We start from the raw sequence: 230,686 nt of genomic DNA on the forward strand, positions 1-230,686 counted from the left end.
ACCGTAAAGTTTTTCTGCAGCGTCTACCATTTTTCCAAGTTCGGCAAATTCGTATGCTGATTTTTTCAGCATTGATGGTTCTGCATAAACTCCCGTTCTTTTGTCAATTGCTTGAAATTCAATATCTCCAACCGCGATTGCCATTAAATAAGAAGGAATTGCTTTGTCTTGTTTGAAAGTATAAACTCCAGTATCATTTTTCTTCTGCGGATTTACGGCGCTCATAACAGCTAATAAATCTTTAGGAACGGTAACTTTCGCATTGTAAGTAAAGCGAATTCCAGGTGAATCTTGACAAGGAATCCAGGTTCTTGACCAAACGCTTTCTCCTTGAGAGAATAAAAAAGGTTTCTTTTTGTCTGCTGTCTGTTCTGGTTTCAACCATTGTAAAGCTACTGCATCTTTTGTTGTATTGTAATAGATGTTTACTTTGGTTGTGTTAGGTTCAATGGTAATATGAATTGGTTTTCCGTGAAATTCGGTGTCTTTTCCTAACTCAAATTTCGTTTCTTTTTCGTCATCGCCTAAAGTTACTTTTGTAATCTCTAACGTGTTTTCGTCGAAAATAATTTCGTTTCCTTTGCTAATGTTATCAATAGTCCAAGATGCTTTTCCTGAAATAGTTTGCGTATCAAAATCGACTTTGATATCTAAATCAAGATGTTTTACAACGGCAAGTTCTGGTTTAGAATAACTATGTTCGTCTTTAACAACATCTGTTTTTTCTGTTTGTTCTTTTTTCTGGCAAGCGATTGCTGTCAGAAATAAAGTGACAAGAATTAGTTTCTTCATTTTATGAGGTTTTGAATTTGAGGATGAAAATTAAATAAAAAATCCCATTTTGAATAAACAAAATGGGATTTAATTATAAAATTAACAACTAATTACGCCAACATTGTAACTGGGCTTTCGATGTATTGTTTTAAAGTTTGTAAGAACTGAGCTCCAGTTGCACCGTCAATAGTTCTATGGTCACAAGCTAATGATAACATCATTGTGTTTCCAACTACGATTTGACCGTTTTTAACTACTGGTTTCTCAACAATTGCCCCTACAGAAAGAATCGCAGAGTTTGGCTGGTTGATAATTGAATTAAATTCAGTAATACCAAACATTCCAAGGTTAGAAACTGTAAATGTGCTTCCTTCCATTTCTTGTGGTCCTAATTTTTTGTTTTTAGCTCTTCCAGCAAGATCTCTTACGCTTCCGCCAATTTGAGATAAACTCATAGCGTCTGTAAATTTCAATACAGGAACTACTAATCCGTCTTCAACAGCTACAGCAACACCAATATTTACGTGGTGATTGATGATGATAGCATCTTCTTTCCACTGAGAGTTGATTTTTGGGTGTTTTTTCAATGCTAAAGCACAAGCTTTGATTACCATATCGTTGAAAGATACTTTTGTATCTGGAACGCTGTTGATAGCAGCTCTTGCTTGCATTGCTTCATCCATGCTTACTTCGATTACTAAGTTGTAGTGAGGAGCAGTGAATAATGATTCAGCAAGACGTTTAGCAATGATTTTACGCATTTGAGAGTTTTTGATCTCTTCTGTGAAAACTTCTCCAGCAGGAACAAATACTTTTGGTGCAGCAGCTTTAGTTTCTTCTGCTTTTGCAGCTGGTGCAGAAGCATTAGAAGCAGGAGCAGCTTGCGTAGATGGAGTAAAGTTTTCGATATCGCTTTTTACGATACGTCCGTTTTCTCCAGAACCTTTAACTTGAGATAATTGGATTCCTTTGTCAGAAGCAATTTTCTTAGCTAATGGAGAAGCTAAAACTCTTCCGTTTGAATTATCAGCTAAGGCTTCTGGTGCTTTTTCAGCAACAGGAGCGGTTTTAGTTTCTTCAGCAGCAGGAGCACTTGCAGTTGTTGCACCTCCAGCAGTAAAATTATCAGCAACTCCAGAAATATCAGTTCCTGCAGGTCCAATAATCGCTAATAAGCTGTCAACAGGGGCAGTGCTTCCTTCTTGAATTCCGATGTATAATAAAGTTCCAGCATTGAAAGACTCAAACTCCATAGTAGCTTTGTCTGTTTCAATTTCTGCTAAGATATCTCCCTCAGCAACGTTGTCACCTACTTTTTTCAACCAAGAAGCTACCGTTCCTTCTGTCATTGTATCACTCAAACGAGGCATAGTTACTACTATAACACCTTTTGGTAATTCAGTTGCAGCTTTTGCAGGAGCAGCAGTTTCTGTTTTTGCCTCAGCAGCAGGAGCGTCCGCTTTCGGAGCTTCAGCAGCAGGAGCATCACCACCAGCAAGAAGAGCAGAAATATCTTCTCCTTCTTTACCAATGATGGCTAATAATGAATCAACAGGAGCAGTTTCTCCTTCTTGAATTCCGATATGTAAAAGAGTTCCTTCGTTAAAAGACTCGAACTCCATTGTTGCTTTGTCTGTTTCAATTTCTGCTAAGATATCTCCTTCGCTTACTTTATCGCCTACTTTTTTTAACCAAGACGCTACCGTTCCTTCCGTCATAGTATCGCTCAAACGAGGCATAGTTACTTTAATTGCCATAATTCTTATAATTTATGAGGTGTAAATGGATAGTCTTCTTGTGCGTATACTACATCGTATAATTGTTGTAAGTCTGGGTATGGAGATTCTTCAGCAAATTTCTGACACTCTTCTACCAAGTCTTTAACTCTTTGATCAATTACTTCGATTTCTTCTTCTGTAGCATATTTTTGATCCATAATTACATCAAGAACTTGTGTAATCGGGTCAATTTTTTTGTACTCTTCAACCTCTTCTTTAGAACGGTATAATTGTGCATCAGACATAGAGTGTCCTCTGTAACGGTACGTTTTCATTTCAAGGAAAGTTGGTCCATCTCCGCGACGAGCTCTTTCGATAGCTTCGTGCATTGCTTCAGCAACTTTTACTGGATTCATTCCGTCAACAGGTCCGCAAGGCATTTCGTAACCTAAACCTAATTTCCAGATGTCAGTGTGGTTTGCAGTTCTTTCTACAGAAGTTCCCATTGCATAACCATTGTTTTCAACGATAAATACAACTGGAAGTTTCCATAACATAGCCATGTTGAAAGCTTCGTGTAAAGAACCTTGTCTAGCAGCTCCATCACCAAAGTAAGTCATGGTAACACCGCCAGTATTAAAATATTTATCTGCAAAAGCAATACCAGCTCCTACAGGAATTTGAGCACCAACGATACCGTGACCTCCGTAAAAACCATGCTCTTTAGAGAAAATGTGCATAGAACCTCCCATACCTTTAGAAGTTCCTGTTGCTTTTCCTAAAAGCTCTGCCATTACGTTTCTAGGATCAACTCCCATACCAATTGGCTGAACGTGGTTTCTGTAAGCAGTAATCATTTTGTCTTTAGTCAAGTCCATAGCGTGAAGTGCTCCCGCTAATACAGCTTCTTGACCATTATATAGGTGTAGAAAACCTCTAACTTTTTGTTGAATGTATAATGCTGCAAGTTTGTCTTCAAACTTTCTCCAAAGCAGCATGTCTTCATACCACTTTAAATATACCTCTTTTGTAACTTCTTTCATCTGAATTCTTTCTTTTGCTAAAGTTGTTTGTGTTATCGATTATTGTGCCTGTAACGCAAAATAGTTTCCTCCCACAAATTTGCGCCCGAAAGCTCGGGATGCAAAAATAAGACATTACATTTAAGAACTAAAATTTAAACGCTACTTTTTGCTTTTTTTACAAGAACTTTTTATCAAACATCAAAGGAAGCAGATTTTTTAGAGATGCCGATTTGTAAACTTCGCCGATTTCTCCCATAAAATAAATTTCAATAGGACTTTCCTGTTTGATTTCGTATTCTGCAATAGATTGGCGACAAGAACCACAAGGTGGAATGGGAGCTTGAGTTGGGTTGTTGTCTGAAGCTGCTGTAATGGCCATTCTTACGATTTTTGCCTCTGGATAGGCACTTCCTGCATAAAAGATCGCTGTTCGTTCTGCACAAAGTCCAGAAGGATAAGCGGCGTTTTCCTGATTAGAGCCTGTTATTATTTTTCCGTTATCTAAAAGTAAAGCCGCGCCGACTCTAAACTTTGAATATGGTGCGTATGCTTTTTTTCTAATCTCAACAGCTTGATCCATTAGATCTTGAATGTCCTTAGGAAGCTCTTTTAAATTGTCAAATATTGTAAATGATGTTGTTACGTTTATTTCTTTCATTTGGATATATGGGAAAAAAAATCCAAATTCCTAAAATGCCGGAATTTGGATTGTATGTTTTTATTTTTGTTTTCTGTATTTAATAAGTGTCGTATTTGTCTCCAAAGTTAAACGTTAAAGAGAAACGAAGTGTGTTTTCTAACGGATTTTTAACTTTAGATGCCGAGAATAAGTACGAAACGTCAATTTTCATGATGCTGTATTTAAATCCTGCTCCTAAAGAAAAGAATTGTTTTGCTCCTTTTTCAGGACTTTCATGATAATAACCTAAACGCATTGCAAAAGCATCTTGATAAGTATATTCTCCAGCGACACTATAAGTGATTTCTTTCATCTCTTCGCTGAAACCTCCTGGAGCATCTCCAAAAGATTTGAACATTCCAGAAACCCATCCGATTTTTTTGTAATCATTATAGGCAATGTTGTTTGCTTCACTTTGCGAAATATCTCCGTCGTCGTCGTAGTCGCCATCTCCATTTGAATCAAAAGGAGTTCCAGCGCCTGGAGGTGTCGGAACCATTAGTTTAGTAAGTTCGGCACTTACGGCTACTTTATTGTAGTCATCCAAAATAAAATCAAAACCAGCTCCGATTCTTAAATTTGCAGGCAGAAAGTTGGAGCTTAAATCATCATTGTCATAATGTATTTTTGGTCCCATATTCTGTAAATTGATTCCGGCTCTCCATCTTCCGTTGAAACTATTGTATGCAATTTCTTCAGATTGATAAAATGCAGCTACATCTACAGCAAAAGAACTTGCGGCTTTAGCATCTACATTTTCTGAAGCTACTTTTAAGTTAGAGTTAATAAATCTTGCTCCAACCGCCATAGAGAATTCTTCACTTAATTTTAGTGAATAACATCCGTCTAAGGCAAATTCGTTTGGAGTTACTTCTCTTACTGGTTCTGTAGGATCTCCAGTTTGTCTAAGTTCGATTCCTCCAAAACCAAAATAGCGAAAGCTTGCGGCAAAAGCACTTTTGAAATTAATCTTATTGTAATACGTTAGTTGTCCCAATGAGATATCATTGGCTAAATCTGTTAAATAAGGAGTGTAACTTATAGAAAGCCCTTGAGCTTCTTCTGCAAAAGCATATTTTGCAGGATTCCATTGTTGCGAATAAGCATCAGTAGAAGTAGCGACTCCTTGATCACCGAGACCGGCTGCTCTGGCATCTGCTGCGACTAATAAAAAAGGAACTCCAGTGGTTATTGGCTTGGATCCTTGTGCTTTGGAATTATAAAATACAAAAAAACAAATTAGTAAGAGTGATATTTTTTTCATTTATGGGACTGGTAAGTTTAGATGCAAATATATATAATATTATAGAATGACAAGCTTTTCGTACTTTTCTGCTTTTTTATTTGTTAAATTCGATTTGACAGTTAGTTTGTAAATATACACTCCTTTTCCGATTTTGTCACCAAAATCGTCTTTTCCGTCCCAAATTATTTCTCTAGATAAAAAACCTTCGGTTGTAACTGTTTGATTTTTAGTCCAAACCACTTTTCCTGTAATAGTCATAACTTGAACTTGTACGTCTAGAGGTTCGTATGGTTTGTTATGCGAAAACCAAAATTGAGTATAAGTTGAAAACGGATTAGGGTAATTAAGAACGTGTGATAATGTTAATGAATCGTCTCCGACTACTGTAAACTGAATTTCACTGGTCACAGGATTGTTGTAAACATCCCAGGCAGTGAAACTTATTGTGTGCAGTCCAGGGGACAAATTTCTAAAAGGGAAACGTAGATTTCCGTTAGTATAATCGTCCAGCTTGGTCTGATAATAATCATTTAATATGTACGGATTACTTACATCTCCGTCTAAAACAGCGATAATGTCATGCCCGATACCGCTTGCTGTATTGATTCCGTTTTCGTCTTCTAGAAAAGCCAAAAGAAAAGGAGATTCATTTGTAATTCCTCCAGAAACGAAAGTTTCGTCATTCATATATAACTTAACTTTCGGACTTATATTGTCCTGAGGTGCATTTTCGTTAATTCCTCCTATTTTTATAGTGTTATTGTAGCCGTTTTGGTTTTCTAAAGTTTGATTTTTCTTAGAAAAAAAACTAATTCTTCCGTTATCGACTGGAATTCTGATGTCTCTCGGAACAACAAAACTAAATTCAAACTGACCATTTGTTACCGATGCATTTCCTCTAAAAATAGTTTCTCCTAAAGTCTTAAACTGCATCGACGGACTGTAGCCATCATTATTCAAAGTTGACGTTGTAAGCATTTTGTCGAAAATTGCAGTAGCTAATTCTCCGTTGTAATTACTTAATATATTGTTGTTTTCATCGGTAATTTCGCCAGAGATTTTAATTTTGGACAATGATTTAAAGTCTGGAAGAGTTTGGTTGATTGGTATATCATTAACTTTAGTAAGGTTGATTCTTGGTTTTGGAATTGCCAGCATCAGCGCGGGATCTCCAATATAAAAAATAACATTGCTCGAAGAACTCGGGTTTTCATTTTTAGAAATTCTAAGTGTTTCTGCAATAGTATTGTATTGGTTTGAACCATACGATAATAAGTTTTTGCTAAGATTATCGTTGAAGTTTTCGGCATTAAACTGACCAATTGAACGTATAGTAGTCAGCATTGAAATAGCACCTCCTTTAGGATTCCAATACGTATATTCTCCAGCGGTTGGTCTCGTTGGGTCGTCAAAACGAGAAAACTCGCAGGTAATGGTAATGAATAAAGGATATTTGTACTGATTGTTTAAATTTTGGCCATCAGATTTTTCCCAAATTCTTTCACTTGCTAATCCATCTTCGCCGCCGTGTCCTAAATAATTAAAGACTAAAGCGCCTTTTTCAAAAGCATCAAAAAAGTCTGTTCTGGCTTTTGGATAGCGGGATCCTCCAGCAGAAGCTTCTTGTGTGTAAGAATCTAAAAGGATTTTATCAATATTAAAGAAAGGTTTTTCGGTTGCGATAAGATCGGCAAGACTGTTTTGACGCGATTGTAATGAAGCGTCTGAGCTTTGATCGGAATCATCGCTTATTAATACAAAATTATTTCGCCAGTTTCCGTATGACTTAACATCGTGGTATTCTAAAACTTTGTTAACCATTTCAGCTGCCTGAGCATTGTCAGAAACAAGCATTCGTCCGACAGCGATATCAATTCCTCCAAAAAAAGAAACAATATTTCCTTCATCAGCATCCATTAAACCATAAAAATCATCAGAAGCAAATGAAGATTCTCCGGTTGTGTTACTGTTTAAAGAATGATAAATAGGAACAATATTGGTATTGTTTGAAATGCGGTCTTTATAATCATAAGATGCATCTCCAAATAAATTAACGTATTTAATTCTTTTTTCTGGCGATGAAGCATTCTCATATATATAACGTATGCAATTTCGAATAGCGGCTATATCTTGTTTTCCTGAAGAAAATTCTTGATAGATGTTTTCAAGACTAATTACTTTGACGTTTAAATTGGAATAATTTCTATGAAAAGCGGCTAATTTTTCTGCTTGAGAAACTAAAGATTTTGGACTTATAATAACGTAGTCTAAATCCTGAAAGCTGTTTTGATTGTTTTTTAATAAAGTTCCTTTTAGGTTTTGATTGACAATTTTTGGCTGATTATCTTTTAAAGGAGTGTAATAATCTGATGGATCAAGTGCAATGTATTTACGAACTTCACCAAGTGCTGCTTTAAAATTTAAAGTGTTTTGATTTGTGTTTTCTATTTTGGTTACATTATATAGGTCTGTGATATCCCAAATTTGAGAAATATTAGATGCGTTTCCGATAGTATAATTGGCGATTCCAATGCTTGAAGCTGCAGCGTCGTATTGAAATTTAAATTGTTTGCCTGTTCCGAGAAGTTTTCTTTTGGCTATAACATTGATGTAATCAAGATAACCTTTTGAGCCTGGAACACCATTATTATTATAGGTAAGTTTAATTTTTGTATTCTCTGTTCCTGTGAATGTGGTATTTGACGAGAGTTTTCCGTTGTAATATTTAGTTTCAGAACTGGTTTGGATGGCATTAAAATTAATTATTCCAATATTTTGTCCATTTGCAGCAATGTTGAATGAGGTAGGAGTGTAGGCAGCAGCTGCAGCGTTTATTTCTATTTTAACTGGAACAGTGGTTTCGATGTTTGCAAAATTAAAAGAGAATTCTTGTTCTTGATTAATATCAAAAGATTCTCCAAGCCATTGTCTTCCTAAATGGGCAATATTCGTTTGGTCAATTTCGTGATATTGATAGTCATCAAACGTGTTGAGTTCAATTGTTGTATTTCCTGTGGGTTGATTCAGGTTAGAAATTCGTTTTCCGTCACTGCCAGAAGCGGTAATATAATAGTAGGATTTTGTGTCGTAAAGATTGATGTTGGTTTGGCTTTCTGAGTTCCAATTTTCAATTCCTTCGGCATAAAAAAGAATATAATCTTCATTGTTAAATGTTCCGTCGCTTTCGCCTGTAATTTGAATAGCGTTTTCAGTTAAATCGTCAGGATAGTAGCTGTTATTGGCTAGTGGAAGCATTCTGCCACCATTTCCGTAGATTTTTATTCTTCGAGGATCAACTTTAGAAGGGTCAAAACCAAGACTTTGTAAAAATGATCTAGAAAGTCTGTAAATCCCTGATTTTTCTACATAAAAGCGATACCAATCACCGGATGCAAGAACCGAATTGGATATTACGGCGGTTTTTTGAAAACTTGTTGAATTGCTGCTTCTTGCTGTTGAGTTATTTAAGGTATAGTTAAAAGATTTAATCCTTTTATAGCTGTTTCCTTCTTTAATAATAGGAGAAAGCAGTAGAAAAAGTTGCTGCTGGCCACGTGATGAAGCCGATTTTAACGTTTCATTTGGTTTTTCAGGAATGTTTTTTTGTGATAAATCTCCAAGGTCTGCTGTCGATATTGATTCATAAATTATGTTAGAAATTTGCACCGAACTCCCCCCAGCGGCGGCGGTTTCACCTAAGTTAAGCATTAGTGATATGCTTTTTTTTGTAAAATCGAATCGAAAAGCATTTCCGGAAAAGTACGGAATGATCGTTTTGTACTCGCCGAAACTCATCTCTTTTTTGTCTTTCCAATCTATTGTAAAGCTCCCATTTATCTGGGAAAATGAGATAATTGGAAGTAAAAAAAGATATAGAAATAGGGCTTGTTTCATAGGTCCAAAAAAACGGGTTTAATTTAAAAATAATTTAGAAAGTAAAAATATAGTATTTCATGTTATAGTAATAATAAAAAGTATATTTTTGCGTTCGTAACTATAGGTTATTTTCTGGTAAAAAAACAGTGAAATAAAATTATGAGAACAGATGTTGCTAATTAAATGTTAATTATTATATTGCAGCACCTAAATTTATCACCTAAGAATGAGTATGAAAGTAAACAAAATTGTAGTCTTGCAATTAATGATGTCAATGGTATTGATGTTGGGCACGGCTAGTTGTAGCAAAAAATCGAGTTCGAGCCATGCTTCGAGAGCAACTGGTTGGGATGTAGATAGTCAGAATGGAACTGCTGCTAGAAATGCAGGTAAAAAACAACAGGCAGGACCTGGTTTGGTTTTTGTTGAAGGAGGTACGTTTACAATGGGTAAAGTACAGGATGATGTTATGCACGATTGGAATAACACACCAACTCAACAACACGTTCAATCATTCTACATGGATGAAACCGAAGTTACAAATGGTATGTACTTAGAATACCTAGAGTGGTTAAAGAAAGTTTTCCCGCCGACAGAAGAAAATTACAAAAACATTTACGAAGGAGCATCACCTGATACTCTTGTATGGAGAAATCGTTTAGGTTACAATGAAACGATGACTAATAACTATTTAAGACACCCTTCTTATGCTAACTACCCAGTAGTTGGTGTTAACTGGATTCAAGCAGTTGAATTTAGTAAATGGAGAACAGACCGTGTAAATGAAGCTGTTTTAGAGAAAAGCGGTTATCTTAAAAAAGGAGCTAAAACTAATGATGTAAGTGCTGAAAGTTTATTCAATACTGAAGCTTACCTTGCATCTCCATCTACTACATACGGTGGAAACGAAGAATTAGTATTAAAGAAAAATCCTAACGGAAGAAAACCAAGAGCTGGTAAAGATGGTGTAGTTCCAGAAGCTAAAAACGTGTATGCACAACGTTCTTCAGGAGTTATTTTGCCAGAATACAGACTTCCTACTGAAGCAGAATGGGAGTATGCAGCAGCAGCTGATGTTGGACAAAGAGAATATAATATCTACAAAGGACAAAAGAAATATCCTTGGTCTGGAGATTACACACGTTCTAACAAACGTAAAAACAGAGGTGATCAATTGGCTAACTTTAAACAAGGAAACGGTGATTACGGTGGAATTGCAGGTTGGTCTGATGACGGAGCTGATATTACAAATGCAGTAAAAAGTTATGCTCCAAATGATTTCGGTTTATATGATATGGCCGGAAACGTTGCAGAATGGGTAGCTGACGTTTACAGACCTATTATCGATAATGAAGCAAATGATTTCAACTACTTTAGAGGTAATCAATACGCTAAAAACAAAATTGGTAAAGATGGTAAACTTGAAATCGTTTCGACTTCTAACATTAAATATGATACTTTAAGCAACGGTAAAGTTGTAGCAAGAAACCTTCCAGGAGAAATTGCTCAAGTTCCAGTTGATGAGCAAGAAACTTATTTAAGACAAAATTTCAGTACAAGCGACAATATCAACTACAGAGATGGTGATAAACAATCTTCTAGATATTTTGACTTTGGAGATTCTGAGTCAGGACCAAAAGCTGATCAAGCAATGTACAACTCTCCTAAACATAATGTAACAGTTGACAGTTTAGGAAAAATGATTAGAAAGTATGACAGCTCTAGTAAACGTACTACTTTGATCGATGATAAAGTAAGAGTTTACAAAGGTGGTTCTTGGAGAGATAGAGCTTACTGGTTAGATCCAGCTCAAAGAAGATATTTCCCACAAGATATGGCTACTGATTATTTAGGATTTAGATGTGCTATGTCTAGAGTAGGTGCTAAAACTGAAAGAAGAAAATCACCAAGAAACTAAGATTTAGAAAATCCATTATATAAAAAATTCCAAATTCCAACGCTGCATATTCAGTCTGGAATTTGGAATTTTTTTATTGTTTTTTTTCTACTTTTATGATCTATTAAAATAAAATTAAATGAATATTCAAGACATTCATAACTTGTTTTTAAAATGCGGATCACTTTCAATTGATACTAGAAAAATTGAAAAGGATTCGATGTTTTTTGCTATAAAAGGCGAAAATTTCGATGCGAATACTTTTGCTCAAGAGGCACTGAATTTAGGTGCTTTATATGTTGTTATAGACAATGAAGACTACTTTATTGATGATAGAACTATTTTGGTTCAAAACAGCTTAGAAACGCTTCAGGAATTGGCTAAGTTTCATCGTTCTTATTTGGGACTGCCAATTGTGGCTTTAACAGGGAGTAATGGTAAAACGACGACGAAAGAGCTTATTAATGCAGTTTTGTCAAAAAAGTTTAGAACCAAAGCGACAATCGGAAATTTAAACAATCATATTGGCGTACCATTGACATTGCTGTCTTTTACTAAAGAAACTGAAATTGGTATCGTCGAAATGGGAGCAAATCACCAGAAAGAGATTGAGTTTTTATGTGAAATTGCACAACCAGATTTTGGTTATATTACTAATTTCGGAAAAGCACACTTAGAAGGTTTTGGAGGTGTAGAAGGTGTAATTAAGGGCAAAAGCGAAATGTATCAATATTTGAGATCAAAAGATAAAACAGCTTTTGTAAATCTGGAAGATCCGATACAAATCGAAAAATCGGACGGAATAAAAACATTCACTTTCGGTGTAAAGCGTGATAATGCTGATTTGGATATTAATGCTATTCAAGCAAATCCTTTTGTAGAAATCGACTTTAAAGACTTCTCTGTAAAATCGCATTTGATTGGTCTTTATAATGCTAATAATATAAATGCAGCGACAGCGATTGGTCGTTATTTTGAAGTTAAAGATCAAGACATAAAAGAAGCATTAGAAAACTATATTCCGGCAAATAACAGATCACAGTTGATCACTAAAGGATCTAATGAAATTATTTTAGATGCATACAATGCAAATCCGAGTAGTATGGCGGTTGCTATCGCTAATTTTGTACAGCTGGATAAAGAAAACAAAATTATGATTTTGGGAGATATGTTCGAATTAGGAGACGAAAGTGCCGAAGAACATAAAATTATAGTTGATTCGGTTTTGAATGAAAATAATGTTCAAACTTATTTTATCGGAAAAGCATTTTATCAAAATAAAATTTCAAATGACCGTATTCTATTTTTTGAAACCTTTGATTCATTTAAAGATTTCCTTCAGACTATAAAATTCGAAAACAATACTATTTTAATTAAAGGTTCCAGAGGCATGGCTTTAGAACGAACCTTAGAATTTATTTAAAACAATAAAAAGCCATTCGCTCTAACGAATGGCTTTCTATTTATACGCTCATTAAAAAACCGATCAGGTTTTCTTTTTTGTTGAGTCCTAATTTTTTCCGTAATCGATAACGAGCCAATTCAACTCCTCCTGTAGAAATATTCATAATTTCGGCGATTTCTTTGGTTGACATATTCATCAACAAATAAGTAGACAAATCAAGTTCTCGCGGTGAAATTGTTGGGTATTTTTCTTTTAAACGCTTTAGAAATTCAAAGTGAACATTCTTGATATGTTTTTCCAAATCTTTCCAGCTTTTATCGGTATTTACTTCTTTTACAATGCTTTTATTTAGTTTACTGACTTGAAATTTGGTAGAATCATCCAAAGCTTCAACGTCAATTTCTTTTAATTTGTGTATAATTCCGTTTAGGACCTTATTTTTCTTTACAACCTGAAGTGAATTGTTTACTAATTCTTTGTCTTTTGCTAAGATTTTAATTTGAAGTTTGTCGTTTTTAAGCTTTTCAATTTCTTTTTCCAGGTCATATTGCTCTTGTCTGATTTTTGATTCTTTTTCAAGGTAAAGTCTTCTTTGTTCGATTGTTTCGTAATATTTATTTTTTCGAATTTTCATCTGGATTCGATTCGAAATGATATAAATGGCGATAACAATTAAAACAAAATAAAGCATAAACGCTAAAAAATGACGATACCAAGGCGGAGAAATGGTAAAAGTAACGGTGTACGGTTCTGATTGAATTCCGTAACTGTTTCGCACTTTAACATTCATTTTATAGTCACCTTCGCGTAAATTGGTGTATTCTTTTATCGAGATAGTGGACCAATTGCTCCATTTGTCATCAAAAGGTTCTAATTGGTATGAAAATTCTACATTTTCCAGATTTTCATACGTTGGAGATGAAAATGTAAAACGTACGTGATTTGAGCTGTATGGAATACGAATATTGCCGCTCTTTTTTTGATTGTTTCCTAAAGTAATTGTGTCTTTTGGAAAAGAAAAAGTTCTAATGAAAGCTTTAGGTTTGGTTACAAAGTTTTTAAGGATTTCAGAATCGTAATGCGCAAGTCCGTCTGTTAAACCAATAAAAATGTTTTTTGAGTCTATTGTGTTTACAGAAAGATAATTGCTTACCAGATTTCCGGTTAAGTTCGAGAAAGGAGCGACAACATTTGTGTATTTATTGTTTTGCTTCATTAAAACGCCTAGAGATTCATTAAATGCATACCATAAATTGGATTGAGAATCTTCTTGTAAAGCATTAATTGTCGGAATGTTTTTGAATAATGAACTAAGTGCTTTGTCTTCATAAAATAAATCTTGTTCTTCTGAATATTTGTAAAAATGATTGTGAGTTTGAAAATAAATTTTTCCATCTATTTTTTGAAGACTTCCAATGTTATTGTATGTATTTGTCAGTCGATCTATTTTTTTAATTGACGAAAACCTTTTTAGATCTTCACTGAGCGTCATTCGATAGATCGATTCGTCTTTTTTAAGCCATAAATACAAGTTGTCAAGCTCAAAGCTGTTAGAAGATTTGTCGAAGCCCGCCACTTGATTTTTAAAAGTCAAGCCGCTTGATGTTTTTTCGAAAATAGCAAAGCCATCGTAGTTGGAGCCTATAAAAAATCCAGGATGATTAGGGATTTGCTTAAATCCAAAATAACCTTTGGTTTCTATGATTTTGGTTACTTTTCCGCCATTAATAACAAGAGCTCCTCTGTTATTGGCACAGATTAATTCATTGTCAATTACTTGAACATTCCAAGACTGGGCTGTAGTTCCTTCAACGAGTTTAAAAACATCTTCTTTAAAACTATTGTTCCAAGCGTGGTAAAAAACACCCTGATTGGTTGCTACATACAGATTTCCACCATAAACAACCGATGCATATACGGTGCTGATATCATAACTAAATCCAAAATAAGTAAAAGGCGAACTTTCATTAACAAACGCGATTCCGTTATCCAGACCAAGCCATAAATTGTTTTTGTTATCAATAAAAGATGTTAGTACGGTATTGTTCTGTAATCCTTTTTTTCGATTAATATGCTGAATTATTTTTCCGTTAAAATCGCAGATAATAATTCCGTCCAAAACAGAATTCAGCACTATAAATTTATTATTGATTATAGTGCCTCCCAGCGAATTGTTTTTACGTAAAAAATTGTTCGCTTCGGTATTCCAAGGTTTAACAGTATTGTTTTCGTAAACAAATAAACCTTTTTCAAGAGTAATAATAAGGGTTTTGTTAGGTGCTAGAGCATACATTCCCCAGACTTCTGTATTATTTAAAGTTGTAGTGTTAGGAAGCGCGTATAGTTTTCCGTTTTTATATTCGAGAATGCCCTTTTCAATATCTTGCAAATAGAGCTTTTGATTAACAACGAAAGAGAATTGAAATCGTTTAGGTGCTTTTATAATCGATAATTTCCCATTTTTATAAATATAGGTTCTAGCAAAAGACTGAAAAATGATTTCATTATTGAGTGAATGTATTTTCCAGATAAAGTCAATGATTTTGATTTTGTTTTTATCAACCAGCTTTGCTAATGAGGTATAAGTTAGTTTTCCTTTATTATCTGGTTGAAAATAGCCAAACTCATTGTACCCGCCTACATAAATTTTTCCTGAATCATCAATTTTTAAACATCTTACCGATGTTCTGTTTGGAAGTGCATATTTGCGCCAAGAAGAACCGTCAAACTGTAATAAACCATTATTGTTTGCAAAATAAAGATTCCCGTTGTTATCCTGCCCAATATTCCAGTTTTGAGTACCTCCTTTATAATCATTTCGTCTGTAATTTCTGATATCAGGAAGTCCGATGTCTTTTACCTGTCCAAAAAATGTAATTGTGAATAATGTAAAAAAAGTAATATAAAAATATGATTTTGTCAATTTCATAAAATTAATAGGTTAATTTATTTTTTGTGGTCTAATTTGTTTGTTTTTAAGGTTTTAAGCTCGTAAATTCATTACTACCACGTTGTAGTTTGGTCTTTTTTTTATAAAAATAAGCATAATAAAAGAAGTGTAGTGTTTATTTTTACAATTAACATTTCGATAACATCGTTAAATTTTTTTATAAATAATTAAAAATCAATTTTTTATAAATTATTTGATGTGTTTTTGTAATGTCAAAAAAATTAACTTGATGTGTTTTTGTAGGGAAATTTAATTGCCAATAGTAAAATATTAACATTATTATTGCATCAAATTACTAATTAATTAACCAAAATTTTTAGAAAAATGAAATTAACAAAATTACTTGTTTTTTGTATTTCATCTTTGTTATTCTCGGTTATAGCAGTGGCTCAGGATGTCACAGTAAACGGGACTATAAATGATGAAAGTGGAATGCCTGTTCCAGGTGCAACAATTTTATTAAAAGGTACTACAAAGTCGACAGCGTCTGATTTTGATGGGAAATTTCAAATCTCTGTGCCTTCTAACGGAACTTTAACAGTTACTTTTATCGGTTATACTACAGTAAACGAAGCTGTAAATGGGAGAACAAAAATTGCAATTCAATTAAAACCTGAATCACAATCATTAAATGAGGTTGTAGTTGTAGGATATGGTACTCAAAAGAAATCAGTAGTTACTGGAGCAATCTCTAGTGTAAAAGCAGCTGATCTTGAAAAAGTACCTAACGGACGTGTAGAGCAGACTTTACAAGGTAGAGTAGCAGGGGTTTCTGTTGCAGCTACTTCTGGACAGCCAGGTTCAGCTTCAAAAGTTCGTATTAGAGGTATAACTACTTTTAGAGAAGGTGGTAATGATCCATTATGGGTTGTTGATGGTATTGCTGTAGATGCTGGTGCGATTGGTTTTATCAACCAAAGTGATATTGAGTCTGTAGAGGTTCTTAAAGATGCTGCTTCTGCTGCAATCTACGGTACTCGTGCTGCAACTGGGGTTATCTTGGTTACAACTAAAAAAGGTAAATCTGGAAAAATCTCTGTAAACTATACTGGTTTTGCAGGTGTTTCTGGACCAGCTAAGAAATTAAACTTGTTGAACTCTCAAGAGTATGCAACAGTAATGAATGAAAAATCGCTTAATGATGGCGGAGCAATAAAATATACTCCTTCAGAAATTAGTGCAATGGGTAAAGGTACTAACTGGCAGGATGCAATCTTCAATGATTCGGCTCTAAGATATACTCACGAATTAAGCATTAGCGGCGGTGGTGAAAAATCTACTTTTTATGCTTCTTTTGGAGTACAAGATCAAGAAGGGATTGTTACAACAGATATTTCTAATTATACAAAGAAAAATTTCCGTTTAAACTCTACACACAAAATTTCTAATTATTTTACGTTTGGACAGACTTTTGGTTACACTCACCAAAAATCTAGAAGTTTAGGAAATACAAACAGTGAGTTCGGTGGACCTTTAAGTTCTGCAATTAACTTAGATCCGCTTACTCCATTGGTTGTTACTGATCCAGCAGTTGCTAGCACAGGTTTTTATACAAACGCGAATGTGGTTAGAGATGCAAATGGAAATCCTTACGGAATTTCTTCTTTAGTACAACAAGAAATGACAAACCCTCTAGCTTACATTCAAACAAGATTAGGAGGTTACAACTGGTCAGATGATTTCGTTGGTAATGCTTATTTAGAGGCTAACATTACAAGCCATTTAAAATTCAGAACAACACTTGGAGGTAAAATAGCTTACTGGGGAAGTGAACAATTCACACCAGTTTTCTACTTAAACCCAAACATGAAAGCGGACAAAAATAACTTCAACCAAAACAACGAGAAATCATTTGCTTGGACTCTTGAAAATATCTTGACCTACAGCAATAGATTCGGAAATCATAATGTAAATGTTTTAGCAGGTCAAGGTGCTTACGTTGAAAATATTGGAACTGTTGTTAATACAACAATGTTTGGTCTTCCAATAACAAGTTATAAAGATGCTTCTTGGAACTTTAATATTCCACAAACTGACAGATCAACAAATACAGAAGATAAAGTGGAGCACAAATTAGCTTCATTATTCTTACGTGCTAACTACGATTACATGGAGAAATATCTTTTCACAGGAATTATTCGTCGTGATGGATCAACTCGTTTTGGAGAAAATAAAAAATGGGGAGTTTTCCCTTCATTCTCTTTAGGATGGGTAATTTCTAAAGAAGGGTTCTGGAAAGAAAACGAGGCAGTTAACAGTTTAAAAATACGTGGAGGTTACGGAGTTGTTGGAAATGACAATATCGATGACTTTAAATACAGAGGTTTAGTTGTTGGAGGATATAACTATTCTACAGGAAATACTGGAGATATCACAACTGGTTACGGTAACTCTACTTTGCCTAACGCAGATTTAGGATGGGAAGAAACTTCTCAAACTACAGTTGGTTTAGATGCAAAACTTTTCAATGATTTTAATCTTACTCTTGATTACTACAAGAAAAGAACTACAGGGATTTTAAGAAATGTTGTTATTCCTGGTTATGTTGGAGTTGTTGATGCACCTTCTGCAAACGTTGCAGATATGAATAACAGTGGTTTCGAGATTGAATTAGGATACAAGAAAAGACTTGGAGATTTCAATTTAGGTGTTAATGCAAATATGGCTTACTTGAAAAATGAAATCACTTATGTAGGTTCTTCTACTAACTACATTGTTGGAGATGCTACTTTCCAATCTATGGGACCTGTTACAAGAACAGAAGTTGGGCATTCATTCAATGAGTTTTACGGTTTCAAAACTGCTGGAATTTTCCAAAATGCAGCTGAAGTTGCAGCTTACAAAAACGCAGCAGGAAATTTAATCCAGCCAAATGCTAGACCTGGAGATTTCCGTTGGGTAGATACAGATGGTGACGGTTCTATTACGGATGCTGATAAAAGATACTTAGGAACAAATATTCCTAAATATACTTTTGGTCTTACACTTAACTTAGATTACAAAAACTTTGATTTCATGGCTTTTGCTCAAGGAGCTGCAGGAAGTAAAATTTTCCAAGGTTTAAGAAGATTAGATGTATTGAATGCAAATTACCAGACAAGCGCTTTAGATCGTTGGCATGGAGAAGGAACATCAAATGATTATCCTAGATTGACAAACAATGATCCGAACAAGAACTATACAAACATGTCTGATTTTTATCTTGAAAGCGGCAACTATGCACGTTTAAAAATTGTTCAAATTGGATATACATTACCAGCGAGCTTATCATCTAAAATTGGTTCAGATAAAATTCGTTTTTACTTAACAGGAGAAAACTTAGTCACTTTTACCAAATATTCAGGTTACGATCCTGAAATTGGAGGTCAGGTTTTTGGTGTAGACAAAGGAGTTTATCCACAAGCTAGATCTTTCTTGTTAGGAGCTAACGTTCAATTTTAATAAATTAAAGAATTATGAAAACTACAAAATTTAAATATATATATGCAGCTGTTTCAATGGCTATTATGGGATCTTGTTCTGAAGATTTCGTAACCATTAATCCAGAAGGAAAATTTGACTCGAGTATCTACTTTTCTAACGAACAACAGTGTTACGCCGCTTTGATAGGAACTTATGATCCATTAAGAAAAAATACTGGAGGATTTGAAAATTTAGTAGCAATGCTAAATGCAGGTTCTGATGACTTTTATGCTGGAGGAGGTAGTTCAACAGATGGAAACGGAATTCAGAATTTCTCAACGCACTCACTTACTTCAATCAGTATTCCAGGAAGTTTCTGGAACGATCACTATCAAGGAGTTGCAAGAGCAAACATGCTGATCTCAAAACTTCCTGCAGCATCTATGAGTGATGCAGTAAGAACAAGATTTGCTGCTGAAGCTAAAACATTACGTGCATTTTACTACTTCAATTTAGTAAGATTGTTCAAAAATATTCCTTTGGTATTAGAGCCTTTAACAACTCAGACTATTTATACTCCTGAGCAGGTAACACCAGATGTGATTTATGCACAAATTGAAAAAGATTTATTAGAGGCTATTCCTAGTCTTCCAAATACTGTTGTAGCTGCAACTGAAGCAGGAAGATTTAATAAAGGTGCTGCGCAGGCATTACTTGGAAAAGTTTATTTGTTTGAAGGTAAAAATCCTCAGGCAGCTGCAATCTTGGCAGAAGTTAATGGTACGCCGGGAGCAACTAACCAATACGGAAATAAATTGCTTACAAAATTCAGCGATTTATGGGTAACTTCTAACAAATTCAATGCAGAGTCTATTATCGAAGTATCTCACAGTAGTGCTGGTAATACAGACTGGAATTTCTGGGGACAAGGTAGAGACGAAGGTAACTCTTTAAACCAAATGGTTGGACCAAGAGGATATTCAAGACCAACAGGTTCTGATGCTGCAGATCTTCCTTCAGGATGGGCTTTCAATCCTATTACTCAAGGTTTATACGATGTAATGAAAACTGACCCAAGATTTGAAGCTACTATTTATGATTTAAAAGCTTTAAAAGCGGCTGGTAAAGCAAACTATATTCCTGCTTATCAAGATACAGGTTATTTCTTGAATAAATACCTTCCAAGACAGTCAGATGTTCGTACAGGTGGAGGTAACCAAGAGTTGAACTACAAACAAAACTCTTATGTTATCAGATTGGCAGATACCTACTTAATGGAAGCAGAAGCTTTAGGATCTGGTGCAAGAGCGCAAGCTTTACTAGATGCAGTTAGAGCTAGAGTTGGATTGACTCCTGTTCCTGTAACATTAGCAGCTATTAAACTTGAAAGAAGAATGGAGTTAGCTGGAGAAGGACATAGATTCTTTGATTTAGTAAGATGGGGAGATGCTGCAACAGCATTAGCAGACAGAGGTTTCAATGCTGGTACAGATGAGATTTTCCCAATTCCATACACTGAGTTGAATGGTACTAAATTGAAACAAAATCCTAATTATCAATAAGAAAATTAACGAATCGAATCGATAAGTTAATTCGAAAATAAAGAGTTAAGTTAAGTTTAAGTTTGGTTGTAAATAGCCCATAATCATTATGAGTATGGGCTATTTTTTAAATCCTTAAGCGAGACATTTTAATATTGTCCGAACAAACTTCAATTTTAAATTATAATAATGGGAAACGAATGAAAAAAAATACTTTAAAAGTTCTTTGTCTTTTGTTTTCTGCAGTAGCATTTGCTCAGCAGCCAAAAGCAAAAGAATTTACAACCAATGGTAAAAAAATTACTGTATATACCACTGCAGAAAACTCTAATCTGAGATTAACAACGACAGATCATTTGACGTTTTCTGAATCAAAACAACCTTTAGAAACTGAAACTTCTGTTTTTGTACAGCCATCAAAAAAGTTTCAGACTTTTATGGGAATTGGAGGCGCAATTACAGATGCGAGTGCCGAAATATTTGCTAAACTTTCAAAAGAAAAACAAACAGAATTTTTAAATGCTTACTACGATCAACAAAAAGGTATTGGCTATTCTTTGCTAAGAACAACGATTCAGAGTTCTGATTTTAGCAGTGGAAGCTATTCTTATATCGAAGAAGGAGATAAAGATTTAAAAACGTTTTCTATTGATCATGACAGGCAATATCGTATTCCGCTGTTAAAAAGAGCGATCCAGACTGCAGGAGGAAAATTAACTACTTATGTAGCGCCGTGGTCGCCAAATGCTTTTATGAAAAGCAATAAAAGTGTTTTAAAAGGAGGAACATTACTTCCAGAATATTACCAAACTTGGGCGAATTTCTACGTAAAATTTATTAAAGCTTACGAAAAAGAAGGAATTCCGATTTGGGGAACTTCAACCCAAAATGAACCAATGGCAGTACAAACTTGGGAATCTTGTATTTATACTGCTGAAGCCGAAAGAGATTTTATTAAAAACTTTCTAGGACCAACGCTTAAAAAGGAAAACTTAGGAAACAAAAAAATCATTGTCTGGGATCATAACCGAGATTTAATGAATTACAGAGCCAATGTTATTTACTCTGATCCAGAAGCTTCTAAATATGTTTGGGGAATGGGTTTTCATTGGTACGAAACCTGGTCTGGCGGCGCAGCGATGTTTGATAATGTTGGAAAAGTAAACGAAGCATATCCGAACAAAAAACTATTGTTTACAGAAGGATGTGTAGAAAAATTTGATGCTTCGAAGTATCAATATTGGCCAAACGGAGAACGTTACGGTATTAATATGATCAATGATTTTAATAACGGAACTGTCGGCTGGACAGATTGGAATATTCTTCTGGATCAAAACGGCGGTCCTAATCATGTGGGGAATTTTTGTTTTGCACCAATTCACGCAGATACAACAACAGGAGAATTAATCTACACGCCATCTTATTATTACATCGGGCATTTTTCAAAATTCATTCGTTTAAATGCAGTTAGAGTGAGTACAGCCGTAAGCAGAAGTGCATTATTAAGTACTTCTTTCTTAAATACAGATGGTAAAATGGCAACAATTGTCATGAATCAGTCAGCAAATGAGCTTACTTATAACTTGATCATTGGTGCAGAAAAAACAGTAGTAAAGATTCCAGCACACGCGATACAAACGCTTGTTTATTAATATTTTGTAGGTAAAGTAAAGACGAAGACCAATTTGAAATTCATTTTAGTTTTCGCTTTACTTTAAATTTTAAATGATTTTTAAAGTAATATGAAAGCCACAAATAAAATTTTAGCAGCTTTAGTAATAGTAGCGCAATTTAGTTGTTATTCGCAAAAGAATGCAGAAAAAGGAGTTTCTTCATCTAAAAACAAATCAAAAATTCAAGTCTATACGACTGCCGAAAATACTAATTTGAAATTGTCATTATCGAATGATTTTATTTCAAATACAACTACACAACAAACAAAATCAACAGTTTCAATCTCTTTGAATACTGAAAAAACAGATCAAACTTTTTTAGGAATCGGTGGTGCAATTACAGATGCAAGTGCCGAAGTTTTTGCGAAACTTTCTCCAAAAAAGCAACAAGAATTCCTGACGGCATATTACGATAAAAATAAAGGGATTGGTTATTCTTTGGCCAGAACCAATATTCACAGCTGCGATTTTAGCAGTGACAGCTACACTTATATTCAAGAAGACGATAAAGATTTAAAAACTTTCAATATAGATCACGACAGAAAATATCGTATTCCATTACTAAAAAAAGCAATAGAAACAGCCGGCGGGAAACTAACTTTATTTGTCAGTCCTTGGAGTCCCCCAGCTTTTATGAAAGACAATAAGGATATTTTGCACGGCGGCGTTTTATTGCCTGAGTTTGCGCAATCTTGGGCAAACTATTATGCAAAATTTATTAAAGCTTATGAGAAAGAAGGAATTCCGATTTGGGGTTTAACGATTCAGAATGAGCCAATGGCAAAACAACGCTGGGAATCTTGTATTTATACACCAGAAGCCGAAAGAGATTTTCTTAAAAATTTTCTAGGGCCAACTTTAGAAAAAGAAGGACTTAGTTCAAAAAATGTCATAATCTGGGACCACAATCGCGGTGACATGTTAACGACAAGAGCCAATCTGGTATTTTCAGATCCTCAGGTTTCAAAATATGCATGGGGAATCGGATTTCATTGGTACGAAACATGGAATGGCGGGACACCAAAATTTGAATCGGTAGGAGAAGTACATAAAGCATTTCCAAATAAAAATTTACTTTTTACAGAAGGATGTATCGAAAAATTTGACGCTAAAAATTTCCAGTTCTGGGGAAATGCAGAACGATACGGTCTTAACATGATCAACGATTTTAATAATGGAACCGTTGGATGGACAGATTGGAACGTTTTATTAGATCAAAATGGAGGACCTAACCACGTTGGAAATTTCTGTTTTGCACCCATTCATGCCGATACAACCAAAGACGAGTTAATCTATACACCAATGTATTATTATATTGGGCACTTATCAAAGTTTATTCGTCCTAACGCAAAAAGAATCATTCAAACCATAAATGATAAAAAACTAATAAGCACTTCTTTTAAAAACACTGACGGCAAAGTAGTAACCATTGTCATGAACCAATCAGATGAAGAAGTTGTTTACACGCTTATAAACAACGATTTGCAAAACACCATAACCATTCCGAAGCATGCGATGCAGACGATTGTCTATTAACTAAAAAACCAAAAAAACTAGTAGAATGAAATTTAATTTTAAAAACAACATAAAAATATTGTTCTTCGGAGCTGCAATATTTGTACAGTTCAAATGTTCCTCTTCAAATGATACAGTAGATCCAGGACCTGTGACGCCACCAGTTGTCATTACAAATGATATCGATTTTTGGATGACAAGAGGAGACCAAAGCGTTTTGTTGGCCAAACAAGGAGGTATTCTAGGATTTAACAACACCGTAAATACTTATGCTAATATTGAGGTAGATGTAGCTCAAAAATACCAGACAATAGACGGTTTTGGATATACTTTGACCAACGGAAGTGTTGATGTGATCAATCAATTAAATGCTTCAAAAAAAGCAGCTTTGTTGCAGGAATTGTTTGGTTCTGGCGAAAATTCTATTGGTGTAAGTTATTTAAGAATTAGTATTGGAGCATCAGATTTGAGTGCAGATACCTATACTTATAATGACCTTGCAACGGGTGAAACAGATTTAAACCTGACTAAATTTAGTTTGGAAAAAGACAAAAATCTAATTGCACTTTTAAAAGAAGTTGTGGCAATTAATCCAAAGATTCCAATTTTGGCGACACCTTGGTCAGCACCGCTTTGGATGAAAGACAAAAACAGCTTTATTGGAGGAAAACTAAACACACAGTATTATGATGCTTACGCTAAATATTTTGTAAAATATATTCAGCAAATGAAAGCAGAAGGAATTACGATTGATGCTGTAACGCCTCAAAACGAACCTTTGCATGATGGTAATGAACCGAGTATGTATATGTCGGCTTTGGAACAGACCAACTTTATCAAAAATAATTTAGGCCCAGCTTTTAAAACGGCCAATATCACAACAAAAATTATTTCGTACGATCATAATTGTGATAAACCAGAATACCCGAAAGCAATCTTGGCAGATGCAGCAGCTTTTCCTTTTGTAGACGGTTCGGCTTTTCACTTGTATGCCGGAGATATTAGCGCCTTATCAGATGTTTATAATGCCTATCCAACAAAAAATATCTATTTCACAGAGCAATGGACTTCTTCAACAGGAGAATTTGGAGGTGATTTAAAATGGCATCTTAAAAATGTAATTGTAGGTTCAATGCGAAATTATAGTAAAAATGCTTTAGAATGGAATTTAGCGAATAACGCTTCATTTGGGCCTCATACTTCTGCCGGATGCAATAGCTGTAAAGGCGCATTAACTATTACTTCAAACGACACTTATCAACGAAATGTAGCGTATTACATCATCGCTCACGCTTCAAAATTTGTTCCGGCGGGTTCTGTTAGAATCGGAAGTAACATTAGCGGGAATTTACAAAACGTAGCTTTTTTAACACCTTCTGGTTCAAAAGTATTGATTGTGGAAAATGATGGATCTGCAGCACAAACCTTCAATATAAAATATAACGGAAAATGGGCGGCAGTTTCTTTAGAAGGCGGTGCAGTTGGAACTTTTATATGGAAATAAATCGAGGATTGAATAAACTAATTTTCGTATGAAAAAAATACTCATAACATTACAACTCTTGATTTCGATAGTCTCTTTCGGACAGGGCTTTTTGCATAGAGACGGCCAGAAAATTGTGAACGGACAAGGAAATAATATCATTTTAAGAGGTTTAGGTCTTGGCGGATGGATGGTGCAGGAAGGATATATGTTACAGACGCAGCCTTTTGCGAGTCCGCAATATCAAATCAAACAAAAAATTCAAGAGGTTATTGGCGAGCAGGGAACAAAAGAATTTTATGCAGCTTATAAGGCAAACGGAATCACAAAACGCGATATAGATTCGCTCGCAAAATGGGGTTTCAATTCTATACGGCTTCCAATGCATTATAATCTGTATACGCCGCCGATTGAAGAAGAAAAAAATGGCGAAATTACTTGGATCGAAGAAGGTTTTACCATGACCGACAATCTTTTGAAGTGGTGTGCTGACAATAAAATCTATCTAATTCTTGATTTGCACGCAGCGCCGGGCGGACAAGGAAATGATGCCGCAATTTCGGATTACGATACTACAAAACCAGCGCTTTGGCAAAGTGAAGCCAATCAGAAAAAAATGATTGCTTTATGGAAAAAACTGGCTTCACGTTACAGAGACAATCAATGGATTGGAGCTTATGATATTATTAATGAACCAAATTGGAATTTTACAGGATCTAATAAAAATGGATGTGACGAAAACTCCAACGGACCTTTAAGAGATTTAATGGTTGCAGTTACAAAAGCAATTCGCGAAGTAGATCCGAATCACTTAGTAATTATTGAAGGAAACTGCTGGGGAAATAATTACAACGGAGTTTTTCCGCTTTGGGATGAAAATATGGCGTTGAGTTTTCATAAATATTGGAACTATACGACCAAAGAATCAATCCAAAAAATGCTTGATTATAGAACGCAATACAATGTTCCGATCTGGATGGGAGAAAGCGGCGAAAACTCCAATGTATGGTTCAAAGATGCTTTGACTTTAGTAGAAACCAACAATATTGGATGGGCTTTCTGGCCAATGAAAAAAATCGAAAATATTGCAGGAGTAACTTCTGTAACAAAAAATCCTGAATATGATGTTCTGGTAAAATATTGGAAAAACGGTGGTTTAAAACCAAGCGCAGAGTTTGCCAAAAAAGCTTTAATGAGAATGGCAGACAATTACAAAATGGAAAACGTAACCGTAAAACCAGATGTAATTGATGCAATGTTTAGACAAGTGCAAACGAATGATACAAAAGCGTATAAAAAGAATCAAATTCCAGGAAAAATTGCTGCAACACATTATGATTTAGGAACCAACGGATTTGCTTATTCCGATAAAGATTTCATAAACTACAGAGTTGAAACTGGAAATTTTGATGAATGGAATAAAGGAAATACAATGCGAAATGATGGTGTAGATATTCTGCCTTGCAAAGACAAAGGTTCAAACGGCTATCAAGTTTCGTTTATCGAAGACGGCGAATGGCTTCAATTTACAACTCAGGTTAAGAAACAAGGTAAATACAATGTTGAGATTCGTTATGCTGGAAAAGAGGGAAAACTTCATTTAGAAACAGCAGATTCAAAATCAAACACTATTTCACTGCCAGCAACGGAAGGAAATGAAAATTGGAAAATAGTTGTTTTATCAGACCTAGCATTAAAAGAAGGTGAAAATAAAATAAAAGTAGTTTTTGACCAAGGCGGTTTCAACCTAAACTATTTGGATTTTTCGGAAGCAAAAAGCTCAAAAAAATAGAAAACAGCATTCAAAAACAAGATGGATAAATTTGGTGTGATAGTATTGATTTTGCTTTTTGTTTTTTCTGTTTTGCAACGTTTCCGATTATTATAAAAAAGAAGAATTAAACTCGTTGAGTGCAATTCTTCTTAACACATAGAGACATAGTTTTTTGAGTTTAAAAAAGGCGTTTCACTTTTATTGAATTCACATAGCTATGTGAGAGAAACTAGTTTCTTTCAATTATTCTTTTTACTAAAGAAGAATCTATGTTTGTATGTGTTGAAATTTTTGCATTTTGAATTATAGACAACAGGTTAATTAACATAAGTTTTAAATAAGTTTTTTTCTTTGAGGCTTTGGAAACACTAGTTTTACGGATTAAATTTTTTTAAAGATGAAAAAGATAAATTCAACTATTTTAGTAGTAATGCTCCTTTTGGTGAGCAGTTCATTTTATGGTCAAAACCTGAAAATTATGACCTACAATATTCGTTTAGATGTTGCATCAGACGGAGAAAATGCATGGCCAAACCGAAAAGACTATTTTACTTCTCAAATACAATTTTACAGTCCGGATATTTTTGGAGTTCAAGAAGCAACGCCAGGGCAAGTTACATACATTGCTTCGGCTTTATCGAATTATAACAAGTTTGGAGTTGGACGAGAAGAAGGAGGTTTGGGTGAAGCTTGTACTATTTATTATAAAAAAGATCGTTTCAAAGTATTAGAATCTAATACATTTTGGCTGTCAGAAACACCAAATAAAGTTTCAAGAGGCTGGGACGCGGCGTGTAACAGAGTCTGTACATACGGACTTTTTAAAGATTTAAAAACGAAGAAATCATTTTACGTTTTTAACATTCATCTTGATCACATGGGCGAAGTGGCAAGAGTAAAAGGAGTAGAGTTGGTTCTTTCAAAAATAAAAGAATTGAATACTAAAAATTATCCCGCTTTTTTAATGGGTGATTTTAATTCAGAGCCTGAAACGAAACAGATTGTAGAGATTAAAAAAGTAATGGATGATACCAAAGACGTTTCGAAGGAAAAACCTTTTGGGCCATCGGGAACGTTTAATGATTTTAAACATAACGAACCTGTAACCTTATTGCTGGATTATATTTTTATTTCAAAAAATAGTGAATTCAAAATTCAAAAACATGCGGTATTAAGTGATTCTAAAGATTTAAAATATCCATCGGATCATTTGCCCGTCTTAATAGAGATAGATTAAAATGAAAAACATCAACAAAAAACTTCAAATTTTACTGTTATTGCCTCTTATTGCAATGCAGATAAAATGCGGATCTACACAAAGTGCTGCAGTAAATTCTGGAAAAGCTTCATCTTGGATTACAACAACAGATGAAACTTCAAAACTCAAAAAACAAGACGATTTAGTTTTCAATTCAGAAACAAATTCGAACCAGACAATTGAGATCGATCCTTCTCAAAAATTCCAAACCGTAGAAGGTTTTGGATTTTCATTGACAGGAGGAAGCGCTCAAGCAATCTTAAAGCTGGATAAAGCTAAAAAAGAGGCTTTGCTTCAGGAATTATTTTCAAGAAAAGAAAATGCCATCGGATTGAGTTATCTAAGAATTAGTATTGGAGCATCAGATTTGAATGAAAAAGTTTTTTCGTATGATGATATGCCAGAAGGCCAAACCGATTTAAAACTAGAACATTTTAATTTAGGACCAGATTTAAATGATGTGATTCCGGTTTTAAAAGAAATTTTAGCCATAAATCCGAATATTAAAATAATGGGTTCTCCGTGGTCGCCTCCCGTTTGGATGAAGGACAACGGAAGCTCGAAAGGGGGTAGTTTACAGCCAAAATACTATCAAGTTTATGCCGAATATTTTGTGAAATATATTCAGGCAATGAAATCGCATGGGATTGTGATTGATGCCATTACACCGCAAAACGAACCATTACATCCAGGAAACAATCCGAGTTTGTTGATGCTCGCAGAACAGCAGGCAGATTTTATCGGCAACCATTTAGGGCCAGCTTTTAAAGCGGCTAATATTAAGACCAAAATTGTAGTTTACGATCACAACTGCAACAAGCCAGAATATCCTTTAACGATTTTGAAAGATGCAAAAGCCAATCCGTTTGTGGCGGGTTCCGCTTTTCATTTGTATGAAGGAGATATCAGTGCGATGTCTACCGTTCACGATGCTTTTCCAAATAAGGATTTGTATTTTACAGAACAATATACGGGATCAGGAAGTAGTTTTGAGAAAGACTTGAAATGGAGTGTAAAAAATGTAGTAATTGGTTCTATGAGAAACTGGAGCAAAATTGCGCTTTCGTGGGGATTGGCGAATGACGAATTCTATAAGCCATTCACACCAGGAGGATGTACGACTTGTAAAGGAGCTTTGATGATTGACCAAAATCAAAATATAAAAAGAGAAGTAGGATATTATATTATTGCGCATGCTTCTAAATTTGTTCCAGAAGGATCAGTTAGAATCGGAAGTAATATTGTAGGAAATATACACAATGTTTCTTTTAAAACTCCGTTAGGACAAATTGTTCTGATTGTAGAAAATGATGGAGCTTCAGCAGAAACATTCAATATAAAATACAATCAAAAACAAATTTCAACTTCATTAAATGCAGGTGCAGTAGCCACTTACGTTTGGTAAACAAAACTAATTTCATGAAAAAAGTAACCACTTTTGCCCTGTTGATGATGACAATTTTTGCGTCGGCACAGCAGGAAACAATAGATCAGAAAGTAAATGCTCTATTGAAAAAAATGACTATTGAAGAAAAAATTGGTCAGTTAAATCAGTACACGGGAGATAATCAGGCAACAGGCCCGATTACCATTAATCCAAACAAACAAAACGAAATTAAACAAGGTTTAATTGGTTCGATGTTAAATATCATCGGAACAAAATATACCAGACAATATCAAGAATTGGCTATGCAGTCAAGACTTAAGATTCCGTTGTTATTTGGTCAAGATGTTATTCATGGTTACAAAACTACTTTTCCGCTTCCGTTAGCAGAAGCAGCAAGCTGGGATTTAGAAGCTATCGAATTAGCAGCACGAGTTGCGGCTACAGAAGCGTCTGCAAGCGGTATTCACTGGACGTTTGCACCAATGGTTGACATCGGACGTGATCCGCGCTGGGGACGTGTTATGGAAGGTGCAGGAGAAGATACTTACTTAGGTTCTAAAATTGCTTATGCAAGAGTAAAAGGATTTCAAGGGAATAAATTGGGAGATTTAAACTCAGTTATGGCATGCGTAAAACACTTTGCAGCGTATGGCGCAGGAGTGGGAGGAAGAGATTATAACTCAGTTGATATGAGCGAAAGAATGCTTTGGGAAACGTATTTACCTCCGTTTAAAGCAGCTCTGGATGCAGGAGCAGCAACATTCATGAATTCATTCAATGATATTAACGGAATTCCAGCAACTGGAAATGCACATTTACAAAGAGATATTCTAAAAGGAAAATGGAACTTTCAAGGTTTTGTAGTTTCTGACTGGGGATCAATCGGCGAAATGGTGGCACACGGTTACTCAAAAGATCTAAAAGAAGCAGCTTATTCAGCCATTACAGCAGGAAGCGATATGGATATGGAAAGTAATGCTTACCGTTACAATCTTGCTCAATTGGTAAAAGAAGGCAGAGTTTCTGTTGATTTGATTGATGATGCTGTAAAACGTATTTTAAGAAAGAAATTCGAATTAGGATTATTTGATGATCCTTACAGATATTCTGATGGAAAACGCGAAGAAAAAGCATTAAATAATCCAGAACATAGAAAAGCGGCGCGTGAAGTTGCAGAGAAAAGTATTGTTTTATTAAAGAATGAAAACCAGACTTTACCAATTTCTAAAAGCGTAAAAACCATTGCATTCATTGGACCAATGGTTAAAGAATACAAAGAAAATATGGGATTTTGGTCTGTAGAACTTCCAGAAGTAGATTACAATAAATGGATCGTTTCGCAATGGGACGGTATGCAGAATAAAGTGGGTAAAAACACTAAATTATTGTATGCAAAAGGATGCGAAATAGAAGGAACTAACAAAGATGGTTTTGCAGAAGCAGTAGCAACGGCAAAACAAGCTGATGTTGTAGTTTTAAGTATTGGTGAAAGACGTGACATGAGCGGTGAAGCAAAAAGCCGAAGCGATCTGCATTTGCCAGGAGTTCAAGAAGATTTGGTAAAAGCAATTCAGGCAACGGGAAAACCAGTTGTAGTTTTAATAAATGCAGGAAGACCTCTAGTTTTTAACTGGACAGCAGACAATGTTCCAGCAATTGTTTACACTTGGTGGCTGGGTACAGAAGCCGGAAACGCAATTGCAAATGTATTATTTGGAGATTACAACCCGTCTGGAAAACTGCCGATGACTTTCCCTAGAGAAGTTGGTCAGGTGCCGATTTATTACAATCATTTTAGTACAGGAAGACCAGCAAAAGATGAAAATTCTACGAACTACGTATCTGCTTATATCGATTTGAAAAACTCTCCAAAGTATGCATTTGGTTACGGATTAAGTTATACAACATTTGATTATTCTGGTTTGAAATTATCTTCTGCCAAAATCAAAAAAACGGAAAATATTAAAGTTTCTTTCCAGCTTAAAAACAGCGGGAAAGTTGCTGGAGAAGAAGTAGTACAATTGTACTTAAAAGACAAATTCGGATCTGTGGTTCGTCCTGTTTTGGAATTAAAAGATTTCCAAAAAGTAAAATTAAACGCAGGAGAATCTAAAACAATTGAATTTACTATTGATAAAGAAAAGCTTTCTTTTTATAACAACAAATTAGAATGGACAACAGAGCCAGGAGATTTTGAAGTTATGATTGGAGCTTCGTCTGCAGATATTAAATTAAGATCTGATTTTGAATTGGTAGACTAAAAATAAAAAAGGGGCTTTAAAGCCCCTTTTTTTATCTCTTATTTAAGACGTTTTTTAAAACTGTATTTCAGCATATTTAATAAACCCTGTTCAATAATATCAATTCCAATTCCGAAGTTACTATCAGCAATTTCATGATGTGCATTTCTAAAATCTTCAAAATCACTTTGAGGAATTTCTAAATTCACCAATGGTTTGAAATCAATGTAAATTGATGCGCCATTTTTCGCTACTTTTTTACGGCTAGTAAAATCAAAATAAGGATTCTTAATCGTACTTTCCTGAATTGTATATTTTTCCTGAGTATCAATTTTTTGATCTGTCGTTAAATTGATTTCGTATTTTTCATTGTCGAAATTATGCCAAAACGGAATATCATTGTGTATAAAATCCCTTGCACCGTTTTTAACCATATTTCGATCAAAATACATTAAGAAACGATTTTTATCGGCATCCGTAAAATAAGCATTATCAATCGTGCTTTTGTATTGAATTGTAATTTCGTTCAGCCTTTTGTCATCGCTAATCACTTCAATCGAAGCGTCTTTAAAAATGGTTCTTATATCAGTTCCATTTCGATCATTTGAATAATTTAAAGTATAAAACAAGAAGTTATTCCAGCTGTCAATGATTTCTCTTTTATTCGTATTCTTAAAATATTTACGCATATAATTGGCGCGATTTCCTTTATACGAAGTAACCAATTTTAGTTGACCAATATTATTTAGAACATCAAAATCTACTTTTTCGCTAATACCATAATAAGCAAATCGGTGAGACTCTTTAATCTCTAAAACCTGATCTGGTTTTACCTCCAAATAATGCATAAAATAAATGAAACCGCGATTTTCAATCAATCCAAATTCATCTCTTGCAGTTGCATCAATAAAATACGTTTCTCCTTTATAATTGATTTTTACAATAACATGATTAAAAGTCAACAAAGAAGGAAGATAATGTTTAATGTAATAATCCGAATTAAAATTGACCAAAACTACAGAAGAATCAACTTTGATGTAATCTAAAACCACTTTCAATAAAACCGATTTTGCCTTGCAGTCGCCCTGTTTGTTTTCGTAAGTAACAGAAGGTTCCTGCGGTTTATGGCCGTTCATTTCGTCAGCATTAAAAATATAATAAACATGGTTTTGAACGTAATCAATAGCAAACTGTAATTTTTCATCTTGATCTGCGATCGCATCTAGTTTTTCGACCAGTTTTGGAGCAAATTCAGAAAGTGAAGATTTAGCATAAATCTCTTCATAAAGAGGTGAAATATAATTCGAAAGATCCTTCCAATTTCGGTCTGTTGCAAAATCAATAAAAGGAGCAATTTCTCTATTTGCATCTACAAAGTTGATGTAGTTTTCTTTTTCGATAATAAAACGTTCGCCACTTTTTAAATAACCGATTTCTGGCTCTAGAACATTTCCCTGTTCATCTCTAAAAAAGGCTTTTTTATATGCAATTACATCTTTTCTGTTGTTTATGAAAGTAAACTTATAACTTCCGTAAGCCCAATAACTGCTTGGTGTAACATAGATATGTTTTAAGAACTCTTTACGTAAAAAATCACGATCAGAGAATACTTTCACTCTAGAATCTTCAATAATCAAAACATCATACAGACGCAGATCTTTTATTGTAATATTTACTTTTTTATTGCTGCTTAAAATACCGCCTTCACTCTGATTTTCGCTGTCAAGAACTTTGATTTTTGTGTCTTGAATTTTATCAACCAAAACACCTTCTCTCACAACACTTATTCTATGTATAATATAAGTTTCGTTTTCTTCAACCACCACATCTTTTACAGATGCACTTTCAAGATTTGCAGGTTCGTTTAGAGTATAAGCAACGCAGGCATATTCACTATTTTCAGTATCAGAGGTATAATAAATTTTATCTAGAAAGTAGCAAAAATCGCGTCCTTCGTCAACTTGATTGTTAGAGAAATCGGTTTCTTTTATATAATCAATAAGTTGGTCATCAGTAATTTGCGGCGCCCAGTTTTCTGGTTTCTTAATTTTGTAATTTTCTGCTTCAATAGTATTTTCCATGCTTATAAAATATATTAGGTGTGTAATCGTAATTGTAGCAAAAATATGTATTTATTGTACAATTTTGTCAGTTATATTTTAAAAAATTAAGAATAAAAAAACCTCACTGAAAAAGTGAGGTAAATAGAAAAAATATAAATTATTAGTACAAATTTATTTTAGCACAGTATTTATAAAATCCATAGCGCCAATTCCTTTATATGACGCGTATAATGCTTTGTCAAAAGCTTCGCGTTTGGCTTTCTTGTCTTTTACTTCTGTTTCAGTAATCATTTCGTTAAAAATCCTTTCCTGTTCTTCGCTATATTTCAACGAAGCTTCAAGTAAATAAGTCTTAGAAACAAATCCGAAAGAAGTCCAGATTTTGGTTCTTATTTTTTGATTAATATTTTTTAATGAATTGGAAATCATACTCCTGCATTTAGCTTTCAACATCAGTTTTTTAAGAAAAACAAAACGATTTGTGGTATTTTTCTTTGTTTAAAGATCAAAATCTAACAAAATCAATCCTTAATGTGTTATAATGACGCAATGTAATTATTTTTTTTAAATTTGGGATTAAATTTTAGTTAAAATTGTGATTTGTACACTTATGTTTTTGTTGATTCAGATGTGTATAAGAATAGATATTTCTAAAAATGCATTAAATTGCAAGATAATTCATCAACGAAATTAAAACGAATGCTAAAAGATATAATTGATAATAATGAAAATTACCAGCCAGGACTATCTATAGACTGCGTAATCTTTGGTTTTCATGACAATCAGCTAAAAGTTTTATTGATTAAAGTCGATCGAAGCAAAAATTGGTCGCTTCCCGGCGGCTTTATACCTGTTGATCAGGATATTGATACAGCTGCGATTACCGTTTTAAATAGCAGAACTGGAGTAGAAGGCGTTTTTTTGAGACAATTTGCCACTTTCGGAAAAGTAAAACGAAACGAACAGCATTTTGATAAAAAGATTTTAGAATATCTAAAAATAGAAGAAGAAAAAGGCAAATGGCTCCTGCGTCGTTTTGTAACTATTGGTTATTATGCTTTGGTAGATTTTTCGAAAATTATCCCAAATCCTGTTAATACAAATGAGAAAGTAGAATGGATTGATCATAAAGAAGTTCCCGAACTTATTTTAGACCATAAAGAAATTCTGGACAAAGCTTTGGATACGCTGAGAATGGAATTGAATTTAATGCCGATTGGATTCAATCTGCTTCCCGAAAAATTTACCATTCCAGAACTTCAAAAATTATATGAAACCATTTTGGATAAAAAACTGGACAGAAGAAATTTTCTAAGAAAAATAACCAATATCGGAATCTTGACAAAACTCGACGAAAAGAAAAGCAATGTAGCACACAAAGCACCAAATCTTTATTCGTTTGATAAAGAAAAATACGATGAAGTTCTAAAAAACGGACTAAATCAAGGCTGGTAAAATAGCGTTTCCTAACAGGTTTTTAAAACCTGTTAGGTATAAATAAATAGATTATGGTTTCAATTGATGAATTTAGAAAACTTGCATTATCATTTCCAGATGCGACGGAAGAGCCTCATTTTGAGAAAACCTCTTTTAGAATCAATAAGAAGATTTTTGCCACTTTTGACGAAAAGAATAATCATGCCGTTTTAAAATTAAACGAAATAGATCAATCTGTTTTTTGTGCGTCAAGCGAAAAGATATTCTATCCGATTCCAAATAAATGGGGAACACAAGGCTGGACAATTGTTGAACTTTTAAGAGTAAGGCCAGAAATGTTTGAAGATGCTTTTAATACGTTCGTATGAAAATGTCGCGTCAAAAAAGAAATAACAAATTTACCTCACGATTGTTCTAAAAGTCAGATTAACTCTTGGTTTCTGAGTCGTTTTTGTTGGTGGTAATCGATGCAACCAATGCGTCTGCGTTTCATCTTTCATGACTAATAAACTGCCATGCTCTAAAATTAAAGAAACCGTTTCTTTAGATTCTTTATGTTTGAAAGCAAATTTGCGTTCGGCACCAAAACTTACCGAACCGATTGCTCCGTTTTTCTTTAGATCTTTTTCGGCATCACTGTGCCACGCCATTCCTTCTTCGCCGGAATGATATAAATTCAGCAGACAAGAATTGAAAGTTTCGCCTGTTTTTTCTTCAATGATCTTCTTTAATTCTAAAAGTTGAGGTGTCCAAGGCAGTGCTTTTTTTGTGGTGTTTGAATACGTATATTCAAATTCCTGATCGCCGTACCAAGCCACTTTTCGTTTGGTTAAAATTAATTTCCCGAAGATTACGGCTTCATCGTTTTTCCATTCGATTGTGTTGAGTAAAACATCGCGGTAGAAATCGGCTTCTGTTCTCGAAAACAATTTTCCGTAATAATTCACCGTTCCGTCTTTTGGAAGCAGATTAGTTGTTTCGTCAGTTTGAGGATTAAATAAGTCCATTTTTCCATTTTTGATATTCCGATTTCATACAATGCCCGCAAGGTCTGAAACCATTTTCTCTCGCTTCATTTTCAGATAAAAAGAAAACCCGATTTTCTCGTTTCATTCTTTTTCCCGAAGAACATTTTAAAGTTCCGTAAATTTTTAATTTTTGGTTGCCACCGAAACAAATTTCGCCTTTTTTAATTTTACGAAGCAATTCAGAATCGGTTATTTTTTGATGACTAATCATAAAAATATATGTTTTGTATTGTAGAGACGCACCGCAGTGCGTCTACGCAAAGATTGTCCCCGATATTTTATTCGCCACGAATTACGCGAATGAACACGAATTAATTTTGAAATAATCTGAAAAAAAAATCTGTTTAAATCTGCGCAATCTGCGAGAAAAAAATCTTTGTCGATTTACTTTACGCAGACGCACAGCAGTGCGTCTCTACAGATATTGATTGTGTTAATGTTTTATGATAAAGCGTCGTGAAAAATAATCCCCAACGTATATCTTTCTCCAGAGTGCACTTCACTCACACCATGTTTCATATTCACACGATAATAACCTTTTGAACCTTTTACAGGTCTGAAATTGGTTGTAAAAACCAAAATATCACCTTTTTTAGGTTTCAAAACAATAGCTTTGGATTGTGCTCTCGGCGTTTGTTGCGTTAGAACAAATTCGCCTCCAGTAAAATCTTTATCGGGTTCGTTTAGGAAAAGCACAATTTGAATCGGAAAATAAACATCGCCATACAAATCCTGATGCAAAGTATTGAAGCCGCTTTTGCCATATTTTAAAATCAAAACCGTTGCTTTTAATTGATCGTTTTCATGACATTGTTTTAAAAGTTCTTCATGCGTTTTAGGAAAAACGCTATTGATATTTAAAGCCTTCATCCAAGCATTGGCAATTGGTGCCAGTTTTGGATAAATCGAAGTTCTAATATCTTGAATTAAATCTGGAAGCGGATAATTGAAATATTTGTATTCGCCCAAACCAAAACGATAACGTTCCATAACAACAGTTTTTCGATATAAATTGGGATTATCGTAATCAAATTTTAAATCTTCACATTGTTCGTTGTTCAATACATCCGGAATAATGGCAAATCCATTTTCGTGCATAGATTCGGTGATGCGATCCCAGTTTTGAGATGCAATTTTTGATTGTATATTTTGCATAAAATGAAAAATTATTTTTTTATTGTAGAGGCGCACTGCAGTGCGTCTACACAAAGATTGGCTTTTTTTTGCCACAGATTAAAGGATCACAATGATTAAAAAATCTGTTTAAATCTGTTAAATCTGCGAGAAAATGTTTTGTGGATTTTGAAACGTTAGACGCACTGCAGTGCATCTCTACGAATATACTTTGCGTTAAATTTTTGCATTATAGATTTATCTGCGCGCCTTCCCAGCCAATAATAGCTGTTTTTCGGGTATTGCCCCACATATAACCACCGAATATTCCTGAAGATTGGATAACGCGGTGACAAGGAATCAGAAACGCAACCGGATTACTGCCAATCGCAGTTCCAACAGCTCGAGATGCATTTGGTTTTTGAATTTGATGCGCAATAGAACCGTAAGTAGAAAGTTGTCCCATTGGAATTTTAAGAAGCGTTTCCCAGACTTTCAACTGGAAATCGGTTCCTTTTAGATGAAGTTTGATTTCATGTAATTTATTCCAATCATTTTGGAAAATAAAAAGGGCATTTTGCTGAGCTAAATCCAGTTTCTTAGCAAATTGAGCATTTGGGAATTTATCTTTCAGTGCAATAAATCCAGTGGCTTCATCTTCGGCGAAAGCCATAAAACAAACACCTTTTTGAGTTGAAGCAACAATTATATTTCCAAACGGACTTTCGGCAAAACTGTAATTTATTTCCAGATTCTTTCCACCGTTTTTATATTCTGCGGGTGTCATTCCTTCAATATTAACAAACAAATCATGAAGTCGACTTGTTCCTGAAAGTCCGGTTTCAAAAGCGGTTTCAGAGACAGAAGCCTGATTTTCTTTAAGTAACTTTTTGGCGTGTTCAATACTTGTATATTGCAAAAATTTCTTCGGACTCGTGCCTGCCCATTCGCTGAAAAGTCGCTGAAAGTGAAACGGACTCAAATGTACTTTTTCTGCTACTTCGTCAAGATTAGGCTGGTCTTTAAAATTAGCTTTGATATAATCTATAGCTTCGGCGATACGATTATAATTGATGGTTTCCTGTGTGTTCATCTTCATTCAATTTTATAATACAAATATCGATTGGTTTTTGCGGGTATAAAATCTGAAACTTGCGGAAATAGTTTTTTGTTAGTTTTGTTTCAGGTTTCAGGTTTCAAGTTTTTGCTAACCTGAAACCTGAAACCTGAAACCTGAAACTTCAAACTTTTTTAATGCGCTACAGTCTTAGAAAAAACATTAATTACAATAACGCCAATAACAATTAATGCCAAACCAATAATAGCGGGTAAATCTGGAATTTCTTTAAAGAAAATAGCACCGATAATCGTAATTAAAACAATACCGACGCCAGACCAAATCGCATAAGCAAAACCAACTGGAATGGTTCTAATGGCAAAACTAAGACAATAAAAGGCTCCGCAATAACCGATAATAGTAATTATACTAGGGAGAAGTTTGGTAAATTCTTCCGATTTTTTTAATGCTGAAGTTGCAATGATTTCGAAAATTATGGCTAAGAATAAAAACAGAAAATTCTTCATGGCTTACTTTTTTTCAAAGGTAAAATTTAAAGTGAAAAAGAATTATTTAAGATTATCTGTTTTAAGAGAAACACTTATCAATTTATAACCATTTTCAGTTCTTAAAAACTCAAAATGATCTTGTCCATTCTCCGTTTTGTTTTTTGGATTTATTACGATATCCATTGTAGGATACATCCAATCTTTAGATTCGTGGCAATTATTGAAATAAATCTCATATTCTTCCGATTCATAAATAAACTGGTTTAATCCGTCAGAAGAAATAAAATAATCTGTTTTTGGCGAATTTAACTGCTGTAATCTTAACTTTATGAGATTGTAATTGTGATGAACAAACATCGTTTTAGATTCACTTATCCAGCCTTTTGGCTCTTTCCAATACGTTATTTTATCAAAAGAATGTTTCTCTAGACTAGTTTTAGTCAAATTAGTCAAAAAAGTATTTTTTAGCCAATGTTTGAATTCTTTATCATAATTGATGAACGAATAATACATTCCGTCAACTCCCAGAAAATTATCTCTTGTTTCGTCTTTATTTGGTTCTTTCGTTTTTTCTAAAGAATAAAAATTCAATTCATTTGAATAAGTGAAATTTTCGATTAAGATTTTATTGTTAATGTCTATGAGGAATTCTTTTCCACCTTTCCAGAAAAAATGTTCTCCGTCTTGTTGTTTTTCGGCATCTTTCAAAGCAATAATTAATCCGTTTCTCACTTTGGTTAAACCGCTGTAATGTGCTGGAATTACAATTTTTCCTTCGGCATTAAAGATTCCCATTTTATCAGTTTTGCGATCTGTAAATCTGATAAAACCTTCGTTTTCACAATCCGGACCATTGTCAAAAACAAATAAGCTGTCTCGTCCGACAATCTTTCCCTGCTTGGTTAAATAATAGTTTTTCCATTTACCGTTTTCTTCTTCGCTAACGGCAATTATATTTTCGAATTTACGTGCAATGGTAAAACCGTTGAATTTTGGCTGTATTTTAATGATGCCATTTTTGTCTTTAAAACCTACAAGCGTTGTGTCTTTATTTGGGAATGAAGTCCAAACATCATTGCTTTGGGCAAAGACAGGATAATTTAGAATAACTACTATAAGAACGAAAAGAAGTTTTTTCATAAAAACGTGTTTTTATCTTAGATGAATCTCTAATTCAATGCTTTTTGCTTCGTCAAAACAATCGGAGCAAAGCATTTTAAAATCGGCTAGAGCTTGAAATTGATCAGTCCATTCCTCGCCATTATCGAGAAGATATTGTTCGCAGGAATTACACCAGGCAATCTGTGGAAGATCTTCTTCGGCTTCTGAATAGAAAAACCCAACCGGATTTTTAGCGTCAATTGCTTCGGCGATATGAATACAAGCAAAAGACATTTCTTTGGAACCATGTATATCGCATAAAATTTTCTCAATCATTATTTTTCAATTTGTAAAAAGATAAGCCGCTACTTAAATTAACTTCTATTTTAGTTTCTTATTGTAGAAAAAAAACTTATCCGTTTTTTTCCTTCTCTTTTTTTGCCTTTTCCTCTTCCTTTATTCTTTTTTCTTCTTCGTGTTTTTTAGCGAGTTCTTCTTTTTTGATTTTATTATCTTCTATTTTCTTTTGTAAATCCTGAATTTTAGAAGAACTTTTTTCAATGTTTTTTTTTGATTCGCTTATTTTCTCTTCCGATTTTGCTATCTTCTTTTTTGATCTTTCGATATCTTTTTGGGCTTCTGGTTTATTTTCTGAGTTGCTTTCTAAAGAGGCTAGCTTTTCTTTTTCAGTTTTTAAATCAGCTTCTTTTTCTGCGACTTTTGTTTCGTGTTTTTTTAACCTTCTTTCTTCATTAGCAAGTTTATCTTCAGTTGTCTGAATATTGTTCATCACTTGCCTTAAATCGCGTTGCTGTTGTTGTTGCTGCAAGAACATTTGATTTTGTTGTCTAAACATTGCATTTGAAGCCTGCATTTGTCTTTGCATGCTGCCTTGAGCATTAGTAAAAAGTGGAAGACATACGATTAATATTAAAATTAGGCGTGTTCTCATAAATTGATATTTGGGGTTTATTAAGTTTCAAATTGGGGTTTAATATATAAAAAAAGAAACCCTTACTAGAACCAAAGTTATGGTTTTTATAAGGGCTATTATTTTTGAAAAGTTTTATTTTTTCTTTTCCTGCTTTTCCTTTTCTTTTTTAGCTTTTTCTTCTTCCTTTAATTTTTTCTCTTCTTCTTGTTTTTTCTGTAATTCTTCTTTTTCGCTTTTGTATTTTTCTACATCTTTTTTTAAGTCCTCAACCTTTTTTGAACTAGATTCTATTTTAGTTTTGCTTTTATCTAATTTCTCTTGAGACTTGTTTACTTTTTGTTCAGATTTTTCGATTTCTTTTTGACGGTCAGCATTATTTTCTGAATTATTTTTAAGATTAGCTAATTGATCTTGATTTGTTTTTAAGTCGGATTCTAGTTTCTCTGATTTCTTTTCTAATTTTTGTTTATTTTTTTCTTCCCTAGCTAGTTTATGTTCCGCTGCTTCAATTTTAGAAACATGGTTCTTCATCATGTTTTTCATTTGCCATTGCTGATTTGCTGCAGATCGTTCGCTTGCCCATTTTTGATTTTGCATATTCATCTGATTATGCATGCTTCTAGCTTGCGATTGCATATTACTATATTGTGCAGAGACAAAAATTGGAAGTAGTAATAATAGTAATAGAATAAAACGTGTTTTCATGATTTGGATTTGTTTTGGTGTACCAAATGTATATTTATATTTAAGAAAATACACCATAAACAGCGTGATTAATTTTATATCAAAAACAAAACCCGACAGGTTTTTTAAAACTTGTCGGGTTTGAATATGTAATAAAATCTAAGATCTAAAATCTTAAATCTAAAATTATTTAGTATCTGTAGTACTCTGGTTTGAATGGACCTTGAACTTCAACACCAATGTAAGCAGCTTGATCGTCACGTAAAGTTTCCAATTCAACTCCTAATTTAGCTAAGTGTAAAGCAGCAACTTTTTCATCTAAATGTTTTGGTAACATGTAAACTTCGTTTTTGTAAGCTGCAGCGTTTTTCCATAATTCGATTTGAGCTAAAGTCTGGTTTGTAAATGAGTTACTCATTACAAAACTTGGGTGACCTGTAGCACAACCAAGGTTTACTAAACGACCTTCTGCTAAGATAATGATATCTTTTCCAGCGATAGTATATTTGTCAACCTGAGGTTTGATTTCGATTTTAGAAGCACCGTGGTTTTTGTTTAACCAAGCCATATCGATTTCGTTATCAAAGTGTCCGATGTTACAAACAACAGTTTTGTCTTTCATTTTTTCGAAATGACTTCCAACAACGATATCTTTATTTCCTGTAGTAGTAATGATGATGTCAGCATTAGCAATTACAGTATCTAATTTTTTAACTTCGTAACCGTCCATAGCAGCTTGTAAAGCACAAATTGGATCAATTTCAGTAACTGTTACAATAGAACCAGCACCTCTAAAAGAAGCTGCAGTTCCTTTTCCTACGTCTCCGTATCCACATACAATAACTCTTTTTCCAGCCAACATTAGGTCAGTTGCACGACGAATAGCGTCTACAGCAGATTCTTTACATCCGTATTTGTTATCAAATTTAGATTTAGTAACAGAATCGTTAATGTTGATTGCAGGCATTGGAAGAGTTCCTGCTTTTACTCTTTCGTAAAGTCTGTGAACACCAGTTGTAGTTTCTTCAGAAAGACCTTTAATTCCAGGAACTAATTCTGGGTAACGATCGATAACCATGTTTGTTAAATCTCCACCGTCATCAAGGATCATGTTTAATGGTTTTCTGTCTTCACCAAAGAATAAAGTCTGCTCAATACACCAGTCAAATTCTTCTTCGTTAAGACCTTTCCAAGCATAAACAGAGATTCCAGCAGCAGCAATTGCAGCAGCAGCCTGATCCTGAGTTGAGAAAATGTTACAAGAAGACCAAGTAACTTCTGCACCAAGAGCAATTAAAGTTTCGATCAAAACAGCCGTTTGAATAGTCATGTGAAGACATCCAGCAATACGAGCACCTTTAAGAGGCTGCTCATCTTTATATTCAGCACGAAGTGCCATTAAACCTGGCATTTCAGCCTCAGCCAATTCAATTTCTTTTCTTCCCCAAGCCGCTAGAGAAATATCTTTTACTTTGAAAGCCACATAAGGCGTAGTTGTAGTACTCATTTATATTATATTTGTATATGTATAATTTTTTGCAAATTTACATAATAGCTTTTTATTTTTACTACTTTCTGTAAGATTTGTGAAATCTTTAATTTCTTAATCTCTAGAAAGTTAGTTTAAGAATGTTTTTTAACTATATAAGTGATATAAGTTCATTTAAAAAAGATTCTTAAATGTATCTTTGCTTTAAATTACTTACAGACATTTTGCCATATAAGTGATGTAAGTTATTAAAAAAAAGAATTCTTAAATTTTCTAAATACATATTTTAAATACAAAGCTATATTTCCTTATATAACTTACATGATTTAAAAAAAGACACAACAAACAGTTCAAAATGCCTCTATTTCAAACCATACAATTCAACGAAAACACCAAGATTTTAATTTGGAAGATTACTGAATCTTTTGACGAATTGTACAGTCAGGTGACTTTAAAAGAAAAAACACAGCGAAGATTGGACGGAATGAAATCGGAACTCCATCAGCGTGCTTTTCTAAGCGTTCGTATGCTGATTCAGGAAATGGGTTTTACCGATAAAGATTTGCATTACGATGAATTCGGAAAACCGTATTTTGACTGTCATAACTATATTTCGATTACGCATTCATACAATTATGCGGCTATAATTATAAGCGAAGAAACTGTTGGAATTGACATGGAATTACAACGTGACAAAATCATTAGAATTGCTGATAAATTTACGGATTATGAATGCAGTTATTTAGAACCAGATTTTAATGAAGAATATATTAAAAAACTAACCGTAATCTGGGGTGCAAAAGAAGCTATTTTTAAAATCAGAAACGAAAAAGGAATCAGTTTTAAAGACCATATTCGAGTTGAGGACTTTTCTTTAAACGAAAAACAGACTTCAGCGAGTCTGTATTTTGATGATTTAGTAAAAGACTTTGATGTACATTATCTCGAAATAGAGAATTTTACTTTGGTTTATGCTTTTGAAAAGTGAAATTCTAAATTGTAAAAATTCCAATTTAAACCTCGCTTTCTTTTTGTCTGTGCTGAAACATACTCATAAACAAAAAAGTACTCATTTTTCTGGCGCGTCTTTTTAAAGTATCGGCATTTTCGCCTTCAAAATATTCATCAATTGTTTGAAACCAATGGTTTAACCAAATACCGAATTCATTTGCAGTGATTTTTTCGTCAAAATGAGCGTCAATCTCATTATGCACAGCGTGCGGATTTCCTTTGTATTTTCGGATGCCAAATAAATTCGTTTCCCAAAAATCAGTTAGTTTTTCTAGATGCGCGTCCCAATCCGTAATCATTTCATTAAAATAAAAGCCGATTTCTTCATCGGCTCTTATTTTATCATAGAAATGATGGACTAAAAAATTTACATCAGCTCTATTTTCTATTTGTTTTTTCACAGTAATAATGTGTTTATCAAAATAAATGCTACACTTAAAATTGAGCTTAGAAGCAATAGGTTAAAAACCACTTTATGTTTCATTTGTGCTAAAATTGAAGTGTTTACAAAGATACAAGCTAAAACAATAACAGCAAGTTGTACCATTTGAAGAATAGAAGTTCCGTTTGATAAAACGTACATTGCTGCAGCGCCTCCTAAACAGCTTTGTCCAATTACAGCCATTGCTGCAGAACCCATATAATTTCTATTGAAAATGTCGAATGTTGTTTGATATAGTGTCATGATATTCAGATTTTTATAAGACAAAGATACCCCCACATTCCATGTTCGTTTTATGATTAAAATCATAAAACGAGAATTATTTTATCTGTATACTTTTCGATTAATAATCTTCAATTCACCTTTTTTTTCCAGTGCCTTAATCGCCCTTATAACAGTTTCTACACGTAAACCGGTTAAATCTCCAATTTGCTGTCTCGTAAAATTAATTAGAAAACCGTTTGAGTCTTTTTGAAAATTAAAATAGGCAATTCCGTGATCGATTAATTTTAAAACTCTATGTTCGGGTTCGTGTGTTGATATTTCGGCTGCCATAACCGATTTATAATACAATCGCTGTGCAAGATTTTCGATTATTTTAATGCTGATTTTGGGGTTTTCTTCTAAAAGCTTCATAAAGTTTTCTTTTAGAAGAATAAAAATCTTTGCGTTTTCTACAGCAATAGCATTTGCAGGATATTTTTGATTTAGAAATAAAGGCGGTTCACCAAAAGATTGTTCATTATAAAAAATCCCTTGAATAAATTCACGTCCATCATCATTATAATTACTCATTTTCACTTCGCCCGAAATGATTTGATAATAGTTTAATGGTAAATTTCCTTCTTCAAAAATAATATCATTTTTATCGAACGATTTTTTTACGGCGCCATATTTTTCTAATAATTCGACTGCAATCATAATGTATTGTTTAGGTTATCAATAGCCATTAGACAAATATAATTCATTACAAATAGTTCTTCTGCATAAAAAAACTTTTACTTTTACAGCCATTATGCAAGAACAAATACCTACGATTTTACAACAAATTTTAGAGGCTAAAAGTAAAGGCCAAAAATTGTTGGCAGTATTATTAGACCCCGATAAAATTGTACTAGAAAATTTAGATCATTTAATTGATAAAATTAATCAGTCGCCTGCTACTCATATTTTTGTTGGAGGAAGTATTGTTCAGAATACTATTTTAGAAGAATTAATTAGTGCATTAAAACAAAAAACAAATCTTCCTGTTGTTTTATTTCCTGGAGATCCTTCTCAGATTTCACCTCAAGCCGATGGTATTTTATTCTTATCGTTATTGTCTGGTCGAAATCCAGATTATCTTATAGAATATCAGGTTCAGTCGGCACCAATTCTTAAAAAAACAAATTTAGAAGTTATTTCGACAGGTTATATTTTGATTGAAAGCGGAAACGAAACTGCGGTTGCACGCGTAAGTAAAACAAAGCCTTTAAGTCGTGAAAATCTTGATTTGGTCTTAGCAACTGCTCTGGCAGGAGAAATGCTGGGCAATAGATTAATATATCTGGAAGCGGGAAGCGGAGCCCATAAACCTGTTCCTTTAAAAATGATTGAAACGATTTCTCAAAATGTTGAAATTCCTGTAATTGTTGGTGGAGGAATTGTAGATTTGCACGGAATTCAGAATGCATATAAAGCGGGTGCAGATTTGGTTGTCATAGGAACAGCCTTTGAAAATAACAGTCGCTTTTTTGAGTTATAATTAAAAACCAAAACCTTCCAAATGATAGATTTTTTTCTTGACTATTATAAAGATATACCCTTATGGCATATTGCCTTAGAGTTTATAACTTTTGTCTTCGGTATTTTAAGTGTTTGGTTTGCAAAAAAAGAAAATATCTGGGTGTATCCTACCGGATTAATAGCTACGGGAATATCGGTTTATCTGCTTTATATAGCGGGTTATATGGGTGATATGATCATTAATTTTTATTTTTCAATAATGAGTATTTACGGCTGGTATGTATGGGCAAAAGGAGGAACTGCCGAAGATAATCTGCCTATAACCCGCACTACTTTTAATGAAAAAATAATCGGAATCTTACTATTTATTGTAACCGTTTTTGTAGTTTTCGGCATTTATAAATATTTCGGACGAAAAATTGAACCAGATAATTATGTTGATATGATTTCGTCGGGAATATTCTTCGCAGGAATGTGGTACATGGCCAGAAAAAAAATAGAAAACTGGACACTTTGGATTATTGGTGATATTATTGTTGTGCCTCTTTATGCTTATCGCAATTTAGGGATGTTGTCACTTCAATACGTAATTTTTACAATTTTGGCTATTTCAGCTTATATAGAATGGAGAAAAATCTTAGACAGCAAAAAACAAATATCATAAAAATTGCTTTGTTTGGGCCTGAAAGTACAGGTAAAACAACTTTAGCAAAACAGCTTGCTGCCTATTTTGAGACCGAATGGGTTCCAGAATTTGCACGCGATTACCTGCAGGAAAAGTGGGAAGAAAATCAGCATATTTGTGATGCCGATGATATGATGCCAATTGCGTATGGGCAAACAGCATTAGAAAACGAAAAGCTTGCCACAGCAAAAAAATATTTGTTTTGTGATACCAATTTGATGGTTACAAAGGTTTTCTCAGAAATGTATTATGGCTTTTGCGATCCGTTGCTTCACGAAGCGGCTTTAAAGCACGAATACGATTTATTCTTTTTGACTGATATTGATGTTCCTTGGGAAAAAGACGATATTAGAGATACTCCAAACGGACGTGAGACTGTTTTTTCTGCTTTCAAACAAACTTTGATCGATACTAAAAAACCTTTCGTTACTTTATCTGGAGATAAAGAATGTCGATTAGCGAAAGCTGTTGATATTATTAAAAATTTGACTTTAGCAAAAGAAAAAGGTTTTTCATCAAATGATTTTGTAGAGATTTATAATCATGGAACCGATTTTGAAAATGTTTTTAAACAATTAGAGATTTTTAAAGACGGAATTCCAAAAAGCAATTTAATAAGTCCAGCAACAATCGGTAATGGGATATTAAGTCTTTCGGAAGCACAGTTTCAGGAAAAAGCTTCTTTTTATGATGCTGAAAAATCTAGATTTAAACTTAAAAAATTTGTTCCTGCCTCTGGTGCAGCGAGTAGAATGTTTAAATTTCTAACGGCTTTTCTAAATGATTTTGATATTAATAAAGAGACAATAAATGCTTATATCAATAGGCATAAAGACAGCGAACTTCCAATTTTTATTGTGGCAATGGAGAAGTTCCCTTTCTTTAAAGAAGTTGACAAAAAGCTTAGAGAACTATATCCAGATTTTGAATCTTTAGACAGAGATCATAAGAATTACTATTTTATAAAACTCTTATTGTCTACAGATTATTTTGATTTTGCAAATAAACCAAAGGCTGTTCTGCCATTTCACGAATATAAAACACACATTGCGATTCCGATAGAAGAACACTTGAATGAATGTGTTCACTATGCAACTTCCGGCGAGATTTCTAATCTGCATTTTACAGTTTCAGCTGCGCATCAGAGTTGGTTTGAAAATGCAACTGCTGCATTGAAAAATAACATTGAGAAGTTATCAAAAACAAAAATCAATGTTTCCTATTCTTACCAAAGTAAAAGAACAGATTCGATAAATGTTGATCTAAAAAACAAATTAGTTAGAGATAAAAACGACAAATTAGTTTTTAGACCAGGCGGGCATGGAGCTTTAATTGAGAATTTGAATGAATTAGATGCCGATGTTATTTTTATAAAAAACATTGATAATGTGATTCAAAATCATATTGATGAAATTACATTGTATAAAAAAGCATTAGCTGGTATTTTAATTAAAGTTCAAGAAAAAGTTTTTAATTACTTAAGAGCAATCGAAAAAAACGAATTTAAGCAAGAAGAGATTGCAGAAATTGCTTTGTTTTTAAAAGAAAAATTAAATTCTGATTTGTCGAGTGATTTTGATAAATTCACTTTTGAGAATCAGATTGAGAAAATAAAAGAACTATTAGATCGACCAATTCGCGTTTGCGGGATGGTAAAAAATGAAGGAGAACCTGGCGGAGGACCGTTTTGGGTAATGAATGATAAAGGAGTTACTTCGCTTCAGATTGTAGAAAGTTCTCAGGTTGATTTATCAAATAAAAAGCAACAGGAAATTTTAGCTGAAGCAACGCATTTTAATCCTGTAGATTTGGTTTGCGGTATTAAAAATTATAAAGGCGAAAGATTCGACTTACAACGATTTGTAGACGAAAAAGCGGGTTTTATTGTCGAAAAAAGTGTAGATGGAAAAATAGTAAAAAGTTACGAATTGCCAGGTTTATGGAATGGATCGATGGCAAATTGGCTTACCCTTTTTGTAGCGGTTCCGTTAATTACTTTTAATCCTGTAAAAACGGTTAACGATTTATTGAAACCTGCACATCAACCGCAATAATTATGGATGCAGCAAAAATCATATCCGAATTAAATTTTAAAGCAGTTAGAAGCAGTGGTTCTGGCGGACAAAATGTAAATAAAGTTTCTTCAAAAGTAGTTTTGTCTTTTGATTTGAATGCTTCGGAAGCTTTATTTGATGATGAAAAAGTGCTTCTTCAAAATAATTTGGCCCCGCGCTTAACTTCTGAAAATATCCTGATTTTAAATTGTGATGAAGATAGAAGTCAGCTTAAAAATAAAGACATTGTTATAAAACGGTTTTTAGAAATTATCAAAAAAGGACTGTATGTACCTAAAGTTCGAAAAGCAACCAAAGTTCCGAAAGCAGTAATTAAGAAGAGAATCAAAGACAAAAAGAATGTTTCTGATTTAAAACAATCTCGTAAGAAGCCTGACTTAGAATAAATCCCAATTTTTTAAATTCCAAATTCCAAAAAAAAGCATTTTAGAACTGCTTTTGGAATTTGGAATTTCTTTTTGGAGTTTTAATTATTTTAACATTACATTTGCACTGTCTCAAAGGGGTGCTCCAAATAACGAGCTGAGATCATACCCAAAGAACCTGAGCGAGTAATGTTGCTAAGGGAAAAACGACAATTTGTTAGCGTGCACACTATATTTTGTCGAGAAACACATTTATTAATTTAACAAAAGAATAATTCCCCCTTTTATTCGTATTTATTTACGAATGAAAAAGTTTTTTTTAGGCGCTAAGGTGCTAAGGTACAAAGGTTCAAAGGTTAAGAATCTTATTGGAACCAAATCAATTTTCTTTACTCTATTTTCCACTTTATTTACTCTATTTTCTTTTGCGCAAAAGCAAGATTCAACCAAAGTAAATTCTCTTGATGAGGTTTTAGTTTCTGCGGTTCGTGTTACTTCCAAAACACCAGTGAGTTTTAGTAATATGGACAAGAAAGAAATTAAATACAGAAATCTAGGTCAGGACATTCCGGTTTTAATGAATTATCTTCCGTCGGTTGTAACAACTTCAGATGCAGGAAATGGTTTTGGTTATACAGGAATACGCGTCCGAGGAAGCGATGCAACACGTGTAAACGTAACCATAAACGGAATTCCATACAATGATGCCGAAAGTCAAGGTACTTTTTGGGTTAATATGCCCGACTTTGCTTCGTCTGTAGAGAGTCTTCAATTACAGCGCGGTGTTGGAACTTCGACAAATGGAGCTGGAGCTTTTGGAGCGAGTTTAAACATGCTGACAGATAGTTATGCCAATAAAGCTACAGGAGAGATTTCGAGCTCTGCTGGATCATTTAATAGTTTAAAAAATACCGTAAAATTCAGTACAGGTTTATTAAATGATCATTTCGAAATTGCGGGACGTTTGTCTGCAATGAAATCGGATGGTTACGTAGATCGTGCAAGTTCGGATTTAAAATCGTATTTCCTTCAAGGGACTTATGTCGGAAAAACAACTTTGATTAAAGCTTTAGTTTTTGGCGGAAATCAGCAAACGTACCAATCTTGGAACGGAATTGATGCTGTAACATTAAACGAAAACCGCAGATATAATTCAGCAGGGAAGTTTACGGATGAAAACGGAAATGTTCGTTTTTATGATAACGAAACCGATAATTACAAACAAGACCATTATCAACTGCATTGGAGCGAATCTCTTTCGGATAAATGGAGTACCAATTTTGCACTTCATTATACAAAAGGAAAAGGTTATTACGAAAATTACAAAGAAGATGCCGACATGGCTGAGTACAATCTGAATGCGGTTGGTGCAATTACAACAACTGATTTAGTGCGTCAGAAATGGTTGGATAATGATTTCTACGGAACCACGTTTTCTGCGAAATATAAAACAGAAAAACTAGATGTAATTTTAGGCGGCGGATGGAACAAATACGAAGGTGATCATTACGGAAAAGTGATTTGGGCAAGATACGCTTCACAGTCAGAATTAGGAGATAATTATTACGATGATTTTTCAACAAAGACAGATGGAAACATTTTCGCGAAAGCCAATTATCAATTCACAGAAAAATTAAGTTTCTATGGTGATTTGCAATACAGAAGAGTTACTTATAAGGCCAATAGTGCTGATACTGGTTTGGTAGACGATGACTTTAATTTCTTTAACCCAAAGGCAGGTTTGAATTTTGAAATCAATCAAAACAATACTTTATACTTTTCGTATGCCCGCGCCAATCGTGAGCCAAACAGAACAGATTATGAAGGCGGTAATGTAAAACCAGAAAAGCTTAATGATTTTGAATTAGGATGGAGATTCAATTCGGAGAATTTTCAATTGAACTCTAATTTCTATTATATGGGATACAAAGATCAATTGATCCTAACAGGAACATTAGATGATGTTGGAAATCCAATTCGTTCGAATACTGAAAAAAGTTATCGTTTAGGTTTTGAGTTTGATGCGACAGTTGCACTTTCAGAAAAGTTTATCTTTAGACCCAATTTTACTTTGAGCAGTAATAAAAATGTTGATTTAGCAGTAGCAGGCCAAAATTACGGAACAACCGATATTGCTTATTCACCACAAGTTGTAGCAGGAAATATTTTTGTTTACAAACCTGTTCAAGGACTATATCTTTCGTTATTGCAGAAATATGTTGGAGAACAATACATGAATAATATCGAGCTTCCGTCAGCAAAACTGGCAGATTATTTTGTAAATGATTTTAATGCTTCTTACGAAATTAAACCAAATACTATTTTTAAATCGATTACGATTACAGCTTTAGTAAATAACATTTTCGATAAAAAATATGTTTCAAATGGAGCGATGTGGGACATTTATCCGTATTACTATCCGCAGGCAGGAACCAATTTCCTGATTGGACTTAATTTGAAATTCTAATAAATTAAAAAGCCTGAAATCTAAATTTTCAGGCTTTTTAATTTTAATTATATACATGAACCACAGTTCCCGAAACTTCGACACGATATTGTTTCATCGGATATTCTTTATCACCCAATCCTGTGTATAAATTGTACTTGCTTTTGTCGCAGGAACACACAGCATAAATTCCGTCAATTGTCATAGCGGTACAAGAATTAAAAGCTTGATTTGGGCAGGCTGCATCAAAAGCAGTATAAGTTCCTTCACCAGTTTTCATCACTATAATTCCTTTAGCGCCATAATTGGCCACAAAAACCGGATTGCTTACATATCTGAGGTTATTGTACGTCGGAAGATTATAGTCTAAATAAGCACTTATGCTGTAATTAGGAATATTAGGATTGTTATTACTCCTGTTATTGTCACTGCAGGAAAGTAAAACCGCAGTAAAAATGATAAAGAACCAGATTTTTTTCATTATTTGAATAAAGATTAGTGAAACAAAAATAATTTATTTAGATTTGAATTTTACATATGATTAACATATAATTATGTACTATTAAAAATTATAGTATATTTGTGGTAAGAAAATCCCGTCGCGATGGGATTTTTTGTATTTATATAAACGATGAAGTTATGAGTAAAGTATCTTATTATACAGCAGAAGGATTAAAAAAATTAAAAGATGAATTGGAGCATTTAAAAAGTGTTATGCGTCCAAAGGCATCTCAAGATATTGCAGACGCGAGAGATAAAGGAGATTTGTCTGAAAATGCAGAATATGATGCAGCAAAAGAAGCACAGGGTTTATTAGAAATGAGAATTGCTAAACTTGAAGAAGTTTATGCAAACGCTAGATTAATTGACGAATCTCAATTGGATGTTTCTAAAGTTTTGGTTTTATCGAATGTAAAAATCAAAAACCAAAGCAACGGAATGGAGATGAAATATACATTGGTTGCAGAAAGTGAAGCCGATCTTAAAACAGGAAAAATCTCTGTTACTTCGCCAATTGGTAAAGGTTTACTAGGGAAATCGGTTGGAGAAGTTGCTGAAATTACAGTTCCAAATGGTGTTTTGAAATTTGAAATTCTTGAAATTTCAAGAGACTAATTTTATTTAAGATTTAAAGATGAGCAGTATATTTACCAAAATAGTAAACGGAGAAATTCCTTGCTACAAAATTGCTGAAGACGAAAATTATTTAGCCTTTTTAGATGTAAATCCAAATGCTAAAGGACACACACTTTGTATTCCGAAACAAGAAATCGACAAGATTTTTGATATGGAAGAAGAGTTGTATTTAGGTTTAATGAAATTTGCGAAAAAAGTAGCAGTGGCTTTAGAAAAAACCGTTCCTTGCAAAAGAGTCGGAATAGCGGTTGTAGGTTTAGAAGTACCTCATGCACACGTACACTTGATTCCGTTAAACGAAATGGATGAAATGCGTTTCATTGATAAAGTTTCATTGACAAAAGAAGAATTCGAAGCTTTAGCAAAAGATATTCAAGGAAATCTTTAACAGAAAAAACAATATTCAAAAAATGCGATAATTAACGTTATCGCATTTTTTTATTTAATGAAATCTGAAAAGTAGTTCCTTTTCCAATTTCAGATTGTAAAACCTTTATTTTACCGCTGTGGTATTCTTCCACAATTCTTTTAGTTAAAGAAAGCCCAAGTCCCCAGCCGCGTTTTTTGGTCGTAAAACCAGGTTCAAAAATGGTTTTAAATTGCTTTTTAGGAATTCCGGTTCCAGAATCTTTTACATTAATTTTGACATGCTGTGCGTCCTGTTCAATTTTTAGATCTAAAGTTCCTTTTCCTTTCATGGCATCAATGGCATTTTTTACCAAATTTTCGATAGTCCAACTGTGCAATGTTGGGTTTATCATACCGAAAATAGGTTCTTGAGGTGCTTTATATGAAAAAATAACCTGAGCAGAAAAGCGCGATTGAAGATATTCGTAAGTTGCTTTTGTCTCTTGTACAATGTCACGAAGTTCTAAAACAGGGACCGATCCAATTTTAGAAAAACGATCTGTAATAGTCTGCAAGCGCTCAATGTCTTTTTCTATTTCAATTGTGATGGATTGATCTATTTCTTCTGTTTTCAGAATCTCAACCCATCCAATCAATGAAGACAAAGGCGTTCCGATCTGGTGCGCGGTTTCTTTTGCCATTCCGGCCCAAAGTTTATTTTGGGTCGCCATTTTGGTGCTTTTGTAGAAATTATAAATCAGAGCAATGCACAAAAACACGATCAAAAGTAAGGCAATAGGATAATATTTAAGTTTATTAAGCAATGCCGAATTTCCGTAATACAAAGTTTGATATTTACCTTGAGCATATTCAAAAGTGATAGGCTCGTTTTCACTTCTTAAAATCTTTAAGAAACGATCCCTTTTATTCTTGTTATTAAGAATTTCATCTGGAATATTTTTTGAACTCACTACTTTATCATATAATATTACCAAAGCAGGAATTGAAGTGTTGTTATTGATAATCTGGAGAGGCAGTTCTACATCAGTATTTTCGTCGGCGTTTACAATATTAATTTGAGCATTAACAAAAAGATTCATTTTTAAACGTTCTTCATTTTTAAAGATTTGGAAGAAAGTGTAAGTATTCCAAAGAATTAGAGAAATGATTATAAAGCAGACAGAAATAATAATCCAACGAATTGTATTTGTTCTTTCAGAAAAAGACATATCAAGTTTTTTGAGGTATAAATATAACGAAATATACACATTTTATATTTTGTAGAAGACTAAAGATTTTTGGTTTTTATGTGCCAAAGTATTTTTTCGAATTAAACCATTTCTCTACTTTTGCAGGTACTAAATCAGCTTCGGTTTAAATCAAAAAATATGATAAGCATTAACCCAAAAGAGATTACAACCGCCAAATTGCAAGGCTATCTTCAGAGTTCGATTGGCCCTAGACCAATTGCTTTTGCTAGTACAATCAGCGAAAAAGGGATTCCGAATTTATCGCCTTTTAGTTTCTTTAATGTATTTAGTGCCAATCCGCCGATTTTAGTTTTTTCACCTTCTCGTCGTGTTCGTGACAACACTATAAAACATACTTTGATTAATGCAGAAGCAACAAAAGAAGTTGTCATTAATGTGGTAAATTACGATTTAGTACAACAGACTTCATTAGCAAGCACAGAATACGGAGACGGAGTAAACGAATTTATAAAAGCTGGATTAACACAGATTCCGTCAGATTTAGTAAAACCCTATCGAGTAAAAGAATCTCCGGTACAATTTGAGTGCAAAGTAACTCAGATAATTCCGTTAGGAGAAGAAGGCGGAGCAGGAAATTTGATTTTATGTGAAGTGGTAAAAATTCACATTCACGATTCAATTTTAGATGAAAATGGAGCAATAGACCAGCACAAAATTGACTTAGTTTCGAGATTGGGAAATAATTGGTATTCAAGATCAAACCAAGGCCTTTTTGAAGTTGCAAAACCCTTGACAACATTAGGAGTAGGAGTAGATGCGATTCCAAATTTTGTAAAAGAAAGTCCTGTTTTTGACGGAAATGATTTAGGCAAATTAGGAAACATTGAAGCCTTGCCTACAAAAGAAGAAGTTAGTATATTTGTGAAAGAAAATTTCGCAGTCAAAGGAGTTTTGAGCTCAGACGACCAGCAAAAAGTACACTTAGAAGCAAAAAAGTATTTGGATAAAAATGATGTAGAATCGGCTTGGAAAGTGCTTTTGGCGAAAAAATAAGAAATAGAAACAATAATAAATAAAGAAAGAAGATGGAAGTTACAGGAAAAGTAAAAGTGGTAAACCCAGAGCAGCAAGTTAGCGCCTCATTCAAAAAAAGAGAATTAGTTGTTACAACTGAGGAGCAATATCCACAACATATTTTAATCGAATTTACACAAGATAAATGCGATTTGTTGAGTAGCTATAAACAAGGAGAGGCAGTAAAAGTTTCTATCAATTTAAGAGGAAGAGAATGGGTTAATCCACAAGGAGAAACTCGTTATTTTAATAGTATTCAAGGTTGGAGAATCGAAAGATTAGCGGCTGAAGGAGCTTCACAAGCAGCGCCAATGCCAACAGCAGAAACATTTGCTCCAGCAACAAATGTTAACGATGACGAACCAGACGATTTGCCTTTCTAATTAGGTAAATTTCCAAATTTTAAAAATTCCAAATTCCAAATCATTCACCTGAGTTTGGGATTTGGAATTTTGTTTTTGAGTTAGTTTTGTCATAAATGGACAAATTACAGAAAATTGGAATTTGGACTCGAGCGTTCGCGAACAGGCTAAGCAATTTAAAATTTGATTATTTAAAAAATGTATTTCTTATTTGATAATTTATATTTTCCTCCGGTTTCAGAAGCCGATCAAGAAGGAATTCTGGCAGTTGGAGGAGATTTGAGTCCGGAGCGATTAAAACTGGCTTATGAGCGAGGTATTTTTCCTTGGTTTAATGAAGGAGAACCGATACTTTGGTGGGCGCCAGATCCTAGAATGGTTTTGTTTCTAGACGAGCTGGTTGTTTCTAAAAGTATGCGTAATGTATTGAATAGAAAGCTGTTTACCGTTACCTTTAATGAAAGTTTTAAAGAGGTGATTTTAAATTGCCAGAACATTCAGCGCGACGGTCAGGATGGAACTTGGATTTCGGATGATATTGTGGCTTCGTATTGTGAACTTAACCGACAGGGTTTTGCAAAATCTGTTGAGGTTTGGCAGGATGATGTTTTGGTTGGCGGTTTATACGGAATAGATTTAGGACATGTTTTTTGTGGCGAAAGTATGTTTTCGAAAGTTTCAAATGCTTCTAAAGTTGCTTTTATTGCTTTGGTCGAACATTTAAGAAAAGAAAATTATAAACTTTTAGATTGTCAGGTTTATAATCCGCATTTGGATAGTTTAGGATGCCGTGAAATTGATCGAGAGGATTTTATGTCTATTTTAAAAAATAAATAAAATGAGTGCAGTTTACTGTGTAAAAGAAATTTACATTTATCCGATAAAAAGTCTTGCCGGTATTAGCTTAAACCGTGCAAAAGCTGAAGAAATGGGGTTTGAAAATGACAGGAGATGGATGTTGATCGATGTTGATAATGTGCACGTTACGCAAAGAGAATATCCAATAATGAGTCAGTTTTATCCCGAAATTTCTAACGGAAAAATTACTATTTCTTTTGAAAACGATAAGCATGAATTTTCTATTGATGAACACCTGAATGTTTCGATCGAATCTGCTGTTTGGGAAGACAAAAGTGAAGTTTTCGAAGTAAATCAAAACACGTCAAAATGGTTTAGCGATAAATTAGGTTTTGAATGCAAACTGGTTAAAATCAATAAGATTGGAGCTAGAAAACACGAAAGTTCCAAAACAAAAGAAACTTACAACGTAAGTTTTGCCGACGCTTATCCGTATTTGCTTATTGGAACAGAAAGCCTTGATTTTTTAAATGAAAAATTAGAGGAAAAAATCACCATTAAAAGATTTCGTCCAAATATTGTGGTTAGCACAAAAAGCGCTCATGAAGAAGATGATTTTAAGAGTTTTAAAATTGGAGAAGTTCAATTTGAAAATATAAAACCCTGCGGAAGATGTATTATGGTAAACAATGATCCGCAAAAAGGAATTATAAAAAAAGAACCTTTGAAAACATTAAGCAAATACAGAAATGTAAATAATTCTGTATTATTCGGAACTAATATCGTGAGTCTGAATTCGGGAATTATCAGTGTTGGCGATGAGGTTGTTTTCTAGAAATTAAGCTTTGTAAAATTCCAGTTTAAAGTATTAAAAAGTACTAATTCATTATTTAAAGTTGGCAATTCTAAAATCAATTTCAAAGTTTCATGCGCCATCATATTGCCAATAATTCCAGGAAGTGTTCCTAAAACACCATTTAAATTACAATTTGGAACATCTTTTGGATCAGGCATTTTTGGAAACAAATCGCGAAGATTTTTACTTCCGTTATGATTGAAAACTGCAACTTGCCCTTCAAATTTTAAAATACTTCCATAAACCAAAGGCTTTTCTAATTCCACGCACGTATCATTGACCAAATATCGAGTCGAAAAATTATCAGAACCATCAACAATAACATCATATTGCTCAATGATTTTTGATGCATTTTCAGCAGTTAATTTTTCATTAATCGAAATAGCTTCAATCAACGGATTCAATTTAGAAACAACATCTTTTGCCACAACAGCTTTGTATTGACCAATTTCAATTTCAGTATACAAAATTTGTCGGTGAAGATTATGAATTTCAATCGTATCAAAATCCATAATCCCGATAAAACCAACGCCAGCCGTCGCAATGTACTGTAAAATTGGACAACCTAAACCGCCCGCACCAATGACTAAAACCCGTGCTTTTTTTAATTTTTCCTGACCGTCATCACCAATTTCAGGAAGAATGGTTTGTCTGTTATAGCGGAGGAATTCTTGTATGATACTCATTTTTAAATTTTAGATTTCTGATTTTAGATTTTAGATTCTCTAAAAATTGATTTTTGATATTGTAATTGAATTGGAATTTGGGATTTTATTTTTTTTGGAATTTAAACAAATGCTTTCGTCCAATCTTTCCAAACCGGTTCATAGCCTGCATTTTTGATGATTTTTGAAATTTCTTCGGCAGAACGTTCATCGCTGATTTCGAATTGCTCCAAAGACTGCGGATCAACTACATAACCACCCGGATTTGTTTTAGATCCTGCACTCATACTCGTAACACCAATTGGAATGATATTGTTTCTGAATTTTTCGTTTTCGCGAGTTGAAATGGAGATTTCCAGATCTTCATTCCATAAACGATAAGCACAAATTAATTGCGTCAAATCTTTATCATCCATAATAAAATTCGGTTCGATAATTCCTTCAGCAGGACGTAAACGCGGAAAAGAAACAGAATATTTAGTCTGCCAATATTTCTTCTGAAGATAATCCAAATGCAAAGCGTTAAAGAAACTGTCTGTTCTCCAATCTTCCAAACCTAGAAGAACGCCCAAACCAATTTTGTGAATTCCTGCCGTTCCAATTCTGTCGGGAGTTTCCAGTCTATAATCAAAGTTTGATTTCTTGCCTTTGGTATGATACTTTTTGTAAACTTCCTGATGATACGTTTCCTGATAAACCAAAACCGAATATACTCCCGCGTCATGCAAACGTTCATAATCTTCTGTCGAAAGCGGCTGTACTTCAACAGAAATAATAGAGAAATCTTCTTTGATTAAATTGATTGCATTCAAAAAATAATTAATGTTTACAGTGTAATTTGCTTCGCCTGTAACTAATAAAACATGATCAAAGCCTGTTTCTTTTAATGCTTCGACTTCGAGTTTTATTTCGTCATCAGAAAGGGTTTTTCGTTTTATTTTATTGTCTAGACTAAATCCGCAATAAGTGCAAATGTTCTGGCATTCATTGCTCAAATAAAGCGGTGCATACATTTGAATGGTTTTTCCAAAACGTTTCTTGGTGATTTCGTGGCATTTTTGTGCCATTTGCTCTAAATAATTTTGGGCAATAGGAGAGATCAAGATCAAAAAATCATCGAGATTTCGTTTGGTTTTAGTCAAAGACTGCTCAACCTCTTTTGAAGTTGTTTTGTATATTCTGGATTGGATTTCATCCCAATTATATTGCTCGAAAATGGATTTGAATGTTGTCATAATGCTTAACCGCAAAGAGCGCAAAGTTTTACGCAAGGTTCGCAAAGCTTTGCGTTCTTAGCGCTTGTCTTTGCGAACTTTGCGGTTGAAAAAAATTATTCATAAAGAAAAGAAGTCAAAGGACTAGAAGCCGAAGCATAATTTTGCTGATTACCAATACGAGCTTCAAAAGCCTTTCTTCCTGCAATAATCGCTTCCTTAAAAGCCTCCGCCATTAATTTTGGATTTCCAGCTACAGCAATAGCGGTGTTTACCAAAACAGCATCGGCACCAATTTCCATAGCTTTTGCCGCATCAGAAGGCGCACCGATTCCTGCATCTACAATAACAGGAACCGTGCTTTGCTCGATAATAATCTCTAAGAAATCAATCGTTTTTAAACCTTTATTACTTCCAATTGGCGAACCCAAAGGCATTACAGCCGAAGTTCCAGCACTTTCTAAATGTTTGCACAAAACAGGATCGGCGTGAATATACGGCAGAACGATAAAACCCAATTTCGCTAGTTCTTCTGTCGCTTTTAAAGTTTCAATCGGATCCGGCATTAAATATTTGGGATCAGGATGAATTTCCAATTTTACCCAGTTGGTTTCTAAGGCTTCGCGGGCCAATTGTGCGGCAAAAACAGCTTCTTTGGCATTTCTCGCTCCCGAAGTATTAGGCAATAAATTAATATTCGGATGTTTTAAATGTGATAAAATAGCATCCGTATCCGTTTCAAGATCAATGCGTTTTAGGGCAACAGTAACCAATTCGCTTTCTGAAGCTAAAATCGCTTGTTCCATTTCTTCATTCGAGCCAAATTTTCCAGTTCCCAGAAACAAACGGGATTTAAAGCTTTTATCTCCTATATTAAACAATGACGTTTGCATATAATTTTTCGTTTAATTGTTGAATTAATTTTTCTTTCTCATCACTTTCGGTGATAATTCCAGAAACGGCAATTCCATGAATTCCAGTCTCCATTAACGGACTTACATCGCGTAATGTGATACCTCCAATGGCATAAACAGGAATTTCTATTTTAGCCTTTTTCAGCTTTTGAAGAATGTCAAAATAACCAGACAAGCCCAAAATCGGACTTAATTTTTCTTTTGTAGCAGTAAATCTGAAAGGACCTAAACCGATATAATCACAGCCGTTTTTGACGTGGTTTTGAATGTTTTCAAAAGTATTGGCCGTTCCGCCAATAACCTTAGAAGTTCCTAAAAATGCTCTTGCTTCATCAATTGTGGTATCGGTTAAACCTAAATGAACTCCGTCTGCATTAATTTCTTTAGTAAGATGTAAATCGTCGTTTACAATAAAAAGGGCATGATATTGTTCGCATAAAGGTTTTACAGCTTCCGCTAAAGAAAAGGCATCTTTCGGTTTTTGATTTTTAAATCGCATTTGTAGCCAATTACAGCCTGCATCGAGTGCCTGATGAATATTGTACAATTGTTTTTCGATAGTTTCACCCTGCGAGATATATTGAAGTTTGCTATACATAGTGATATCCGATTAAAGTTGGTGTTGAACTCAAGTAATTTTCGATATAGATTTTAGCGTTTTTACAAGCTTCTTTTAGAGTTTGATGTGAAGCTAAATTAGAAGTAATGGCCGATGAAAGCACACAGCCAGAACCGTGTTTTTCATAGCATTTTTTATTTGATGGGTGAAAATCTAAAATTTCATTTTTTAGAAACAATTGATCCATTCCAACCGCTTTTTCATTATGACCGCCTTTCAGAAAAACATTCGTTGGGAATTGATTTTCCTTTAAAATAAAGTCAGGAAAAAGGATTTCCATTTCGGGGTAATTGGGTGTAATTAAATCAATTTTTGAGAGTATCTTGTTTAAATCAGAACGATTTTCGATTTTTAGAAAATCAAATTTTGTTGTTGATTTTAAAACGGGATCCCAAACAATTTGAGTGGATTGTGAATGTAATTTTATGGTCGAAATAATTCGGCTTAAATCATGCAAAGAAGACACAATTCCTATTTTTACAGCACTGATTTTATAGTTTAAAAACAACGTTTCTATAGATCGAATTACAAAACTCAAATCGGTCCACTGAATCTCATAAAATTTATTTTCAGTTTGAATAGTATTCGTCGTAGAAATAGCAAAACCAGTGACTTTGTGCTGTTCAAAAGTCTTGATGTCAGCCAAAATTCCAGCTCCTCCCGAAGGATCTAAACCTGCGATTGTGAGTACGAAAGGGCGATTTTTTGACATAATTTAAATTGTTTTAATGGATTTTCATTCTTCCAAATACTTCCTAAAAGCGCGACATTATCAAAGCCATTTTCCAAGGCTCTTTGAATGTTTTTCGAATCAATGCCGCCCAAAGCGATCATTTTTGTTTTATGATTTGTTCGTGATTTTATTGCTGTAAAAAGATCTTTTTCAGGAAAATAATTTTCTTTAGAAATACTTTTAAAAACTGGACTCAGAAAAGCATAATCAAAATTTTCTAGTGAATTAAAATCGTCAATTGAATGTGTTGATGTTGATATAGACCTACAAGGTTTTGGAAACCTTGCAGGAGAGGATTGAGGATCTGTCCTTTCTTTTTCAGAAAAATGAAATCGTTCAATACCAAAATCTTCGGCTAATTGATGATGATTATGCAAAACCAAATTAGCCCGAAATTCTAGTTTTATGTGATGAATAAACTGCGCCATTTCTAATTCTGAAAAATCTGGTTTTCTGATATGAAGCAAAGACAATCCTTCTTCCAATAAAGAATGAAGAATGTCTATTTCATCTTCAACAGAAAAAGGATTTGTAATTACAACCATATCTATATTCTTTATTCTTTTTTCTTTCCTCTTAAATATAAATCTCTTTCCCCTGTTCAATGAATTCCTCTGATTTCTCCTGCATTCCTTTTTCTGCAGCGGCGACATCTCGAATCTCTTGAGATATTTTCATAGAGCAAAATTTAGGTCCGCACATCGAACAGAAATGCGCTACTTTTGCACCATCAGCAGGAAGTGTTTCATCATGGAATTCTCTTGCCGTATCTGGATCTAAAGCCAAATTAAACTGATCTTCCCAGCGGAACTCAAAACGGGCTTTACTCAAAGCATTATCACGATATTGTGCTCCTGGATGTCCTTTTGCTAAGTCGGCAGCATGAGCAGAAATTTTATACGTAATCACGCCGTCTTTTACGTCTTTTTTATTTGGGAGACCTAAATGTTCTTTCGGTGTCACGTAGCACAACATGGCGCATCCGTACCAGCCAATCATTGCTGCACCAATTGCCGAAGTAATATGATCGTAACCTGGGGCAATATCTGTTGTAAGAGGGCCTAAAGTATAAAATGGAGCTTCGTGACAATGTTCTAATTGTTTGTCCATGTTTTCTTTAATCATGTGCATCGGAACGTGTCCTGGACCTTCAATGAAAACCTGAACATCGTGTTTCCAAGCAATTTTTGTCAATTCGCCCAGAGTTTCTAATTCGGCAAATTGCGCGGCATCATTCGCATCTGCAATCGAACCTGGACGTAAGCCGTCTCCAAGCGAAAAAGCAACGTCGTATTGTTTCATGATTTCGCAGATTTCTTCAAAATGTGTATATAAGAAGTTTTCTTTATGATGAAATAAACACCATTTTGCCATGATCGATCCGCCTCGAGAAACAATTCCAGTAACACGATTCGCTGTTAAATGAATGTAACGAAGTAAAACTCCAGCATGAATCGTGAAATACGAAACTCCTTGTTCTGCCTGTTCAATTAACGTATCTCGGAAAATTTCCCAAGTTAAATCTTCAGCAATTCCTTTTACTTTCTCTAATGCTTGATAGATAGGAACAGTCCCAATTGGAACAGGAGAGTTGCGGATTATCCATTCTCTGGTTTCGTGAATGTTTTTTCCTGTAGAAAGATCCATAATTGTGTCGGCACCCCAGCGACAAGCCCAAACGGCTTTTTCAACTTCTTCTTCGATGCTTGAAGTCACAGCGCTGTTTCCTATATTGGCATTTATTTTTACAAGGAAATTACGCCCCACAATCATCGGTTCACTTTCGGGATGGTTAATGTTATTTGGAATAATTGCCCTTCCACAAGCGACTTCAGAACGAACAAATTCTGGAGTGATTTTACTTTTTGGAGTATTGGCGCCAAAACTGTGTCCGCTGTGCTGGCATTGCATGGCTTTAGTCTGCTCGTTTAAAAGTTCGATACGCTGGTTTTCACGAATCGCAATGTATTCCATTTCTGGAGTTATAATACCTTGTTTGGCGTAATACAATTGTGTTACGTTGGCACCTTTTTTAGCACGTTTTGGCTGATGCAGATATTCAAAACGAAGATGATTTAGGCTTTCATCATTTAATCGGCTTAAGCCATAATCAGAAGTTATTTCATCTAGGACTTCTACATCATTTCGGTCTAGAATCCAACTTTCGCGTAAGCGAGGTAATCCTTTTCGAATATCTATTTCAATATTCGGATCTGTGTATGGTCCAGAAGTATCATAAACAGTTACAGGTGGATTTTTCTCAATGCCGCCATTTGAAAGTTTGGTATCACTCAATGCAATTTCGCGCATGGCTACTTTTATCGGATGAATTTCTCCGTCGATATATACTTTTTTAGAATTCGGAAACGGGGTTCTGGATATTTGTTCTTCTTTCATTTTTGTTGATTTTGTTTCAAGTTTGAAGTTTCAAGTTGATTCTGATTGTGTTTATTCACAATGTTTTTCTGTAGAGACGCACTGCAGTGCGTCTACGGACAGTATGAAAATTGGAATTTGGTCCCGATAGATATCGGGATTATATTGGAATTTTAAATTGCAATTTATCCTCCCTGTGTAGCAGAAATAATCAAAATATCGTCAGTTTCGTGTAGGAGATATTCGTTCCATTTGGTTTTTGGAACAACGGTATTATTTATCGCAACGGCGATTCCGTTTTGTTTGTGCGGAATTTCGAGATCGAGCAATGACTGAACGCTGAGCGATTCAACATTGAATTGTTTGATTTGTTGATTGATTTTTAGTTCCATTCCTTGTAAGTTTAGTGTATAGTTACACGTTAGGAATGGCTGCAAAATACACGCAGGCGCGCGCATAGAAGTCATCTTACTTTTCCCTACGCTAGTATGAACTAGATCAGGTTCAGAGGGTAAAATCTCAGCCTGCATGATGCAGACACCCCTAAAGTGTGAAGCAAATATATAAATTTTGTTTTAAAGTTTCAAGTTTTAGGTTTCAAGTTCCTAAACGGAGCCAAAACTTGAAACCTGAAACAAGCATTTTAAGTTGTTCTTGTCCAGCAGTCTTCCGTATGGTCGTTGACCATTCCGGTTGCCTGCATGTGGGCATAGATTACGGTTGAACCGACAAATTTGAAACCTCTCTTCTTCAAATCTTTACTGATTTCGTCTGAAAGTGGTGTAGTTGCGGGAGCATCTTTTGATGTTTTTAGGTTGTTTATGATTGGTTTCCCATCGGTATATTTCCAAATATAATCGGAGAATGAACCAAATTCTTCCTGAACCTTCATGAAAGCCTGGGCATTTGAAACGGCGGCTTTAATTTTTAATTTATTACGGATGATTCCTGTATTCTGCATTAGCTCTTCGATCTCGTCTTCAGAATAGTTTGCTACTTTTTTATAGTCAAAATGATCGAATGCAGCTCGAAAGTTCTCTCTTTTATTTAAAATCGTAATCCAGCTTAAGCCTGCCTGAAAAGTTTCTAATATCAAAAATTCGAATAAAGTACGATCATCATACACAGGAAAGCCCCATTCTTCGTCATGGTATTTTTTGTATAAATCGCTAGAAGTACACCAGCCGCATCTAATTTTATTGTCTGTTTCCATTATTTTCCAATTTTCCAGTGATATCCTTTAACATTCGGTATATAGGCTTTTGATCCAATAATTATTAAATCGTTATAGATTTTCTTATTGTATTTTATTCCAATTGCTTTTCCTGTCGTGTACATTTTATTGGCCTCAAATTTTACTTTCATTTTGGCATCTGTAAATTTTGCGTCCGAAATTCTTTCGACAAGCCAAGTCGATTTCCATTTTATATCAATTTCGTCGTCAGCAGTTTTTGTGATGCTTTTTATTAGTTTAATTCCTTCAGCAGGAATATTATGGTTTTCTATAAGTTCTTTTTGTGTTAAAGTTTCTCCCGTTTTGCATTCAGCAAGAAATTTTTTGAAATAAGTAATTCCTAAAAATTTATCATTCGCAATTTCCTGTTCTACAATACTATCTTTGGACGTTTCTACATTTTCAGAAACAGTTGCTGGAATAATATTCTCTATTATTGAAGTTTTGTAATCTTTGACAGTCTCGATAGTTTTTTCTGAAATCGTTTCTATTTTGTTCGAAATTCCGTTAGTTACTTCTTCGATATGTTTTTTTGCGTTTTTCGAACAACTTGCCATAATGCAGATCATAATTGCCGTCAAACATGTTTTGTAATTACTCATTATTTCTGGTCTGTTTCGTTCTTCTCAAGATTGTCATCTTCTAAGTAATTCTTTATCAAATGATGCCCAGCATAAATTAAAGGGGTTAATACAATAGCAAGAGTTAATTTGACAACATAACCGGTTAATCCAGAAGTTATGTAGGTTTTAAAATCAATTTTTCCAGGAAGCCAGAAAGCAATTCCTAATACAATAAACGAATCAAATAATTGCGAAATCACGGTAGATCCAGTTGCTCTAAGCCATATTTTTTTCTCGCCCGTTCTTCTTTTAAAAAACCAAAATATCCATACATCAATAAGTTGTGAGATCATGAAAGCAATTAAACTACCAAAAATAATCCACATACTTTGTCCAAAAACGGCTTGAAATTGCTCATCGTTTACAGGGCTGATGCCTTTTGCGGCGGGAATTACAATAGCCATAAATAATAATAAAAAAGCATATGCAATTAAACAGGCTGTTATAAAAGAAAGTTTTTTAACGCCTTTTTCTCCGAAATATTCATTGATTAAATCGGTAGTCAAAAAAACAACAGGCCAAGGCAGGATTCCGATACTCATTACAAATGGTCCTATTTGAATCAATTTTCCGCCTATAAGTTCTGCAACTACAGCATTGGTGATAAAAATTCCGGAAAGGACAACAAAAACAATTTCTTTTCTAGTTTTAAACATATTTGATTTGGTAATTTATCTTTCAAATTTAAACTTTTTATACCGAATTGTAAACGCTTCTTTCAGATCGGTTAAATTGATTTTGAAGTTAAAAGTTAAAAATTTCGTCCTTGGGTTTGATTTAGCTATTTTTGAAACAATAATATGTTTTTTAATTAAATTTATAGTAATGAAAAAAATACTAACATTTTTTCTCATGGGTACATCCTTTTTTGCAGCCAACGCGCAAACAAATCAGAGTAATCCTTTGCTTAAGCCATGGTCAGGCCCTTATGGAGGTGTTCCTGCTTTTAATGAGTATAAGGTTGCAGATTTTAAACCAGCAATTGACTTTGCAATTCAAGAAAAATTGAATGAAGTAGAGGCAATCGCTAACAATCCAAAAGCACCGACTTTTGATAATACTATTGCTGCTTTAGAGCGTTCTGGTGAAACTATGGATAGAATTTCTACTGTTTACGGAATTTATAGATCCAATCTAAGCAGTCCAGAATTTAATGTGGTTGATAGAGAAATGTCTCCAAAATTTTCTGAATTCAGCGATAAAATCAATCAGAATAAAAAATTGTTTACTCGAATTGAGACACTTTATAATTCTAAAGAAAGTAAAAAATTAACGAGTGAACAACAACGTTTAATTTGGTTATACTATACAAATTTTGTTCGTCAAGGAGCGAAATTAAATGATGCTGACAAAGCAAAAGTTGCGGCTATAAACAAACAGCTTGCGACATTGTTTACAACTTTCAGCCAGAATTTATTAGCAGAAGAACACAATCAATATGTGGAATTAAAAACAGAAAGTGATTTTGAAGGTCTGCCTTTAGAAGTGAAAAATGCGGCTATAGCAGAAGCAAAAGAAAGAAAACTAAATGTTTTAGGCTGTATTGCTAATACACGTTCGTCTATTGAACCTTTTTTAACGTTCTCAATTAGAAGAGATTTAAGAGAAAAAGCATTTGATATTTTCGTGAGAAGAGGAGATAACGGAAATGCGAACGACAACAATTCGACTTTAGTTACTATTTTAGAGTTAAGAACTCAAAAAGCAAAATTACTTGGTTTTCCAACATTTGCACATTGGAGTTTGTCTAACAAAATGGCCAAAGACCCACAAAAAACTTTAGATTTAATGCTTTCTGTTTGGGAACCTGCTGTAGGAAAGGTAAATCAAGATGTGGCTGAAATGCAGAAAATAGTAGATGCAGAAGGAGGAAAGTTTAAAATCGCACCTTGGGATTATCGTTTTTATGCAGAAAAAGTTAGAAAAGCAAAATATGATTTAGATCAAAATGAGGTTAAACCTTATTTGCAATTAGAAAAGTTACGTGAAGGAATGTTTTGGGTTGCGGGTGAGTTATTCAATCTTCAGTTCAAACAAATTACAAATGTTCCGGTTTATCATGCAGATGTTCGTGTTTGGGAGGTAAGTAATAAAGTGACTGGAAAAGTAGTTGGATTGTGGTATTTTGATCCTTATGCACGCGCAGGCAAACGTTCTGGAGCTTGGATGAATGCTTATCGTAATCAAGAAAGAATGGATAAAGAGGTGTTGACAATTGTGTCTAACAACTGTAATTTTATTAAAGGAGCAACAGATGAGCCGATTTTAATTTCTTGGGAAGATGCAAGCACTTTGTTTCATGAATTCGGACATGCATTACACGGTCTATGTTCAAATGTAACTTATCCAAGTCTTGCAGGAACTTCTGTTGCTAGAGACTACGTTGAATTCCCATCACAATTGTTAGAGCACTGGCTTGGTACTCCAGAAGTATTAAACAAGTTTGCTTTACATTACAAAACGGGAGAGCCGCTTCCAAAAGCTATGGTAGATAGAATTGAAAGAGCAGCTAATTTTGGCGAAGGATTCTCAACTGTAGAAACAATTTCAAGTTCTTTAGTAGATATGAAACTGCATTTAGAAACGACTAAAATTGATCCTAAGAAATTTGAGAAAGAAACTTTAGATGCGCTTCATATGCCTTCTGAAATTGTTATGAGACATAGAATTCCACAGTTTGGACATATTTTTTCAAGCGATGGTTATGCAGCAGGATATTATAGCTATTTGTGGGCAGATGTTATCAATGCAGATGCTTGGGAAGCTTTCTTAGAAGGAAAAGGACCTTATGATAAAGCAGTAGCAAAAAGACTTTATGATAACGTATTTAGCGTAGGGAATACTATTGATCAAGAAAAAGCATATGAAAACTTTAGAGGAAGAGCTCCGAAGTCTGATGCTTTAATGAGAGCAAGAAATTTTCCTATTACGTCTAAAAAGTAATTAGATAATTAGAATTAGAAAAGCCCGAATAGTCAATATTCGGGCTTTTGTTTTATTGGAATATAATTAAGAATTCTTAAGTTATATCAATTAAAAAATCCCCGAATAACTAAATATTCGGGGATTTTTAATATTGAAAAAATAATATATTAACCTAAAGAAACTCTTTTGAAACCAGTGATTTCAACATTGAATCCTTTAACATAATCACCAACTTTTTTACTGTCATCTTTGATGAAGTTTTGATCAAGTAAAGCTTTTTCTTGATCTAAAGTAGTGTTGTCAGAAATGAAACGTTGAACTTTTCCTGGAAGAATTTTGTCCCAGATTTGCTCTGGTTTACCTTCAGCTTTTAATTCAGCTTTAGCATCTTCTTCAGCTTGTTTGATAACTTCAGGAGTTAATTGAGAGAAAGAGATGTATTTAGGAACATTTTTTAAAGTTTTTCCTAAACGTGCAGCTTCTTCATTTTCTTTTTCAATTACAGCAATACGAGCAGCAAGTTCAGATTCAACGAAAGCAGGATCAAAATCTTTGTAAGATAATGTGTCAGCTCCCATAGAAGCAACTTGCATAGAAACGTCTTTTGTTAAAGTTTCAGCATTAGCGATTGGAGAAGAAATAGCTGTTAAAGCAGCAATTTTGTTAACGTGAACATAAGATCCAACGAAAGCACCTTCTAAAATTTCGAAACCACCGATTTCGATTTTCTCACCGATAACTCCAGTTTGCTCGATTAATTTCTCAGCAACTGTAATTCCGTTGAAATCAGAAGCTAAAAATTCTTCTTTAGTAGAGAAGTTGATCGCTTTTTCAACTAAATCTTTAGCTAAAGTTACGAAAGCTTCATTTTTACCTACGAAGTCAGTTTCACAGTTTAAAGTGATGATAGCTCCTTTAGTGTTGTCTGCATTGATAAAAGAAACAGCAGCTCCTTCAGAAGACTCACGGTCAGAACGGTTAGCAGCAACTTTTTGTCCTTTTTCTCTAAGGATTTGTATAGCTTTATCGAAATCTCCTTCAGCTTCAACTAAAGCTTTTTTACAGTCCATCATTCCGGCACCTGTAGATTGTCTTAATTTATTTACGTCTGCAGCAGTAATTGTTGCCATAATATTTTGAATTTTAATGTTAAAAGTAAAAATTCCATCTTCTAAATCCCAAACTCCAATTTTATTAAATTATCAACATAACGTTTTTAATTTTTTATTTGGAATTTGGAATTTAAAATTTGGAATTTAAAATTTGATTTATTCTTCAGTTGCAGGAGCAGCTTCAGCTTCAACAGCAGGAGCTTCATCAGCAGCTTCAACTTCTTTTTCAGCACCTCTGTCAGAAAGACCTTCGATTACTGCAGTAGTCACTAAAGATAAAATTTTGTCAATTGATTTAGAAGCATCATCATTTGCAGGAATCACGTAATCAACCTCTCTTGGGTCAGAATTCGTATCAACCATTGCGAAAACTGGAATGTTTAATTTTTGAGCTTCTTTTATTGCGATGTGTTCAGCTTTGATATCTACTACGAACAATGCTGCAGGTAGTCTAGACATATCAGCAATTGAACCTAAGTTTTTCTCTAATTTAGCACGTAGACGATCAACTTGTAAACGCTCTTTTTTAGAAAGTGTGTTGAAAGTACCATCTTTCTTCATTTTATCGATAGAAGACATTTTTTTAACTGCCTTTCTGATAGTTACGAAGTTAGTTAGCATTCCACCTGGCCATCTTTCAGTGATGTAAGGCATGTTTGCAGCTTTTGCTTTATCAGCAACGATGTCTTTTGCTTGTTTTTTGGTAGCTACGAATAAGATTTTTCTACCTGATGCAGCGATTTTTTTCAAAGCTTCGTTAGCTTCTTCAATTTTAGCTGCAGTTTTATATAGATTGATAATGTGAATACCATTACGCTCCATATAAATGTAAGGAGCCATATTTGGATCCCATTTTCTAGTCATGTGTCCGAAGTGAACACCTGCTTCTAGTAATTCTTTTACTTCTATTTTGTTTGCCATTTTTGTACTAGTTTACGTTCTGTTGATTAGCAATGTATAAATGGCGGTTTCCCAGGCTTTATACATTTAGATGCTAAACTATATCCTACCTCGATAGGAGAGCAACAATAACTGTGTTTTTTAATTTCAATAAATAATTGATAATGTCTTGTCCCATCTGAACAAGACAGGTAATATTAACGTTTAGAGAACTGGAATCTCTTACGAGCTTTCTTCTGACCGAATTTCTTACGTTCAACCATTCTTGGGTCTCTTGTTAATAAACCTTCTGGCTTAAGAATAGCTCTGTTTTCAGCGTTAACTTCACACATTACGCGTGCTAATGCCATTCTTACAGCTTCTGCTTGACCAGTTGTACCACCTCCGTAAACGTTTACTTTTACGTCAAAGTTACTAGCGTTTTCTGTCATAGAAAGCGGTTGTAATACTTTGTATTGTAAAGTTGCAGTTGGAAAGTAAGTTGCGAATTCTTTTTTGTTTACAGTGATGTTTCCAGTTCCTTCAGAAACGTATACACGTGCAACAGCGGTTTTTCTTCTACCGATTTTGTGAATAACTCCCATTACTTAAGATCATTTAGGTTAACAGTTCTAGGTTTTTGAGCTCCGTGAGTATGCTCAGATCCTACAACAACATTTAGATTTCTGAAAAGTTCTGCTCCTAATTTGTTTTTAGGTAACATACCTTTTACCGCTTTTTCTACTAATAATGCAGGATTTTTAGATTGCAATACTTTAGCAGTTAAAGTTCTTTGTCCTCCTGGGTAACCTGTATGACGCATGTAAATTTTGTCATTCATTTTTGTACCTGTAAGGTTAATTTTCTCTGAGTTGATAACAATTACGTTATCTCCACAGTCAACGTGCGGTGTGTAACTTGGTTTGTACTTACCTCTTAAGATCATAGCGACCTTTGAAGCAAGACGTCCTAAGTTATGACCTTCAGCGTCAACAACAATCCACTCTTTAGTTACAGTGCCTTTGTTTGCTGAAACTGTTTTGTAGCTTAATGCGTCCATAATATTATTTTAATTAAACATTCCATCCCCAATAAAGGGGATGCAAAAGTACAATTAATTATTTTAAAACCAAATACCTTAAAGAATATTTTATTGTCTGAAAATCAGGCATTCAGTTTTTGAATTAAATGGGCATAAAAAAACCGTCTCTGCGATAGAGCAGAGACGGTTCAAAATTAATAAAAAAATTAAGTTATACTATAAATATATTGGCAATATCAACTACTTGCTGTGTTGTAAGCGGCTCATCATAAGCCTCTGAGCCTGCGGCGGCACCAAATGCAGTAGCGGTATTAAAGCCTGCCTGCACCGTTACTCCTTCACCGTCATAAACCGCTTGAGTAGCTGCTGGCATTCCTGCGCCTCTTTCGGCATTAGAAATCCATCCTTTTAGGCCTCTTAATCGTCGCACTTCAGATGCGTGACGTGCTTCTACAGAGTGAATCTGCAAAGCGGCAGTTAACAAATCGGGTGTTGTGATCAAATTAGCCGCTTGTCCTTTATATGCTCTTACGCCCGTATCTTCAAATGCTTGCGCCAAGGCCAGAAATGTCGGATAATCTCCAAAAGGATTAAATGCACCTCCAACTGTAAAGTCAAAAGTGGGTTTTGGTACAAAGTTCGCACTTGCTGTTCCGCCCAATCCTGCTATTAAAAATTTAACGTGATCAGATTCGTGAGCAGCAATCTGCTGGAATACCTTTAAGTCACGTCCGCCATTTTCAGAAGCTGGTATTACTCCAGAATCTAATGCCATTGCATAAAATTCATTTTCTAAGTATTCTAATGTCAATGCAAACTGTAATGCTCCGATTGGTGTAGCGGGTGTAGCTGTAATATCTTTTGCAAATGCTTTATTCGCAAAAGTGGATAATCCAAATGGAATTGAAGCAAGTGCTATAGTTTTTCCAATATTCCCAAACTGTGTAAAACTGTCTCTGCGAGAACCAGTACTATTCATTAGATTGTCATCAGTAAAGGATTCTATAAATTTTAAAATATTCATAATTTCTAAGTTTTAGCTGGTTAGATTAAGGTAAGTATTTAGCTGTGAATTTTGTAGTGATAAAATTAGCAGCAATTGGCAGAATTTTAGACGGATCTTTAGCATCGTCCAATCCTGTTGACATGTTTACGATATCATCTCCGGCAAAATCTTTCGAATTTGGATTTATCAAACTTCTAATAGCAGAAGCATGACGCGCTTCGACCGAAACAATTTTTCCTGCTAACAATAAATAGTCGGCAGTTTTGATTAATTTCCCAGCACCATTATACGCGGCAACTCCTGTGTCTTCTAGTGCTTTTGCAGTAGCAAGAACTTCTGTGCGGCTGTTAAAATTAAGAGAGCCATAAGTAAAGGCTAATGAAGGAAGTAATTGAGCACTCGGATTTGGAAGTAATGCGTTTAATGTGGCTTTAAAAAAATCTCTGTGAACAACTTCATGGTGGTACAAATCAGTTAATACCTGACGTTCTACTGAGCTGAAAACAGAATTAAAGCTGCTTGCATTTACTACTTTAGTATAAAAGTCTGCTTCTAATTGTTCTAAGGCATATGCGTAAGTTAACACGCCAAAATCTCCAGAGCCTAAGTCGAAAACACCATTTCTTACGCCAGGCAGAGAAGTGTCTTCCATATTGTCGTCATTATCATTGTCGCTGCAGCCAGCTAGAATTAAACCTGTCGTTGCCAAGGTTAATCCGCTGAGCTTCAGAAAGCTCCTTCTACTATTCAATGAAGTTTCTACTTCATGAATTTTAACTTCGTTTTTCATAATCAAGTTTTTTAATAGTTAACAACAATTGGTCTCTAGTCATTTGGTATTTAATTATTAACGAAATTTTTGTAAGAGCGGTTTTAGAATATGGGTTTATTTAATAATTATTTCGAAAAGGCTTTATAATTTTAAAATCCGATAGTCGTTTTTGTTTTATTTTCGGTAATTCTACTATATTTGTATTAATTACTTAAACTTTTACTGAATGAAAGCTAAAGCAACTCTAAAACAAATTGCGAAAGAACTAGGTGTTTCTGTGTCAACTGTCTCTAAAGCATTGAACGACAGTCCAGAAATTAGTGAACAAACGAAGGTGAAGATTAAGGAGTATGCCAAACTCAAAAATTATAAGCCGAATGTTATTGGTCTAAATTTAAAGAATCGTAAAACAAAAACGATTGGAGTTATTATACCTAATATTCTAAATTCTTTCTTTGCAAAAGTTTTTAGTGGTATTGAGAAAGTAGCCGATAAAAAAGGGTATAATGTAATTACGTGTATTTCGAATGAATCTCTAGAAAAAGAAGTTCACACACTTGAAATGCTAAGCAACGGAACAATTGACGGATTTATATTATCTGTTTCACAAGAAGCCCAAAAACTTCAAGACTATAATCATTTCTCTGAAATAATTAATGACGGAACTCCAATTGTAATGTTTGATCGTATTGCTGACGAAGTAGATTGCGACAAAGTTGTAGTTGATGATTTTGACTCAGCATTAAACTCTACACAGCATTTGATTGATTTAGGATGTAAAAATATTGCTTTGATTTCTTCTGTAGATAATATAAGTGTTGGAAGACTGAGAACAGAAGGATATTTGAAAGCTTTGAAAGACAATAATATTCCAGTTAACGAAAAAATTATTCTTCGTACCGATTCTGAAGAAGTTATGAAAGCCAAAATTGAAGGGATTTTTGATCATAAAATTGATGGAATTTTTGCTTTGGATGAAAATGATTCAGTAGCCGCTTTACGAGTAAGTTTGAAGAAAGGATTTAGAGTTCCAGAAGATATTTCAATCATTGGTTTTGCAGACGGAATTTTAGCATCAAGACGTTTGTCGCCAAGTTTGACAACAGTAAGTCAGCACGGAGTTGAAATTGGAGAAGTGGCAGCAAAAAGATTAATCGAGAGATTGGAAGAGCCAGAAGGAACGGTTTCAGAATACGAAACGATTGTCATCAAAACAAAATTGAAAGAAAGAGAATCGACTCGAAAAAAATAATAAATAAAAAACCATCAGCTGAAACTGATGGTTTTTTGTTTTTAGATGAAAAGCAAAACAGATGCAATTACAAACAATAATATTATTCTAAATTTCTTTTGCTGTTCAGCTTTTCGCAGATATCCTTCTTTTTCTAAATTCCATGAGAATATAATTTCAATAAGTGTTCCTCCAAAATTAAATAGAAAGTCGAGGATACTATAGCTTTCTTTTGCCTTTTTTAAAACTTCAAGATTCTCCTTCTTCTTTTCAATATATTTAGCTTTGTCAATTAATTTTGAATCAACTTTTCGATTGTAAAGTTCATCTATTGCCAATTTATAAGCTCTTTGATTCCATTTTTTTGGAGCTCCTGCTATTGCTAATAACTCTTTTGTTGTCCGAGTTTTAATAGGCGGCTTAAAATCATCTATCATAAATGCATAAAATCTAAAAATCTACAATCTGAAATCTAAAATTATCAATGCGCTTCCAGCCAATCTTTTCCTAACCCAATTTCAACTTCCAAAGGAACCGACATTTTAAAAGCATTTTCCATTTCATGTTTGATCATTGGCTGAATTTTTTCGAGTTCATCATTGTGAACATCGAACACAAGCTCATCATGCACCTGAAGCAGCATTCTTGATTTCCAGTTTTCTTCTTTTAATTTTTTATGAATGTTAATCATGGCGATTTTAATCACATCGGCAGCACTTCCTTGAATTGGCGCGTTTACTGCATTTCGTTCGGCAGCACTTCTCACAACAGCATTTGCTGAATTAATGTCTTTAAGATAGCGACGACGTCCTAAAATAGTTTGTACATAGCCATTTTCGCGTGCAAATTCAACTTGTTCATTAATATAAGAACGTAATCTTGGATACGTTTTATAATAGGCATCGATCAAAGCAGCGCTTTCACTTCTAGATAATGAAGTTTGATTACTCAAACCAAAAGCAGAAACACCATATATGATTCCGAAGTTTACCGTTTTGGCATTGCTTCTTTGTTCGCGTGAAACTTCTTCTAACGCCACATCAAAAACTTTTGCTGCAGTTGCTCTGTGAATATCTTCTCCGTTTTGGAAAGCGGCAATCATATTTTCTTCTCCACTTAAAGCGGCAATAATTCTAAGTTCAATCTGCGAATAATCGGCAGAGATTAAAGTATGGCTTTCATCGCGGGCCACAAAAGCTTTACGAATCTGGCGTCCTCTTTCGGTACGAATTGGAATGTTCTGTAAATTCGGATTATTAGAACTTAAACGACCCGTTGCAGCAACAGTCTGCATATAATCGGTATGAACACGTAAAGTCTTTTTGTCAACTTGTTCTGGTAAAGCCAAAATATAAGTACTTTGCAATTTTACCATCTGGCGCCAGTCTAAAATTTGTTTTACAATTGGATTGTCATTCGCCAAATAAGTCAAAACTTCTTCGCCAGTTGCGTATTGACCCGTTTTAGTTTTCTTTTGTTTGGCACCACCGATTTTTAATTTCTCAAATAAAATATCTCCTAATTGTTTTGGAGAAGCCAAATTGAAAGTTTCTCCAGCAGTTTCGTAGATTTTTTGTTCTAAAGATTTGATTTCAACATCCATTTCGCCAGACATTGCTTTTAAGAACTCAACATCCAAACGAATTCCTTCTGTTTCCATATCAGCTAAAACGCCTACTAACGGAATTTCGATAGCATCAAAAAGCTTTTTAGTCTCGGTTTTGTCTAATTCGGTTGTGAAGATTTCTTTTAATTGTAAAGTAATATCAGCATCTTCGGCAGCATATTCTTTAATATCCTCTAAAGGAACATCGCGCATATTAAGCTGATTTTTTCCTTTTTTGCCAATCAAAGTTTCAATAGATTTTGGAGAATATTTCAAATACGTTTCCGCCAAAATATCCATATTATGACGCATATCTGGATTTATCAGATAATGCGCGATCATCGTATCAAAAAGTTTTCCTTTTACAGTCACGCCGTAATTAGAAAGGATTTTTAAATCGTATTTTAAGTTTTGTCCGATTTTTTCAATGTTTTCATTTTCAAAAAACGGAACAAATTTATCAACCAAAACCTGAGCTTCTTCCTGACTTTCTGGAAACGGAACATAAAATGCTTTTCCTTTTTCGTAAGCAAAAGACATTCCGACCAATTCTGCGTGCAAAGCATCAATTCCAGTTGTTTCGGTGTCAAAACATACCGAAGTTTGTTTTTCTAGATTTTGTAAAAGCAGTTTAATTCCTAAATCACCCTGAATGGTCTGATATGAATGTTCTGTATTTTCTAAAGTATTATAGAATGAATTTCTAGCAGCTTCGGCACTTTCATCAAGAGTTGTTCCGCCGCCTCCAAAAAGGTCAAACTGATCTTCGTTCTTTGGCTGTGGTTTTTTGTACAATTTAGCATCTTGAGCTGGATTTGAGCCCGCCAATTCATTTCCGCCGCCCACTTTAAAAAGATTGTCAAACTGCTCAGCCATTCTTCTAAACTCCAATTCCTGAAAAATAGCATCCGTTTTTTCGATATCTGGACGAGAAAGTTCATAATCTTCTTCATTAAAAGTAACATCACAATCACACATAATTGCGGCCAGCTTTTTAGATAAAATACCTTTATCTTTATTAGCTTCGATGTTTTCTTTCATTTTACCTTTTAGCTTATCGGTATTAGCCAAAAGATTTTCCATTGAACCAAACTCTTTTAAGAATTTTTTAGCGGTTACTTCACCAACGCCTGGTAATCCTGGGATATTATCGACAGCATCACCCATCATTCCAAGAAAATCAATAACCTGTTCTGGTCTTTCGATTTCAAATTTTGCCAAAACTTCAGGAATTCCCCAAATTTCAATTCCGTTACCCATACGGGCAGGTTTGTACATAAAGATATTTTCAGAAACTAATTGTGCAAAATCCTTATCTGGAGTTACCATATAGACTTTGTAATTCTGTTTTTCGGCTTGTTTGGCAATAGTTCCAATTAAATCATCAGCTTCACATCCAGCAAGTTCAATAATCGGAATATGCATGGCTCTTAATAATTCCTGAATATAAGGAACAGCAATTTTTATTGCTTCTGGAGTTTCGTCTCGATTCGCTTTATAATCAGAATACATTTCTGTTCTTGCATGACTTCCTTCTTTGTCAAAAGCAACTGCTAAATGATCCGGTTTTTCTCTTTTAATAACATCCAAAAGAGAGTTCATAAAACCCATAATTGCAGAAGTGTCCATTCCTTTAGAATTGATTCTCGGGTTTTTTATAAAAGCATAATAACCACGAAATATAAGTGCATAAGCATCTAAAAGAAAAAGGCGTTTTTGAGTCGACATAAATAAAAATTTAGTCTGTAAAAATAATCAATTGGGTTTTAAAAAACGATTCAGTTCTTGAAATTAATTTTGGTTTGAACCATATAAGTGATATAAGTTCATTTAAAATGCCAAGGATTAAATTAATCTTGTAAAAGATACCAAGTGACGAACATTAACACAAAATAAATTTCCTTTATTCATAGGTTTAGAAAAATCCACCAAGCGTTAATATCAAGTTAAAATCTTTTTATGAAGACATTTCTTCATTTTTTCTTCACTTTCTGAAAGTAATTTTGAACTGTAAAATAAAAGATATTAATTCAAATACTTAGAAATCATGAGAAATTTATTGATGTTGTTAGTAGCAGTTTTAGGAACAAGCGCAATGGTTCATGCTTTTCCAGCTAAAACAAAAACAGAACCTGCAAAAGAAGTAAAAGGTCCTGGAAAACCAGCTAAAGCAGATAAAAAAGCAAAAACTGAGAAAAAAGAAACTGCAAAAACTGAAACTTCTAAAAAAGAAGCTCCTAAAACAGAAACTGCAAAAGCGAAAAAATAAGTAACCTTTTGTTTTGTTTTCGGTGGATATTAGGAAACAAACCAGAAGGAAATTTTTGGGATTGCAGATGGTGAAAAGCTGATGAAGAAATTTGTCAGCTTTTTTCGTTAATGTTTTAATAATGCGCAGTCAGTTTTTTAGAATTGATTAATTTTAATTGCGCTTAAACACATAGTTTATGAATATTTTGATTGTTGAAGATAATAAAGAACTAGCTGTAGAAGTTTACGACTTTTTGTGCAATGCTGGTTACATTTGTAAAATCGCGAATAATTGTAATGACGCACTCGAAGAAGCAGAAAGTAATGATTATGATGCGATGCTGCTTGATCTTGGTCTGCCGGACGGCGATGGGTTTGATGTGTTGAAAACCATTAGAAAAACCAAATCCAAAATGGCTGTAATTGTGCTGACGGCAAGGGGAGAACTCGACGACAGAATTAACGGACTTCATCTTGGTGCTGATGATTATTTGACAAAACCTTTTGCTTTAACAGAACTCAGCGCAAGATTGTTTGCGGTTATCAGAAGAATTCATGGTTTTACGTTGAACAATCTTACGATTCATAATTTTGTATTGCAGCTTCAGGATTATAAAGTTTCTTTTAATGAGATTCCGATTAATTTGACTAAAAAAGAATTTGATATTTTTCAGTATTTGGTTTTGAATAAAAATCGGGTAATAACGCGTTTACAACTTACAGAACATATTTGGGGAGATATTCTCGAAGTCAATTCTGATTCTAATTTTATTGATGTACATGTTCGAAATCTTAGAAAAAAATTGGATAAACACGCTCCAATTGATTGGTTTGAAACCGTTCGAAATGTGGGTTATCGTATAAACGAATAAAAAGAGTATAGTGAAGATAAAACATCAACTTTCTATTTTTAATGCGCTAACAAGACTGCTTGTAATTGTAATTTTGTGGTTAATGCTTCCTGTCTTGGTGCAAAATGTAGTTTATCATCACATCAATAATGGATTATTAGAAAAAAAGAAAAAGTTTATAGATCATTTAAATAAAGAAGAAATAAATGATTTTATAGAAAATGCAGACGATTCTACCGAAACCTATTCGCAGTTCTCTACACTTCACAGTGAGTTTTTGGTACTATCTAAAGTCCCAATGAAAGCGCGTCATAACAAAACTACTTTTAGCAACGAATACAGAAAAATTGAAGGAGAAGAAAATGAATATCGCATTTTGCAGCATCATTTTTCCTTTGAAGGAGAAGATTATCAGCTGGAAATCGGAAGCAGTTTAAATGAAATTAAAGATTTGACTTTTGTTATCCGATTCTTTATTATCATTGTTTTTGTTGTTATCCTCTTCATTACTTTTCTTGCCGATACTTTTTATATCGAATATCTTTTAAAACCTTTTTATAAAATAATCGACACCAAAATAAGGCGTGTTAACGAACCTGAAGCTTTTGATCATACTCCGATAAAAGCCGCTTCTAGAGATTTTAGAGAACTTGATTTTGTTTTAAATCAAATGATGGATCGTATTGCAGAGCTTTTTAAAAAAGAAAAACAATTTATTTCTAACGTTTCGCACGAGCTTCTTACGCCAATTGCACTTCTTAAAAATAAACTCGAAAATCTTTTGCAAAACGAATCTTTAGATGATAATGCGGTTGATAAAATTGCAGGTTCATTAAAGACTTTGGATATGCTCAAAAAAATCATAAACAATTTATTGCTGATTTCCAGAATCGATAATAACCAATATCAAGCCAATGAAGAAATTAATGTAAAAGAAATTGTTTGTGATCTGCAGGAAGATCTTCAGGATCGTATTGAAGACAGAGAAATTGTGTTTACCAATACTATCAATCATGATTTTGTTTTTACGGGAAATAAGACTTTAATACATATTTTGATCTATAATCTGGTTACAAATGCAATAAAATACAATAAACCAAAAGGTATTATTCTGGCAGAAGATGGTTTTGTTGATGATCATTATTTTATTTCAATAAAAGATTCCGGAATCGGAATGGATGAATCACAGACAGAAAAAATATTCAGCAGATTTGCACGTATTAGTTCAGACCAAGAAGGGCAGGGATTAGGGCTTGCAATTGCAGAGAGTATTGCTTCTTTTCATCATATTCAAATTAAGGTAAAATCGATAGTAAATGAAGGGACAATTTTTACTTTATGGTTTGAAAAAGCCAATTAAAAGTTAAAGTTTCTTGTAGGACTTTTTCTTCATTTTGTCTTCATGTTGTGATTGTAATTTTGACTTATAAATAATGAAATAATAATAATCATAAAATTTAAAAGTCATGAAAAAATTAGCAATCTTAGCAGTAGCAGTTTTAGGAACATTTTCAATGGTAAACGCTCAAACAACTCCAGCAGCGACTCCAACAACAAAAGAAGCTAAAGCAACTAAACACGAGAAAAAACACAAAAAAGCAAAAGGTGAGAAAAAAGCTGATGCTGCAAAACCAGAAGCAGCAAAAGCAAAATAAAACAACCTTAAAAAGTTGAATACTTAGATAGTTTAAAAAAAATTGGTAGTTAGAGCTGAAAGAGTCATCTTTCAGCTTTTTACATTAAGAGCGTTAAATTTTTTATAATAAAAAGCAATAGAATTTCCATTCTTTGTTACTTTGTTCAAAACTATAAACAAATGATCCTTCGTTTTGCAATTCTATGCGCTCTTTTACTATTTATTGAGTTCTATTCCTATCAAGCCTTTCGCACTTTAATTAAACTAAAATGGGTTTTAACGGCTTATCAGGTAATCAGTCTTTTTGTTTTAGTATTTATTATTTATTCATTCTCGCAAGTAGATCGTTCGGTAGGGCAGACTAAGCAATTTATGTTTACCACAGGCTTAATGCTGTTGGTTTATGTGCCAAAAATTGTTTTAACCTTAATCATGTTTGGCGAAGACATAATCAGAGTTGGTGCAAGTATTTTAAATTATTGTGTTTATAATACGCCTCGCAAAGAAATGATGCCGGACAGACGAAAGTTCATCAGTCAAATTGCTTTAGGTTTGGCTGCAGTTCCGTTTTTGTCTTTGATTTACGGAATTTTTGAAGGGAAATATAATTTCAAAGTTTTTAAGCAGACTATTTATTTTCCAGATCTTCCAGATGCTTTTAACGGTTTTAAAATCACACAGATCTCAGACGTTCACAGCGGTAGTTTTGATAATCACGAAAAGATAAATTACGCGATTGATTTAATTAATGAACAAGAATCAGATTTGATTTTGTTTACAGGAGATATTGTAAATACACATGCAAAAGAAATGCATCCGTGGCTGGAAACATTTAATCGCATCAAAGATTATAAATACGGAAAATTTGCTGTTTTAGGAAATCATGATTACGGTGAATATGTAACGTGGCCTTCTGAAAAAGAAAAGAACGAAAACTTCCAGCAGATTAAAAAATTGTACGGTCAGATTGGTTTTGATTTAATGTTGAATGAGCATACGTACATTCAAAAAGGCGATGATAAAATAGCTTTGATTGGTGTTGAAAACTGGGGAGTAAATTTTAAAAAAGCTGGAGATTTAAATAAAGCATCTGAAAACGTAGATCCAAAGGATTTTAAAATCTTAATGAGCCACGATCCAAGTCATTGGGATGCAGAGATTAAAGATCATCCTAAAAACTTTCATTTAACGTTTGCAGGTCACACGCACGGAATGCAGTTTGGAATTGAGATTCCAGGATATTTTAAATGGAGTTTAGCGCAATATATTTACAAACAATGGGCAGGATTATACGAAAATCTCGGTAGATACGTTTATGTTAACCGTGGATTTGGTTTTCATGCCTATCCAGGACGAGTTGGAATTATGCCCGAAATAACGGTTATCGAACTAAAAAAAGGCCGTAATGTCGCTTAATTCGTTAAAAATGCTAAATTTGTATTATATTTATTTCTTTTTATAGATTTAAAAAACTTAAAATTTTTGGTTTTATGTCAAAATTTGGAGAACTAATAAATGCCCAAGTCCCTGTTTTAATTGATTTTTATACAGACTGGAATGAATCCTCAGTGTCTATGCATCCTGTTATTAAGGATGTTGCAGCAGCGCTGGGCGATAAAGCCAAAGTAATTAAAATTGATGTAGATAAGAATCAGGAACTGGCAGAAGCACTTCGCATAAAAGGACTTCCTACTTTAATGATTTATAAAGACGGGCAGATGATTTGGAGGCAGTCAGGAGAGCTTGATGCCAATACTATAATAGGAATTGTTCAGGATCAATTCAGCGTTTAAATAACTTCTTTTTCTCGATGTTATTTAATGAATAATGTCAAATTGATACCCATTTTCTTTTAAAAAGTGCAGTGTTCTAGGTAAAGCAAATCTCAGGTTTGGAGAAGCTTTTATACTGTCATGAAAAACAATTACACTTCCTGATTTTACATTCTTTGTTACGTTTTCGAGACACTTTTCGGGAGTAATACTTTGATCAAAGTCTGCGCTTAAAACGTCCCACATTACAATTTTATAGCCTAACTTTCTAAGCACTTTAGATTGTGCTTTTTTGATTTTTCCATAAGGCGGACGAAATAATAAACGACGAGGAGCTTTTTCTTGTTCGTCTAGAACTTCAGCACAATTTTTCACATTTTCGATATAATCATTGGTATGAATTTTCCATCCGTTTACATGATTCATCGTGTGGTTTCCAATAGAATGTCCGTCGGTAATTAATTTTTCAAATAAAGCGAGGTTGGCTTTAATGTTTTTTCCGATACAGAAAAAAGTAGCCTTAGCATCAAATTTTTTAAGTTCGCTTAAAACCCAGTCTGTAATTTCTGGAGTTGGGCCGTCATCAAAAGTCAGGTATATTTTCTTTTCATTGTTGGGAATGTCCCAGCAATATTTAGAAAATACCCTTTTTATAAATGAATTTGTTTTTACCCAATAAAAGCCCATTTTAAATAGATTTATCTTGCTTACGTAAAATTAAAAAATGCGGCGCTATTTATCAAACAGCGCCGCATTTTTTTAATGATTAAAAATTTCGTATATTATTCTTTTTCACGTCCAAAACGTTCAAAAACATTTACATAAGTATTGAATGTCGTTTTGTGTTTTTCATAAAACGCTTTATCGTTATTTTTCTGCATTACCTGCAATAAACTTCTGTAGCGCTCAATATCTGTAATAATATCCATTGCCAAATCAGTTTGATCAGTTGGAGGAAGCGTACTGTAGTAGTTTAAGTTTTCTTTGTACTTCTCAACCAATTTGTTCAATAAATCTTGTGCTTTGGCAGTTTCTCCTACTTTGTAATATCCATTTGCAAAAGGTTCAACCAAAGAATAATAACCAAACTTGTCTAAAGGCATTTTAGTCATAGCGAGATTAATCACATTTTTTGCTTTGTCAATTTTACCTTCAGCAATTAACTGATCCATTAATCTAGAAAGATTAGTACGGTATGTAATACTGTTTCTTCTTGTTTCTGGATCGTGGTAGATCTTGTCGCTTTCGCTGTTGCCCCAATCCCATTTCATTACAATATTGTACATTTTATCGGCATCAATTTGCCCCATATCCATTGGACCTCCATCTTTAGAAGGAACATTTTTAACAGGAACCAATTTGTAAACCATTCCGTCTAACTGCAGATAATCTTTTAACCATAAATAATCTTCGTCGTCAAAAGCACCACCGCTAAAGTAAATTGGTCTTTTCCAATTGTTATTCGCTAAGATATCAAGCATCATTAAACGGTTTTTGTATAATGCGCTTCCTTTGATATCAATATCTAAATAAGGAACAATAGAATCGTAATATTTAGGATTTACAACTTTATTTTTGATGATAACATTTTTGTCAACATTCACTCTGATTTTATTTGTTGGATAGAAGTGAATAGTCTGCCCGTTTTGTAATCCAACAGTAGATTTAGGGTTTTTAATGAATTCGATAAAGTCATTAATATTCCAACGCGTATCTATCTTCTGGATATAAGCTACATAATCTCTGTTGTCTCCCACATATTCACTATGTTTAAAAGAAATCGGAAGCGGGTTAGATTCGTATGCTTTTGCTTTCATTTGATCAATATACCAATCTGTCATAAATAAACTCGTATTTACGATCTTGACATCTGTTCTAAAGTGCTCAATTTCCTGCGCATACCAGAGCGGAAACGTATCGTTATCTCCAATGGTAAATAAAATAGCATCTTTGTCACAAGAACTTAAATAAGCTTTTGCCATTGCAACTGCAGTATATCTTCCAGATCTATCATGATCGTCCCAGTTTTGAGATGCCATTAAGACAGGAGCAGCTAATAAACTTCCGGCAATAATAACTGGTCCGGCAATTTTTGGAGCAACATACTTTTGGAAACTTTCATATAATGAATAAACTCCAAAACCAATCCAGATTGCAAAAACATAAAACGACCCAACAAGCGCATAATCCCTTTCACGAGGTTCGAATGGTCTTTCGTTCAAATAAATTTTTAATGCAATTCCAGTAAATAAGAATAGCGCTAAAAGAACATAAAAACTCTTTAAATCTTTATTTGCATGATACATTATTCCGATTAAACCTAAAATAAAAGGAAGGAAGTAATAAGCATTTCTGCCTTTATTATTTAAAACATCAGAAGGCAAATTGTCTTGAGATCCTAAATGAAGAGAATCTAAAGGTTTAATACCGCTGATCCAGTTTCCATCAAGATTGTCATATTTTCCTTGAACATCACTTTGGCGTCCAACAAAATTCCACATCAAATATCTCCAATACATATATCCAAATTGATATTCGAACATAAAACCGAAGTTATCTCCACTAGTAGGTTTTTCGATAATCAAATAATCACCGTAACTTTTTAAGAATTTAACATAACCTTCGTTGTCAATTTGTTTTTGAGCATAGGCTTTTCTAAATTCAGAAACTGTTTTTTCAACTTCATTACGCAATTGTGCTGTAGCATTGTTGTACTCTTCTTCGTTTAATTGGCTTGTATCAATTCCGTATTTAGCCAAATCATCCTCATAATCATAATTCGGATTAATTCTGAATTTTGGAGGATTTGTAAAGTTGATATAATTTTGAATATGAGCAGTTTCTGTACTCCACATTCTTGGTAAAAATGCTTTCTGATTGTCATCAGAATTTTGTTCTGCATTTTTATAATTATTGGTAATAATGTATTTACCTGTTTTATAATCTCTTTCGTAGTTTGGTTTTTTGTCTAGATACGGTTTTTTTGCATCTAATCCAGCAAAAACTTCTGTGTATTGAGGGCCGTAAAATAAAGGATTTGATCCGTATTGTTCACGATTATAATAAGCCAGAACCTCAGTTGCATCAGAAGGTTTATTTTCATTAATAACTGTATTTGCATTTGCACGTACTGGAAGCATCATCCATGTAGAAAAACCAATTAGGATAAATAAAATGCAAAGAATAATAGTGTTGTAAAAAATTAAGCCTTTTTGTTTTGTGTATTTTAATCCGAAATAGAAAAAAGCAACAAATAATAAAGCAACAAATATAGTTCCTGAGTTAAAAGGAAGTCCCATATTGTTTACCATAAAAATTTCGGTTTTACCAAAGAACGCCATCGTTAATGGTAATAACAGTATGAAAATAAATAGAAGAATACTAACAACTACAAGATTGGCAATAATGAAGTTTTTGATAGTAACTTTTTCGTAATGTTTGAAATAGTATAAAAATCCGATAGAAGGAATAGTTAAAAGGGCCATAAAGTGAACTCCAAAAGAAAGACCTGTAACCAAAGAAATGATCAAAAGCCATTTGTTTCCTTTTGGTTTGTCCATGTCTTGTTCCCAGCGAAGTCCAAGCCATAAAAGCAAGGCAATTAATAACGAAGCCATCGCATAAACTTCGGCTTCAACAGCATTAAACCAAAAACTATCAGAAAATGTGTAAGCTAACGCACCGACAAAAGAACTTCCTAAAATTACAATCGAATTATTTTGATCGATTTCTGCAAAACGAGCTACGATTTTTTTCAAAATCATAGACGAAGACCAGAACATAAATAATATGGTGAAAGCGCTAGAAAAAACAGACATCATGTTTACCATTAGGGCTACGTGCTGTGCGTCTATTGCAAACATTGCAAAAAAGGCACCCATCATTTGGAAAAGCGGAGCTCCCGGCGGGTGTCCTACTTCAAGTTTAGCGGCTGTAGCGATATATTCACCACAATCCCAAAAGCTCATTGTAGGTTCAACAGTTAGTGTGTAAGTAATTAAAGCGATTGCAAATGCAAACCAACCAATAATTGTATTCCATTTATTGAAATTGAATTGTGCCATATTTAGGTGTTAAAAATTTAAATATTTTCTGTCCTACAAAGAAAATGTTTTTTTATGTAAAGAAACGAGCATTAACATAAAATTCTATAAAACTATCTTTAAAAAGTAATGTCTTGTTTATGAGGTGCTTCGGTTGCTTCTGGAAGTTTCGAAGTTAAAAAATCAAAAAAAAATGATTTTTTTTGACCAAAAAGTTTGCATAAACTAAATAAAGACTTAAATTTGCACTCGCTTAATCGCACTGCTGGTCTATGGTGTAATGGTAACACTACGGTTTTTGGTGCCGTCTTTCTAGGTTCGAGTCCTAGTAGACCAACGTAAAGCCTCTCAGAAATGAGAGGCTTTTTTTATGCAAAAAAAAGTTTACTCAAAAATTTGCATAAATTAAATAAAGTTCTAATTTTGCACCCGCTTAACCGCACTGCTGGTCTATGGTGTAATGGTAACACTACGGTTTTTGGTGCCGTCTTTCTAGGTTCGAGTCCTAGTAGACCAACACAAAGCCTCTCAGAAATGAGAGGCTTTTTTTATGCGATAAATTTAAGAAGCATAAAATCTCAATTTTTTAAATTCCAAATCTCAAATAGGAATTGGAATTTGAGATTTAGAGTTCCTTTTTTAAGTTCAGACAGATTTAAGCTGTTTTGTCTCCCCAGGCAAGAATTGTTTTTCTTTTCTTTTTTATTAACTCATAATTCTTACATTAGCCGTTCTTAAAAATAAGCTATGGAGAACTTTTTTCTTTTTGTTTTACTAATATGTGTTGTTGTTTTATATAATAAGTTTACCAACTTAAAAGAGCAAAATGAACATCTAGACTCTCTTTTTAAAAGGAATAAAGAAGATTTCAATTCTTTGAAAAAAGAAATAGATGAAATTAAAAAACAAATTGCAAAAACCGATTTTGTAGAAGAAAACATTATTTCTAAAATTGATGAAATTGGATTAGTTTCAGAACATACGAAAGAAGTTTCTCAAGTTGTTCCACCTGTTGTTGAGGATTCTTTGCAAGAGGAAAAAATTGAGATTGAAGAATCTGTAGAAAAACCTGTCTTTAGTTTTGAAGCACAAACAAATCCTGTGCTAGACAAACAAATTCCTGAAGAAAAAGAAAGTCCTGAGTTAATAGAAAATATCGAAACAGAACCCGTTTATCAAGCGGTATCCAATCCTGAACCTAAAATTCAGGAAGAAGAAGTTTATGTAGAAAGTGCTTTTTCTGTTTTAATGAAAAAACTAGAACAGCAGTTTATTGAAAATTGGACTGGAATTTTAGGAACCGCTATTATGGTTTTAGGAATAGGATATTTAAGTATCTATACCGCTTTGAAGGTTTCGCCAATGTTCAGAATATTGATTCTTTGGCTTTATGCTGGAATTTTAGGAGGTTCTTATTTCTTCTTAAAGAAAAAAGAGAAATGGTTTAAAACCGGGCTTTGGCTGCGCAGTGCGGGAGCGAGTTTGTTTTTGTTTGGCTGTTTTGGCGCTTCACAAATCCCTGCGCTAACCTTTATCACTAATATTTCTGCAGCTTATTCGCTTATCGGGGTCGGAATTGCGATCAATTTATATGTGGGTTACATTATAAAACAGCAAACCTTTTTGTCGCTTCATGTTATTTTGAGTTTCTTGATCTTGTGCGTGATTCCAGAAAAGCTCTTAATCACATTTTTACTTGCATCGCTGACTGCAACAGCTGGAATTATTTTGTCTTATAAAGAAAAATGGGAATATCATTTAATGATCGTTATTTCGAGTTTTATCGTATTTGACATTTGGTTTACACAAGGAAATAGCATCTTGAGTCCGGCTCAAAATATTTTTGCTATTCTTGGTATTGTTTTGGTTTCGTTAAGTTGCATGGTTATGCAGTATAGAAACATTTATGCAAATACTCATTTTGACCGAATTGCTTTTATAACACATCTTATCAACTGGATTTTATTTGCGTCAGGTTTAATTCTGCATTCTACGGGAAGCAGAATCAAAATATTTGTTTTGTTTGCGGCGGGAATTCTTTGTCTTTTTGCAGCTCTTTTTGCGAGAAAGAAAAAGATTTTCTGGCTTTATAATCTAGACGGAATGGTTTCGTTTCTGCTTTTTGGGCTAAGTATTATTATGCTTAATGATTGGAAAGTAGGGTATGATGTTATTGTTTGTGCATTATATTTTTTGATTGTAGTTTGTTTGTTTATTGTTTACAAAAGCAACGAAACACTTCTCTATAAAATATTCTTAGGTCTTAATCATATTGCGTCTGTGTTTGCTTTTATCTTTTTTGCTTCACACATCAATCCTTCTTTTGAGCAGTCTTATATAACAAATTCTTTTGCGACTTTACTTGTAATGGTGTTCACGACATTGTTGATTCCAGTTTTTTGTTCTGTCAAAAAAGAGTTTTTAACGATTGATTCTTTAATCATCAAAAAAGATCTGAGCTTAAACGGAATTTTCTCTGTACTGTTTACGATATTATTTTTTGTAAGCTGGTATCATACAATCACGATTTCGTTTTATTTCCCTCTTGTGTTTTTTGGTTTATTGTGGTGTTCTTTACGATTTGGTTTCAAAATAAATACTTTTGATTTTGGAAGATTTGTTTTCTTGATCATAACTATTATAACCGGAGTAATCTTGATTTTTACAGAGCCAGAATCTAATTTGGATATTGCTTTTACTGTTGGAATTGTTTCTGTGATTGCATTAAACTGGTTTGTAAAATTATTTTATACAAATGATTCTGTCGCTAAAACGATTGGTATTGTTGGTGTAAATGCTTTGTTTGTATCTCTTGCTTATAAATATTTGGCTCCGTATGATAATATTGAGATTTTCGGATTATTTGCTATTGCTTTATTTAATCATGAATTTTTATGGATTCAATTTAAACGAAAAACACTTTCTGTAGATAACCAGATTTTGCTTTATGTTTTTTGTTTGGCATTCTCATTATTCGGAAGCTTTTTGTTTTTATACAATACCCAATTTTTAAATAATACCGAAATAGGTCTAGTAGCTCTTGGGATTTCTGTAATCGAAACGTATATTTTATTCGCAGATAAAATCAGAAACAGATCAAATGAAGCTATTTCTGGATGGAGCAATTTTAGTGTTTTAAATTCTGAGTTCATTCTATTTAATGCTTTGGTTTTCGGACTTTCTTGTATTTCAATCGAATATATTCCAATTTATTTAGGGGTTTTGGCGTTAGTAACTTTTTGGGTTTTCGAAAAAATCGAAAAAATCAAACGTTACAACATTTATTCTTTTGTGTTGTTGATGGGAGCTGTGGTTTTAAGCATTTATCTTGCTATTTATAGACTAAATGCAGAGAATAGCAAAGTGCTTTATATCACGCAGGTATTGAGTATTTTATTGTCTGTTGCTTACGGTTATTTGCAAAGAAGAAGTAAAAGAGAAGAAGGGAAAATGTTTATTACAGTTTTGCCAGTCAATCAAAACTTATGGGGTATTGTTTTGTTGTTTATTCAAGTCGAATTGGCTTATTTGGCGCCAATATTCATGCTTTTGGCGATACTTAATTTTGTTTTGATTTTGTATAAGAAAATAGAATTGCCTGAAGAATCTGTATTAGTAATCAGCCTTCTTTCTATTTTAACTTCTGTTTTTTACAGTATAAAAGTTATGAATCATTTTGCTGTTCTAGACTGGGTTTTAGAACTTTCAAGCATAGCGCTATTGATTGTTTTGGTTCTTCTTGTAAACAAAAAAGAGTTTATTAAATCTATAAGTATTGATTATCAAATTGTCATAAATATTTGGCTTTCTGTCATTATGTTTTCGCAATTAGAGCATAAATGGCTGCCTGTATTTTGGGCGGTAACGGCAATTATAAACCTGTGTCTTTATTATAAAAAAATCGGAAACAAAAAAGAAATCAGTATTGTTTATTATTTACTGGCAAACTTTCATTTAGCTTTTATTAGTTTCAGTTATTATGAGTCTAAGTTTGAGTTTGTTTATCTAATCATATTTGCCTTGCTGGCTTTATATATTTTTATCATTTACAAATATATCGAAGATTTCAAGTTTAAAAATAGTTTGATTATTTACCCAGCAACTTTCAGTATAGGACTGTTTTTGTACCTTTCGTTTGACAAAGGGATTTTAACCTTTTTCTGGATATTAGAATCGTTGGCCTTATTGGTGCTTGGGATTATTCTCAAAGAAAAATATTTCCGTTATGTTTCGCTTTCTTTAGTTGGTATTTGTGTAGTACGATTAATGTTCTTCGATTTATCAAATGCCGATTTCTTAATCAGAGCTATGGTTTTATTAGGAGTTGGAGTTGTTCTTTTGGTGATGAATACTTTGTTTAAAAAATACAAAGAACGATTTGATTAAAAAGAAAAGATTTTACATAAAAAAGCTCAATTCATTTATTTCGAATTGAGCTTTTTTTTAAGCTTAGAATTTGGAATTTTCTTTCTGCGTTTTATAATTTTGGAATTTAAATCGAAGAAGGAACAATTCCGAATTTCTTTTTAAATGAAAATGAGAAGTGCGATAAATCTTCAAAACCAACATCGATATAAACTTCAGACGGAGTTTTTCCTTTTTCTTTCATTAAATAATAAGCTTCCTGAAGTCTTTTATTTAAAAGCCAATGTCCAGGCGATTCCTGAAAAACTTTCTGAAAATCTCTTTTAAATGTCGCAAGACTTCTCCCTGTTAAATAAGCAAAACGGTTAAGATGCACATTAAAGTGAAAGTTTTTATTCATAAAAGCTTCTAAATCAATTTTACCAGGATCGTTAAAATCAAATAAAATATCTTTTAATTCTGGATTTACTTTTAATAATAAATGAACGGCTTCTTTTATTTTTAAATGGAATAAAGCTTCATTTTCTTCTTGCTCAACTTCAAGATAAGACTGCAGAGAAGTCATAAAAGAATGATATAAAGGATGCGGTTTTAAGCTGAACATAGCATCTCCCAGAATTTTCTTTTCGCTTACAATATTGTATTCTTTACTGATTTCTCGTAAAATTTCCTGATCCAGAAATAAAGAAATGGTTTTGAATTCGCCTCCCTCGGGTGGAATTTTTACAAATTTTGCCAAATGATTTCTTCTGCTGAAACGAAATTCTCCTGCTGTTAGGGTTTTTGTGATTTTTCCATCAGAGACAATCATTTCGCCGGCTATTTGATAGCTGAAAACGTGTTCGGGAATAAAATTTTCTCCTTCGCGGCTTTTGGTGTAATAACACGAGTAAAGTATTTTAGGTTTTGTTTGTGTTGCTGGCATAGCTGTAAAATTACAAAAAGATGCAGAAAGTTTGATGCTGAAACTTTCTGCATATGTGTTTTTATTGTGTAATAAGTACTCGCGGTTCTAGATAAGCTTCAAGGCCTATAACTCCAAATTCACGTCCGATTCCAGATTGTTTAAAACCTCCAAATGGAGCTAAAGGATCGTGGCTGATTGTGTTGATCTGAACACGCCCGACATTAATTTGTGAAGCAATTTTGTGTGCTCTCTCTTCGTCTGCAGAACTTATATAGGCTTGAAGTCCGTACGTTGTGTCGTTTGCAATTGCTACAGCTTCTTCTTCAGTTTTATAAGTGATAATGCTTAAAACAGGGCCGAATATTTCTTCGCGAGCAATCTTCATGTGATTATTTACATTAGTGAAAATAGTAGGTTTTACAAAATTTCCGTTTTCTAAACCTTCAGGTTTTCCTAATCCGCCAACTAGAATTGATGCGCCTTCATCAATTCCGGATTGAATGTAATTTTGAACTCGCTCGTATTGTTTTTGACTAACCAAAGGACCGACGGCGGTATTTTTGTTTTTTGGATCGCCGACAATAAAATTCGGAGCAATATCTAAAATTAGTTTTTTTATTTCTTCCAATTTATTTTCAGGAATCAATAGTCTTGTTCCAGCAATACAGGCTTGTCCGTTGTTCATAAATGCTGCGCCAAGTGCCATCGGAATCGCTTTTGATAAATCGGCATCGTCAAGAATGATGTTTGGCGATTTTCCGCCCAGTTCGAGAGTGACTCTTTTTAGGGTGTCAACAGCCTGTTTTGCAATCATTTTTCCAACAGGAGTAGAACCGGTAAAAGAAATTTTGGAGATATTGTTATTATTGCTGATTTCTGCTCCAACTACATTGCCAAGTCCATTTACAATATTAAAAACTCCTTTTGGAAGTCCTGCTTCATGAAAGCATTCTGTAATGAGTTGCGTTTGCTGTGCGCTCATTTCGCTCGGTTTGATAACTACTGTACATCCTGCGGCTATAGCAGTAGATAATTTTCCGCAGATAAATCCGTTGCTGGAATTCCACGGAATTATAATTCCGACAACGCCAATTGGTGCCATTTGAACTTCAGAAACTCCCATTGTTTTCGTAAAAGAGTAAGTATTAAGTAATTCAATTGCAGAATCGAAACTTTTAAGCATATAATCAAAGCTTACAGTTGCGAACAAAAGTGTGCCGCCATATTCTTCAATCATAACATCGATAAATTCTTGTTTTCTTTTTTCAATAGAAGATTTTAGATTTTGCAAATACGTAATTCTTTCTTCTTTTGTTGATAAAGAAAAACTTTTAAATGCTTCAGTTGCAGCTTCAATGGCGTCAATAGCATCTTCGGTATTTCCTAAGCGAACCTGTCCTGATTTTTGGTTTGTAGTCGGATTTATTAAATCGAAATATTCAGTTCCTTTTGGAGTTACAAATTCTCCATTAATGTAAACTTTGTCAATTGTTTTCATGTTGTTTTAATTATGAATTTATTTGACAAAGTTCAGGATTAAGCAGAAAGTTAACTTTGTTGAAAAGCTCAAGTTAACTTTGTTTAAAAGCTCATAATAAAATATGTTTTTCAATAAAAAAGCCTTTCCGAAGAAAGGCTTCTAAATTTTTATTTTTATTTTTTAAATTTTAAAAGTCAAAACAGGTTTTACAGCGTGATTTACCAATCCTTCGCTGATGCTTCCGTTAAAGAAATGAGCAAAGCCAGTTCTTCCGTGCGTGCACATTGCGATTACATCGGCATTAATACTGTTGGAGAAGTTAATGATTCCTTTCTCGATATTAGTATCATTATATATATAAGTTTCATAATTCGTAAGGCCGAATTCAGAAACAAATTTTTTAATGGTATGTTCTGCTTCGTGAGTTGGTTTGAAGCTATTTGGAGTGCAGATGTTTACTAAGTGTAGTTTTGAATCAAATAATTTAGAGAATTTTAATAGTTTTTCAAATGGCTGTTTGGTTTCTTCAGAAAAATCAGAAGCAAAAACGATATTAGAAGCGCTGAAGTTTGAAATATCTTTTTTGATAACTAAAATTGGGGTTTCAGAATTTCGTACTACTTTTTCGGTGTTAGATCCAATTAATAATTCGTCAATTCCAGAAGAGCCATGAGACCCCATAACAATTAAATCAACGCCGTATTCTTGGCTTATTTGCGTAATTCCGTGAATAGGTTTGTCCATTTTTACAATTTCCAAAACTTCAATATCATCTAGATAAGGCCTGTTTGAAATTTCGTCAAGAGTTTCGTTAGCCTTTTTCATAAAAAGCATGGTTTCTGGGATGCTTGCGCCTCCAGTAATAGCATCGCTCATTTGATGAGGAAGTTCAAGCATGTGTAAAAGAATAATTTCAGCATTATTCTTTTTTGCAATTTGCGCGGCAACTTTTAAGGCATCTTCGGCGTGTTCTGAAAAGTCAGTTGGGACTAAAATTCGTTTCATGTTTTTAAGGTTAAGTGATAAGGGTTGACTTGCAATTTAATGCTATATAAAGATAGCGAATTTTTTTTAGAGTGGTGTAATTTTTTGATTTACAAAAAAATCACTATATTTGCATCGTTATTTATTAAAATCTAAATAATGAGGGGACTAAGTGTCCCCTCTTTTTATAAAATTATGACATTCAAAGAAAAAGTAAACGAACTAATTAATGAGGCTCTTTTAGAAAAGCCTTCTGTTTTTTTGATTGATCTGCATGTTTCAGATTCTTTCAAAATTAGTGTAGGTTTAGATGGAGATAATGGTGTAGCACTGCAGGATTGTATTGATATCAGCCGTGCAATAGAGAATAATTTGGATCGTGAAGAACAAGATTTTTCTTTAGAAGTTGCGTCAGTTGGAGTAGGATCTCCGTTAAAAATAACAAGACAATACAAGAAAAATATTGGTAGAACATTGATTGTTACTACAAATACTGAAAAAATTGAAGCAGAATTGATTGAAGCTAACGATGTTTTCATAATTTTGTCGTGGAAAGCAAGAGAACCAAAAAAAGTAGGAAAAGGAAAAGAAACAGTTCAAAAAGAGCAACAAATACCTTATACAGAAATTAAAGAGGCAATTGTTACAGTAACATTTTAATTTAAAGAATTCGCATGGAAAATTTAGCATTAATCGATTCATTCTCAGAGTTTAAAGATAATAAACTTATTGATCGTGTAACGCTTATGGCAATTTTAGAGGACGTGTTTAGAAATGCATTGAAGAAAAAATACGGTTCAGATGATAATTTCGATATCATTATTAATCCTGATAAAGGTGATATGGAGATATGGAGACGAAGAGTAATTGTTGCTGATGAGGATCTTGATTTTGAAAATGAGGAAATTACGCTTACTGAAGCAAGAAAAATTGAAGCGGATTTTGAAATTGGTGAAGAGGTTTCTGAAGAGGTAAAGTTGATTGATTTAGGAAGAAGAGCTATCTTAGCGCTTCGTCAGAACTTAATTTCTAAAATACACGAACACGATAATACGAATCTTTATAAACAATTTAAAGATATTATTGGTGATATTTATACAGCAGAAGTGCACCACGTAAGACCAAGAGTTGTAATTTTGGTGGATGATGAAGGAAATGAAATTGTGCTTCCAAAAGAAAAACAAATTCCATCTGACTTTTTCCGTAAAGGAGATAATGTACGTGGAATTATTGAAAGCGTTGAATTAAAAGGAAATAAACCTCAAATTATTATGTCTAGAACTTCTGAGAAGTTTTTAGAAAAATTATTTGAACAAGAAATTCCAGAGGTTTTCGACGGACTTATTACAGTTAAAAATGTAGTTCGTATTCCTGGAGAAAAAGCAAAAGTGGCAGTTGATTCTTATGATGATAGAATTGACCCAGTTGGAGCTTGTGTTGGTATGAAAGGATCTCGTATTCACGGAATTGTTCGTGAGTTAGGAAACGAAAATATCGACGTAATAAACTATACAAATAATATTCAATTGTTTATTACAAGAGCATTAAGTCCAGCAAAAGTTTCTTCAATCAAAATTGATGAAGATAATAAAAGAGCTGAAGTGTTCTTGAAGTTAGAAGAGGTTTCTAAAGCGATTGGTAGAGGAGGTCACAATATTAAATTAGCAGGTCAGCTTACAGGATATGAGCTTGATGTAATTAGAGAAGGTGATGTTGCCGGTGCTATTGCAGATGAGGATGATGTTGAGTTAACAGAATTCTCAGATGAGATCGAAGAATGGGTAATTGAAGAATTTGCAAAAATTGGTCTAGATACTGCAAAAAGTATTTTAAGACAAGAGGTAGAAGATTTAGTAAGAAGAACAGACCTAGAAGAAGAGACTATTCTGGATGTTATGAAAATACTAAAAGAGGAGTTTGATAATTAATATCTGGCTCTAACAACACAACGAAAAAGGTAATAATAAAAAGGTTATATGTCTGAAGAGAGAGTAATAAGAATAAACAAGGTTTTAAGGGAATTAAATATTTCATTAGAAAGAGCTGTTGATTATCTAAAAGATAAGGGAATTGCTATTGATGCAAATCCAAATGCTAAAATTTCTGATGCGGAATTTAATATCCTACAAAGCCAATTTGCGGGCGATAAGGGGAATAAAGAGGCTTCTAAAGAGGTTGGAGAAGAAAAAAGAAAAGAGAAAGAAGCGTTACGTGTTGAGCGTGAGAAAGAGATTGAAGACAAACGCAGACAAGAAGAGGAACGTCAAAAACAGCAGGAGATTATAAAAGCAAGAGCGGTTGTAAGTGGTCCTGTTCAAGTTGGAAAAATTGATCTAAATCCAAAAAAGCCTGCAATTGTTCCTACTCAAACTGAGGAGCCTGCGAAAAAAGAAGAGCCTAAAGTGGCTCCAGTTCAAGCAGAGAAACCTGTTCAACAAGAAAACACTCCAACAACAACAGCTCCAGCTGCAGAAAAGGTTGAGGAAAAGAAAGTTGAAAAAGTTATTGCCGAAAAGCCTGAGGTGAAAACACCGGAGGTTAAAGCTGAAGTTTCTAAAACTGCGCAAGAGCCAATAGTTTCATTGGATCCTGCAACTTCAGAAGAAACAATTACAACTCAGTATCAAAAATTAACGGGAACGACTCTTACGGGGCAGACAATTGATTTATCTCAATTTAATAAACCTAAAAAGAAAAAAGAAGATCCTAAACAAGCTCAGAATAAACCGGGTACTCCTGGAACTGGAAATAACAATAACGCTAATAAAAACAAGCGTAAAAGAATCGCTCCTAAGCCTGGAACTCCTGGTGCAGGAGGCGCGGCTATAAAACCAGCTCAAGGTAATAACGCACAAGGGGGTCCGAATCAGAATAGACCTCAAAATGCTGGAGGAGGATTTAATGCTAACAGAAGCGCAAGACCAGGTTTTGTAAAAGGAAATCGTCCTGCAATTGTAGCAAAAGTTGAGCCTACAGAAGAAGAAGTAAAAAACCAAATTAGAGAAACTCTTGAGAAACTGCAAGGTAAAGGAGGTAAATCTAAAGCGGCAAAATATAGAAGAGATAAAAGAGAAACACACCGTCAGAAATCTGATGATGAACAAAGAGCTCTTGACGAAGGAAGTAAAACTATTAAGGTTACAGAATTCGTTACAGTTGGTGAAATTGCGATCATGATGGATGTGCCGATTACTAAAGTAATTGGAACTTGTATGTCTCTTGGTATCATGGTAACCATGAACCAGCGTCTAGATGCTGAAACATTAACTATTGTAGCAGATGAATTTGGTTACGATGTTGAATTTATTACAGTAGATATTGAAGAAGCAATAGAAGTTGTAGAAGATAAAGAAGAAGATTTAGTAACAAGAGCGCCAATTGTGACAGTAATGGGACACGTTGACCACGGTAAAACATCTTTACTGGATTATATTCGTAAAGAAAATGTTATCGCAGGTGAGTCTGGAGGTATTACACAGCACATTGGAGCATATGGAGTTACACTAGATAACGGGCAAAAAATTGCTTTCTTAGATACTCCGGGTCACGAGGCGTTTACAGCAATGCGTGCACGTGGAGCTCAAGTTACAGATATTGCTATTATTGTGGTTGCGGCGGATGATGATATCATGCCACAAACAAAAGAAGCAATTTCTCACGCACAAGCTGCGGGGGTTCCAATTATTTTCGCAATCAATAAAATTGATAAACCAAACGCGAATGTTGATAAAATCAAAGAGCGTTTGGCGGGTATGAATTTACTTGTTGAAGATTGGGGTGGAAAAATTCAGTCACATGATATTTCTGCAAAAGTTGGAACAGGTGTAAAAGAATTACTTGAAAAAGTTTTATTAGAAGCAGAAATCTTAGATTTAAAAGCAAATCCAAATAAAGCGGCTCAAGGAACTGTTGTTGAGGCATTCTTAGATAAAGGAAAAGGATATGTGTCTACAATTTTAGTACAGCAAGGTACTTTGAAAATTGGAGATTATATGTTGGCTGGTAAACACCATGGAAAAGTAAAAGCAATGCATGACGAAAGAGGACATGTAGTTCTTGAAGCTGGTCCTTCGACTCCAGTATCTGTTTTAGGTTTGGATGGTGCTGCCACTGCGGGTGATAAGTTTAATGTATTTGAAGACGAAAAAGAGGCTAAGCAAATTGCATCTAAACGTTCTCAATTAATGCGTGAACAATCTGTACGTACACAAAGACATATTACTCTTGATGAGATTGGTCGTCGTATTGCTCTTGGGCAGTTTAAAGAATTAAATGTAATTCTTAAAGGAGACGTTGATGGATCTGTTGAGGCATTATCAGATTCGTTCTCTAAACTTTCTACGGAAGAAGTTCAAATCAATATTATTCATAAAGGAGTTGGAGCTATTACAGAAACAGATGTTATGTTGGCTTCTGCATCAGATGCAATTATTATCGGATTTAACGTTCGTCCTGCAGGAAATGCTAGGCAGCTTGCTGATAAAGAAGAAATCGATATCCGTTACTATTCTATTATCTATGCTGCTATCGATGACTTGAAAGATGCGATGGAAGGAATGTTAGCGCCAGAGATGAAAGAAGAAGTTTTAGGAACTGCCGAAATTCGTGAGATTTTCAAAATTTCTAAAGTGGGTTCAATCGCTGGTTGTATGGTAACAGATGGTAAAATATTACGTACTTCTAAAATTAGAGTTATTAGAGATGGAGTAGTGGTGCATACGGGTGATCTAGTGGCATTAAAACGATTCAAAGATGATGTAAAAGAAGTTACTAAAGGTTACGATTGTGGTATTCAAATAAAAGGCTTTAATGATATCGAAATTAGCGATGTGATCGAAGCGTACCACGAAGTTGCAATTAAGAAGAAATTGAAATAATTTTCAATAACTATATTTTAAGTCCCAATGAAAATTGGGACTTTTTTTATGTTTAATCATTTTGTTTTAAAATATTTCGACTATAAATCTTATTTTTGATAAAATTAAATTAATGCAATATGAAAATAGGAATATACTCACTTGTTTTGTTTTTAAGTTTTTCTTCAATATGCTTTTCTCAAGAAGATGTTGAGAAACCCGCACCTCCAGCTGGTAATGCATTAGTTGGGGATTTTTATGGTGCAGATGTTTCTGGTTCTTCAGTTAATACTGCTGTTTCTGTCGAAAAGTTAGAAAAAAAACTAAAGTCAGGTAGTAAAATAGAAAATGTTGCCGTTAAAGGAGAAGTAACGGGTGTTTGTCCAAAAAGAGGTTGTTGGATAAGTTTGAAAACAGAAGATGGCGCTTCTTTTTTTGTTAAGATGAAAGATTATGCATTTTTTGTTCCCACAGCATTAAAAGGAAAAAATGTTGTTTTAGAGGGTACAGCAGAAAAGAAAGTAACTTCTGTGGAAGAATTGAAGCACTATGCTAAAGATGCGAAAAAATCGAAAGCTGAAATTGAAGCTATTAAAACTCCAAAAGAAGAAATACGCTTTTTAGCAAGTGGTATTAAAGTGGTAAATTAATTATACTGAAGAAGTTTAATTAGTATGATATGTGTAAAAGTCTCGATTTTTGTCGGGACTTTTTCTTTTTTGGATGCGATTCAAAATAGTGTTTTTTAAAATGAATTGTTTTTTTAATGCAAAAATAAAGAGTCTGGTTTTTTGATTCATTTAATTATTGCAGATGTTTTTTGTTCGTTGTTATTTGATAAGTTGATTTTAGAGATAAAAAAAAGCGAGACAATTATCTCGCTTTCTAATAATTTTTAGGCCATTATCTCCCTGGCTTCAAAAGGAAAACACTTTTGTATTTTTTTCTGATTTCAGTTAGATTTCGCTCAGCTTCAATTCGGGTCTTAAAATTCCCAACAATTACCTTGTAGTTGGGCGTGCTGAAAATGATTGTTCCATCTACGGTCGAATATTCGCGTTTAAAATCAGACAACGTTTTTTTTGCTTCATCACTTTTACCGCTGAAGATTTGAATTCTATAAGTATCGTTTGTGCTTATTGACGTGTTAATTTTACGTTTCTCGTTAAGTAACTGCTCAAATTTAGGGTCTTGATTTAATGTTAAATTTTGATCTTGTGCGTTAACGTTGTGCGCGAAAGCAATCGTTGTAATTGTTAAAAAAAGACTTTTTGATGGGCTTAAAATTCTCATAATGTGATGGTTTTTATGCAAAAATACTATTTAAAGTTTGAGTGTAAAATTTTAATATTATTTAGAATTGATATAAATTGATATTTAAGACTATTTTAAGGTTTTGAGAATAGTTCATAAGTCGTATTTTTGTGCAAGTTTTAAAAGAGGGTATAGATTTTTCCTGATTTAACACAGAAAAAATCATACCAAAAATTAGTAGACAATTATTTATACTATATGAAAAAGGTGGGTAACCATAATTCGATCTCAAGAAAATTGCTGTTTGGCTTATCGCTGACGTTAATTTTCTCCCTAACTTCATTTGCTCAAGATCCTGCTGCTGCTCCGGCGGCACCTGAAGCTGCGGCAGCGGCTCCAGCTACGGGAGGCGGTGATCCAGTAAAAGGGAAGGAACTTTTTAATGCAAATTGCGCTGCATGTCACAAATTAGATGCTAAATCAACTGGTCCTGCTTTAAGGGGTGTTGCTGGTAAGCATGATATTGCTTGGATTTACAAGTGGGTGCATAACAGTTCTGACATGATTAAGTCAGGTGATGCTGTTGCTGTTAAACTTTTTGAGGAAAATAACAAAGCTGTTATGACTTCGTTTCCTCAATTGTCTGAAGGAGATATTGATAATATTATAGCTTATACTTCTGAGCCAAAACCAGAGCCAACTAAGGTTGCTGGGGCAGCTACGCCTCCAGGGACAGATGTTCAAGGTGGTGGAATTTCAAATAATATTATTTTAGGAGCTCTTGCTCTTGTAATGGCTATATTAGTTGTTATGTTGTTCATGGTGAACAAAGTATTAACTAAAGTGGCAAACAAAAATGGTATTGAAGTAGCTCCAAAAGAAGCTAGACTTCCTATCTGGAAAGCTTTTGCTAGAAATCAATTTTTAGTTTTAGTTACTGCAATATTTTTGCTTTTGGCAAGTGGTTATTTTGTATACGGATACTTAATGCAAGTAGGAGTAGATCAGAATTATGAGCCAATTCAGCCAATTCACTACTCTCACAAGATTCACGCTGGTGATAACGAAATCAATTGTAAATATTGCCACTCTGCTGCACGTGTAAGTAAAACAGCTGGTATTCCTTCTTTAAATGTTTGTATGAACTGTCATAAAAATATCTCAGAGGTTGCTGAAACTACTGCTACTGCTGAATACAGCAAAGCGTTCTACGATGCGCAGATTCAAAAATTATATGATGCTGTTGGATGGGATAAGACTAAACAAGCTTATACTGGAAAAACACAGCCTGTAAAATGGGTTCGTATTCATAACTTACCTGACTTTGTTTACTTCAATCACTCACAACACGTTTCTGTTGCTGGAATTGAATGTCAAACTTGTCACGGTCCGGTGCAGGAATTTGAAATCATGAAGCAATACTCTAAATTAACAATGGGATGGTGTGTTGATTGCCATAGAAAAACTGACGTTAAGATGGAAGGTAATGCTTACTATGACAAAATTCATGCTGAACTTTCTAAAAAATACGGTGTAGAGAAATTAACTGCAGCGCAAATGGGAGGTTTAGAATGCGGTAAATGCCACTATTAATCGAATTATTAAGATTTTAATATTTATATACAATGTCATCAAACAAAAAATACTGGAAAAGTGTTGAGGAGCTAGAAAATAGCTCTATTGTTGAGGCGCTTAGAAATAACGAATTTGTTGAAGAAATTCCAACTGATGAGTTTTTAGGTAACGCTGAGGCTTTATCTACATCTGGAACTTCACGTCGTGACTTTTTAAAGTACGTAGGGTTTAGTACTGCAGCTGTTACTTTAGCTGCTTGCGAAGGTCCTGTTCACAAGTCTATCCCTTATGTATTACAACCAGAACAAATCATTCCTGGTGTTGCAGATTATTATGCAACTACAGTATTTGATGGTTTTGATTTTGCTAATCTTTTGGTTAAAACTCGTGAGGGTCGTCCAATTAAAATTGAAAACAATACAATCGCTGGAGCTAAATTTTCTGCGAACGCTAGAATTCATGCATCTATTTTAGGATTATATGATAGCGGTCGTTTAAAAGAGCCAAGAGTTGATGGGAAAAACAGCAGCTGGTCAGCTGTTGATTTGAAAATCAAATCAAGTTTGGCAGAAGCAAAAGCTAAAGGTGGTCAAGTAGTATTGTTAACAAATACTTTGGCTAGCCCATCTACAGAAAAATTAATAGCAGAATTTATTGCTAAAAATCCAAATGCTAAACACGTTGTTTATGATGCAGTTTCTTCATCTGATGCTTTAGATGCTTTTGAAGCAGCTTACGGTGAAAGAGCTTTAGTGGATTATGATTTTTCTAAATCTTCTTTAATTGTATCTGTTGGTGCTGATTTCTTAGGAGACTGGCAAGGTGGTGGATACGATTCTGGATATGCACAAGGACGTATTCCTCAAAATGGAAAAATGTCTCGTCATTTCCAATTTGAATCTAATATGACATTATCTGGAGCTGCTGCTGATAAGCGTGTTCCAATGACTACAGCTGATCAAAAACAAGCTTTAGTTCAAATTTATAATATTGTTGTAGGTGCTTCTGTTCCTGTTGCTTTGGATGGTAAGTTTAAAGCTGAAGTAGTGAAAGCTGCTCAACAACTTAAAGCTGCTGGTTCAAAAGGAGTTTTAGTATCTGGAATTGAAGATAAAAATGCTCAGTTATTAGTTTTAGCTATCAACCAAGCGTTGGTTAGTGAAGCTTTTAGTACTGCAGGAACAAGACAAATTAGAAAAGGTTCTAATGCTGTCGTTTCTCAATTAATTAAAGACTTGGAAGCAGGAAAAGTTCATACTTTAATTATGAGCGGTGTTAATCCAGTATATACTTTAGCAGATTCTACTGCTTTCGTTTCTGGATTGAAAAAAGTTAAGACTTCTGTTACTTTCGCATTGAAAGATGACGAAACGGCTTCTATTTCTACTGTTGCTGCTCCAGCTCCTCACTATTTAGAGTCTTGGGGAGATGTAGAAATTACTAAAGGTACTTATAGTTTAACACAGCCAACTATTCGCCCAATTTTTAATACAAAACAATTTCAAGATGTTTTATTGTCGTTAAATGGTGTCGCTGGTACTTTCTACGATTATTTAAAAGCAAATTCAGCTGTATTTACAGCGGGATCTTCTTGGAACAAAGTATTACATGATGGTGTGTATGTTGTTGGATCTACTGCATTAGCTGGTGGTTCTATAGACGTTGCTGCTGCTGCAAATTCAGTTTCAAAGTCTAAGTCTTCAGGAGAATTCGAATTAGTATTGTATACTAAGACGGGTATGGGAGATGGACAGCAAGCAAATAACCCTTGGTTGCAAGAGTTTCCAGATCCAATTACAAGAGTTTCTTGGGATAACTATGTTACTGTTTCAAATGCTGATGCTAAGAAACTTGGTTTATCTAACGAAATTGTTGCTAACGGAGGTTTAAATGGTAGTTATGCTACATTGACTATCGCTGATGGTACTAAATTGGAGAATGTTCCAGTTATCGTTCAGCCAGGTCAAGCTGTTGGAACTGTTGGTTTAGCAGTTGGTTACGGTCGTAAAGAGTCTTTGAAAGAAGAAATGCAAGTAGGTTTAAATGCTTACGCTTTATATAAAGGTTTCAATGGAGTTCAATCTGTTTCTATAGCGAAAGCTGGAGGAGAGCATGAGTTTGCTTGTGTTCAAGGTCAGAAAACGTTAATGGGTAGAGGTGATATTATCAAAGAAACTTCTTTAGAAATATTCAATACTAAAGATGCTGAACATTGGAATGAAAAACCAATGGTATCTTTAGATCACCAAGAAGTTGAAGCTACAACTGTAGATTTATGGGAATCATTTGATCGTACAACTGGTCACCACTTCAACCTTTCAATCGACTTAAATGCTTGTACAGGATGTGGAGCTTGTGTTATCGCTTGTCACGCTGAAAACAACGTTCCTGTTGTTGGTAAAGCAGAGGTAAGAAGAAGTCGTGATATGCACTGGTTGCGTATCGATAGATATTATTCTTCTGAAAGCACTTTTGAAGGTGATAACGAAAGAAAAGAAGGAATTGCAGGTTTATCAAGTTCATTATCTACATTTAATGAAATGGAAAAACCAGGTGATAATCCACAAGTAGCTTTCCAACCAGTAATGTGTCAGCACTGTAATCACGCACCGTGTGAGACAGTTTGTCCAGTTGCGGCAACATCTCACGGTCGTCAAGGTCAAAACCACATGGCTTATAACAGATGTGTTGGTACTCGTTACTGTGCAAATAACTGTCCTTATAAAGTTCGTCGTTTCAACTGGTTCTTGTATAACAAAAACAGTGAATTCGATTATCATATGAATGACGATTTAGGTCGTATGGTATTAAACCCAGACGTAAACGTTCGTTCTCGTGGAGTTATGGAAAAATGTTCTTTCTGTATCCAAAGTACTCAAGCTGTAATCCTTCAAGCTAAACGCGAAGGTAGAGTAGTAGCTAAAGATGAGTTTAACAATGCTTGTGCTTGTTCTGCTGCTTGTTCTTCTGGAGCAATGGTATTTGGAGATGTAAATGATAAAGAAAGCGCAGTTGCTAAATTAGCTGAAAGCGAAAGAGCTTATCACTTATTAGAGCATGTTGGTACAAAACCAAACGTTTTCTATCATGTAAAAGTTAGAAATACTTAGTAAAATTATTAATTAAGAAACAATATAAAGGATTATGTCGTCTCATTACGAAGCACCCATTAGAAAACCTTTAGTTATAGGTGATAAAACTTATCACGATGTAACTGTAGATGTGGCAGCGCCTGTTGAAGGACCTGCAAATAAACAATGGTGGATTGTATTTACAATCGCATTAGTAGCCTTCCTTTGGGGGTTAGGTTGTATAATTTACACCGTATCTACCGGTATCGGAACATGGGGATTAAATAAAACAGTTGGTTGGGCTTGGGATATCACTAACTTCGTTTGGTGGGTAGGTATTGGTCACGCCGGAACATTAATTTCTGCGGTATTATTACTTTTCCGTCAGCGTTGGAGAATGGCTATTAACCGTTCTGCGGAAGCTATGACCATTTTCTCTGTAGTACAAGCAGGTTTATTCCCAATTATCCACATGGGTCGTCCATGGTTAGCATACTGGGTATTACCTATTCCAAACCAATTTGGATCACTATGGGTTAACTTTAACTCACCATTACTTTGGGACGTATTCGCGATTTCAACGTATCTTTCAGTATCATTAGTTTTCTGGTGGACTGGTTTATTGCCTGACTTTGCAATGCTTCGTGATAGAGCTATAACTCCATTTAACAAAAGAGTTTATTCTATCTTAAGTTTTGGATGGAGTGGTAGAGCAAAAGACTGGCAGCGTTTTGAAGAGGTATCTTTAGTATTAGCTGGTTTAGCTACTCCTCTTGTACTTTCTGTACACACTATTGTATCTATGGACTTTGCTACTTCGGTAATTCCTGGATGGCATACAACAATTTTCCCTCCATACTTCGTTGCTGGGGCGGTTTTCTCTGGATTCGCGATGGTAAACACATTGTTGATCGTTATGAGAAAAGTTTCTAATCTTGAAGCATATATCACATTACAGCATATCGAATTGATGAATATCATTATCATGATTACAGGTTCGATTGTAGGTGTAGCGTACATCACTGAGTTATTTGTAGCTTGGTATTCAGGTGTGGAATATGAGCAATATGCATTCTTAAATAGAGCAACTGGACCTTACTGGTGGGCTTACTGGTCTATGATGACTTGTAACGTATTCTCTCCTCAGTTCATGTGGTTCAAAAAATTAAGAACTAGTATCATGTTCTCATTCATTATTTCGATTGTAGTAAACATCGGTATGTGGTTTGAAAGATTCGTAATTATTGTTACTTCTTTACATAGAGATTACCTTCCATCTTCTTGGACAATGTTCTCACCAACATTTGTTGATATTGGAATTTTCATCGGAACAATTGGTTTCTTCTTCGTATTGTTTTTATTGTATTCAAGAACTTTCCCTGTAATTGCTCAGGCAGAGGTTAAAACAATTTTGAAAGGAACTGGAGATAATTACATTAGAGAAAGAGCAAATAGTAAAGATTCACATCATGAGTAATAAAGTAATATACGCCATTTATAATGACGATGACGTTTTGATGGATGCAGTAAAGAAAACTAGAGCTGCACATCATCATATTGAAGAGGTTTTTACTCCATTCCCAGTTCACGGATTGGATAAAGCCATGGGATTAGCGCCAACTAGATTAGCAATATGTGCTTTCTTATACGGATGTGTTGGTATTTCTGTTGCTACAACAATGATGAGTTATATCATGATTCATGACTGGCCTCAAGATATTGGTGGTAAGCCAAGTTTCAGTTTCATTCAAAATATGCCATCTTTTGTGCCAATTATGTTTGAGATGACAGTATTTTTTGCTGCTCACTTAATGGTAATCACTTTTTATATGAGAAGTAGATTATGGCCATTTAAAGAAGCTGAAAACCCAGATGTTAGAACTACTGATGACCATTTCTTAATGGAAGTTGCAGTAAATGATAACGAAGCAGAATTAGTATCTTTCTTTGAGGGAACTGGAGCTGTTGAAGTTAAAGTAATTGATAAGAATTAATTGTAGCTATGAAAAGGATATATAAAATAACACTTTTAGTTGGTATAACTATTTTAGTTTCATCTTGCCACAATAATTCGGCACCAAACTATCAGTATTTCCCTAATATGTATGAATCTGTTGCTTACGAGCCTTACACAGAAGCAAAAATATTTAAAGGAGGAAAAGAAGGACAGCTTCCTGTTGCAGGAACTATCAATAGAGGTTTTGAACCTTACGAATATGAGAATTCGACAGCGGGGTATGAAGCAGCGAAAGCTAATTTAAAATCGCCTTTGACTGAAGAAGAGAAAAACTCTGGAAAAGGAAAAGAACTTTTCGAAATTTACTGTATCAGTTGCCATGGCGCTACTGGAAACGGTAAAGGTAAATTGGTTGAAAGAGAAAAATTTCTTGGAGTACCTAGCTATAAAGACAGAGTTATCACAGAAGGAAGTATCTTTCATGTTGAGACTTATGGTTTAAATGCAATGGGTTCACATGCAAATCAATTAAGTGCTCACGAACGTTGGTTAGTTGCTGACTATGTTCTGAAACTAAAAAGCCAATTATAATTGTTGAACAAACTGATCGTAATAGATATGTATACATTTTCAAGTAAATTAAAAACTTTTTCTATCATCTTAATGGCCGTTGGGTTATTAGGAATTGGGTATGGTTTTTTAAGTGCACCAAAAGATATTCAAGAAGTTGAAAAAATACTAGCTGCAGATGCACATGGTTCTCATGGTACTGCACATGAAGAAAAAGCGGAGGCATCTCACAAAGAAGCAGGTCATCACGAAGCAGCTGCTGAAGCTTCACATGATTCACACGAAGGTGGTGAGCATGCAAAAGTTTCTGGTGCTGATGAGCATGAAAAACATTTAGAGCACGTGTTGCACCAATTGCAAAATAAACCTTGGTCAGCAGTATATGTTGCTTGTATTTTCTTTTTACTTCTTTCTATGGGAGTTTTAGCGTTCTACGCTATTCAACAAGTGGCTCAAGCAGGATGGTCTCCAGTTTTATTTAGAGTTATGCAAGGAATAACAGCTTATTTACCAGTAGGTTCTGTTATCTTTTTCATTCTTTTAGTATTATGCGGATTACATTTTAATCATATTTTTGTTTGGTTGGCAGAAGGTGTTACTGACCCTAAACATGCAAATTATGATGCAATTATTGCTGGTAAATCAGGATATTTAAATTTCCCTTTCTGGATTGTAAGAGCAGCTATCTTTTTATTAGGATGGAACGTATACCGTCATTTTTCTAGAAAAAACTGTTTAGCTCAAGATGAAGCAAATGATGATCTTTTCTACAAAAAGAACTTTAAAGCATCTGCTGGATTCTTAGTTTTCTTTATTGTTTCTGAATCTATTATGGCTTGGGACTGGATTATGTCTTTCGATCCTCACTGGTTCAGTACTTTGTTTGCATGGTATGTTTTTGCTTCTTTCTTTGTAAGTGGTATTACAACTATTGCTTTGGTAACTATTTACCTAAAATCAAAAGGTTATTTAGAATATGTTAATACAAGTCACATTCATGATTTAGCTAAATTTATGTTTGGTATTAGTGTTTTCTGGACTTATTTATGGTTCTCTCAATTCATGTTGATTTGGTATGCTAATATTCCTGAGGAGGTAACTTATTTTGTTACAAGAATTCAGTTATATAATTTACCTTTCTTTGGAGCTGTAGTTATGAACTTTGTTTTCCCATTATTGATTTTAATTAATACAGATTTCAAACGTCTTAACTGGGTAGTAGGAATGGCTGGTATAGTAATTTTATTAGGTCATTATGTAGATTTCTTTAATATGATTATGCCTGCTACGGTTGGAGATAAATGGTTTATTGGAGTTCCTGAAATTGCATCTATTCTTTTCTTCTTAGGTTTATTTATATTTGTTGTATTTACTGCACTTACTAAAGTACCTCTGTTAGCAAAAAGAAATCCTTTCATTGAAGAAAGTAAACATTTTCATTATTAATATTTAAAGAAGTAAACAGATGACAAGTTTGTTGGTAATTATAGTTTTAGTTTTATTAGCAATTGCATTGTGGCAATTGACGAAGATATTTGATCTTACTCAGGTAGGGACATCTTCTGACGATTCTCAAGTTGCATCAGATAATGATAATAATGTTCAAGGATATATTATGTTTGGCTTTTTAGCCTTCATTTATATATTTACAATTTATGGTTTGCTTAAATGGGGAAATTTAGCTCTTCATACACCAGCTTCTGAGCACGGTCTTTTAGTCGATAACTTAATGAACATTACATGGGTATTAATCTTTACTGTTCAAGTTATTACTCAAGGTTTATTGTATTGGTTTTCTTTTAAAAATAGAGGACACAAAGATAGAAAAGCTTTATTTTTTGCAGATAGTAATAAATTAGAGGCTATCTGGAGTATTATTCCTTCTGTTGTTTTGGCTTGTTTAATTCTTTATGGATTGTACGCTTGGAACAATATCATGTTTGTTGATAAAGATGAAGATGTAATTGAAATTGAATTATACGCACAGCAGTTTAAATGGACTGCAAGATACGCAGGAGCTGATAATACTTTAGGTAAAGCGAATGTACGTTTAATTGAAGGTATTAACACTTTAGGTGTTGATATGTCTGATAAAAACTCTCAGGATGATATCGTAGTAACTGAGCTTCATATTCCAAAAGGTAAAAAAGTACATTTCAAGATGCGTTCTCAAGATGTTTTGCACTCTGCATATTTTCCTCACTTTAGAGCACAAATGAACTGTGTTCCTGGTATGGTTACTGAGTTTGCTTTTGTACCAACATATACAACAGCAGAATATAGAGAATTACCTTTTATGATTGAAAAGGTTGCACACATCAATAAACTAAGAGCAGAAAAAAGTGCTGAATTACTTGCAAAAGGAGGTACAGCTTTAGATCCTTACACATTTGATTACTTATTGTTATGTAATAAAATCTGTGGAGCTTCTCACTACAACATGCAAATGAAAGTGGTTGTTGATACTCCAGAAGATTATAAAAAATGGTTAAGTGAAAAAACTACTTTATCTCAGGATATCAAAGCGGCTAAAGCTGCTGAGAAACCAGCTGAAGGAGTTGCTCCAACTACAGATTCTGCTGCAAAAGTTGTCGATACTGTAAAAGCAGTTGTTGATACTGTAAAAGCGGCTGTAGCTAAAGTTGCGATGAAATAATTAATTTAGAAAATTTAAAGTACACATATATGTCAGCAGAAGCGCACGATCACGATCACGGACACGATCACGAGCACGAACATCATCATAAAGACACGTTTATTACTAAATATATTTTTAGTATAGACCACAAAATGATTGCTAAACAATACTTGATTACTGGTATTATTATGGGAATCATTGGTATTGCGATGTCTTTATTATTTAGAATGCAATTAGCGTGGCCGGAAGAGTCTTTCAAGATATTTAATGTTTTATTAGGAGATAAATTTGCACCTGATGGTGTAATGGCTAACGATATTTATCTGGCTTTAGTTACAATTCACGGTACTATCATGGTATTTTTTGTACTAACAGCTGGTTTAAGTGGAACTTTTAGTAACTTACTTATTCCACTTCAAATTGGAGCAAGAGATATGGCTTCTGGATTTATGAATATGATTTCATACTGGTTGTTCTTCTTATCTGCAGTTGTAATGTTATGTTCTTTATTTGTTGAAGCAGGTCCTGCTTCTGCTGGATGGACAATTTACCCTCCATTAAGTGCTTTGCCACAAGCGATCCCAGGATCTGGAACTGGTATGACTTTATGGTTAGTTTCAATGGCTATCTTTATTGCATCTTCTTTAATGGGATCTTTAAATTACATTGTTACTGTTCTTAACTTGAGAACTAAAGGTATGTCTATGACTAGACTTCCTCTTACAATTTGGACTTTCTTTGTAACAGCTATTATTGGTGTTATTTCATTTCCAGTATTATTATCTGCGGCTTTATTATTGATTTTTGATAGAAGTTTTGGTACTTCATTCTTCTTATCAGATATTTACATTGCTGGAGAGGTTCTTCACTATCAAGGTGGTTCTCCTGTATTGTTTGAGCACTTATTCTGGTTCTTAGGTCACCCTGAGGTTTACATCGTAATCTTACCAGCAATGGGTCTTGTATCTGAAATTATGGCTACAAACTCTCGTAAACCAATCTTTGGATACAGAGCGATGATTATGTCAGTTCTTGCAATTGCATTTTTATCTACAATCGTTTGGGGTCACCACATGTTTATTTCAGGTATGAATCCTTTCTTAGGATCTGTATTTACATTTACTACTTTATTGATTGCAATTCCATCTGCTGTAAAAGCATTTAACTGGATTACAACTTTATGGAAAGGTAACTTACAGTTTAACCCTGCTATGTTGTTCTCAATCGGAATGGTTTCTACTTTCATCACTGGAGGTTTAACAGGAATCATTTTAGGAGATAGTACTTTAGATATTAACGTTCACGATACATACTTCGTAATTGCTCACTTCCACTTAGTAATGGGTATTTCTGCACTTTACGGTATGTTTGCTGGTATTTACCACTGGTTCCCTAAAATGTACGGAAGAATGTTGAACAAAAACTTAGGTTATATTCACTTCTGGATTACGGCGGTTTGTGCTTATGGAGTTTTCTTCCCAATGCACTTTATAGGATTAGCTGGTTTACCAAGACGTTATTATACAAATACAAACTTCCCATTATTTGATGATTTACAAAATGTGAATGTTTTAATTACAACATTCGCTCTTGTTGGAGGTGCGTTCCAATTAGTATTCTTATACAACTTCTTTAGTAGTATTTTCTACGGTAAAAAAGCAGTTCAGAATCCTTGGAGATCTACAACTTTAGAATGGACAACTCCTGTAGAGCATATTCACGGAAACTGGCCAGGAGAAATTCCTCATGTATACCGTTGGCCGTATGACTACAGTAACCCAAATCATGATGTAGATTTTGTACCGCAAAATGTACCAATGAAAGAAGGTGAACAAGTTTTACACCACTAAAAATATTTTAAAAAGCCGCTTTTCTAAGCGGCTTTTTTTATTTGCTTCAAAATCAATTTTTGAATGCATCATTACTTTTTACAAACTAATAACTTTGCCTATCTTTGTAAAATGAATGAGAATTTAGATCCCACTACAAAAGGTTATAATTCTGAAGAGTTAGATCTTGAGAAAAAATTACGTCCGCTGTCATTTGATGATTTTGCCGGACAAGATCAGGTTTTAGAAAATTTAAAAGTATTTGTTGCTGCAGCTAATCAAAGAGGTGAAGCTCTTGATCATGCTTTGTTTCATGGGCCTCCTGGTCTTGGAAAAACAACACTTGCTAATATTTTAGCGAATGAACTTGAGGTAGGGATTAAAATTACTTCTGGTCCTGTTTTGGATAAACCTGGTGATTTGGCTGGATTGCTTACCAATCTTGATGAAAGAGATGTTTTATTCATTGACGAAATTCATCGTTTAAGTCCTGTTGTTGAAGAATATTTATATTCGGCGATGGAAGATTTTAAAATTGATATTATGATTGAATCTGGTCCCAATGCTAGAACAGTTCAAATCAATTTAAATCCTTTTACTTTGATCGGAGCAACAACTCGTTCAGGACTTTTGACCGCTCCTATGCGAGCACGTTTTGGAATCTCTTCAAGATTACAATATTATACAACCGAACTTTTGACTACAATTGTCGAGCGAAGTGCTTCAATTCTAAAAATGCCTATTGATTTAGAAGCAGCAATCGAAATCGCAGGAAGAAGCCGCGGTACGCCGCGTATTGCAAATGCGTTATTGAGAAGAGTTCGTGATTTTGCTCAAATTAAAGGGAATGGAAGAATTGATTTGGAAATTTCTAGATATGCCTTGAAAGCATTAAATGTTGATGCGCATGGTTTGGATGAAATGGATAATAAAATCTTACTTACAATTATCAATAAGTTTAAAGGTGGGCCTGTTGGTTTATCGACTTTAGCGACCGCAGTTTCTGAAAGCAGCGAAACAATTGAAGAAGTTTATGAACCATTTTTAATTCAGGAAGGGTTTATTATGCGTACTCCAAGAGGACGTGAAGTTACCGATAAAGCGTATAAACATCTAGGAAAAATAAACACTAATATTCAGGGAGGGTTATTTTAAATTTTATGTCTTCTGAAGTAAAATATAATTACCCTGCAAAATTATCAATTTTGAGATTTTTTTTGGATGCTGAAGGTGTTCGAAGAAACCCTATTCCTTTCCATAAAAAGTATTTTGAAAGATTTGGCGATTCTTTTTCTATTCGGATTGGTTATTCAAAATACATTGTTTTATCTCGTGATAATGAAATTGCAGAATATATTTTAGTTAAAAATCAAAAGAATTACAATAAGTCTAAGTTTCAATCGGTTTATCTTTCCAAATATTTAGGAAATGGTCTTTTGACTAGTGACGGAGATTTTTGGCTTAAACAAAGACGTCTTATTCAACCGGCATTTCATAAACAAAAAATGAATCTGCTGGTGGCTAATATCAATAAAACGATTTCACTTGAAATTGATCATTTAGAAGAAGGAAAGACTATTGATATTTTTCCTGTTATGAGCCAGCTGGCTTTTAATGTGGTTGCAAAATCTTTATTTGAACTTTCTATTTCTGAAGACAAATTAGTTAGGATCAAATTTATTATAGAAGAAGTTCAAAAATTTTTGGTTAAAGAAATCAGACTTCCGCATAAAGCATTTTGGTTTTCATTGAGTGGTCAGGTGAAGAAACATCTAAAATTAGCTGAAGAAAATGATAAAATCATTCAAGGAATAATTGAAGATAGAAATTCATCAAAAGCAGCGTTTAATGATTTATTAAATATGCTCATGGAGACTCGTTATGAAGATACGGGTGAGGGTATGTCAATGAAACAATTAATAGATGAGATTAAAGTTTTGTTTATTGCCGGACATGAAACTACCGCAAATGCATTGACTTTTACTCTTCATCTTTTAGGCAGAAATCCAGAAGTACAACAAAAAATATTTGATGAAATAACTGCAATAGAGTCAGAAACTGATAATATTATAGAACAGCTTCAAAAGATGGTATATACGACTGCTGTTTTGAACGAATCAATGCGTTTATATCCTCCGGCATGGATTACAGACAGGCAAAATGTTGAAGACGATTCGTTGGCTCAATTTAATATAAAAAAAGGGACATTAATCGGGATTTCATTTTTTGAATTACATAGAAACCCAAAGTACTGGAATAATCCGGATGAATTTATTCCTGAGCGATTTTTAGGCGATCAAAAGAAACTTTCAATGCCTTATTTTTATCCTTTTGGCGCTGGACCTAGAATGTGTATTGGAGCTGGTTTTGCTATGTACGAAATGTGTTTGGCGATTACTCAGATTGTAAAAAAATATGAAATAAAAGCTGAGAAGGCAGCAATTGAATTCAATCCGTTGGTTACTTTAAAACCTGTGAATGTTGAAGTGTCATTTTCTAAAAGATGAGCATTAATTCAAAAGAAATATATTCAAAATTTATAAAAGAAGAAGCTAAAAGACTTGGTTTTTTGTCTTGTGGTATTTCTAAAGCTGGTTTTTTGGAACAAGAAGCGCCTCGTTTGGAAAAGTGGCTGAAGGATAATCGTAATGGTCAAATGGCTTATATGGAGAACCATTTTGATAAACGGCTAGATCCGACTATATTGGTTGAAGATGGTAAAAGTGTAGTGTCACTTTTATTAAATTATTATCCAGACTCACTGCAGAATGAAGAGAGTTTTAAGATTTCTAAATATGCTTACGGACAGGATTATCATTTTGTGATTAAGGATAAATTAAAAGAATTATTACACTCGATTCAAGAAAATATAGGAGAAGTTTCGGGTCGTGCTTTTGTCGATTCAGCGCCTGTTTTGGACAAAGCCTGGGCTGCAAAAAGCGGTTTAGGATGGATAGGAAAAAACAGTAACTTAATAACTCAAAAAGTAGGTTCGTTTTATTTTATAGCCGAATTAATCATCGATTTGGATTTAGAATATGATTATGCAGTTACAGATCATTGTGGTTCCTGTACAGCCTGCATAGATGCTTGTCCCACACAAGCAATTGTAGCTCCGTATGTTGTTGACGGAAGTAAGTGTATATCTTATTACACAATTGAATTGAAAGAGAATATTCCGTCAGAAATGCGTGGTAAGTTTGACGAATGGATGTTTGGCTGTGATACTTGCCAAGATGTTTGTCCTTGGAATCGATTTTCTAAACCACATTCAGAACCATTGTTTAGTCCTAATTCTGAATTACTGTCTTTTTCTAAAAAGGATTGGAATGAAATTACGGAAGAAACTTTTAAAGTTGTTTTTAAAAATTCACCAATAAAAAGAACAAAATTTGAAGGGCTTAAAAGAAATATTGCATTCTTAAAATAGGTTTTTATAAAATTGATTGTCAGTATGTTGTCTTATTTGTATAAGAAATTACGTTGTTTAAATCACTCTTTTTCTTATCGTATTTGTAGCTAAATACCTTGTTTTTTGTTTTTTGACTAATATTTAAGCTATTTCTTACTATTTCGTTGTTTATTATTCAAAATTTTAACTATTCGTATTTCTTTAACAATAGTTAAATTATGTTGTTTAACGTTTTTCTGTGTAGTTTGTCGAGTTAATGTATTTAGTAATGAGGGCTTTGCATATTTTCGCTGCTCCAAAACTACATTAATTTAACCTTGAGACAACATTGTGTCTTGAACCTAACATGACTATGGTCCAAACGCTTCGTATTTTTTGTAAAAAGTTTATAGAGAAAATTTTTACAGTTAAAAAATCCAATCATTTAAATTTTTCGTATTTCACCAATATGTCAAAAATCTTTGCAGGTTTTTGTTCATATAATATTTCTGTTCCACAAATTCAAGTTGTCTATGCCAAACTTTACATTTAAAAAGTTTAATTTATTTAAACTAACTTTTCTTGTTGTACTATTTTTTGTTTCTTCTAAAACAAGAGCTCAGTTTCCTTATTCACAATCATTTAAAAATTCAACAGCTCCAGGTGTTTTATTTGGAGGATCGCCTACAGCATTCTTAACGGGAGGTGTTGGTGCTAGAGATGGTTACACAGATGCGAATGGTTCAGGTTACTTAAGATTGACCAATAATCAAGGAAATCAGAAAGGGATTGTTTATTCTGATGCTTATACATTTCCATCTGCTTATGGAATGACTATTACATTTGAGTATTTCACACATAGTAAAACCAGCGGAAGCGGAGCGGATGGAATCGCGTTTATATTATTCGACGCAACTGCATCTCCTGTAGAGGTTGGAGCTTTTGGTGGTTCATTAGGATATGCACAAAGAAATACTGAAACAGGTTTTTCCAAGGGGTATTTGGGTGTTGGTATCGATGAATTTGGAAATTTTTCTGCTGCGAATGAAGGTAAAACAGGTGGAGCAGGTGTATTATCAAGTAATGTTACTTTAAGAGGAGCCGGAACAGGAACAACTGGCTACAGACACTTAATATCTTCACAGACTACAGCATTAGCAAGTCCTTTTAATGTTGCAGGAAATGACAGGACAGCTGTTGATAATACAAAAGCAGGTTATAGAAAAATGGAAGTCATTTTAAGACCTCGTTCAACAGGCGGATTTTTTATTGATGTTTATCTAACACATGGAAGTGTGCGTGATTTAATTATTAATAATTTTGCCTATACTGATGCCGCACCTTCAAATTTGAAATTTGCTATTTCATCTTCTACAGGAGGTTCGAATAACTTTCACGAAATTCGTAATTTAAATATTACCGTAGACCAGTCAACTCTTTTGACACCAGTAGCAAATGCAGACAGTTTTACAGGCTGTGTAGGTGTTGCTGCAACTTCGGGAGACATTACAGCAAACGATAATGGATCTGTTAATACTTTAGCAACGGTTAATAAATCTACAGTCGATTTGGATACTGCGACTGCGGGAATTCAAACCTCAAATACTGTTGCAGGAAAAGGTACATTTACATACGATTCGGCTACAGGTAATGTAACTTTTACTCCGCTAAACAATACAATAGTTGGACCTGTTTCTATTAATTATACTTTTAATGATACTTATAACAAAACATCTAGTGCTTCTACAATAACGTACAATACTTATACGGCAATAACAAATAATACCATAACGGCTCCATCGACTTCAACTTTTTGTACAGGTCCGCAAAATCCAGGTAATATTAATGGTTCTAATGCGTCAGGGGGAACAACTACGTTGGCATATCAATGGGAAAGCAGTTCTGATAATGTTACGTTTAATCCGATTAGTGGAGCAACAAATGTGAATTATAATCCTTCATCAGTAAGTGCTTCAACTTACTACAGAAGAATTGTTACTTCTGGAACTTGTAAAAATACGAGTAATGTTGTTGCCATTATTATAGGAAAAGCAAGTGCTACAACAGCGACAGCAGCGACTGCAACAACTTGTAACAGTTTTACAGCTAATTGGAATACAGTGCCAAATGCGACATCATATGGTTTATCTGTTTCAACAAACTCTACTTTCAGCAGCCATGTAGCCAATTTCGATGGAAGAGATCTTACGTCTTCAAATTCGTATACGGTTACAGGTTTAACTTCAGGACAGACTTATTATTTCAAAGTTTGGTCTTATAACAGCTGTGGAGTTGGTGATACTTCATCTAATGTAATTACAGTAACAGTAGGAAATGGCTCAGTGGCAGGAACTGCATCAGCAACACAAACTATTTGTTCTGGTACGTCTCCTGCAGATTTGACTTTGACAGGTTATACAGGAACAATTCAATGGCAGTCTTCTGCTGACAATAGTACTTTTACAGGTATTTCAGGTGCAACAAGTGCTGTTTTAACAAGTTCTCAAATGGGAACATTAACGGCTAACAGATATTATAGAGCTGTGGTTACAAGTGGTTCATGCTCATCTGCAAATACTTCTTCAGTTTTAATCACTGTAAGCCCAGTTCCTGTTTTAGGAACAGCGGCACAATCGGCAGCAGTTTGTGATGGTTCTACGGCAAGAATAAATTTAACAGGATTACTGGCTAATAGTACCTCAACAATTTCTTATTCTATTGATGGCGTTGCTCAAACCCCTGTTGCAGGAATAACTGCGGATGCAGTTGGTGCGGGAGCATTTGATTCTGCAGTTTTAACAGCTGCTAACAATGGAAAAATACTAAAGATAACAGCAGTAACAACGACAAGTACGACACCAAACTGTACTAGTTCGGTTAATAAAGATGTTACACTGAATGTTAACGCATCATCAGTTGGAGGAAGTATAGCTTCTGCTCAAACGATTTGTTCAGGAACATCTCCAGCAGACTTGGTTTTGAGTGGAAACACAGGAACTGTTACTAAATGGCAAAAAGCTTCTGATGTAGCATTTACAAGTCCGACTGACATTGCATCAACTTCAACAACATTGGCAAAAGCTACTATTGGGAACTTAGCTGCAAATACTTATTTTAGAGCTATCGTTCAGAATGGAGTTTGTTCTGCAGCATTTTCAGGATCTGTTTTGATTACTGTAAATGCAACTCCTTCTGCACCGTCAGCTTCAGCACAAACTTTCTGTTCTGTTGATGCTAAAAAAGTTAGTGATTTAGTACCATCAGGAGCATCATACAAATGGTACAATGCTTCAAGCGCTGGAACATTATATACAGGAACAGAAACACTTGCTACAGGAACATATTATGTAAGCCAGACATCAAACGGATGCGAAAGTTCAAGAACCGCGGTAACGGTAACGGTTAATACGACGCCGTCAGCACCTTCTGCTTCAGCACAGGTTTTCTGTTCAGCTGATTCTAAAAAAGTTAGTGATTTAGTACCATCAGGAGCATCATACAAATGGTACAGTGCTTCAAGCGCTGGAACATTATATGCAGGAACAGAAACACTTGCTACAGGAACTTACTATGTAAGTCAGACGACAAACGGATGTGAAAGCTCAAGAACTGCAGTAACAGTAACGGTAAATACAACGCCGGCTGTGCCAACAGTAGGAACTATTAATCAGCCGACTTGTTCTACGGCAACTGGAAGTTTTACAATTGGAAATTATAACGCATCAAATACTTATACAATTACTCCATCAGCAGGAGTTACCCGCAATGCAGGTGTTGTAACAGCACCAGAAGGAAATTACACGATTTCTGCATCAGCAAACGGATGTACTTCAGCAAATGCTTCATTTGCAATTAATGCGCAGCCAGTAACACCGGCATCACCGACAGTAGGAACTATAACCCAGCCTACTTGTTCTACGGCAACTGGAAGTTTTACAATTGGAAATTATAACGCATCAAATACTTATACAATTACTCCATCAGCAGGAGTTACCCGCAATGCAGGAGTTGTAACAGCGCCAGAAGGAAATTACACGATTTCTGCATCAGCAAACGGATGTACTTCAGCAAATGCATCATTTACAATTAATGCGCAACCAGTAACACCAGCAGTACCGACAGTAGGAACTATTACTCAGCCGACCTGTTCTACGGTAACTGGAAGTTTTACAATTGGTAATTACAGTGCATCAAATACTTATACAATTACTCCATCAGCAGGAGTTACCCGCAATGCAGGTGTTGTAACAGCACAAGAAGGAAGCTACACGATTTCTGCATCAGCAAACGGATGTACTTCAGCAAATGCATCATTTACAATTAATGCGCAGCCAGTAACACCGGCATCACCGACAGTAGGTACCATTACTCAGCCTACTTGTTCTACGGCAACTGGAAGTTTTACAATTGGGAACTACAGTGCATCGAATACTTATACAATTACTCCATCAGCAGGTGTTACCCGCAATGCAGGAGTTGTAACAGCACCAGAAGGAAATTACACGATTTCTGCATCAGCAAACGGATGTACATCTGGAAATGCATCATTTACAATTTATGCGCAGCCAGTAACACCGGCATCACCGACAGTAGGTACTATTACTCAGCCTACTTGTTCTACGGCAACTGGAAGTTTTACGATTACGAATTATAACTCAAATTATACTTATTTGGTTAGCCCATCAGCAGGAGTAACAATTACAGGTAATACAATTTCAGCTCCATCAGGAAGTTATGTAGTTAAAGCTTCGCTTAGTGGTTGTGAATCAACAGGAACAAATGCAGTAGTTTATTCTCAAATTTGTGCAGTTTCTGAGACATTGACGCCTGCCATTAATGGATTAACAGGAGGAGACACTACAGCATCACTTATTGCAGGAGATAAATTAAATAATTCTCAAGCAGTAATAGGAAGCAGTGCAGGGCAGGTAATAATCAGTCCAGTTAGTATTCCAGCGGGATTTTTGATTAATAGTGATGGTACAGTAAAAGTTCCTGCTAATACAAAAGCTGGAAATTATAATATTGAATACAGCATCTGCGAAGTAAGTAACCCGTCTAATTGCTCAACAGCAGTTTCTATTGTTCAGGTAACAGCTCCAGTTATTGATGCAGTTGTTGATACCATTGCTGCAATAAATGGAAATATCGGAGGTACAACAATTTCACTTACTACGAATGATACTTTAAACGGAAACCCTGTAGTAATTGGAACAAATCCTGGTGAGGTTACTTTTACTTTGATTAGCACACTTCCGACAGGCTTAACATTAAACGCAGACAGAACCATTACTGTAGCATCAAATACACCTGCAGGAAATTATAACGTTCAATACCGTATCTGCGAAAATAACAACCCTTCAAACTGTGACACTGTAACTTCAATAGTTCCAGTAACGGCAGGTGTTCTAGTAGCAAATGCAGACACAATTCCATCGGTTACGGCTTCAAATACAGCTCAGACTTTTGGGACAAATGTTTTTGATAATGATACTAAAAACGGATCTCCGTTAAATCCATCTGATGTAACGCTTACAGTTACAACAGCAGACCCAAAAGGATACTTAAGTTTAGACACAAACGGAAATGTAGTTTTAGGAGCCAATGCACCAGCAGGAAATTATGAATTGACATATACAATCTGTGAGAAATTAAACCCTTCTAACTGCAGTTCAAATACTGTAGAAGTTACAGTTGGTTTACCGGTTATTGACGCAGTTACAGAAACAACAACATCAATAAATGGAAACATTGGCGGAACAACAGCATCGCTTACAGCAAACGATACGTTAAACGGAAACCTGGTTGTAATAGGAACGGGAGCAGGACAGGTTAAACTGACTTTAGTCGGAACTATTCCTAGCGGATTAACCTTAAATGCAGACGGAACAGTAACTGTAGCACCAAATACACTGGCAGGAACTTATGACGTAGAATACAGTATCTGCGAGATCACAAATCCATCAAACTGTGATACAGTGATTTCTAAAGTTGTGGTTGGATTATCAGTAATCGATGCCGTTACAGAAACAACAATATCAATAAATGGAAATACGGGAGGCACAACAGCGTCGCTTACAGCAAACGATACTTTAAATGGAAATCCGGTTGTAATAGGAACGGGAGCAGGACAGGTTAAACTGACTTTAGTTGGAACTCTTTCCAGCGGATTAACATTAAATGCAGACGGAACTGTAACTGTAGCGCCAAACACGCCGGCAGGAACTTATGACGTAGAATACAGTATCTGCGAGATCACAAATCCATCAAACTGTGATACAGTGATTTCTAAAGTTGTGGTTGGATTATCAGTAATCGATGCCGTTACAGAAACAACAATATCAATAAATGGAAATACGGGAGGCACAACAGCGTCGCTTACAGCAAACGATACTTTAAATGGAAATCCGGTTGTAATAGGAACGGGAGCAGGACAGGTTAAACTGACTTTAGTTGGAACTCTTTCCAGCGGATTAACATTAAATGCAGACGGAACTGTAACTGTAGCGCCAAACACGCCGGCAGGAACTTATGATGTAGAATACAGCATCTGCGAGATCACGAATCCATCAAACTGTGATACAGTAATTTCAAAAGTTGTAGTTGGTTTATCAGTTATCGATGCAGTTACAGAAACAACAGCTTCAATAAATGGAAACATCGGAGGTACAACAATTTCACTTACTACGAACGATACTTTAAATGGAAACCCGGTTATAATAGGAACTGGAGCAGGACAAGTTAAACTAACTTTGGTCGGGACTCTTTCCAGCGGATTAACATTAAATGCAGACGGAACGGTAACTGTAGCGCCAAACACGCCGGCAGGAACGTATGATGTGGAATACAGCATCTGCGAAATCACAAACCCATCAAACTGTGATACTGTAATTTCTAAAGTTGTGGTTGGTTTATCAGTAATCGATGCCGTGACAGAAACAACAACATCAATAAACGGAAATGCAGGAGGCACAACAGCGTCACTTACAGCAAATGATACTTTAAACGGTAATCCGGTTGTAATAGGAACTGGTGCAGGACAAGTTAAACTGACTTTAGTCGGGACTCTTTCCAGCGGATTAACATTAAACGCAGACGGAACGGTAACTGTAGCACCAAACACGCCGGCAGGAACTTATGACGTAGAATACAGCATCTGCGAAATCACAAATCCATCAAACTGTGATACAGTGATTTCAAAAGTTGTGGTTGGTTTACCAGTAATTGATGCGGTTACAGAAACAACAACATCAATAAATGGAAACACAGGAGGCACAACAGCATCGCTTACAGCAAACGATACTTTAAACGGAAATCCGTTTGTAATAGGAACAAATGCAGGCGAAGTTAAACTGACTTTAGTCGGAACTCTTTCCAGCGGATTAACATTAAACGCAGACGGAACAGTAACTGTGGCGCCAAATACGCCGGCAGGAACTTATGATGTTGAATACAGCATCTGCGAAATCACAAATCCATCAAACTGTGATACAGTGATTTCAAAAGTTGTAGTTGGTTTATCAGTTATCGATGCCGTGACAGAAACAACAATATCAATAAACGGAAATGCAGGAGGCATAACAGCATCCCTTACAGCAAACGATACTTTAAACGGAAATCCAGTTGTAATAGGAACGGGAGCAGGACAGGTTAAACTGACTTTAGTCGGAACTCTTCCTGGCGGATTAACATTAAATGCAGACGGAACAGTAACTGTAGCGCCAAATACGCCGGCAGAAACTTATGACGTAGAATACAGCATCTGCGAAATCACGAATCTATCAAACTGTGATACAGTGATTTCAAAAGTTGTGGTTGGTTTACCGGTGATTGATGCAGTTACAGAAACAACAACATCAATAAACGGAAACACTGGAGGCACAACAGCATCCCTTACTGCAAACGATACTTTAAATGGAAATCCAGTTGTAATCGGAGCTGGCGCAGGACAGGTTAAACTGACTTTAGTCGGAACTCTTTCCAGCGGATTAACCTTAAACGCAGACGCAACAGTAACTGTAGCGCCAAATACGCCGGCAGGAACGTATGATGTAGAATACAGCATCTGCGAGATCACTAATCCATCAAACTGTGATACTGTAATTTCTAAAGTTGTGGTTGGATTATCAGTGATTGATGCCGTTTCAGAAACAACAACATCAATAAATGGAAACACAGGAGGCACAACAGCATCGCTTACAGCAAACGATACTTTAAACGGAAATCCTGTAGTAATAGGAACTGGCGCAGGACAGGTTAAACTGACTTTAGTCGGAACTCTTGCCAGCGGATTAACCTTAAACGCAGACGCAACAGTAACTGTAGCGCCAAATACGCCGGCAGGAACTTATGACGTAGAATACAGCATCTGCGAAATCACGAATCCATCAAACTGTGATACTGTGATTTCTAAAGTTGTGGTTGGTTTACCGGTTATTGACGCAGTTACAGAAACAACAATATCAATAAACGGAAACACAGGAGGGACAACAGCGTCGCTTACAGCAAACGATACTTTAAACGGAAATCCAGTTGTAATAGGAACTGGCGCAGGTCAAGTTAAACTGACTTTAGTCGGAACTCTTTCCAGCGGATTAACATTAAATGCAGACGGAACAGTAACTGTAGCGCCAAATACGCCGGCAGGAACTTATGACGTAGAATACAGCATCTGCGAGATCACAAATCCATCAAACTGTGATACAGTGATTTCAAAAGTTGTGGTAACAGCAGGAAATCTAGTGGCAAATGCAGACACAATTCCATCGGTTACGGCTTCAAATACAGCTCAGACTTTAGGAACAAATGTTTTTGATAATGACACTAAAAACGGATCTCCGTTAAATCCATCAGATGTAAACCTGACAGTTACAACAGCAGATCCAAAAGGATATCTAAGTTTAGATTCAAACGGAAATGTAGTTTTAGGAGCTAACGCACCAGCAGGAAATTATGAATTGACATATACAATCTGTGAGAAATTAAACCCTTCAAACTGCAGTTCAAATACTGTAGAAGTTACAGTTGGTTTACCAGTGATTGATGCAGTTACAGAAACAACAGCATCAATAAATGGAAACACAGGAGGCACAACAGCGTCGCTTACAGCAAACGATACTTTAAACGGAAACCCGGTTGTAATAGGAACTGGCGCAGGACAAGTTAAACTGACTTTAGTTGGAACTCTTGCCAGCGGATTAACATTAAACGCAGACGGAACGGTAACTGTCGCGTCAAACACGCCGGCAGGAACTTATGATGTGGAATACAGCATCTGCGAAATCACGAATCCATCAAACTGTGATACTGCACTTTCTAAAGTTGTCGTTGGTTTATCGGTTATCGATGCCGTTACAGAAACAACAACATCAATAAACGGAAACACAGGAGGCACAACAGCGTCGCTTACAGCAAACGATACTTTAAACGGAAACCCGGTTGTGATTGGAACAGGAGCAGGACAGGTCAAAGTGACTTTAGTCGGAACTCTTGCCAGCGGATTAACATTAAATGCTGACGGAACAGTAACCGTAGCACCAAACACTCAGGCAGGAACTTACGATGTAGAATACAGCATCTGCGAAATCACGAATCCATCAAACTGTGATACTGTGATTTCTAAAGTTGTGGTTGGATTATCAGTTATCGATGCCGTTACAGAAACAACAACATCAATAAACGGAAACATTGGAGGAACAACAGCCTCACTTACAGCAAACGATACTTTAAACGGAAACGCGGTTGTAATTGGAACGGGAGCAGGACAAGTTAAACAGACTTTAGTCGGAACTCTTGCCAGCGGACTAACATTAAACGCAGACGGAACGGTAACTGTAGCGCCAAATACGCCTGCAGGAACTTACGATGTAGAATACAGCATCTGCGAGATCACAAATCCATCAAACTGTGATACAGTGATTTCTAAAGTTGTGGTTACAGCAGGAAACTTGGTGGCAAATGCAGACACAATTCCATCGGTTACAGCTTCGAATACAGCCCAGACTTTAGGAACAAATGTTTTTGATAATGATACTAAAAACGGATCTCCGCTAAATCCATCAGATGTAAATCTGACAGTTACAACAGCAGATCCAAAAGGATATTTAAGTTTAGACACAAACGGAAACGTGGTTTTAGGAGCCAATGCACCCGCAGGAAATTATGAATTGACTTACACAATCTGTGAGAAATTAAATCCTACAAACTGCAGTTCAAATACTGTAGAGGTTACAGTTGGTCTGCCAGTTATCAATGCGGTTACAGAAACAACAACTTCAATAAATGGAAACATCGGAGGAACAACAGCCTCACTTACAGCAAACGATACTTTAAACGGAAACCCAGTTGTAATAGGAACGGGAGCAGGACAAGTTAAGCTGACTTTAGTCGGAACTCTTGTCAGCGGACTAACCTTAAACGCAGACGGAACAGTAACTGTTGCATCAAATACGCCGGCAGGAACTTACGATGTAGAATACAGCATCTGCGAGATCACAAATCCATCAAACTGTGATACAGTGATTTCTAAAGTTGTCGTTACAGCAGGAAACTTGGTGGCAAATGCAGACACAATTCCATCGGTTACAGCTTCAAATACAGCTCAGACTTTAGGAACAAATGTTTTTGATAATGACACTAAAAACGGATTCCCGCTAAATCCATCAGATGTAAATCTGACAGTTACAACAGCAGATCCAAAAGGATATCTAAGTTTAGATTCAAACGGAAATGTAGTTTTAGGAGCCAACGCACCGGCAGGAAATTATGAATTGACATATACAATCTGTGAGAAATTAAACCCTTCTAACTGCAGTTCAAATACTGTAGAAGTTACAGTTGGTTTACCAGTAATCGATGCCGTTACAGAAACAACAACATCAATAAACGGAAACACAGGAGGCACAACAACATCCCTTATAGTAAACGATACATTAAACGGAAATCCGGTTGTAATAGGAACTGGCGCAGGACAGGTTAAACTGACTTTAGTTGGAACTCTTGCCAGCGGATTAACCTTAAACGCAGACGGAACAGTAACTGTAGCGCCAAACACGCCTGCAGGAACTTATGATGTAGAATACAGCATCTGCGAGATCACAAATCCATCAAACTGTGATACTGTGATTTCAAAAGTTGCGGTTACAGCAGGAAATTTAGTGGCAAACACAGACACAATTCCATCGGTTACAGCTTCAAATACAGCTCAGACTTTAGGAACAAATGTTTTTGATAATGACACTAAAAACGGATTGCCGCTAAATCCATCAGATGTAAATCTGACAGTTACAACAGCAGATCCAAAAGGATATTTAAGTTTAGATTCAAATGGAAATGTGGTTTTAGGCGCTAACGCACCGGCAGGAAATTATGAATTGACATATACAATCTGTGAGAAATTAAATCCTACTAACTGCAGTTCAAATACTGTAGAAGTTACAGTTGGTTTACCGGTTATCGATGCCATTACAGAAACAACAACATCAATAAACGGAAACATTGGAGGCACAACGATTTCGTTGACGACAAATGATACTTTAAACGGTAATCCTGTAATAATAGGAACAAATGCGGGTGAAGTTAAGTTGACTTTAGTTGGAACACTTCCTAGTGGCTTAACATTAAATACTGATGGAACCGTTACGGTTGCACCAAATACACCAGCAGGAAATTACAATGTTGAATACAGCATCTGTGAGGTTTCAAATCCAACAAATTGCGATTCTGTGATTTCGGTAGTAGTTGTTAATGCTGGAACTCTAGTTGCAAACGAAGATATTGTAACAACTGCAGTTGGCATTAATATACCGCAGACACTTATTAATATTTTTACAAATGATACTAAAAATGGACAGTCTTTAGTTCCTTCAGATGTAAATCTGACAGTTACAACGGCAGATCCAAAAGGATATTTGGTATTGAATCCAGACGGAACAGTAACACTTAATCCGAATGCACCAGCAGGAACTTACGAGCTTACTTATACGATCTGCGAGAAATTGAATCCATCAAATTGCAGTTCAAATAATGTAAAAGTAACGGTTACAGAACCAAAAATGACAGTAATAGCAGATAGTTATTGCGCGAATAATGTTCCGTATGTTAACTACAGCGTTACTCCAGATAATTTTACAACAACTAATTTATTAACCATAAATTGGATAGACAGTGCGAATAATGTTGTGGCAACTCAAACCAACTTACCATTAAGTGGATCTGTTTTATGGCCAGGTGCAACTGTTGATGGCAGAGGAAACGGAGAAGACTGGCCAGGCTGGGTTTTAAATAACGATCAATGGACAGAAGGTGCTGACGGATTTGAATTAACAAGACCTGGAGTTACAATGCAATTTGTATTGAATCCAACGGTAAATGTTTCGGTAACATATCCAGATAATCAGACAGGATGTAACGCACGTCCACCATTCTCGATCAAAGCAAATGACGATAACGCTGGACCGCTTGACGTGAAAAAAGATGTGAATGCAATGGTTAACATTTTCACGAACGATATTTTGAACGGAATAAAACCAAACGTATCAGATGTAGTTTTAACAACGGTGATTCCAAACGCAAACTTGATTTTAAATCCAAATGGTTCAATCAGCGTTTTACAAGACACGCCAAATGGAGAATATAAATTAACGTATCAAATTTGTGAAGCAGCAAATACGTCAAACTGTAGTCAGGCAGTAGTTACAGTTATGGTCGTAAATAGTGTAGAGCCAATTACACCAGCAGAGCCTCAGCTAGCTCTGACAAACGATACTAATATAAGTGTTGACGGAATCAACGGTTCATTAGAGTTTGTAAATGTTTTAGACAATGATTTACTGAACGGACAACCAATCAATCCTGCCGATGTTACTGTTTCGCCAGTAACAATCAATTCGAATTTTGAATGGAATGCTGACGGAACCGTTAATGTAAAACCAAATACACCTGGAGGTAATTATGCTTTAACATATCAAGTGTGTGTAAAAGGAAGTACAACAAATTGTGCGACAGCAGTTTTAAATGTTTTTGTTGAAGTTCCTGCGATTGCAGTAATCAAAACAGCAGTATTTAATGACGAAAATCAAAGTGGTTACGCAAATGCTGGTGAGACCATTACATACACATTTACAGTTACAAACACAGGTAATGTTCCATTAACAAACATTAAAATTACTGACCCATTAACTGGAGTAGTAGTTTCTGGACAACCAATTAGTCTTGCTGTAAACGAATCGAATAATACTAATTTCTCAGCTGTTTATAAAATAACACAAGAAGACATTAACCGAGGAAAAGTGAGCAATCAAGCAAGCGTTCAAGGTCAGAGTCAAAGAGGAGTTGTAGTAGAAGACTTGTCAGATGACATGAGTAATAGCGGTGACAATCCAACTGTTCTAGATGTAAACGGATGTGTGATTAAAGTATTCAATGCTTTCTCTCCAAACGGAGATGCTAAAAATGCAAGATTCTACATTCAAGGTTTAGAATGTTATCCTAACAATACGGTTGAGATTTACAACCGATGGGGAGTTCTGGTTTTCAGTATAGATCAGTACAACAATCAAGATCGAGTTTTTGTTGGATATTCAGACGGACGTTCAACTGTTAAACAATCAGAAGGTCTTCCGGTCGGAACTTATTTCTATATCCTGAAATACAAAGACAACGATTCAAACCCGCACGAACAATCAGGATACTTATACATTAATAAATAAAATAAATTTCGGCTTAGTTTCCGGCTAAGCCGTTTTTTTAAAACTTGATAAATGAAAAAATTAATTTTAGTTTTTATGTTTTTTACAGTTGTGTGTTCGGCTCAGCAAGACGCTCAGTTCACACAATATATGTACAATACAATAGAAATCAATCCTGCTTATGCTGGTTCGAGAGGAGTTTTGAGTGTCTTTGGTTTGTACCGTACACAATGGGTTGGGCTGGATGGAGCTCCAAAAACGGGGACTTTTTCTATAAATACACCGCTTAATAATAATAAACTTGGACTTGGGCTTTCTTTGGTTAATGATAAAATCGGACCAACAACTGAAAATACTTTGTCTGCAGATTTCTCGTATACAGTACCAACGTCAGAAAATTTTAAATTGTCTTTCGGAATAAAAGGAACGGCAAATATGTTCAATCTAGATGCAAGTAAGCTGAGTTATGAAGACCAAGACGATCCTCAATTTCAGGATTTGAAAAATAAATTTTCGCCAAATATTGGAGCTGGTATTTACTACCATTCAGACCGTGCTTATATCGGATTATCGGTTCCTAATTTTATTGAAACCAATCGTTACGATGATAATGATACGGCCATCTTTAAAGAAAAAATCAACTATTATTTAATTGCAGGTTATGTATTTAATCTGGATCGTTTAGAATACATCAAATTCAAACCAGCCTTAATGACCAAAATGGTAGAAGGAGCGCCTTTGCAGGTAGATGTTTCAGGAAACTTTATGTTTAACGACAAATTTGTTCTTGGAGTTGCTTATCGCTGGAGTGCATCTGTGAGTGCAATGGCAGGATTTCAAATCACCGACGGATTGTATTTAGGATATGGTTACGATCATGAAACAACACAATTGAGAAAATACAATTCAGGTTCGCATGAAGTTTTCTTAAGATTTGAGTTTTTAAAAAATTATAATAAAATGATATCTCCAAGATTCTTTTAATAAAACCTATGGAAGTAAAAAAAATAAGTCTGGTCTTTTTGTTATGGAGTATTTTTTCGACAGTAAATGCTCAAAATCCGTTTACAGGTCTTAGCATAAAAGATGCCGATAAAAAGTATGAAGAATATGCTTATGCAGATGCCATAAAAGCATACGAAAGCTTAGTAAACGCTTCAAAAAATGACGACAAAATAGTACAGCGTCTTGCCAATTCTTATTATTTTAACGGCGACTTAACGGGCGCTTTAAAATGGTACGACGAACTTTTTAAAATAAAAGAAGATCAAGATACAGAAACATTGTACCGTTATGCGCAATGTTTAAAATCGGCTGGAAATTATCGTAAAGCAGATGAAGTACTGCAAAAATTCAATCAAAAAGCGGTTTTAGAAAAAAGAGCCGATTTGATTCGAAACGACAAAAACTATCTGGAGGGAATAAAAGAAAATTCAGGAAGATATGAAGTCGCAGATGCTGGAATCAATTCGAGTCTTTCGGATTACGGAAGTGTGATCTACAACAATAAAATTGTCTTTACTTCTGCAAGAGACACAGGCGGCATTGCAAGATCTAATTTTAAATGGACCAATACATCTTTTTCAAAATTATACGCTTCCGATTTAAAATCTGATGGAAGTGTTGGAAAAGTAATTCCTTTTGAAAAAAAGAAAAACGAAAAATTCAATGTTTCGACACCCGTTTTTACAAAAGATGGAAGAACAATGTATTTTACCCGAAATAATTTTACAGACGGTAAAAGAGGAAGAAATGATAAAAATGTTACGCTTTTAAAATTGTATAAAGCAGAACTTATTGATGAGGAATGGAAAAACGTAAAAGAACTTCCTTTCAACAGTGATCAATACAGTACGGCGCATCCAGCTTTGAGCATAGACGAAAAAACATTGTATTTTGCTTCAGATATGCCGGGAACTTTAGGGCAGTCGGATATTTATAAAGTTAAAATTAATGGAGACGGAAGTTTTGGAACTCCAGAAAATTTAGGGCCTTCAATTAACACCGAAGGAAGAGAAACATTCCCGTTTGTTTCGGGCGAAAACGAATTGTATTTTGCTTCAGACGGGCGCCCAGGTCTTGGCGGACTGGATATTTTTGTTACCAGAATAAAAGGCGAAAATGTTTTTGATGAAGTTCTAAATATCGGAGAACCTGTAAACAGTAAACAAGACGATTTTGCTTTTACAATCGATACCAAAAACAGAAATGGTTTCTTTTCTTCAAACAGAGAAAACGGACATGGTTTAGACGATATTTACCGATTTACAGAAACAAAAAGATTGTACTGCGAGCAGAATTTATCTGGAAAAGTAACTGATGAAGAGTCAAGAGAGGTTTTAGCCAATACCTCTTTAACTTTGTTCAATGATAAATTTGACGTTGTTGGAACAGTTGTTTCAAATGAATATGGAAATTATACTTTCCCAAATATAAAATGTGGAAAAAAATATACCATTAGAACATCCAAAACAGATTATAATGCGAAAGAAGTTTCGGTAAACCTTAAAAAAGAAAACGGAGACACTTCACTACAGATTTCACTGCATAAAGTATTTATACCGCTTGCGACAAAAGCGATTGAAATTAAAAAAGTAGCAATAAGTCCTGTAAAATTGGGAGCAATAAAAGTAGGTGCAGATTTAGCTAAATTATTGAATCTGCCAATGAACTTTTTTGATTTAGGAAAAGCAACAATCAAAAAAACATCAGAACCGCAATTACAGAAAGTTGTCGATCTTTTAAATCAATATCCAACCGTTAAGTTAGATATTCGTTCGCATACCGACAGCCGTTCGTCTTCAGAAAGCAATCAAATTCTTTCTGAAAAAAGAGCACAATCAACCAAAAGCTGGCTCGTTTCTAAAGGAATAGATGAAAGCAGATTATCAGCAAAAGGTTATGGCGAAACACAATTAGTAAATAAATGTGCAGATGGAGTAAAGTGCACCGAAAAACAACACATGCAGAATAGAAGAAGTGAGTTTATTATAACTACTTTATAAGATATTCAAATATTGATATTATAAGGGTTGTCTCAATGGCAACCCTTTTTTTATCTATAAATATTCCGCCCCGCTGGGGCTAAATTTCTGTGGACATTTGTTGCATCTCTATAAATATATCATCCCTCTGGGATTTTCTGCATAAAGCTCTGGAAGAGCCAAATATTTATAGAAATGGAATAAAACCATAAAAATAAAGCCTGTAAAGCTCTGGAAGAGCGAAATGTTTATAGAATTAGAATAGAAGCAGAGAGATAAAGCTCCAGCGGAGCGACATATTCAAAGCTGTTTTAATCATTTACAATATAAGAATCTTCATTACACAAAAGATCAAATTCACTTAAAAACTCCATTTCATGAAGGGGAATCAGTTGTACTATTATCTCTAAAATAAGTGCTACATCTATAGCATTTTTATTGGTTTGAGAAATCTTATTCGCTTCTTGATTGAGTGCGAGAATACACAACCGAAGCATATCAACAATAACATATCCCAGTTCAGAATAATTCATAAAATTAAGCGCTGCAATATTGGTTTTTGATTGATCATTTTTTGGTTTTAATGTTTTGAAATAAAGAGACGTTAATCTTTTGAGTTGTTCTAAATTTTTGATTTCATTGGTTTCCATATTCATTTTTCATTGGTAAATAAGATATTTTTTCTTTCAGACAAGTTCCAACTTTCAATTTTAACGATCGAAATAGGATAATATTTGGTAGTTCAAAACTTGTTAAATTTTAAAAGTCAAACCTACTAAATGTTTATTGAATAGAGGTAGACATATATGTCGGGTTTAGTTTTTTTATAAATAGAAAAAGGGAAAAGTTAAAAAACCTCATTTTTCACAAAAAAGCCTTTTAAAATATTTCCTTCGTTGTCGTATGTTTTTCGAAATCTAAAATACATTGTATTTTGTTTAAAATGAATGTGTTATAATTTTAAAAAAGCAAGTTCTCAGTCAATCGTGTCTTTTTTTGTTTTAACTTTATGTTTCTAAAATTTTTCGGATATGACTGTAAATCAAATATTAAACGCAAAAGGAAGAAATGTATTTTCGGTACTTTCAACAACAACAGTTTATGAAGCTTTGAAAGTAATGGGAGAAAAAAACATTGGTGCAATCCTCGTTATAGACGAAAATAACCTTAAAGGAATATTGTCTGAAAGAGACTACGCAAGAAAAGTAATATTAAAAGACAGATCGTCAAAAGAAACTTTTGTGCATGAAATTATGGAAAGCAATGTTTTTACGGTCAGTTTATGCAATAATATTGAAGACTGCATGGAATTGATGAGCTCAAAAAGAATCAGACATCTCCCTGTCGTAGATGACGGAGTCGTAGTCGGAATCATCTCAATCAGCGATGTAGTTAAGGCAATTATCGAGATTCAGAAAGATACCATTCATCATTTAAATTCTTATATTTCACAATAAAAGAAATTCAAAAAATAACTTTTTAATAATAGTCCAAGGTATATTGGACTATTTTTTTGAATTATTCGGAATGTAATTAAAAAAAAGAAAACGCTAAAAAGGTGCCTTTTTAAAACAAGACTTATATCTTTGTAAGCTAGAATAAAAGCTAAAAATAATGAACAAAGAGAGTAAAAGAAGAGAAGCGCTTCAGTATCACGCAGAGCCGACTCCAGGAAAAATTCAAGTAGTTCCAACAAAAAAATACGCAACCCAGAGAGATTTATCTTTGGCTTATTCGCCAGGAGTTGCAGAGCCGTGTTTAGAAATTGCAGCAAACAAAGAAGACGTTTACAAGTATACAGCAAAAGGAAATTTAGTTGCCGTAATCTCAAACGGTACAGCGGTTTTAGGTCTTGGAGATATTGGTCCAGAAGCTGGAAAACCAGTTATGGAAGGAAAAGGTCTTTTGTTTAAAATATTCTCTGATATTGACGTTTTTGATATCGAAGTAGATACTAAAAATGTTGAAGAATTTATTCAGACCGTAAAAAATATTGCTCCAACTTTTGGAGGAATCAATCTAGAAGATATTAAAGCGCCAGAATCTTTCGAAATTGAAAGAAGATTAATAGAAGAATTAGACATTCCGGTAATGCACGATGACCAGCACGGAACAGCAATTATCTCTTCTGCGGCTTTAATCAACGCACTAGAATTAGCAGGAAAAAAAGCTGAAGACGTAAAAATGGTAGTTTCGGGAGCAGGTTCGGCTGCAATCGCTTGTACCGATTTATATGTTTCTTTGGGTGTAAAAGTAGAGAATATTTTAATGTACAACAGTAAAGGACTTTTAACAAAAGACAACCCTTCACTTTCAGATTTACAATTAAAATATGCAATTGACGGCGCTAAAATTGAATTAGCAGAAGCTGTAAAAGATGCAGACGTTTTCATCGGATTATCTTCAGGAGATATTTTATCACCGGCAATGTTATTGTCAATGGCAAAAAATCCTATTGTTTTTGCAATGGCAAATCCAAATCCAGAAATCGATTATAATCTTGCTGTAGAAACAAGAAAAGACGTTATTATGGCTACGGGACGTTCTGATTTTCCTAATCAGGTAAATAACGTTCTTGGTTTCCCTTATATTTTTAGAGGAGCACTTGACGTAAGAGCTACAAAAATTAACGAAGCAATGAAAATGGCGGCTGTAAAAGCTTTAGCTATTTTGGCAAAAGAACCAGTTCCTGAGCAGGTAAACGTGGCTTATGGAGCAACAAAATTAGGATTCGGACAAGAATATATTATTCCTAAACCATTTGATCCTCGTTTGATTACAGTTGTTGCGCCGGCAGTAGCAAGAGCAGCAATGGAGTCTGGCGTAGCCAAAAATCCTATTACCGACTGGGCAGCTTATGAAGATGTGCTTCGCGAACGTATGGGTAACGACAACAAAATGGTGCGTTTAATTACAAACCGTGCTAAATTAGATCCTAAACGTATTGTTTTTGCTGAGGCAGATCAATTAAATGTATTAAAAGCAGCGCAGATTGTTTATGAAGACGGAATCGGTTTCCCGATTTTATTAGGAAACAAAGAAGTTATTTTAGAATTAAAAGCAGAATTAGGCTTTGATGCTGATCTTGAAATCATTGACCCTAAAACTGATGAAGAAGAAGAAAGACGCAATCGTTTTGCTAATTCATTCTGGGAGTCCAGAGAACGCAGAGGTGTTTCAAAATTAGATGCACAAAAATTCATGCGCGAGAGAAACTATTTCGCAGCAATGATGGTAAATGAAGGCGAAGCAGATGCTTTAGTTACAGGACATTCTAGAAGTTATCCATCTGTGGTAAAACCAATGATGCAATTGATTCCAAAGGCGCAAAATGCTTCTTTAATTGCTACAGCAAACATGATGTTGACATCACGTGGTCCGATGTTCTTATCAGATACTGCAATCAATATTAATCCATCTGCACAGGATTTGGTAAATATTGCTGTAATGACTTCAAAAACAGCTAAAATGTTTGGAGTTGAGCCAGTTATTGCAATGGTTTCATTCTCAAATTTTGGATCTTCGACAAGCGAAAGCGCTTCAAAAGTAAGAGAAGCGGTTGCTTATTTACATAAAAATCATCCAGAAATGATTGTTGATGGAGAAATTCAGGCAGATTTTGCTTTGAATCCAGAAATGCTTCAAGAAAAATTTCCATTCTCTAAATTAGCAGGTAAAAAAGTAAATACTTTGATTTTCCCTAACTTAGAATCGGCTAATATCACTTACAAATTATTGAAAGAATTGTACAAAGTGAATTCTATTGGACCAATCATGATGGGTATGGGTAAACCAGTTCACATTTTCCAATTAGGGGCAAGTGTAGAAGAAATGGTGAATATGGCGGCGATCGCAGTTATTGATGCTCAGGAAAAAGAAATTAAAAAAAATAAATTAGCACAATAATATTCCCAAAACGGATTGGATTAAATTGTGCTATTTTTATTGCATTTTTGTTATATTTGATTCGAATACATAATAGTTATGATAGCACATTTGCAAGGAAAACTAGTTGAAAAAAATCCTACGGAGGTAGTGATTGATTGTGGAGGTGTTGGTTATCAGGTAAATATATCTTTGCACACCTTCTCTTTAATTCCAAATTCCGATTTTATAAAATTGTATACGCATCTTCAAATCAAAGAAGATGCGCATACTTTATATGGTTTTGCAGAAAAATCAGAAAGAGAAATTTTTAGAATGCTGCTTTCTGTTTCTGGTATAGGCGCAGGAATAGCAAGAACGATGCTTTCTTCTATAGAACCAAAACAAATTATCAACGCAATAGCTTCTGGAGATGTGGCTGTAATCCAGTCTATCAAAGGGATTGGAAACAAAACAGCTCAGAGAGTTATACTTGATTTAAAAGAAAAAGTTCTTAAATTATACGATTTAGACGAAGTTTCCGTTGTACAAAACAATAGAAACAGAGATGAAGCGTTATCTGCTTTAGAAGTTTTAGGATTTGTCCGTAAAGCTTCTGAAAAAGTTGTCGAAAAAATTGTCAAAGACGATCCCGAAGCTACTGTTGAAACCATTATCAAAAGAGCTTTAAAAAACTTATAAATTCATTTTATATAAAAGAATTCTATGCGTAAAATTTGTATTTTGTTGCTGGTCTTACTCTGCGGTAATGTTTTGCGTTCGCAGGTAAATCCCGCGACTCAAGATACAACGAAAACTCAATTTTCTAAAGGTAAAATTGAGATCGATGATCCTCCAAGTATTTTGTCTGCTTACAGATATGACCCTATTACAGATCGCTATATTTATTCTAGCTCTGTAGATGGATTTTCTATCAATTATCCTTTAATTTTAACACCGCAAGAATACGAAGATTTACTTTTGAAAGAATCCAGAAGAGATTATTTCAGAAAAAAATCTGATGCCATAGATGGTAAAAAGCAAGGCGCAGAAGCGGCGAAGAAAGATCTTCTTCCTCGATATTATATCAATTCCAGTCTTTTCGAAAGCATCTTTGGAAGTAATACAATCGACGTAAAACCAACAGGTTCCGTAGAAATGGACTTAGGTTTGCGTTACACCAAACAAGATAATCCTGCTTTTTCTCCAAGAAATAGATCGAGTCTTACTTTTGACTTCGATCAGAGAATCAGTATGAGTTTGATGGGTAAAATTGGAACCCGTTTAGAAGTAAATGCCAATTATGACACACAATCAACTTTTGCTTTTCAAAACCTTTTTAAATTAGCGTACACTCCTACTGAAGATGATATTATTCAGAAAGTAGAAGTCGGTAATGTCAGCATGCCTTTAAATAGTACTTTGATAAGAGGTGCGCAAAGTTTATTTGGTGTTAAAACACAACTGCAATTTGGCCGAACAACAGTTACGGGAGTTTTCTCAGAACAAAAGTCTCAAACCAAAAGTATAGTCGCAGAAGGTGGAGGCACAGTGCAGAACTTCGATTTATTTGCATTAGATTACGATAATGACCGACATTTCTTCTTGTCTCAATATTTTAGAGATAAATATGATGCTTCTTTAGCTAGTTACCCTGTAATTCAAAGCCGCGCTCAAATTACAAGGATAGAAGTTTGGGTAACCAACAAACAAAATAGAGTTACAACTAACAATAATAACTTAAGAAATATTATTGCACTTCAGGATTTAGGTGAAGGGCAGCTTACCAGAGTTCCAGATAATGAAGTGGTAGTAATCAGTTCAACAGCGGGATTTTTTAATGGTCAGGCTATAGATTCTCCAACAGACAATAAGAATAATAAATACAATCCTAAAGAAATTGGGCAGGCCGGTTCTTTTTTAAATTCTAATATTAGAGAGATTGTTACTGTAAAATCTGGATTTAATAATGCCAACGTAAGTGAAGCAACCGATTATTCTGTTCTTGAAAATGCTAGAAAGTTAACATCAACTGAATTTACTTACAATCCACAATTAGGATATATCTCTTTACAGCAGCGTCTGGCAAATGACGAGATTCTGGCTGTGGCTTATGAATATACAGAGGGTGGACAAGTTTATCAAGTTGGAGAATTCGGAAGTGATGGTGTTGACGCTACTGTAGTAACAGGAAACAACAACGCTAATCAGGCGATTATTACTCAAAGTTTGATTTTAAAAATGCTTAAAAGCAGTTTAACAAACGTACAGAATCCGGTTTGGAATCTGATGATGAAAAACGTTTATCAAATTCCGCAGGCTTATCAAATCAAGCAAGAAGATTTTAGATTAAATATTCTTTACACAGATCCATCACCAATAAATTATATCACGCCGGTTCAAGGGTCTACATTCCCGCCAAACCCAGCTCCCGATATGAAAGTGACAGATACACCTTTATTGAATGTATTTGATATTGATAGATTGAATTATAATAACGATCCTCAAACAGGAGGAGACGGATTCTTTGATTACGTTCCAGGGATTACGGTAGACGTTCAAAATGCCCGAATTATTTTTACCAGAAAAGAACCTTTTGGAGAACGTCTTTTTGAAAAATTAAAAGCAAGCCCAGGAGAAAATTATAATGATCCAACAACTTATAATGCCAATCAGAGAAAATATGTATTCCGTACCATGTATCGAAATACACAGGCAGTATCATTACAAGACAGTGATAAAAATAAGTTCTTGCTGAGAGGAAAATACAAATCGTCGGGCTCCAACGGAATTCCGATCGGAGCATTTAATGTACCGCAAGGATCAGTGGTTGTAATGGCGGCCGGAAGAAGATTGGTAGAAGGAATAGATTATAGTGTCGATTACCAATTAGGAAGAGTACAGATTTTAGATCCGTCACTTCAAGCGTCAAACACACCAATCGAAGTATCATTAGAAAACAATTCTATCTTCGGACAACAGACCAGAAGATTTATGGGCTTTAATATAGAACATAAATTTTCGGACAAGTTTGTTGTGGGCGGAACGTATTTAAAAATGACAGAACGTCCTTTTACTCAAAAATCGAGTTACGGACAAGAATCTGTTAATAATACCATATTTGGTTTCAACGGAAATTATTCAACAGAAGTTCCGTTTTTAACAAGATTAGCAAATAAACTTCCAAATATAGATACAGATGTTCCTTCAAATCTTTCGATAAGAGGAGAGGTAGCATTTTTAAAACCAGATGCACCAAAGGCAAGTGATTTTGAAGGTGAAGCAACTATTTACATTGATGACTTCGAAGGTACCCAGACCACAATCGATATGAGATCGGCGTATGCTTGGAGTTTGTCTTCAACACCGTTTATAAATTCGGCAAACGACAATACATTTAATGCTGGTTCAAGTACTTTAGAATACGGTTTTAAACGTGCAAAATTGGCTTGGTATACGATTGATCCTATTTTCTATACCTCAAAACCATCTGGTATTACAAACGACGATTTGTCCTTGAATACTACGAGAAGAATTTACAGTAGAGAGTTGTATCCAAATACGGATATTGCACAAGGGCAGCTTCAGGTGATTAATACATTAGATTTGACCTATTTTCCATCAGATAGAGGGCCATACAATAATAATCCAAGTTTTGCTTCAAGTAATCCGGCAACAAATTTTGGAGGAATTATGCGTGCTTTAAACTCGACAAATTTTGAACAAGGAAATGTCGAATATATTCAGTTTTGGGTATTAGATCCGTATGTTGGAAATGGAGAAGCAGCAGCAAGTAATAGTGGAAAAATTTATTTCAATTTAGGTGAAGTTTCTGAGGATGTTTTAAAAGACGGTAGAAAACAATATGAAAATGGATTAGGTCCAGATCAGGTTATGGTTAATCCACAGCCACTTTGGGGAGACGTTCCTGCGTCGCAATCTTTAATTTATGCCTTTGATACAAATCCTGAAAATCGTAAAAACCAAGACGTCGGTTTAGATGGTTTACCAGATTCTAAAGAAGCTGTAGTTTATAATAATTATGCTGGTGAAGCAGATCCTGCAGCAGATAATTATACCTATTATTTGAATACTGATGGCAGTGTTTTGAATCGTTACAAAAAATATAACGGAACAGAAGGAAACTCAGCGGTAAGCGTTGATGATCCAAATCGTGGTTCAACGACACTTCCAGATGTTGAAGATATTAATCGTGACAATACTATGAGTACGATTAATGCTTATTATGAATATAGTATTGATTTAAGGCCGGGAATGCAGGTTGGAGAAAACTATATTACAGATATTCGTGAGCCAGAAGATGTTGGAAATGTAGAATTGCCAAACGGAACTACAACACGCGCAAGATGGATTCAGTTTAAAATTCCAGTTTCGCAGCCAAAAAATACAATTGGAAACATTACCGATTTTAAATCGATTCGTTTCATGCGTATGTTTATGACTGGTTTTAATGATCAAATGACTGTTCGTTTTGGGGCTTTAGATTTAGTAAGAGGAGAATGGAGAAAGTATACAGGAACTCTTGATGCAAATGATGTAAATCCTGATGATGACGGAACTGAATTTGATGTTGCAGCAGTTAATATTCAAGAAAATGGAACTAAATGTCCGGTTAACTATGTAATTCCTCCAGGAGTTCAAAGAGAGCAGCTTTACAATAATAACACAATCATCAATCAAAATGAACAATCATTAGCGTTAAGAATTGGCGGTAATGGTTTGGAGTACCAAGATTCGAGAGCCGTTTTTAAAAGTGTAAGTGTTGACATGCGTCAGTACAAAAAATTAAAAATGTTCCTTCACGCAGAATCACTTCCAAGAGAAGTTGCTCTTGCAGATGATGAAATGATTGGTTTTATTCGTTTTGGTAACGATTTTACGCAGAACTTTTATCAAATTGAGATACCATTAAAAGTAACTCCAACAGGAGGATCCTGTACTATTAGTCCAGATCAGGTTTGGATGGAAGATAACAATATAGAGGTTGCTCTGGAGTTATTGACCAAGATGAAAATTAAAGCGATGCCAATAGATCCTACATCGGATAAACGTGATATTAACGGAATTTACTATCCCGATCTTGATCCTGAAGCAGAAGGGGGTGACGGAAGTGAAAGACTCCGATTAGGTATAAAAGGTAATCCAAATTTTGGATTGGTTCGAAACTTAATGGTGGGTGTAAAAAGCACGACATTGCATAAAGGTCTAGTCGGGGAAGTTTGGTTTAATGAGCTTCGTATGTCTGATCTGGAAAATAAAGGCGGTATGGCTGCATTGTTAAATGTTGATACCAATATGGCCGATTTTGCGACACTTTCTGCATCAGGGAAAAAGAGTACGATTGGTTTCGGATCTCTAGAGCAAGGTGCCAACGAAAGAGATCGTGAAGATATTCAGCAATATAACATTGTGACAAACTTGAATTTAGGAAAATTGCTTCCGCAGAAATGGGGTATCAATCTGCCATTTAATTATGCGATTGGAGAAGAAGTAATCACACCAGAATACGATCCGTTTAATCAAGATATTAAATTAGATCAATTGTTGAGAGAAACGACAGATGCTAATGAAAGAGAAAATATCAGAACTCGTGCGGTAGATTATACAAAACGTAAAAGTATCAACTTTATCGGGGTTAGAAAAGATAGAGCGCCAGAACAGAAACCTCATGTTTATGATGTTGAGAATTTTACTTTTTCTCAATCTTATAACCAAGTCGAACGCCATGATTATGAAGTTGAAGATTACGAAGACGAGCAATCGAATACTTCTGTAAACTATGCTTATACATTTCAGCCAAAAGAGGTAGTTCCGTTTAAGAAAACCAAATTCATGAAAACAAGTGAGTATTGGAAAATTCTGAGCGATATTAATTTTAATTATCTTCCTTCTAATATTTCATTTAATTCAAATATTATTAGACAAAGCAATCGTCAGCAGTATAGACAAGTTGATAATGTACCGGGAATAGAAATTGATCCTCTCTATCGTAGAAACTTTGCGTTTAATTACCAATATGGTTTCGGATTTAATCTGACAAAATCATTAAAATTAAACTACAGCGCAGCATCAAATAATATCGTGAGAAATTTCATGAATGATGATAATACGCCAAAAGAAGATTTTAATATCTGGGATGATTATTTGAATATTGGTACACCAAATCAGCATTTGCAGCAATTGGTTTTAAACTATGAAATTCCGCTTTATAAAATTCCGGTTTTAGGCTTTATAAAAGCAAGTTATTCGTATACGGCAGATTACAATTGGCAGCGTTCATCAACAGCATTGTCTGAGTTTGTTGATGTAGATGGAGTAACTTGGAACTTAGGTAACACAGTTCAAAATGCTAACTCGAATACATTTACTTCTACTTTGAATATGAATACATTGTATAAGTATTTAGGATTGGTGCCAGGAGCTAAAAAAACAGCTAAAGCGAAACCAGCTGGACCGCCAAAACCAGGGGAGAAAATTGTAAATACGGCAAAACCAACCGTAAGCAGTAGTCCGTTTTATGATGGTTTAATTGGTGTTTTAACGAGTGTTAAAAACATACAGGTTAACTATACTAAAAACAGCGGAACAGTTTTACCGGGTTATTTGCCAGGAGTTGGTTTCTTCGGGTCGTCAAAACCTTCTTTGGGATTCGTTTTTGGTAGTCAGGACGATATTCGTTATGAAGCGGCTAAAAATGGATGGTTAACCAATTATCAGGAATTCAACCAGAATTATACACAAGTATCTAATAAAATTTTAAAAGTAACAGCTAACGTTGATTTGTTTCCAGATTTGAAAATTGATTTGGCAATGGATCGTTCTTACTCTGAAAATTCTTCGGAACAATATACGGTTAGAGATTCTATTGGCAGTTTGCATTATAAGCAATTGTCTCCTTATACTTACGGAATGTTTTCGATTTCGACTGTATTGATCAAAACTTCTTTTTCTACAAGTAACGCGACAGAATCTGCTGCTTTTGATGATTTTAGAAGTAATCGTTTGGTAATAGCAAATCGTTTGGCAGAGGAACGTTATGGAGGAGGGCCGATTCCTAGATACGATGCGGCAGCGCTTCCAAATGAAGACACTACTGCACCTATTGAAGATCTTGCAAATCCAAATAATACGCAAAGAAAGTTAATCCAATCAAACGATGGTTATCCGATAGGTTATACGAAAAGCAATCAAGCAGTACTGCTACCATCGTTCTTAGCGGCTTACACAGGGAAGGATGCCTCAGGTGCTTCAACAAGTATTTTTAGAAGTTTTCCGATTCCAAACTGGAGTATTAAGTATAACGGATTGATGCGCTATAAATTCTTTAAAGACAAATTTAAACGTTTTTCTTTACAGCATAATTACAAAGCGTCGTACACGATTAACCAATTTAGATCTAATTTTGATTATACAGAAAATCCAAACGGGCAGGACGTTAATAACAATTTCTATAATAAAACGGTTATGTCGAATGTCAATTTAGTAGAGCAGTTTAGTCCGCTTATTAGAGTTGATTTTGAGTTTAAGAGTTCGCTGCGATTGTTGACAGAAATCAAAAAAGACCGCGCGCTTTCGATGAGTTTTGATAACAATCTGCTTACCGAAGTAAAAGGGGTAGAATATGTAGTTGGTTTAGGTTATAGATTTAAAGATGTAATTTTCTCTTCTAGACTGGCAGATAGTCCGACAGGAATTATAAAAAGTGATATTAATATTAAAGCTGATTTTTCTTTTAGAAATAACGAAACTTTGGTAAGATATTTAGATTACGATAATAACCAGCTGGCAGCGGGTCAGAATATCTGGACTTTAAAATTAACGGCAGATTATGCTTTCAGTAAAAACCTGACTGCAATATTTTACTATGATCATTCGTTCTCTAAAGCAGTTATTTCGACATCATTCCCATTAACAAATATTAGATCAGGCTTTACACTTCGTTATAATTTCGGAAATTAAATTTAGAATTCTAAACAAGATTTCATTAGAAGATTATTACATTTGTGGCTATAATTTTAAATAATCAATTTTCAAACATACTATTATGAGCATACCAGCAAATTTAAAGTACACAAAAGATCACGAATGGGTTAGCATCGAAGGAGATGTTGCGACTGTAGGAATTACTCATTTTGCACAAAAAGAGTTAGGAGATATCGTGTATGTTGAGGTAGAAACTTTAGATCAAACACTTTCAAAAGATGAGGTTTTTGGAACTGTTGAGGCTGTAAAAACAGTTTCTGATTTATTTTTACCATTAACAGGTGAAATCATTGCTTTTAATGAAGATTTAGAAAGTGCTCCAGAAACAGTAAATTCTGATCCTTACGGAGATGGATGGATGATTAAAATTAAAATTGCTGATGCTTCAGAAATTGACACTTTATTGTCTGACCAAGCGTATAAAGAATTAATCGGTGCCTAAACAATTACTGCTTATTTGGGCAATTATCTGCTCCGGAATTATTACTTATTTCTGTCTTACAGATTCAAGTAATATCCCAGTAATTAATTTTCCGAGTATAGATAAAATTGTTCATTTCTGTTTTCATTTCGGATTTACGGTTTCGTGGATTTTATTCTTCAAAAAAGAATTAAAAGGAAAAGAAGCAGATGATTTTAAAGCCTATTTGATCTCGTTTATATTTTCTGTCTTTTTCGGAATTACGATAGAAATACTGCAAAGCATTTTTACGACCACAAGAGCGGCAGATGTAACGGATATTTTGGCAAATGCATTAGGTGCAGTTGTGGCAGTCTTTTCGGCCATAGGTTTTAAAAAGCAAATCGATAAAATATAATATTTTAAACCCACTTAGGTGGGTTTTTTATTACAGGAAAATCAAACTTTAGAAAAAGCTGTTTTTTTCAATATAAAATGTACTTTTGTGCTGGTTTTCTGCAACTTCAATCGCGATGAACATAAAGCAATATTTGGATTCAACTTATTTAAAAACTGCCTCGCAAGCTGGACTTAGCGAAGCAGAAAATACTGTTGTGGTTCAAAATGCAATTAGCGAAGCCATTCAAGAAGGTTTTAAGCTGATCATGATTCGTCCCGAGTACGTTTCAATGGCAAAAAAAATGATTGTCGAGGCAAATTCAGTTTTACTGGTAGGAACTGTAATTGATTTTCCAGAAGGGAAATCTTCTCTAGAAACCAAATTGAAAGAAGCAAACGATGCTATTGAAAACGGAGCCGACGATCTTGACTTTGTTTGTAATTATGAAGCCTTTAAAAATGGCGAAATAGATTTAGTTAAACAAGAAATCTTAATCGGAACCCAAATAGGTCTTGCCAATAACAAAACTGTAAAATGGATTATAGAAGTAGCCGCATTGACTGATAAAGAAATTATACAACTTTGTGTCTTAATCAAAAATGTTATAATCTCTAATTTTAAAGAAGATGACTTTGCTTCAGTTTTTGTAAAATCTTCAACAGGTTTTTATAAAACAGAAAACAATCTTCCAAATGGCGCTACAATTCCAACTATTATAATAATGTTAGAAAATGCCTCTCCGCTTTCTGTAAAAGCAGCTGGAGGTGTCCGCTCTTTTGAAGATGCGCTCGAAATGATTCGTTTAGGAGTTAAACGCATCGGAACTTCGGCCGCAAAAGCAATTGCAAACGGAGAAAATTCCCCAAATCAATATTAAATAAATACCCAAATCTAAGTGAATAAGTTTTTTTTATCCCTTGTTTTTATTTTTTCGTTCTTAACTGTTTTTTCGCAGCAATATGGAAATTCATCAGTACAGCCAGGTTTTGCTTCAGAGATGTTTCCTGTTTTTCCTAATTGCGAAAATTTAGAAGGTAAAAAACTTGAAAGTTGTTTTTATAAAGAAGTTCAGGATTTTGTTTTTAATAATTTTCAAGTGCCGGAAAATTTAAAGCAAAACAATTACAAAGGTGTTGTAAAAGTGCTTTTTGAAGTAAATGTAGATGGAGAATTTAAAATAATTTACGTTTCGGCATCAAACGACGAATTGTCTGAAGAAGCAAAACGAGTATTTGGGAAATTTCCAAAAATCAAACCGTCAACTTTTAACGGAAAACCAACGTATTCTAAATATACTATCGCTATAGATCTACCTTTAAAAAGTTCAGAACAATTAGCAGCAGAAGCTTTGGCGGCATCTGAAATTTTAAAACCAACTGAAAAACCAATGACAGAATTGGATAGTATTGTGTACAAAAAATACAATAATCCAGAATTCGAAAGTCATTTAAATATTCCTTTTTCTCACAGTTACTACGCACAGTTTGACGGCGCGATGAATCAAGTCGGAAGCAATAATCATACGGCTTCTAAACCTTATACTTATGAAGAGGTTTCAAAATATTACAATCTAAAAGCGGTAAATCAGTCTTTGCAGAAAAATGTTTCAAGCTGGCTCGGAAGAAAATGGTGGAACGAGAATATGGTGCAGATTCAGGGAGAAGATTATTGGTTTTCGTTAAACCCGATAGTAGATCTGCAAATGGGTAAAGCTTCAGATCTTGATGCTTCTTATACTTATGTGAATACAAGAGCATTGAATTTTAGAGGAGGTTTAGGAAAACAAATCAACTTTACAACTACATTTTTTGAAAGTCAAGGAAGATTTGCAGGTTATTTTAATGATTATGCAGAATCTTTGAAGCCATCAGGAGGAAATCCGGCGATTGTTCCAGGAATCGGAATTGCAAAAAGATTTAAAACCGATGCTTACGATTTTCCTTTAGCAGATGCTAATATTACTTTTGCGCCAAGCAAGATTTTTGACTTGCAGTTAGGTTATGGAAGAAATTTTATTGGAGATGGTTATCGTTCTTTATTAGAAGGTGACGGAGCAAGTCCATATCCATATTTCAAAATCAACACTAAATTTTGGAAGATAAAATATACTAATACGTATATGTGGCTAAAAGATGTTCGTCCAGATGTTACAGAAGAAAGAACATATGCGACCAAATTTATGGCCAACCATTATTTAAGCTGGAATGTTTCGAATAGATTAAACTTAGGATTTTTTGAGTCTGTAGTTTGGACAAATTCTAATAATAGAGGATTTGATATCAACTTTGTAAACCCAATTATTTTTTATCGTGCAGTAGAATTTGGTTCTTCTTCTAAAAGCGGAAATGCACTTTTAGGGCTTACTGGTAAATATAAATGGAATAACAGTATCAACTTGTATACGCAATTCTTGATTGATGAGTTTTCTGTTTCTGATGTTGGAGCAGGAAACCAAAGCTGGAAAAATAAATTTGGTTTTCAGTTAGGAGCAAAATATTTCAATGCATTTAATGTAAAAGATTTATTAATTCAGGTTGAAATGAACCGTGTTCGTCCTTACGTGTATTCGCATAGTGCTGTTATTACGAATTACGGACATAATAATCAAAGTGTTGGACACCAGTGGGGAGGTAACTTTAAAGAGTTAATCCTAATTGGCCGTTACCATAAAGGACGTTTATTTGCAGATGCAAAATTTACAGTAGGAACAAGAGGTTTAGATTTTGATACGGCACAGGATTCTTTTAATTATGGAGGAAATATTTATAAGAGTTATGATGAAAAACGCCCGTATGATACAGGTGTAAAAATTGGTCAGGGAAATAAAACAAGTGTTTTCATTGCTGATGTTCAAGGAGGTTATTTGATTAATCCAATGACAAACTTGAAATTATTCGGAAGTTTTATTTATAGAAATTTTGATCCAACGCAAGAAACAGCGACAACATTTAAGCAAAATACAAGCTGGTTTAGTATCGGACTTCGTTCGGATATTTTTAATTGGTATTTTGATTACTAGGATTTAATAAGATTTTTCGAAATAATACTGTTAAAGAATTGTAAGTTCTTATTTTGCGGAGGTTTTATTGAAAAAAATCTATTTTTAATGCTCTAAATTCTACAATCTAATTTGTACATTTGCAGCACTCAAAAAAATACACAAATAATAACGGTATTGAACGCTTCAAGAAATACATTATCACTCAAATCAATATTTTTAGATTTTAAAGAGATTACTAAAGCTGGTCTAGCGATCAGTGTTTTGTTTTCTTCTATAGCTGGATATTTATTGGGAGTGGATTCTGAACATCCATTTAAATGGAGTGTTTTGGTAATTTTGTCAATAGGAGGCTATTGTATGGTTGGGGCATCAAATGCCTACAATCAGGTAATCGAGAAAGATATCGATTCTTTAATGGATCGTACCAAAAATCGTCCAGTTCCTTCAGGGCGTATGTCTCCAAAAACAGCTTTGGTTGTGGCAAGCCTTCTTACTATTATTGGTATTGCATTGCTTTATACGATAAATGCTAAGTCGGCAATGTTTGCAGCAATTTCGATATTTTTATATACAAGTGTTTATACGCCTTTAAAAACAGTAACTTCATTATCGGTTTTTGTTGGGGCATTTCCTGGCGCTATTCCGTTTATGTTAGGATGGGTTGCGGCAACAGGAGAATTTGGTATCGAAGCCGGAACTTTATTTTTGATTCAGTTTTTCTGGCAGTTTCCTCATTTCTGGTCTATCGGTTGGTTTTTGTATGAAGACTATGAAAAAGCAGGAATCTTTATGCTGCCAACAGGAAAAAAAGACAACGGAACTGCATTGCAGATTATATTATATACAATTTGGTTAATAATAGCGTCTTTACTGCCTGTGCTAGGTTTTACTGGACAATTGTTTATTTCTCCAATTGCAGCAGTTTTAGTTTTCTTTTTAGGGATTTGGATGCTTTTTTATGCGGTTAAATTGTATCAAATAAGAACTGCAAAAGCAGCGAGAACATTAATGTTGGTTAGTGTATCTTATATCTCCCTTTTACAGATTGTATTTATTGTAGATAAATTTTTAAGATAGTTATGGAAATGACATTGAAAACAAATGAAGAACAAGTTAGAAAGTCAAAATCAGCAAAACTGATTCTGCTTTTTGCAATGGTAAGTATGACCATGATGTTCGCTGGATTAACGAGTGCGTTTGTAGTAAGTAAATCAAGAGCTGACTGGTTGAAGAATTTTGAACTTCCTTCAGCATTTTATTGGAGTACCGCAGTTATTATTGGATGCAGTGTTACTTTTTACTTGGCGAAAAAGGCAATGCAGAAAGACAACAGAAGTGCCGTTACAGGTTTGCTTTTAGGAACTTTGGCGCTTGGAGTTTTGTTCGTTTTTCTACAATTCAAAGGATTTGGGCAGATTGTTGCTCAAGGCTATTATTTTACAGGAGAAGGTAGTTCAATTACTACAACTTTTCTATATGTAGTAACGGTTACACACTTATTGCACCTTGCAGGTGGGATAATTTCACTTTTAATTATAATTTATAATCATTTTAAACAAAAATACAATTCGACTCAAACTCTTGGGATAGAGCTAGGTGCGATGTATTGGCACTTTTTGGATTTATTGTGGGTGTATTTATTTTTATTTTTATTTTTCTTTAAATAAGAAAAAAACGTAAATTTGGGAACTTTTTAACGAATATCTTTTATGGGAGCGACAGTTACTACTGCAAACAACGACGAAAAAACTTGGGGAGGCGGTCATGAGATTCAGCCACTAGGATCAAGTTATGGTAAAATGATGATGTGGTTTTTTATCGTATCAGATGCCTTAACATTCTCTGGATTTCTAGGAGCTTATGGTTTTTCTAGATTTAAATTTATCGAAACTTGGCCATTGGCCGACGAAGTGTTTACTCACTTCCCATTTATGCATGGTGTTGCGGCTCCTATGTATTATGTAGCATTAATGACTTTTATTTTGATTTTCTCATCTGTAACAATGGTATTAGCTGTTGATGCAGGTCATCAATTGAAAAAGACAAAAGTTGCTATTTATATGTTCTTAACTATTATTGGAGGTTTCATTTTCGTTGGTTCTCAAGCTTGGGAGTGGAAAAACTTCATTAAAGGAGAATATGGTGCAGTTGAAACAGTTGGAGGAAGTTTACTTCAATTTGTGGATAAAGATGGTAAAAGAGTAGCTCTTGCTGATTTTGCTGTTAAATTGCCAGAGCAAAGAGAAGCTTTAACAAGAAGCCACTCAACTTGGTTCATGGAAGATGCTCAATCACAGCCAACTTACACTGTTGCTGAAATTCAAGCTGGTTTTAAAGCACATCCTGAGGTTTTAATCAGAACTGAAAAACTTGATGCAAACAAGAAAAAAACTATTTTAACAAGAGAGGATTCTGAAAAACATTTAGCTTCTGCTAAATATGTTGTAGAAGGAGCTAACTTGATTAGAAACGAATACGGAAATAAATTATTTGCTGATTTCTTCTTCTTCATTACAGGTTTCCACGGATTCCACGTATTCTCTGGAGTTATCATCAATATCATCATTTTCTTTAATGTACTTTTAGGTACTTATGAGAAAAGAAGAAGCTACGAAATGGTTGAGAAAGTTGGTTTATACTGGCACTTCGTAGATTTAGTTTGGGTATTTGTATTTACAGTATTCTACCTAGTTTAATTTTTACAATCTAATTATTATGTCACACGAGCACGTATCAAATACAAAAAGAATCTGGTTTGTTTTCGCATTACTTTCAGTAGTAACTACAGTAGAAGTTATTTTAGGTATCTACAAACCTCACTCATTAGAATTCACACACTTTATCGGTTTGAATTTGTTAAACTGGATTTTCTATATCCTAACAATTTTCAAAGCATATTATATTGTATGGGCATTTATGCACATGGAAGGTGAAAAAAGCAGCCTTAGATGGTCTGTAGTTTCTCCTGTTATTTTCCTAGTATTATATTTATTGTTTATTCTGTTAACAGAAGGACACTATATTTATGGGGTTTTTAAAGATTCTACTATTAAATGGAATTTTTAACATGATATTAATTCAAAAAGAGTCCCGATAACATCGGGATTTTTTTATTTTTGTACCTCAATTACTTCCATTAATACAATGAAAAAAAATATAGTTCTCTTTGTACTTTTTGTCCTTCCAATTGTAGCGTATTTATTTTTTGCTTCTGGTGTAAATAGTTTTACAACACTTCCCGTAATAACACCAAAAGTTGCTGATTTCGGAAATTGGGAATCTCTAAACGGAAAGAAAATTTCTTTAAATAAAAAGATTACCGTACTAGGTTTTGCCGGTTCAAATATTCTGGACAATCGTGGTAACTACTTTAATCTAAACGAAAAAATATACAAACGATATAACGGTTTTGAAGACCTGCAGTTTGTTGTTTTGTGCCCAGTTGGTACAGAAAAAGAAGCTCAAAAAATAGTTGACGCTTTATCTCCTTTTACCGATGTCAAAAACTGGAATTTTGTTTTTGCTTCAAAAGAAGAAATTCAGAAATTTTATGATGGTTTACATTTAAAAGGAAAATTGGATGAAAACCTTGGAACGTCTAATGTTTATATCATAGATAAAGAAAGAAATCTACGAGGCAGAAAAGATCAAAAAGATTATAAAGAAGGTTATGATACTTTTCATCCGTCTGAGTTGAGTAATGAAATGCTGGATGATTTTAAAATCATTCTTTACGAATACCGCGCAGCATTAAAGAAAAATCATAATGCGACAAAACAACTTTAATACCACTCATCATGTTTAAAAATAAATCATATATCGGAATCTCTTTTGTTATTTTGATTTTTGGAATCTATGCGGTTCCTAAAATCGTAGATAGAATAAAAAATGACAGCGTAGTAAAAGGGAATCGTTTGGATAATGTTGGAGCAAAAACTTCTAAAGAAGCTAAATTGATGACAATTGGTCCAGCTCCAAAATTTGAATTGACAAATCAAGATAACGTAAAAGTTTCGAACGAGACTTACAAAGGAAAAGTATATGTTTTAGAATTCTTCTTTACAACTTGCCCGTCAATCTGTCCAAAAATGAATATGAGTATGCTCGAAATCGAAAAAACATTCTTTGGAAATCCTAATTTTGGAATTGTTTCGATAACAATTGATCCAAAACACGATACACCACAGGTTTTAAAAGATCATGCAAAATTATTGGGTGTTAAATCTTCAAATTGGAATTTCTTAACTGGAGATAAAAACGTGATTATGGATTTATCGAATAAAGGATTTAATCTGTATGCAGGCGAAAATGACAAAGTAAGCGGCGGATTTGAACATTCTGGATTATTTGCTTTGATTGATAAAGACGGAAACATTCGCTGCAGAAAAGACGAATTCGGGAATCCAAATATTTACTATGATGGTTTGGATAAAAAAGGAGTTCGCGACATTCAGCAAGACATTAAAATTTTATTAGAAGAATAACAATGGAAGATCATTCATTAGAAAAAAAATATAACAAACTTATTATTGCGGTTTCAATTGTAATTCCAGTTGTGGTTGCAATTTTATTCGGAGTTAAATTAAAAGACTTTGGTTTTGATGTTGAACCATTATCAATTCTTCCTCCAATTTATGCAACTACAAACGGTATAACTGCTGTTGTTCTTGTTGCGGCTGTAATAGCAATAAAAAAGGGAAACCAAAAAGTACACGAACGATTAATGACTTTTGCAATTGCACTTTCACTTGCTTTTTTAGTGATGTATGTTGCCTATCATATGACTGCAGATTCTACAAAATTTGGAGACTCCAATCATGATGGTATTCTTGATGCAGTAGAAAGTGCCAAAGTAGGATCTTTACGTTTAATATATTTTGTTATTTTAATTACTCACATTATACTTTCAATTGCAATTATCCCGCTTGTTTTATTTACCTATGTAAGAGCTCTTGCACAGCGATTTGATAAACACAGAAAGATTGCTAAAATCACTTTTCCAATTTGGCTGTATGTAGCTGTTACTGGAGTGATAGTATTTTTAATGATTTCTCCTTATTATGCACACTAATAAAAAAATAGAAAGTTTTAAAAGTCCAAATTCCAAATTACGAACAATTCTTTTTGGTATTTGTTTTTTCTTTATCGGAATTGCAGCGAATGCTCAATGCGCGATGTGTCGTGCGGCATTGTCTGGAGATTCTAACACTAAAAAAGCTGAAGCAGTAAATGATGGAATTGTTTACCTGATGGTAATACCATATTTATTGGTTGTTATTATAGGCTACATTATTTACAGAATGTATAAAAGCAAAAAAAATAAAGCAGTGTAATTTACACTGCTTTATTTTTTTATTTAAGTCCGTTTACTGCGACATTTACCGTTCCGTTTATTTTGATGAAAGCGATGATTGCTTGATTCGTGAGCTGAATTTTATCAAACTGTATATCCTCCATTTTTCCATTTACAAAAACTCCTGGCATTGGCGAATAGTTTTTAAGATAAGACGCCATGCTTTTCTTTCCCTCTTCTAAATTTGGCTGAATAGAATAACGGCAGCTCTCTTCCATTTTTTTTATAATATATCCTTGCGCAAGCCAGCTGGCTGTTCTCATCAACCTGCTTTTAGTATCTAAAACATAATCTAGTTGATCAAAAAATATTTCTTTGGTTTGGGGATTATATTTCGGAAATCCGTTTAAATATAACGTTCCGTTTATATATCCTAAAACATCCAGCGCAATTACCATTTTTCCTTCTTTATGCCAGATAGCCACATTTTTTACGGTTATTTTTTTGTTTCCAGATCCAAATTCCTGACCAGCAAAATTTTGAGTCATAATTTTAGAAGCGTCAACATAACTTGAAATGGCAGCAATATTTGCAGAAATTTGATTCGGAATTTTAGCAACAGGTTTTAAAACTATTTTATTAGAGTTGAATTTTGATTCTGGTTTTTTACCTACAATAGTTTCCATGTTACATTTCATTCCCATATCTAATAGAAATGAATCATTTTTAAGTTTGGCATTCGTAGAGTAAATTTCAATAGGAACAATACGAAGCCAGCTTTCATAAGTGTCACTCATTTGAAAAGGAGTAGATATTTTTTCAACCGCCTGCATCACATTTGGTTTAAAATCCATAGATTTTTCAATCGTTTCGTCAATTGTCTTTTCTATTTCATTTTTAAAAATAGAAACTGCAGGATTAATCAAATAGGTAATCGGCATGTTTTTTCCAAAAACAGTCATTGTTGGACTTTCATTCCAATCCAATGATTTGAATTGGGTTTTAGTCGTTAGTTTCCAATTTGAAAGTATTGTTTCGCTGGACAAAGTAATAGTTCCGTTCAGATTAAACTCTCTTACGTCGTAAAGTTCGACACCTAATTTTTTGGTACCGATTCGGTATTTAATATTTGCTTTTAAAGGCAGTATTGTTTTTATTTTTTTATTTGGATTAGCAGGGTCATTTTGAATCTTGATTGGACCTTGTTTCCAGATTTTCATTTCAATATCATCATCTTCGATATTTTTGTCTTCGTAAATTAATCCATTTAACAAAGCATTCGTTTGATTTTCAATATCACTTAGCTTTACTGTTATCGGAAGATTGATAAAAGAAGGACTGCTGTCATATACGAGCGGTGTTGCGTCGTCTGGTTCTGGCTTTAAAGTTTCGATTTTTTGTGTTGAAGAACAACTGGATAAAACCGCAAATACGGTTAAAAATGAAATAGAATAAAAGAGTTTCATTAATAAGAAAATTTTTAAGATGCGGTAAAATTACAAAAACATTTATATTTTCTTAAAAAAGTGTAACATTTGAAAAAGAAAGTAGTCTTATTGAAATAAGTAGGAAAAATTATTAACGTTTTGTTATCATAATTTACTTAATAAAAATGTTATTATTGTTTTAAAATTTAACAATACCATGATCGAAATCAAAGATTTACATAAATCCTATAAAATGGGTAGTTCTGAATTACATGTGTTGAAAGGCATTAATTTTAATATTGAAGAAGGAGAATTAGTTGCGATCATGGGGTCATCTGGTTCTGGAAAATCGACATTGCTGAACATTTTAGGAATTTTGGATGAAGCAGATTCTGGAAGTTATATTTTGGATAAAACGCCTATTAAAAAGTTGAACGAAACCATTGCTTCAAGATATCGAAACAAATTTTTAGGTTTTGTATTTCAATCTTTCAATTTAATTAATTACAAATCAGCTTTGGATAACGTTGCCATGCCTTTGTATTATCAAGGGATTAAGAGAAAAGAACGTTATGCTATTGCCATGAAATATTTGGAGAAAGTAGGACTTGGTTCTCATTCTCATCATCTTCCAAATGAGCTTTCTGGAGGTCAGAAACAACGTGTTGCTATTGCCAGAGCGTTAGCATCAAATCCTAAGGTTTTATTGGCCGATGAGCCGACTGGAGCTTTGGATACAAAAACTTCTTATGAGGTTATGGAACTTATTCAGGGAATTAACGATGAAGGAAAAACAATTTTGATTGTAACTCATGAACCTGATATTGCTGCAATGTGCAAAAGAAATGTAGTCCTGAAAGATGGATTAATTATAGATGATAAAAAGGTAGAACAAGTTAGAGCTTCGTCTTATGTTTAATATTGAACGCTGGCAGGAAATATTTGAAGCCATTTCGAAAAACCGTCTCAGAACTTTTCTGACCGGAGTTTCGGTTGCTTCTGGAATTTTTATTTTGGTGATTTTACTTGGCGCGGGTAAAGGTCTCCAAAATGGAATTGAGAAACAGTTTGAGCGCGATGCAGCAGGAATTGTTGAAGTTTGGTCGGGAACAACTACAAAAGAATATAAAGGTCTTAATCCTGGAAGACAGATTCAGTTTCGAAATAGTGATTACAATCAATCTGTTCAGAAATTTGAAGATAAATTAGATCTTCGCGCTTCGACAAATAATTATTGGGGGCAGGCTTTTTCTTACGGAAAAGAATCAGGAAGCTATCAATTTAGAGGTGTTAATCCAGATTATGGCGGAATAGAAAATCTAACGATAGTTCAAGGTCGATACGTAAATGCGAAAGACATAGAAAACAATACCAAAGTGGCAGTCATTGGTATGAAATTAAAAAATGATCTGCTTAAAGATAAATACGCAATAGGAGAGGAAATCTTAATTAACAAAATTAGTTTTAAGGTTGTCGGCGTTTTTACAGATCCAGGAGGAGAAAGAGAAGAAACCCGTGCTTATCTGCCGTTGACAACAGTTCAAAAAACGTTTGGAGGAGGTGATAAAATCAGCAATTTGTTTTTTACTTTAAAAAAGACAGCTGATTATGATGAAGCTTTGGCGCAGTCAGAAAAATTTACACAAGATTTAAAAAACCTGCTGAAAAGCAAAAATATGGTAGCTCCAGAAGATGACAGTGGTGTTGGAGTTTATAATTCGGTTAAAGATGCTAAACAGTTTTATGATCTTAATTTATATATAAGATTGTTCTTTTGGTGGGTTGGTATTTGTACCATTATTGCCGGTGTGGTTGGGGTAAGTAATATTATGTTGATTATTGTAAAAGAAAGAACCAAAGAAATCGGAATTAGAAAAGCATTAGGAGCTTCGCCTTTTTCAATTATTTCGATGATTCTTCACGAATCTATCTTCATAACCACAATTGCCGGTTTTATTGGGCTTTTGGCAAGTTTACTTTTGTTAGAATTTGTTGGACCGATGGTGCAGAGTGAGTTTTTTAGAAATCCAGAAGTCGATTTCAGTGTGGCATTAACCACTTTAATATTACTGGTATTTGCCGGTGCAATGGCGGGATTTTTTCCAGCTTACAGAGCGGCTAAAATTAAACCTATTGTAGCACTTAGAGACGAATAATATATGTTTAGTAAAGATAATTGGGACGAGATTTTACAGGCTTTAACAGCCAATGTTTTCAGGACGATTCTGACGGCTTTTGGTGTGTTTTGGGGAATTTTTATTTTAGTCATTTTATTGGCTGCGGGAAAAGGACTTGAAAACGGTGTTAAAAAAGGTTTTGATGGTATTGCTACAAATACTATGTTTATGTGGAGTCAAACGACTTCAAAAGCTTATAAAGGACTTCCAAAAACAAGAAGATACGATTTTAGAAATAGTGATGTTGCTGCTTTGAGACAAGCAGTTCCAAACTTATTATATGTTTCTCCTAGAAATCAATTAGGGGATTTTAACGGAACAAATAACGTAGTTCGCGGTACCAAAACTTCTGCTTTTACGATTTATGGAGATTATCCGGAATTGATTAAACAGCAGCCAATGGATATTATAAAAGGCCGTTTTGTAAATCATCAGGATATTGAAGGAAGACGAAAAGTTTGTGTAATTGGAAAAGGAGTAATCAGCGAATTATACGGAAAAGCAGAAGAGGCAGTTGGTACTTACATAAAAATAAATGGAATTAATTTTATGGTTGTTGGAGTGTATTCTTCAAAACAGCAAGGTGGAAATGCAGAACAGGAACAAAAAAATATTTTTATCCCATTTACCACTTTTCAGCAGGCATTTAATTACGGCGATAAAGTAGGATGGATGGCCATCACAGCGACAGACGATGCTTCTATCACAGAATTAAAACCAAAAATTTTAGAAACCATAAAAGCACTGCATTCTGTAAATCCTGCAGATGAAAGAGCAGTTGGAAATTTTGATTTATACGAACAGTTTAACAAAGTACAGAGTTTGTTTAATATCTTGCAAGTCATTGCTTATTTCGTAGGAACTTTGGTTTTGATTTCTGGCGTTATCGGAATTTCTAATATTATGCTGATTGTAGTAAAAGAACGTACCAAAGAAATTGGAATTAGAAGAGCATTAGGGGCAACCCCAGCAGCAATTCGAGGTCAGATATTGTTAGAATCCATATTTTTAACGATCATTTCTGGAATGTTAGGAATTGCAGTCGCCACGGGAATTATTGCAATTTTAAATATGGTTCTAGATTCAATGCCTCCTAACAGCAATACGATGTTTGCTAATCCGAGTGTAGATTTAAGAGTTGTATTTGTTGCTTTATTAATATTAGTAGGATCAGGTTTGCTGGCAGGTTTTATTCCGGCGCAGACCGCAATAAGTGTAAAGCCTGTAGATGCTTTAAGAACAGAATAAATTATCAATCAAAATAATCGATTAAACCCAAAAAACAAATGAAAAAAGGAATAACCATAACCATTTTAATTTTTATTGCGATCGTTTTTTTTGGCGCACTTTATTATTTGTACGCTAAAAATCAACAATCGCCAATTGTTTTTAAAACGGAGAAAGCTGAAATTAAAACTATCGTAAAAAATACCATTGCGACAGGGAATATTCAACCTGATGAAGAGGTCTTAATCAAACCAAACATTTCAGGAATTATAGAACAGGTGTACATTAAAGCTGGAGAAAAAATCAAAGCAGGCGATATGATTGCTAAGATTAGAGTAGTTGCAAACGTTTCTAACGTGAGCAGTACACAAAATCAGGTTCAGACAGCAAAAATTGCATTAGACAATCAAGAAAGATTGTATAAAAGACAGAAAACTTTGTTTGAAAAAGATGTAATTTCTGCAAATGATTTTGATGCTGCAGAAGTAGCTTATAATCAGGCAAAACAGACTTATTTAGCAGCAAAGCAAAGTTTAGATATTGTAAAAACAGGAACAACCTCTTCTTTAGGAAATTATGCTAATACTTTAATTCGTTCAACTGTAAACGGGATGGTTCTTGATGTTCCTGTAAAAGTTGGAAACCAAGTAATTGAAAGTAATAATTTTAATGAAGGAACAACAATTGCAAGTGTTGCCGATGTTGGCAGAATGATTTTTGTTGGAAAAATCGATGAATCTGAAGTTGGGAAGATTAAAGAAAAAATGCCAATCGAAATTACGGTTGGTGCTATCGAAAACAAAAAATTTATTGCAGTGCTAACTTACATTGCGCCAAAAGGAGTTACAGAAAATGGAGCGATTCAGTTTGAAATTAAGGCATCTTTGGAAAACAGAGATGATACTTTTATTAGAGCTGGTTTAAGTGCCAATGCTTCTATTATTTTAGAAAAAGCAGATAAGGTTCTGGCAATTAAAGAATCGTTAGTTCAATTTGACAAAAAAACACAAAAACCATATGTTGAAGTTGAAACAGCTCCACAGAAATTTCAAAGAAGAGATTTAGTTCTTGGAGTCAGCGACGGAATTTATGTTCAAATTAAAAGCGGGATCAAAAACACAGATAAAATTAAAATCTGGAATCAAGGTTTGATCGATGAAAAAGACAAGAAGTAATTTGAAATTATAGAGGTTTTTTAGGTTTTAAAAATGTTAAATTTGTACAGTTTCGTTACTGTGCCATCATTCAAAAGATATGAAAATAAATAAATATAATAGTTTTCTCTTTGCCATGTTATTTGGCTTTGGACTATCAAGTAATGCACAGTCAAAACAATGGACTCTTGAGGAATGCGTTCGTTATGCATTAGAAAACAACATCACAATAAAACAATCTGAGCTGGATTTAAAAAATGCAGCTATTGATAAGAAAGGCGCTTTGGGTAATTTTCTGCCTTCTGTAAATGCAAACGCTTCTCACTCATGGAACGTTGGTCTGAATCAGAATATTACAACCGGTTTGTTAGAAAATCAAACGACTCAATATTCTTCTATTGGTGCTTCTGTAGGTGTAGATATTTATAGAGGTTTACAAAATCAGAATACAATGCGTAAAGCAAAACTTTCTATTATATCGAGCCAATACCAATTGCTTAAAATGCAAGAAGATGTTTCGCTGAATGTTGCGAGTGCATTTTTGCAGATTTTATCTAATAAGGAAGATTTAAAAGTAAAAAAAGAGCAATTAGCCATAGATGAAAAACGATTAGCACGTTCTGAGGAAATGGTAAGTGCTGGAACAATTCCCCGCGGTGATTTGTACGATTTAAAAGCTACTGTTGCTACTGATAAACAAAATATAGCCGTTTCTGAGAACAATTTATTGATTTCAAAATTAAGCTTAGCACAGCTTTTGCAATTAAAAGAATTTGCTGATTTTGATGTGGTTGACGATACCAATGTCAAAGATGAAAATAATATTTTGGCACAGTCGCCTGTCGAAATTTACAATAAAGCAAGAGAAACAAGAACAGAGTTAAAATTAGCTCAGACAAATCTTGAAATTGCAGAGAAAAATGTTACAATAGCAAAAGGAGCTTATCAGCCTACTTTAAGTGCTTTTTACAATTTCAATACAAGAGCAAGTTATTCTGATGTTATAACGGGATCGACTTTAAATACAGCAAATCCAACTTCTCAAATTGGTTTTGTTCAAGGGACAAATCAAGCGGTACTGCAAAATAATTATTCTCCAGTTTTAGGAGGTGCGGCGCCAATATTCGATCAATTCAATGATAATAAAGGACAATCTTTCGGACTGCAGTTGACAGTTCCGATTTTTAATGGATTTGCAACTAGAAATAATGTAGAAAGAAGCAAAGTAAGTTTAGAAAAATCTAAAATAGATTTAGAACAAAAAAGTTTAGATTTGCAACGTAACGTTTATACTGCTTTTACAGATGCTAAAGCCGCTTTAAACACTTATGAAGCATCTACAGTAACTTTAGAAGCAAGACAACAGGCGTACAATTATGCTAAAGAAAAATATGATGTTGGCTTAATGAATTCATTTGATTTTACACAAGCTCAAACCTTATTAACAAATGCACAGTCTGATGTTATTAGAACAAAATACGATTACATGTTCAAAATCAAAATACTTGAATTCTATTTTGGAATTCCAATTGTTCCAATTATTACAAAATAATTTATTATGTCAAAAAAAACAGTTTATTTCTTAGTAGGTAGCGTAGTAGCACTTATATTAGTTTTGGTGCTTCTTAAAAAAAACAATGTATTAGGAAATAATGATGAAGGCAAAGAGGTCGAAATCGCAAAAGTTACCGCATCTACGATAGTAGAAACCGTTTCGGCAACAGGAAAAATTCAGCCAGAAATTGAAGTGAAAATTGCTTCAATGGTTTCGGGAGAAATTATCGCTTTGAATGTAAAGGAAGGACAAGTTGTTAAAAAAGGAGATCTTTTGGTAAAAATAAATCCAGATTTATATACTTCTGGTTTAGAACGTTCTGTCGCAAATTTGGCTGGAACGAAGGCTGGCTTAACACAATCTGATGCAAGTTTCAAAGAAGCTAAAGCCAATTATGATCGAAACAAAACTTTATACGATAAAGGTGTTATTTCTAAATCGGATTGGGATAAGGCAATTTCAGCGTATGAAGTAGCAAAAGCAACCAAACAAAGTGCTTATTTTAATGTACAAAGTGCTTCGGCATCGGTTACAGAAGCCAGAGACAATTTAGGGCGTACAACTATTTATTCTCCTGCAGATGGAACAATTTCTGTTTTGAATGTTGAATTGGGAGAACGTGTTTTAGGAACTCAGCAAATGGCTGGTACAGAACTTCTTCGTGTAGCTAACCTTAACAATATGGAAGTTGAAGTTGATGTAAACGAAAATGACATTGTAAAAATTAAAATTGGAGACGAAGCAAATGTTGAAGTTGATGCTTATTTGAAAAAGAAGTTTAAAGGTATTGTAACCAGCATTTCTAATTCTGCAAGTACTACTTTGACTTCAGATCAGGTTACCAATTTTAAAGTAAAAGTTAGAATTTTAAAAGAATCGTATCAAGATTTATTAGAAGGAAAACCAGCTGCGTATTCTCCTTTTAGACCAGGAATGACTGCAACAGTTGATATTATTACAACAACAAAAACAAATGTTTTGGCAGTGCCGATTAGTTCTGTAGTAGTAAAATCGGATACAACAGCTGTTAAAGATTTTAAAGTTGAAGATCCTAATGAGAAGAAAGTCGCTCCGAAAAATGATAAGAAATTTGAATGTGTATTTGTGAAGTCTGGAGATAAAGCTAAAATCAGAGTGATTAAAACCGGAATTCAGGATGATACGAACATCGAAGTTACTTCTGGCTTAAAAGCAGGCGATGTGGTAATTACAGGGCCTTATACAACGGTTTCTAAAGATTTAAATTCAGGAGATAAAGTAAAGCTTAAAAAAGCGGAAGCGGCAAAAAAATAGGTCATAATATGTTTATTGCACTGCATGGAGTTTCAGCAGAAATAATTTTTAGTTTGTTTGGTGCTTTTATAAGCGTGATAATATACTTGATTTGGGTACATTATAGTGTATATAAAACAAAATATTATAACGATGAATTTAGATATTTTGCAATACAAAAAAAGGTGATTATATATTCAGGCTTTTTATTAGCAAATTTATGTGTGGTATTTATATTATTTTGGTTATTAACCTTTATTTTTGCAGCACTGATTTTCAAATAAACTTTTAATTAAAAAATATCTATTTTGTCTTTTATCTTAAACATCGAAACTGCTACTAAAAATTGTTCTGTATCAATCGCTGAAAAAGGCAAAACTATGGTATGCAGCGAATTGGCAGAAGAGGGTTATTCTCATGCTGAAAAACTGCATGTTTTTATAGAAGAAGTAATTGCAAAAGCAGGTATTACAGTTCAGGATTTAGCTGCAATTGCAGTGAGTCAAGGTCCAGGTTCTTATACAGGGCTTCGAATTGGCGTTTCGGCGGCTAAAGGCTTGTGTTTTGCTTTAAATATTCCGTTAATTGCAGTTGATACTTTACAGACTCTCGCTTCGCAGGCAAACGTTTCTGATGGAAAAATAATTCCGATGTTAGATGCGCGCCGTATGGAAGTGTACAGCGCCGTTTTTAACTCAGATTTGACAATTCAAAGAGCAACTGAAGCGCAAATTATAGACGAAAACTCGTTTAAAGAATATACAGGAAAAATTTACTTTGTTGGCGATTGTGCCGAGAAATGCAAGACGGTTTTAACTGCAGAAAATTTTGTGTTTTTAGAAGATATAAAATATCCTTCTGCACAGGCAATGAGTAAAATTAGTTTTGATAAGTATCAAAAAAGCGACACTGTAGATGTCGCTTATTTTGAACCTTATTATTTAAAAGATTTTATAATTACTGCTCCTTCAAAAAAAGCATAATCCTTTTTTATTTTTGTATCGTATAAGGCTGAACATCAATGCCAGCTTGATCTAATGCAACTTTGCAATTTTCTAATGTTTCAGAAAATACAGCTCCATAATTGGCATTTATTGCCCACGGACGAACAGCAAAATCAATAGAACTTGCAGATAGATTTTTAACAAAAACCTCCGGAGCTGGACTTTGCAGCACTTTTGGATTTTTAGTTAAAACATCCAATAAAATTTCTTTAGCTTTTTTAATATCCGAATCATACGAAATTGAAAAAGTCAAATCGGCTCTTCTTTCTCCCTGCATCGAATAATTAATGATATTCCCGTTTGATAAAGCGCCATTGGGTACAAAAACCGTTTGATTGTTTCCAGTCAGCATTTTAGTTACAAAAATCTGGATTTCAAGAACCGTTGCAATTACGCCTTGCGCCTCGATTGTGTCGCCAACTTTAAAAGGCTTAAAAACAATAATCAACATTCCTCCCGCAAAGTTAGAAAGTGATCCTTGTAAAGATAAACCAACTGCAAGTCCCATTGCTCCTAAAATAGCAACAAACGATGACGTCTCGATTCCTAATTTAGAAATAAAGGTTACAAATAATAAAATTCGCAAAGCCCATAATAAAATATCGGCTAAAAATTTAGTCAGCGTCGGGTCTAGATTTCTCTTGACCATTATTCTTCTAATCACTCTGTTAATAAGTCTGATGGCATATAAACCAACAAATAATATTAAAAATGCCGAAATTAATTTTGGAGAATAATCTACCAAAATATCTACAAATCTAGTAATGTATCTACTTACTTGTTCTGGATCGAGGTTCATCATATTTTAAAATAAAAAAACCTTCTCAATAGATAGAGAAGGTGGTATTAAACGCTGCAAATATAAAAGATATTTACATATCAAAAAAAATAGTTTAGTCTTTATCTATAGGTTCTTCGCTGACATCAACAACAGTTTCTAAGATTGTTTCTTTTGGCTCCTCATTTTTAACCGCTGTTGTAACGGCATCTACAACATCATTAATTACATCAGATGCTTTTTCTGCATATTCAACAGCTTTATCTATTATTGGTTCTGAGGCTTCTTTTACTTTTTCGATTGTTTCTTCTGCAAAAATTTCTGCTTTTTCGAGGTAAGGAGCAGCAGCTTCTTTAGCTTGTTCAAAAGTGCTTTCGGCATTTTCTGCCAATTCTGTTACCGACTCTTTTGTTGAGCCGAATACATTTTTAAAAAATGAAGATAATCCCATTGGTTTTAGGTTAATTGGTTACGAATACAATATTAATTAATTTATAGGATTAGTATATTTTTTTAATGATAAATAATTGATTTTCTATGAGTAACAAAAAAAGCGCCTGATAAATCAGACGCTTTATAGTATTTTTTATTTTGTTTTAAGCATTTACCGCTTCCACTTTAATAGCTTCATCATTCAACATACTTTTCAGCATATTTTCGATACCGCTTTTTAAAGTAAATGTTGAAGAAGGACAACCGCTGCAAGCACCTTGAAGTAATACTTTTACCGTTTTATCATCTTCGTTATAAGATTCGAAAGCAATATTTCCACCATCAGCCGCAACTGCTGGTTTTACGTATTCTTCTAGAATATTAATAATCTGCTGCGATGTCACATCTAGTTTATCAAAAGCCTCGTCTTTTGTTACATCATTTTTTGCAGTAGTCTGAATTAGACTCTCGTCAAGAACAGTACCGCCGCTTTCAATGAATTTTTTGATGAAAGTTCTTAATTCAAGAGTGATTTCAGACCAATCATTAATTTCATATTTTGTTACCGAAATATAATTTTCGTCAATGAAAACTTCTTTTACATAAGGAAATTTAAATAATTCCTGTGCTAAAGGAGAAGAAGCTGTCTGGTCGATATTTTTGTATTCAACAGCATTTCTAGTCAGCATTCTGCTTACAACAAATTTTAAAGCAGATGGGTTTGGAGTTGTTTCTCCGTAAACTGTAATAGGCTGTTTTTTTGCTGCGTTTTCCTCCACTTTGATAATTACGCCGCCTTTGTCAACAAACGAAACAATTTGTTCTGCAACAGCATCTTTTACATCGTCCCAATCAACAATGCTGTAACGCTCAATTGCAATAAAATTTCCTGAGATATAAACGGTTTTTACAAACGGAAGATAAAACAACTGCTGTGCTAAAGGAGAAGATTGTGCCTCGTCTATATTTTTGAATTCAAAATTTTGATTCTGAGTGATAAAGTCCTCAAATTCGAACTTTAGAATCGTCGGGTTTTGAGTCTCTTTTATAGTGATTTTTGTCATGGTAGTATATTTTTTGCAAATTTAATAAAGTTATTTTCTACTAATGGCTATATTTGATTTTTTAATAAAATAATTAAGACTCTTTTAAAAAAAATCGTATTAAATTTGCAGAGTAAGAATTAAATGAAAATAAAATTATCTTTATGAAATTTAGAATCAGGGTTTTAACGATCTTTTTGATCACTTCTTTTTTTTCTTATTCTCAAGAAGGAATTCCTGTTTACTCTGATTATTTGTCAGATAATTATTATTTACTGCATCCTTCGATGGCTGGAGCAGCCAATTGCGCCAAAATTAGATTGACAGCCAGAAAACAATGGTTTGGCCAAGATGATGCGCCATCGTTACAAACTTTAAGTTTTAACGGTCGAGTAGGAGAGCGATCTGGAGCGGGAATTATTTTGTTTAATGATAAAAATGGGTATCATTCTCAAAAAGGTGTAAAACTTACTTATGCACACCATATCATGTTTTCTAGAGATGAAATAGATTTGAATCAGTTGTCATTTGGTATTAGCGGCGGTGTGATTCAAAATCAACTTGATGAAACAAAATTTGGATCTACTCTTGATCCGGTTATTTTTGGAGGAATTCAGAGCGACACCTATTTTAATATGGATGTTGGCGCTTCTTATAATTTTATGGATTTCTATGCACACGCAACAGTTCAGGGATTGTTAGAAACAAGAAGAGAATTATATTCGGATTATGAATATGATAATCTTAGAAAATTTTTATTGAGTGCCGGATATGTTTTTGGTAAAAATCAAAATATTACCTGGGAACCTTCTATTTTGTTTCAGCTTTTTGAGAAAACGAAAGAGAAGACTTTAGACATCAACCTAAAAGCTTATAAAAACATGGATTTTGGAAGTTTATGGGCGGCATTGTCTTATAGAAGAAGTTTTGATGGTGCTGAATATGTTTCTGGAAGCGGTGTTGCATCTCAAAAACTGCAGTACATCACTCCAATTATCGGTGTAAATTTTAAAAAATTTATGTTCGCTTACACGTACTCACAAGTAATGGGCGACGTTAAATTTGATAACGGAGCTTATCACCAAATTACTTTAGGACTTAATTTGTTCTGTAAAAAAGAACGCTACGACTGTCTTTGTCCAGCGGTTAATTAAAAATCATTTATTATGCTGATAAAATCTGTAAACGGAAAATCACCTCAAATTCCAGAGGATTGTTATGTAGCCGAAAATGCTACTATAGTTGGAGATGTTACTTTTGGTGATTCATGCAGTGTATGGTTTAACGCAGTAATACGCGGAGATGTTCATTTTATTAAAATCGGAAATAAAGTCAATATTCAAGACGGTGCAGTTGTTCATTGTACGTATCAAAAACATCCAACAATTATTGGTAATAATGTTTCAATAGGTCACAATGCCATTGTACACGGTTGTACCATACATGATAATGTGCTAATCGGAATGGGAGCTATCGTAATGGATAATTGCGTTGTAGAAAGTAATTCGATTATTGCAGCCGGAGCTGTTTTAACTCAAAACACAATTGTCCCGTCAGGAACTATTTTTGCCGGCGTTCCTGCTAAAAAAGTAAAAGACATTGATCAATCTAATTTTGTGGGCGAAATAGAACGTATTTCGAACAATTATGTAATGTATTCAAGTTGGTTTAAAGAAGAAGAATAACATACGAAATTTCAAATAAAAAATTCCAAATTCCAATATGCTAACTTGGAATTTGGAATTTTTTATTTGAAATTTAATTATAAGTTTATTTTTTCGAAGAAAGAACTTTTGTAGCTTTCGCTGATAGGAATTCTTTTGTCGCTAATCAAAACCTTATTTTTCTGAATTGATTTTACGTGTTTAATGTTGATGATGTAAGATCTGTGAATTCTTGAAAAACCTTTGCTGGAAAGCAAGTTTTCTAATTTTATTAAACTGATTAAGGTTAAAGTAAATTTATTGTCTGTAGTATAAATTTTCACATAATCTTTTAATCCTTCAATAAAAAGAATATCAGCAAAATTTAATTTTACATTTTCGTATTCTGCTCTTACAAACATAAAATCCTGATCGATTTCTGGCGCTGGCGCAGTTTCTGCCGGAATTTGATTAACAGATCCAGACGGATTAAATGCCTGTTGCGCTCTTACAACTGCTTTTAAAAAACGATGAAAAGGTATTGGTTTTACTAAATAATCGACGGCGCCAAGATTAAAACCTTCAACAGCATAATCAGAATAAGCGGTTGTAAAAATGACCAAAGGTTTTTTCTCAATAGTATTCAAAAAGTCAATTCCAGAGAAATGCGGCATTTGAATGTCCAGAAAAATCAAATCAATATTATTCTGATTGATAAATGAAACGGCGTCAATGGCATTATTAAAAGTATTTACCAATTCTAGTGAATCTACTTTTTTGACAAAATCTTCTAATAATTCGACCGCTAAAGGTTCGTCGTCAATGATAACACATTTCATCTGTTAAGGATTAAATTTTGTACAATTTGTTTTGGCAGTCAAAAATAGTTTTAAACCAGTAAATTAAGTTTTAAAATTTTCATAAAATACTGATTAAGTTCTTTATGCGCTAACTGTAATAGTTTTGCTTAAAGTATATCCGTCGGTTAAATTCCCTGTCATGGTTGCCAATTCCTCAGACAAACTATCAGAGAAAACATTATCACTTGTGTTAGAAGTATCTGCCTGACCGTGTGCTGCATAATTGGTACTTGAATAAACCTGGTTTGAAATCGTTTCTGGAAAGGCAATTTGTGTCACTAATAGAGAAGTGCCGCTTGCGCTTAAAACTTCAACATGAACATGCGGCGCTCTGCCTTGATACCATCCAGGATAAATCGAGATAAATGAAACTTCTCCGTTAGCGTTTGTAGTTTGTCTTCCTCTTAAAAAATGTACAGAAGTGTAATCTGTCTGCTGCATTTGTGTACCGCCGTATTCAGAATAATTTCCGTCTTTGTCGCAATGCCATACATCAACCAAAACATTTGCCAATGGAGAACAATCTGTTTTTGTGTTTTCGATCTTTAAATTAATCAATAAAGCAATCCCAACACGGTCAGATTTAATATTCTCTAAAACCAATTGGCTTGGTGTTTTAATAGGAAACGGACCTTTAGTTTCTGACGGAGAAACAGTACAGCTTCCGTCACCAGAGTTCTCTGAATCAGTCTCGTCATTATCACTTTTAGAACAAGACTCTAAAAACTTTGCAGCTGTTGCTAGCGAAGCAATGCCTAAAATACCATTTCGAATAAATTTCTTTCTGTCCATAATCAATTGTTTAATGAATTGCGGTTTTAATTTCGTCTAATTTTAAATTTAAATGAACGCGGTAATATTGATTATCTTGGGTAATGTTTAGTTCGTGTGCGTTGGGATAAAGTAAGTCCAGACGGCTTTGAATATTTACTAAGCCGATTCCAGAATTTTCTGGATCTTTGACATAATTTTCGATCGTATTTTCGATCCAAAAATCAAGATCGTTGTCCGAGATTATAATTTTGATTTTAACATGAGCGGCGCCTTTATAATCTGTTCCGTATTTAAATGCATTTTCGACAAACGAAATCAGCAGTAAAGGTTCGATATGTTTGTTTCTAGTATCGCCATGTACATTAATCACAATGTCTTCGATATTGTTTAATCGAAGTTTTTGTAATTCTATATAATTTTGGATGTAATTGATTTCCTTCTCTAAAGCCACCGTTTTATTATCTGTTTCATACAGCATATAGCGCATGAGTTCAGATAAAGTCACGATGGCATCAGGAACCAAATCAGATTTTTTATGTGCCAAAGAATAAATACTGTTTAAAGAATTGAATAAAAAATGCGGATTGGTTTGTTTACGCAGATAAATTAATTCAGTATTTGTTCGATGCGTTTCGGCTATTAATTTGTTTTGCTGATTGTTATAGAACTCTGTTAGGGTTCTAATAATCGCACTAATCGTGATAACTAAAATGTAGAAAAATGAAGGACCGAGTTTAAAGAAAAGAGGTTGTCTCATTTCGATTCTTCGAGGCATTCTTTCTCCTCTTGGAAAAAAATGCGGATCATGCGGCATCATTCGTGCTGGAACTACATTTTCGGGTCTTAAATGCCTAAACTCAGGAATAAAATAATTTATTCGAATGACCATGAAAACTGCGATAAGAATAAAAACGAAAGTAAAATAAAGCCAGTATTTTTTCTGCAGTAAAAAGGCAGGTACCAAATAAAAATAGTTAAGGTAAAACAAGACAATTCCTGTAATCCATTGTATATAGAAATCATTATTAATTTTAAACGGACTTTCGTAAAACTGAATTAAAGAAGTCAGTATAAAGAAAACCCATATAGCACAATGGAACAATATTTTGTTATAGCCGGCATTTTTTAAGGTATCTATCTGCATTTTAAAATTTTATTTTTAATAAAATTAAATCTTTTTTGGTTACCGTAGGCGATGTGTTTTTTTTGATTTTTTGTTTTACCAGATCAGCGGTTTTTAAAGCGTCTTCTTCTGATGCAAAACTCTTATTGTCACTTATGACAGGAATTATAGATTGTTTTATAATGATTTTATTTTTGTATGAAATCGTATATCCCCATCCGGTTTCTGTTTTAAATGAAGCCGTTTCTAAAACTTCTTTTTTATGACAGGCATTCAGAAATAAAATAAAAACCAGAAAGACTAAAATCTTCTGGATATTGCTCCAGAAGATTTTTTTATTTTTAATTATCGTCGTCACTTTGTTCATCTTGTGGTTTAAATTCCCAAGCATCATCAAAATAAGTAGATCCAATTCTTCCTAACATATAAAAACCTCTATTGTTAATCGTAAATCCTACTGCATCTGTTCTTGTTGCACCTTCCATAGCTGTTTTTTCTACCCATAAATCAGTACTTGGATTATACTCCCAAACTGTTTTTATGCTTTCTCCTCCCACAATATATCCTAAACCATTCATAGAAAAACTAGAAGCATTAGAACGTACAATAGCATAGTCGTCATTATAAGAGTAATCATCGTCAGTATCTTTGTCAACATCACGTTTTCTTGTCCAGCTGTCAGTAGATGGATCAAATTCCCAGAAATCTTCTTGGTATACACCGTTGTTAGTTCCAGTTACCAAATATGCTTTGTCTGCAATTACAAAAACAGTTGCATTACGTCTTTTGTTACCGCTGAAACCATTTACAAGTGTCCAAGTATTAGCTGCATCATCGTATTGATAAAAATCTTTTAGATAATTTCCATCATAACCAGTTCCGAAATATGCTTTTCCGCCAGCTTGAAAACCAACTGCTGCGTAACGAGCCGTTCCAGCGAAATCAGTTTTTTGAGTCCAGCTGTTACTTGTTGGATCGTACTGAAAGAAATCTTTTAGTTTATTGGTTCCATCATAACCTAAGCCTACATATCCTTTTTCGTTTAAAGCAAAACTAGAAGCAGAACTTCTTCCAACACCTGTAAAATCTGCTTTTTGTTCCCAATAATCTCCGTTTGAGTTGTAAGCCCATAAATCTTTTAAATAAACATCACCAGTATAACCAGTGGCTACATACGCATAATCTCCAATAACAAAGCTGGTAGCACTAGATCTTGCTGGCCCGTCAAACGCCGATTTTTTAACCCAGTTTCCAACTAATTCATCATCGTCATCATCATTACTGCAGCTTACAAAAAAGAGGCTCGAAAAAAGTACCGTGAATAATATTCCTTTTTTTAGATTAATCATAGTGTATTAAATTTATTTATTGTTTGTATTTGATGCCAATTCCTAAAACATAACCGTTGCCAGTTTTAAAATCGTAGACGTTATTATTACTGTCGTTTAAGAGTTTGTACTTTTTATTAAAATCGTATCCGGCTTTAAAATTTAGAAACCAGTTTTTATCCACATTTCGTTCATATTCAATTGCAGTTGTCATTTGTGATAAAACGGCTTTTGAAGCTGATACGCTTAGATCTTTATTGCTGTCCAAATGATAATAGCTTCCATTAAATTGATTTGTTAAACTAAAAGCATTTCTTGGGTTGTTAGAATAGGATATCTTCGAATTCGGAAACCCAATTTTTAAACCTGCATTTTCATTTATCGTATAATCCAAAGAAACAATCGGCGTAAATTGTGGAGCACCAAAAATGGTTGTTCGGGCGGCTCCAACTTCTAAAGCGATTGAGGAATTAATTTGCTTTTTTGCAGCAATGCTTCCTAAAACATAGACATCTTTCCAATCTAAATGCTGTTCAAAACCCGCTGTTGGCGTTACAGATAAAGTCCATTTAAACTGATTAGACATCTCGTGCGAAAATTCGATTTTGTTTTGAATCAAATTCAGTCGGTTTAAATCGGTAACAAATTCATATTCATTTGAATCGTAATTCATTTTTAAACTCGAATAATCTAATTTGTTTGTAAACTGACTATTATCGTTTATCTTCTTGTTATAAGTCAATCCGATATTGGTTTCAGTAAAATCTATCTTATCAGTCGGTTCTGTCTTAATGTCTACACTCGCCGAAAAATTTTCCTGCGCATGAAGACCAAAAAGCGAAATCGAAAAAACAGAACAAATTAAAAACCTTACTCTCATTACTTATATTATTGGCTCAAAAGTAGGAGGACAGCTGTTTACAAAAAAAGAATATATATGTATGAGGATTTTTGATAGACAAAACAGCTCTTTTTAAGGTCGAATTAAATCTTTGGTATCATTATGCTGTTGTAGATGTTTTTGTCCTATTTATAGTCTTAAAAGGCGGGGTAGTATATGTTATTAGGTCGCGCAGAACACACCCTTTTATATTTGTGCAAAAAATGAATTATGCATAAGTTATTATTGGTTTTGTTTTGTATTGCTGCGATAGTTTCCTGCGGAACAGATACAGATGCGGGAGAGTTTGTAGTTGGCTCAGATTATCTGGCCGTAAATAATAAAGTAATTATGATTGATACTGTTACGGTAGATATGTCGACCATAAATTTTGATTCTTTGGTGACATCAAGTAAAAACAGAATTTTAGTTGGTAATTACGATGATCCTATTTTCGGAAAAGTAAAATCAGACAGTTATTTTCAGCTTTCTACAGATACATATGCTTTGGTAAATTCTGGTTCTGATACTCAGGCTGTAAATTATGTGTTTGATTCTATTTCGATGATTTTAAAATATGATAATTATTACTACGGAGATACCACAAAAGTACAGACTTTTAATGTTCATCGTTTGACACAAAAAGTAAAACCAAATACCGACGATAATAATTTTTATAACAACTCTACTTTAAGTTACGGAAGTGAAAGTCTCGGAACAATTTCATACAAACCACGTCCTACTCAAAAAGACTCTATTAATATTCGGATGAGTGATGTATTTGGTTCGGAGCTTTTTCAAAAAATTAAAAAAAGAGAAATCACAGATTTTGACAGTTTTACAGAATATTTTAAAGGGCTTGTTCTTGTTCCCGATACTTCAAACTCGGCTAGTGCAATCGGTTTTAGTGTCGGAAATAGTAAAGTTCGTTTGTATTATTCAAAATATCAAGCAGATACAGATGAGGAACCTTATTATATTGATTTTACTATTAAAGATTTAGCAAAACAATTTAATTCTATTTCATTAGATAAAACAGGAACGCTGCTCCAGAATCTGCCAATTTCAAGCAGTAACTTATCAAGTATTTTAACTAATAATCAAGGATTTATTCAGTCGGGTACAGGAGTGGCCTGTAAAATTGATTTTCCTAACATCAAACAGCTCAGATATATTTCGGACAACGGAGCCATAATCGATGCCGAATTGATTCTGAAACCCGTTAATAATTCTTATTCAGAAAAATATCCGCTTGCAGATTCACTACAAGTTTATGTTGGAGATAATTTAAATCGAATAAGCGGTGTTATGTTGAATTCTGCAGGGACAACTGTTTATGGTTTATTAAATAAAAAAAGTGATGAATTTAATGAGAATGTTGGCTACAGTATTCCCGTTGGTACTTTTCTCCAAAAAGAAATGCTGAAAAAAGCAGACTCAAGGTCTTCACTGATTTTGACGATGCCGGCAATCTCAAAAACGGTTAATAGAATTGTTTTAGGAAACCAGAAGCATGTTAACAATAAAATCCAATTGAAAATTTATTACCTCTCTTACTAAATGAAAAATAAAATATTTTTTTTAAGCTGTTTCATTTGCATGTCAGTTGGTGCATTTGCTCAAAGTATTTCGAGTTCTCCTTATTCGTTGTATGGAGTGGGAAGTTTATATGATTCTAATTTTGGGGTATTACCTTCTATAGGATCAGCGGGAATAGCACTTCCGTCGACTACTTTTATAAATAATCTTAATCCAGCATCTTTAGGTTCTATGGCTCAAAACCATTTTCTATTTGATATTGGAGGCACAGCACTTGCAACAACATATCAAAGCAGTTCGAAAACAGAGAAGCGAAATAATTTTCAGTTTTCACATTTAGCTTTTGCATTTCCTGTTACAAAGAACTCAGGTTTTAGCGTTTCACTGCAGCCTTACTCGAGTTCGGCTTTTAAAATTTCGAACCTAAAACTTCCTATTTCAGATAGTCAGGAATCGTATTATTTGACAGCAGCGGGATCTGGAGGATTAAATAATTTGAGTTTCTCGTACGGGTATCGATTTGGAAAGAAATTGACCGTTGGAGCTTCTGGAACTGTTTTGTTTGGGAATACGGTAGAGGATAGAGCCTTTTTGGTAAATACAGCCATAACAACTGTTCATAAAAAAACAGATTACAACGGATTAAGAGCGACTCTAGGAGCGCAATTTAAAATTGACTCAACGCTGACAATTGGAACTACGTTTAAAGTGCCTTCGCAAATTAAAGCTTCAAAAGTGCAGTCTGTTGCTGTTATTGCAGATGAGGTAACTACTTCTATTGAAACAGATCAAGCTTCAGATGTAGATGATTATTATATGCCTCTGGAAATTGGTTTTGGAATTAGTAAACGATTCAAAAACAACGTAAACATGACTGTAGATTATGAAAAAAGTTTTTGGAATCAGACCAACCAATCCGATATTTATGGAGATTTTGTTAATCAAGACCGATATGCGCTTGGGTTCACTTATTCTACAAAGAAAAATGTTAGAAAATACTGGGATCGCATTCAATACGCTGCCGGTGTAAATTTTGATACAGGCTATCTGGAAATTGATGGTAAAAGAGTGAATAATGCTGCTTTTACTATCGGACTTTCGTTACCAATTGAGAATACATTTTCAGCGCTTAATATTTCGTATTCGTACGGACAAAAGGGAAGAATTGCTGATGATTTAATCAAGGAAAATTATCATAAAATCTCATTGAATTTGTCTTTGGACGGAATCTGGTTCCTGAAACGAAAAATAGAGTAATCTAGAAATCTTTTTCTATTACCGGATATTTGTTTTCTAAAATAGATTCTAAAACCGCAGGATTAGAATTGACATAAAAAACAGGTTCGCTTTGCGGCAGCTCAGTGAATCCTACTTTTTCTCGAAGAACATTTTGTGTTTGTCGCGCAACAGCTTCACCCGAATCAATAATTTGAATATGATCTGGAAGTATCTTTTTGATCTGTGGAATTAAGTACGGATAGTGGCTGCAGCCTAAAACCAGATAGTCAATGTTTTCTTCAATCATAGGCTTTAGATATGACTCTAATAATTGAGTCATTTCTGGAGAATATAAATTTCCATCCTCAATAAGCTGCACAAGTCCATGTCCGACTTGCTCAATGATTTTTGTGTTTTGGAACATTTCGGCAGTTTTATTAAAAAGCTCGCTGTTCAGTGTTCCTTTTGTTGCCAAAATTCCTATTACTTGTGTTTTAGAATTATTAGCTGCCGGTTTAATAGCTGGTTCAATTCCAATAAAAGGAATGTCATACTCTGCACGAAGTTCTCTTATCGCATTTGTTGTTGCAGTATTACAGGCAACAACAATTAATTTGCAGTTTTGCTCCAGCAAAAAATCAACATTTTTTTTACTCAATGCAACAATCTCTTCCTTGGTTCTTTGACCATAAGGAGCATTTTTACTATCTGCTAAATAAATCGTTTTTTCGTTTGGAAGTAATTCGTGAATGGCATTCCAAATGGAAGTTCCCCCAATTCCAGAATCAAAAACGCCTATAGGATTGTTGTTTGTCATAAAGCAAATTTAATATTTTTTAATCTAATTTGATGTTCTAATTTAACCCAAATTCGGGAATAATATTGCGAAATTTATTTTAAATTATCGTAAAAAAAAACTGTTCAAAATGCTTTATGCATCTGAACAGTTTTTAAAATAAGTTGTTGTGTTTCTTAGAAACCTAAATCTTTTTTTACATCAGCAGTGATGTTTGGACCATCAGCTAATAATAAAGTAGAACCGTCTAAAACGTATTGGAAACCTTTAGCTTTTCCAACTTTTTGGATAGAAGTTCTTACTTTTTCCATTAAAGGTTTTACGATATCAGTTTCTTTTTGTTGTAATTCTTTTTGAGCATTGTCTCTGTAATCAACAATTCTTTTCTGCATGTCTTGAACTTCTTTAGAACGCTCTCCGTTTACAGCATCAGTAACAGTTGCAGCTTCAGCTTCGTACTTTTTAATTTTTACTTGATATTCATCAACCATTTTTTTGTATTCAGCATCATATGTACCACTTAATTTTTGCAGTTGGTTTTGAGCATCCAGCATAGCTGGCATTTTCGACATGATCTCGCTTACATCAACATGAGCTACCTTCGCTTGCGCATTCATTGTGTTACTTGCTCCTAAAATAAGTATTGCAGCAATTAGTAAAGTTTTGATTTGTTTCATCATTTTTAAAAATATTAATTAATTATTGGTCGTATTAGGTTTTTGTGTCTCAGCCTCCTTCGCCTTTTTGGCTGCTTCTCTTTCTTCTAAAATTTTCTTTCTTCTTTCTTCTAATTCTTTTTTACGCTGCTCGTACAATAATTGTCGTTCTTCTGCTTTTGTCATTGCTGGCTGTTCTGTACTTGTTTCTGTAGCAGCAGGCTTTGCAGTTGAGGTTGTATTTCCCGTAGTTGCTACATTTCCAGTTGTTGCAGGTTTTGCAGTTTCTGTCGTGGCAGGTGTACTAGTCGTTGTTTTAGCTGTTCCAGAAACCGTGCCATTTTTTTTAGCTTCTCTTTCGGCAGCTATTGCATTTCTTCTGTCTTCGTATTCTTTTTTCTTAGCTTCCTGTTCTAGTTTTCTATCTTGAATAAGTTTCTCTCTCGCTACTCTTTTTTCATCCAGGGCTTTTTGGCGATCTGCCATTGCCGGATTATCATCAATTGCGTTTTCAAGATTTTCTTTAGCCTCTTGATCTTTTAATTGTTTTTTAGTCAGCTGTTCACGTTTTTCAGTTCGATTAAGAACACGCAATACTTGATCACTTATATTAAATCTAGTATTACTGAAAAGCATTGTCAAATCTGATGATTTATCAAAGATAAAATCATAATTTTTAGCTTCAGCAATATCTTGAACAGCAGTAAAAACTTGATCTTGAATTGGTTTTGCTAATGCAGCTTTTTGACGCATTAAGTTACCATCAACTCCAAATTGTTTTTGCTGATAATCCATCATCTCTTGTTCAAGAAACTTAATTTCAGTTTCTCTTTCTTCAATAAGTTCTTTTGTCAGCAAAGCTTTTTCAGCTTTTAAACTTTCTTTGAGCGTGTTGATATTTAATTTTTTGGCTTCAACTTCTTGTTTCCATTTTTGCGCTTTTAGCTCTAGCTGCGCTTTTGCTTCTTTATAATCGGAAACATTTTCTAGAATGTATTCCATATCAATGTAACCAATCCTAGTCGTTTTTCCCTGTGCCTGACTTGTATTAGCTACAATCAAGGCTAAAAATATAAATAAAAACTGTTTTCTCATAACATAACTTTATTTGATGATTTTTAACCAAACGCAATTTGTCTAAAATTGTTGTCCAATGATAAAGTGTGTTTCCCAGCCGTTTGCTTTATTTTGACCTGGAAGTGCATCAAATCCATAACCAAAATCAATTCCTAATAATCCAAATGCAGGCATGAATACACGTAATCCAGCTCCAGCAGAACGATTTAAGTCAAACGGGTTATAATCTTTAAACGTCGGATAAGATGAACCTGCCTCTAAAAACGTTAATGCAAAAATAGATGCCGATGCTTTTAATGTAATCGGGTAACGTAACTCCATAGAGAATTTGTTATAAATCGTTGCACCAATTTGTTCTCCATTAGCATTTACAGGTGTCAACGAGTTGTTTGGATAACCTCTCAACTGGATTGTTTCTCTACCATCCATAGAGTAATTGGCCATACCATCTCCTCCTAAATAAAAACGTTCAAACGGAATAACACCTCTATCTTGATTATAAGCTCCTAAGAAACCAAATTCTGTCAATGTTCTTAATACTAATTTACCATATACTTTGGTATACCAGTCTCCTTTGAATTTAATTTTGTAGTACTCTAGCCAGTTGTATTTTTTCTGGTCCACTTTTGCAGGATCTGCAGCAGCTTCTTGGTAAGTACTTACTTTATTATTGCTTGCGTCAACATAATCACCAGGACTTACAACAAGTCCATTACTGTCTGTATAACTTGCTGTCGCTTTCAATTTGTATTCTTCTTTTTCACCTAAAGTTTTGTAATCTACTCCATTAAATAAAGAGTATGGAGGTGATAATTTGGCAGAAATACTAAACTCTGAACCATAAGTTGGGAATATTGGGTTAACCCCTTTATTACTTCTTGAAAGTCCGATTGTATAAGCCAAGTTTCTTGATGCTCCATTACCAAAAGTAAATAAACCAGTGTTGTAATTATTTAAATCGTAGTGCTGATAACTTATCGATTGTGATAATACAAAGTAATCATCTGGCACTGTTAACCTTTTTGCTAAACCAACTTGTACTGTAAAAATATTAAAACTTTTGCTTCTGTCAACAGTTCTTGTAATGTAATTATTAAGAAACTGCTTACTATATGAAATAGATGAGCTAAATTGTACTGGTTTTTTTCCTCCAAACCAAGGTTCAGAGAACGATAAACTATACGTCTGGAAGTATGTACTTCCTTGTAAACGCAAGGCTACTTTTTGACCATCTCCCATTGGAAGCGGTTTGTATGATTCTTTATTAAAGATGTTTCTCGCCGAGAAGTTATTGAACGAAAGCCCTAAAGTTCCGATGAAACCTCCACCGCCGTAACCTCCTTGAAGCTCAACCTGGCTAGAACCTTTTTCGACTACATTATATTCAATATCTACAGTTCCAGCTCCTGCATCCACATTTTTGAATTTAGGATCAATAGCCTCAGGATCAAAGAAACCTAATTGTCCGATCTCACGAATTGTTCTTACTAATTGTTCTTTACTATATTTTTCTCCTGGTTTTGTTCTTAATTCTCGGTAAATAACGTGGTCATTGGTTTTATCATTTCCAACAACAGTAATTTTGTTGAAATAAGCAATTGGACCTTCTGTAACTCTAATTTCAAAATCAATAGTGTCATTTACAGTTTTAACCTCAACAGCATTGATGTTAGAGAATAAATAACCATTGTTTTGGTATAAGTTGGTAATGTCTTCTGCGTCTGGTTTTGTTTTATCAGCAATTCTTTTTTCTAATAAAACTCCGTTATAAACTTCCCCTTTTTTGATTCCTAAATAACGGTTTAACAACTGATCTGAATAAACTGTATTTCCTAAGAACTTAATGTTTCCGAAGTAGTATTTGTTTCCTTCTTCTACATTAATTTTTATAGCAAGCATATTTCTGTCCTTGTTATACTTAACAGAATCATAAATAATACGTGCGTCACGGTATCCTTTTTCTTTGTACGCTGCAATAACTTTTTCTAAGTCAGCTTTGTATTTTTCAGGTATAAATTTCGAAGCTTTAAAAACACGAAGGATATTTTTTTGTTTCGTATCTTTCATAGCAGAACGCAATTGGCTTCCGCTAAGTTGCTTGTTGCCAATGAATTCTATTTTGCTGATTTTTACTTTATCTCCTTTATCTACCCGAACGAGCATGTTTACCAAGTTACCCGCAGTAGTGTCTTTTGTAGTGGTAATTATAACTTTTGTGTTATAAAAACCATCTTTTTTATACTTGTTTTCGATGTAGTTTTTAGTCGTCGTAATTAAGTTTTCGTTTACGATTTTATTCTTAGTTAGGTTGTTATCTTTTATTAGACCTTCGACCTTACTTTTCTTAATTCCAACAAATTTTACTTCGTTTAATTTAGGTAATTCAACGATATCTAAATCCAGATAGATACTGTCATTTTCTACTTTATTTACATAGAATGCAATTTCGTCAAATAGGCCAAGTTTGCCCAATTTCTTAATTGCACTACTGATTTCTTCTCCGGGAACTGTTATTTCCTGACCTTTTTGAAGACCAGAAAAGGTAACAACAGTCTGTTCATTAAAGCTGATTTTACCAACGACAGAAACTTTAGCTAGAATGTATTTTTTCCCTTGATCAAAAGGGACTCTTTCTTGTGCTTTAACTTGTGAGAAACTACCCAATAACAAAAGGGTACAGATTATTTTTGGTATTCTTTTTTGTAACACTAAAAGCTTATTTAATTTGTTCACTGGTTTTTCCAAATCTACGTTCTCTTTTTTGATAACTAATAATAGCCTCATATAAATCTTGGTCTTTAAAGTCTGGCCACAAGACATTAGTAAAATACAATTCTGCGTAAGCGATCTGCCACAGCAAGAAATTACTTATTCTATGTTCTCCACTTGTTCGTATTAATAAATCTACGTCTGGTAAATTTTGCGTGTAAAGATGCTCATTTATAATTAAATCGTCAATAGTGTCTATTGAAATTATATTATTTTTAACTTTATCACTAATAGACTTTACAGCGCTGACCAGTTCCTCTCTAGAACCATAACTTAAAGCAAGGGTTAAAGTAAGACGCGTATTGTTTTTTGTTTTTTCAATTACATCTAAAAGTTCCTTTTGAGCCGATTTTGGTAATTTTTCAAGATTGCCAATTGCATTTAGTTTAATATTGTTTTCTTGCAGGGTAACAAGCTCTTTTTTTAGAGAATTGATCAATATCTTCATTAATGCTTCCACTTCTAATTTTGGACGATTCCAATTTTCTGTAGAAAAAGCGTATAAGGTTAAAAACTCAATGCCCAATTTGGCACAAGTTTTAATAGTCTCTTTTACGGATTTTGTTCCGTTTTCATGTCCGAATGCACGTAAAAAACCTTGTTGTTTGGCCCAACGTCCATTGCCATCCATGATAATAGCAAGATGTTTGGGTAAGTTTGTGTGATCTATTGATTCTAGTAAATTCATTTTAATCTGCGCAATAGCAAGGTTTTTGTCCAAAGGTATACGTTAAAGTAATACCTGAAAAAACATACCAGTCATTATTATTTAAGTTTCCGAATTTTAAAATATTCGAATTAGTGGTGTCGGGATTACTTCCGTCAATATTATCAGTAAATGTATAACGCACCCCAGCTTCAATTCCTAAAACGAAATGAGGAGTTACGTTTGATTTTATACCTAATATAATAGGTATAGCAAGAGAGCTTGCATTGTTAGAATAAATAGTGTTTGGGCTTGTAGTATATCGGTATAAATTATCATACAGAAAAAAGTTTAGACCTGAGAATACATAAGGTGTAACTTTAGTATGATAATCGTGCAGGTTAAAATCAAAGAAATTGAATTCTAGTCCGGCAGAGAATTCTTTTATGTTATTTTTAAAGCTGTACCCTCTTTGATTTCTTCCTGTTTCATCAGATTGATTATCAAAACCAGCAACTCTCGACTGAGTATAAGAAAATCTGTAAGAGTGTCTCGGGCTTCTGTTCCATTTATACAATATACCAAAAGCAGGTTTCTCAGGAGAAATATAGGTTGTTCTTCCGACGTCTCCAACAAAGTTGCTTCCGCCTAAAAAAACACCAAGCTCGTTTATTTGAGCATTTAGTGTAATAAAGGGGAAAAAACATAACAATAAATTAAAAATTTTCTTCATTTAATTCAAAATTGCGTGCAAATATAATAATTATCAATACGAATCAACGTTCCTTTATATAAATGTGCTTTTTTTTCAATTTAATGTATGATTTTGAGCAATTTAATAGAGATTCGCTACATGCAGAACGAGAAAAAGTATGGTATTCGTATAGTGATAACGGATAAAAGAACTTAATTTCTTTTGTCTTCTCCCCAAAGCAGCTTATTTCTAAGAGTTTTTAAGAAAGTTTCACCTGGTATTTCGACCATTTTTATTTTATAATCTGTTTTTTTGATTTTCAGAATAGATTCATTTTTTACAGATGAAATTCTTGAATCTAACGAAACTAGATATTGATCTTCTCTTCCTGTTACGCGTAAAGTAATTTCGGTATCATCAGGGATAACAAGTGGTCTGGCGGTTAAATTATGCGGGGCAATAGGCGTGATTACTAAACTTTTTACATCTGGCGTTAAAATAGGTCCGCCACAACTAAGAGAATATCCTGTAGAACCGGTTGGCGTAGAAATTATTAATCCGTCTGCCCAATAAGAATTTAGATATTCGTTGTTTAAATAAGTTTCAACTGTGATCATCGAAGTTGTGTCTTTACGGCTCACGGTAACTTCGTTCATAGCAAAATTAAGTTCTTCAAAAGCTTCGTTTTCAGGATCAGCAGTTAAACCTAATAATGTTCTTTCTGAAGTAGTGTAATTTCTATCAATCACAAATTGTAATAAATCATCAATATTTTCTTTTTGAACTTTAGCCAAAAAACCTAATCTTCCTGCATTGATACCTAATAATGGAACACCAGAATTACGAACAAAAGCGGCTGCTCTTAAAATAGTTCCGTCGCCGCCAATACTAATCAGCATTTCAAAGCTATTATCTAAAGCAGTATTTGGAGAAAAAGTTTTGTATTCTTTTTTTATAAGCTGCTTTTCATAAAGCATATTCAGAAAATTTTCTTCAATTACCATTTCAACATTATTGGAATTGAAAAACGAGAATATGTCTTTTATAATTGGCTCTGTACTGTTCTGATAATATTGTCCGTAAATGGCTATTTTCATTGTAATTAGATAATTTGTCAATGTGTCAATTAGATAATCGGGAAATGCGAAAATTATCTAACTAATTTTCTCATTGGCACATTAAGAATTTAAATATTAAGGTATTTGTCTAAATAATCAGAACGTTCTTTAAGGCTGTTAATATAATTGTCTTCCTGATGTTCAGAGATAATTTCATATTCATATCTTCTAAACGTCTGGATAATTTCATTCATTGCTCCAAGACTTAGTTTTATTGTAATTTGAACATTTTCTGAATCAGCTTGAGAAACAAAACAACCTAAGATTTTTCCGTTATTACTTTCAACAATCTGAGTTACTTCGCTCATAGAATAATCCAAAAGCCCTTTTTGAACAATAATAATTCCTCCTTGTTCTTTTAAGAAAGGAGTTTCTTGAAAAAAGCGCATGATATCTTCCATTTCATAATAACCAACATAGTTATTATTCTCGTCTAAGACAGGAACTGTATTTGTGTGATTTTTAGCAAAAACCTCTAAAACGTCAAGCCAGATCATAGAACTTCTGGCGAAGAAGCGTTCTAATGCATATTTATAATCACTAGCATTTTTATCAATATCAAAAGTCTCGACATCGTCTGAGGCAATACTTCCGATAAAAATTCCATTCTCTAAAACAGGGAAATGCGAAAAATTTAAGTCAGCAAAAAAGTCTTGAACCAATGCAATAGTTTCTTGGCTGTCAATCGCTCTGAAATCGTTATTGATATAGTTTATAATTTCCGTCATAAGTCAATTGAAGATATGTCATGCAAAATAATCAAAAAATACCAAAAACAGCTGCGTTTTACTTTGTATTTTTGTCGTAACAAATATAGTGTTACTAGAATTAAATTATCTATTTATATGACAAAGTTAAGTGTAAATATCAATAAAATTGCAACGCTTCGAAATGCTCGCGGCGGAAATGTTCCTGATTTATTAAAAGTTGCAGCCGATATTCAGAAATTTGGCGGACAGGGAATCACCATTCACCCGCGTCCAGACGAGAGACATATTCGTTATCAAGATGCAAGAGACTTGAAAGCAATTGTTACAACCGAATATAATATTGAAGGAAATCCGCAGCATAATTTTATAGATTTGGTTTTAGAATGCAAGCCTGATCAGGTAACACTGGTTCCAGATGCAATTGGAGCAATAACTTCTTCCGCTGGCTGGGATACTATTAAAAATCAAGATTATTTGAAAGAAGTCATTCAAGAATTTCAAAGAAACGGAATCAGAACTTCGATTTTTGTGGATCCTGTTTTAGAGATGATCGAGGGAGCAAAAAAAACAGGAACTGATAGAATCGAATTGTATACAGAAGCTTTTGCACATGAGTACGATTTAGGAAATAAAAACGGAATTGATCCTTACGTAAAAGCGGCAGAATTGGCAAACGATTTAGGTTTAGGAATTAATGCAGGACACGATTTAAGTCTTGATAACATTCAGTTTTTCAAACAAAATATCCCAGGTTTATTAGAAGTTTCTATTGGACACGCTTTGATTGCCGAGGCACTTTATCTTGGATTAGATAATACGGTAAATATGTATTTAAGTAAATTGAAGTAAGATTAAAATTAAACAATTATAACTTGATGTAATTGGGTTATAATTGTTTATTTTCGCACTTTTCTTATTAAAATTACGTGTCAAAATCTGCTATTTTCTTTTTTTTATTTTGTTTTTCTAACATTATTGCTCAGTCAAATGTGAGGATAACAGGAAATATCGTCTCTTCTGATAACCAAAAGCTCAATGGAGTTAAAATTTCTTTAGAAATAAATAAGAAACAACTTTATACTGTTTCAGATAGTCTGGGGGATTTTTCAGAAAATATTCCTTTAGGGAACTTAATAATAACAATTAATCATTTAGATTTTACGCCAAAAAACATTTATTGTATTATTGAAAAAGATACTGCAATCTCAATTGTGTTAGAAAAAGATGTTTCGCAATTAAAGGAAGTCGTTATTTCAAATGATAAAAAAAGCGGGATCAAAAATTTAGATGCCGGAAAACTTTCTTTCAATCTAAAAGAATTGAGCACCGTTCCGACACTTTTAGGAACTACAGATGTTATCAAACTTTTACAACTCACGCCGGGAGTTCAGAATTCTGGAGATGCAAACGGTTATTTGTATGTCCGAGGCGGTGACCCAGGACATAATGCAATCTTGTATAATGAAACTCCAATATATGGAATGTCTCATTTGCTGGGAATATTTCCTTTCTATAACACCGATCATATTAAAGAGGTGGAATTTGACAAATCGACTTCAAATCCAAAATATGGAGGGCGTTTAAGTTCAACTACACTTTTAAATACCAATAAAAAAATACCTTCAGATTTTTCTATTCAAGGAAATGCTGGGGTTTTAGCTTCGCAGTTAACATTGACAGTTCCTTTAAATGAAAAGAATGGATTTTATATTTCAGGACGAAAAACGTATATTGATGAAATTATGGGACCTTTATTAAAATCAGGTTCCAATAATGATGTTAAGGATATGAAATATGGTTTTTCTGATGCAAATCTTACTTTTTTATCGCAGATTTCGAAAAACAATTTATTCTCTTTAAGTGCTTTTGTAAGTGGAGATGAGCTTAAAGTAAAAGATGAAAATCTGGCATTGCAGACAAATTTGAAATGGAGCAATTTTGCCGTTTCGCCCTCTTTAAACACAGTCTTTTCACCTAAAGTGAGGATGTCAAATTCGCTTTATTTTAGTCAATATTCAAATGAACTAAATATGGAGCAGGCAACAATTGAATTTGGGGTTTCTTCGTATGTAAAAGATTTTGGTTTTAATAATGCAGTGAAATTTTTAATTGGAAAAATTCCGTTTAAGTCAGGACTGCAATATGTTTACCACGATCTCCAGCCTCAAAAGGTAAATGTAGAAAACCTGACAACTGTAGATAATTATTCTCAAAGAACAATAAATGCAAATGAAGCAGTAGTATTTGTGAGCGCTAATCCTAAATTGTTTAAAAATCTAACAGCAGATTTAGGATTTAGAATCAATTATTATACTTCTGGATCAGATTCCTATTTGCATTTTCAGCCTCGTGCAGTTCTGAATTATCATGCAAATGAAAAATATTCGTTCTACGCTTCTTACAACAGGCAATATCAGTATTTAAGTTTAATTACAACTTCAAGTGTTGGTATTCCAACGGATTTTTGGATTGCAAGTTCTGACGGAATAAAACCACAATCGTCTAATGAGTTTTCGATTGGTTCTAATCAGAATATTACCAGAAATTTTTCTTCTTCTTTTGGAGGCTTTTACAGATCGATGAAAAACCTGCTGGAATATCCATATGGAATTACACAGTTTAATGAAATTACAACGTTAAAAAATGATCTGTATGTTGGCGAAGGAAAAGCATACGGATTTGAAATGATGCTCAAAAAAAGCAACGGAAAATTTACTGGCTGGTTAAGTTATACCTTAAGCTGGTCTGACCGAAATTTTGATGAATTGAATAACGGAAAAACCTATTTTGCAAAATACGATAGACGCCATAATCTTTCTGTGGTTGGAATGTATGATTTGAATGCGAAATGGAATTTTGGCATCACGCAGCTATTTGGTTCTGGAAATCGATTTACAATGCCGACTTCATGGTATTTTATCAATAATAATCCAGTTAAAGAATACTCTGGATATAATAATGCACAAATGCCAAATTACATCAGAACAGATATTTCGGCAAATTATTATTTTGTAAAAACGGCTAAGAAAGAAAGTGCTTTAAATTTTTCGATCTACAATACATTTAATGTAGAAAATCCGATTTATGTGGTTTTAGATGTACAGGTAAATGAAAACAAAGATAAGGTGGTAGTAAAGCAGGAAAAGAAAGTTTTGTATCGAATTCTTCCTTCAGTCAGCTGGAGATTTAAATTTTAAGGAATATGAAAAAGTATCTATTGTTTCTTTTTGGTTTAGTAATAACAAGTTGTTCTAATGATAATTTCAGTGAGCAAAAAAGTACCGAATCCAAAATAGTGGTTGAAGGCTGGATTGAAGAAGGTGATTTTGCAAACGTTTTATTATCAAGCAGTATTCCGGTTACCGATGTAATTGATTCGACCAATGTCCTAAACCATGTTATTCGATCTGCAAAAATTACAATTTCTGATGGTCAGAATTCTGAAGTTTTAAGAGTTAAAAACGATAAAAACAGAGTCCCACCGTTTGTGTATTTTGGTTCGACTTTAATGGGAGAAGCAGGCAAAGAATATACACTTAAAATCGAATATTTAAATCGCGTAGTCGAAGCTGTGACTTCAATTCCTAAATCGGTGCCATTAAAAAGTGCCGAATACATAAAGAAGAAAGAAACAGATACAACAGGTTATGTTTTTGTGAAGTTTGACGATCCAATAGCTGAAAAAAACTATTATCAAATCGCAACTAAAATTGATGGTGAAGAACCTATTTTTGTTCCTTCTTTTTATGGCAACTTAGATGATAAAAATTTCGAAACTACCGCTGTTTCTGTGCAGATCAATAGGGGAGTTATATTGTTTCCGAAAACAAAATTTACGCCTTATTTTGCCGATGGAGATTTGATTCATGTGAAATTACGAACTCAAAACAAAGACGCTTTAGATTTCTGGAACAGTTGGCAGAATGAAATTGTAAATGCCAAAAATCCTATTTATCCATCAAACACCAGTTTAAAATCTAATATAAAAGGAGGAATTGGTATTTGGGCAGGATATGGTCAAAGTACTGTTATAGTTAAAACACCTCCAAAAAAATAAAAGCCGATTTGAATATTCAAATCGGCTTTATGCTATATTTTAAAAGCTGTTATTTTTCGAAAGCAGCAATAAAATCTTCAAATTTAGTTTCAAATTTACTGAATCCAGCTGAGAAATAAGTTTCCATAGAAACTTCTGTTTTATCATTAAATTTTAAATAATCTACAGCATCATAATATTGGACTGTAACTTCTTTACCTTCTTGGTAGTAACCTCCATTTGGATTTTTTGGATCAGCAACCCATACACTTGGTGTAGTTGTATAGCTGTAACCTTTTTCAGAACGTTGAACAATATCAGCGATTTTAGTTCCGTCTTTTTTAGAAACTAAGATTAATTTCGTGTTTTTATTGAAATTGGCTACTCTTCCGTCCGTTAATTTTTTGTGATATGCATTTAAATCCGTGTAAAAATTTGGTGAATCATATTCAGTTGGGTAAGTTACAGTTTTGTCTAAAGTAGCTTTTTCTGCAGCAGCAGTTGCTAAATCTGTGTCCGCAACAACAACGAAATTGTCCATTAATTGGAATAATCCGTTTGCTTTACCTCTGTATTGAACAAGTTCGTCATTGTCAATCAATGCATCGATATTAGCAGAGCTTCCAGCGTTAAAATTAATTAGAGTTTTACCATTATAAGTAAGAGAGGCTTTTCCTGTATTAGAAGCTCCTTTTTTAGAACTCATTTCCCATGTGTATCCATCATTCAAAACCATTTTGTAAGCAAATTCTTCAGGTGCTTGTTTTCCGTTAGAATATTTTGCAGTTTGATTGAAGCTTGCTGCTTCTTTTGAGTCAATTGTCAGGATTGCATCAGCAGTTAAAGGCAAGAAAATGTGATCATTGGTTTCAACACCAGATTCCCAGTCATAACTATCTGTTATTTCTATTTTAATATCAGAAGAAGTACTTTTTGAAGAAAAAGAAGCATTGTTTGCTGTTTGAGATCTTTTTGCAGGAAAAACAAATTTCAATTCAGTTGAAGAAGCTGTTTTATCCCATTTTTGTCCTGCATTATTCCAAGTATAAATTCCGTAAACGCCAGATACATTCAAAATATCTTCTGCTTCGTTGTCATTTTTACCATTGAAAATATCTACAGAACTTAAATCTAAAAGTCTGCTTAAATTTTCTAATGCCTCAATAGCACCAGAACTTTTTGTTTTGTCAAGCTGCGTAAGCATTTCATTAGCTTCTGCTTCTAGTTTTACTTTTTGCTGGTCTGGAGTTAATTCAGAATACGATTTTTTTGTAAGTTCTGCAATTTGCTCTTCCAAAGATAATTCTGTTTCTGGCTTAGTGTTGTCACTATCATCACTTGAACAAGAAACCATAAGCTGCGATGCGACTAATGATAATAAAAGGAATTTTTTGATCATGATTTGGTGTTAAAAATTAAATGATTTATAAATTTTTATTTGGGGCGCAAGGTATATTATTTACTTTTTTAATCCTTACGGGAAACCGTAAACATGGGAACTTTTTTTGTTAATTTTTACACTAATTAAAATAGCCGACAAACATATTCTCTTACAGATTAATAGAGAAGTTTTTTTAAATTTGTGATGCAATTAAAAAAAAATAAGAATGCTTTACTCAAAAATAGAAGGCGAAGGGAAACCTTTTGTCATTATGCATGGATTTCTTGGAATGTCTGATAATTGGAAAACTTTGGCAGGTCAATATGTAGAAGCTGGATTTCAGGTTCATATTTTAGATTTAAGAAATCACGGCCGCAGCTTTCATTCAGACGAGTGGAGTTACGAAGCAATGGTTCAGGATGTGTTTGAATACTGTCAGACTAATCAATTATCAAATATTGATATTTTAGGACACTCAATGGGTGGGAAAGTGGCAATGCTTTTTGCAACAACACATCCAGAAATTGTAGATAAACTAATTGTGGCAGATATAGGTCCGAAATTCTACAAACAACATCATCAGGATATTTTGGCTGGTTTAAATGCAGTCAATTTTTCTGTTAAACCAAGTAGAGCTGATGTTGAAGAAATCGTATCAAAATATGTTTCTGATTTTGGAACGAGACAGTTTTTGCTGAAAAATCTATATTGGAAGGAGCCAGGACAATTAGCGTTCAGATTCAACTTAGAAGCTTTTAATAATAATTTGGATGCTATCGGAAAACCTTTGCCAGAAAACTTAACTTTCGATAAACCAACATTATTTATTCGTGGTGGAAATTCAGGCTACATTCAAGATGAAGATTTAGAAGATATTCATAGACATTTTCCAAATTTGAAATTAGAAACGATTCCGAACGCAGGACATTGGCTTCATGCCGAAAATCCTAAAATGTTTTTTGAAATAACAAGCGAGTTTTTGAAGCAGTAATTATTTCATTAAAAAAATGACTACTTTTATTTAAACTTTTAAAATAAAAAAAACTATGAAATTATTACTTAGACTTCTAGTCACTGCCGCTTTAGTTTTGCTATTGTCTAATCTTTTAACGGGAGTGCACGTTGCTAGTTTTGGTACCGCTGTAATTGTAGCAGTAGTTTTAGGTTTGCTAAATGTATTTATTAAGCCGATTCTAGTTCTGTTTACACTTCCTGTAACGATAGTGACTTTAGGGCTGTTTTTATTGGTCATAAATGCTTTAATAATTATATTATGTACTTATATAGTAGGCGGTTTTGCGGTCGATTCATTCTTGACTGCATTGATATTTAGTGTTATTTTATCGGTCCTACAGTCTATTACTTATAAAATATTAGGAGACGATAAATAGAACAAAATCGAAGAGCATTAAAACGCTTCAAAGACAATAAATTAAAAACTTGGTTGGGTTGCAAAAATTTTATAATTTTGCAACCCAATTTTATTATGTAAATTAAAGAAGAAGATGGATATTAAAAGAGTAGCAATAGACGCAGTAAATGAGACAATTGTAATGAATGTGGTTCACATGGATTATAAAGGTCAAGTTGCAAAAAGAATTAACGAAAAAATGCCTTTAGCGCAGGTAAAAGGATTTAGAAAAGGTGCAGTGCCTAAAGATCTTGTTGAAAAGCAATACGGAAAAGCTATCAAGCAGGAAGAGATCAAAAAAGTAGTTGATTTGGCTTTAGAGCGTTATATCCAATCTGAAAGATTAAATCTTTTAGGAACTCCACTTCCTAAATTTGGTGAAGATATTAACTGGGATGCTGAGGAATTAACTTTCGAATATGAAATCGGTTTAGTGCCAAACTTCGAAATTGATCTTGAAGCTAAAAACAATATCGTAAAATACATCGTTACTGCTGACGACAAATTAATCGACGGACAAGTAGAGCGTATCCAAAAACAATTTGGAAAAGCAATTCCACAAGAAGTATCTGATGCAAACTCAGACTTAACTGGAACTTTCTCAAATGAAGCAGAAGGAATTAACAATACAACTACAATCGCTATCAGCGCATTTAGTAAAAAAGCTGGAGAGCAATTCGTAGGAAAACAAGTTGGAGATGTTGTCAAAGTGAGCACAAAAGGTTTATTTGATGACGATCACCAATTAATGGATTACTTAAAAGTGGGTCACGAAGGTGTTCACGGTTTAGATGTTGAAGTAGATTTTACTATCAGCGCTATCAACGGATCTGAGCCAGCAGAATTAAACCAAGAATTATTTGATAAACTTTTTGGAGAAGGAAAAGTTGCTTCTTTAGACGAGTTAAAATCAAAAATTAAAGAAGATGCTGAAGCACAATTTGCACAGCAAGCGGACCAAAAATTATTGTTAGACGTTCAAGATTTCTTGATCGAGAACACTAAATTTGATTTACCAGCAGAATTCTTGAAAAAATGGCTGCAAACTGTAGGAGAGAAAAAACTTTCTGCAGAAGAAGCTGAAATTGAATACGCAAGATCTGAAAAAGGTTTACGTTTCCAATTAATTGAAGGAAAAGCAATGGCTCAAAGTAATATCCAAATTACATTTGAAGATTTGAAATCATTTACTTCAGGAGCTATCAGACAACAAATGGCTCAATTTGGTCAAACAAATCCAACTGACGAAGAAGTAGAAGGAATTGTTGCTAGAGTTTTATCTAACCAAGAAGAAGTAAAAAGACTTTCTGAGCAAGTTGTAGCAGCTAAATTGTTAGATTTATTCAAAGAAAAAGCAAATCCAACAACAAAAGAAGTTACTTACGAAGAATTTATTGCTGCGTCTTACGGAGAATAATTTCTGAAAATTAATTATATTAGCGTCGATAGAAGTTATTTCTATCGACGTTTTTTTTGTTTCAAGTTCTAGATTTCAAGTTTTGCAATATGTTCAATTTGAAAAAACTTTGAACCTTTGTATCTTAGAATATCAGAAACTTAAAAATAAGACAAATTGACATTCTTTTGAAAGAGGTACAACCTTTGATGAGAAAATTATATCATTATAACATAAACTTAGAACAGATACATATGAACTACGGTAAAGAATTTAAAAAATTTGCTACAAAGCACCAAGGAGTAAATGCAATGTATTACGATAAAATCGTTGCTGCAATGACTCCAACAAACATGACTCCATATATTATTGAAGAGCGTCAGTTGAATATTTCTCAATTAGATGTTTTCTCAAGGTTAATGATGGACAGAATTATCTTTTTAGGAACAGGTATCGACGATCAAATCGCTAATATCGTTCAGGCTCAGTTATTATTTTTAGAAAGTGCTGATGCTTCAAAAGATATTCAAATTTACTTAAACTCTCCAGGAGGAAGTGTCTATGCAGGTTTAGGGATTTACGATACAATGCAGTTCATCAAACCAGACGTAGCTACAATTTGTACTGGAATGGCAGCTTCTATGGGAGCAGTTTTATTATGTGCAGGAGCAGCAGGAAAACGTTCTGCATTACCACATTCAAGAGTAATGATTCACCAGCCGTCTGGAGGTGCACAAGGTGTTGCAACAGATATGGAAATCAACTTACGTGAAATGTTGAAATTGAAAGATGAATTGTACCACATTATTTCACAACACTCTGGCCAGTCTTTTGAAAGAGTTCATAAAGACAGTGAACGCGATTACTGGATGAAAGCTGACGAAGCGAAAGAGTACGGAATGATAGACGAAGTCTTAAGAAGAGGATAATTTTAGTTTGTTACAAGTTTGAAGTTTGAAGTTGCTTTTAGTGAACCTGAAACTTGAAACAAAAAAACAAAAAAACAAAAATATTAAGCTGTAAGGAGTTAAGTTTTTGATTTTTAAACTGTAAAAGCTTAAAAACTTAGTATCTTTGCAGCTTAGTAACTTAAATAAAGAATGGCAAAAGTAGTATTAGAATGTTCGTTTTGTGGAAGAAAAAAGCCAGAAACTAATTTATTAATCGCTGGAATTAATGCACATATTTGTGATAAGTGTATTGAGCAGGCACACGGAATTGTATTAGAAGAATTAAAATCTAGCGGAAGCGCAAAACTAGTTGGCGACTTAATTTTAAAGAAACCAAAAGAAATTAGAGCTTTCTTAGATCAATATGTAATTGGTCAAGACCAGACTAAAAAAGTAATGTCAGTTGCCGTTTACAATCACTACAAACGTTTAATGCAGCAGCAATTAGACGATGAAGTTGAGATTGAAAAAAGCAACATTATTATGGTTGGTCAAACCGGAACAGGAAAGACATTGGTGGCTAAAACCATCGCAAAAATGTTAGACGTTCCGTTAGCAATTGTTGATGCAACAGTATTAACAGAAGCAGGTTATGTTGGAGAAGACGTTGAAAGTATTTTGACACGTTTACTTCAAGCAGCCGATTATGATGTAACTAAAGCCGAAAGAGGAATCGTATTTATTGACGAAATTGACAAGATTGCACGTAAGAGCGATAATCCATCAATTACGCGAGACGTTTCTGGAGAAGGTGTACAGCAGGCATTATTAAAATTATTAGAAGGAACAGTTGTAAACGTACCGCCAAAAGGAGGACGTAAACACCCAGACCAAAAATTTGTTGAAGTAAATACACAAAACATCTTGTTTATTGCAGGAGGAGCTTTTGATGGAGTGGAACGTATCATTTCTAAACGTTTAAACCGTCAGGCAGTTGGGTATTCAACTTCTAAAAATGTAGATAATATAGATAAAAATAATTTACTGCAATATATTGTTCCAAAAGACATTAAAGACTTTGGATTGATTCCTGAAATTATTGGTCGTCTTCCGGTATTAACACACATGGATCCGTTAGATCGCGAAACATTGCGTGCCATCTTGACACAGCCTAAAAATGCTTTGGTAAAACAATATCAGAAATTATTTTTAATGGATGAAGTTGAGTTTACTATTACAGACGAAGCTTTAGATTTTATTGTAGACAAAGCTTTAGAGTACAAATTAGGAGCTCGTGGATTACGTTCGTTATGTGAAGCAATCTTAACAGATGCAATGTACGAATTACCAAGTTCACAAGATACAAGTCTTGTAATTGACAAAGAATATGCAGAACATACATTAAATAAAAATTTATTGAAGCGTATGGAAATTGCTTCTTAAATATTTAAAAAGTTTATCTTTAAAACCTGTTCATTTATTTGAACAGGTTTTTTTTATGCTTGAAATTCTACAGTTGTTTCCTATATTTGATGAGGTTATTTAAATTAAAATTATGAATAAGTTGATCAACAGTTTTGATATTGGATTGTTTTTGTGGCAGATTGTAATCTTTTCATTTTTTATTGTTTTTCTTTATGTTTTATATCTGATTATAAAAGTGTTGAGAAAAAATTAAAAAATAATTTATGAAAGTACTCTATACCTTAATTGGTTTGTTTTTATTCTGTTCCTGCTTGACAAGAGCAGAAGATAAATCGCTGTTGGTTTCTCAAAAAGAAACGAACAAAAGTTCGAATGCAGCAGTAAAACCAAAAGAGATAGACTACGACTCTTATTTTAAACAGGCGCAGCTTTTTACCAAAGCCAATAACTACAATCAAGATTTCTTTTTCTTGATTGATTTAGGGAAGCATTCTGGTTTAAAAAGGTTTTTCGTTTATGATTTTAAGAAAAATAAAATTGTAAAATCATATATGGTTAGTCACGGTTGCGGCGATGCGGCGTGGGGCGGTGAAATGAATAAAGAAAATGCTCCAATTAGTAATGTAGCAGATTCGCATTGTTCATCGATTGGGAAATATATGATTTCCAGTCGCGGCGTAAGTCAATGGGGAATCAAGGTTAATTATTTGCTTATGGGAAAAGATAAAACCAATTCGAATGCTTTGAGCCGTGCAATTGTACTTCATTCCTGGAACGCCATTCCTGACGATGAAATTTACCCTAACGGAACTCCAGAAGGCTGGGGCTGTCCCGCAGTTTCTAATGAAAGCATGAAGGAAATCGATGAAATGCTTAAAGTCAACAAAAGAGTTTTAATGTGGATTATCAAGTCTTCTTAAGCTTTTTTAGAAATTTTGAAAATAAAAAGTACTCGTCAGCCCTGATCGAAGCGGCATCCTTTTACTGCGGGGTTCGCAGTAAAAGATATAGCGTAGAGCAGGACTAGAGGTGTTTTTGAAACCGAATTTTCTGCTGCCAAAAAATTATTGAACCCTAAATTTCTCTCTATATTCAATAGGTTTCATTCCTACCATTTTATAAAATACTTTTCTAAATGCTTTCGGATCGTTATAGCCTGTTTTTTCTATAATTTCTGAAATCGAAAGTTGTGTCTGCTCCAAGTATTTTTTAGAGCTTTCGACTCTTATATTCTGTAAATATTCAATTGGCGGAATTCCTGTTACCTGCTTAAATCGACGTGTCATGTTTCGAGCACTCGTCGGAATATCTTTAGTGATTTCTTCGAGCTTTTCTATGGAATGATATTGGCTTTCAATTTTTTGCTGTAACATGGCAACCAACGTGTCATTGTGCAAATGATTCGGTCTAAAAGTGCTGAAATAACTTTGTTTGTATCGATTTAAATCTATCGAAAAGATTTTGGCAATTTTTACCGCCATTTCGTTTCCGCAGAATTTCTGAACTAATAATATTAATAAATGAAAAGTTGAGGTTGAGCCTCCGCTGGTGTACAAACTTCCGTCGGCAGTCAAAGTTTCTTCGGGTTTTAGATTTACCATCGGAAAAGTTTTGGTAAAAGCACTGCAGGCGTCAACATGTGTTGTGGCTAATTTTTCATTCAGTAAACCAGAAGCAGCAAAGAGAAAAGCTCCAGTACAAAAGCTTGCTAATTCGGCTCCAGCTTGATGTTGTTTTTGAAGCCACGGAATAAAACTTCTATTCTTTTTAATCATCTCGCTCATATTGTCAGTCGTAAACGCTGGGATCAAAATCAGGTCGAGAATGGTTTCAGAGTTTTCTATCCAATTGACTTTGTAACCAAAAAGATTTCCCTGATCAATTTGATTCTCCGATTGAAAAAGCATGATTTCGAATGGTTTTTCGTTTCCAGAAGTAAGTTTGTTGGCTGTTTCGAATACTTCTAAAATGGCGGCAATACTTAACAATTTATAGTCGTGAGGTACGATCAATCCTAATTTCCTGCTCATGATTTTGTGTTTTTTGGAGATTCCACTTCTACACAAAAATAATCATTTTGTCTCATTTGCCCCTAAAAATGACTTTAATTGACATTTTAAACTAATCTTAATATTTTAAATTTGTTTTAATTAATTCGTAATTTTATAAAGATGAAAACAAAAATCTTCTTAAATCTTGCTGTAAAAGATTTAAATAAGTCTATTGCCTTTTTTACAAAACTGGGTTTTTCATTCAATGAAAAATTTACAAATGATAAAGGAACTTGCTTAGTAATCGGAGAGAATATAAATGTCATGCTTTTGGTTGAAGAGTTTTATCAAACCTTTACTAAAAAGCAAATTTGCGATACTGCTACAACCAGCGAAGTTCTTATTTCTATTTCTTTAGAATCTCGTGAAAAAGTAGATGAAATGATTGAGAAAGTGCCAAATGCTGGAGGAAGTGAATATTTGGAAGCAAAAGATTATGGCTGGATGTATCAAAGAAATTTTCTTGATATAGACGGACATCATTGGGAAGTTTTTTATATGGATGAAAGTCAAATTCCAAGTATGTAAGATGATTTCGGTACAAACTATAATTAATGCGCCGATCGCAAAAGTTTGGGAATTATGGACTTTGCCAAAGCATATTGTAAAATGGAATTATCCGTCTGAAGATTGGCAGACAACGGATGCAGAAAATGATTTAAAAATCAATGGGAAATTTAAGTATTCGATGCAGACAAAAGATAAAAGTGCAGGATTTGATTTTGAAGGAATTTATACAGATGTAAAAGCTTTTTCATTGATAGAATATAAACTTTTTGATAACCGAACGGGAACCATTCGTTTTGAAGAAAATAATGATGCTGTAAAACTTACTGAGATATTTGAACCCAATGTTGAAGACTCAGAAGATATGCAGAGAGGATGGTGTCAGGCTGTAATTGATCATTTTAAAACCTATGCCGAAACAAATCAGAATTATTATTAAATAAAAAAAATAAGAATGATAACAGTACAAACAACCGTAAAGGCATCTCTAGACAAAGTATGGAAATTTTGGAACGAACCAGAACACATTACAAAATGGGCTTTTGCTTCTCCAGAATGGCACGCACCAAAAGCAGAAAATGATTTGAAAGAAGGCGGTAAATTCTCAACGACAATGGCAGCAAAAGACGGCAGCATGAGTTTTGATTTTTGGGGAGAATATACTTTAGTAAAACAAAATGAAGCCATAAACTACACAATGGGTGATGGCAGAAAGACCGAAATAACATTTAAAGAAACTCCAAATGGTGTTGAAATTATTGAAAGCTTTGATCCAGAAAGCGAAAATCCAGAAGAAATGCAGAAAGGCGGCTGGCAGGCGATTTTGAATAATTTTAAGATTTATGTGGAGTCGAATTAGCAGTAAAGACTCAAAGCAACAAAGGTTCAAAGATTACAAACTTAAAATGACTTACATAACTTATATGGTTTAAAAAATATCTAACACAAAAAACAAAAAAAATGACAAAACAAATATGGTTAAATCTTCCTGTAAAGGATGTAGCAAAAGCAAAAGACTTTTTCTGGAAAATTGGTTTTTCGTTTAACGAACAGCACGATACTCCAAGTTCTACTTGTATGGTTGTGGGCGAAGGGCATTTTGTAGTAATGCTTTTTGAAGAAATGCTTTTTTCAAGCTTTTCGCAAAACGGAATTACAGATACGAAATCAAGTTCAGAAATTCTGATTTCGATTGATGCAGAAAGCCGAGAAGAAGTTGATGAATTAGCTAAAAAAGCAGCAGAAGCAGGCGGAATAGTTTTCTCACCTCCTGCTGAAAGTCAAGGCTGGATGTATGGCTGCGGGTTTGCCGATTTGGATGGTCATCGATGGAATGTTTTATATATGGACTTTAATAAATTACCTCATTGATATGGAAAAACTTAAATTTAATACCAGTATCAAGGCTTCTAGAGAAAAAATCTGGAAAGTCTTATGGGACGACGAAACGTACCGAAAATGGACAGGTGCTTTCTGTGAAGGAAGTTATGCACAATCGGATTGGAATGAAGGAGATAAAATTTATTTTCTTGGGCCAAATGGAATGGGAATGAATAGCGTTATTGAAACTAAAATTCCGAACGAATATATGGCTTTTAAGCATCTTGGAGAAGTCAAAGATTTTAAAGAAGTACCGCCAAATGAAGAAACTCAAAAATGGAGCGGAGCAATGGAAACGTATCGTCTGACTCAAAATGGAGACAAGATCGATCTTCAGGTAGAAGTTGACGTCATCGATCAGCACATTGATTATTTTAAAGAAGCTTTTCCAAAAGCGGTGGAGACGATCAAAGAACTTTCGGAGGAGTAGTTTTTTAAAAAAGATTAAAGATTATTTTTTTAAAAACAACAAACAAATTAACATTAATAAAAGTATCATGGCAACAGTAAATCCTTATTTATTATTTAACGGAAACTGCGAAGAAGCGTTTCTATTTTACAAATCGGTTTTTGGAGGAGAATTTCCGTATATCGGTAAATTTAAAGACATGCCAAAAGAAGAAGGATGTGACGAGGTTTCTGATGCAGACGCAGACAGAATCATGCACGTTTCTCTTCCTATTGGTGAAACTATTTTAATGGGAAGCGATAGTTCTACAAGATTTGGCGATCTTCCGTTTGGCGAAAATTTCTCTATTTCGATCAATACAGAAAGTACAGAAGAAGCTGACCGTATTTTTAACGGATTGTCTGCTGGGGGAAAAGTAGAAATGCCAATGAACAAAACTTTCTGGGGTGCTTATTTCGGAATGTTCAAAGACAAGTTTGGAATTAACTGGATGGTAAATTTTGACGAAAATCAGCCAAACAAATAAGATAAAAGTTACGATATTCTAATACTGAAATAGAATTGTTAAATTATTTCAAAAAGCACATTATTATGTGCTTTTTGTGTTTAAAAAAACAAACAATATTCTTTTTTATCAACAATAGATTGTCGATTTTTGTCGCTTCAAATTCACAACACAAAATGGCAGCAGAAGATAAAGAGATCATTTTATTAAAAGTTTCAGGACACGATAAAATTGGAGTAACAGCAGGTTTAACAGCCGTATTAGCAGCATATGATGCTAATATTTTAGATATTGGCCAGGCTGATATTCACGATACACTTTCTTTAGGGATTTTATTCGAAATCGCTGCTGGGTCAAGTTCTGCACCCGTTTTAAAAGACCTTCTTTTCAAAGCTTATGAATTAGAAATCAAAGTAAAATTTATTCCGATTTCTATAGAAGATTACGAAACTTGGGTAAAATCGCAGTCAAAACAGCGCTATATCATTAATATTTTGGGCGAAAAACTAGCCGCTTCGCAATTGGCAGCTGTAACCAAAATAATGTCAGACCAAAACCTGAATATCGATTCTATTATCCGATTAACAGGAAGAACTTCAATTGTCGAAAAAGAACAATATCCTCGTTCTTGTATTCAATTGTCTGTAACGGGCGAAATTGTAAACAAGATTATCATGACAGCAAGTTTTATGGAGATTTCAAGAACGTTGAATGTCGATATTTCATTTCAAGAAGATAATATTTATAGAAGAAACCGTCGCTTAGTGTGTTTCGATATGGATTCAACTTTAATCCAAACCGAAGTAATCGATGAATTGGCAGAACTTAATGGAGTAGGAGAGCAAGTGCGTGCGATTACAGAATCTGCGATGAATGGTGAAATTGATTTTAACGAAAGTTTCAAACAACGTATGGCATTGCTGGAAGGTTTGAGCGAAGAAGTTTTGCAAAACGTAGCTATCAATCTGCCAATTACACAAGGCGCACATCGATTGATGAAAGCTTTAAAATATTACGGTTACAAAACCGCAATTCTTTCAGGAGGATTTACCTATTTTGGAGAATATCTTCAAAAAGAATTAGGAATCGATTATGTGCACGCCAATCAGTTAGAAATAAAAGATGGAAAACTAACCGGAAAATATATTGGTGATATTGTTGACGGACAAAAGAAAGCCGAACATTTAAAAGCAATCGCAGAAAAAGAAGGAATTCATATCAACCAAACCATTGCAGTAGGCGACGGAGCAAACGATTTACCAATGCTGAATTTAGCAGGTTTAGGAATCGCTTTCCACGCCAAACCAAAAGTAAAAGAAAGCGCTTCTACGTCAATTTCAAGTCTAGGTCTTGATGGAGTTTTATACCTTTTAGGTTATCATGATAGATATATCGATATGATGTAATATCATTTATCATAATCGTTGTCGGTAAGCTTGTCATCCCGAGGAACGAGGGATCTCCACAAGCAGCTCGACAATCAAAATAAAAAAAGAAAACCTCAGTCTTTTCAATAAAGTGCTGAGGTTTTTTATTTTTACAAAGTTGTTTTTACTTTCGTGATTCCAGTTCTTTCTTAATTTCCTTCAAATTATTTAAATTCAAAAAAAGAATAGGCAGTAAGGCAATCGGAACAACATTCATGGCGCTGAACCCTTTCATAAAAACAATAAATAAGTTAAGAGCAAATAACATAAACAATACAACAGCAAAAATAGTATTCACTGTTTTCAAAGTTTTCTGATTTTTAATCAGTTCTTCTATGGTCATTTCGCTGAATTTGGTATTTTTCATCTTAATTAAATAGAATTATCTTTTACACACATTTCCTTCAACTGCTCCAAATAATCTCTCTGATTAGAAAGTCTCGGAATCTTATGCTGTCCGCCCAATTTATCTCTTTCTTTCAACCAATCATAAAATAAATTCTCTCGCGCAACATTAATTACCAAAGGATTTAAGGTCATATTATTATAGCGTTTCGCTTCGTAATCTGAGTTTAAAGTCTGCAGGGTTTCATCCAGAACTTTTTGGAAAAGTCCAACATCAGCAGGATGTTTCTTAAATTCAATCATCCATTCGTGAGCACCTTTTTCTTTATCCTGCATAAAGATAGGAGCAACTGTATAATCAATTACTTCGGTCTGAGTAACCTGACATGCTTTAGCAATCGCTTGATCGGTATTTTCTACCATCAATTCCTCTCCAAAAACATTAATATGATGTTTTGTTCTTCCTGTAACTCGAATTCTGTACGGATTTAAAGAGGTAAAACGAACGGTATCGCCAATTAAATAACGCCATAAACCAGAATTGGTCGTGATAACAATGGCGTAGTTTTTATTCAATTCAACATCAGCCAGACGAACCACTTTTTGGTTTAGCGTGCCAAAAGTATCCATCGGAATAAACTCGTAGAAAATTCCGTAATCCAGCATTAGTAATAAATCACTAGAATTATTCAAATCCTGAATGGCAAAAAATCCTTCTGATGCATTGTAGATTTCGTAGTATTTAAAATCCTTGCTTGGCAAAATTTTCTTGTATTGTTCTCGGTATGGAGAAAAACTTACGCCTCCATGAAAATACACTTCAAGATTAGGCCACAGCTCCAATAAATTTTGATTGCCGGTATTTTCTAAAACTCTATTCATTAAAACCAGCATCCAAGAAGGAACTCCCGCAAAACTGGTTACATTTTCATTTTTTGTTTCGTTTATAATGGCTGCCATCTTCGCTTCCCATTCGCTCATCAACGAAGTTTTGCTGCTTGGCGTACTGCTGAATTCCGCCCAAATAGGCATGTTTTCAATCAAAATTGCCGATAAATCTCCGAAGAAAGTATTATTGTTTTCGTAAATCTGAGAGCTTCCGCCTAAGCGAAGACTTTTTCCAAGAAACAATTCAGAATCCTCATTATTGTTTAAGTACAAACAAAGAAGATCTTTGCTGCCTTTGTAATGGCAATCTTCAAGAGCTTCGTTACTTACAGGTATAAATTTGCTTTTTGCATTTGTAGTACCGCTTGATTTGGCAAACCATTTTATCGGTGTTTCCCAGAAAACATTTTGTTCTCCTTGACGCGTTCGCTCAATAAGCGGCTGTAATTCTTCGTAAGTAGCAATTGGAACTCTTTCTGCAAATGTCTGATAAGAATTGATGCTCGAAAAGTCGTATTTTTTGCCAATAACCGTATTTTCTGATGCTGTCAATAAGTTATGCAATAATTCTTCCTGAACCTCATTTGGGTATTTTAAAAAAAGCTCGATTTGATGAATTCTCTGTTTGAGAACCCAAGATGCAAACGAATTAATTATGGATAACGGCATGTGTGAATTTTGTATTTAAAATTGTTGATTTTAGATTACCGATTTTACCATTATTGTAAAAGCAGAAAATTTAAAATTTGAATATCAACAGACAAATAGTAACTTTGTCACTGTATCAAAAATAGTGTTTTTTTGTAAAAAAAACCATTCTATTTATAGTAAAGATTCTGATTCTATTGAATTATAAAATTTGAATTTGCCTCAGAGCAAATAAATCAAAAAACTAAAAATAACAATCTAAAATATAATGACATACCAAGGTGTACTCAGTAAAATGCAAACTGAATTAGGAAATCCGATTCAATATTATTTGGTTTTTGAAGACAGTTTTCTAAACGTAAATCAATTATTAAATAAAGAAATTGAAATTAATTTTGCTGGATATCAATGTCTAAATTGTAATAAAAAGAAAAAGATTTTTCGTCAGGGATTTTGTTATGACTGTTTTTATTCAAGCCCAGCAGTAGGAGACTGGATTATGCGTCCAGAATTAAGTACGGCACATTTAGGAATTGAAGATCGTGATTTAGAATATGAATCTAAAGTACAGTTACAGCCTCACGTGGTGTATCTGGCAGTGGCGAGCGAAATTAAAGTAGGTGTTACCCGAAAAACACAGGTGCCGACACGTTGGATAGATCAAGGCGCGGTGCAGGCCATTGCTGTTGTCGAAGTTCCGAATCGTTATTTGGCTGGAATTACCGAGGTCGCTTTAAAAGATCATTATACAGACAAAACAAATTGGAGAAAAATGCTCCAGCAAAATAATCAGATTTTTGATTTAATTGCAGAAAAAGCAAAAATTGAAAGTCTTATTCCAGCAGAAGTGAAAGAATATTTTTATGCTCAAAAAAATGATTTGTACGAGTTACAATACCCAGTTTTGAGTTATCCTGCAAAAGTAAACAGCTTAAACTTAGACAAAACGCCATCATACGCGGGCAAACTAACGGGGATTAAGGGACAATATTTATTGTTTGAAGACGGAACCGTTTTTAATATCCGTGGATCAGAAGGATACATTGTTACCATAAACGTCTAACGATTTGACTCACTCGTCTATTTTTAGCAGGATACCGTATAAAGATTGATGCCAATGTGCATTTATCCTTGTATTTTAACATCTTCTAAAAATAGATGATGCGAATTTTGATAAATTATTTTACAATTTTGTAATATATGCTTATTCAAAGATTTTAATTTTAGGAAATATTTAACTTATATTTGAGAAGGTTTATACAATACACACGATCAAATATTAGTTAAAACTTTTAATTCTAAAAACAATTTAATGAATGGGTAACTTAAAAAAAGTTAACGTGGTCAGGCGTAAGTTAATGCGTAATTTGACCAAAAACATTGGAAATTCGGTCAGTAAAAGAGGACCAATTGACAAAAACAAAATTAAAAAAGTCCTAATCTGCAGACCCAACGGGCGATTAGGAAATTTGCTTTTAATTACACCGCTTATTCAAGAAGTAACCAAAACATTTCCAGGTTGTACAATAGATTTATTTGTAAAAGGCACTCTTGCGCCTATTGTTTTTGAAAAATATAATAACGTTGACAAAATAATCGATTTACCCAAAAAGCCTTTTAAGGAACTTATAAAGTATTTAAAGGTTTGGACACTGATCAAAAAGCAGCAATACGATATCGTAATTAATGTAGATCAAAACTCTTCTTCTGGACGTCTTGCCGTTCAATTTTCTAGTGCAAAATATAAGTTTTTTGGAGACCTTCCAGAAAATGTAACATTAGAATATTCCGATTACGATCATATTGCTAAATATCCTGTTTATAATTTTCGTTATTTTTTAAATCAGGCAGGAATTGAAATGACAAATGAACCTGTTGCACTTTTAGATTTAAGACTTTCGGAAAACGAAATTGCAAACGGAAAAAAAATATTAGATCAAATCATCGATCCGTCCAAAAAAACAATTGCCATTTTTACTTATGCAACAGGCGAAAAATGTTACTGCGTTTCTTGGTGGGAAGCATTTTATAAAGCTTTAAAAGAAGAGTATACAGATTATAATATTTTTGAAGTGCTGCCTGTAGAAAATGTTTCACAAATCAATTTTGAAGCGCCTACTTTTTATAGTAAAGATGTTCGTGAGATAGGTTCTGTTCTGGCAAATGTTGATGTTTTTGTAGGTGCAGACAGCGGTATTATGCATTTGGCGAGTGCGTCAAAAGCCCCGACTGCTGGTTTGTTTTCTATTTCTAATTTGAAAAAATATGAACCTTATGGAAACGGAAGTATCGGTTTAGATACGAATGTTTTAGACGTCCCAGACTTTGTTAAAGCAATTAATACGATTTTGAAAAGATAAATTTTTAAGACATAAAAAATAAAAACCTGTTCGAGAATAAATCCAGAACAGGTTTTTTTATTTAAACTCAGTATCTAAATTGCTTAGCAACTTAGTAACTTTAAAAGGTTAATTCTTTTTCTTAAAAATACCATTTAATAGGTCACTTGCCTTTTTCGTCACTTCTTGAGTTTTTTGCTCTTTTTCGGTTTTAGCCGCTTGTGTCGTGTCTTTAGCTTTAGTGTTTTTGTTAATTAAATCAGTTAGGGCAGAAGTTCCTTTTTGAGTCAATTTCTCTTTTTGCTGATTTACCAATTGTGTTGTTAAATTAGTTACAGCAGCTTTCATATCTGTGCTGATTTTTGGACTAGAAAAGTTTCCAGTCATCAAAGCCGTAATTGGAATATTATCCAGTTTTGCAGCATCAGAAGGAGATAATTTCGCGATTAAATTATTAGCTTCTGTTCCAAGATATTTTGCAGGAACATCAAATTTGATCGTATAATTCATATTCTGATCAAAACCATGTGTACCTCCAATAGTAGCTTTTATATCCTGATATTTAATGTCGAAAGGTTTTACGTTTACTTTACCATCATCAAAAGTAAGCGCCATTTTCAAATCATTCAAATTCAATTTGTTTAAATCCAAGAATTTAACGTTTGAGCTTAAAGAATTTAAAAGCGTAGAATTTTTAGGAGTAACAGTTGTAGATAACAATTGCCCTAATAAATCTCCCGAAAGCGATTTTAAATCCGGAGTCAATTCTTTAGCATCAAGATTTCCGTTTAATTTAATAGTCGAATTCAATTTACCGTTGATGATTCCTGCAATCGGAGCAATTTTTTTCATCATGTCCAATTGCGTAAAAGTCTGCGCAATATCAACTTGATTAAAACCTAAATTCACATCAAAAGTAGGAACTTTTTCTTTTGTAGAAACCGCACCAGTTAAACCAATTGTTCCGCCGAAAATAGAAGTTTTAAAGTTTTCTAAAGTTGCTTTTTCATCTTTAATAATCAGTTTTCCAGAAACATCTTTAAGTTTTAAATTATCGTATAAAACTGTAGTTGCTTTTGCATTTAAAGTACAATTTAAGAACGCTGGAATTTTCATTGCTTCAGCAGGTTTCGCCGGAGTTTTTGTTTCTGCTTCTTTTTTAGCAGGCTCGCCAGAAGTCATAAAATCATCAACAGCAAGCTGATTAGAGCTCATATTGAAGTTTCCTTTCAATTCTTGTTTTTTAAACATAAATCCGTAGAAATTCTCCAAAACTCCATTAATGCTTATATCACTTTTTCCAGTTGTTGCATCAAATTGTTTTAAGTTAATAGTGCTGGTATTAAACTGAACTAACGCAGTGCTGATATTCATTGATTTATTATTCTCATCAGTGTATTTAAATCCTGATAAGCTCATTGTTCCAGCATTTTTGATGTTTTGATATTGGCTTTTTTCAACAGAAGCCATATCAAAATTAGTAGTAACATCGGCTTTTAAAATACCTGCCAATGGTTTGTCCATTTTGATTGGATACGCTTTTGAAAGGTTTGCTAAATTGATAGTTCCTTTTAAAGCAGCATCAACAATTGGGTTTACAGATATGTTTTTGATATTTGCTTTGGCACTAAAAACGTCTTGATCAATTTTGAAAGAAAGTTTATCCAAGTTAACGTAAGTATCATTTAAGATTCCAGTTTCATTGATAATTTTTGTATCAATCACAATATTCTGAACTGATTTTGGAAGATTAGGATATTGAAAAGATCCATTATTAGATGCAATCGCAATATTGAATTTCGGGATTGTAGTTTCTGTTAATTCTCCTTTCGCAAAACCATTTACAGTAAAGTCTCCCGTAGTTTTTACGCCGTCTAAACTTGATGCGTAAGCAGAAGGAATTAAGCCTAAGAAATTAGTAAATGATGAAGTTGGAGTTTTAAACTTCAAATCATAAATCTGTGCTTTTTCTGCCATTTGAATAAATCCGTCAAATTCTAAAGGCAATTGGTTAATCAAAGCTTTATTTTCTTTAAAAGTATATTTGCTTTTATCTAAATCAATTCCAAGAACAGCATCCAAAGTCAATTTTACATTTTTCATGTAATTCATTTTGTCCATGTCTAATGAAACTTTAGCTGTTGTTTTTGTAGTTAAATCCAATTTTGAGTTGGTAAAATCTCCAGTTCCTTCGTGATTTAAACTATCAATAACCATTTTGATTTTTGAACCTTGATCGATATATCTAAAGGTGAAATTCTCAATTTTGTAGTTTTGAATTTTTAAAGACAACGGCTTGCTTTCCTCCGTTTTTGTTTCTTCTTTTTTATCTTTAAGGGCAATGTCAAAGTTTCCGACACCATCTTTATTAAAAATAATATTGATTAATCCGTTGGTAGAGCTAACTCCTTGAATATTTAAAGGTTCATCTTTTCCTTTGAAAAGTTCTTTAATACTCATTTTTAAATTTAATTCTCCCAAAGACACCAAGGTATCTCCTTCAAAAGGCGCTTTGTTAATAATAACTAGTTTTTCAATTCCCACTGTAGCATTCGGGAAATTTTTAAACAAGCTTAGATCAGCATCGTTAAAGCTTACTTTTGCATCGACACTTTCGTTGATAGCTTCTGTAATTTTAGCTTTAATTTGATCTTTAAAGAAATACGGAATGGCAAATAATGCAGCTATAAACACCACAAGAACAATGGCGCTTATTTTTAGAACTTTCTTTAGCATATAAATTTAGATTTGAGGTTTCACATAAAATCGACCTTGCAAAAGTAGTTTTTTTTACAAGAGTTCAAAGATAAAGTTTTACTAATTATGTAGGAATTGTTTTAATTTTTGTTAAAATAAAAAATCCGTTTGATCATAAGTATCAAACGGATTTTTAAAGTGTTTTATTTTAGTTTATTTTTCAATAAATGAAATTATTTTTGAGACAAGCGCTTCAGAAATCGGTAATGTTTCATTATTGTAGCTTTCCATATTGGCCTGTTGGTCGCCTTCTATAATTTTCATAACATGATTCATTTTGTCTACAATCAGCATTTCTGCCTTTGTATCTGCTTGTGCTAAATTTTCGGCATCTTTAACGGTAACTTGTAAATCTTTATTTCCTTGTAAAATTAAAACCGGAATTGTTAATTTTTTAATCTCATTCTGCGGATTGTATTTAAACCAAGAAATCAAATAAGGCTGAATACTTGGCCTAAAAAGTGAATTCAGCATTGGGTCAACTTTTTTTACCGTATTTCCACTTTTCAAACTGTCAATAATTGGGAAAGTCATGTCCTCAAGTGGCTTCATAGATTTTAAAGCAATCTGTGATTTAATGATTTTATCGGCAGAATCGCCAGCCCCTGCAATCGAAACAAATTTATCTGCTTTAGCAGCGGCAATCATTCCGATCAAAGATCCTTCGCTGTGACCAATAATGATAACTTTAGAAAAGCGTTTGTCCTGTTTTAATAAATTAATCCAGCTTTTGGCGTCTTCAATATAATTTTCGAATACCAAACTGCCTTCAGAAATAGCAGAACTTTTGCTTTCTCCAATTCCTCTTTTGTCATAACGTAAAGAAGCAATTCCGTTTTTAGCAAGCGCCTCAGCCAGCATTTTCAAAGAATTGTTTTTCATCATCGGATTATTTCCGTTTCGGTCCGTAGGTCCAGAACCAGCAATAATTAAAGCAACCGGATATTTCTTGGTAAGATCAGGAGTCGTTAAGGTTCCGAAAAGCTGATCGACATTTATTTTAAGGACAATTGGAGTTTCTTTAAATGTAATGTCTTTTTTATTCTGAGCATTTAAAGCGCTCAAAAACAAAACCGTCAAGAAGAAAATTATCTTATTCATTTCGATTTAATTAATAAATATTAAGTCCGTAAGGAAGAATAGTTTGAACTCCTTTTAGTTTTTGAAATCTCTTCACTTGTTCTAAAAGTTTATAGTTTTCTTCTCCGATTTCTTCTTTTATAAAAGCTTCTTTAGATTGTGCAAATGGTAAACCCGAAAACAAATCATTAAGCGATTTATCGTATTCAGGAAAATTCTGAGTGCTGTATTCTTTGATCTTAGCAATTTTCGCAGCTTCAGTAATCGCGTCATTCAAGCCGCCTATTTTATCCACTAATCCTAATTTTAAAGCTTCAGTTCCAGACCAAACCCTCCCTTGCGCGATAGCGTCTACTTGTTCAAAAGTCATTTTTCGGCCTTGAGCCACATGACTAACAAATGTGTTGTAGATTTTTTCTACACCTTCTAATGTAAATGCTTTGAACTTTTCGTCAACGGGTACAAACGGACTATAATTTGGAGCGTTTTCGTGCGTTTTAACCTGTTCAGAATTAATTCCTAACTTGTTGGCAAGAGGAGAGAAGTTTGGTAAAACGCCAAATACTCCAATAGAACCAGTAATAGTATTGTTTTCGGCAAAAATTTTATTTGCGTTGCAAGCAATATAATAACCACCTGAAGCGGCATAATTACCCATAGAAACAACAACAGGTTTTACTTTTTTAGTGATTTCTATCTCTCTCCAAATCAAGTCAGAAGTTAATGCGCTTCCGCCTGGACTGTCAATTCTAAGAACGATTGCTTTTACATCGTCATTTTTTCTTGCTTCTTGTAAAGAACGACGCATTGATCCTTCACCAATTGTATTTACATCGCCTTCTCCGCCTGTGATTTCGCCTTGAGCGTAAATAATTGCAATTTGATCGCTTGAGGTGTTTGCCAAAGCAGTCGTGATATTATTTTGAGTATAATCTGCAATCGAAATTTTATTATAATCCTCGTCTTCTTTTACTTTTAATGCTTTTTTGATGGCATTATGATATACATCTTCATAAGCAACAATATCAACTAAATGCTGTTCTTTTGCCATTTCTGGAGTTCTTGCCAAGAGACCATTTGCGATTTCGTTTAGTTTTGGTAGTGGAATGTTTCTGCTTTTAGAAATATCTGTAGAAATTGTTGTCCAAAGTGAGTTTAAAAGAGCTGTAATCTGCTCTCTATTAGCATCACTCATTTTATTTTCTAAGAAAGGCTCAACGGCACTTTTGTATTTTCCGTGACGAATAACTTCCATATGGATTCCAGATTTGTCCTGAAAATCCTTAAAGAACATTACTTCAGAAGAAAGACCTTTAAAATCTAAATCTCCAGCTGGATTTAAATAAACAGTATTGGCTACAGAATTTAGATAATATTCTTTCTGCGAATAAGTATTGGCATATGCCCAGACAAATTTTCCTGATTTTTTAAAGCTTTCTAATGCATTTCTCAAATCTTTGTATTGTGCAAGACCAAGCGAAGATTCGTCGTTTAATATCGAAATTCCTTTGATGTTATCATCCGTTTTCGCTGCTTCGATTGCATTGATAACATCTGTTAAACCAATTTCTTTTCCGCCTGAAAATTTAGTTACCCAAGGATCTTTGTATTTTCCGGCATAGTCATTTTTGATTTCTTTTAAATTGAGTTCAATAACCGAATCCGATTTTGCAGCAACAATGTCATCTCCTCCAAAAATAGCCCCAATCAGGATTACTCCAAAAAAGAAGATCATGATAAAGACAAAAATACCAATTACTGTGGCAAGTACATTTCCTAAAAACTTCATAAGTATATTTTTTTTTAATAAGTAGCAAAAAGAGTCGCTTTGTTACAAATATAGTCGAATTAGATTTTAATTCTAACATGTAAAATGTGAAATAGTATTAAAATTATGTCGAAAAAACTTAAAAATAACGACCTTGTTTTTGTAAGATAAATATTGTTTCAAAGTTTATTATTCTATATTTGAAGTGAATAAATTTTACCGATATGAAGCAAAAATCTATTTTCTTAAACCTGTTTTTATTTTTTTGTTTTTTGGCATCAGCACAGAAAGTAAACATTACAAAAATAGTAGCAGATGAAATAGTAAAAACACCTCTTGAAAAGGTTATTGTTTTTAATGAAAAAGACATTTCTTTAACTAATACAGAAGGTGTTTTTTCTTTTGTTTCGGATATTGAAATCCTAAATTTTGCTCTTATTGGTTATGAAGATCTGAAACTTTCTTTTGATGAAATAAAAAAGAAGGATACAATCTTTCTGAAAAGAAAAATGATTGAACTTGATGAGGTGATAATTGGAAATGAACTTTCGATTTTAAAGAAAGCATTTTCTAATTTGAAAGAGAATTATTCAACAAACCCATATAATGAGAATTTCTTTTTAAGATGTGTTTTGAAACGAAATGATGAAATTTCGCGACTTCAGGATATTTATGGCAAAGTTTCCAGAAAATCTTTTTTTAAAACCAAAACGCAGCCAGATAATAAATGTGAAGTTGAAATTTTGAACATGAGAAAAATCGGAATTACAGAAAAAAGTGATTTGGTTTATTTTAAATTTCAAAGTTTTGAGAATTTATTTGATCTAAACAGTCTGATTCAGATAAATGTTGATGAATATGAACTGCAGCAGGAAAAAGATATCGCTTCTGATTATTGGAAAATAAGCTTTGTTCAAAAGGAAATCAATAGTAGAAAACAAAAAATAAAAGGTCATTTTATTATCAAAAAAACAGATTACGCCTTTGTTCAAACTTGTTTTGATTTTTATGATAATCCAGAAGAAGTTCCTTACAGTAAAGATGGCAAAGTAATGTACAGGACGACTAGTTTTAGGCGTATTTCAAATTATAAAAGAGACGATGCATTTAATAAATATTATTTAAGCAATGCAAACTCTGTTGTAAGAGTTGAAATACTTGAAAGCGAAAAAAATCCGAAAGCATATTATGATTTCACATCAGATTATTTTGTAACCAATAGTTTTATTTCTTCAAAAACAGCTTCAAATCTTTCGATGGATAAAGATATTTTTAAAGTAAAATTTGCCTACTCAGATCAATTTTGGGCAAATCAAAATCAACTTCCACTGACTAATAATCTGAAAGAGTTTTTAAGTCGTGTTTCGGCAAATAAAGAACGAAAAAAAGAATACGATGTAATCGGAAACTTCTAGGTTTTGATGCAATAAAAAGGGTTGATTCTAAAATACTTTTAGTTAATTTGCATTAATTATGAAATTACAGCATCAAATCGTTTTATCGATAGGCAGCAACGAGGGCAGCAGATTAGAAAATATCCAAAAATGTATTCAATTAATTCATGAAGAAATAGGAACAGTAGTTAAGGTTTCTAAGCTTTATGAAACGCCTGCTTGGGGTTTTGAGAGCGATGCTTTTTATAATTGTGCTTTATTGCTGCATTCTGATTCTAGTGCTCAGAAAATTCTAAATCAGGTTCTTAAAGTTGAAAAACAACTGGGGAGAATTCGCTTAAATCAAGAAGGATATCAAGCTAGAATTATCGATATTGATCTTATTACTTTTGATGATGAAATCATAATTTCAGAAAAACTTCAAATTCCGCATCCTTTAATGCAGAATCGTAATTTTGTTTTACTGCCGATGCAGGATTTAAAATTAGATTGGAAACATCCTGAATTGAATAAAACAGTTCCAGAATTAATTGCGATTTCGCCAGACGAAAGTGTTTGTAAAGTTGTTCAGGATTTAAAAAGCCCTTTACAAGATATTCCTCTGGAGAAGTTTAATTACATTTCTTTCGAAGGAAATATTGGAGCTGGAAAAACGACATTAGTTCATAAAATTGCATCAGATTTTAATGCCAAAACCGTTTTAGAACGATTTGCTGACAATCCGTTTCTTCCAAAATTTTACAAAGATCAGAACCGATATGCTTTCCCGTTAGAAATGTCTTTTCTAGCCGACCGTTATCAGCAATTAGCAGATGATTTGGCGCAGTTTGATTTGTTTAAAGATTTTATTGTTGCCGATTATCATATTTTTAAATCATTGATTTTTGCTAAAATTACTTTAGCAGAAGACGAATATCGCTTGTATCGAAACTTATTTGATATTATCTACAAAGAAATGCCAAAACCCGATTTGTATATTTATTTGTATCAAAATACAGATCGTCTTCTTCAAAACATAAAAAAACGCGGCCGCAATTACGAGCAGAATATCGAAGCGGTTTATTTAGAAAAAATCAATAATGGTTATCTAGAATATATTAAATCCCAATCCGATTTAAATGTTTTAATAATCGACGTTTCTGATCGCGACTTCGTTAAAAAACACGAAGATTATATCTATATACTTGAGGAAATTCAGAAGAAAATTGGGTAATGAGATAATGTGCCAATTTGATAATTAGATAATTAAAATAATTGCATAACATTTTAAATTATCTAATGGACTAATTATCCAAATTATCTAATTAAAAACTATCTCTTTAGGGAAAAATGACCGTTAAAAATCGGAGTATTATCATCTACTTTTAAAACATACCAATAATCTGAAGCCGGCATCTGAATTTGATTGAAATTCCCGTCCCAGCTCATTTTGTTACGACTTAACTGTGCAATCAATTTTCCGTATCGATCAAAAATCGTGACTTGTGCCTGAGGGTAATTCTCCATTCCGGTTACTTCCCAAACATCATTAAAACTGTCATTATTTGGTGTAAAGAAAGGAGGGAAAACAAGCACAACAAACTGTTTTTGATCATAACCACATCCTGATTTTTCTTTTACAAAAGCAGTTTGCAATCCGCCTGGAATATCATAAAAAACATTGGAATCATAAAAATGTATGCCATCTACAGAGTATTCAAAATAAGAAGCTTCTTTTGTTGTGTGTATTACGGCTTTTGTGCCTTCAACATCAATTCGGCTTATTTTTGGCGCAAAATGTTCTACCACTGTAATTGTTTTAGTACTGCTGCAGCTTTCAGGTGCGGGACTAGTTACTTTTACAGTGTAAGTACCAGCGGTAGTAACTTCTGTAGTTTGTCCCGTATCGTTATTAGACCATTCATAATCCATTCCTGCGATTCCTGCGTCTAAAGTTATAGTTTCAGATTCACATAAAATTACAGTCTCATCTTGAACTGCAGGAGGAGTGTAAATTACTGCATTTACAGCAGTTCGCGTAGGATTAACACATCCGTTATTTGAAGCTTCTGCATAAAAAGTCGTATTTGTGGTAATAGGCGGAGTAATAAAATTTAGTCCAGTATAAAGACTAGAACCTCCCGAAGCATCAGCGAACCAATTTATAATTCCGACATTGATTGTAACTTCAAGTGTCACTCTTCCTGGCCCGCATAAAGAAAAGAAAGACTTGGTTGAAGTTGGCGAATTTGGAGTTACACTTACAGTGGCGGTGACACTTTTACGATTTGTTTTGCATCCTGCATCTGCATAATAAGTCGTTGTAGTATTGATTATGGGAGTACTGTAAGTATTTCCGGTTCCTAATAAATTTCCTCCTGTTGCTGCGTCATACCATCTGATAGTGCCGTTTACGGTCGAAGCAGTTAAAGTAATACTTCCAGAATCACAAATCGGATTTGGGGTAAGGACTGTTGCAACTGGAATAGTAATTTTTGTACTCGCTGCAATTTCTAGTGGAGACTCGCCCGGCATGCCTCCATATTCTACAACATATCCTTTCGGCTGATAATTATCTCCAGGATTGAGAGAACCTGTATTAGACAAATCATTCCAAGAGCCTCGTATTCCGACGCCTGGCTGCGTAATGTGGGCATAATCTTCATCTCCTAGTTGATTGGGTTCTCCAGAATTCCAAAAAGCAAAATTTGGAGTAGAGCCATTTTGTGTTCCGTTCCAGAAAATAGTTCCAGCTTCAGGTCCTGTAACCCATTTCCAAACACCTTCCGTTTCGGCATCGCTTCCACCGATCCAGCCGGTTCCAGAAGCTTGTTCGCCAATTAGTTTTGCTTCATCAGAAGATAGAACGGTTGCCAAATAACCTTTTAACCCATAGTATGTACTTGAAGCAGCTAAATCTCTCGCGTTTGTCCAAGTAACTCCAACATTGGGAACAAATAGGTAATAATGCCCAGTAGAAGGAAGGTAATTGGCTTGACCTATCGTAATAGAAAATGTTCTCGATCCAGATGCACTTGCAGAAGAGTTAGAAAAAACAACATCTTTCACAGCATTGATTAAATCACTATATGGAATTTCATCCGTTGGATTCGCTCCTCCTAATCGTAATTTTCCAGTAGAAGGATCCCATGAAGATGTTATATTGGGATGAGAAGCAGCATTTGCTAATTCTAATATATCAAAACTGCTGTAACCAGAAGATATCTGAATATAAATAGCTTGAGTTCCGTTTTCAGCGAGATCGTGAGTTATCGAGAAATCCGTAACAATATTAATAGAAGTTTGAGGACAATACAATTGATCTCCTTTGGCTTTGATCGCAGGAGGTGCAATAACTATTTTACTGCAATCCTCAGAATATCTGGCGGTATTGTCTTTATAAGAAGACCAGTTGGCATTAGAATAATTTTCGTTATCTACTTGGATGCACGTCAGAACGGGATTAGTTTTAAAATCAATAAATGTAAATTTTTGATTTTGACCATTTTTTAAGTTCACATAAGTCAATTGGTTATTATCACACCAAAAATTAATTAAATTACTATTTTTAGAAAGGTCTAGAGTTGTTAATTGATTTAAGTTGCAGTTTAGAAGTGATAACTTTGTGTTTTTTGTAACATTTAGTGATGTCAATCGATTTGCACTTAGATCTAAATAAGTAAGATCAACATTAGAAGAAATATCAATATTTGATAAATTGGTAGAAGAGCAATTTAAATTTCGTAGTAAAATGTGTTTAGATAAATCTAAAGAACTTATCTGAGTTCCAGTGCAATTTAAATATAATAAATCTAAGTTTGCGCTAATGTCTAAAGAGGTTATGCTATTGTTGGGACAAGAAAAAGTTTCTAAAAGTATGTTTTTGGATACATCTAAACTGCTCAATTTATTATTATCTACATATAAGGTTTCTAAAGCTGTATTTTTTGAAATATCAAGAGTTGTTAATTCATTGTAACCGCAATCTAAATGTCTAAGCAATAAATTGTTTGAAATATTTAAAGAAGTGATTCTGTTTTTGATATATGGATTGTTATTATCTGATAATCCTAAATCTAATTGTTCAAGTTTTGTAAAAGCTTCAATTCCTGTTAAATTAGAAATGTTTCTGCCAGGTATTGCTAATATTGTTAGATTGGCAATATTTGCAGTAAGAACTTGACCATCAATAGAACCGCTGTCAATATTTAAATTGATTAAAGCTTGTTCAAAATTAGGATCAGGAATTGAAGTATATTGTTGTGCAGATCCAATAAAATTGGATAGAAGTAAAATGAATAAAAATAAAGTCCTTAGAGTGTAATTATTTTTCATTTTATAAAAGTATCACTTTTATAATAATAAAAAAATATATTTACATTTGTAGCAATTTAAGGTTTGAAAATATTGTAAAATCACATTTTTTTAACATAAAAAGCATTTAGTGTTTGTTCGGCCAGTTTATTTTTTGAAATAAATCCCAAACTACAATTCCTGCACTAACTGCAATATTTAGAGAATGTTTTGTACCTAGTTGAGGAATTTCAATACATCCGTCACAAATGGCAACTGCTTCCTGAGATACGCCGTAGACTTCATTCCCGAAAACCAATGCATATTTTTGATCTTTTTCAATTTTAAAGTCTTGAAGAAAAATGGAACTTTCCACTTGTTCAATGGCTAATGTCAGCACATTTTCTTTCTTTAGATTTTCAATAACTTCCAAAACATTTTCATGATGTTCCCATGCAACCGTTTCAGTTGCACCAAGAGCAGTTTTATGAATTTCTTTGTTTGGAGGAGTTGCAGTAATACCACACAAAATAATCTTCTCTACCAAAAAAGCATCCGAAGTTCTAAAAACAGATCCTATATTATGCAAACTGCGAATATCATCCAAAACGATTATTAAAGGGGTTTTCTCTGATTTTTTAAAATCTTCAATAGATTTTCGTTCTAATTCGCTATTCTCAAGTTTTCTCATTGTTGTAAATTCAGGTCATAAAAAAAAGCTTCCAAAGATAAGGAAGCTTTTTCGATTATTTTAAATGTTTTTCAGATTAGCTTTTTACTGGATCTGGTAAAACTGTACCTTTAATTGTAAGTACTTTTGTTGGTTGTCCTTCTGCGTTAGAAGTAACAGTTACCGTTTTTGTAAAAGCACCAACTCTGTCAGTAGCATATTTTACACCAATAACACCTTTAGCTCCTGGAGCAATTGGTTCTTTTGGAGTAGTTGGAACAGTACATCCGCAAGATCCTTGAGTGTTAGTAATAATTAACGGTTTTGTACCATTGTTAACAAAAACGAACTCACGTTTTCCGTCAGCATTGTGTGCAACAGTTCCGTAATCGATAGTTTCTGTTTCGAAAAGCATACCAGCACCTTCTACTTTTGCCACCTTTGCAGCTTTAGCTTTTTTAGTAGTTTGTGCGTTTGTAGCCGTAATACCAGCTACAGCTAACATAGCGAATAAAATTATTTTTTTCATCTTTAAGGGTCTTTGTTTTAATTATGAACAAATCTATAGAAAATTCTTAAATGTGAACTTAAAAAATTCATAAAATATTTTAATTTTTCTACTCTTCGATATGCCGCTAAAAAATCATAAATTCGCTGTCTTAATTTTTCATTTAAAAACACAATAATTTGGCAGCTAAAGAAAAAGTGGTGAAAGAAACACCCTTAATGAAACAGTACAACGAAATCAAGAGAAAATATCCTGATGCCTGTCTGCTTTTCAGAGTAGGGGATTTTTATGAAACCTTTGGAGAAGACGCCATTAGATCTTCTAAAATTTTAGGAATCACGTTAACCAAAAGAGGGGCAGGTTCTGAAACAGAAACGGCACTTGCAGGTTTTCCGCATCATTCTATAAATACATACTTGCCAAAATTAGTAAAAGCAGGTCTTCGTGTTGCTATCTGTGATCAGTTGGAAGATCCGAAAATGACCAAAACTATTGTAAAACGAGGCGTTACAGAATTGGTAACACCGGGAGTTTCTTTAAACGACGAAGTTTTACAATCTAAATCGAATAATTTTTTAGCTTCTGTTTATTTTGCCAATAAAAATATCGGAATTTCTTTCTTAGATGTTTCTACAGGAGAATTCTTGACGGCGCAAGGAAATGCAGAATATATTGATAAATTATTGCAGAATTTTAACCCAAGTGAAGTTTTAGTTCCGAAGAATAATAAAGGCGATTTTAAAGCGGCGTTTGGTGAGGATTTTCATAGTTTTTACTTAGAAGATTGGATCTATAAAGAAGATTATGCTTTAGAGACGCTGACGAAACATTTTCAAACCAATTCATTAAAAGGTTTTGGTGTTGAAGAATTAAAAGAAGGAATTATTTCGTCTGGAGCAATTCTTTATTATTTATCAGAAACACAGCATAACCGCGTACAACATATTACAGCGATTCAGCGTATTGCAGAAGATGCTTACGTTTGGATGGATCGTTTTACGATTCGAAATTTAGAGTTATATCATAGTTATAACCCAAATGCAGTAACGCTTTTAGATGTTATTGATAAAACACTTTCTCCAATGGGAGGAAGATTGTTAAAGCGCTGGCTGGCACTTCCGTTAAAAGACGCAAATAAAATTAAAGGAAGACATGAAGTTGTTTCCTATTTAAAAGAGAATACTGAAATTCTACAGAGTATTCAATATCAAATCAAACAGATTTCAGATCTAGAGCGTTTGATTTCTAAAATCGCGGCAGGAAAAATTTCGCCTCGTGAAATCGTTTATTTGAGAGAATCTTTAGATGCTATTATTCCAATTAAAACTTTGGCGCTCGAAAGCCCGCAGGAAGCCGTTAAGGTAATTGGTGACAGTCTTCATGCATGTGATCTGCTTCGCGAGAAAATTAAAACGACTTTAAATCAAGATGCTCCAGTTGCCATCTCAAAAGGAAATGCAATTGCTAGCGGTATAAATGCAGAATTAGACGAATTACGTGCAATTTCTACTTCTGGAAAAGAATTTTTAGAAGGTATTGAAAGAAGGGAATCAGAAAGAACAGGAATTTCTTCACTGAAAATCTCCTTTAATAATGTTTTTGGATATTATATCGAAGTTCGAAATACACACAAAGACAAAGTTCCTGAAGAATGGATTCGTAAACAAACTCTTGTAAATGCGGAGCGTTATATTACAGAAGAATTAAAAGAATACGAAACAAAAATTCTAGGTGCAGAAGAAAAGATTTATAAGATCGAGACAGAGCTTTTTGAGCAATTGGTAGCGTGGATTGCGACTTATATTAAACCCGTTCAAATGAATGCGTATTTAGTTGCGCAATTAGATTGTTTGTGTTCGTTTACACAAATGGCAGTTGAAAACAATTATGTGTGTCCAGAAATTGATGATACTTTCGAATTAGACATCAAAAACGGGCGTCACCCTGTAATCGAAAAACAGTTGCCAGTTGGAACTCCATATATTGCAAACGATGTTTTTTTAGATCGCGAAACGCAGCAAATAATTATGATTACCGGTCCCAACATGTCGGGTAAGTCGGCCATTTTAAGGCAGACTGCTTTGGTTGTGCTTCTGGCTCAAATGGGAAGTTTTGTACCGGCAGACAGCGTGAGAATGGGAATCGTAGATAAGATATTTACAAGGGTAGGAGCTTCGGATAATATTTCGATGGGTGAATCTACTTTTATGGTTGAAATGAATGAAACGGCTTCGATTTTGAATAATATTTCAGATCGCAGCTTGGTTTTATTGGATGAAATCGGAAGAGGAACCAGTACTTATGATGGTATTTCGATTGCGTGGGCAATTGCTGAATTCCTGCACGAACATCCAGGGAGAGCAAAAACGCTTTTTGCAACGCATTATCATGAGCTTAATGAAATGACAGAATCAATGCCGAGAATCCAGAATTTTAATGTGGCGGTAAAAGAGTTAAAAGATACTGTTCTTTTTGTTCGTAAGCTGGTAAAAGGAGGAAGTGCTCACAGTTTTGGAATTCATGTAGCTAAAATGGCGGGAATGCCTCAATTGGTTATTTCGAAAGCGCAAAAGCTTTTGAAGAAACTAGAGAAAAACCATTCCAGCGATGCTTTAAACGGAATTAAGTCGGCAAATGATGAAATGCAGATGAGTTTCTTTAATTTGGACGATCCTTTGTTGGAAGAGATAAAAGAAGAAATTTTAAGTTTAGATATCAACGCAATTACGCCAGTTGAAGCTTTGATGAAGCTAAATGAGATTAAAAGAATGCTGGTTAAGAAATAAATTTTAAAAAATTTTCAAATTTAAAGTTTAGGTTATCAGAAAGTTATAAAATAAGCTTGATTTTTTTTCAAAAAAGGCTTGTTTAATTGAATAAATGTCCTAAATTTGCACTCGCAATACGAAACAATGTAAGTGTTGCGGTTCTTGAAAAATTTGAAATGCGAAAATAGCTCAGTTGGTAGAGCGCGACCTTGCCAAGGTCGAGGTCGCGGGTTCGAGCCCCGTTTTTCGCTCAAAAACCATACAATGCTCGGATGGTGAAATTGGTAGACACGCTGGACTTAAAATCCAGTGAACAGCAATGTTCGTGCGGGTTCAAGTCCCGCTCTGAGTACAAGGCCTCTTCTTTTGAAGAGGCTTTTTTTATGGATGAAATTTAAGTTTTTTATCGATTGAGCGGGAAAACTTAATGTCTGAGAACTTAGTGTCTTGGTGTCTTAAAAAAAAATCAACAATCTAAAATTTATAAATGGGTGCTTTTGTAATCAGCAAGCGGTTTAATGATGAATATAAGTTCACTTTTACTTCGAGAAAAGGGAAGGTGATTTTTACTAGTTTGAGTTATGAGTTGAGGTTTGAATGTGAGGAGGATATTGAGAAGTTTAAAGCGAATATTGAACTTGCGAAGTTTTTGAAATTTAAAGGCTCTGGAGGAAAGTATTTTTTTAAATTGATGCTTGGGGAACTTCATTTTGCTACGAGTCGTAAATACAGTACTGAATTGCTTTTGCAAAAAGGAATAAAAGAAATTATAACGTATTCTTCAAGGTCGGAGATTTTGGATTTTTCTTCTAGTGAATTGATTTTTGGAGATGAAGATGAGTTTGGTGAAGATGATGAAGCGGCGGAATAAAAAAAGCGCTCACTTTTAAAGTGGGCGCTTTTTTTTTGCGGCTTATTTTTTAAAATAAGTCACAAAAAAAAACCATCTTTTAAAGATGGTTTTAAAATCGTTAGAACTTAGGTTCTAATTATTTTTTTACTTCTTCTACTTTAGCAGCAGCAGAGTCAACTTTAGCAGCAGCAGAATCAACAGTTGCAGCAGCAGAATCAACTACAGCAGCAGCTGAATCAACAGCAACAGCAGTAGAATCTACAGCAGGAGCTTCAGCAGCAGCGTCAGCTTTTTTACAAGATACAACAGTTAAAACAGCAACAACAGCTAAACTTAAAAATACTTTTTTCATCTTACTTTATTATAAAAGGTTAATTATTAATTCGTGGCAAAGATATAAATTTTTTAATATGTAAAATATTTTTTCACTTTTTTTTTAAAATATTTTCCTTACTCACGATTATCTTAGTTATCAAATAATATGCCAAATTAACAAAATTATTTTTATTATTGGATATTTTGTGTAAATTATTTTTTGTTGAAAATTCTATCGGTGTTTTGGTTCTTTTAGTTCTCTTTCTTGTAGTTTATTTTGTTTTTTAAGGATAATTCTGTTTTCTTCAAAAGCAAAAAAGAGGGTTTACAAAAGCTTATTGTTATAAAAAAAGAGAAAAATACCCCTTAATTGTGTTTTTTGAGCCTTAAGAAACGATTTTCATAATGGTTTCAGTCGCACCTTTGTTGTTTTGGATAAAAGAGCCACAGATTTTGCTTTTTTCATTATAAAATGATTCGTTGTAAAGCAATTGGTCAAAATTGTTTTTTAATTCAGAGATATTTGAGATGACAATGCATCCATTAAGTTCGACAAGCGAAACAGCTTCTGCAAAGTTTGAGTAATTTGGTCCAATTACAATCGGTATTCCAAAAGTGGCTGGCTCCAGAATATTGTGTATTCCAGGATTTCCAAATCCGCCTCCCACGTATGCAATAGTTCCATAGCTGTAAATTTTTGTCAATAAACCAACAGTGTCTACAATTAAAACATTGTATTTTGAAAGGTCAATATTCTCTTTTTCTGAAAATAGAATAGTTGATTTTGTAATCTGAGATTTTAGGCTTTCAATCTGATCGATCTTTATATTGTGAGGAGCAATTATAAATTTGACATCTTCGGACGCTTGATTAATATATTCTGCTACAATAGCTTCGTCCTTTGGCCACGAACTTCCAATAACTATAACGGATTGGTTGTTTTTAAAATTTTCAATAAAATCTAATGAATTATCTCGTTCTAAAATAGTATTTACGCGATCGAATCTCGTGTCTCCCGAAACAATTACATTTTTAAAACCCATACTTTCAACTTTTTGTTTGGATTTCTCGTTCTGAACAAAAAAATAGGTAAATGCATTTAGGGCTTTTCTGTAAAATCCTCCATACCATTTAAAGAACATTTGATTGTCTCTAAAAATTCCTGAAATCAAATAAGTGGGAGTTTTGCTTCTTTCTAATTCTTTTAAATAATTGAGCCAAAATTCATATTTAATAAAGAAGGCTAATTCTGGATGCACTAGTTTTAAAAATCTTTTAGCATTACTTTTTGTGTCCAAAGGCAGGTAAACAGTTACGTCGGCAACTGTGTTATTTTTACGCACTTCGTATCCAGAAGGGGAAAAAAAGGTTACAATAATTTTATGCGAAGGGTATTTTTCTTTTATTTTTTCGATAACAGGCAAACCTTGTTCGTATTCTCCCAATGAAGCAGAATGAAACCAAATGGTTTTATCATCGGTTTTTATTTTTTCTTCCAGAATTGCGAAAACATTTTTTCGGCCTTCTACAAAAAGCTTAATTTTCGGACTAAAGAGTGCGACGATTTTAAGAAAAAAGCCTGCAATAGAAATTACTAAATTGTATAAAAAAAGCATGTATAAAATTTTGTGGCTAAATTACGTTTCTTTCTACTATTTTCATTGTTTGAAGGTATTAAATAACTATTTTTGTTCCACCTTTTAGAGATTTCTGTTAAAAATGAAGTCTTTAATTTTTAATACTATTCAAAATGAAAAAAATACAAATGGTTGACTTAAAAAGTCAATATGAAAAAATAAAATCTACTGTAGATGCTTCTATTCAAGAAGTTTTAGATACCAATACTTACATCAACGGACCTTTAGTTCATCAATTTCAAAAAAATCTTGAAGAGTATTTAGGTGCAAAACACGTTATTCCTTGTGCAAACGGAACAGATGCGTTGCAGATTGCAATGATGGGTTTAGATCTTAAGCCTGGAGACGAAGTTATTACTGCAGATTTTACTTTTGCGGCCACAGTTGAGGTTATTGCGTTATTGCAATTAACGCCGGTTTTAGTAGATGTTGATATGGAAAATATGAATATCGACATCGAAGCGCTTAAAAAAGCAATTACACCAAAAACAAAAGCGATTGTTCCAGTTCATTTATTTGGCCGTGCTGCTAATATGGATGCTATTATGGAAATTGCGGCAGAACATAATTTGTATGTAATCGAAGATAATGCGCAGGCAATTGGAGCGGATTATATTTCTAAATCGGGAACAAAAACTAAAGTTGGAGTTATTGGTCACGTTGCGGCAACTTCTTTCTTTCCGTCTAAAAACCTAGGTTGTTATGGAGATGGTGGAGCCATTTTTACAAATGATGATAAATTAGCGCACATCATCCGAGGAGTTGTAAATCACGGAATGTATGAGCGTTACCACCATGATGTAGTTGGTGTAAATTCTCGTTTGGATAGTATTCAGGCAGGAGTTTTGAATGCAAAACTTCCTTTGCTAGACGAATATAATAAAGCACGTCGTAGAGCGGCAACTAAATATAACGAGGCTTTTGCAGGCAATGCAAAAATTGTTACACCTAAATTTGATGCAGATCAAAATGATCACGTTTTTCATCAATATGTTTTAAGAATTATTGATGCAGATCGTAATGCTTTAATGCAGCATTTATTGGATAAAGGGATTCCGTGTGCAATTTACTATCCAATTCCGCTTCACTCTCAAAAAGCATATTTAGATCCTCGTTACAAAGAAGAACAGTTTCCAGTAACCAATCAATTAGTTCAGGAAGTTATTGCTTTACCGATGCATACAGAATTGGATGACGAACAGATTAAATTTATAACAGACAGCGTAATCGAATTTTTAAAATAAGCTTATTATTAGCCAAAATATAACCACAAACAACCACAAAATGAAAGTATTAGTAACAGGAGGGTTAGGATTCATCGGATCTCATACTGTAGTCGAATTGCAAAATGAAGGCTTTGAAGTAGTAGTGATTGATGATTTGTCTAATTCTTCGATAGATGTTTTAAAAGGAATTGAAAAGATTACAGGAAAAATGCCTGTTTTTGAGCAAATCGATTTAAGAGAAAAGAAAGCAGTTCAAGATTTCTTTTTAAAACATTCGAATGTAACAGGTGTAATTCATTTTGCAGCTTCAAAAGCGGTAGGCGAAAGTGTTGAGAATCCGTTATTGTACTATGAAAACAATATTGGGAGTTTAGTATATCTTTTGCAAGAATTACAGCAAAAACCTGAGGCAAGTTTTATTTTTAGTTCGTCTTGTACAGTTTACGGTCAAGCCGAAAAAATGCCGATTACCGAAGATGCACCCGTTCAGACAGCGATGTCTCCTTACGGAAACACAAAGCAGATTGGAGAAGAAATTATTAACGATACAGCTAAAGTTACCAATATCAGCGCTATTTTATTGCGTTATTTTAATCCGGTTGGAGCGCATTCCTCTACAGAAATAGGAGAATTACCATTAGGAGTTCCTCAAAACCTAGTTCCATTTATTACACAAACAGGAGTAGGACTGCGTCAGGAATTATCGGTTTTCGGAAATGATTACCCAACGCCAGACGGAACCGCAGTGCGTGATTATATTCACGTAGTAGATTTAGCAAAAGCGCACGTTATTGCTTTGCAGCGATTATTAAACAAGAAAAATTTAGCAAAAGTTGAAACTTTCAATTTAGGAACAGGAAAAGGAAGTTCTGTACTTGAAGTCATTCAAAGTTTTGAAAAAGTCAGCAATAAAAAGCTGCCATACAAAATGATGCCCCGTCGTGAAGGAGATATTACGGAAGCGTATGCGAATACAGATAAGGCAAACAATGTTTTGGGATGGAAGGCTGAATTAAGTTTAGACGAAGCAATGGCAAGCGCCTGGAAATGGGAACAAAAAGTGAGGAATAAATAAATTTCTTTCGATTAAAATTATAAAATTTTAAGATCCCAAATTATAGTAGTATAGTTTGGGATTTTTTTTAGCGTATTGATTATCATGAAACAAACTTTAGATTATAAATTAATATTTGCCTTATCGGCCGTTGGAATTATTTGGGGAACTACCTTTTTAGGGATCAGAGTTGCAGTTGAAACTATTCCGCCTTGGTTTGTAACTTCTATCCGTCAAGGATTAGCAGGAGTGATAATGATGATTATTTTGCTGTCTAAAAAAGAGTTGAAATGGATTGGCTGGGGAAATTTTAAACACCAGCTTGTTGCTTCAGTTTCGATGCTTGTAATTGCAAATGGGTTTACTACTATTGCAGAACAAACTTTGCCAAGTGGATTAGCTTCGGTAATTAGCGCATTATCACCAATATTGATCTTTTTGGGGAGTATTTTGTTTGGATTGCAAAAAATGAGTTTAAAAGGCTTTATCGGAGTCATTATTGGATTTTCTGGAGTCGTCCTAATATTCAAAGATGGACTGGGGTCATTTTTGGATGCCGATTACAGACAAGGTATTATGTTTATGGGTTTTGCGATTTTGGCTTGGGCAGCCGGAACAATTTATGCTAAAACACATGCGGCTAAATCCACTAATATTGTACTTAATTTATTTTATCAGTTTACGATAGCATCTTGTATTCAGTTGGTTTTAGCATCTATTTTTTCGCCAAATCCAGATGTAAGTTCATGGAGTCTGACGAGTATAGGCGCAGCTTTGTATTTGTCAATTTTCGGATCAGTGATTGCTTTTTTTAGTTATAATTATGCTCTGAAACATGTTACAGCAGTTCAAGTTTCAATTTTATCATACATCAATACTATTATTGCGGTATTTTTAGGATGGTTATTGTTGAATGAGAAAATTACAATGGATTTTATAATTGCAACCATTCTGATTATTTTAGGAGTTTTTATTATTAATTACAAAAAGAAAGAAAAGACAGTTATATAAAAAGGATGATTTTTTGTTTGATTTATTTTGTAAATTTGTAAGAATAAAAAGTAGGAATTATGGGCTCGGATACGGATAATAAAAAAAATAATAGGGTTCAAGTTTCTGCAACAGAATATGAAATTCAAAAACTAAAACGTCAAGGTATTGATCCTGAGACTTTTGATTTTGATACTGAGTTTGCAAAAGGTTTGACACCAGAGAAATTTAAGGCTGAAATGTCTAAACGAATCAAAGCTTATTCTTAGAAAAAATAATTTAGTACAGATAAAACAAATCCTCATAAACTGATTAAAGTCGATGAGGATTTTTTATTTATACAGTTTAGTCTGTGAACACTAAAAACTGAATACTGAACACTTAAAAATTAAGCATTAGCAGTAGCCACCTCTTTATCAATTTTATTAATCAAACCCGTTAAAACTTTTCCAGGACCAACTTCAGTAAACAAAGTTGCGCCGTCAGCGATCATTTGTTGTACAGACTGAGTCCATTTTACAGGAGCAGTTAATTGAATGATTAAATTCTTTTTAATTTCGTTAGCATCAGAAACCGCGTTTGCCGTAACATTTTGATACACTGGGCAGATTGGAGTAGAGAAAGTAGTTGCTTCAATTGCAGCAGCTAATTCTTCTCTTGCAGGTTCCATCATTGGTGAGTGAAAAGCACCTCCAACAGGTAAAATTAAAGCACGTTTTGCTCCAGCAGCTTTCATTGCCTCACAAGCTTTTTCAACAGCAGTAGTTTCGCCAGAAATAACCAATTGACCTGGGCAGTTGTAGTTTGCAGCTACTACAACGCCGTCAATAGAAGCACAGACTTCCTCCACAACATTGTCAGCTAAACCTAAAACCGCTGCCATTGTAGAAGGCGTGATTTCGCAGGCTTTTTGCATTGCCAAAGCACGTTGCGAAACTAATTTTAATCCGTCTTCAAAAGATAAAGTTCCGTTAGCAACCAAAGCAGAGAATTCTCCTAAAGAGTGACCTGCAACCATTTCTGGTTTGAAATCTTCAATAGTTTTAGCCAAAATAACAGAGTGTAAAAATACAGCTGGCTGTGTAACTTTAGTTTCTTTTAGTTCTTCGGCAGTACCTTCGAACATGATATCTGTAATTCTAAAACCTAAAATTTCATTTGCTTTTTCGAATAATTCTTTGGCTAAAGCCGAATTTTCATAAAGGTCTTTACCCATTCCTGTGAATTGCGCGCCCTGACCTGGAAATACGTATGCTTTCATCTGTCTAATTTTATTTTTACTTTTTTTGAAATTGAAAAGTAGTTTCAATTGGACGGCAAAAGTACTATTTTTTTAGCTCGTATAATCTTTAAACATATAAATCCATGCTAATCTTGAAAATCTGAGATTGAAAGGAGTCAGTAAAGTAATCACAACCGCAATAATAGGAAGGATTCTTAAATCGAAATTTGTCTCAAAAAAAGATTGTGCAATACAATACGTTGCAATTCCCTGAGCGACTGTTAGTCCATAGTTTACGTACATAGCGCCAAAGAAATAACCCGGCTCTTTTTGAAATTTGTAATGGCAGTGACTGCAGTATTCGTTCATTTTAGGAAAACTGAAATTCAGAAAAATATTCTTGTCGGTAAAGACTTTTCCTTTGTGACAAACAGGACATTCGTTTTTTAAAATATGTGTTAATGCGCTTGACATGACTTTGTTGATTTTTGTTTATACAAAGGTAATTTGTAATGAGTTAAAAGTCTTTTTTATATCTTCGCTTATTATAGCACAAAAAAGACATTTTTGGCTAAAATTTCAAAATCTAAATTCTAAATTCCAAATCGAACAATAGTATTCTGTAATCTGAAAACAATAAATATTTGTGTATGAAGAAGTATCCAATTTATAGTGTTCAAAATTTTAGTTGTAACGACATTCACCGTGATTTTTATGTGAATACTTTTAAGGAACATTTAAAGAGTCACAGTTTTGTCGAAGAACCGCACAGACATGATTCGTATTTAATGGTTTTTTTTACGAAAGGATCAGGATTGCATGAAGTTGATTTTGATCAGTTTGGAATCAAAAGAGGAAGTCTTTTTGTGCTTCAGCCTGGACAAATGCATCATTGGAATTTATCTGAAGACATCCAAGGTTTTGTAATTATCTTTTCGCAGGAATTGTACAATTTGTATTTCGGACAGAAAAAAATCAACGATTATAATTTTTATCATTCCATTCACAACAGGCCTGAAATGGTTTTTGAAGAAAATGAAATTCCGAAAATCCTTCCGTATTTTGATTTACTGATTGAGGAAAATAGTCAGGATAACAAATATCAATTAGACAAATTATTGAATTTATTGGACTGTATCCACATTGAAGTTTCTCGAAAATACAGCGAAACGTATTCACATCAAGCCCATTCATACAACATCAAAATAGATAAGTTTGAAATTTTGTTGGAAGAATTTTTTAGAACGGAAAAACTCCCATCATTCTACGCAGAAAAACTAAATATTACATTAAAACATCTAAATAGAATCTGCAACGAAATCCTCCAAAAAACAGCAACAGAAGTAATTACAGACCGCGTGATTTTAGAAATAAAAAGAATGCTCATTGATAAACAATTAGCCGTAAACGAAGTTGCTTTCAAAGTCGGTTACGAAGATTACTCATACTTCTCCCGATTTTTCAAAAAACAAACTGGAGTTTCACCAACAGAATTTAGAAATACGGTGCGTTGAGTTTTTTTTTTAGCCACAAATTTCACAAATTTCCACAAATTAATTTTTTGCCACAGATTAAAGGATTATTAAAATCTGTGAAAATCTTTTAATCTGTGGCAAAATATTTAGCGTTTTTTGAGAAAAAAAATTTGTGAAAATTTGTGTAATTTGTGGCAAAACAAAAAAGCCCTGCAAAAAATGCAAGGCTTCATAACCAACCAATTAAATCTAATCTTAAACCAAAAGATTAAGCTTGTTTTACGAATTGTAACTCGATGTTCAATTTTACTTCTTCGCCAACCAAAACACCACCAGTTTCAAGAGCAGAGTTCCAATTTAAGCCCCAATCTTTACGATTGATTTTTCCTTCTATACTTAAACCAACTTTAGTATTTCCCCAAGGATCAGTCATGATTCCGCTGAATTCTACAGGAAATTTAACAGATTTAGAAACACCTTTGATAGATAAATCGCCAGTTAATTCATAATCTCCGTCATCAACTTTTTTGAAAGAAGAAGCTTTGAAAGTTAATTTTGGATTGTTTTCTGCATCAAAGAAATCAGCACTTCTTAAGTGTCCATCTCTGTCTGCATTCGCAGTATCGATAGAAGCGATATCGCCAGAAAATTCGATTGCTGCATTTTCGAAATCATTTCCTTCTGTAGTAATTGTAGCGTCGTAAGTTCCAAATTTTCCTGAAACATTAGTAAACATCATGTGTTTAACTTTAAAACCAATTTCTGAGTGAGTTGGGTCAATTGACCATTTTGTAGTTGCCATAATTTTATTTTTTAAATAATTAATTTGTTTCATTTTGATAGGACAAAGTTACGGTGACAGTTGTCCTGAAGCACTTAACCTAGATTAAGAAATGAATAATGTGAATCGAGATTGTGATATTTTGTTTCCCGCAGATTTGCTTCGCCTGTTCGCTGTAGCTCGGGTTGCAGACTTAGGAGATTAAAAAAATAAAAATCTGCTTTATCTGCAACCCGAGCTACAGCGAACAGGCGAAGCAAATCTGCGAGAGATTTTTAAAAGCTTCCTATTATTCAAGTTACAAAAAAAAGAAACGATAATAATCTGGTTTACAGATTTATTATCGTTTCGGCATTCAGGTATTAATTGTTTTTTGTTTGAATTAATAATTCATCGGAACATCCATTAATAAAAATTCAGCATCAGTATTAGCAAGAATGTTTAAAGTATCAGTTCCTGAAATTCCAACTGCATCACGGCTGTTTAATTCCTGACCGTTGATAGTTACATTTCCTTTTAAGATGAAAGCATAAACTCCGTTTCCTTCTTTTTTGATTTTATACTCTGTAAAAACTCCAGAATCAAAATTTCCCATATTGAACCAAGCATCCTGATGAATCCAAACACCTTCATCCTCTGCATTTGGAGATAAAACCTGAGACAATTTATTGTGTCTATCCGCAACATCTAAAGTAATTTGCTGATAACGTGGCGTAACATTTCTTTTGTTTGGAAACAACCAAATCTGCAACAATTTAGTCTGTTGATCAGCATTCGGATTAAACTCACTATGCTGAATTCCAGTTCCCGCACTCATTACCTGAATGTCTCCGTTTTTAATTACTTCAGTATTTCCCATACTGTCTTTGTGAGCCAAATCTCCTTCAAGTGGAATCGTAATAATTTCCATGTTATCGTGCGGATGTGTTCCAAAACCCATTCCGGCAGCAATTGTATCGTCGTTCAAAACTCTCAACGCTCCAAACTGAATTTTGTCTGGATTGTACCAGCTTGCAAAGCTAAAACTGTGATAAGCGTTTAACCATCCGTGATTTGCATTTCCTCTTGATTCTGCTTTATGTAATACTATATTTTCCATGACTTTGTCGTTTTGTTATTTTTATAGTACAAAGATACGGTCAACATCTATGAAAGGCACTTAATCTAGGTT

190 protein-coding genes, 4 tRNA genes and 1 riboswitch (1 of these 195 cut by a window edge) are annotated in these 230,686 nt (G+C 34.0%); of the genes, 110 read left to right on the top strand and 84 right to left on the bottom strand.

All coding sequences use genetic code 11. From position 1 onward, the window contains the following. The 6 genes from ACFSC2_RS13545 to porU all read right to left on the bottom strand — a co-directional run. Window positions 1–792: the 5' end (the start) of a hydrolase/aminopeptidase gene (locus ACFSC2_RS13545; protein ID WP_379814900.1), read on the bottom strand. It extends 1,056 nt beyond the left edge of the window; 792 of the gene's 1,848 nt are visible here — the first part of the coding sequence; the start codon lies at window positions 790–792; the stop codon falls past the left edge of the window. A gap of 92 nt (window positions 793–884) precedes the next feature. Beyond that, complete coding sequence (locus ACFSC2_RS13550) at window positions 885–2,531, bottom strand: pyruvate dehydrogenase complex dihydrolipoamide acetyltransferase (protein ID WP_379814899.1); 1,647 nt, start codon at window positions 2,529–2,531, stop codon at window positions 885–887. A gap of 5 nt (window positions 2,532–2,536) precedes the next feature. Beyond that, a complete protein-coding gene (gene pdhA / locus ACFSC2_RS13555) occupies window positions 2,537–3,535 on the bottom strand; it encodes a pyruvate dehydrogenase (acetyl-transferring) E1 component subunit alpha (protein WP_379814897.1) in 999 nt (332 codons plus the stop codon). Between the two features lie 157 nt (window positions 3,536–3,692). After that, complete coding sequence (gene cdd / locus ACFSC2_RS13560) at window positions 3,693–4,175, bottom strand: cytidine deaminase (protein WP_379814896.1); 483 nt, start codon at window positions 4,173–4,175, stop codon at window positions 3,693–3,695. 79 nt (window positions 4,176–4,254) lie between these two features. Next, window positions 4,255–5,460: a type IX secretion system outer membrane channel protein PorV gene (gene porV, locus ACFSC2_RS13565; RefSeq protein WP_379814895.1), complete on the bottom strand. Its 1,206-nt coding sequence runs from the start codon at window positions 5,458–5,460 to the stop codon at window positions 4,255–4,257. 39 nt (window positions 5,461–5,499) lie between these two features. Next, the gene (porU, locus tag ACFSC2_RS13570; protein ID WP_379814893.1) at window positions 5,500–9,336 is read right to left on the bottom strand and encodes a type IX secretion system sortase PorU; all 3,837 of its coding nucleotides are present in this window, start codon (window positions 9,334–9,336) and stop codon (window positions 5,500–5,502) included. Between the two features lie 214 nt (window positions 9,337–9,550). On the opposite strand from porU, the gene gldJ reads away from it, so the two are divergent. Both gldJ and ACFSC2_RS13580 read left to right on the top strand, forming a co-directional pair. Continuing rightward, window positions 9,551–11,236: a gliding motility lipoprotein GldJ gene (gldJ, locus tag ACFSC2_RS13575; protein WP_379814891.1), complete on the top strand. Its 1,686-nt coding sequence runs from the start codon at window positions 9,551–9,553 to the stop codon at window positions 11,234–11,236. Window positions 11,237–11,354: 118 nt separating this feature from the next. Continuing rightward, window positions 11,355–12,638 (top strand): UDP-N-acetylmuramoyl-tripeptide--D-alanyl-D-alanine ligase, encoded by a 1,284-nt coding sequence (locus ACFSC2_RS13580; protein WP_379814889.1) that lies wholly within the window; start codon window positions 11,355–11,357, stop codon window positions 12,636–12,638. A 40-nt stretch (window positions 12,639–12,678) separates the two neighbouring features. On the opposite strand, the gene ACFSC2_RS13585 is transcribed toward ACFSC2_RS13580, so the two are convergent. Beyond that, window positions 12,679–15,549, bottom strand: coding sequence for a helix-turn-helix and ligand-binding sensor domain-containing protein (locus ACFSC2_RS13585; protein ID WP_379814888.1), 2,871 nt, complete (start codon window positions 15,547–15,549; stop codon window positions 12,679–12,681). 345 nt (window positions 15,550–15,894) lie between these two features. Between ACFSC2_RS13585 and ACFSC2_RS13590 the strand changes: the two genes are divergently transcribed. The 9 genes from ACFSC2_RS13590 (at window position 15,895) to ACFSC2_RS13630 (ending at window position 31,864) form a co-directional block, all read left to right on the top strand. After that, window positions 15,895–19,011, top strand: coding sequence for a SusC/RagA family TonB-linked outer membrane protein (locus ACFSC2_RS13590; RefSeq protein WP_379814886.1), 3,117 nt, complete (start codon window positions 15,895–15,897; stop codon window positions 19,009–19,011). Between the two features lie 14 nt (window positions 19,012–19,025). Further along, window positions 19,026–20,534, top strand: a complete 1,509-nt coding sequence (locus ACFSC2_RS13595) for a RagB/SusD family nutrient uptake outer membrane protein (protein WP_379814885.1) — start codon at window positions 19,026–19,028, stop codon at window positions 20,532–20,534. A gap of 179 nt (window positions 20,535–20,713) precedes the next feature. After that, window positions 20,714–22,165: a glycoside hydrolase family 30 protein gene (locus tag ACFSC2_RS13600; protein WP_379814883.1), complete on the top strand. Its 1,452-nt coding sequence runs from the start codon at window positions 20,714–20,716 to the stop codon at window positions 22,163–22,165. A 90-nt stretch (window positions 22,166–22,255) separates the two neighbouring features. Further along, on the top strand, window positions 22,256–23,722 hold the full coding sequence (locus tag ACFSC2_RS13605; protein ID WP_379814882.1) for a glycoside hydrolase family 30 protein: 1,467 nt from the start codon (window positions 22,256–22,258) through the stop codon (window positions 23,720–23,722). 25 nt (window positions 23,723–23,747) lie between these two features. Continuing rightward, window positions 23,748–25,205, top strand: coding sequence for a glycoside hydrolase family 30 protein (locus ACFSC2_RS13610; protein ID WP_379814881.1), 1,458 nt, complete (start codon window positions 23,748–23,750; stop codon window positions 25,203–25,205). 28 nt (window positions 25,206–25,233) lie between these two features. Beyond that, window positions 25,234–26,976: a cellulase family glycosylhydrolase gene (locus tag ACFSC2_RS13615; protein WP_379814880.1), complete on the top strand. Its 1,743-nt coding sequence runs from the start codon at window positions 25,234–25,236 to the stop codon at window positions 26,974–26,976. A 379-nt stretch (window positions 26,977–27,355) separates the two neighbouring features. After that, window positions 27,356–28,195 (top strand): endonuclease/exonuclease/phosphatase family protein, encoded by an 840-nt coding sequence (locus tag ACFSC2_RS13620; RefSeq protein ID WP_379814879.1) that lies wholly within the window; start codon window positions 27,356–27,358, stop codon window positions 28,193–28,195. A 1-nt stretch (window position 28,196) separates the two neighbouring features. Next, on the top strand, window positions 28,197–29,621 hold the full coding sequence (locus ACFSC2_RS13625; protein WP_379814878.1) for a glycoside hydrolase family 30 protein: 1,425 nt from the start codon (window positions 28,197–28,199) through the stop codon (window positions 29,619–29,621). A 14-nt stretch (window positions 29,622–29,635) separates the two neighbouring features. Then, a complete protein-coding gene (locus tag ACFSC2_RS13630; RefSeq protein ID WP_379814877.1) occupies window positions 29,636–31,864 on the top strand; it encodes a glycoside hydrolase family 3 N-terminal domain-containing protein in 2,229 nt (742 codons plus the stop codon). 38 nt (window positions 31,865–31,902) lie between these two features. Here the strand turns inward: ACFSC2_RS13630 and ACFSC2_RS13635 are convergent, their stop codons facing one another. After that, window positions 31,903–33,924, bottom strand: a complete 2,022-nt coding sequence (locus ACFSC2_RS13635; protein ID WP_379814876.1) for a hypothetical protein — start codon at window positions 33,922–33,924, stop codon at window positions 31,903–31,905. 153 nt (window positions 33,925–34,077) lie between these two features. Beyond that, window positions 34,078–34,335: a hypothetical protein gene (locus ACFSC2_RS13640; protein WP_379814875.1), complete on the bottom strand. Its 258-nt coding sequence runs from the start codon at window positions 34,333–34,335 to the stop codon at window positions 34,078–34,080. 270 nt (window positions 34,336–34,605) lie between these two features. Here ACFSC2_RS13640 and ACFSC2_RS13645 point away from each other — a divergent pair, with 270 nt between their 5' ends. Together ACFSC2_RS13645 and ACFSC2_RS13650 are read left to right on the top strand one after the other, a co-directional pair. Next, window positions 34,606–35,361 (top strand): NUDIX hydrolase, encoded by a 756-nt coding sequence (locus tag ACFSC2_RS13645; RefSeq protein WP_379814874.1) that lies wholly within the window; start codon window positions 34,606–34,608, stop codon window positions 35,359–35,361. A 53-nt stretch (window positions 35,362–35,414) separates the two neighbouring features. Further along, entirely contained in the window at window positions 35,415–35,711 is a 297-nt protein-coding gene (locus tag ACFSC2_RS13650) for an MmcQ/YjbR family DNA-binding protein (RefSeq protein ID WP_379814873.1), read from the top strand. Between the two features lie 30 nt (window positions 35,712–35,741). Here the strand turns inward: ACFSC2_RS13650 and ACFSC2_RS13655 are convergent, their stop codons facing one another. From ACFSC2_RS13655 to ahcY, 10 genes are all read right to left on the bottom strand, one after another. Continuing rightward, window positions 35,742–36,350, bottom strand: a complete 609-nt coding sequence (locus tag ACFSC2_RS13655) for an alpha-ketoglutarate-dependent dioxygenase AlkB family protein (RefSeq protein WP_379814872.1) — start codon at window positions 36,348–36,350, stop codon at window positions 35,742–35,744. Next, window positions 36,337–36,582: an Ada metal-binding domain-containing protein gene (locus ACFSC2_RS13660; protein WP_379814871.1), complete on the bottom strand. Its 246-nt coding sequence runs from the start codon at window positions 36,580–36,582 to the stop codon at window positions 36,337–36,339. The genes ACFSC2_RS13655 and ACFSC2_RS13660 overlap by 14 nt, the downstream gene beginning before the upstream one ends. 230 nt (window positions 36,583–36,812) lie before the next feature. Then, window positions 36,813–37,526, bottom strand: coding sequence for a 2OG-Fe(II) oxygenase (locus ACFSC2_RS13665; RefSeq protein WP_379814870.1), 714 nt, complete (start codon window positions 37,524–37,526; stop codon window positions 36,813–36,815). Window positions 37,527–37,734: 208 nt separating this feature from the next. After that, window positions 37,735–38,577 carry a bifunctional helix-turn-helix domain-containing protein/methylated-DNA--[protein]-cysteine S-methyltransferase gene (locus ACFSC2_RS13670; protein ID WP_379814869.1) on the bottom strand — a complete coding sequence of 281 codons (843 nt, stop codon included), beginning with the start codon at window positions 38,575–38,577 and terminating at the stop codon, window positions 37,735–37,737. 158 nt (window positions 38,578–38,735) lie between these two features. Continuing rightward, a complete protein-coding gene (locus ACFSC2_RS13675; protein ID WP_111288101.1) occupies window positions 38,736–39,068 on the bottom strand; it encodes a DMT family transporter in 333 nt (110 codons plus the stop codon). A 42-nt stretch (window positions 39,069–39,110) separates the two neighbouring features. Next, complete coding sequence (locus ACFSC2_RS13680; RefSeq protein WP_379814868.1) at window positions 39,111–40,190, bottom strand: hypothetical protein; 1,080 nt, start codon at window positions 40,188–40,190, stop codon at window positions 39,111–39,113. A gap of 12 nt (window positions 40,191–40,202) precedes the next feature. Continuing rightward, window positions 40,203–40,487 (bottom strand): hypothetical protein, encoded by a 285-nt coding sequence (locus ACFSC2_RS13685; protein ID WP_379814867.1) that lies wholly within the window; start codon window positions 40,485–40,487, stop codon window positions 40,203–40,205. A 76-nt stretch (window positions 40,488–40,563) separates the two neighbouring features. Continuing rightward, entirely contained in the window at window positions 40,564–41,103 is a 540-nt protein-coding gene (locus ACFSC2_RS13690; RefSeq protein ID WP_379814866.1) for a hypothetical protein, read from the bottom strand. Window positions 41,104–41,217: 114 nt separating this feature from the next. Continuing rightward, entirely contained in the window at window positions 41,218–41,790 is a 573-nt protein-coding gene (locus ACFSC2_RS13695; RefSeq protein WP_379814865.1) for a hypothetical protein, read from the bottom strand. 169 nt (window positions 41,791–41,959) lie between these two features. After that, a complete protein-coding gene (ahcY, locus tag ACFSC2_RS13700; protein WP_379814864.1) occupies window positions 41,960–43,276 on the bottom strand; it encodes an adenosylhomocysteinase in 1,317 nt (438 codons plus the stop codon). Window positions 43,277–43,613: 337 nt separating this feature from the next. Here ahcY and ACFSC2_RS13705 point away from each other — a divergent pair, with 337 nt between their 5' ends. Next, window positions 43,614–44,246, top strand: coding sequence for a 4'-phosphopantetheinyl transferase family protein (locus tag ACFSC2_RS13705; protein WP_379814863.1), 633 nt, complete (start codon window positions 43,614–43,616; stop codon window positions 44,244–44,246). 25 nt (window positions 44,247–44,271) lie between these two features. On the opposite strand, the gene ACFSC2_RS13710 is transcribed toward ACFSC2_RS13705, so the two are convergent. The 3 genes from ACFSC2_RS13710 to ACFSC2_RS13720 all read right to left on the bottom strand — a co-directional run bounded on the left by ACFSC2_RS13710 (window position 44,272) and on the right by ACFSC2_RS13720 (window position 45,632). After that, a complete protein-coding gene (locus tag ACFSC2_RS13710; protein ID WP_379814862.1) occupies window positions 44,272–44,670 on the bottom strand; it encodes a group III truncated hemoglobin in 399 nt (132 codons plus the stop codon). Then, window positions 44,667–44,954, bottom strand: a complete 288-nt coding sequence (locus tag ACFSC2_RS13715; protein ID WP_379814861.1) for a hypothetical protein — start codon at window positions 44,952–44,954, stop codon at window positions 44,667–44,669. Before ACFSC2_RS13715 ends, ACFSC2_RS13710 begins: the two co-directional genes overlap by 4 nt. A gap of 81 nt (window positions 44,955–45,035) precedes the next feature. Next, complete coding sequence (locus ACFSC2_RS13720) at window positions 45,036–45,632, bottom strand: Crp/Fnr family transcriptional regulator (protein WP_379814860.1); 597 nt, start codon at window positions 45,630–45,632, stop codon at window positions 45,036–45,038. 94 nt (window positions 45,633–45,726) lie between these two features. Here ACFSC2_RS13720 and ACFSC2_RS13725 point away from each other — a divergent pair, with 94 nt between their 5' ends. The 5 genes from ACFSC2_RS13725 (at window position 45,727) to ACFSC2_RS13745 (ending at window position 52,028) form a co-directional block, all read left to right on the top strand. Beyond that, complete coding sequence (locus ACFSC2_RS13725) at window positions 45,727–46,455, top strand: phosphoglycerol geranylgeranyltransferase (RefSeq protein ID WP_379814859.1); 729 nt, start codon at window positions 45,727–45,729, stop codon at window positions 46,453–46,455. Between the two features lie 21 nt (window positions 46,456–46,476). Continuing rightward, a complete protein-coding gene (pnuC, locus tag ACFSC2_RS13730) occupies window positions 46,477–47,100 on the top strand; it encodes a nicotinamide riboside transporter PnuC (protein WP_379814858.1) in 624 nt (207 codons plus the stop codon). Continuing rightward, entirely contained in the window at window positions 47,061–49,175 is a 2,115-nt protein-coding gene (locus ACFSC2_RS13735; RefSeq protein WP_379814857.1) for a DUF4301 family protein, read from the top strand. The genes pnuC and ACFSC2_RS13735 overlap by 40 nt, the downstream gene beginning before the upstream one ends. Window positions 49,176–49,177: 2 nt before the next feature. Further along, on the top strand, window positions 49,178–49,582 hold the full coding sequence (gene arfB / locus ACFSC2_RS13740) for an alternative ribosome rescue aminoacyl-tRNA hydrolase ArfB (protein WP_379814856.1): 405 nt from the start codon (window positions 49,178–49,180) through the stop codon (window positions 49,580–49,582). Window positions 49,583–49,865: 283 nt separating this feature from the next. Continuing rightward, window positions 49,866–52,028: a TonB-dependent receptor gene (locus tag ACFSC2_RS13745; protein ID WP_379814855.1), complete on the top strand. Its 2,163-nt coding sequence runs from the start codon at window positions 49,866–49,868 to the stop codon at window positions 52,026–52,028. Between the two features lie 43 nt (window positions 52,029–52,071). Here ACFSC2_RS13745 and ACFSC2_RS13750 read toward each other — a convergent pair whose 3' ends face one another. Further along, window positions 52,072–52,488 (bottom strand): Rieske (2Fe-2S) protein, encoded by a 417-nt coding sequence (locus ACFSC2_RS13750; protein ID WP_379814854.1) that lies wholly within the window; start codon window positions 52,486–52,488, stop codon window positions 52,072–52,074. 158 nt (window positions 52,489–52,646) lie between these two features. Here ACFSC2_RS13750 and greA point away from each other — a divergent pair, with 158 nt between their 5' ends. Further along, entirely contained in the window at window positions 52,647–53,123 is a 477-nt protein-coding gene (greA, locus tag ACFSC2_RS13755; RefSeq protein ID WP_026728641.1) for a transcription elongation factor GreA, read from the top strand. A 19-nt stretch (window positions 53,124–53,142) separates the two neighbouring features. Then, entirely contained in the window at window positions 53,143–53,532 is a 390-nt protein-coding gene (locus ACFSC2_RS13760) for an HIT family protein (protein WP_379814853.1), read from the top strand. A 37-nt stretch (window positions 53,533–53,569) separates the two neighbouring features. On the opposite strand, the gene ACFSC2_RS13765 is transcribed toward ACFSC2_RS13760, so the two are convergent. Further along, window positions 53,570–54,721, bottom strand: coding sequence for a sensor histidine kinase (locus ACFSC2_RS13765; RefSeq protein ID WP_379814852.1), 1,152 nt, complete (start codon window positions 54,719–54,721; stop codon window positions 53,570–53,572). A gap of 159 nt (window positions 54,722–54,880) precedes the next feature. On the opposite strand from ACFSC2_RS13765, the gene ACFSC2_RS13770 reads away from it, so the two are divergent. The 4 genes from ACFSC2_RS13770 (at window position 54,881) to ACFSC2_RS13785 (ending at window position 57,772) form a co-directional block, all read left to right on the top strand. Beyond that, window positions 54,881–55,756, top strand: a complete 876-nt coding sequence (locus ACFSC2_RS13770) for a flavin reductase family protein (protein WP_379814851.1) — start codon at window positions 54,881–54,883, stop codon at window positions 55,754–55,756. Between the two features lie 32 nt (window positions 55,757–55,788). Continuing rightward, window positions 55,789–56,160, top strand: coding sequence for a DUF3127 domain-containing protein (locus ACFSC2_RS13775; protein ID WP_379814850.1), 372 nt, complete (start codon window positions 55,789–55,791; stop codon window positions 56,158–56,160). 177 nt (window positions 56,161–56,337) lie between these two features. Further along, the gene (aat, locus tag ACFSC2_RS13780) at window positions 56,338–56,976 is read left to right on the top strand and encodes a leucyl/phenylalanyl-tRNA--protein transferase (RefSeq protein WP_379814849.1); all 639 of its coding nucleotides are present in this window, start codon (window positions 56,338–56,340) and stop codon (window positions 56,974–56,976) included. A gap of 1 nt (window position 56,977) precedes the next feature. Continuing rightward, window positions 56,978–57,772: an MOSC domain-containing protein gene (locus ACFSC2_RS13785; protein WP_379814848.1), complete on the top strand. Its 795-nt coding sequence runs from the start codon at window positions 56,978–56,980 to the stop codon at window positions 57,770–57,772. On the opposite strand, the gene ACFSC2_RS13790 is transcribed toward ACFSC2_RS13785, so the two are convergent. The 11 genes from ACFSC2_RS13790 to ACFSC2_RS13840 all read right to left on the bottom strand — a co-directional run bounded on the left by ACFSC2_RS13790 (window position 57,769) and on the right by ACFSC2_RS13840 (window position 66,827). Beyond that, window positions 57,769–58,479, bottom strand: a complete 711-nt coding sequence (locus ACFSC2_RS13790) for a HesA/MoeB/ThiF family protein (protein ID WP_379814847.1) — start codon at window positions 58,477–58,479, stop codon at window positions 57,769–57,771. The two genes, ACFSC2_RS13785 and ACFSC2_RS13790, sit on opposite strands and share 4 nt — an antisense overlap. A gap of 101 nt (window positions 58,480–58,580) precedes the next feature. Then, complete coding sequence (thiH, locus tag ACFSC2_RS13795) at window positions 58,581–59,693, bottom strand: 2-iminoacetate synthase ThiH (RefSeq protein WP_379814846.1); 1,113 nt, start codon at window positions 59,691–59,693, stop codon at window positions 58,581–58,583. A gap of 95 nt (window positions 59,694–59,788) precedes the next feature. After that, the gene (locus ACFSC2_RS13800) at window positions 59,789–60,565 is read right to left on the bottom strand and encodes a thiazole synthase (protein WP_379814845.1); all 777 of its coding nucleotides are present in this window, start codon (window positions 60,563–60,565) and stop codon (window positions 59,789–59,791) included. Continuing rightward, window positions 60,546–61,184: a thiamine phosphate synthase gene (locus tag ACFSC2_RS13805; RefSeq protein WP_379814844.1), complete on the bottom strand. Its 639-nt coding sequence runs from the start codon at window positions 61,182–61,184 to the stop codon at window positions 60,546–60,548. The genes ACFSC2_RS13800 and ACFSC2_RS13805 overlap by 20 nt, the downstream gene beginning before the upstream one ends. Beyond that, a complete protein-coding gene (locus ACFSC2_RS13810; protein WP_379814843.1) occupies window positions 61,177–61,917 on the bottom strand; it encodes a hydroxymethylpyrimidine/phosphomethylpyrimidine kinase in 741 nt (246 codons plus the stop codon). Before ACFSC2_RS13810 ends, ACFSC2_RS13805 begins: the two co-directional genes overlap by 8 nt. Continuing rightward, window positions 61,875–62,483 carry a thiamine phosphate synthase gene (locus ACFSC2_RS13815; RefSeq protein ID WP_379814842.1) on the bottom strand — a complete coding sequence of 203 codons (609 nt, stop codon included), beginning with the start codon at window positions 62,481–62,483 and terminating at the stop codon, window positions 61,875–61,877. The genes ACFSC2_RS13810 and ACFSC2_RS13815 overlap by 43 nt, the downstream gene beginning before the upstream one ends. A gap of 31 nt (window positions 62,484–62,514) precedes the next feature. Further along, window positions 62,515–64,335 (bottom strand): phosphomethylpyrimidine synthase ThiC, encoded by a 1,821-nt coding sequence (thiC, locus tag ACFSC2_RS13820; RefSeq protein ID WP_379814841.1) that lies wholly within the window; start codon window positions 64,333–64,335, stop codon window positions 62,515–62,517. A gap of 164 nt (window positions 64,336–64,499) precedes the next feature. After that, a complete protein-coding gene (gene thiS, locus ACFSC2_RS13825; RefSeq protein ID WP_379814840.1) occupies window positions 64,500–64,706 on the bottom strand; it encodes a sulfur carrier protein ThiS in 207 nt (68 codons plus the stop codon). Window positions 64,707–64,772: 66 nt separating this feature from the next. Beyond that, window positions 64,773–64,869: riboswitch (TPP riboswitch) on the bottom strand. A gap of 88 nt (window positions 64,870–64,957) precedes the next feature. Beyond that, window positions 64,958–65,527, bottom strand: a complete 570-nt coding sequence (locus ACFSC2_RS13830) for a DNA-3-methyladenine glycosylase I (RefSeq protein WP_379814839.1) — start codon at window positions 65,525–65,527, stop codon at window positions 64,958–64,960. After that, window positions 65,527–66,150: a hypothetical protein gene (locus ACFSC2_RS13835; protein ID WP_379814838.1), complete on the bottom strand. Its 624-nt coding sequence runs from the start codon at window positions 66,148–66,150 to the stop codon at window positions 65,527–65,529. The genes ACFSC2_RS13830 and ACFSC2_RS13835 overlap by 1 nt, the downstream gene beginning before the upstream one ends. Next, window positions 66,150–66,827: a queuosine precursor transporter gene (locus tag ACFSC2_RS13840; protein ID WP_379814837.1), complete on the bottom strand. Its 678-nt coding sequence runs from the start codon at window positions 66,825–66,827 to the stop codon at window positions 66,150–66,152. The genes ACFSC2_RS13835 and ACFSC2_RS13840 overlap by 1 nt, the downstream gene beginning before the upstream one ends. 169 nt (window positions 66,828–66,996) lie before the next feature. Between ACFSC2_RS13840 and ACFSC2_RS13845 the strand changes: the two genes are divergently transcribed. Further along, window positions 66,997–69,114, top strand: a complete 2,118-nt coding sequence (locus ACFSC2_RS13845; protein WP_379818656.1) for a M3 family metallopeptidase — start codon at window positions 66,997–66,999, stop codon at window positions 69,112–69,114. Window positions 69,115–69,263: 149 nt separating this feature from the next. On the opposite strand, the gene tsf is transcribed toward ACFSC2_RS13845, so the two are convergent. From tsf to ACFSC2_RS13875, 6 genes are all read right to left on the bottom strand, one after another. Then, window positions 69,264–70,226 carry a translation elongation factor Ts gene (gene tsf, locus ACFSC2_RS13850; RefSeq protein ID WP_379814835.1) on the bottom strand — a complete coding sequence of 321 codons (963 nt, stop codon included), beginning with the start codon at window positions 70,224–70,226 and terminating at the stop codon, window positions 69,264–69,266. Window positions 70,227–70,364: 138 nt separating this feature from the next. Beyond that, window positions 70,365–71,129 carry a 30S ribosomal protein S2 gene (rpsB, locus tag ACFSC2_RS13855; protein ID WP_379814834.1) on the bottom strand — a complete coding sequence of 255 codons (765 nt, stop codon included), beginning with the start codon at window positions 71,127–71,129 and terminating at the stop codon, window positions 70,365–70,367. Window positions 71,130–71,305: 176 nt separating this feature from the next. After that, window positions 71,306–71,692, bottom strand: a complete 387-nt coding sequence (gene rpsI, locus ACFSC2_RS13860; RefSeq protein WP_008466792.1) for a 30S ribosomal protein S9 — start codon at window positions 71,690–71,692, stop codon at window positions 71,306–71,308. Continuing rightward, window positions 71,692–72,147 carry a 50S ribosomal protein L13 gene (gene rplM / locus ACFSC2_RS13865; protein ID WP_379814833.1) on the bottom strand — a complete coding sequence of 152 codons (456 nt, stop codon included), beginning with the start codon at window positions 72,145–72,147 and terminating at the stop codon, window positions 71,692–71,694. Before rplM ends, rpsI begins: the two co-directional genes overlap by 1 nt. Before the next feature lie 193 nt (window positions 72,148–72,340). Beyond that, on the bottom strand, window positions 72,341–73,153 hold the full coding sequence (locus ACFSC2_RS13870) for a ferritin-like domain-containing protein (protein WP_379814832.1): 813 nt from the start codon (window positions 73,151–73,153) through the stop codon (window positions 72,341–72,343). Between the two features lie 25 nt (window positions 73,154–73,178). Then, entirely contained in the window at window positions 73,179–73,925 is a 747-nt protein-coding gene (locus ACFSC2_RS13875) for a ferritin-like domain-containing protein (protein ID WP_379814831.1), read from the bottom strand. A 208-nt stretch (window positions 73,926–74,133) separates the two neighbouring features. Here ACFSC2_RS13875 and ACFSC2_RS13880 point away from each other — a divergent pair, with 208 nt between their 5' ends. Then, the gene (locus ACFSC2_RS13880) at window positions 74,134–75,159 is read left to right on the top strand and encodes a LacI family DNA-binding transcriptional regulator (protein WP_379814830.1); all 1,026 of its coding nucleotides are present in this window, start codon (window positions 74,134–74,136) and stop codon (window positions 75,157–75,159) included. A 41-nt stretch (window positions 75,160–75,200) separates the two neighbouring features. Here ACFSC2_RS13880 and ACFSC2_RS13885 read toward each other — a convergent pair whose 3' ends face one another. Together ACFSC2_RS13885 and polA are read right to left on the bottom strand one after the other, a co-directional pair. Further along, window positions 75,201–75,575 carry a hypothetical protein gene (locus ACFSC2_RS13885; RefSeq protein ID WP_379814828.1) on the bottom strand — a complete coding sequence of 125 codons (375 nt, stop codon included), beginning with the start codon at window positions 75,573–75,575 and terminating at the stop codon, window positions 75,201–75,203. Window positions 75,576–75,619: 44 nt separating this feature from the next. Further along, window positions 75,620–78,472, bottom strand: coding sequence for a DNA polymerase I (gene polA / locus ACFSC2_RS13890; RefSeq protein WP_379814827.1), 2,853 nt, complete (start codon window positions 78,470–78,472; stop codon window positions 75,620–75,622). A gap of 319 nt (window positions 78,473–78,791) precedes the next feature. Here polA and ACFSC2_RS13895 point away from each other — a divergent pair, with 319 nt between their 5' ends. The 6 genes from ACFSC2_RS13895 to ACFSC2_RS13920 all read left to right on the top strand — a co-directional run bounded on the left by ACFSC2_RS13895 (window position 78,792) and on the right by ACFSC2_RS13920 (window position 83,274). Then, window positions 78,792–79,013 carry a hypothetical protein gene (locus ACFSC2_RS13895; protein ID WP_379814826.1) on the top strand — a complete coding sequence of 74 codons (222 nt, stop codon included), beginning with the start codon at window positions 78,792–78,794 and terminating at the stop codon, window positions 79,011–79,013. A 178-nt stretch (window positions 79,014–79,191) separates the two neighbouring features. Beyond that, a complete protein-coding gene (locus ACFSC2_RS13900) occupies window positions 79,192–79,866 on the top strand; it encodes a response regulator transcription factor (RefSeq protein WP_379814824.1) in 675 nt (224 codons plus the stop codon). 10 nt (window positions 79,867–79,876) lie between these two features. After that, on the top strand, window positions 79,877–81,205 hold the full coding sequence (locus ACFSC2_RS13905) for a sensor histidine kinase (protein ID WP_379814823.1): 1,329 nt from the start codon (window positions 79,877–79,879) through the stop codon (window positions 81,203–81,205). A 106-nt stretch (window positions 81,206–81,311) separates the two neighbouring features. Then, window positions 81,312–81,500, top strand: a complete 189-nt coding sequence (locus ACFSC2_RS13910) for a hypothetical protein (protein WP_379814822.1) — start codon at window positions 81,312–81,314, stop codon at window positions 81,498–81,500. A gap of 161 nt (window positions 81,501–81,661) precedes the next feature. Next, a complete protein-coding gene (locus ACFSC2_RS13915; RefSeq protein ID WP_379814821.1) occupies window positions 81,662–82,897 on the top strand; it encodes a metallophosphoesterase in 1,236 nt (411 codons plus the stop codon). 32 nt (window positions 82,898–82,929) lie between these two features. Then, window positions 82,930–83,274 (top strand): thioredoxin family protein, encoded by a 345-nt coding sequence (locus tag ACFSC2_RS13920; RefSeq protein WP_379815447.1) that lies wholly within the window; start codon window positions 82,930–82,932, stop codon window positions 83,272–83,274. A 24-nt stretch (window positions 83,275–83,298) separates the two neighbouring features. Here ACFSC2_RS13920 and ACFSC2_RS13925 read toward each other — a convergent pair whose 3' ends face one another. Both ACFSC2_RS13925 and ACFSC2_RS13930 read right to left on the bottom strand, forming a co-directional pair. Beyond that, the gene (locus ACFSC2_RS13925; RefSeq protein ID WP_379814820.1) at window positions 83,299–83,940 is read right to left on the bottom strand and encodes a polysaccharide deacetylase family protein; all 642 of its coding nucleotides are present in this window, start codon (window positions 83,938–83,940) and stop codon (window positions 83,299–83,301) included. A gap of 95 nt (window positions 83,941–84,035) precedes the next feature. Continuing rightward, complete coding sequence (locus ACFSC2_RS13930; protein ID WP_379814819.1) at window positions 84,036–87,317, bottom strand: glycosyltransferase family 117 protein; 3,282 nt, start codon at window positions 87,315–87,317, stop codon at window positions 84,036–84,038. A 245-nt stretch (window positions 87,318–87,562) separates the two neighbouring features. On the opposite strand from ACFSC2_RS13930, the gene ACFSC2_RS13935 reads away from it, so the two are divergent. The 3 genes from ACFSC2_RS13935 (at window position 87,563) to ACFSC2_RS13945 (ending at window position 91,682) form a co-directional block, all read left to right on the top strand. Continuing rightward, window positions 87,563–87,633: transfer RNA gene (locus ACFSC2_RS13935), tRNA-Gln, on the top strand. A 109-nt stretch (window positions 87,634–87,742) separates the two neighbouring features. After that, window positions 87,743–87,813, top strand: a tRNA-Gln gene (locus ACFSC2_RS13940). A gap of 230 nt (window positions 87,814–88,043) precedes the next feature. Then, window positions 88,044–91,682: a hypothetical protein gene (locus tag ACFSC2_RS13945; protein ID WP_379814817.1), complete on the top strand. Its 3,639-nt coding sequence runs from the start codon at window positions 88,044–88,046 to the stop codon at window positions 91,680–91,682. Window positions 91,683–91,788: 106 nt separating this feature from the next. On the opposite strand, the gene ACFSC2_RS13950 is transcribed toward ACFSC2_RS13945, so the two are convergent. The 3 genes from ACFSC2_RS13950 to ACFSC2_RS13960 form a co-directional block, all read right to left on the bottom strand. Beyond that, the gene (locus tag ACFSC2_RS13950; RefSeq protein ID WP_379814814.1) at window positions 91,789–92,586 is read right to left on the bottom strand and encodes a helix-turn-helix domain-containing protein; all 798 of its coding nucleotides are present in this window, start codon (window positions 92,584–92,586) and stop codon (window positions 91,789–91,791) included. Between the two features lie 61 nt (window positions 92,587–92,647). Continuing rightward, the gene (locus ACFSC2_RS13955; protein ID WP_379814813.1) at window positions 92,648–94,066 is read right to left on the bottom strand and encodes an aldehyde dehydrogenase family protein; all 1,419 of its coding nucleotides are present in this window, start codon (window positions 94,064–94,066) and stop codon (window positions 92,648–92,650) included. A 162-nt stretch (window positions 94,067–94,228) separates the two neighbouring features. Then, entirely contained in the window at window positions 94,229–95,053 is an 825-nt protein-coding gene (locus tag ACFSC2_RS13960; protein ID WP_379814812.1) for a universal stress protein, read from the bottom strand. Window positions 95,054–95,227: 174 nt separating this feature from the next. Between ACFSC2_RS13960 and rimP the strand changes: the two genes are divergently transcribed. From rimP to ACFSC2_RS13980, 4 genes are all read left to right on the top strand, one after another. Beyond that, window positions 95,228–95,692 (top strand): ribosome assembly cofactor RimP, encoded by a 465-nt coding sequence (gene rimP, locus ACFSC2_RS13965; RefSeq protein WP_379814811.1) that lies wholly within the window; start codon window positions 95,228–95,230, stop codon window positions 95,690–95,692. Window positions 95,693–95,706: 14 nt separating this feature from the next. Further along, complete coding sequence (gene nusA, locus ACFSC2_RS13970; protein WP_379814810.1) at window positions 95,707–96,960, top strand: transcription termination factor NusA; 1,254 nt, start codon at window positions 95,707–95,709, stop codon at window positions 96,958–96,960. Between the two features lie 48 nt (window positions 96,961–97,008). Next, window positions 97,009–99,909, top strand: coding sequence for a translation initiation factor IF-2 (infB, locus tag ACFSC2_RS13975; protein ID WP_379814809.1), 2,901 nt, complete (start codon window positions 97,009–97,011; stop codon window positions 99,907–99,909). A 119-nt stretch (window positions 99,910–100,028) separates the two neighbouring features. Then, window positions 100,029–100,538 carry a DUF4920 domain-containing protein gene (locus tag ACFSC2_RS13980; RefSeq protein ID WP_379814808.1) on the top strand — a complete coding sequence of 170 codons (510 nt, stop codon included), beginning with the start codon at window positions 100,029–100,031 and terminating at the stop codon, window positions 100,536–100,538. A gap of 253 nt (window positions 100,539–100,791) precedes the next feature. Here ACFSC2_RS13980 and ACFSC2_RS13985 read toward each other — a convergent pair whose 3' ends face one another. Beyond that, window positions 100,792–101,181 (bottom strand): SPOR domain-containing protein, encoded by a 390-nt coding sequence (locus ACFSC2_RS13985; protein WP_379814807.1) that lies wholly within the window; start codon window positions 101,179–101,181, stop codon window positions 100,792–100,794. Between the two features lie 219 nt (window positions 101,182–101,400). Here ACFSC2_RS13985 and ACFSC2_RS13990 point away from each other — a divergent pair, with 219 nt between their 5' ends. The 14 genes from ACFSC2_RS13990 to ACFSC2_RS14055 all read left to right on the top strand — a co-directional run bounded on the left by ACFSC2_RS13990 (window position 101,401) and on the right by ACFSC2_RS14055 (window position 132,866). Then, on the top strand, window positions 101,401–102,735 hold the full coding sequence (locus tag ACFSC2_RS13990; RefSeq protein WP_379814806.1) for a cytochrome c3 family protein: 1,335 nt from the start codon (window positions 101,401–101,403) through the stop codon (window positions 102,733–102,735). Window positions 102,736–102,767: 32 nt separating this feature from the next. Continuing rightward, a complete protein-coding gene (locus ACFSC2_RS13995) occupies window positions 102,768–105,827 on the top strand; it encodes a TAT-variant-translocated molybdopterin oxidoreductase (RefSeq protein WP_379814805.1) in 3,060 nt (1,019 codons plus the stop codon). Window positions 105,828–105,861: 34 nt separating this feature from the next. Beyond that, the gene (gene nrfD, locus ACFSC2_RS14000; protein WP_379814804.1) at window positions 105,862–107,265 is read left to right on the top strand and encodes an NrfD/PsrC family molybdoenzyme membrane anchor subunit; all 1,404 of its coding nucleotides are present in this window, start codon (window positions 105,862–105,864) and stop codon (window positions 107,263–107,265) included. Beyond that, window positions 107,258–107,782: a DUF3341 domain-containing protein gene (locus tag ACFSC2_RS14005; RefSeq protein ID WP_379814803.1), complete on the top strand. Its 525-nt coding sequence runs from the start codon at window positions 107,258–107,260 to the stop codon at window positions 107,780–107,782. Before nrfD ends, ACFSC2_RS14005 begins: the two co-directional genes overlap by 8 nt. A gap of 8 nt (window positions 107,783–107,790) precedes the next feature. After that, window positions 107,791–108,336, top strand: coding sequence for a c-type cytochrome (locus tag ACFSC2_RS14010; RefSeq protein WP_379814802.1), 546 nt, complete (start codon window positions 107,791–107,793; stop codon window positions 108,334–108,336). Window positions 108,337–108,363: 27 nt separating this feature from the next. Further along, on the top strand, window positions 108,364–109,761 hold the full coding sequence (locus tag ACFSC2_RS14015; protein ID WP_379814801.1) for a quinol:cytochrome C oxidoreductase: 1,398 nt from the start codon (window positions 108,364–108,366) through the stop codon (window positions 109,759–109,761). 19 nt (window positions 109,762–109,780) lie between these two features. Then, complete coding sequence (locus tag ACFSC2_RS14020) at window positions 109,781–110,971, top strand: cytochrome c oxidase subunit II (protein ID WP_379814800.1); 1,191 nt, start codon at window positions 109,781–109,783, stop codon at window positions 110,969–110,971. Between the two features lie 29 nt (window positions 110,972–111,000). Next, window positions 111,001–112,803 (top strand): cytochrome c oxidase subunit I, encoded by a 1,803-nt coding sequence (locus tag ACFSC2_RS14025; RefSeq protein ID WP_379814799.1) that lies wholly within the window; start codon window positions 111,001–111,003, stop codon window positions 112,801–112,803. 111 nt (window positions 112,804–112,914) lie between these two features. Next, complete coding sequence (ruvB, locus tag ACFSC2_RS14030) at window positions 112,915–113,937, top strand: Holliday junction branch migration DNA helicase RuvB (RefSeq protein ID WP_379814798.1); 1,023 nt, start codon at window positions 112,915–112,917, stop codon at window positions 113,935–113,937. A gap of 5 nt (window positions 113,938–113,942) precedes the next feature. Further along, window positions 113,943–115,289, top strand: coding sequence for a cytochrome P450 (locus ACFSC2_RS14035; protein ID WP_379814797.1), 1,347 nt, complete (start codon window positions 113,943–113,945; stop codon window positions 115,287–115,289). Continuing rightward, complete coding sequence (queG, locus tag ACFSC2_RS14040) at window positions 115,286–116,212, top strand: tRNA epoxyqueuosine(34) reductase QueG (RefSeq protein ID WP_379814796.1); 927 nt, start codon at window positions 115,286–115,288, stop codon at window positions 116,210–116,212. The genes ACFSC2_RS14035 and queG overlap by 4 nt, the downstream gene beginning before the upstream one ends. A gap of 494 nt (window positions 116,213–116,706) precedes the next feature. Then, a complete protein-coding gene (locus tag ACFSC2_RS14045; RefSeq protein WP_379818658.1) occupies window positions 116,707–129,882 on the top strand; it encodes a T9SS type B sorting domain-containing protein in 13,176 nt (4,391 codons plus the stop codon). Window positions 129,883–129,933: 51 nt separating this feature from the next. Continuing rightward, window positions 129,934–130,845 carry a PorP/SprF family type IX secretion system membrane protein gene (locus ACFSC2_RS14050; protein WP_379814794.1) on the top strand — a complete coding sequence of 304 codons (912 nt, stop codon included), beginning with the start codon at window positions 129,934–129,936 and terminating at the stop codon, window positions 130,843–130,845. 8 nt (window positions 130,846–130,853) lie between these two features. After that, entirely contained in the window at window positions 130,854–132,866 is a 2,013-nt protein-coding gene (locus ACFSC2_RS14055; RefSeq protein WP_379814793.1) for an OmpA family protein, read from the top strand. A gap of 290 nt (window positions 132,867–133,156) precedes the next feature. Here the strand turns inward: ACFSC2_RS14055 and ACFSC2_RS14060 are convergent, their stop codons facing one another. After that, on the bottom strand, window positions 133,157–133,501 hold the full coding sequence (locus ACFSC2_RS14060; RefSeq protein ID WP_379814792.1) for a hypothetical protein: 345 nt from the start codon (window positions 133,499–133,501) through the stop codon (window positions 133,157–133,159). Window positions 133,502–133,876: 375 nt separating this feature from the next. Between ACFSC2_RS14060 and ACFSC2_RS14065 the strand changes: the two genes are divergently transcribed. From ACFSC2_RS14065 to ACFSC2_RS14140, 16 genes are all read left to right on the top strand, one after another. After that, window positions 133,877–134,302, top strand: a complete 426-nt coding sequence (locus tag ACFSC2_RS14065; protein WP_379814791.1) for a CBS domain-containing protein — start codon at window positions 133,877–133,879, stop codon at window positions 134,300–134,302. 157 nt (window positions 134,303–134,459) lie between these two features. Continuing rightward, window positions 134,460–136,751, top strand: a complete 2,292-nt coding sequence (locus ACFSC2_RS14070) for an NADP-dependent malic enzyme (protein ID WP_379814790.1) — start codon at window positions 134,460–134,462, stop codon at window positions 136,749–136,751. Between the two features lie 78 nt (window positions 136,752–136,829). Next, the gene (gene ruvA / locus ACFSC2_RS14075; RefSeq protein ID WP_379814789.1) at window positions 136,830–137,411 is read left to right on the top strand and encodes a Holliday junction branch migration protein RuvA; all 582 of its coding nucleotides are present in this window, start codon (window positions 136,830–136,832) and stop codon (window positions 137,409–137,411) included. A 24-nt stretch (window positions 137,412–137,435) separates the two neighbouring features. After that, entirely contained in the window at window positions 137,436–144,689 is a 7,254-nt protein-coding gene (sov, locus tag ACFSC2_RS14080; RefSeq protein ID WP_379814788.1) for a T9SS outer membrane translocon Sov/SprA, read from the top strand. Window positions 144,690–144,774: 85 nt separating this feature from the next. Then, window positions 144,775–145,155: a glycine cleavage system protein GcvH gene (gene gcvH, locus ACFSC2_RS14085; RefSeq protein WP_379699132.1), complete on the top strand. Its 381-nt coding sequence runs from the start codon at window positions 144,775–144,777 to the stop codon at window positions 145,153–145,155. Further along, window positions 145,148–145,531 carry a VanZ family protein gene (locus ACFSC2_RS14090; RefSeq protein WP_379814787.1) on the top strand — a complete coding sequence of 128 codons (384 nt, stop codon included), beginning with the start codon at window positions 145,148–145,150 and terminating at the stop codon, window positions 145,529–145,531. Before gcvH ends, ACFSC2_RS14090 begins: the two co-directional genes overlap by 8 nt. Window positions 145,532–145,646: 115 nt before the next feature. After that, entirely contained in the window at window positions 145,647–146,390 is a 744-nt protein-coding gene (gene deoC, locus ACFSC2_RS14095; RefSeq protein ID WP_379814786.1) for a deoxyribose-phosphate aldolase, read from the top strand. An 18-nt stretch (window positions 146,391–146,408) separates the two neighbouring features. Further along, window positions 146,409–148,532 (top strand): energy transducer TonB, encoded by a 2,124-nt coding sequence (locus tag ACFSC2_RS14100; RefSeq protein ID WP_379814785.1) that lies wholly within the window; start codon window positions 146,409–146,411, stop codon window positions 148,530–148,532. A gap of 156 nt (window positions 148,533–148,688) precedes the next feature. Beyond that, complete coding sequence (gene cyoE, locus ACFSC2_RS14105) at window positions 148,689–149,591, top strand: heme o synthase (protein WP_379814784.1); 903 nt, start codon at window positions 148,689–148,691, stop codon at window positions 149,589–149,591. Window positions 149,592–149,593: 2 nt separating this feature from the next. Further along, a complete protein-coding gene (locus tag ACFSC2_RS14110; protein WP_379814783.1) occupies window positions 149,594–150,181 on the top strand; it encodes a cytochrome c oxidase subunit 3 in 588 nt (195 codons plus the stop codon). 42 nt (window positions 150,182–150,223) lie between these two features. Continuing rightward, window positions 150,224–151,210 (top strand): cytochrome c oxidase subunit 3, encoded by a 987-nt coding sequence (locus tag ACFSC2_RS14115; protein WP_379814782.1) that lies wholly within the window; start codon window positions 150,224–150,226, stop codon window positions 151,208–151,210. Window positions 151,211–151,229: 19 nt separating this feature from the next. After that, window positions 151,230–151,580 carry a cytochrome C oxidase subunit IV family protein gene (locus ACFSC2_RS14120; RefSeq protein ID WP_379814781.1) on the top strand — a complete coding sequence of 117 codons (351 nt, stop codon included), beginning with the start codon at window positions 151,230–151,232 and terminating at the stop codon, window positions 151,578–151,580. A 78-nt stretch (window positions 151,581–151,658) separates the two neighbouring features. After that, window positions 151,659–152,300 (top strand): hypothetical protein, encoded by a 642-nt coding sequence (locus ACFSC2_RS14125; protein WP_379814780.1) that lies wholly within the window; start codon window positions 151,659–151,661, stop codon window positions 152,298–152,300. A gap of 11 nt (window positions 152,301–152,311) precedes the next feature. Then, window positions 152,312–152,998 carry an SCO family protein gene (locus ACFSC2_RS14130; RefSeq protein WP_379814779.1) on the top strand — a complete coding sequence of 229 codons (687 nt, stop codon included), beginning with the start codon at window positions 152,312–152,314 and terminating at the stop codon, window positions 152,996–152,998. A 2-nt stretch (window positions 152,999–153,000) separates the two neighbouring features. Further along, a complete protein-coding gene (locus ACFSC2_RS14135; RefSeq protein ID WP_379814778.1) occupies window positions 153,001–153,585 on the top strand; it encodes a DUF420 domain-containing protein in 585 nt (194 codons plus the stop codon). After that, window positions 153,575–153,847: a hypothetical protein gene (locus tag ACFSC2_RS14140; RefSeq protein WP_379814777.1), complete on the top strand. Its 273-nt coding sequence runs from the start codon at window positions 153,575–153,577 to the stop codon at window positions 153,845–153,847. Before ACFSC2_RS14135 ends, ACFSC2_RS14140 begins: the two co-directional genes overlap by 11 nt. Before the next feature lie 19 nt (window positions 153,848–153,866). Here ACFSC2_RS14140 and ACFSC2_RS14145 read toward each other — a convergent pair whose 3' ends face one another. Beyond that, window positions 153,867–155,273 (bottom strand): DUF4403 family protein, encoded by a 1,407-nt coding sequence (locus ACFSC2_RS14145; protein ID WP_379814776.1) that lies wholly within the window; start codon window positions 155,271–155,273, stop codon window positions 153,867–153,869. Window positions 155,274–155,451: 178 nt separating this feature from the next. Here ACFSC2_RS14145 and ACFSC2_RS14150 point away from each other — a divergent pair, with 178 nt between their 5' ends. From ACFSC2_RS14150 to tsaB, 7 genes are all read left to right on the top strand, one after another. Then, entirely contained in the window at window positions 155,452–156,153 is a 702-nt protein-coding gene (locus ACFSC2_RS14150) for an ABC transporter ATP-binding protein (protein WP_379814775.1), read from the top strand. Then, a complete protein-coding gene (locus tag ACFSC2_RS14155; protein WP_379814774.1) occupies window positions 156,146–157,390 on the top strand; it encodes an ABC transporter permease in 1,245 nt (414 codons plus the stop codon). The genes ACFSC2_RS14150 and ACFSC2_RS14155 overlap by 8 nt, the downstream gene beginning before the upstream one ends. Before the next feature lie 3 nt (window positions 157,391–157,393). Beyond that, window positions 157,394–158,659, top strand: coding sequence for an ABC transporter permease (locus ACFSC2_RS14160; protein ID WP_379814773.1), 1,266 nt, complete (start codon window positions 157,394–157,396; stop codon window positions 158,657–158,659). 38 nt (window positions 158,660–158,697) lie between these two features. After that, window positions 158,698–159,813 (top strand): efflux RND transporter periplasmic adaptor subunit, encoded by a 1,116-nt coding sequence (locus tag ACFSC2_RS14165; protein ID WP_379814772.1) that lies wholly within the window; start codon window positions 158,698–158,700, stop codon window positions 159,811–159,813. 79 nt (window positions 159,814–159,892) lie between these two features. Beyond that, a complete protein-coding gene (locus ACFSC2_RS14170; protein ID WP_379814771.1) occupies window positions 159,893–161,344 on the top strand; it encodes a TolC family protein in 1,452 nt (483 codons plus the stop codon). Between the two features lie 6 nt (window positions 161,345–161,350). Beyond that, window positions 161,351–162,640 (top strand): efflux RND transporter periplasmic adaptor subunit, encoded by a 1,290-nt coding sequence (locus ACFSC2_RS14175; RefSeq protein WP_379814770.1) that lies wholly within the window; start codon window positions 161,351–161,353, stop codon window positions 162,638–162,640. 287 nt (window positions 162,641–162,927) lie between these two features. After that, a complete protein-coding gene (gene tsaB / locus ACFSC2_RS14180) occupies window positions 162,928–163,602 on the top strand; it encodes a tRNA (adenosine(37)-N6)-threonylcarbamoyltransferase complex dimerization subunit type 1 TsaB (protein ID WP_379814769.1) in 675 nt (224 codons plus the stop codon). Between the two features lie 7 nt (window positions 163,603–163,609). On the opposite strand, the gene ACFSC2_RS14185 is transcribed toward tsaB, so the two are convergent. The 3 genes from ACFSC2_RS14185 to ACFSC2_RS14195 all read right to left on the bottom strand — a co-directional run bounded on the left by ACFSC2_RS14185 (window position 163,610) and on the right by ACFSC2_RS14195 (window position 165,897). Further along, complete coding sequence (locus ACFSC2_RS14185; protein ID WP_379815446.1) at window positions 163,610–164,422, bottom strand: mechanosensitive ion channel family protein; 813 nt, start codon at window positions 164,420–164,422, stop codon at window positions 163,610–163,612. A 94-nt stretch (window positions 164,423–164,516) separates the two neighbouring features. Next, window positions 164,517–164,852 carry a YtxH domain-containing protein gene (locus ACFSC2_RS14190; protein WP_379814768.1) on the bottom strand — a complete coding sequence of 112 codons (336 nt, stop codon included), beginning with the start codon at window positions 164,850–164,852 and terminating at the stop codon, window positions 164,517–164,519. A 145-nt stretch (window positions 164,853–164,997) separates the two neighbouring features. Next, on the bottom strand, window positions 164,998–165,897 hold the full coding sequence (locus ACFSC2_RS14195; protein ID WP_379814766.1) for a NifU family protein: 900 nt from the start codon (window positions 165,895–165,897) through the stop codon (window positions 164,998–165,000). Window positions 165,898–166,040: 143 nt separating this feature from the next. Between ACFSC2_RS14195 and ACFSC2_RS14200 the strand changes: the two genes are divergently transcribed. After that, window positions 166,041–167,030 carry a PorP/SprF family type IX secretion system membrane protein gene (locus ACFSC2_RS14200; RefSeq protein ID WP_379814765.1) on the top strand — a complete coding sequence of 330 codons (990 nt, stop codon included), beginning with the start codon at window positions 166,041–166,043 and terminating at the stop codon, window positions 167,028–167,030. A gap of 12 nt (window positions 167,031–167,042) precedes the next feature. Then, a complete protein-coding gene (locus ACFSC2_RS14205) occupies window positions 167,043–167,561 on the top strand; it encodes a gamma carbonic anhydrase family protein (protein ID WP_379814764.1) in 519 nt (172 codons plus the stop codon). 77 nt (window positions 167,562–167,638) lie between these two features. On the opposite strand, the gene ACFSC2_RS14210 is transcribed toward ACFSC2_RS14205, so the two are convergent. From ACFSC2_RS14210 to ACFSC2_RS14235, 6 genes are all read right to left on the bottom strand, one after another. Next, a complete protein-coding gene (locus ACFSC2_RS14210) occupies window positions 167,639–168,358 on the bottom strand; it encodes a LytR/AlgR family response regulator transcription factor (RefSeq protein ID WP_379814763.1) in 720 nt (239 codons plus the stop codon). A gap of 102 nt (window positions 168,359–168,460) precedes the next feature. Beyond that, the gene (locus ACFSC2_RS14215; protein ID WP_379814762.1) at window positions 168,461–169,171 is read right to left on the bottom strand and encodes a dioxygenase family protein; all 711 of its coding nucleotides are present in this window, start codon (window positions 169,169–169,171) and stop codon (window positions 168,461–168,463) included. A gap of 10 nt (window positions 169,172–169,181) precedes the next feature. Continuing rightward, complete coding sequence (locus ACFSC2_RS14220) at window positions 169,182–170,297, bottom strand: sensor histidine kinase (protein ID WP_379814760.1); 1,116 nt, start codon at window positions 170,295–170,297, stop codon at window positions 169,182–169,184. A 1-nt stretch (window position 170,298) separates the two neighbouring features. Next, window positions 170,299–170,643, bottom strand: coding sequence for a DUF4907 domain-containing protein (locus ACFSC2_RS14225; RefSeq protein WP_379814759.1), 345 nt, complete (start codon window positions 170,641–170,643; stop codon window positions 170,299–170,301). Further along, window positions 170,618–171,625 carry a Kelch repeat-containing protein gene (locus ACFSC2_RS14230; RefSeq protein ID WP_379814757.1) on the bottom strand — a complete coding sequence of 336 codons (1,008 nt, stop codon included), beginning with the start codon at window positions 171,623–171,625 and terminating at the stop codon, window positions 170,618–170,620. The genes ACFSC2_RS14225 and ACFSC2_RS14230 overlap by 26 nt, the downstream gene beginning before the upstream one ends. 16 nt (window positions 171,626–171,641) lie before the next feature. Beyond that, on the bottom strand, window positions 171,642–172,484 hold the full coding sequence (locus ACFSC2_RS14235) for a DUF6268 family outer membrane beta-barrel protein (RefSeq protein WP_379814756.1): 843 nt from the start codon (window positions 172,482–172,484) through the stop codon (window positions 171,642–171,644). Between the two features lie 231 nt (window positions 172,485–172,715). On the opposite strand from ACFSC2_RS14235, the gene ACFSC2_RS14240 reads away from it, so the two are divergent. Next, the gene (locus tag ACFSC2_RS14240) at window positions 172,716–174,044 is read left to right on the top strand and encodes a DUF4270 family protein (RefSeq protein ID WP_379814755.1); all 1,329 of its coding nucleotides are present in this window, start codon (window positions 172,716–172,718) and stop codon (window positions 174,042–174,044) included. Between the two features lie 39 nt (window positions 174,045–174,083). Further along, window positions 174,084–175,280, top strand: a complete 1,197-nt coding sequence (locus ACFSC2_RS14245; protein WP_379814754.1) for an aromatic hydrocarbon degradation protein — start codon at window positions 174,084–174,086, stop codon at window positions 175,278–175,280. A 1-nt stretch (window position 175,281) separates the two neighbouring features. On the opposite strand, the gene murI is transcribed toward ACFSC2_RS14245, so the two are convergent. The 8 genes from murI to ACFSC2_RS14285 all read right to left on the bottom strand — a co-directional run bounded on the left by murI (window position 175,282) and on the right by ACFSC2_RS14285 (window position 183,725). Next, window positions 175,282–176,058 (bottom strand): glutamate racemase, encoded by a 777-nt coding sequence (gene murI / locus ACFSC2_RS14250; RefSeq protein ID WP_379814753.1) that lies wholly within the window; start codon window positions 176,056–176,058, stop codon window positions 175,282–175,284. 155 nt (window positions 176,059–176,213) lie between these two features. Further along, window positions 176,214–176,717 (bottom strand): OmpH/Skp family outer membrane protein, encoded by a 504-nt coding sequence (locus ACFSC2_RS14255; RefSeq protein WP_172426837.1) that lies wholly within the window; start codon window positions 176,715–176,717, stop codon window positions 176,214–176,216. 15 nt (window positions 176,718–176,732) lie between these two features. After that, window positions 176,733–177,788 (bottom strand): OmpH/Skp family outer membrane protein, encoded by a 1,056-nt coding sequence (locus tag ACFSC2_RS14260; RefSeq protein ID WP_379814752.1) that lies wholly within the window; start codon window positions 177,786–177,788, stop codon window positions 176,733–176,735. A gap of 42 nt (window positions 177,789–177,830) precedes the next feature. Continuing rightward, window positions 177,831–180,554, bottom strand: a complete 2,724-nt coding sequence (gene bamA, locus ACFSC2_RS14265; RefSeq protein WP_379814750.1) for an outer membrane protein assembly factor BamA — start codon at window positions 180,552–180,554, stop codon at window positions 177,831–177,833. After that, window positions 180,487–181,227 carry an isoprenyl transferase gene (locus ACFSC2_RS14270; RefSeq protein ID WP_379815445.1) on the bottom strand — a complete coding sequence of 247 codons (741 nt, stop codon included), beginning with the start codon at window positions 181,225–181,227 and terminating at the stop codon, window positions 180,487–180,489. The genes bamA and ACFSC2_RS14270 overlap by 68 nt, the downstream gene beginning before the upstream one ends. A gap of 1 nt (window position 181,228) precedes the next feature. Beyond that, window positions 181,229–181,918, bottom strand: coding sequence for a type IX secretion system protein PorG (gene porG / locus ACFSC2_RS14275; protein WP_379814749.1), 690 nt, complete (start codon window positions 181,916–181,918; stop codon window positions 181,229–181,231). Window positions 181,919–182,091: 173 nt separating this feature from the next. After that, window positions 182,092–182,976 (bottom strand): NAD kinase, encoded by an 885-nt coding sequence (locus tag ACFSC2_RS14280; RefSeq protein ID WP_379814748.1) that lies wholly within the window; start codon window positions 182,974–182,976, stop codon window positions 182,092–182,094. 89 nt (window positions 182,977–183,065) lie between these two features. After that, window positions 183,066–183,725: a CBS domain-containing protein gene (locus tag ACFSC2_RS14285; RefSeq protein ID WP_379814746.1), complete on the bottom strand. Its 660-nt coding sequence runs from the start codon at window positions 183,723–183,725 to the stop codon at window positions 183,066–183,068. Window positions 183,726–183,842: 117 nt separating this feature from the next. Between ACFSC2_RS14285 and ACFSC2_RS14290 the strand changes: the two genes are divergently transcribed. The 3 genes from ACFSC2_RS14290 (at window position 183,843) to ACFSC2_RS14300 (ending at window position 187,764) form a co-directional block, all read left to right on the top strand. Next, window positions 183,843–184,556: a pyridoxine 5'-phosphate synthase gene (locus tag ACFSC2_RS14290; protein ID WP_379814745.1), complete on the top strand. Its 714-nt coding sequence runs from the start codon at window positions 183,843–183,845 to the stop codon at window positions 184,554–184,556. Window positions 184,557–184,696: 140 nt separating this feature from the next. Next, the gene (locus ACFSC2_RS14295; RefSeq protein ID WP_379814743.1) at window positions 184,697–186,904 is read left to right on the top strand and encodes a TonB-dependent receptor plug domain-containing protein; all 2,208 of its coding nucleotides are present in this window, start codon (window positions 184,697–184,699) and stop codon (window positions 186,902–186,904) included. Window positions 186,905–186,909: 5 nt separating this feature from the next. Then, window positions 186,910–187,764 carry a DUF4249 domain-containing protein gene (locus tag ACFSC2_RS14300; RefSeq protein ID WP_379814742.1) on the top strand — a complete coding sequence of 285 codons (855 nt, stop codon included), beginning with the start codon at window positions 186,910–186,912 and terminating at the stop codon, window positions 187,762–187,764. A 49-nt stretch (window positions 187,765–187,813) separates the two neighbouring features. Here the strand turns inward: ACFSC2_RS14300 and ACFSC2_RS14305 are convergent, their stop codons facing one another. Next, on the bottom strand, window positions 187,814–189,142 hold the full coding sequence (locus ACFSC2_RS14305; protein ID WP_379814741.1) for a hypothetical protein: 1,329 nt from the start codon (window positions 189,140–189,142) through the stop codon (window positions 187,814–187,816). A 208-nt stretch (window positions 189,143–189,350) separates the two neighbouring features. Here ACFSC2_RS14305 and ACFSC2_RS14310 point away from each other — a divergent pair, with 208 nt between their 5' ends. From ACFSC2_RS14310 to ACFSC2_RS14335, 6 genes are all read left to right on the top strand, one after another. Next, window positions 189,351–190,115: an alpha/beta fold hydrolase gene (locus ACFSC2_RS14310; protein WP_379814740.1), complete on the top strand. Its 765-nt coding sequence runs from the start codon at window positions 189,351–189,353 to the stop codon at window positions 190,113–190,115. Window positions 190,116–190,170: 55 nt separating this feature from the next. Further along, window positions 190,171–190,515, top strand: a complete 345-nt coding sequence (locus ACFSC2_RS14315) for a phage holin family protein (protein WP_379814739.1) — start codon at window positions 190,171–190,173, stop codon at window positions 190,513–190,515. A gap of 114 nt (window positions 190,516–190,629) precedes the next feature. Then, on the top strand, window positions 190,630–191,952 hold the full coding sequence (locus tag ACFSC2_RS14320) for a trigger factor (RefSeq protein ID WP_379814738.1): 1,323 nt from the start codon (window positions 190,630–190,632) through the stop codon (window positions 191,950–191,952). A 233-nt stretch (window positions 191,953–192,185) separates the two neighbouring features. Next, window positions 192,186–192,860: an ATP-dependent Clp endopeptidase proteolytic subunit ClpP gene (gene clpP, locus ACFSC2_RS14325; protein WP_379814737.1), complete on the top strand. Its 675-nt coding sequence runs from the start codon at window positions 192,186–192,188 to the stop codon at window positions 192,858–192,860. A 171-nt stretch (window positions 192,861–193,031) separates the two neighbouring features. After that, window positions 193,032–194,264 (top strand): ATP-dependent Clp protease ATP-binding subunit ClpX, encoded by a 1,233-nt coding sequence (clpX, locus tag ACFSC2_RS14330; RefSeq protein WP_379814736.1) that lies wholly within the window; start codon window positions 193,032–193,034, stop codon window positions 194,262–194,264. Between the two features lie 245 nt (window positions 194,265–194,509). Further along, a complete protein-coding gene (locus ACFSC2_RS14335; protein ID WP_379814735.1) occupies window positions 194,510–195,166 on the top strand; it encodes a murein L,D-transpeptidase catalytic domain-containing protein in 657 nt (218 codons plus the stop codon). A 144-nt stretch (window positions 195,167–195,310) separates the two neighbouring features. On the opposite strand, the gene ACFSC2_RS14340 is transcribed toward ACFSC2_RS14335, so the two are convergent. Beyond that, window positions 195,311–196,276 carry a GlxA family transcriptional regulator gene (locus ACFSC2_RS14340; RefSeq protein WP_379814733.1) on the bottom strand — a complete coding sequence of 322 codons (966 nt, stop codon included), beginning with the start codon at window positions 196,274–196,276 and terminating at the stop codon, window positions 195,311–195,313. A gap of 141 nt (window positions 196,277–196,417) precedes the next feature. Here ACFSC2_RS14340 and ACFSC2_RS14345 point away from each other — a divergent pair, with 141 nt between their 5' ends. The 7 genes from ACFSC2_RS14345 to serB all read left to right on the top strand — a co-directional run bounded on the left by ACFSC2_RS14345 (window position 196,418) and on the right by serB (window position 200,504). Next, window positions 196,418–196,825 (top strand): VOC family protein, encoded by a 408-nt coding sequence (locus tag ACFSC2_RS14345; RefSeq protein WP_379814732.1) that lies wholly within the window; start codon window positions 196,418–196,420, stop codon window positions 196,823–196,825. Window position 196,826: 1 nt separating this feature from the next. After that, entirely contained in the window at window positions 196,827–197,243 is a 417-nt protein-coding gene (locus tag ACFSC2_RS14350; RefSeq protein WP_379814731.1) for an SRPBCC domain-containing protein, read from the top strand. Between the two features lie 15 nt (window positions 197,244–197,258). After that, complete coding sequence (locus ACFSC2_RS14355; protein ID WP_379814730.1) at window positions 197,259–197,663, top strand: SRPBCC family protein; 405 nt, start codon at window positions 197,259–197,261, stop codon at window positions 197,661–197,663. A gap of 101 nt (window positions 197,664–197,764) precedes the next feature. Next, window positions 197,765–198,175, top strand: a complete 411-nt coding sequence (locus ACFSC2_RS14360; RefSeq protein WP_379814729.1) for a VOC family protein — start codon at window positions 197,765–197,767, stop codon at window positions 198,173–198,175. Between the two features lies 1 nt (window position 198,176). Then, complete coding sequence (locus tag ACFSC2_RS14365) at window positions 198,177–198,614, top strand: SRPBCC domain-containing protein (protein ID WP_379814728.1); 438 nt, start codon at window positions 198,177–198,179, stop codon at window positions 198,612–198,614. 67 nt (window positions 198,615–198,681) lie between these two features. Beyond that, window positions 198,682–199,119, top strand: coding sequence for a VOC family protein (locus ACFSC2_RS14370; RefSeq protein ID WP_379814727.1), 438 nt, complete (start codon window positions 198,682–198,684; stop codon window positions 199,117–199,119). Between the two features lie 155 nt (window positions 199,120–199,274). Beyond that, complete coding sequence (gene serB / locus ACFSC2_RS14375) at window positions 199,275–200,504, top strand: phosphoserine phosphatase SerB (protein ID WP_379814725.1); 1,230 nt, start codon at window positions 199,275–199,277, stop codon at window positions 200,502–200,504. Window positions 200,505–200,649: 145 nt separating this feature from the next. Here the strand turns inward: serB and ACFSC2_RS14380 are convergent, their stop codons facing one another. Then, on the bottom strand, window positions 200,650–200,892 hold the full coding sequence (locus ACFSC2_RS14380) for a redox-active disulfide protein 2 (protein ID WP_379814724.1): 243 nt from the start codon (window positions 200,890–200,892) through the stop codon (window positions 200,650–200,652). Between the two features lie 5 nt (window positions 200,893–200,897). After that, window positions 200,898–202,427: a GH3 auxin-responsive promoter family protein gene (locus ACFSC2_RS14385; protein ID WP_379814723.1), complete on the bottom strand. Its 1,530-nt coding sequence runs from the start codon at window positions 202,425–202,427 to the stop codon at window positions 200,898–200,900. 247 nt (window positions 202,428–202,674) lie between these two features. On the opposite strand from ACFSC2_RS14385, the gene ACFSC2_RS14390 reads away from it, so the two are divergent. After that, window positions 202,675–203,469, top strand: a complete 795-nt coding sequence (locus ACFSC2_RS14390) for a DUF2797 domain-containing protein (RefSeq protein WP_379814722.1) — start codon at window positions 202,675–202,677, stop codon at window positions 203,467–203,469. 253 nt (window positions 203,470–203,722) lie between these two features. Beyond that, a complete protein-coding gene (locus ACFSC2_RS14395) occupies window positions 203,723–204,766 on the top strand; it encodes a glycosyltransferase family 9 protein (protein WP_379814721.1) in 1,044 nt (347 codons plus the stop codon). A gap of 108 nt (window positions 204,767–204,874) precedes the next feature. On the opposite strand, the gene ACFSC2_RS14400 is transcribed toward ACFSC2_RS14395, so the two are convergent. The 3 genes from ACFSC2_RS14400 to sppA form a co-directional block, all read right to left on the bottom strand. Then, window positions 204,875–207,481, bottom strand: coding sequence for an AsmA-like C-terminal region-containing protein (locus ACFSC2_RS14400; protein WP_379814720.1), 2,607 nt, complete (start codon window positions 207,479–207,481; stop codon window positions 204,875–204,877). A 174-nt stretch (window positions 207,482–207,655) separates the two neighbouring features. Further along, a complete protein-coding gene (locus ACFSC2_RS14405) occupies window positions 207,656–208,603 on the bottom strand; it encodes an alpha/beta hydrolase family protein (protein ID WP_379814719.1) in 948 nt (315 codons plus the stop codon). 10 nt (window positions 208,604–208,613) lie between these two features. Then, window positions 208,614–210,371: a signal peptide peptidase SppA gene (gene sppA, locus ACFSC2_RS14410; RefSeq protein ID WP_379814718.1), complete on the bottom strand. Its 1,758-nt coding sequence runs from the start codon at window positions 210,369–210,371 to the stop codon at window positions 208,614–208,616. Between the two features lie 203 nt (window positions 210,372–210,574). Between sppA and ACFSC2_RS14415 the strand changes: the two genes are divergently transcribed. Together ACFSC2_RS14415 and folK are read left to right on the top strand one after the other, a co-directional pair. Further along, window positions 210,575–211,765 (top strand): hypothetical protein, encoded by a 1,191-nt coding sequence (locus ACFSC2_RS14415; RefSeq protein ID WP_379814717.1) that lies wholly within the window; start codon window positions 210,575–210,577, stop codon window positions 211,763–211,765. A gap of 58 nt (window positions 211,766–211,823) precedes the next feature. Next, window positions 211,824–212,957, top strand: coding sequence for a 2-amino-4-hydroxy-6-hydroxymethyldihydropteridine diphosphokinase (folK, locus tag ACFSC2_RS14420; protein WP_379814716.1), 1,134 nt, complete (start codon window positions 211,824–211,826; stop codon window positions 212,955–212,957). 98 nt (window positions 212,958–213,055) lie between these two features. Here folK and ACFSC2_RS14425 read toward each other — a convergent pair whose 3' ends face one another. The 3 genes from ACFSC2_RS14425 to ACFSC2_RS14435 form a co-directional block, all read right to left on the bottom strand. Further along, window positions 213,056–216,058: an Ig-like domain-containing protein gene (locus ACFSC2_RS14425; RefSeq protein WP_379814715.1), complete on the bottom strand. Its 3,003-nt coding sequence runs from the start codon at window positions 216,056–216,058 to the stop codon at window positions 213,056–213,058. A 106-nt stretch (window positions 216,059–216,164) separates the two neighbouring features. Further along, complete coding sequence (locus tag ACFSC2_RS14430; protein ID WP_379814713.1) at window positions 216,165–216,707, bottom strand: RNA methyltransferase; 543 nt, start codon at window positions 216,705–216,707, stop codon at window positions 216,165–216,167. A 76-nt stretch (window positions 216,708–216,783) separates the two neighbouring features. Then, entirely contained in the window at window positions 216,784–217,215 is a 432-nt protein-coding gene (locus ACFSC2_RS14435) for a DUF1573 domain-containing protein (RefSeq protein ID WP_379814712.1), read from the bottom strand. A 158-nt stretch (window positions 217,216–217,373) separates the two neighbouring features. Between ACFSC2_RS14435 and mutS the strand changes: the two genes are divergently transcribed. The 4 genes from mutS (at window position 217,374) to ACFSC2_RS14455 (ending at window position 220,833) form a co-directional block, all read left to right on the top strand. Then, window positions 217,374–219,980 carry a DNA mismatch repair protein MutS gene (gene mutS / locus ACFSC2_RS14440; protein ID WP_379814710.1) on the top strand — a complete coding sequence of 869 codons (2,607 nt, stop codon included), beginning with the start codon at window positions 217,374–217,376 and terminating at the stop codon, window positions 219,978–219,980. A gap of 160 nt (window positions 219,981–220,140) precedes the next feature. Beyond that, window positions 220,141–220,213 (top strand) — tRNA-Gly (locus ACFSC2_RS14445). A 15-nt stretch (window positions 220,214–220,228) separates the two neighbouring features. Further along, a tRNA-Leu gene (locus ACFSC2_RS14450) sits at window positions 220,229–220,314 on the top strand. 135 nt (window positions 220,315–220,449) lie between these two features. Continuing rightward, window positions 220,450–220,833 (top strand): DUF1508 domain-containing protein, encoded by a 384-nt coding sequence (locus ACFSC2_RS14455; protein ID WP_379814709.1) that lies wholly within the window; start codon window positions 220,450–220,452, stop codon window positions 220,831–220,833. A gap of 118 nt (window positions 220,834–220,951) precedes the next feature. Here the strand turns inward: ACFSC2_RS14455 and ACFSC2_RS14460 are convergent, their stop codons facing one another. Further along, complete coding sequence (locus tag ACFSC2_RS14460) at window positions 220,952–221,167, bottom strand: PG1828 family lipoprotein (protein ID WP_008467260.1); 216 nt, start codon at window positions 221,165–221,167, stop codon at window positions 220,952–220,954. Window positions 221,168–221,516: 349 nt separating this feature from the next. After that, window positions 221,517–222,746, bottom strand: coding sequence for a 3-deoxy-D-manno-octulosonic acid transferase (locus ACFSC2_RS14465; protein ID WP_379814708.1), 1,230 nt, complete (start codon window positions 222,744–222,746; stop codon window positions 221,517–221,519). Window positions 222,747–222,880: 134 nt separating this feature from the next. On the opposite strand from ACFSC2_RS14465, the gene ACFSC2_RS14470 reads away from it, so the two are divergent. The 4 genes from ACFSC2_RS14470 to ACFSC2_RS14485 all read left to right on the top strand — a co-directional run bounded on the left by ACFSC2_RS14470 (window position 222,881) and on the right by ACFSC2_RS14485 (window position 226,306). Further along, window positions 222,881–224,011, top strand: coding sequence for a DegT/DnrJ/EryC1/StrS family aminotransferase (locus tag ACFSC2_RS14470; RefSeq protein ID WP_379814707.1), 1,131 nt, complete (start codon window positions 222,881–222,883; stop codon window positions 224,009–224,011). Between the two features lie 40 nt (window positions 224,012–224,051). Beyond that, entirely contained in the window at window positions 224,052–225,068 is a 1,017-nt protein-coding gene (gene galE / locus ACFSC2_RS14475; protein ID WP_379814706.1) for a UDP-glucose 4-epimerase GalE, read from the top strand. Window positions 225,069–225,152: 84 nt separating this feature from the next. Further along, entirely contained in the window at window positions 225,153–226,058 is a 906-nt protein-coding gene (locus tag ACFSC2_RS14480; protein ID WP_379814705.1) for a DMT family transporter, read from the top strand. Between the two features lie 59 nt (window positions 226,059–226,117). Continuing rightward, window positions 226,118–226,306: a hypothetical protein gene (locus ACFSC2_RS14485; RefSeq protein ID WP_379814704.1), complete on the top strand. Its 189-nt coding sequence runs from the start codon at window positions 226,118–226,120 to the stop codon at window positions 226,304–226,306. 119 nt (window positions 226,307–226,425) lie between these two features. Here ACFSC2_RS14485 and fabD read toward each other — a convergent pair whose 3' ends face one another. Both fabD and ACFSC2_RS14495 read right to left on the bottom strand, forming a co-directional pair. Further along, the gene (gene fabD / locus ACFSC2_RS14490; RefSeq protein ID WP_379814703.1) at window positions 226,426–227,298 is read right to left on the bottom strand and encodes an ACP S-malonyltransferase; all 873 of its coding nucleotides are present in this window, start codon (window positions 227,296–227,298) and stop codon (window positions 226,426–226,428) included. Window positions 227,299–227,370: 72 nt separating this feature from the next. Beyond that, window positions 227,371–227,733 carry a DUF983 domain-containing protein gene (locus tag ACFSC2_RS14495; RefSeq protein WP_379814702.1) on the bottom strand — a complete coding sequence of 121 codons (363 nt, stop codon included), beginning with the start codon at window positions 227,731–227,733 and terminating at the stop codon, window positions 227,371–227,373. A gap of 176 nt (window positions 227,734–227,909) precedes the next feature. On the opposite strand from ACFSC2_RS14495, the gene ACFSC2_RS14500 reads away from it, so the two are divergent. After that, window positions 227,910–228,773: a helix-turn-helix domain-containing protein gene (locus ACFSC2_RS14500; RefSeq protein WP_379814701.1), complete on the top strand. Its 864-nt coding sequence runs from the start codon at window positions 227,910–227,912 to the stop codon at window positions 228,771–228,773. 229 nt (window positions 228,774–229,002) lie between these two features. On the opposite strand, the gene ACFSC2_RS14505 is transcribed toward ACFSC2_RS14500, so the two are convergent. Continuing rightward, the gene (locus tag ACFSC2_RS14505; protein WP_345143254.1) at window positions 229,003–229,536 is read right to left on the bottom strand and encodes a YceI family protein; all 534 of its coding nucleotides are present in this window, start codon (window positions 229,534–229,536) and stop codon (window positions 229,003–229,005) included. Between the two features lie 361 nt (window positions 229,537–229,897). Then, complete coding sequence (locus tag ACFSC2_RS14510; RefSeq protein WP_379814700.1) at window positions 229,898–230,614, bottom strand: pirin family protein; 717 nt, start codon at window positions 230,612–230,614, stop codon at window positions 229,898–229,900. Between the last annotated feature and the right edge of the window lie 72 nt (window positions 230,615–230,686).

This window comes from Flavobacterium artemisiae (assembly GCF_042678225.1).
GTDB classification, from domain to species: domain Bacteria; phylum Bacteroidota; class Bacteroidia; order Flavobacteriales; family Flavobacteriaceae; genus Flavobacterium; species Flavobacterium artemisiae.

Coding starts and splice junctions, on each gene's coding strand:
- ACFSC2_RS14160 (WP_379814773.1), top strand. CDS start 157,394: ATGTTTAGTAAAGATAATTGGGACGAGATTTTACAGGCTTTAACAGCC.
- sov (WP_379814788.1), top strand. CDS start 137,436: ATGCGTAAAATTTGTATTTTGTTGCTGGTCTTACTCTGCGGTAATGTT.
- ACFSC2_RS14320 (WP_379814738.1), top strand. CDS start 190,630: ATGGATATTAAAAGAGTAGCAATAGACGCAGTAAATGAGACAATTGTA.
- ACFSC2_RS14050 (WP_379814794.1), top strand. CDS start 129,934: ATGAAAAAATTAATTTTAGTTTTTATGTTTTTTACAGTTGTGTGTTCG.
- ACFSC2_RS14120 (WP_379814781.1), top strand. CDS start 151,230: ATGTCACACGAGCACGTATCAAATACAAAAAGAATCTGGTTTGTTTTC.
- rpsB (WP_379814834.1), bottom strand. CDS start 71,129: ATGGCAAACAAAATAGAAGTAAAAGAATTACTAGAAGCAGGTGTTCAC.
- ACFSC2_RS13640 (WP_379814875.1), bottom strand. CDS start 34,335: ATGATTTCCAATTCATTAAAAAATATTAATCAAAAAATAAGAACCAAA.
- ACFSC2_RS14390 (WP_379814722.1), top strand. CDS start 202,675: ATGACATACCAAGGTGTACTCAGTAAAATGCAAACTGAATTAGGAAAT.
- ACFSC2_RS13615 (WP_379814880.1), top strand. CDS start 25,234: ATGAAAAAAATACTCATAACATTACAACTCTTGATTTCGATAGTCTCT.
- ACFSC2_RS14485 (WP_379814704.1), top strand. CDS start 226,118: ATGGGCTCGGATACGGATAATAAAAAAAATAATAGGGTTCAAGTTTCT.
- ACFSC2_RS14455 (WP_379814709.1), top strand. CDS start 220,450: ATGGGTGCTTTTGTAATCAGCAAGCGGTTTAATGATGAATATAAGTTC.
- ACFSC2_RS13845 (WP_379818656.1), top strand. CDS start 66,997: ATGAAAAAAATACTAACATTTTTTCTCATGGGTACATCCTTTTTTGCA.
- ACFSC2_RS13660 (WP_379814871.1), bottom strand. CDS start 36,582: ATGATTAGTCATCAAAAAATAACCGATTCTGAATTGCTTCGTAAAATT.
- deoC (WP_379814786.1), top strand. CDS start 145,647: ATGAACATAAAGCAATATTTGGATTCAACTTATTTAAAAACTGCCTCG.
- rimP (WP_379814811.1), top strand. CDS start 95,228: ATGACATTCAAAGAAAAAGTAAACGAACTAATTAATGAGGCTCTTTTA.
- ACFSC2_RS13645 (WP_379814874.1), top strand. CDS start 34,606: ATGCTAAAAGATATAATTGATAATAATGAAAATTACCAGCCAGGACTA.
- ACFSC2_RS13880 (WP_379814830.1), top strand. CDS start 74,134: ATGAAAGCTAAAGCAACTCTAAAACAAATTGCGAAAGAACTAGGTGTT.
- ACFSC2_RS13815 (WP_379814842.1), bottom strand. CDS start 62,483: ATGGTTGTAATTACAAATCCTTTTTCTGTTGAAGATGAAATAGACATT.
- ACFSC2_RS13725 (WP_379814859.1), top strand. CDS start 45,727: ATGCAAGAACAAATACCTACGATTTTACAACAAATTTTAGAGGCTAAA.
- ACFSC2_RS14255 (WP_172426837.1), bottom strand. CDS start 176,717: ATGATGAAACAAATCAAAACTTTACTAATTGCTGCAATACTTATTTTA.
- bamA (WP_379814750.1), bottom strand. CDS start 180,554: ATGAGGCTATTATTAGTTATCAAAAAAGAGAACGTAGATTTGGAAAAA.
- ACFSC2_RS14165 (WP_379814772.1), top strand. CDS start 158,698: ATGAAAAAAGGAATAACCATAACCATTTTAATTTTTATTGCGATCGTT.
- ACFSC2_RS13590 (WP_379814886.1), top strand. CDS start 15,895: ATGAAATTAACAAAATTACTTGTTTTTTGTATTTCATCTTTGTTATTC.
- rplM (WP_379814833.1), bottom strand. CDS start 72,147: ATGGACGCATTAAGCTACAAAACAGTTTCAGCAAACAAAGGCACTGTA.
- queG (WP_379814796.1), top strand. CDS start 115,286: ATGAGCATTAATTCAAAAGAAATATATTCAAAATTTATAAAAGAAGAA.
- ruvB (WP_379814798.1), top strand. CDS start 112,915: ATGAATGAGAATTTAGATCCCACTACAAAAGGTTATAATTCTGAAGAG.
- galE (WP_379814706.1), top strand. CDS start 224,052: ATGAAAGTATTAGTAACAGGAGGGTTAGGATTCATCGGATCTCATACT.
- ACFSC2_RS14350 (WP_379814731.1), top strand. CDS start 196,827: ATGATTTCGGTACAAACTATAATTAATGCGCCGATCGCAAAAGTTTGG.
- ACFSC2_RS13670 (WP_379814869.1), bottom strand. CDS start 38,577: ATGAACACACAGGAAACCATCAATTATAATCGTATCGCCGAAGCTATA.
- murI (WP_379814753.1), bottom strand. CDS start 176,058: ATGACAAACAACAATCCTATAGGCGTTTTTGATTCTGGAATTGGGGGA.
- ACFSC2_RS13775 (WP_379814850.1), top strand. CDS start 55,789: ATGGAAGTTACAGGAAAAGTAAAAGTGGTAAACCCAGAGCAGCAAGTT.
- ACFSC2_RS13910 (WP_379814822.1), top strand. CDS start 81,312: ATGAAAAAATTAGCAATCTTAGCAGTAGCAGTTTTAGGAACATTTTCA.
- ACFSC2_RS14415 (WP_379814717.1), top strand. CDS start 210,575: ATGAAGCAAAAATCTATTTTCTTAAACCTGTTTTTATTTTTTTGTTTT.
- ACFSC2_RS14385 (WP_379814723.1), bottom strand. CDS start 202,427: ATGCCGTTATCCATAATTAATTCGTTTGCATCTTGGGTTCTCAAACAG.
- ACFSC2_RS13960 (WP_379814812.1), bottom strand. CDS start 95,053: ATGAAACGAATTTTAGTCCCAACTGACTTTTCAGAACACGCCGAAGAT.
- ACFSC2_RS13790 (WP_379814847.1), bottom strand. CDS start 58,479: ATGAGTATCATACAAGAATTCCTCCGCTATAACAGACAAACCATTCTT.
- ACFSC2_RS13765 (WP_379814852.1), bottom strand. CDS start 54,721: ATGTCTTTTTCTGAAAGAACAAATACAATTCGTTGGATTATTATTTCT.
- ACFSC2_RS13610 (WP_379814881.1), top strand. CDS start 23,748: ATGAAATTTAATTTTAAAAACAACATAAAAATATTGTTCTTCGGAGCT.
- ACFSC2_RS14205 (WP_379814764.1), top strand. CDS start 167,043: ATGCTGATAAAATCTGTAAACGGAAAATCACCTCAAATTCCAGAGGAT.
- aat (WP_379814849.1), top strand. CDS start 56,338: ATGTATTTCTTATTTGATAATTTATATTTTCCTCCGGTTTCAGAAGCC.
- ACFSC2_RS13655 (WP_379814872.1), bottom strand. CDS start 36,350: ATGGACTTATTTAATCCTCAAACTGACGAAACAACTAATCTGCTTCCA.
- ACFSC2_RS14240 (WP_379814755.1), top strand. CDS start 172,716: ATGCATAAGTTATTATTGGTTTTGTTTTGTATTGCTGCGATAGTTTCC.
- ACFSC2_RS14215 (WP_379814762.1), bottom strand. CDS start 169,171: ATGGACAGAAAGAAATTTATTCGAAATGGTATTTTAGGCATTGCTTCG.
- ACFSC2_RS14310 (WP_379814740.1), top strand. CDS start 189,351: ATGCTTTACTCAAAAATAGAAGGCGAAGGGAAACCTTTTGTCATTATG.
- ACFSC2_RS13900 (WP_379814824.1), top strand. CDS start 79,192: ATGAATATTTTGATTGTTGAAGATAATAAAGAACTAGCTGTAGAAGTT.
- ACFSC2_RS13650 (WP_379814873.1), top strand. CDS start 35,415: ATGGTTTCAATTGATGAATTTAGAAAACTTGCATTATCATTTCCAGAT.
- gcvH (WP_379699132.1), top strand. CDS start 144,775: ATGAGCATACCAGCAAATTTAAAGTACACAAAAGATCACGAATGGGTT.
- ACFSC2_RS14400 (WP_379814720.1), bottom strand. CDS start 207,481: ATGCTAAAGAAAGTTCTAAAAATAAGCGCCATTGTTCTTGTGGTGTTT.
- ACFSC2_RS13785 (WP_379814848.1), top strand. CDS start 56,978: ATGAGTGCAGTTTACTGTGTAAAAGAAATTTACATTTATCCGATAAAA.
- gldJ (WP_379814891.1), top strand. CDS start 9,551: ATGAAAGTAAACAAAATTGTAGTCTTGCAATTAATGATGTCAATGGTA.
- ACFSC2_RS13875 (WP_379814831.1), bottom strand. CDS start 73,925: ATGAAAAACGAAGTTAAAATTCATGAAGTAGAAACTTCATTGAATAGT.
- ACFSC2_RS14190 (WP_379814768.1), bottom strand. CDS start 164,852: ATGGGATTATCTTCATTTTTTAAAAATGTATTCGGCTCAACAAAAGAG.
- ACFSC2_RS14335 (WP_379814735.1), top strand. CDS start 194,510: ATGAAAGTACTCTATACCTTAATTGGTTTGTTTTTATTCTGTTCCTGC.
- ACFSC2_RS14360 (WP_379814729.1), top strand. CDS start 197,765: ATGACAAAACAAATATGGTTAAATCTTCCTGTAAAGGATGTAGCAAAA.
- ACFSC2_RS13630 (WP_379814877.1), top strand. CDS start 29,636: ATGAAAAAAGTAACCACTTTTGCCCTGTTGATGATGACAATTTTTGCG.
- ACFSC2_RS14365 (WP_379814728.1), top strand. CDS start 198,177: ATGGAAAAACTTAAATTTAATACCAGTATCAAGGCTTCTAGAGAAAAA.
- ACFSC2_RS14285 (WP_379814746.1), bottom strand. CDS start 183,725: ATGACGGAAATTATAAACTATATCAATAACGATTTCAGAGCGATTGAC.
- ACFSC2_RS14210 (WP_379814763.1), bottom strand. CDS start 168,358: ATGAAATGTGTTATCATTGACGACGAACCTTTAGCGGTCGAATTATTA.
- ACFSC2_RS13745 (WP_379814855.1), top strand. CDS start 49,866: ATGAAAAAGTTTTTTTTAGGCGCTAAGGTGCTAAGGTACAAAGGTTCA.
- ACFSC2_RS14395 (WP_379814721.1), top strand. CDS start 203,723: ATGGGTAACTTAAAAAAAGTTAACGTGGTCAGGCGTAAGTTAATGCGT.
- ACFSC2_RS13770 (WP_379814851.1), top strand. CDS start 54,881: ATGATAAGCATTAACCCAAAAGAGATTACAACCGCCAAATTGCAAGGC.
- ACFSC2_RS14200 (WP_379814765.1), top strand. CDS start 166,041: ATGAAATTTAGAATCAGGGTTTTAACGATCTTTTTGATCACTTCTTTT.
- ACFSC2_RS13580 (WP_379814889.1), top strand. CDS start 11,355: ATGAATATTCAAGACATTCATAACTTGTTTTTAAAATGCGGATCACTT.
- ACFSC2_RS13605 (WP_379814882.1), top strand. CDS start 22,256: ATGAAAGCCACAAATAAAATTTTAGCAGCTTTAGTAATAGTAGCGCAA.
- ACFSC2_RS13680 (WP_379814868.1), bottom strand. CDS start 40,190: ATGAAAAAACTTCTTTTCGTTCTTATAGTAGTTATTCTAAATTATCCT.
- greA (WP_026728641.1), top strand. CDS start 52,647: ATGAGTAAAGTATCTTATTATACAGCAGAAGGATTAAAAAAATTAAAA.
- clpX (WP_379814736.1), top strand. CDS start 193,032: ATGGCAAAAGTAGTATTAGAATGTTCGTTTTGTGGAAGAAAAAAGCCA.
- ACFSC2_RS13585 (WP_379814888.1), bottom strand. CDS start 15,549: ATGAAATTGACAAAATCATATTTTTATATTACTTTTTTTACATTATTC.
- ACFSC2_RS14245 (WP_379814754.1), top strand. CDS start 174,084: ATGTCAGTTGGTGCATTTGCTCAAAGTATTTCGAGTTCTCCTTATTCG.
- ACFSC2_RS14300 (WP_379814742.1), top strand. CDS start 186,910: ATGAAAAAGTATCTATTGTTTCTTTTTGGTTTAGTAATAACAAGTTGT.
- ACFSC2_RS13830 (WP_379814839.1), bottom strand. CDS start 65,527: ATGGAAACAGACAATAAAATTAGATGCGGCTGGTGTACTTCTAGCGAT.
- infB (WP_379814809.1), top strand. CDS start 97,009: ATGTCTGAAGAGAGAGTAATAAGAATAAACAAGGTTTTAAGGGAATTA.
- ACFSC2_RS13835 (WP_379814838.1), bottom strand. CDS start 66,150: ATGAGTAATTACAAAACATGTTTGACGGCAATTATGATCTGCATTATG.
- fabD (WP_379814703.1), bottom strand. CDS start 227,298: ATGAAAGCATACGTATTTCCAGGTCAGGGCGCGCAATTCACAGGAATG.
- ACFSC2_RS14380 (WP_379814724.1), bottom strand. CDS start 200,892: ATGAAAAATACCAAATTCAGCGAAATGACCATAGAAGAACTGATTAAA.
- ACFSC2_RS13990 (WP_379814806.1), top strand. CDS start 101,401: ATGAAAAAGGTGGGTAACCATAATTCGATCTCAAGAAAATTGCTGTTT.
- ACFSC2_RS14370 (WP_379814727.1), top strand. CDS start 198,682: ATGGCAACAGTAAATCCTTATTTATTATTTAACGGAAACTGCGAAGAA.
- sppA (WP_379814718.1), bottom strand. CDS start 210,371: ATGAAGTTTTTAGGAAATGTACTTGCCACAGTAATTGGTATTTTTGTC.
- ACFSC2_RS13675 (WP_111288101.1), bottom strand. CDS start 39,068: ATGAAGAATTTTCTGTTTTTATTCTTAGCCATAATTTTCGAAATCATT.
- ACFSC2_RS14460 (WP_008467260.1), bottom strand. CDS start 221,167: ATGAAAAAAGTATTTTTAAGTTTAGCTGTTGTTGCTGTTTTAACTGTT.
- ACFSC2_RS13685 (WP_379814867.1), bottom strand. CDS start 40,487: ATGATTGAGAAAATTTTATGCGATATACATGGTTCCAAAGAAATGTCT.
- ACFSC2_RS14035 (WP_379814797.1), top strand. CDS start 113,943: ATGTCTTCTGAAGTAAAATATAATTACCCTGCAAAATTATCAATTTTG.
- ACFSC2_RS13705 (WP_379814863.1), top strand. CDS start 43,614: ATGCCTCTATTTCAAACCATACAATTCAACGAAAACACCAAGATTTTA.
- ACFSC2_RS13995 (WP_379814805.1), top strand. CDS start 102,768: ATGTCATCAAACAAAAAATACTGGAAAAGTGTTGAGGAGCTAGAAAAT.
- arfB (WP_379814856.1), top strand. CDS start 49,178: ATGGATGCAGCAAAAATCATATCCGAATTAAATTTTAAAGCAGTTAGA.
- ACFSC2_RS14115 (WP_379814782.1), top strand. CDS start 150,224: ATGGGAGCGACAGTTACTACTGCAAACAACGACGAAAAAACTTGGGGA.
- ACFSC2_RS14510 (WP_379814700.1), bottom strand. CDS start 230,614: ATGGAAAATATAGTATTACATAAAGCAGAATCAAGAGGAAATGCAAAT.
- ACFSC2_RS14170 (WP_379814771.1), top strand. CDS start 159,893: ATGAAAATAAATAAATATAATAGTTTTCTCTTTGCCATGTTATTTGGC.
- ACFSC2_RS14280 (WP_379814748.1), bottom strand. CDS start 182,976: ATGAAAATAGCCATTTACGGACAATATTATCAGAACAGTACAGAGCCA.
- rpsI (WP_008466792.1), bottom strand. CDS start 71,692: ATGGGAGTTATTCACAAAATCGGTAGAAGAAAAACCGCTGTTGCACGT.
- ACFSC2_RS14140 (WP_379814777.1), top strand. CDS start 153,575: ATGCACACTAATAAAAAAATAGAAAGTTTTAAAAGTCCAAATTCCAAA.
- thiH (WP_379814846.1), bottom strand. CDS start 59,693: ATGACAACATTCAAATCCATTTTCGAGCAATATAATTGGGATGAAATC.
- porU (WP_379814893.1), bottom strand. CDS start 9,336: ATGAAACAAGCCCTATTTCTATATCTTTTTTTACTTCCAATTATCTCA.
- ACFSC2_RS14500 (WP_379814701.1), top strand. CDS start 227,910: ATGAAGAAGTATCCAATTTATAGTGTTCAAAATTTTAGTTGTAACGAC.
- ruvA (WP_379814789.1), top strand. CDS start 136,830: ATGATAGCACATTTGCAAGGAAAACTAGTTGAAAAAAATCCTACGGAG.
- ACFSC2_RS14020 (WP_379814800.1), top strand. CDS start 109,781: ATGACAAGTTTGTTGGTAATTATAGTTTTAGTTTTATTAGCAATTGCA.
- ACFSC2_RS13805 (WP_379814844.1), bottom strand. CDS start 61,184: ATGTATAGCAAACTTCAATATATCTCGCAGGGTGAAACTATCGAAAAA.
- ACFSC2_RS14185 (WP_379815446.1), bottom strand. CDS start 164,422: ATGAACCTCGATCCAGAACAAGTAAGTAGATACATTACTAGATTTGTA.
- ACFSC2_RS13600 (WP_379814883.1), top strand. CDS start 20,714: ATGAAAAAAAATACTTTAAAAGTTCTTTGTCTTTTGTTTTCTGCAGTA.
- ACFSC2_RS13950 (WP_379814814.1), bottom strand. CDS start 92,586: ATGCCAGCAACACAAACAAAACCTAAAATACTTTACTCGTGTTATTAC.
- porG (WP_379814749.1), bottom strand. CDS start 181,918: ATGAAGAAAATTTTTAATTTATTGTTATGTTTTTTCCCCTTTATTACA.
- ACFSC2_RS13870 (WP_379814832.1), bottom strand. CDS start 73,153: ATGAATATTTTAAAATTTATAGAATCCTTTACTGATGACAATCTAATG.
- ACFSC2_RS14290 (WP_379814745.1), top strand. CDS start 183,843: ATGACAAAGTTAAGTGTAAATATCAATAAAATTGCAACGCTTCGAAAT.
- nusA (WP_379814810.1), top strand. CDS start 95,707: ATGGAAAATTTAGCATTAATCGATTCATTCTCAGAGTTTAAAGATAAT.
- ACFSC2_RS13550 (WP_379814899.1), bottom strand. CDS start 2,531: ATGGCAATTAAAGTAACTATGCCTCGTTTGAGCGATACTATGACGGAA.
- ACFSC2_RS13915 (WP_379814821.1), top strand. CDS start 81,662: ATGATCCTTCGTTTTGCAATTCTATGCGCTCTTTTACTATTTATTGAG.
- pdhA (WP_379814897.1), bottom strand. CDS start 3,535: ATGAAAGAAGTTACAAAAGAGGTATATTTAAAGTGGTATGAAGACATG.
- ACFSC2_RS14150 (WP_379814775.1), top strand. CDS start 155,452: ATGATCGAAATCAAAGATTTACATAAATCCTATAAAATGGGTAGTTCT.
- ACFSC2_RS14220 (WP_379814760.1), bottom strand. CDS start 170,297: ATGCAGATAGATACCTTAAAAAATGCCGGCTATAACAAAATATTGTTC.
- ahcY (WP_379814864.1), bottom strand. CDS start 43,276: ATGAGTACTACAACTACGCCTTATGTGGCTTTCAAAGTAAAAGATATT.
- ACFSC2_RS14055 (WP_379814793.1), top strand. CDS start 130,854: ATGGAAGTAAAAAAAATAAGTCTGGTCTTTTTGTTATGGAGTATTTTT.
- ACFSC2_RS14145 (WP_379814776.1), bottom strand. CDS start 155,273: ATGAAACTCTTTTATTCTATTTCATTTTTAACCGTATTTGCGGTTTTA.
- ACFSC2_RS13735 (WP_379814857.1), top strand. CDS start 47,061: ATGGAGAAAAATCTTAGACAGCAAAAAACAAATATCATAAAAATTGCT.
- ACFSC2_RS13720 (WP_379814860.1), bottom strand. CDS start 45,632: ATGATTGCAGTCGAATTATTAGAAAAATATGGCGCCGTAAAAAAATCG.
- serB (WP_379814725.1), top strand. CDS start 199,275: ATGGCAGCAGAAGATAAAGAGATCATTTTATTAAAAGTTTCAGGACAC.
- ACFSC2_RS13885 (WP_379814828.1), bottom strand. CDS start 75,575: ATGATAGATGATTTTAAGCCGCCTATTAAAACTCGGACAACAAAAGAG.
- ACFSC2_RS13625 (WP_379814878.1), top strand. CDS start 28,197: ATGAAAAACATCAACAAAAAACTTCAAATTTTACTGTTATTGCCTCTT.
- ACFSC2_RS13895 (WP_379814826.1), top strand. CDS start 78,792: ATGAGAAATTTATTGATGTTGTTAGTAGCAGTTTTAGGAACAAGCGCA.
- ACFSC2_RS13760 (WP_379814853.1), top strand. CDS start 53,143: ATGAGCAGTATATTTACCAAAATAGTAAACGGAGAAATTCCTTGCTAC.
- ACFSC2_RS14305 (WP_379814741.1), bottom strand. CDS start 189,142: ATGATCAAAAAATTCCTTTTATTATCATTAGTCGCATCGCAGCTTATG.
- ACFSC2_RS14110 (WP_379814783.1), top strand. CDS start 149,594: ATGGAAATGACATTGAAAACAAATGAAGAACAAGTTAGAAAGTCAAAA.
- ACFSC2_RS13750 (WP_379814854.1), bottom strand. CDS start 52,488: ATGAAAAAAATCTGGTTCTTTATCATTTTTACTGCGGTTTTACTTTCC.
- folK (WP_379814716.1), top strand. CDS start 211,824: ATGAAATTACAGCATCAAATCGTTTTATCGATAGGCAGCAACGAGGGC.
- thiC (WP_379814841.1), bottom strand. CDS start 64,335: ATGAAAGAAGAACAAATATCCAGAACCCCGTTTCCGAATTCTAAAAAA.
- ACFSC2_RS14010 (WP_379814802.1), top strand. CDS start 107,791: ATGAAAAGGATATATAAAATAACACTTTTAGTTGGTATAACTATTTTA.
- polA (WP_379814827.1), bottom strand. CDS start 78,472: ATGTCGACTCAAAAACGCCTTTTTCTTTTAGATGCTTATGCACTTATA.
- ACFSC2_RS14435 (WP_379814712.1), bottom strand. CDS start 217,215: ATGAAAAAAATAATTTTATTCGCTATGTTAGCTGTAGCTGGTATTACG.
- ACFSC2_RS14065 (WP_379814791.1), top strand. CDS start 133,877: ATGACTGTAAATCAAATATTAAACGCAAAAGGAAGAAATGTATTTTCG.
- ACFSC2_RS13945 (WP_379814817.1), top strand. CDS start 88,044: ATGGAGAACTTTTTTCTTTTTGTTTTACTAATATGTGTTGTTGTTTTA.
- ACFSC2_RS14260 (WP_379814752.1), bottom strand. CDS start 177,788: ATGAGAAAACAGTTTTTATTTATATTTTTAGCCTTGATTGTAGCTAAT.
- ACFSC2_RS13620 (WP_379814879.1), top strand. CDS start 27,356: ATGAAAAAGATAAATTCAACTATTTTAGTAGTAATGCTCCTTTTGGTG.
- porV (WP_379814895.1), bottom strand. CDS start 5,460: ATGAAAAAAATATCACTCTTACTAATTTGTTTTTTTGTATTTTATAAT.
- ACFSC2_RS13925 (WP_379814820.1), bottom strand. CDS start 83,940: ATGGGCTTTTATTGGGTAAAAACAAATTCATTTATAAAAAGGGTATTT.
- ACFSC2_RS14025 (WP_379814799.1), top strand. CDS start 111,001: ATGTCAGCAGAAGCGCACGATCACGATCACGGACACGATCACGAGCAC.
- ACFSC2_RS14005 (WP_379814803.1), top strand. CDS start 107,258: ATGAGTAATAAAGTAATATACGCCATTTATAATGACGATGACGTTTTG.
- ACFSC2_RS13665 (WP_379814870.1), bottom strand. CDS start 37,526: ATGCAAAATATACAATCAAAAATTGCATCTCAAAACTGGGATCGCATC.
- ACFSC2_RS14345 (WP_379814732.1), top strand. CDS start 196,418: ATGAAAACAAAAATCTTCTTAAATCTTGCTGTAAAAGATTTAAATAAG.
- ACFSC2_RS13955 (WP_379814813.1), bottom strand. CDS start 94,066: ATGAAAACAATTGACAAAGTTTACATTAATGGAGAATTTGTAACTCCA.
- tsf (WP_379814835.1), bottom strand. CDS start 70,226: ATGGCAACAATTACTGCTGCAGACGTAAATAAATTAAGACAATCTACA.
- ACFSC2_RS14480 (WP_379814705.1), top strand. CDS start 225,153: ATGAAACAAACTTTAGATTATAAATTAATATTTGCCTTATCGGCCGTT.
- ACFSC2_RS14230 (WP_379814757.1), bottom strand. CDS start 171,625: ATGATTAATCTAAAAAAAGGAATATTATTCACGGTACTTTTTTCGAGC.
- ACFSC2_RS14270 (WP_379815445.1), bottom strand. CDS start 181,227: ATGAATTTACTAGAATCAATAGATCACACAAACTTACCCAAACATCTT.
- ACFSC2_RS13695 (WP_379814865.1), bottom strand. CDS start 41,790: ATGAAAACACGTTTTATTCTATTACTATTATTACTACTTCCAATTTTT.
- cdd (WP_379814896.1), bottom strand. CDS start 4,175: ATGAAAGAAATAAACGTAACAACATCATTTACAATATTTGACAATTTA.
- ACFSC2_RS14015 (WP_379814801.1), top strand. CDS start 108,364: ATGTATACATTTTCAAGTAAATTAAAAACTTTTTCTATCATCTTAATG.
- ACFSC2_RS14470 (WP_379814707.1), top strand. CDS start 222,881: ATGAAAAAAATACAAATGGTTGACTTAAAAAGTCAATATGAAAAAATA.
- ACFSC2_RS14465 (WP_379814708.1), bottom strand. CDS start 222,746: ATGCTTTTTTTATACAATTTAGTAATTTCTATTGCAGGCTTTTTTCTT.
- ACFSC2_RS14505 (WP_345143254.1), bottom strand. CDS start 229,536: ATGGCAACTACAAAATGGTCAATTGACCCAACTCACTCAGAAATTGGT.
- ACFSC2_RS14495 (WP_379814702.1), bottom strand. CDS start 227,733: ATGTCAAGCGCATTAACACATATTTTAAAAAACGAATGTCCTGTTTGT.
- ACFSC2_RS14060 (WP_379814792.1), bottom strand. CDS start 133,501: ATGAATATGGAAACCAATGAAATCAAAAATTTAGAACAACTCAAAAGA.
- ACFSC2_RS14130 (WP_379814779.1), top strand. CDS start 152,312: ATGTTTAAAAATAAATCATATATCGGAATCTCTTTTGTTATTTTGATT.
- ACFSC2_RS14225 (WP_379814759.1), bottom strand. CDS start 170,643: ATGAACAAAGTGACGACGATAATTAAAAATAAAAAAATCTTCTGGAGC.
- ACFSC2_RS14315 (WP_379814739.1), top strand. CDS start 190,171: ATGAAATTATTACTTAGACTTCTAGTCACTGCCGCTTTAGTTTTGCTA.
- ACFSC2_RS14235 (WP_379814756.1), bottom strand. CDS start 172,484: ATGAGAGTAAGGTTTTTAATTTGTTCTGTTTTTTCGATTTCGCTTTTT.
- ACFSC2_RS14175 (WP_379814770.1), top strand. CDS start 161,351: ATGTCAAAAAAAACAGTTTATTTCTTAGTAGGTAGCGTAGTAGCACTT.
- nrfD (WP_379814804.1), top strand. CDS start 105,862: ATGTCGTCTCATTACGAAGCACCCATTAGAAAACCTTTAGTTATAGGT.
- thiS (WP_379814840.1), bottom strand. CDS start 64,706: ATGGAACTAAAAATCAATCAACAAATCAAACAATTCAATGTTGAATCG.
- ACFSC2_RS13985 (WP_379814807.1), bottom strand. CDS start 101,181: ATGAGAATTTTAAGCCCATCAAAAAGTCTTTTTTTAACAATTACAACG.
- ACFSC2_RS13840 (WP_379814837.1), bottom strand. CDS start 66,827: ATGTTTAAAACTAGAAAAGAAATTGTTTTTGTTGTCCTTTCCGGAATT.
- ACFSC2_RS13980 (WP_379814808.1), top strand. CDS start 100,029: ATGAAAATAGGAATATACTCACTTGTTTTGTTTTTAAGTTTTTCTTCA.
- ACFSC2_RS13930 (WP_379814819.1), bottom strand. CDS start 87,317: ATGGCACAATTCAATTTCAATAAATGGAATACAATTATTGGTTGGTTT.
- pnuC (WP_379814858.1), top strand. CDS start 46,477: ATGATAGATTTTTTTCTTGACTATTATAAAGATATACCCTTATGGCAT.
- ACFSC2_RS13635 (WP_379814876.1), bottom strand. CDS start 33,924: ATGGAAAATACTATTGAAGCAGAAAATTACAAAATTAAGAAACCAGAA.
- ACFSC2_RS14430 (WP_379814713.1), bottom strand. CDS start 216,707: ATGAGAAAACTTGAGAATAGCGAATTAGAACGAAAATCTATTGAAGAT.
- ACFSC2_RS13595 (WP_379814885.1), top strand. CDS start 19,026: ATGAAAACTACAAAATTTAAATATATATATGCAGCTGTTTCAATGGCT.
- ACFSC2_RS13800 (WP_379814845.1), bottom strand. CDS start 60,565: ATGCAAACGTCATTGTTTAATATAGGAGATAAAAGCTTTAAATCCCGT.
- ACFSC2_RS14405 (WP_379814719.1), bottom strand. CDS start 208,603: ATGAATAAGATAATTTTCTTCTTGACGGTTTTGTTTTTGAGCGCTTTA.
- ACFSC2_RS13690 (WP_379814866.1), bottom strand. CDS start 41,103: ATGAGAACACGCCTAATTTTAATATTAATCGTATGTCTTCCACTTTTT.
- ACFSC2_RS14340 (WP_379814733.1), bottom strand. CDS start 196,276: ATGAGCAGGAAATTAGGATTGATCGTACCTCACGACTATAAATTGTTA.
- clpP (WP_379814737.1), top strand. CDS start 192,186: ATGAACTACGGTAAAGAATTTAAAAAATTTGCTACAAAGCACCAAGGA.
- ACFSC2_RS14045 (WP_379818658.1), top strand. CDS start 116,707: ATGCCAAACTTTACATTTAAAAAGTTTAATTTATTTAAACTAACTTTT.
- ACFSC2_RS14070 (WP_379814790.1), top strand. CDS start 134,460: ATGAACAAAGAGAGTAAAAGAAGAGAAGCGCTTCAGTATCACGCAGAG.
- ACFSC2_RS14135 (WP_379814778.1), top strand. CDS start 153,001: ATGGAAGATCATTCATTAGAAAAAAAATATAACAAACTTATTATTGCG.
- ACFSC2_RS13715 (WP_379814861.1), bottom strand. CDS start 44,954: ATGACACTATATCAAACAACATTCGACATTTTCAATAGAAATTATATG.
- ACFSC2_RS13810 (WP_379814843.1), bottom strand. CDS start 61,917: ATGTCAAAAAATCGCCCTTTCGTACTCACAATCGCAGGTTTAGATCCT.
- ACFSC2_RS14125 (WP_379814780.1), top strand. CDS start 151,659: ATGAAAAAAAATATAGTTCTCTTTGTACTTTTTGTCCTTCCAATTGTA.
- ACFSC2_RS14355 (WP_379814730.1), top strand. CDS start 197,259: ATGATAACAGTACAAACAACCGTAAAGGCATCTCTAGACAAAGTATGG.
- ACFSC2_RS14425 (WP_379814715.1), bottom strand. CDS start 216,058: ATGAAAAATAATTACACTCTAAGGACTTTATTTTTATTCATTTTACTT.
- ACFSC2_RS14195 (WP_379814766.1), bottom strand. CDS start 165,897: ATGACAAAAATCACTATAAAAGAGACTCAAAACCCGACGATTCTAAAG.
- ACFSC2_RS14155 (WP_379814774.1), top strand. CDS start 156,146: ATGTTTAATATTGAACGCTGGCAGGAAATATTTGAAGCCATTTCGAAA.